The organism is Streptomyces mabaensis, from assembly GCF_053763515.1.
The window spans coordinates 1-182,944 of the sequence record NZ_JBSOPZ010000013.1; the positions used below are offsets into that span (position 1 = coordinate 1).

Below are 182,944 nucleotides of genomic sequence, written 5' to 3' on the forward strand. Positions count from 1 at the left end.
GTCGACCAGGCGCTCGCGCTCGGCGCTACCGTCATCTACCTCGAAGACCTCGCCACCCTGGAAGCACGCGGCCACCGGCGGGGCAACGCCCGCCTGTCGGGGCAGGTGCGCGGCACCGTCGCCGAGGCGATCCGGCACCTGGCCGCGAAGGCCGGTCTCGCGGTGGTCACCGTCCCCGCCCGCGGCACCTCCGCCCTGTGCCCCAGGTGCCTGGGGCGGCTGGGGCACCACCCCGCCCCCGACCGGCTGGGCGAACGGGGCTGGAAATGGGCGCACTGCACCGGCTGCGGACTGTCCATGGACCGCGACCACGCGGCCGCCCGCCGGATCGTCTCCCGCGGCCTGCTCGCCCAGACCCACACCGTCACCGAACGCGGCACCGGCGTCCGGACCATCCGCACCACCATCGACGGCACCGTGACCCTGGCGCTCCGCCCGAAGAAGACCACCCGCCGCCTGCGCCGCGCCCGCCAGGCGAACACAGCCACGCCCCGGTCGCGTGGCACCAACACCACCCCGGGCAAGGGGCATCCCACTCCAAGCATGCCGACCGGTCCTGTCGGCCGAGGCGCCCGGCGCGCCGCCGAACCGGCTCCTGGCCTGAAGACTTCCCGCCGTATGCCCGAAGTGCGTACGGTCCCCGCCACCACCCCCACCCAGGTGGTTCAGCGTCCGGCGGGGCATGACACCCAGACACCAGCACCTCATGGGCCAGTGTCAGGTCATGGAGTACTCGCCCCAATCCGTACAGACGTGCATCTTCCGTACGGATCGAGGCGGCTCTCACGCGGAACCTGTCGGCGGCGCACCCGCGCCGCCGAGCGGACCGGCTTCCACCATCTGCACGCCACCCGAGTCCACCCCCTCACCCCGAGGTTCGGACCCAACGATGGCGACCGCACACGGCCACGCCGCGCCCGAAAAGCCTGGAAACCAGGCACACACAGAGTCCAGAGACCCTAGCAAGCCCCTCCGACATCGCACGCACCATCGACTAGGCTCCGTGCGTCGCGCGCTCGCGCACGAACTTTCACGGGGGTGGACGATGCCGCCGCTGCGCAGCACCGGGCCGGGCCCGGAGGCGGAGCATCCGCAGTACGCCGGGCAGTACCGGCTCGAATCCGTGCTCGGCTCCGGTGGCATGGGGGTCGTCCATCTCGCCACGTCCACCTCCGGGCTGCGGCTCGCGGTCAAGGTGGTCCACGCCGACCATGCCGCCGATCCCGAGTTCAGGGCACGCTTCCGGCAGGAGATCGCCGCCGCGCGGCGGGTGAGCGGTGCCTTCACCGCTCCCGTCGTGGACGCGGACCCGGAGGCCGGACGGCCCTGGATGGCCACGCTGTTCATCGACGGTCCCACTCTCGCCGAGCGCGTCAAGCAGAGTCCGCTGGGAGCGGCGGAGCTGAGCCGGCTCGGCGCCGGCCTGGCCGAGGCGCTGCGCGACATCCATCGGGCCGGTGTCGTGCACCGCGATCTCAAGCCGAGCAATGTGCTGCTGGCGGCGGACGGACCGAAGGTCATCGACTTCGGGATCTCGCGGCCCTCCGACAGTGATCTGCGGACGGAGACGGGCAAGTTGATCGGCACGCCGCCGTTCATGGCGCCCGAGCAGTTCCAGCGTCCGCGTGAGGTCGGGCCGGCGGCCGATGTGTTCGCGCTGGGTGCGGTCCTGGTGCATGCGGCGACCGGGCGTGGGCCGTTCGACTCGGACAGCCCGTACATCGTCGCGTACCAGGTGGTGCACAACGAGCCGGAGCTGTCAGGTGTGCCGGACGAACTGGCTCCGCTGATCGCCCGCTGTCTCGCCAAGGAGCCGGCCGAGCGGCCCACTCCGGACGCGCTGATGGCGGCGCTGCGGTCCGCCGGGTACCGGACGTCGGACGACACCCAGGCCTTCGTTCCCGCTCAGCAGCGGCCGGCCACGGCGCAGGAGCCCGTACCCGGCGGCGCCGGCCGGCGCGCGCGGCGCGGCCGCTGGGCGGCGGGAGCCGTGGCGCTGGCGGCGGTCGTGGTGGCCGGCGTCCTGGGCGCGTCCCAGTTGCCGGGCGGCGACCCGCCCCGCAACGCCCCGGTCGCGGACCCGAAGCCCGCTGCCTTCCACCCCTGGCAGACCGCCTTCCTGACGCGGGGCGAGAACACGACGGGATTCTGCTCGTACCTCGCAGCCGCGCTCTACTGCGCCGGCCCGGGAATCACGGCCGCTCGGCTGGACCCGGTCGACGGGGCCATCGCCTGGTCCACCACATCCGCGAACGCCGAGCCGCGCGCCGAGGATTCGGCACCCGTGCTGTCCGGCGGGCTGCTGCATGTCGTCGCGCCCGGCGGGGGCCGGCTGCAGGCCCTCGCCCCCGACTCGGGCCGCGAACGCTGGAGCGCCGACGTCTCGCCGTACTCAGCCCTCCGGCACACCGCCACCACGGTGCTTCTCCTCACCGCGGAGGGCACGGTGACGGCGCTCGACAGCGCTACGGGCGAGAAGCGCTGGACCAAACACCACGGGGGCATCGGCTCGCAGTTGATGCCGGCACCCGCCGGAGGGCCGGCCTTCGTGGTCACGCCGTCGGACGACGCGTCGTCCTCGATGGTCACCGCCTTCGACCCGGGCACCGGGGCGGACCTGTGGGAGCGCCGTGTCACCGGGGGGCTGACCCCGGTGGGCGCTTCCGGGCGGGCGCTGTTCCTGCTGTCCAGCGGTACGGACGGCCTGACCACCGCCGTCGTCCGGCTCGACACCGCCACCCGCGCCGCCCGCCGGGTGGCCCTCACCACGCCCGTCGACCAGGCGCAGGCCGCCGTCAGTGGGGACACCGTGTACGTCTTCGGGGCCGGGGGGTCGCTTCTCGCCGTGGACACCTCACGGAGCGACGCCGGTGCCGAGCAGGCCCAGTTGTGGCGGCTGGAGACCTCCGTCAGCCGGGCGTCGCGGCCCGTCGCCGCCCCCGGGCGCGTCTATCTGACCGCCGCCGACGGGCGGCTGCTGGGGGTGGATGCCCGTACCGGTGCGCTGGTGGGGCAGACCAGGCCCCGGATGGACGGCGGGCGTTACACCTTCACGCCCACCCTGCCCGCGCCGGTGCCCGTCGGGGGCCGGGTGTTCGCCAGTGCCCCCGACGGGTCGGTGTTCGCCGTGGATGCGGCCCATCCCGCCGACTGGTAGGCGGTAGGCAGGAGGCCGGCCGGCGGCCCGCTCAGTCCAGCTTCGAGACGTCCCGCACCGCGCCCTTGTCGGCGCTGGTCGCCATCGCCGCGTACGCGCGCAGTGCGGCCGAGACCGTGCGCTCGCGCTTCTTGGGCGCGTAGACGCCGTTCAGGGCCTCGTGGCGCGCCGTCAGTTCCTCCTCGGAGACGAGGAGTTCGATCGAGCGGGCCGGGATGTCGATGCGGATACGGTCGCCGTCCTCGACGACCGCGATCATGCCGCCGGACGCCGCCTCGGGTGAGGCGTGGCCGATGGACAGGCCCGACGTACCGCCGGAGAAACGGCCGTCGGTGATCAGCGCGCAGGACTTGCCCAGGCCCCGGCCCTTGAGGAAGGACGTCGGGTAGAGCATCTCCTGCATGCCGGGGCCGCCCTTGGGGCCCTCGTAGCGGATGACGACGACGTCGCCCTCCTTGATCTCCTTGCGCAGGATCCTGTCGACCGCGTCCTCCTGCGACTCGCAGACGACGGCCGGGCCCTCGAAGGTCCAGATCGACTCGTCGACGCCGGCCGTCTTCACGACACAGCCGTCGACCGCCAGGTTGCCCTTGAGGACGGCCAGTCCGCCGTCCTTGGAGTACGCGTGCGCCGCGTCGCGGATGCAGCCGCCGGCCGCGTCCACGTCGAGGGAGTCCCAGCGCTCGGACTGGGAGAAGGCGGTCGCGGACCGCACGCAGCCGGGCGCCGCGTGCCAGAGCTCGACCGCCTCGGCGGACGGCGAACCGCCGCGCACGTCCCAGGTCTTGAGCCAGTCGGCCAGCGTGGGCGAGTGGACCGAGTGCACGTCCTCGTTCAGCATGCCCGCGCGGTAGAGCTCGCCGAGGATCGCGGGGATGCCGCCGGCGCGGTGCACGTCCTCCATGTAGTACGTGCCGCCCGGCGCGATGTTCGGCGCGACCTTGGCCAGGCACGGCACGCGGCGCGAGACCGCGTCGATGTCCGTGAGGTCGTAGTCGAGCCCGGCCTCCTGGGCGGCGGCGAGCAGGTGCAGGATCGTGTTGGTCGAGCCGCCCATGGCGATGTCGAGGGCCATGGCGTTGTCGAACGCGGCGCGGGTGGCGACGTTGCGCGGCAGGACGCTCTCGTCGTCCTGCTCGTAATAGCGCTTGGTGATCTCGACGACCGTACGGCCGGCCTCCTCGTACAGCGCCCTGCGGGCGGTGTGCGTGGCGAGGACGGAGCCGTTGCCCGGCAGGGACAGGCCCATGGCCTCGGTCAGGCAGTTCATCGAGTTGGCGGTGAACATGCCGGAACAGGAGCCGCAGGTCGGGCAGGCGTTCTCCTCGATACGGAGGAGGTCCTCGTCGGAGACGTTCTCGTTGACCGCGTCCGTGATGGCGTTGATGAGGTCGAGCTTGCGGACCGTGCCGTCGACGAGGGTGGCCTGGCCGGCCTCCATCGGGCCGCCGGAGACGAAGACGACCGGAATGTTGAGCCGCATCGCGGCCATCAGCATGCCCGGGGTGATCTTGTCGCAGTTGGAGATGCAGATCAGCGCGTCGGCGCAGTGCGCCTCGACCATGTACTCGACCGAGTCGGCGATCAGGTCACGGGAGGGCAGCGAGTAGAGCATGCCGGCGTGGCCCATCGCGATGCCGTCGTCGACGGCGATCGTGTTGAACTCGCGCGGCACCGCGCCCGCCGCCAGGATCGCGTCGGAGACGATCCGGCCGACCGGCGCGAGGTGGGTGTGGCCGGGGACGAACTCGGTGAAGGAGTTGGCGACCGCGATGATCGGCTTCCCGATGTCCGCGCTCGCTACGCCAGACGCCCGCATAAGGGCGCGGGCGCCCGCCATGTTGCGGCCGTGGGTGACGGTGCGGGACCTGAGCTCGGGCATCGGGTTCACTCCCCATAGGCAGATAGGACTGCCTTCGAGCGTACGCCCCGACTCCAAGATCTGGACAGCGCGTCCGGATCGCGGGACGGGCTGCTCAGCTTTCGGTCAGGCCTCCGTCGGCCCCCGGTCGGGTCTCGGTCGGACCCCGGTCGGACCTTGGTCAGCCGCGGGCCCGGCCCGCGCTCACGCCTCGGTCAGATAGCGCTGGAGCGTCGGCGCCACCATCGCCACGATGTCCTCCGGGTCGGCCGACGCGAGCGGCTCGACCTTGATCACGTACCGCAGGATCGCGATCCCGATCATGTGCGAGGCGGCCAGCTCCGCCCGGAACTTCGGTTCCGGCACCTTGAGGTCCGCCGCCACCCGCTCCAGCAGCCGCCGCAGCACGAAGGCGCGCAGCACCTTCGCCGCCGCCTCGTGGGTCAGCGCGGACCGGATGATCGCCAGCAGCGGGGCCCGGCTCGCCGGGTTCTCCCACACGCCGATGAAGTAGCGCGCCAGCCGCTCCCCGATGCCCTCGGGGCCCTCGCCCAGTACCGCCGGGATCAGCAGGGCCGGCTCGAAGGACACCTCGATCGCCGCCGCGAAGAGCTCGTCCTTCGTACCGAAGTAGTGGTGGACGAGCGCCGGGTCGACGCCGGCCGCCTTGGCGATTCCGCGTACCGACGTCTTGTCGTACCCCCGCGCGGCGAACTCCGTACGGGCCGCCGCCAGGATCCGCTCGCGGGCTCCGGGGCCGCTGTCCGCGTCCGTACGGGCCGGGCGGCCCCTGCGACGCGGCGCGGCCGGGTCCGTGGGGTCCGTCGGGCCAGTCGGGTCGGTCGGGTCGGTCATGAGCGGGGCGCCCGCAGGACGGACGCCAGATGCAGCCGGGTGAAGGCCAGCGCCTCGGCGAGGTCGGCCTCGCGTTCGGCGGCGGACATCGCGCGCCGCGTGTTGACCTCGATGACGACGTGGCCGCCGAAACCGCCGCGCGCCAGCCGCTCCAGCAGCTCGGCGCAGGGCTGGTTGCCGCGGCCCGGCACCAGGTGCTCGTCCTTGCTGGAGCCGTTGCCGTCGGCCAGGTGTACGTGCGCCAGCCGGTCGCCCATCCGGTCGACCATGGCCATGGTGTCGATGCGGGAGGTCGCGGTGTGCGAGAGGTCCACCGTGAAGTCGCGGAAGTCCTCTTTCGTCACGTCCCAGTCGGGGGCGTACGCCAGCATCTCGCGGTCCCGGTAGCGCCAGGGGTACATGTTCTCGACCGCGAACCGGACGTCCGTCTCGTCCGCCATCCGCCAGATGCCCCGCACGAAGTCACGCGCGTACTGCCGCTGCCAGCGGAACGGCGGATGGACGACCACGGTCGACGCGCCCAGCTTCTCGGCCGCCGCCTGCGCGCGCTGCAGCTTCACCCACGGGTCCGTGGACCACACTCGCTGGGTGATCAGCAGACAGGGCGCGTGGACGGCCAGGATCGGCACCTGGTGGTAGTCGGAGAGCCGCCGCAGGGCCTCGATGTCCTGGCTGACGGGGTCCGTCCACACCATGACCTCGACGCCGTCGTACCCCAGGCGCGCGGCGATCTCGAAGGCCGTCGCCGTCGACTCCGGGTACACGGACGCCGTGGACAGCGCGACCTTCGCATCCGGGATGCGCACCACTGGTTCTGCCACGAGGGACAGCGTACGGGCCCGGGCCGGGCGGTCCCTAAGGCCGCTGCCGGGCGCCGCCCGGACACCCCCTAGGAGACCGGCAGGTGATCCAGGCGGCGCAGGATGACTCCCTCGCGCAGCGCCCAGGGGCAGATCTCCAGTACGTCGACCCCGAAGAGGTCCATCGCACCCTCCGCGACCAGCGCTCCTGCCAGCAGCTGCTGTGCCCGGCCCTCGGAGACGCCGGGGAGCACCGCGCGCTCGCCGGCCGTCATCGCCGCCAGCTTCGGCACCCACTCCTCCAGGGATTTGCGACTCAGATCACGCTGGACGTACGGCCCGTCGGCGGAGCGGGCCGCCCCCGCCATCCGCGCCAGCTGCTTGAACGTCTTCGACGTCGCCACCACGTGGTCCGGCGACCCGGCCCGGTTGAAGGCGCCGACCGTACGGGCGATCTCGGCCCGCACATGGCGGCGCAGCGCCTTCACGTCGACCGCGTCCGGCGGGTCGCCCGGCAGCCAGCCCGCCGTCAGCCGGCCGGCGCCCAGCGGCAGGGACACGGCGACGTCCGGCTCCTCGTCTATCCCGCACGCGATCTCCAGGGAGCCGCCGCCGATGTCCAGCACCAGCAGCCTGCCGGACGACCAGCCGAACCAGCGGCGGGCCGCCAGGAAGGTCAGCCGGGCCTCCTCCGCGCCGCTGAGGACCGCCAGATCGACGCCGGTCTCCTCGCGTACGCGCGCGAGCACCTGGTCGGCGTTGGTCGCCTCGCGGACCGCGGACGTGGCGAACGGCAGCACGTCCTCGCAGCCCTTGTCCTCGGCGGCCTGCACGGCGTCGGTGACCACCGCGACCAGTTTGTCGACGCCCGCGGGGCCGATCGCTCCGTCGGTGTCGAGGAGCTGCGCCAGGCGCAGATCCGCCTTGTGCGAGTGCGCGGGCAACGGGCACGCACCGGGGTGCGCATCCACCACCAGCAGATGCACCGTGTTCGAACCCACATCAAGGACACCGAGTCTCATGTACGGAACGCTACTGCGAACGGGGCGCCTGTCCGGCCACGGAGTGCCTTCCACCCGCTTACCCTTGACCCGTGCCAAAGACGAAAAAGGCGAAGCAGGACAAATCCGCCACGACGCGCCCGAAGCCTTCCGCCGTCGCGGACGAGAAGGGCCTGGACTTCGCCCGCGCCTGGGTCGAGTTCCCCGACCCGGCCGACGACGAGCAGGTCTTCCGCTGCGATCTGACCTGGCTGACCTCCCGCTGGAACTGCATCTTCGGCAGCGGCTGCCAGGGCATCCAGGCCGGCCGCGCGGACGACGGCTGCTGCACCCTCGGCGCGCACTTCTCCGACGAGGACGACGAGAAGCGGGTCGCCTCGCATGTGGCACGGCTCACCCCTGACCTGTGGCAGTTCCATGACGTGGGCACGGAGTCCGGCTGGGTGCAGACCGACGAGGACGGCGACCGCCAGACGCGGCGCTGGGAGGGCTCCTGCATCTTCCAGAACCGGCCCGGGTTCGCGGGCGGCGTGGGCTGCTCGCTGCACATCCTCGCGCTGCGGGAGGGGCGGGAACCGCTGGAGACCAAGCCGGACGTCTGCTGGCAGCTCCCGGTCCGGCGTACGTACGACTGGATCGACCGCCCCGACGACACGCGTGTCCTCCAGATCTCGATCGGCGAGTACGACCGGCGCGGGTGGGGCCCCGGGGGCCACGACCTGCACTGGTGGTGCACGTCGGCGACGTCGGCGCACGGGGCGGGTGAGCCGGTGTACGTCTCGTACCGCCCGGAGCTGACGGAGCTGATGGGCAAGGCGGCGTACGACCGGCTGGTCGAGCTCTGCGAGGAGCGGCTGGCGTCGCTGCTCCCGATGGCGCCTCACCCGGCGGACCCTTCGTAGCCGACCCCTCGTAGCGGACCCCCTAGGGCCTGTCCGGCGGATCAGGGCCGGATAGGACGCGGCGTCTGGTGCGGTGCATCGCAAGGCGCCGGAGTGTCCTAATAGCGGAGCTATTCGGGCATTTCGGCAACGCGGCGAGGTGCCGTGCCAGGCGTCGTGGCCCCGGCCATGGTCCGCCGGACAGGCCCTAGTTCACCGACCCCTGGCCGCCCGGTCCGTCCGGCTCCGGCTCGCTCGTGGCCGGCGGGCCGTCCGACGGGGCCGGGTCCGGGGGCGGCTCCGACGACGGCGGGGGTTCCGAGGACGGGGGCGGCTCCGACGACGGGGGAGGTTCGGATGACGGCGGGGGTTCGGACGACGGGGGCGGCTCCGACGACGGCGGGGGTGACGTTTCGCCACGGCCCTCGACCACGATCACCGCGCCCGACGGGTCCACTCCGATCCGCGCGCTCCAGTGGCCCGCCGGCTCCCGCGCGTGGTCGACGGTCACGTACACCGTGACCGACTCGCCGGGCGCGAGCGTCCCGGACGACTGGCTCACGTACAGCCAGTGCGCGTCCGTCCAGGCCGACCAGGTGACCGGCGCGCCGCCCGAGGCGGTCAGGGTGATGATCGTCGTGTCGCCGCTGGGCACGGCCGCCACGGTGAGCCGGCCGGGCCCCGAGACCTTGCCCGGCGCCGACGGCCCGGCGGGGCTGATGACCTCGACCGAGACGTCGGGCGCGTGGCTGCCCGCCGCGAAGCGGGGCACGGGCTCGGTGCGGGCATTGCCCGCGTTCTCGTACGTGTCGTAGGGGCGGCCCGCCGACGAGCCGGGCGCGTCGGCCTCGCTCGCGGAGACCGAAGAACCGTCCCTGCTGATCTCTCCGGTGAGGGGCGCCCCGCGGTACGCCGCCCACAGGGCCAGCACCGGGGCCGCCACGACGGTGGCGACCACGGTGGTGGTCACGGCGCGGGCCCGCAGCCGGTCGCGCCGCGCCGCCCGGTCCTTCGGGTCCATGGGGAAGCCGGTCCGGTCGAACCGGGGCCCGGCGCCGCGCGCCCGCGGCACGTGCATCATCGCGACATGCGTGGCCGCGCGGGGCGCTTCGAGCAGCGGGAGTGCGGCGGGCGTGACGACGGAGCCCGGCCACGGCCCGCCCGCGCCGGCGCGCTCGGCGACGCGCCGGCAGCGCGGGCAGTCGTCCACGTGCCGGACGAGCTCGCGGCGCAGCGCGCTGGACAGCAGGACCTGGTTGTCGCCGGTGAGGCGGGCGACGACCGGGCAGGTGCCGGTCTCGACGACGGCCAGCGCGGCCCGGGTCCGTTCGACCTCGCACGCGGCACCGGCCAGCAGCTCGCGCGCGGCCGACGGCTCCATGCCGAGTACGGCGGCGACCTCGGGCGGGGCCAGCTGGTGGCGGACGGCGAGTTCCAGGGCTTCGCGCTGCTCGGGCGTGGTGCCGGCCGCCTCCGGCCAGGCGAGCGCGGCGAGTTCGCGGCGGCGCTGCTGGGCGACGGCCTCCGACACCGGTGCAACCGGCGCGGGCTCCGGAGTGCGCTGCCCGGCGTGCGCCCCCTGGCGGCTGCGGCGCTGCTCGGTGAGCTTGCGCAGGCACGCCCAGCGGGCGAGCGCGTACAGCCAGGCCCTGCGCTGCCCCTCGCCCGAGGGGCAGCGGCTGAACTGCCGCTCGGAGACGGCGAGTACGTCGCCGAGCACCTCGGTCGCGGTGTCGTGGTCGCACAGCACCGAGAGGCAGTACGTGAACAGGCCGTCCAGGTACGGCTCGTAACGGCTGGGGGGCGTCTGCGCCAAGGTGCGCGGAGTGCGCCCGTGCGCCCGGCGCGCGCCGGTGGTGTGCGTGGGGGGTTCGTGCCTACTGCTCATCACCCGGCGACCGTAGGCGGATGATGGGGGCACCTTCGTACCCCTTGAGCACTTTTAATCCTTACGGGTGAACAGATCCCTCAAAAGGGGACAGGAATTCGGCATTCCGCCCCGGTGGAGAGCGACTGGAGACCGGCTGATGACCGGCTGGAGAGTGGCTGGAGAGCCGCCCGGTCGGGGATGTCAGTCCTCCCCTATACGGTGACGACATGGCTGCCCGCTCTGCTCGATCATCCGCCAAGGACCGGCCGTCCTACCGCTGCACCGAATGCGGCTGGACGACGGCCAAATGGCTCGGCCGCTGCCCCGAATGCCAGGCCTGGGGGACGGTCGAGGAGTACGGCGCGCCCGCGGTCCGCACCACCGCGGCCGGCCGGGTCAGTTCCGCCGCGCTCCCCATCGGCCAGGTGGACGGCAGGCAGGCCACGGCCCGCTCCACCGGGGTCGACGAGCTGGACCGGGTGCTCGGCGGCGGGCTGGTGCCCGGTGCCGTCGTGCTGCTCGCCGGCGAGCCGGGCGTGGGCAAGTCCACGCTGCTGCTGGATGTCGCGGCCAAGGCGTCCGGCGAGGAGCACCGCACGCTCTACGTCACCGGCGAGGAGTCCGCGAGTCAGGTCAGGCTGCGCGCCGACCGCATCAGCGCGCTCAGCGACCACCTCTACCTGGCCGCCGAGACCGACCTGTCCGCGGTCCTCGGCCATCTCGACGCGGTCAAGCCGTCGCTGCTGGTCCTGGACTCCGTACAGACCGTGGCCTCGCCCGAGATCGACGGGGCGCCCGGCGGCATGGCCCAGGTCCGCGAGGTGGCGGGCGCGCTGATCCGCGCCTCCAAGGAGCGCGGCATGTCCACCCTCCTGGTCGGCCATGTCACCAAGGACGGCGCGATCGCGGGCCCGCGCCTCCTGGAGCACCTCGTGGACGTCGTGCTCAGCTTCGAGGGCGACCGGCACGCGCGGCTGCGGCTCGTGCGCGGCGTCAAGAACCGGTACGGCGCGACCGACGAGGTCGGCTGCTTCGAGCTGCACGACGAGGGCATCACCGGGCTCACCGACCCGTCGGGGCTCTTCCTCACCCGCCGCGCGGAGGCCGTCCCCGGCACCTGCCTGACGGTCACGCTGGAGGGCCGCCGTCCGCTCGTCGCCGAGGTGCAGGCGCTCACCGTCGACTCGCAGATCCCCTCACCCCGGCGGACCACCTCCGGCCTGGAGACCTCGCGGGTCTCGATGATGCTGGCCGTGCTGGAGCAGCGCGGCCGGATCACGGCGCTCGGCAAGCGCGACATCTACAGTGCGACGGTCGGCGGGGTGAAGCTCTCCGAGCCCGCCGCGGACCTCGCCATCGCACTCGCGCTGGCCTCCGCGGCCAGCGACACTCCGTTGCCGAAGAACCTGGTCGCGATCGGTGAAGTGGGCCTCGCGGGCGAGGTCAGACGGGTCACCGGAGTGCAGCGCCGACTGGCCGAGGCGCACCGGCTCGGCTTCACCCACGCCCTGGTCCCGACCGATCCCGGCAAGATCCCCGCCGGGATGAAGGTCACCGAGGTGGCCGACATGGGGGACGCGCTGCGAGTGCTCCCGCGCCGGTCTCGGGCAGAGGCCCCCCGGGAGGACAACGCGCGCCGGTAGACTTTGCCCTGGTCTCGCCCGCCCGTACGAATACTGCAGTCCTCCCGCGGCCATGCCCGGACCTCCGGCAGGAAACGACAGGTCGGCCGCGCGGACCAGCACGTACCGTGCCACCAGGGCACCGCAACCCGCGACCGGAGGAGTGCAGTGGCAGCCAAGGACGGGGCAGCATCCGGAAAGTCCGGCGGAGGTTCCGGCAACGAGGCGCTGATGCGTGCCTCGCTCAGCGCGGTGGCGCCGGGCCAGGCGCTGCGCGACGGCCTGGAGCGGATTCTGCGCGGCAACACGGGCGGCCTGATCGTCCTCGGTATGGACAAAACGGTCGAGTCGATGTGCACCGGCGGCTTCGTGCTGGACGTCGAGTTCACCGCGACCCGGCTGCGCGAGCTGTGCAAGCTCGACGGTGCGCTCATCCTGGACAAGGACATGACCAAGATCCTGCGGGCCGGTGTCCAGCTGGTCCCGGACGCGTCCATCCACACCGAGGAGACCGGCACCCGGCACCGCACAGCGGACCGGGTCTCCAAGCAGTGCGGCTTCCCGGTCGTCTCGGTCTCCCAGTCCATGCGGCTGATCGCGCTGTACGTGGACGGGGAGCGCCGCGTCCTGGAGGAGTCGGCGGCCATCCTGTCCCGCGCCAACCAGGCGCTGGCCACCCTGGAGCGGTACAAACTCCGCCTCGACGAGGTCGCCGGCACGCTGTCCGCGCTGGAGATCGAGGACCTGGTGACGGTCCGCGATGTGACGGCCGTCGCCCAGCGCCTGGAGATGGTCCGCCGGATCGCCACCGAGATCGCCGAGTACGTGGTGGAGCTGGGCACCGACGGACGGCTGCTCTCCCTCCAGCTGGACGAGCTGATCGCGGGCGTCGAGCCCGAGCGCGAGCTGGTCATCCGCGACTACGTCCCGGAACCAACCGCCAAGCGTTCACGCACGGTCGCCGAGGCGCTCACCGAACTGGACGCCCTCAGCCACGCCGAGCTGCTCGAACTGCCCATCGTGGCGCGGGCGCTGGGCTACAGCGGCTCTCCCGAGACGCTCGACTCCGCCGTCTCGCCGCGCGGCTACCGGCTGCTGGCCAAGGTGCCGCGGCTGCCCGGCGCGATCATCGAACGGCTCGTGGAGCACTTCGGCGGCCTGCAGAAGCTGCTCGCCGCGAGCGTCGACGACCTCCAGACGGTGGACGGCGTGGGCGAGGCGCGGGCCCGCTCGGTGCGCGAGGGCCTGTCGCGGCTGGCGGAGTCGTCGATCCTGGAGCGGTACGTCTAGGGGATGTCCGGCCCCCAGGGGTGTCCGCCGATCATGCCGGGCTCGCGGGCCCGCGGCGATATCAGCCGCTCCACGGCGAGCCGCGCCCTGCTCCGGCCCGACCGACCCCTAGTCCTTCTCCAGCACGAATGAGGCCGGCGTCACCGACAGGCCGGGGATCTTCGCCTCCACCAGGTACGTGCCGGGCCTGGCCGCGCTCGCCGGCGGGGTCGCGCACCGCGGCGCGCTCTGCCTGCGGTCCCACTCCACGCGGTGGGTGATCCCGCTCTTCGCCGGCACCCGGAACAGCACGCTTCCCGGCCCGCTCGGGCAGTCCGCCGAGGACCACACCTCGTCGTCGCCGCCCGCCTCGGTAATCGTCAGCACGGCGGCCTTCGGCCCGAAGTCCACCTTGCAGGTGGTGCCGGAGACGTTCTTCGCGATCAGCTCGAACTTCGGCCTCTCGCCCGGCTCGTAGGTGTTCTTGACGCTGCGCAGCGTCAACTGCACCGTACTCGGGGCGCAGTCGGGCAGAGCGGAGTCCGCCGGTACGCGCACCGGCGTACCCGCGCCGCCGTTCGCCGTGCCGCCTGCCGCTCCCCCCGCGGGCTCACCGCCGGCCCCGCCCGTACCGCCGCCCGTACCGGCGCCCGAACCGCCCGTATCGCCCGACTCGTCGCGGCCGCCCGGGTCTTCGCTGATCGCGGGACCCGATCCGGTGGGGCCGGGAGTGATCGAGGGTGCGGGACCCTTGCCGTCGGGCGTGCCCCCGTCGTTGTCGCCGTTGCCGCCGCCGGAACCGACGGCCCAGACGATCAGCAGCGCGAGCAACGCGAGCAGCGACATGGCGACGGCCCTCCGCCGCCAGTAGATGGAGGAGGGAAGCGGCCCGATCGGATTGCGCAGAGATCCCACGGCGCAAACTGTACGAGAGATCGGCGCCGTGTCCCGCCCCACATGCCGTTCTGCGCACAGGATTTGCCGATCATCATCATGGAACTGGCCCCGCGGCGCGGCCGGTTGCCCGTCCGCGCCGCTCGCGACCCGGCCCTCAGCCACCCCTCAGCCACTTCCGGCCCGAAACGTGCCAGGATCGGTCCTGCCATGACTGCCATGACTGCTCTTACGACGACTGCCCCCAGCGCCCTCCACGCCCCCGTCATCGCGTGGTTCGACGAGAACGCGCGCGATCTGCCCTGGCGTCGCCCCGAGGCCGGCCCCTGGGGTGTGATGGTCAGCGAGTTCATGCTGCAGCAGACCCCGGTCAGCCGCGTGCTCCCGGTGTACGAGCAGTGGCTGGCCCGCTGGCCGCGCCCCGCCGACCTGGCGGCCGAGCCGCCGGGCGAGGCGGTCCGCGCCTGGGGCCGGCTCGGCTACCCGCGGCGCGCCCTGCGGCTGCACGGCGCGGCCGTCGCGATAACGGAACGCCACGGCGGTGACGTGCCGCGCGAGCACAGCCAGCTGCTCGCGTTGCCCGGGATCGGCGAGTACACCGCCGCGGCCGTCGTGTCCTTCGCGTACGGGCAGCGGCACACCGTGCTCGACACCAACGTCCGGCGGGTGTTCGCGCGCGCCGCGACCGGGGTCCAGTACCCGCCGAACGCCACCACCGCCGCCGAGCGCCGGCTCGCCCGCGCGCTGCTGCCCGAGGACGAGCGGACGGCGGCGCGCTGGGCGGCCGCGTCGATGGAGCTGGGCGCGCTGGTGTGCACGGCGAAGAGCCCGGACTGCGTGCGCTGCCCGATCGCACGGGAGTGCGCCTGGCGGCTGGCCGGCAAGCCCGAGCACCAGGGTCCGCCGCGGCGCGGCCAGACGTACGCCGGTACCGACCGGCAGGTGCGCGGCAAGCTCCTCGCCGTCCTGCGCGAGGCGGTCGGGCCGGTGCCGCGGTCCGTACTCGACACGGTGTGGGAGGAGCCGGTGCAGCGGGCCAGGGCACTGGACGGGCTGGTCTCCGACGGGCTCGTGGAGCCGCTGCCGGGCGGGGTCTACCGGCTGCCGCTGAGCTGACACGGGGCCGGCTAGGGCCCGGACCGCGGCCTGTTACACAACCTACGGACAGCCGTGCGCCCACCGAGGGCTGGTCCGCACAGCCTCGTGACACCGCCTCCGTAGCTTCGGATCCGTAAGCAGCGGAGGCGGAGCAGAGGCGGGTTCGGAAATGGCGCACGGCGAGGTGCTCGAGTTCGAGGAGTACGTACGGACCCGGCAGGACGCGCTGCTGCGCAGTGCCCGGCGCCTGGTCCCGGACCCCGTGGACGCCCAGGATCTGCTGCAGACCGCGCTCGCCCGTACGTACGGCCGCTGGGACGGCATCGCGGACAAGTCGCTGGCCGACGCCTACCTCCGCCGGGTCATGATCAACACCCGTACCGAGTGGTGGCGCGCCCGTCGGCTCGAAGAGGTTCCCACCGAGCAGCTGCCCGACGCGAGCGTCGAGGACGGCACCGAGCAGCGCGCCGACCGCGCCCTGCTGATGGACATCCTCGGCGTGCTGGCGCCCAAGCAGCGCAGCGTGGTCGTCCTGCGACACTGGGAGCAGATGAGCACCGAGGAGACCGCCGCGGCGCTCGGCATGTCGGCGGGTACGGTGAAGAGCACCCTGCACCGGGCGCTGGCCCGGCTCCGTCAGGAGCTGGAGAGCCGCGACCTGGACGCACGGGCGCTGGAGCGCGGTGAACACGTCGCGCGGAATGAACGGAACGAGGGGCGGGAGCGGTGCGCGGCCTAGACAGAGCCTCGCGGGCGGCGACGGGAACGGCTGCGGCCGGCCTCGCCGCCGTCGGCCTGTTGGTGGCGGGCTGCTCCACGGGGGGCGCGGGGGTGCGCGACGAGGGCGCGGCCCGCTCCGACTCGGTGGCGAAGGTCGGACCCACCTCGACGCCGTCCTCCCAGGCGCTGAAGACCGTCGACGCGGTGGCGCTGGTCAAGGACGACCCGAAGGTCAGCGAGGCCGTCAAGCGCGATCTGAAGCCGTGCGTCGCGGACGAGTACCCGGTCGACGTCTCGTACGGGAAGATCACCGCCAACGGCGTCAACGACGTCGTGGTCAACGTCCTGTCCTGCGCGGACGCTGTGGGCGTCGGCACGTACGTGTACCGGGCCGACGGCGAGAAGTACGAGAACGTCTTCGCGGCCGAGGAGCCGCCGGTCTACGCGGAGATCGACCGGGGCGACCTGGTGCTCACCCAGCAGGTGTACGCGCGGGGCGACTCGGTGGCGTTCCCGTCCGGCGAGGACGTCATCACGTACCGCTGGTCGGGCGAGAGGTTCACCGAGCAGGACCGGGTCCACAACGAGTACAGCAACGCGGTCGACGGCGGCACGGAGCCGGCGCCGAACACGCCGTCGGAGGACTGAGAGCAGCGGATGGCCGAGACACATGTGCTTTTCGTCGAGGACGACGACGTCATCCGTGAGGCCACCCAGCTGGCGCTGGAGCGTGACGGCTTCCGGGTGACCGCCATGCCCGACGGGCTGTCCGGCCTGGCGGCGTTCCGCTCGAACCGGCCGGACATCGCGCTGCTCGATGTGATGGTGCCGGGTCTGGACGGGGTCAGCCTGTGCCGCCGGATCCGGGACGAGTCGACCGTCCCGGTGATCATGCTGTCGGCGCGCGCCGACTCGATCGACGTCGTGCTGGGCCTGGAGGCGGGCGCCGACGACTACGTGACCAAACCGTTCGACGGGGCCGTGCTGGTGGCCCGTATCCGGGCCGTACTGCGCCGCTTCGGGCACGCGGGCGGACCCGGCGGGACGGGCGGCACCGAGGCGCGGGGCGACAGCGGTGTGCTGTCGTTCGGCGACCTGGAGGTCGACACGGAGGGCATGGAGGTACGCAAGGACGGCGCGCAGGTGGCGCTGACGCCGACCGAGATGCGGCTGCTGCTGGAGTTCTCCGGCGCGCCCGGCACGGTGCTCTCCCGCGACCGGCTGCTGGAGCGGGTGTGGGACTACGGGTGGGGCGGTGACACCCGGGTCGTGGACGTCCATGTGCAGCGGCTGCGCACCAAGATCGGCCAGGACCGGATCGAGACGGTCCGCGGCTTCGGCTACAAGTTGAGAGCATGAAGCGGTTCGTCCTGCGCACGGGGATCCGCTGGAAGATCAGCTTCGCGATCGCGGCGGTCGGCGCGCTGATCACCGTGGCGCTCAGTCTGGTCGTGCACAACGCCGCACGCGTCTCCATGCTCGACAACGCGCGCGACGTGCAGATGGAGCGGGTGCAGTTCATAGCCCGCAACGCGGAGGCGGCGAAGAAGCCGCCGCTCGGCGCCAAGCTGAACGATCCCGAGCTGCCGCGGGCGCTCAAGGCCAAGGCCACGTCGGGACGGCGCGGCACCTACGTGCAGGAGCATGGCTCCGGCGCGCCCGACGTGTGGGCCGCCGTGCCCCTGGGCAACGGGCAGGTCCTGTCGCTGCACACCCGCTTCACCGACAGCGCGAACGTGATGAAGGACCTGGACCGGGCGCTGGTCATCGGCTCGGTCGCGGTCGTCTTCGCCGGGTCCGCGCTCGGCGTGCTCATCGGCGGCCAGATCTCCCGCAGGCTGCGCAAGGCGGCCACCGCGGCGGGCAAGGTCGCCCAGGGCAATCCGGACGTACGCGTACGGGACGCGGTCGGCGGGGTCGTACGCGACGAGACGGACCACCTCGCGCGCGCCGTCGACGCCATGGCGGACGCGCTCCAGCAGCGTCTGGAGGCGGAGCGGCGGGTCACGGCCGACATCGCGCACGAGCTGCGTACGCCGGTGACCGGCCTGCTGACGGCGGCGGAACTGCTGCCGCCGGGCCGCCCCACCGAGCTGGTCCGGGACCGGGCGCAGGCGATGCGGGTGCTGGTCGAGGACGTACTGGAGGTGGCCCGGCTGGACAGCGCCTCCGAACGGGCCGAGCTCCAGGAGGTGGCGCTCGGCGAGTTCGTCAGCCGCCGGGTGCGGAAGCTGGACCCGGACGTGGTCGTACGCGTGGTGCACGAGTCGTGGGTCAGCACCGACCCGCGGCGGCTGGAACGCATCCTCGGCAATCTGCTGGCCAACGCCGCGAAGTACGGCCGGGCGCCGGTCGAGGTCAGCGTGGAGGGCCGGGTGGTGCGGGTACGCGACCACGGGCCCGGGTTTCCCGAGGAGCTGCTGCGGGAGGGGCCGAGCCGGTTCCGCACCGGAAGCAGCGACCGCGCGGGCGGCGGCCACGGCCTGGGGCTGACGATCGCCGCGGGCCAGGCGCGCGTCCTGGGGGCGCGCCTGACCTTCCGCAACGCCGCCCGTCCGGACAGCGAGCCGGGGGCGGCCGGCGCCGGCGCGATCGCGGTGCTCTGGCTGCCCGAACACGCCCCGACGAACACGGGAAGCTTCCCGATCGTCCGGCTCCCGAGTTAGGGCCTGTGCACCCCGCCGGGGTCAGACCGGTTCCGCGATCTTGCCGGGCGTCGCCGCGGGCCGGGCGGGCACCGGGCCCGCGCCCCGCAGCGGGACCTCCTTGACGAACCACGCCGCCGCGAAGCCGATCACCGCGATCGCCGCGCCGACCAGGAACGCCGAGTGGATGCCCGCCGCCACCGCGTGCTGGTACGCCTCGCGTACCGCGTCCGGCAGCTTCGCAAGGCTCGCCGCGTCGAGCTGGGCGGAGCCCTCGGTGGCTCCGGCCGCGCCCCGCTCGGCCATCGTGTCCTGGACCCGGGTGGTGAAGATCGCGCCCATGATCGAGACGCCGAAGGAGCTGCCGAGCGTACGGAACAGGGTGGCCGAGGAGGAGGCCACGCCCATGTCCTTCATCTCCACGCTGTTCTGCGCGACCAGCATGGTGATCTGCATCAGGAAGCCCATGCCGGCGCCGAGCAACGCCATGTAGATCCCGGACGTGAGCCGGGAGGTGCCGGTGTCCATCTGGGCCAGCAGGAACAGCCCCGCGACCATCAGTGCGCCGCCGACGATGGGGAAGATCTTGTACTTGCCGCTGTTCGTGGTGACCCGGCCGGCGATCAGCGAGACCGCCATCATCGCGAGCAGCAGGGGCAGGAGCAGCAGACCCGAGTTCGTGGCCGAGGCGCCCTGGACTGACTGCTGGAACAGCGGCAGGAAGAGCACCGCGCCGAACATCACGAAGCCGGTCAGGAAGCCGATCACCGACATGAGGGTGAAGTTGCGGCTGCGGAAGATGTGCAGCGGCATGATCGGCTCGGCGGCCTTCCGCTCGACGAAGAGGAAGCCGACGAGCGAGGCGACGCCGAGCGCGATGAGTTCCATGATCACCGCGGAGCCCCAGGCGTACTCCGTACCGCCCCAGGTGGTGACGAGCACGATCGCGGTGATGCCGACGGTCAGCAGCGCGGCCCCGAGGTAGTCGATGCGCCCCTGCGCCTGCTTCTTCGGCAGATGCAGTACGGACGAGACCATGACGAGGGCGACCGCGCCGAGCGGCAGGTTGATGTAGAAGGACCAGCGCCAGCCCCAGTGATCGGTGATGACACCGCCGGCCAGCGGCCCGCCGATCATGGCGAGCGCCATCACGCCGGCCATCATGCCCTGGTACTTGCCGCGCTCCCGGGGCGGGATCAGGTCCCCGATGATCGCCATGACGCCGACCATCAGGCCGCCCGCACCGAGGCCCTGGATCACCCGGAAGCCGATGAGCTGGCCCATGTCCTGGGCCATACCGCTCAGCACCGAGCCGATCAGGAAGATCACGATCGACGTGAGGAAGATGCCCTTCCGCCCGTACATGTCGCCGAGCTTGCCCCAGATCGGGGTGGAGGCGGCGGTGGCGAGGGTGTAGGCGGTGACCACCCACGACAGGTGCTCCAGGCCGCCGAGCTCGCCCACGATGGTCGGCATGGCGGTGCCGATGATCATGTTGTCGAGCATGGCCAGGAGCATCGCGATCATCAGCGCGAGCAGCACCACGCGCACGCTGCGCGGCTTCGGCGCGGGTTTGCCCGACTCGCCTTCCGGCCTGGCCGCGTGCTCCGGTATCCCGGTTCCGATGTCCGTCATGATCCCCACTCCCCCGGAACTTACTTGCCGCCCGGCTAGTTCACTACACTGGGGAAGGTAGACCCCTTACTAGCCGGGCGTCAAGTAAGTTTTACGGGAGAGCGATCCATGGCCAGCACACAGCAGCCGCGCAGGAGCAACACGCGCCAGCGCATCCAGGACGTGGCCCTGGAGCTCTTCGCCGAGCAGGGGTACGAGAAGACCTCACTGCGCGAGATCTCGGAGAAGCTGGACGTCACGAAGGCGGCGCTCTACTACCACTTCAAGACCAAGGAAGACATCCTCATCAGCCTCTTCCAGGACCTGACCAGGCCCATCGACGAGTTGATCGAGTGGGGGAAGGGCCAGCCGCACACCCTGGAGACCAAGCAGGAGATCCTCCGCCGCTACAGCGAGGCACCGACCGGCGCCGCGCCGCTCTTCCGCTTCATGCAGGAGAACCAGGCCACGGTGCGCGAGCTGAGCGTGGGCGAGACCTTCAAGGAGCGCATGATCGTCATGCTCGACCTGATCAAGGAGCCCGAGACCCCGCTCGTCAACCAGGTGCGCTGCGCCAGCGCGCTCTTCACCATGCACGCCGGGATGTTCTTCCTGCAGAACGTCGAAGGCGACCCCGAGGACAAGCGCAGGGCTGTCCTCGAAGTCGCCATCGATCTGGTCACGCAGGCTCACACCGTCACGGAGTGAGGTACGCACTACGGAGTCAGGGTCAGATCTTGACGCCGACGGTGCGCAGGAAGGCCACCGGGTTCATCGCCGAGCCGTAGTTCGGGGTCGTCCGGATCTCGAAGTGCAGGTGCGGGCCGCTCGAGTTACCGGTGTTGCCGGAGAGCGCGATCTGCTGGTTCGTCTTGACCTTCTGGCCGATCTGCACCTTGATCTTCGACAGGTGCGCGTACTGCGAGTACTTGCCGTTGGCGTGCTTGACCACGATGGCGTTGCCGTACGCGGGGCCGTCGCCGCCACCGTTCGGGCCGGCCTTGACGATGGTGCCCGCGCCTGCGGCCTTGACCGGGGTGCCGACCGGAACCGCGTAGTCCTGGCCGGAGTGCTTCTGCGACCACATGTTGCCGCCCAGACCGAAGCTGGCGCTCAGCGTGTAGTTGGCGACCGGGTTGGTCCACGCCGGGTTGGCCGACTTCTTGGCGGCCTTCTTCTTGGCGTCGGCCTTCACCAGGACGTTCGTGGAGGCGACCGCGTCATCGGCGAACGCGACGCCCGCCCCGAGCACCACCGAGGCTCCCATGCCCGCGGCCAGGACGGCGGCGCGAGTACGGAGGGCGGACGGGCGGCGGGTGCTGAGGGAATCGGTGCGCTTCGACATACGGGGAGTACCTCCGGGCATGAATGGACCCGGCACACATGCCGGGCTGGCCACACCTTGGTAACCCGTGCTCCCACCTGCACTCAAACCCCCCTATTACTACCAAAGCTCGTAGAACCGGCCCGGACAAGCAGCGTGGTTGACACCCAAAACATCCCAATTCGGACACCGCGATTCTGCGACTCTGTGGTGGTTTAACCGCAGATCGCGGGCCTTGTGTCCGAATATCCACCTAAGGATCCGCCCCCCTCGCCCCCACCTGGGCGGAGCCCCCACACCACCCGGGCCAGAGGCCCGGCACCCCCACCCGCGGAATCTCCTATTCCACGTAGTACCGCCCAAAACGGCTGTGCGCCTTGTCACCGTCGGCCCCCGCCGGAAGCCCCCCAATCGAGACCGGGGTCACACGCTCCGGCCCTAAGCTGACACCGGAAAACGGGGACCGTTCGGGGGGAAAACGCACATGGATCCGGCAGTCATCGGCGCCCGCCTCGCGTCCAGCGCCGTCGCCCCGCTCGTCCGGAAGCTCTTCGTGACCGAGGGGCCGGGCGCGGGCCTGGTCGACAAGCCGGTCCGGGTCTCGGGACTGGTCTCCTTCCGGGGCGAGAAACGCGCGCTCACCGAGAAGGACGTGGCCAAGCTCGCCGCCGAACTCGTCCGCCGGGCGCTGCGCACCGGCGAGCGCCCCGTCCGGCCCGACGAGGAACAGGCCGTCACCGACGCCCTCACCCGGACCCTGCTGGCACTCGGCGACCTCGACATCGACGACGTCCAGTCCGTCCGCCTCGGGCACGAGGACCTCGCCCGGCGCCTGCTGCGGGCCGCGCGCGGCACCGGGCACCTGTCAGCCGACGCCACGGCCTTCCACGACGGGCTGACCAGGACCGCCTGCCTGCACATCCTGCACTTCTTCACCCAGCGCTCGACTTTCGTCGCCCGCACCCTGGTCGAGCAGAGCCGGTCCCAGGCCCAGCTGATCGCCAGGATGGACGAACTGATCGCCCGCACCCCCCGCCCGGACGCGCGGGACGCCGCCTTCGAGCAGCGCTACCTCGCCCACCTCGCGAAGAAGCACGGCAAGCTCACGATCTACGGCATCGACCTGACGAACTCCCCCGACCGCTGGCAGCTGGACGCCGCGTATCTGAGCCTGGCCGCCTCGGAGCCGGAGAGCCTCCTGCGCACCGTCGCCGAACGTGCCGCGGCCGGCCCCGACGGGACCCGGTGGGCCCACGTCACGCCGCTCGGCCAGGGCGGGGACGACTGCCCCGAGAACCTGGTCCTCGTCGCCGCGAGACCGCTGCCCGCCGACCAGGCGCTGGCCGGCCACGCCCAGGTACTCCTGCGCGGAGTCGCCGGTTCCGGCAAGACCACGCTCGTCCAGTGGCTCGCGGTCTCCGCCGCCCGCCAGGAACTCGACGAGCGGATGGCGTATCTGCGCGACCGCATCCCGTTCGTCCTGCCCCTGCGCACCCTCACCCGGCACGGCGAGCGGCTGCCCGCCCCCGAGCGCTTCCTCGCGGCCATCGGCTCCCCGCTGTCCGGCTCTCAGCCGGCCGGCTGGGCGGATCGCGTACTGACCTCGGGCCGCGGCCTGCTGCTCGTCGACGGCATCGACGAGATCCCCGACACCGAGCGCGAGCGGACCCGCCGCTGGCTGCGCGACCTCCTGGACGCCTTCCCGGGCAACCGCTGGCTCGTCACCTCCCGCCCCTCGGCCGTACGGGAGAACTGGCTGGCCGACGAGGGCTTCGCCGAGCTGACCCTCTCCCCCATGAGCCCCGCCGACGTCGCGGCGTTCATCACCCGCTGGCACACGGCGGCCCGGGGCGACAGCAGGGACCGGGACCGGCTGGACGAGTACGAGACCTCGCTCCGCACCGCCGTACGCACACAGCCGGACCTGGGCAGGCTCGCCACCAATCCCCTGATGTGCGGTCTCATCTGCGCCCTCCACCGCGACCGGCGCGGCTACCTGCCGCACGGCCGCAAGGAGCTGTACGAGGCGGCCCTGACCATGCTTCTCACGCGCCGGGACCGCGAGCGCGACGTGGGCGCCGTGGACGGCATCGACCTCCAGCAGGAGCCCCAGACCCAGCTGCTCCAGCGGCTCGCCTACTGGCTGATCCGCAACGGCCGCACCGAGCTGGACCGCGAGCACGCCGAGCGGATCGTCGGCGAGGCGCTGCCCTCGGTGCCCGTCGCCGCCGCACAGGGCGACGGGGCGGAGATCTTCCGCCATCTCCTGCTGCGCAGCGGTCTGCTGCGCGAGCCCGCCGCCGGTGCGGTCGACTTCGTCCACCGCACCTTCCAGGACTATCTGGGCGCCCGGGCCGCCGTGGAGGCCTGGGACATCGGCCTGCTCATCGCGCACGCGGCGGACGACCAGTGGGAGGACGTGATCCGGCTGGCCGTCGCCCACGCCCGGCCGCGCGAACGGGCGGAGCTGCTCGGCGAGCTGCTGGCCTCGGGCGACCGGGCCGACGGCGCCGCACGAGCCCGCATCTACCTCCTCGCCGCGGCCTGCCTGGAGCACGCCACCGAGCTGGACCCCGTGATCCGGCAGGAGGTCACCCGGCGGGCCGCCACGCTCATCCCGCCGCGCAGCACGGCAGAGGCGCAGAACCTGGCCGGCGTGGGGCCGCTCGTCCTCGACCTGCTGCCCGGCCCCGGCGAGCTGACGGACGACGAGGCCGCCATGGCGGTGATCACCGCGTCGCACATCAGCTCCGACGCCGCCCTCCCGCTGCTCGCCCGCTTCGCCCGTCACCCCTCACTGCGCGTCCGGTCCCAGCTCGTATGGTCCTGGGACCGGTTCGACATCCAGCGGTACGCGGACGAGGTGATCGCCCACCTCGACCCCACCGGTCTCTACTTCAGCGTCCGGTCGGACGAACAACTGGCCGTCCTGCGGGCCATGGGCGGCCGTCCCCTGCTCCAGGCCAAGGGCAGCCTGTCGCCCGGGGAGCTGGCGGCCTATGTGCGGGCCGCGGCACCGACCCACATCCGCCTCAGCCACCACGAGACGCTGGCCGACCTCGGCTTCCTCCGGGAGGCCGGCGAACTCGTCGATCTCTCCGTCGCCGACTGCGCGAGCCTGGTGGACCTCTCGGCCCTGGCAAGCTGCCCTCTGCGGTCCCTGCAGCTGCAGCGGCTGGGAGCGCTGGACGATCTCGGCGTGCTGTCCACGCTGTCCCGGCTGACGGAACTCACCGTGGCCGTGTCGCCCACCACCGGATGGACCCTGGCAGACCTGCCGCGGGACGCGCCGCTCCGGTTGCTCGACCTCGCGCAGGCCGACGCACCCGGCAGGGGGCTGGAGGGCATCGGCCGCTGGACGGATCTGGACACGCTGGTACTCGGGCAGGGGGCCAGCCCCCGGGCAGCCGCCGACTGGGCGGACCTCGCCGGCCTGCGGGAGCTGGCCTCCCTGGTCGTGATCGCCGAGTCCCTGGAGCACTGCCCGGCCGGACTCCGCCTGTCCGGGGTCCGGGACCTGACGCTCACGTACCGATCCTCGGCCGGAGCGGATCTCCGCCGTATTCCGGAGCTCTTCCCGGAACTCGGCACCCTCGCCCTGGTGGGGGACGAGTCGGTACGCCGCGGTCTCGACCTGGCCCCGCTGAGCGCCCTGCCCGCGCTCCAGCGGCTCTACGTACCCATCGGAGCCGGTCCGGTGCAGGGGGCCGACCGGCTCCCGGAGACCGTCGCCGTCCGCGAGGTGTACTGACGCGCGAGGTTTACTGACAGAGGTCCACGGACAAAGGGGCGGCCCCCGGAACCGAGGTTCCGGGGGCCGCCCCTTGTCACACTCAGGCCGCTGTTACGCGTCCTTGCTCAGGTTCGGGCCGGCGCTGCCGCCCGTCGCTTGCTCGATCGGCGGGACGTCCGGCAGAGCGGACTTCTCCTCGCCGCGGAAGGTGAACTTCTTCTCCTCACCCTCGCCCTCGGTGCCCACGACCACGATGTGACCGGGGCGCAGCTCGCCGAAGAGGATCTTCTCCGACAGCACGTCCTCGATCTCCCGCTGGATCGTCCGGCGCAGCGGCCGGGCGCCCATGACCGGGTCGTAGCCCTTCTTGGCGAGGAGCGACTTGGCGTCCGCGCTGAGCTCGAGGCCCATGTCGCGGTCCTTCAGCCGCTCGTCCACCTTGGCGACCATGAGGTCGACGATCTGGATGATGTCTTCCTCGGTGAGCTGGTGGAAGACGACCGTGTCGTCGACGCGGTTGAGGAACTCCGGCCGGAAGTGCTGCTTGAGCTCTTCGTTGACCTTGTTCTTCATCCGGTCGTAGTTCGACTTGGTGTCGCCCTGGGCGGCGAAGCCCAGGTTGAAGCCCTTCGAGATGTCCCGGGTCCCGAGGTTGGTCGTCATGATGATGACCGTGTTCTTGAAGTCCACGACGCGGCCCTGGGAGTCGGTCAGGCGACCGTCCTCCAGGATCTGCAGAAGGGAATTGAAGATATCGGGGTGGGCCTTCTCGACCTCGTCGAAGAGGACGACGGAGAACGGCTTCCGGCGCACCTTCTCGGTGAGCTGGCCACCCTCTTCGTAACCCACGTATCCGGGGGGAGAACCGAAGAGACGGGAAACCGTGTGCTTCTCGCTGAACTCCGACATGTCGAGGGAGATCAGCGCGTCCTCGTCGCCGAAGAGGAATTCGGCGAGCGTCTTGGACAGCTCGGTCTTACCGACACCGGACGGGCCGGCGAAGATGAACGAGCCACCGGGGCGCTTGGGGTCCTTCAGGCCCGCCCGCGTACGGCGGATCGCCTGCGACAGGGCCTTGATGGCGTCCTTCTGGCCGATGACGCGCTTATGGAGCTCGTCCTCCATGCGCAGCAGCCGGGAGGACTCCTCCTCGGTGAGCTTGAAGACCGGGATGCCGGTGGCGGTCGCGAGGACCTCGGCGATCAGCTCCTCGTCCACCTCGGCGACGACGTCCATGTCGCCGGCCTTCCACTCCTTCTCGCGCTTGGTCTTGGCCGCGAGAAGCTGCTTCTCCTTGTCACGGAGGGAGGCCGCCTTCTCGAAGTCCTGCGAGTCGATCGCGGACTCCTTGTCCCGGCGGACACCGGCGATCTTCTCGTCGAACTCACGGAGGTCCGGCGGCGCGGTCATCCGGCGGATGCGCATCCGGGAGCCGGCCTCGTCGATCAGGTCGATCGCCTTGTCCGGCAGGAAGCGGTCCGAGATGTACCGGTCGGCCAGCGTCGCCGCGGCGACCAGCGCGGAGTCCGTGATGGACACGCGGTGGTGCGCCTCGTAACGGTCGCGCAGACCCTTCAGGATCTCGATCGTGTGCGGCAGCGACGGCTCCGCGACCTGGATCGGCTGGAAGCGGCGCTCCAGGGCCGCGTCCTTCTCCAGGTGCTTGCGGTACTCGTCGAGCGTCGTGGCACCGATGGTCTGCAGCTCACCGCGGGCCAGCATCGGCTTGAGGATGCTGGCGGCGTCGATCGCGCCCTCGGCGGCACCCGCACCCACCAGGGTGTGGAGCTCGTCGATGAACAGGATGATGTCGCCGCGGGTGCGGATCTCCTTCAGGACCTTCTTCAGGCGCTCCTCGAAGTCACCGCGGTAGCGGGAGCCGGCGACGAGCGCACCGAGGTCGAGGGTGTAGAGGTGCTTGTCCTTAAGAGTCTCGGGCACCTCGCCCTTGACGATGGCCTGGGCCAGTCCCTCGACGACCGCCGTCTTTCCGACGCCGGGCTCGCCGATGAGGACCGGGTTGTTCTTCGTTCGGCGGGAGAGCACCTGCATGACCCGCTCGATCTCCTTCTCGCGCCCGATGACCGGGTCGAGCTTGGATTCGCGGGCAGCCTGGGTCAGGTTGCGGCCGAACTGGTCCAGGACGAGCGAGGTCGAGGGGGTCCCCTCGGCCGGGCCGCCGGCCGTGGCGGCTTCCTTGCCCTGGTAACCGGAGAGCAGCTGGATGACCTGCTGCCGCACCCGGTTCAGATCGGCGCCCAGCTTCACGAGGACCTGGGCGGCGACGCCCTCGCCCTCGCGGATCAGGCCGAGCAGGATGTGCTCCGTGCCGATGTAGTTGTGGCCGAGCTGAAGGGCCTCGCGGAGCGAGAGCTCCAGGACCTTCTTTGCACGAGGGGTGAAGGGGATGTGCCCGGACGGGGCCTGCTGCCCCTGCCCGATGATCTCCTCCACCTGCTGGCGGACCGCCTCGAGCGAAATCCCGAGGCTCTCCAGGGCCTTAGCGGCGACACCCTCACCCTCGTGGATAAGGCCCAGGAGGATGTGCTCGGTGCCGATGTAGTTGTGGTTGAGCATCCGGGCTTCTTCCTGAGCCAGGACGACAACCCGCCGCGCGCGGTCGGTGAACCTCTCGAACATCGTTAATCGCTCCTCAGAGCGGTCGGGCAGTGAGAGGGGCGTGTCCCCTCCCCGCAGTCCTTCCGCATGCTAGTCCCGCAAGACGGGACAGCTCATTCCAACTGCCGACACCCGTCCTTGGCCTCCTGCCCCGAACAGTCGACAACTGCTCCAACCTGATGGTGCGAGACGATGTTCCCGCAGGCCAGGCAGATACCCGTGCCATCAGTACGCCGATGGCGAACGTGAGACCGCCGGAACTCCGTGTCGCCCCTTCCCACTAGGAATGTCTTACCCGTAAGCACTGACACTCCATGCCGTTTTCCCCGGTTCCCTCAGCTACGGGCGAACATCCTTGCGCCCCCGAAAGCGCCGCCGACCACGCGATTCCACTACGGAAAGCAGTCGCCGCCGGACGCTACGTAACCCACCGGCAGGTGCGGGAGTTCACCGGGCATGGCCCTGACTGTTCCCCTCCAGCGTGCGCCGCTGGACGGCATCGCGCACTGGTACGCACGCGAGCTCGGCTGGCCGGTCGCCGGAGGGGTCCCGGTGGAGTTGCTGACCGGGCTGCGCTTCGACGTGCTGGAGCTGCCGGCCGACGCGGGTTTCGCGGTACTGCGGCGCTTCGCGGCCACCGGTCCGGTGGCGCTCGCGGGTGGGGTCCCCCATGCCGAAGGCGAGGGGAGGATGCAGCTGCTGGTGGCCGCGGGGAGCGCGGACGAGCTGGACGGGCTGCTCGACTGGCTCGACTGGGGCGGGCTCGCCCTCGATCTGACCGCGACGGGTGCGGGCGGCCGGATCACCGCCCCCGCGCCGCCCGGATTCCCGGGGGCGGGCTCGCGGGGGGCCGCCGGATGGCTGCGGCCCCCCGAGCCGGGGTGCGAGGCAACGCTTCCGGCCATGGCCCCGCTGGGGCACGTTGCCGGACTCGGGGACATTGGGGGTGCCCCCGATCTCGTACGGCTGGTGGACGCGGCAGCGACGGAATGCCACCGGGCCCGGCTGCTGCGTACGAATACTCAGCCGTTGGCCTTCTCGTAGGCCTCGCGGATCTCGGCGGGAACGCGGCCGCGGTCGTTGACGCTGTAGTTGTTCGCCTTGGCCCACGCGCGGATCTCGGCGGTGTCCTTGCTGCCGCCGGCGGCGACCGCACGGCCCTTGCCCCGGCCGGTCGCGGCACGGCCCCCGGTACGCCGTCCACTCTTGGTGTACGGGTCGAGGAGACCCCGGAGCTTGTCCGCGTTGGCGGTGGTGAGGTCGATCTCGTAGGTCTTGCCGTCCAGCGCGAACGTCACGGTCTCGTCCGCCTCGCCACCGTCGAGGTCATCGACAAGAAGGACCTGAACCTTCTGTGCCACCGGATTTCCTTTCATCGAAAATGCAGTACGCGGAAAGGAAACCGCTTTTGCCTGGAAAACACAAACCCCTGGCAGAGGTTCAGGAGTCAGCCGGCCCGGGAAACGTGCGCGATTCGGACATAGGCCCCGCGGAGCGGCCGCGTCCGGGAATAGCGGCGGACGATCACAGGTGCAGAAGCATCCGGCTGTTGCCCAAGGTGTTCGGCTTCACTCGTTCGAGACCGAGGAACTCCGCGACGCCCTCGTCATAGGAACGCAGCAGCTCGCTGTAGACATCTCCGTCGACCGGAGTCTCGCCGATCTCGACGAAGCCGTGCTTCGCGAAGAAGTCCACTTCGAAGGTGAGGCAGAATACCCGGCGCACCCCGAGCCAGCGGGCCGTCTGCAAGAGCTTGCCCAGTACCTGATGCCCTACTCCGGCGCCCCGGAACTCCCGGTCGATGGCCAGAGTGCGTACTTCCGCCAGGTCCTCCCACATCACGTGCAGTGCTCCGCAGCCGACCACCTGGGCGTCCTCGTCACGTTCCGCGACCCAGAACTCCTGGATGTCCTCGTAAAGCGTGACCGTCGCTTTGTCGAGCAGGATCCGATCGCGAACGTAGGAGTCCAGGAGTCGTCGAACCGTCGGCACATCGCTCGTCCGCGCCCGGCGGATGGTGACGGCTTTTGCGTTTGCATGGGGAACGTGAGGATGCGCAGGTGCCATGAAGGGACGCTATCGCCCCGTCTCGCCACCGCCACCTCCGGCATCGGCATCGGGCTGAACCACGCGCACCGCGTCACGCAGCGCTTCGCGCTGTTCGGGCGACATCATGCCGAAGAAGGCGACGAGGGCCGCGGCGGCGTTGTCACTCGTCGACCAGGCTTCGTTCATCAGTGCGGCCGAGTAGGCGGCCCTGGTGGAGACCGCCGTATATCGATAGGCACGGCCTTCCGCTTCCCTGCGCACCCAGCCCTTCTGATGGAGATTGTCCATAACCGTCATGACGGTGGTGTAGGCGATGGACCGTTCCTTCTGAAGGTCTTCCAGGACTTCCCGGACGGTGACCGGGCGGTTCCACTGCCACACCCGCGTCATGACGGCGTCTTCGAGTTCTCCCAAGGGGCGAGGCACACGAGAACGATAGTCGCAGATGTCCCGATTGGCTTGATATTTGCACAACAAAATCGGCGTACGGCTCGAAAAGAGCCGTACGCCGCGAGGTCGTACGTCCGGTCCGGCCGCGCCGGGGCCGCGAGGGGTCAGGCGGTGCCGCCGGGCCGCGGCGTCTGCCGCGCCGCCTCGGCCCGGGCGATCGCGGCGTCGACGGCCGCGTCCTCCTTGGCCTTGTTGGCGCCGCCCTGGCTCTTGACGATGGTCACGATCAGGGCGATGAAGAAGGCGGCCATCACCACGGGCGGCACAAGCGCGGATACGTAGTCCATGCCTTCAGAGTAGCTACCCGGCGGCTCGCTCCTCCGGTGGGGGCGCGGGCTTGCGGCGGGGCGGGAACACCTCGCCCGGGGTCGGGATCGGGCGGTCCGGCTTGGGCGGCGAGGCGGGGGTGGGCCGGGCCGGCTTGGGTTCCTCCGGCTTCTCCTTGCCGCCGGGCAGCGCGAGCAGCCGGGTACGCGGCGCGGGGGGTACGGAGGCGGGCGCCTGGGCGGTACGGCCGGCCAGGCGGGCCCGTACGGACCGCTCCGCCAGCACCTGGCAGCGGCTCAGCAGGGCCGCGCCGACCGGGTTGCCGCGCAGCGTGCGCAGCGCGGCGAGGTCGTCGGGGCCCGGGAGATGGCCGGCGGCGAGGGCGTCCTGGAGCAGCTCCAGATAACCGGTCGCCGTGCCGGGCAGCGCGGCCCGGTAGCGGCCGAGATCCGCGAGCAGGAACGCCCGGAGCCGGCCGCCTTCGTGGACCGCTTCGTCCACGGAGTCCGCCAGGCGCAGGCAGTCCTGGACGTCCTCGTCCGTCAGGGGCGTGGAGTCGGAGTGGAGGGCATGGGCGAGGGCGCGCCGGAGCACACGCAGCTCATCTGCGCTGAACGCCATGCCGCCACGGGAACCGTATGGCGTGGGCATGAACCGAAGATACGCACTAATCGGAAGAAAGCCGCTCAACGTCAATCACCCGGCGTGGTGGTACTCCTCCCGTGCCCGGGCCGCGGGAGGAGCCACGGCCGCCACGGCCCCTGCGGCCACCGCACGGGAGGCAGCCGTCAGAACGACGCCACGTTGCGCTCGTACACCAGGCGCAGTCCGATCAGCGTCAGCCACGGCTCGTGCTCGTCGATCACCGACGCCTCGCCCAGCACCATCGGCGCGAGGCCGCCCGTCGCGATGACCGTGACGTCCTCGGGGTCCTCGGCCAGTTCCCGGGCCATCCGGCTGACCACTCCGTCGACCTGCCCGGCGAAGCCGTACAGGATGCCGGACTGCATCGCTTCGACCGTGTTCTTGCCGATCACGCTGCGCGGCCGGGCCAGCTCGATCTTGCGGAGCTGCGCGCCCTTGACGCCGAGCGCCTCGACCGAGATCTCGATGCCCGGCGCGATGACGCCGCCCGCGTACTCGCCGCGGGCCGACACCGCGTCGAACGTCGTCGCCGTACCGAAGTCGACGACGATCGCCGGGCCGCCATACAGCTCGACCGCCGCGACCGCGTTGATGATGCGGTCGGCGCCGACCTCCTTGGGGTTGTCCATGAGGATCGGGACCCCGGTCTTGATGCCGGGCTCGACCAGGACGGCCGGCACGTCCCCGTAGTACCGGCGGGTGACCTCGCGCAGCTCGTGCAGGACCGAGGGGACGGTCGAGCAGATCGCGATGCCCTCGATGCCGTCGCCGAGCTCCTCGCCGAGCAGCGGGTGCATGCCCATCAGGCCCTGGAGGAGTACGGCGAGCTCGTCCGCCGTGCGGCGGGCGTCGGTGGAGATGCGCCAGTGCTCGACGATCTCCTCGCCGTCGAAGAGGCCGAGGACGGTGTGGGTGTTGCCGACGTCGATGGTGAGCAGCATCAGGCTTCGACCTCACGCAGGTCGAGACCGATGTCGAGGATCGGGGAGGAGTGGGTGAGCCCGCCGACCGCGAGGTAGTCGACCCCCGTCTCGGCGTACGCGCGGGCGGTGTCCAGGGTCAGCCGGCCCGAGGACTCCAGGAAGGCCTTCCCGGCGACGGCCCTGACCGCCTCCGCGGTCTGCGCCGGGGTGAAGTTGTCCAGCAGGATCAGGTCCGCGCCCGCCTCCAGCACCTCGCCGACCTGGTCGAGGGTGTCGACCTCGACCTCGATCGGCACGTCCGGGAAGGCCTTGCGTACGGCGTTGAAGGCTTCCGCCACCCCGCCCGCGGCGACCACGTGGTTGTCCTTGACCAGAGCCGCGTCGGACAGCGACATCCGGTGGTTGACGCCGCCGCCGCAGCGGACCGCGTACTTCTCCAGGGCGCGCAGGCCCGGCGTCGTCTTGCGGGTGTCGCGGACCTTCGCCCCGGTGCCTTCGAGGACATCGGCCCAGGCGCGGGTGGCGGTCGCGATGCCCGACAGCCGGCACAGGATGTTCAGCGCGCTGCGCTCGCCGGTGAGCAGGTCGCGGGTGCGGGTGGTGACGGACAGCAGCTTCTGCCCGGCCTCGACCCGGTCGCCGTCCTCGACGTGCCGCTCCACCTCGAACGCGTCGGTGCAGACGAGGGAGAGCACCGCCTCGGCGATCCGCAGACCCGCGACCGTACCGGCCTCGCGGGCGGTGAAGTCGGCGGTGGCGACGGCGTCCTCGGGGACGGTCGCGACGGTCGTCACGTCCACGCCCCCGTCGAGGTCCTCCGCGATCGCCATATGCGCGATGTCCTCGACCAGTACGGGGTCCAGGCCCGCGTCGGCGAGGAGCTGGGCCAGGGCGGGGTCGAGGCCGCACTCCATGGCGTCGTCGTACGCGTCGTCCGCACCGCAGCCGCAGGAGTCACCGCAGCCGGTCGGGACGAGGGGAAGGTCGTTCGGGGTGGACACGGTCGGTCACTGCTCCTGGGGACGGGTTGCCGGAGGGACGGTGGGCACGGTGGGCGGAAAGTCGGCCGAGGAAGTGCGGCGGACCACCAGGGCCCGCTTCTCGCTCCTGGAGAGTCGCACGACGAGATGGCGGTGCCAGTTCACGTCGTCGCGGCCCGGATGGTCCTCGCGCCAGTGGCAGCCGCGCGTCTCCTGGCGTTCCAGGGCGGCGGCGACCAGGACCCGGGCGACGCACAGCAGGTTGGTGGCCTCCCAGGTGTCGACCCCCGGCTCGGCGGTCTTGCCGTGCGTCTCCAGGTCGTTCAGCGCCGAGAGGTACAGGGCTTCGAGGGCGTCGGCCGCGTCCGCGAGGCTCTCGGCGGAGCGCAGCACCCCGGCACCGTGGGACATGATCTGCTGGATCGCGAGACGCGTCTCGGGCGCGAGCAGCGGCACGGTGGAAGGTTCCGGCACGCACGGCTCGCCGACCGCCGCCACCGCCGCCGCGTTCGCCGCGATGTCCTCGGCGATGCGCTCGGCGAAGACCAGGCCCTCCAGCAGCGAGTTGGAGGCGAGCCGGTTCGCGCCGTGGACGCCCGTGCAGGCGACCTCGCCGCACGCGTACAGGCCGGGGACCGTGGTGCGGCCGCGCAGGTCGGTCCGTACGCCGCCGCTGGCGTAGTGCGCGGCGGGCGCGACCGGGACGGGCTCGGTCACCGGGTCGATGCCGTTGCCGCGGCAGGCGGCGAGGATGGTCGGGAAGCGGTGCTCCCACATCTCGGCGCCGAAGTGGCGGGCGTCCAGGTACATGTGCTGGGCGCCCTGTTCCTGCATGCGGCGCATGATGGCCTTCGCCACGATGTCGCGCGGGGCCAGCTCCGCCAGCTCGTGCTGTCCGAGCATGAACCGCACGCCGTCCGCGTCGACGAGATACGCGCCCTCCCCGCGCACCGCCTCGGAGACCAGCGGCTGCTGGCCCTCCGCGTCCGCGCCGAGGAAGAGCACGGTCGGATGGAACTGGACGAACTCCAGGTCGGACACCTCGGCGCCGGCGCGCAGCGCGAGAGCCACCCCGTCACCGGTGGACACCGACGGGTTGGTGGTGGCGGAGAAGACCTGGCCCATACCGCCGGTCGCCAGGATCACCGCCGGGGCGTGCACCGCGCCGACGCCGTCGTGCTGGCCCTCGCCCATGACGTGCAGGGTGACGCCAGCCGTCCGGCCTTCGGCGTCGTGGAGGAGGTCGAGGACGAGCGCGTTCTCGACGGTCTCGATACGTGAGGCGTGGACGGCCTCGACCAGCGCGCGGGAGATCTCCGCGCCGGTCGCGTCGCCGCCCGCGTGCGCGATACGCCGGCGGTGGTGGCCGCCCTCGCGGGTCAGCTCGATCTCGCCGGTCGCGGCGGAGGTGTCGAACACGGCGCCGGTGGCGATCAGCCGCCGTACCGCGTCAGGGCCTTCGGTGACCAGCGTCCGTACGGCCTCCTCGTCGCACAGCCCCGCGCCCGCGACCAGCGTGTCGTCCAGGTGCTGGCCGGGGGTGTCGCCGTCGCCGAGGGCGGCCGCGATGCCGCCCTGCGCCCACCGGGTGGAGCCGTCGTCCAGGCGCGCCTTGGTGACCACCACGGTCTTACGGCCCGCCGCGGCGCACCGCAGCGCGGCCGTGAGCCCCGCGACGCCGGAGCCCACGACCACGACGTCGGCGGTGATCGCCCAGCCGGGGGCAGGGGCGTGCAGGCGTATACCGGTGGTCACTTGGGCTCTCCACTGTGTCGGATCGGGGAAAAGGCCAGCGGAAGATTGTCGATCAGGCGGGTGCTGCCCACCTTCGCGGCCACGGCGAGGATCGCGTCCCCGGTGTGGTCGTCGGGGACCTCGGTGAAGTCGGCCGGGTCCACCAGCGCCAGGTAGTCGAGGGCGAGCGGCGGCTGCGCGCGGGCGGCCTCGTCGAGTACGGCCCGCGCGGCGGCGCGGACCGCCGTGGGCAGTCCGTCCGCGGCGCGGGCTATGGCGTGGGCGTCCGCGGAGGCGCGGGCCTCGCCGATCTTGGCCAGCGCGGCGGCGCGCTCGTCGGTGGCGGGCACGGACTCGGCGCGGGCGCGCAGCGCCTCCTGGGCGGCGAGCCGGTCGCTGCCCGCGAACAGGGCGCGGGAGAGGGCGAGGGCCGTGCGCCGCTCGGCGACGGAGAGATAGCGGTTGCGGCTGGACAGCGCGAGGCCGTCGGGCTCGCGGACGGTCGGCACGCCGACGATCTCCGCGTCGAGGTTGAGGTCCTTGGCCATGCGTCTGATCAGCGCGAGCTGCTGAGCGTCCTTCTGTCCGAAGAAGGCGGTGTCCGGGCTGACGATGTTCAGCAGCTTCAGTACGACGGTCAGCATGCCGTCGAAGTGGCCCGGGCGCGAAGCCCCCTCGTAGCGCTCGCCCATGGTGCCCGCGGTGACCCGCACTTCGGGCTCGCCTTCCGGGTACATCTGCTGGACGGAGGGGGCGAAGACGACGTCGACGCTCTCCCTCCGGCAGACCTCCAGGTCGGCGTCGAGGGTGCGGGGGTACTTGTCGAGGTCCTCGCCCACGCCGAACTGCAGAGGATTGACAAAGATGGTGACTGCCACCCGGCCCTGCCTGCCGACCCGGTCGCGGGCGGCGCGCATCAGGGTGGCGTGCCCTTCGTGGAGGGCGCCCATCGTCATGACGACGGCCGTAGGCACATAGTCCGGGTCGGGGTTGAACGCCTCGTGGAAGTCCTCGACGGTGTGCGTCAGGACGGTGGTACGGCGGCGGCCGAACATCAGGCGTTCCCTCCGTCTGCCAGTACGTCGAGCAGATCCTCGGCCAGTTCGGGCTTGAGCAGGCCGTGCGCCAGCGCTCGGTCGGCGGTCGTACGGGCCATCGCGAGGTAGCCGGCCACGGTCTGCGGCGCGTGCTTGCGCAGCTCGGCGATGTGCGCCGCGACCGTACCCGCGTCGCCGCGCGCCACCGGGCCGGTCAGGGCCGCGTCCCCGGACCGCAGGGCGTTGTCGAGGGCCGCGCCGAGCAGCGGGCCGAGCATACGGTCGGGGGCGGTCACTCCTGCCGCGCTCAGCAGCTCCATGGCCTGGGCGACCAGGGTGACCAGGTGGTTCGCGCCGAGCGCGAGGGCCGCGTGGTAGAGCGGACGGGCCTCCTCCTCGATCCACTCGGGCTCGCCGCCCATCTCGATGACCAGCGCCTCGGCCGCGAGCCGCAGCTCCTCGGGCGCGGTGACACCGAAGGAGCAGCCGGCCAGCCGCTGGACGTCGACGGCTGTGCCGGTGAACGTCATGGCGGGGTGCAGGGCGAGCGGCAGGGCGCCGGCCCGGCGGGCCGGGTCCAGCACGGCCGTCCCGTACCGGCCGGAGGTGTGCACGAGCAACTGGCCGGGGCGTACGGCGCCGGTCTCGGCGAGGCCTTCTACCAGGCCGGGCAGGGCGTCGTCGGGGACGGTCAGCAGCACCAGTTCGGCGCGTTCGAGCACCTGGGCGGGCGGCACGACCGGGACATCGGGGAGCAGCGTCGCGGCCCTGCGGACGGAGGCGTCGGATACCCCGGAGACGGCGACCGGCCGGTGCCCGGCGAGCTGGAGCGACGCGGCGAGGGCAGGGCCGACCCGGCCCGCGCCGACCACGCCGACGGTGAGTCGGGCGGGGCGGGCGGAGTGGTCACTGGGGTTCGCTGGGTGGGATGCGTTCACGCGCGACGGCCTTCCGTTCCAGTCCGCGGGGGGTACCGGACGATTCCTCGTCATGCTACGCCAGCGTCACTGCGCGCCTGTTGGCTGTCCACAGGCTGTGGGCGCCGGCGCGGGGGGTGGGCGATGATCGACGGATGGCGGAACGGATGGCGGGTCCAGCGGAAACGGCGGATACGGCACTGGGGCGACCGGATGCGGCGGGCGCGTCCGGGACCGCGGAGCCGGACGAGACGGACCGGCGGCAGCGCAGGGTCGCCGCCTGGCGGGCATCGAAGCGGCTGCTGTGGCGCGTCTCGGGCGACGCGACGATCGGCGAGCGGCTGACCGCGCTGGCGGCGGACGCCGGCTCGGTGATCGACGTCTCCGAGGGGGTCGACTTCTACGGCCTCGGGGTGGTCGCCGAGCTGGAGCGACGGGTCGCCGACCTGCTGGACCTGGAGGCCGCCGCGTTCTTCCCCACCGGCACGATGGCCCAGCAGGTGGCGCTGCGCTGCTGGGCGGGACGCACCGGCAACCCGGTCGTCGCGCTGCACCCGCTGGCTCATCCGGAGCTGCACGAGGGGGGCGCCCTGCCCGTCGTCAGCGGGCTGCGGACCGTACATCCGACGGCCGAGCCGCGGCTGCCGACCGCGCGGGAGGTGCGCGACTGCGACGAGCCGTTCGGGACGCTGATGCTGGAACTGCCGCTGCGGGAGGCGGGCTTCGTCCTGCCGTCGTGGGACGAGCTGACCGAGGTGGTGGAGGCCGCCCGGGAAAGGGATGCGGTGGTGCACCTCGACGGCGCACGGCTGTGGGAGTGCGCCCCCCACTTCGGCCGCACTCTCCCGGAGATCGCGGCCCTCGCGGACAGCGTGTACGTGTCCTTCTACAAGTCACTCGACGGCATGTCCGGCGCGGTGCTCGCCGGCTCGCAGTCGCTGGTGGACGAGGCGCGGGTGTGGCGCCACCGGTACGGCGGCCTGGTCTTCCAGCAGTACCCGGCCGTGCTGAGCGCCCTGCTCGGCCTGGACCGGGAACTGCCCCGGCTGCCGTCGTACGTCGCACACGCCAAGGTGGTCGCGGCCGCGCTGCGGGACGGCTTCCGGGAGGCAGGGGTGCCGTGGTTCCGGGTGCACCCGGAGGTGCCGCACACGCACCAGTTCCAGATGTGGCTGCCGTACGAGGCGGACGTACTGGACGAGGCGTCGGTGCGCCAGGCGGAGGAGACGGGCGTGACGCTCTTCCGCCGCTGGTTCGCGCACTCGCCGCCGCCGGGGCTGTCGGTCACGGAGCTGACGGTGTCGGCGCCAGGCCTGGACTGGACACCGGACGAAGTGAAAGCGGCGGTGGCGGACTTCGTGACACGGCTTCCCTAGCCAGCTCCAGGCGGCAGCAGTTGTCAGTGGCTGTGGCTACCCTGAAAGTCCCAGGCATGAGGAGGTTGCTGTGACAGCCGTCGACGACCGGCCGGGCGTGCACGCTCAGATGCAGCTGGAGCAGTTCGAAGCCCTCGCCGCCGCCGCCGCGCGCGAGGCCGATGGCCTGCGCCTGGAGTTCATCGACGGGAAGCTGGGGGTCAAGGCTGTGCCGGACGGGCTGCACGAGACGATCACCATGTGGCTGGTGCGCCAGTGCTTGCAGCACAACCCGGCGCTCGATCTGCACACCGGCCAAGGGCTCAAGATCCAGACGTACCGCAAGGGTCGCGCCCGCCCCGACGGCACCCTCGCCCCCGTGGGCCACTTCGTCCGGGCCGGGGAGTGGGCCGCCCCCGACGGTGTGCTCATGACGGTCGAGGTCACCTCCCATGACCGCGACACCAACCAGCGTGACCGCATCGACAAGCCCCGCGCCTACGCCGAGAGCGGCATCCCGGTCTATCTGCTCGTCGACCGCGAGGTCGGCGAAGTCACGGTCTACAGCGAGCCCGTGGGCGGCTCCTACCAGGAGCGCCACACCGCCGCATTCGGCAAGACCGTCACCCTGCCCGACCCGGTGGGCGTCACCCTCGACACCGAGCGGCTCAAGGCCTGGAGCAGCGAGGCCGCAGAGACCGGCGAGTAATCAGGCAAGCGGTCAGGCAAGCGGCCAGTCAGGCGCTCAGACCGCTCCGCCGCCCGCCCGGACCAGGCCCGTCTCGTACGCCAGGACCACCACCTGCACCCGGTCGCGCAGGCCCAGCTTGGTCAGGATGCGGCCCACGTGCGTCTTGACCGTCGCCTCCGACAACACCAGCCGCGCCGCGATCTCGCCGTTCGACAGCCCCTGCGCGACCAGCAGCATGACCTCGCGCTCGCGTTCCGTCAGGCGCTCGATCTCCTTGCGCTCCGGCTCCTTGCCGCTGCTCGGCAGCATCGGCGCGAACCGGTCCAGCAGCCGGCGCGTCGTCGACGGTGCGACCACCGCGTCGCCGCTGTGCACCGCCCGGATCGCGCCGAGCAGTTCGGCCGGCGGCACGTCCTTGAGCATGAAGCCGCTCGCACCCGCCTTCAGGCCGGAGAAGGCGTACTCGTCCAGGTCGAACGTGGTCAGAATGATGACCTTCGGGTGGATCTCCTGCCCGCAGATGCGGCGGGTCGCCTCCACCCCGTCCAGCTTCGGCATCCGTACGTCCATCAGCACGACGTCGACCGACGTCGACCGCAGCACCTCGATCGCCTCGACGCCGTCGCCCGCCTCCGCGACGACCTCCATGTCGGGCTGGGCGGCCAGCACCATACGGAAGCCGGTGCGCAGCAGCACCTGGTCGTCGACGAGCATCACGCGGATCGACATGTGTCGTCCCTTTCGTATGAATACGTACTGGGTGAATACGTACTGGGCATCAATGGGCCGGTTTCAGGGGGAGCAGCGCGCTGATCCGGAAGCCGCCGCCCGGCCGCGGGCCCGCGTCCAGCGTGCCCCCCACCATGCCGACGCGTTCGCGCATGCCGATCAGGCCGTGGCCGCGCCCGTCGGCGCCACCGTCCTCGTACATCTCGTGCGCGGCGCCGCGCCCGTCGTCCTCCACCAGCAGGCCTAGCCCGTCGTCGAAGTACACGAGCCGGACGCTCGCGCCGGCGTCCGGGCCGCCGTGCTTGCGGGTGTTGGTGAGCGCCTCCTGCACGATGCGGTACGCGGTCAGCTCCACCCCGCTCGGCAGCGGCCGCGGCGTTCCCTCGACCTTGAAGTCCACGACCAGGCCGGCCGTCCGCACCTGCTCGACCAGGTCCTCGATCTGTTCGACGTCGGGCTGCGGTACGTACTCGCCGCCCTCCTGGGGTTCGCCGGTGCGCAGCACGCCCAGCAGGCGGCGCATCTCGGCGAGTGCCTGGCGGCCCGTACTGGAGATCGTCTCCAGCGCCTGCCTGGCCTGGTCGGGGGCCGCGTCCATGACGTACGCGGCGCCGTCAGCCTGCACCACCATCACGGAGACGTTGTGCGCGACGACGTCGTGCAGTTCGCGGGCGATCCGGGCCCGCTCGGCGGCGACCGCGACCTTGGCCTGCGCCTCGCGCTCCGCCTCCAGGCGGGCGGCCCGCTCCTCCAGCTGCGCGAAGTACGCGCGACGGGTGCGCATCGAGTCGCCGAGCACCCAGGCGAGGGCGAACGGCACGATCATGATGGCCATGAAGAAGATGCGGCCGAGGAGGCTTATGTTCGGCTCCGGCCAGCGCACCTGCGCGAGCGGCGACGCGCACAGCCCGCCGATCAGGGCGAACCGGGACACCCAGCGCGGGCCGTCGGTCGCCGCGACGGTGTAGATGATGACGAGCATCGCCCAGTCGGCGGGATTGATCTCGACGTTCAGCGCGAGCTGGGCCACGCCCGCGGCCACCGCGAGCGCGAGCATCCGCTCCGGCGCGCGGCGGCGCAGCGCGACCACGGCGCACAGCGCGAGGACGATCACCACGGCCGCGGTACGCGTTCCCGTGCTCATGTCCGCCTGGACGACCCACAGCATGGAGAACCCGAGCAGCGTCACAGCCCAGAAGCTGTCGACACTCGTCGGGTGCCTGCGGATGAAGTCGTAGAGGCGTTGCACGTAACCCAGCGTAGGGACAGCGAACAGGTGCAGGGGTCAACCGGAGGAGCGATCCACTGCTCCGGGGCGTACTCCCCAAGGTGGAGACCGCGGTGGAGAGCGAGGTGGAAACAGAGCCTAGCCTTGGCCGTGTGACAAGCGAATGGCGCGGGTGGCGCGGGTGGCGAGAGGCGAGCGAGTCCGCCCTGTACGGCCCGGACGGGTTCTACCGGCGCCCCGACGGGCCGGGACCGGCGGGCCACTTCCGTACCTCGGTGCACGCCTCCCCCCTGTACGCGACGGCCGTCGCCCGGCTGCTGACCAGGGTCGACGCCGCGCTCGGGCACCCGGCCGAACTGACCCTGGTCGACATGGGCGCGGGCCGCGGCGAACTGCTGACCGGCGTACGGGCCGCGCTCGACCCGGCCGTGCGGGAGCGGCTCCGCGCCCACGCGGTCGAGCGCGCGGCACGCCCGGCGGGTCTCGATCCCGCCGTCGCGTGGTCGGCGGAACCGCCCGCCGGAGTCACCGGACTGCTCTTCGCGAACGAGTGGCTGGACAACGTGCCGGTCGACGTGGCGGAGGTCGGCGAGGACGGCATCGCCCGGTACGTCCGGGTCGCCCCGGACGGTACGGAAGCCCTGGGCGACCCGGTGTCCGGACCGGACCTCGCCTGGCTGACCCGGTGGTGGCCGCTCGCCCCGGTCCCCGGCCTGCGCGCCGAGATCGGCCGCCCCCGGGACGAGGCGTGGGCGGCGGCGGTGGCCACGCTGGACCGCGGGCTGGCGGTCGCGGCCGACTACGCCCACGCGCGGGACGCCCGCCCGCCGTTCGGCACGCTGACCGGCTTCCGCGAGGGCCGCGAGGTGAACGCGGTGCCGGACGGCTCGTGCGACATCACCGCCCACGTCGCCCTGGACGCGTGCGCCGGCCCGGACGCGACCCTGCTGACGCAGCGGGAGGCCCTGCACACCCTGGGCATCACGGCCACCCGCCCACCCCTGTCCCTGGCCTCGACGGATCCCCCGGCGTACGTACGCGCCCTGTCGGCGGCGGGAGAGGCGGCGGAACTGACGGCCCAGGCAGGCCTGGGAGCCTTCACCTGGCTCCTCCACCCGGTCTCCATCCCCCTCCCCACAGCCGCACCATCCCCCTAGGGGGTGTCGGCCCCCGCTACGCCATCCAGCGGTCCGGGCGGGCCTCCGCTCGGCCCGTTCGGGAGCGGTCCGCCTGGTCCGCCAGCAGCGCCGCCGCCTCCACCGACCCCCGCAGCCGCGCCGTCACCGTCTTGTTCGCCCCCGTGTCCACGTGCACGTCCGCCAGTCCCCGCCCGCGTTCCCACGGGCCCTGGGTCAGCCGTACGCTCTGCACCTTCGCGTGCGGGACCACCTCGACCCGCCGGCACAGCCGCCCGTGCCGGGCCGCGAAGACCGACGCGTCCGCCGCCAGCCCGTACCCCTTCCACCACACCGGCACGCACCACCGCGCCGCCCGCCCCGGCGGCGGCGAGAAGGCGAGGGCGCCCAGGTCCACGCCCGGCAGGACCCTGGCGATGACCCGTTCGGCGACGGCCCGTTCCGCGACCGGGAGGAGGACGTCGTTCGAGGACCCCGCCACGTCCAGCTCCACCCGCACCCACCCGCGCCGCCGCCACAGCAGCGGTTCCACGATGCGTACGGTCTGGACCCGGCCCGGCGGCACCGTCTCGTGCGCCCGGTCGAGCAGGCCGTGGTCCAGGCGCAGCCCGTCGGGGGACTCGGCGACGGTCCAGTCGTACTCGCCGATGAAGCGCCCGGCGCTGGCCGCCCACACCCCGCCGAGGAACGGCAGGGCCGTCGCGAGCGTCGCCCACAGACTGCCGGTGAGCCACCCGACGAACGGCGGAACGACGAGCGCCGCGAGCAGCGCCCCCCAGGTGCCGCCGGTCAGCAGCAGCGACAGGGCGAGGATCTTCGGCTGTACGCGGACCAGCTCCCGCACCGGCGCCTCGCCGACGTCCGCCGCGTCCTCGGGTGCGAACCCGGCCGCGCGGGCCAGGAGTTCGGCCCGCAGCGCGCGTGCCTCCTTCTCGCCGAGGTAGGCCAGCTCGTCCTTGTCGTTCGTACCGATCACGTCGAGCTTGAGCTTGGCCACGCCGAGGAAACGCGCCAGCAGCGGCTGCGTGACGTCGACCGCCTGCAGCCGGTCGAGCCGGATGTGCGCGGTGCGCCGGAAGAGCAGACCGGTCCTGATCCGCAGTTCCGTGGAGGTAACCGCGAAGTGGGTGACCCACCAGGTGAGGAAGCCGTACAGGCCGGCCGCCGGGATCGCGACGGCGAGGATCAACAGGCCGGTCCCGACCGTCAGCCCCTCGATCCAGTGCTGCGCCTGCCGCAGGTCGTGGAAGGCGAGACCCGCCACGACGGCTATCGGCGCCCAGGCGCGGCGCAGCGGCGTGACGGGATGCAGCCTGCGTTCGCTGCTCGCAGGCCCAGCGCCACTCGCAGGCCCGGCGCCGCTCACCGGCCCGGCGCCGCCCACCGGCCCGGCGCCGCCCACCGGCCCGGCGCCGCTCGCGGGCCGGGCGTCCGCAGCCGGACCCGCGCCCCCCACCCGCCCCGCGCCCACCGGCTCCGCGTCGCTCACAGCCCCGCCGACCTTGCCTCGCCCAGCTCCGTGAGCCGGTCACGCAACCGGGCCGCCTCCTCGGGCAGCAGCCCGGGAATCCGCGCGTCCGTCGCCGCCGCGGCCGTGTGCAGCTGGACACTCGACAGCCCGAACCGCCGCTCCAGCGGCCCGGACGTCACCTCCACGAGCTGCATCCGCCCGTACGGGACGACCGTCTCCTCCCGCCACAGCACCCCCCGGCTGATCAGCAGGTCGTCGGCGCGCTCGGCGTACCGCCAGGACCGCCAGTTGCGCCCGAGCATCACCCACCCCCACCCCAGCAGCGCGAGCGGCAGCAGCGCGAAAGCCGCCCAGCCCGGCCCGGCGAACACCCCCAGCGCGGTCCCGCCCGCGGCGGCGATCACCCCCAGCCACACCACCAGGAGCAGCCGCCGCATGCGGAGCAACCCCCCGGGCAGTCCGGTCCAGCGTGGTTCCGCCGGTTCAACCGCTTCCGACTCCGACTCCGGTGCTGCCGTCCCCGTATCCATGCCTCAAGCGTAGGGCTGAGAGACTGTGTGCATGACGGAGACGACAGTCGGCATCGGCGGTGCGGCGGAGAGCACCGACATGGTGCTCAACATCGGGCCCCAGCACCCTTCCACCCACGGTGTGCTGCGCCTCCGCCTCGTGCTCGACGGCGAGCGCATCCAGCATGCGGAGCCGGTCATCGGCTACATGCACCGCGGCGCGGAGAAGCTCTTCGAGGCGCGCGACTACCGCCAGATCGTCATGCTCGCCAACCGGCACGACTGGCTGTCCGCCTTCTCCAACGAGCTGGGCGTGGTCATGGCGGTCGAGCGGATGCTCGGCATGGAGGTCCCGGAGCGCGCGGTCTGGACGCGCACGCTGCTCGCCGAGCTGAACCGGGTGCTGAACCACCTCATGTTCCTCGGCTCGTATCCGCTCGAACTGGGCGGAATCACCGCGATCTTCCACGCCTTCCGGGAACGCGAAGACCTCCAGCACGTCATGGAGGAGGTCTCCGGTGGCCGGATGCACTACATGTTCAACCGCGTCGGCGGCCTCAAGGAGGACCTCCCGGCCGGCTGGCTCGGCCGCGCCCGGGCGGCGGTCGCCGAGTGCCGTTCCCGCATGGACGTGTACGACAACCTCGTCCTCGGCAACGAGATCTTCCGCGGCCGCACCCGCGGGGTGGGCGTCCTCTCCGCCGAGACGGTGCACGCGTACGGGGTCAGCGGCCCCATCGCCCGCGCCTCGGGCGTGGACTTCGACCTGCGCCGCGACGAGCCGTACCTCGCGTACGCCGATCTGCAGGACACCCTGAAGGTCGTCACCCGAACGGAGGGCGACTGCCTGGCCCGCTTCGAGTGCCTGCTGGACCAGACCCACAACGCGCTGGACCTCGCGGACGCTTGCCTGGACCGCATGGCCGAGCTGCCCCCCGGCCCGATCAACCAGCGGCTGCCGAAGGTGCTGAAGGCGCCCGAGGGCGCCACGTACGCGTGGACCGAGAACCCGCTCGGCATCAACGGCTACTACCTGGTTTCGAAGGGCGACAAGACCCCGTACCGGCTCAAGCTGCGCTCGGCGTCGTACAACAACATCCAGGCGCTGACGGAGCTGCTGCCGGGGACGCTGGTCGCGGACATGGTGGCGATCCTGGGCTCGCTGTTCTTCGTCGTGGGCGACATCGACAAGTGATCGACCAGTGACGGCTGCGACGCGGGCGTCGGCGGGCGGGCGCGTTCTCGCGGCACTGGCCGCACTCGTCGCCGCCCTCCTGACCCTGCACGCGCTGGTGCCCAACGCCGTCGGCAACCCGGGCAGCCTGCTGGAGACCTTCCTCCCCTGGCTGGGCCTGGCGGTCCCGTGCCTGCTGGTCCTCGCCCTGCTGCGCCGCTCGGCCACCGCTCTGGTGGCCCTGCTCCTGCCGGTGGCCGCGTGGGCCTGGCAGTTCGGCGGGTTCCTGCTGCCCGAGGACCGGCGCCCCCGGGACCTCACGGTCGTCCAGCACAACGTGAGCGACGAGAACTCGGCCCCGGAGGCCACTGCTCGCGCCCTGGCCGGAGCCCGGCCGGATCTGATCGCGCTGGAGGAGCTGACCCCGGCCGCGCTGCCGGCGTACGAGCGGACGCTGGCTGCGGCCTACCCCCACCACACGGTCGAAGGAACGGTCGGCCTCTGGTCGAAGTACCCGCTGACGGACAGCCGCCCGGTGAACATCAGGCCGAAGGGCATCGGCCCGGACACGGCCTGGAACCGCGGCCTGCGCACCACGGTACGGACGGCCGAGCACGGCGAGCTCGCGGTGTACGTCGCACATCTGCCGTCCGTACGGCTCGGGTTGAGCGGCTTCGCCTCGCAGTGGCGGGACGAGAGCGCGGCCCTGCTGGGCAAGGCGCTGGCGGCGGAGCCGCTGGACCGGGTACTGCTGCTGGGCGACCTCAACAGCACTGCGGACGACCGCGGGTTGGCCCCGGTCACGTCCCACCTGTCCACGGCGCACCGGACCTTCGCCTTCAGCTGGCCCACGCCCTTCCCGCTGGCCCGGATCGACCACGTCATGGCGCGCGGAGCAACGGTCACCAGCCTCTGGCCCCTGTCCGCAACGGCCAGCGACCACCTGCCGATCGCGGCGCGCGTCGAGCTGTGAGCAGTTGAGCATGCGACCCGCACGGGGCTACCAAGCCGGTCGCGGATCCTGGCGTTCTGTCGAGAGGCCGGCCGGCACAGTGCTGTCTCCGTCCGTCCGCCACAGATACCCCGGGCTCGGTGGGTAGTCATCGGTCGGCGGCGCCGGAGAGTAGTACCGCCGGGTGCGCGGCAGCGGGACCTCCACCAGTACGCCGTCCTGCATCATCCACAGGGCGAAGCAGTCGTCCTCCTCATCATGGATCAGCACCTGTACGCTCCCCGGGTTCGGCCACGGAAGCGACTCAAGGTGCCGCAGCAGTCCGGAGCGCGGCCTCATACGGTCGAACTCGATGACCCACCCGCCGACGAACAAGTCGAGCGGCTCGAACTGGCCCCGCCAGCTGCGCGACTCGTCAGGCCGAGTCAGCGGTTCCATGACCTCGTCCGCGTAGGGGGCCAACACGATGACCTGCGCAATTCTGCTCATGCGGGAGTATCACGGCAGGGCACACGTCAAAGGCAACCTCATTAGTTAGTCGCCGAGGATCCGCTCCCACAGCAGCCCGTCCCGCCAGCTCCCGTCGAGAAAGATCGAGGAGTGCGCGATGCCGTACGGGCTGAACCCGTTGCGGCGCAGCACCCGCTGCGACGGCAGATTCTCCAGATTGGTGGACGCCTCGGCGCGGTGCAACCCGAGTTCGTCCGTCATCACCCGGAGTACAAGCCCGACGGCGTGCCCGGCGTGCCCTTGATTCTGGGCGACGCTGGCGATCCAGTATCCGACGGAGCCGCGGCGCAGGTGCGGCTGCGGCAGGATGCCTCCGACGGTGACCTGCCCGATCACCTGGTCGTCGGCGAGCACCACGCCCGGCCAGACCGCGCCGGCCCGGTATCCGGCCAGCAGGCTGTCGATCCGCTCCGCCTGGCCCTCCGGGGTGAAGAAGTCGGCCGGCTGGGCCGGTTCCCACGGCCGGAAAGCCTCGAAATCCCGCACCCGATGCGCGGCGATCGGGGCGGCGTCGGTGGGCTCGATCAGGCGGATCCTGGTGCTGCTGCGCATGCGATGATCCTCGTCGCGGTGCGTCGGATGAGACGGCCAGCCTATGCGAGGGTGCCCGCGCCGCCGCACCGCCCGCTTCCGGCCTCATCTCAACCGAAACGGCGAGGTTAGTGGCTGTCGTCCTGGTACATCAGCTGCTCGTCCCAGTCGCTTCCGCGCCCCTCGGGCGTGAGATCAAACAGGTTCCAGAGCGGCTCGATCGTGCCGAGGTGGCGGGGATCCTGGCCCTGATCGGTGGGCGCGTAGAGCAGCTCCGAGCCCCAGAAGTGCCGGATGCTCTCGCCGTCGCGCCGGAACACGTTCAGCATCGGCATCGACGATCCGTCCTCCGCCTCGGCGAGATAGTCGCGCGGATACGCGTTGCCGGCCGCGGACAGCAGCCGCAGCCGCCGCCAGCCGCGCTCCTCGGCGAAGTCGAGAAGCCTCGGCAGCGGCGCCTTTGCCACGACCGCAAAGTTGGTGTGCGGAGCGACGTGCTCCACGGCGCCGTCGAGCTGGTCGAGGAGCGCCGTGCACGACGGGCACGGGCCCTCTTCGAGCGCCAGCTGCGCCGTACGCCCCGTCCTCGGCCCGGGCCGGTCGTCGCCGGGGTGGCGCGGGAACATGAAGCTGTAGATCACCAGCGAGTCCCGGCCCGGCGCGAACAACTCCGAGAGCCGCACATCAACCGGACCGCCGTCCGCTCCCGCCCCCTGGAAGACATAGTCCTCGGGCACCACCCCGCCCGGCGGCAGCCTGCGCCGCGCGGCAGCCACCGCCTCGGTGGCCCGCCGCAGCGCGACCTCCTGGAGGAGCAGCCGCTCACGCGCGGCCCGGTACTCGTCCGACTCGCCCGGAAACGTCATACCTCCAGCGTGCCGTCGGCGGCGGCCCCCGGCCACTCGGTACGCGACACGAACGCGGCGAAGGCCGCCCACTGCGCGGGGCCCAGGGTGAGGCCGGGCCGAGTACGGTCCTTGGAGTCCCGCACGTGCACGGCACCGGGACAGGTGGCGACCTCTACGCAGTCGCCACCTTCGGCTCCGCTGTAGCTCGACTTGAACCACTCAAGGTCGCTCATAGCGCCTGCTCCAACTCTCTGATGTAGCGGGCCGATTCACCGGTGTTGAGGGCCTGGGTGCGGATTGTTCCATAACGCTGGACCATGGCACTGACCTCATCCAAATCGGTGATCAGCCTCCCCTTCCCCTGGCCTTCAACGTATCCCGCGACACGGTGGTCCGGGGTCTCCAACAAGGTCATCGGGCCGTCGACACCTGCATGCGCCTGGCAATCGATCGGCATGATCTGGATCGAGACGTTGGGCAGCCTGCCCAGCTCCAGGAGGTGCCCAAGCTGCTCCTTGAGCACGGCCCGTCCACCGAGCGGACGGCCCAGAATCCAGGCCTCGATGACGAAGCTGAGGGTGGGCAGGGGGTGGCGGGTGAAGACGCCATGCCGGGACAGCCGGGCTTGGACTCGGCGCTCGATTTCCTCGTCACTCAGCACCGGAGAGCGCGACGAGATCACCGCCCGCGCGTACGCCTCGGTCTGCAACAGCCCTTTCAACACATGCGTGTCGTACGACTGGAGAACAATCGCCTCGGCCTCCAGATTCGCGTACTCCGCGAACCACTCCGGAAACCCGTCCCGGACCAGGAACTTGGCCAGCACCTCCAGCGAACCCTCCGCCTCAAGGACCCGCTCCAGAACGTCCACCTGGTCCGGCTTCGGCTTGTGGCCGCCGCTTTCCAGCTTGCGCACCCAGGACTCCGAGTACCCCACCGACTTCGCCAGCCGTAACTGCGTCCAGCCCTTGCCCTCCCGCCGGCACTTCACCAGCGCGCCGAACATCTGCAAGCTCACCGGTGGTTGATTTTCGCGGGACATCACCGCACCCCCTCCGCACTGCACGGACTGTGCGGTCGCATGACGCCGTCGCACCTCTCCACGTTAGCTACCGACTGTCACCGTTGGTAACATGACGACGAATTCCGCGCACCGGCTTCTGCCGTGGACCCGGCCCGACGGTGCTCCCTGCTATCTGTCCACCGACGGCACCGGGCCCGTGACCGAACTCGCCGACCGGATCGAGGAGATGCAGCTCTCCGTCGGCGAGGAACTGCTCACCCACGCCCGCCTGATGTTTCGCGCTCCGAGCGTGCCCGATACCGAGTTCCGGTTTCTCGCGACCCGGCTCGCCGAGGCCCTCCACGACTGCCTGCGCGTGGCCGTTTCGCGGGGTCTGAGACTGCCGGATTGCGACCCGCACGACCCGGGGCCGGACGACCCGGACGACCCCGACCCTTCCTAAGTAATTGAGGGAAAGAAACTCCAAACCCTCCCCTCCAACTCCCCGTGTCATCACATCGGGTGACGGAGTGGAATATGCCGGAGGAGGCGCGGTACGTTCGCGTCACAACCTCACAACGCAACGGCCCCCGGCGGGACTGGCATCCCAAGCCGAGGGCCTCATCACAGGAAGACGAAACCTTCCCGATGACTTCGACTGAGTCTATCGCGCACGCCTCCGGCGTCGTCCACGTCCGCCACCACCACGAGTCGCATTTCACCGTGGTCGGCAACCACCTCGCCCAGCACCCCACCCTCTCCGCCACCGCGATCGGGATCGCCGTACGCATCCAGTCGCTGCCCGACGGCGCGAAGGTCGGCATCAAGGCCCTGGCAGAACGCTTCCCGGAGAGCGAGTACCGCATCGCCCGCGCCCTGCGCGAGCTGGAGGAGGCGGGCTACCTCAAGCGCCAGAAGGAACGCACACCGGACCAGCGGATCATCACGCGTACGACGTACTACGAGCGCCCCGGCTGCCGGGAGTCCCAGGGATCGCCCCCGGGGTCAGCGCCTCGCCGGCAGCCCACGCCCGAGCCCAGGCCGCGCGTCGAACCGGAGCCTCCGCCCCCGCCCGTCGATCCCGCTCTGCATCAGCCGGCCGTGGACGTACTCGCCGGCCTGCGCAGCGTGGACCCCCGGCTCATCCTGTCCGTACGGGACGTAGCCCAGCTCGTACCGGGCGTGGCGGCCTGGCTGGAGCGGGGCGTACACCCCGGCCAGGTGCGCCGTACGCTCACCAGCAAGCTCCCGGTGGGGATCATCCACCGGCCCGTCAAGCTGCTCGCCCACCGGCTCGCGGAATGGCTGCCACCCGAGCTCCCGGCGACCCGAGCGCCGGAACTGGGCACCTCGCGCCGCCTGGAGCCATTCCAGAACTGCAAGGACTGCGATCGCGCCTTCCGCTCCCCCGAGCCGGGCCACTGCCGCGACTGCCGACTTCGCCGCGCGGCTTAGGCCCCTGACGGCGGCTCGCAGGGGGCGGTGACGCAGACCCATACGGGCTTGTCGGGCTTGTCGGGGGCGACCACTACCTTGCCGTCATCGGAGCCGCGCTTGCCGTGGCTGCCCTTGCCCTTCCCGTGGCTGCCCTTCCCGTTGCCCTTTCCGGGACTGCCCTTCCCGGGCTTGCCGTCGGGCTTGACGACGATGCGGGTGTCGCCCTCGCCGACGGGATGGAACAGGTTGGTGGAGCTGCTGTCATCGCTGTCGGCCGCGACGACGTGCGGCGTGGCCGGGGTGGCCGGGGCGGCGGCGAATGCGCCGGTGGGCAGCAGCACGCCGCCCGCAGCCACGGCGGTCGAGGCGGCGAATACGAGAAAGCGGCGCGTCCGGAAGTGGTGGGTCATGACAGTTCTCCTCTGGCGGGAATGGGCGGTGGGTCACCTCCTCCGGGCGAACCCATGTCCAGTAAGCCCGCGGCAGCCGAATCCCGTCACGCCCCTGAATCGCGTGGCTTGACGGCCGTCCACGGCCCTGGTAGCCGGAGCGACCGATGAGTTTCCCGGTCCTGTCGGGTCTATCCGTTATGGCAGCCGGAGCGCGAAGGAGGAGGCCTTATGTCCGTCAGTGAAAGCCCGGGCGGCAGGGCGACTCGGCCATGCGGCGGCAGCGAATACGATGCCGGCCGTCACGCACGCAGCCGTCAGAAGTGGGCGCTGGCCCTCGCGGCTGTGGCGTCCTTGATGATCGCGCTCGATCTGCTCGTGGTCTCGACGGCCCTGGACACGATCCGGGCCGACCTCGGTACGTCGCTGGCAACGCTCCAGTGGACGATCATCGGGTACAGCCTGAGCTTCGCGGCATTGTTGATGACCGGCGCTGCTCTCGGAGACCGTTTTGGCCGTCGGCGCATGTTCGCGTGGGGCCTGGGACTGTTCGTGTCCGCCTCGGCGGGGTGTGCTCTGGCGGAGAGCGTCGGGGAACTGATCGCGGCGCGCGTGGTTCAGGGAATCGGCGCGGCGCTGGTCATCCCGGTGGCGGTGGCGCTGGTGAGTGCCGCGTATCCGCCTGAGCGCCGGGGGAAGGCGATCGGGATTCTGGAGGGGGTGACCGGCCTCGCCACGATCGCGGGGCCCATCGTGGGCGGTGGAGTGGCCGGCGGTATCGGGTGGGAGTGGATCTTCTGGATCAATGTCCCGATCGGTCTGGTGGCCATGGGGCTCGCACTGACCCGGCTGGATGAGGGTTTCGGTGACGACACCCACCTGGACGTGCGGGGGATGCTCCTCATCACCGGATGCGCGGTGGCACTGGTGTGGGGGCTCGTGCGAGGGAACACCGTCGGCTGGTCAAGCATCGAGGTTTTCGGAGCGCTGACGATCGGCGTTCTGCTCGCGGTCGCGTTCGTTGCGGCCGAGATGCGCGCTCGGCAACCCATGCTGCCGATGGGGTTCTTCCGGTCGCGGGGGTTCTCGATGGCGGTGGCGGCAACCTTCTTCTGCTTCGCGGCGCTGTACGGCTCGGTGTTCTTCATGGCGCAGTTCCTGCAAACCGGCCTGGGGTACACGCCGTTCCAAGCCGGACTGCTCCTGATTCCCTGGACGGCCACACTGCTCGTCGTGGCGCCACTCGCCGGCGCGCTCGGCGACCGTGCCGGCGAGCGGCCGGTGCTGGTCGGGGGCCTGCTGCTCAATGCGGTGGGGCTCGCCGCGATCGCTCGCCTCGCCGAACCCGACAGCGACTACTGGCAGATCCTCCTCGCCTTGATCGTCGCAGGCGTTGGCGCATCGGCCGCGATCCCGGTCGTGCAGAGCGCGCTCATCGGCGCCGTCTCACCGAGGGCGGTGGGGAAGGCCTCTGGCGCGAACAACATGACCCAGGAGTTCGGCGGCGCCTTCGGCGTGGCGATCCTGGTCGCCGTCTTCACGGCGTCTGGCGGCTACGCCTCCGCAGAGGCGTTCATCGACGGATTCGTCCCAGCCATGGGCGCGTGTTCAGCGCTCGCCCTCGCCGGAGCGGTCGCGGCCGCAGTCCTGCCGGCGCAACAGCGGCCGCGCTCCTAGCACGTGCCCGTATCCGCAGCGAGAAGGGCATCCGTTGGGGCGGACGCCCCCTGCCGACAGCCGCCGCGTGACCGATCCCCTCAGCGTGTCCTATGAGTGATCCCGACGCATCCAACTCGTTGCGTCAGCCGTCGTAAGTCACTCCGATTTGTCCTCCGTACTGCGGTGCAGCGAGCGCCACACATGCTGGGCCCATGCGAGGTCTTCCGGCTCATCCCACATGCAGACGACCCCGGCGGCAGTGCCGCTTTCATGGACGGTGAATCCGTACAGCTCGTGCTGGTCGCGGCCGTGCGGGCGCGAGGTGAGCCAGAAGGCGTGCCGGACCCCGTCCGGGAGCTGCTCGGTGAGCTGCTGCTCAGGCGGCACGGCGGGTGCGCCATGCAGGAGTGAGGCCAGGAATTCTTCGCGGCTGCGGCCGTCACTGTCGGAGAACAGGTCGGCATGCACGGTACGGCCCGGTGCGGCGAACTGCGAGGTGTCGTCGATGACCCGCCCCGCGAAGCCAGCGGTTCGTTCGATGGACCAGTGCTCGTTCAAGCGCGTGCGAACAGCCACAGGCAAGGGGTGGCCGAAGCACCGGAGGACTTCATGACGGTCCCAGGTTCCTGCCAGAACCTCGGCGAGGAGGGTGTGACCGCTGCGGACCACGTATGGAATCTCGTCCGGGTTGCGGACCTCGACGGTGGCCGTCGCGCCGAGCAGTCCGTCACCCCACGGCTTGATCGAGTTGGCCAACGCCCCGCGGAGAACCAAGCCCTTGTAGGCGGGGTCCTGCCACATGGCAAGGGCGTGATCAAGATCGGCGGCGCTGATCTCCAGCCAGGTGCCGAGTACGAGTTCGATGTCGTCCGTGAGCCGGACCGGCAGCAGGCAGCGCACGAAGCAGCCGATATCGTCCACCCGAAGGAGAGCGCCGACACCGACTTCGTGCCGGGCTTCCTCAGGCGCCGCCAGGGCGGCGTCGGGCAGCCCGAACCGGGCATCTATCCGCTTCTCGTCCGGCGTGGGTGTTCCGCAGCAGGAACACGCGGGGACTGGGTTGGCGATCACGTCATCCAGCCTAGAGCCGCTCCTTCCCACAGCTCGGGCCGGCCAGGCGGCGGACCTTGTGCGCGGTCTGCCGGGACGCTCCGCAGGCTGTTGGGTACTGCTGGAACCGGTCAGCGTAGTTCGCCTTCCAACAGGCCCATCGTGAACTTGTCGTACCACTGGCCATCGCGCCGGAAGACCTGGCGCAGCCTGCCCTCCACGACGAAGCCGACCTTCCGGTAGACGTGGTGGGCGGCGTGATTCTCGGGAACGACGGTCAGCGTTATTTTGTGCAGGCGCATCTCTTCGAAGCCGTAGCGGCAGACCGTCCGCATCGTGTCGGTGGCGTAGCCGCGTCCCCAGTACTCCTTCTCACCGACGTAGATGTCGAGATCGGCGCATCCGGTTTCCGGCTCGGCATCGTGCAGTCGGACCAGGCCGATGAGCTTTGCGTCAGTGAGCACCTCGATCCCGAAGAGCACGTCGCCGTACGTGTTGCGCGGCCGCTCGTCCAGCCACTTCTGGACCTGGGCCAGCGGCTGGGCGTAGCCGTCGTCCATCCAACGCATGACGTCGGGGTCGTGGTTCCACCGCCATAGCGCCTCGGCGTCCGGCGGCGCCATCGCCCGCAGCTTCACCAGGTCTCCGAGCACCATGTCTGCCAGCCCCTCGCCGTTTCATGATCAGGGTTCGTGAACCCGGCAGTGGTAGCACGGGTCGAGGGTCGCGCTCAATCGGATAAGCGGCGGCCGAGCCTCTGCCGTTGGGGACCGGGAAGGCCGTCCGGGCGCCGGCGTCTACGTGGACGGGGGCTCGGCTCTCGTCTCGCTGGGGGCGTACTGAGGACGAGGCCCCGCAACCAGGACTATGAGCAGGATGAAGGCCGTCACGGCGGTCAGGGTCCGCAGGTCGTTGTACAGGTCCCAGCGGTGCAGGTACTCCGCGTGGTCGGCCGGGGGTGACCCGGCGGCCCACTGCTTGATGCGGCCGTTGATCGGTACGTTGCCGAACCGCGTGATCAGGAACGACGCGACGGCCAGCAGGCCGGCCGCGAACGCGAGCAGCCGCGCCGAGCCGCGCGACAGGAACCCCAGGACGAGCGAGCTGACGGTCGCCAGCGCCATCGCGGTCTGCATCACCGGTGAGTTCATCTTCATCAGCTCGGCATGGAAGGAGAGTCGCATGTCGAGCGGTACGGCCCAGAAGGTCGGCGCGAGATTGACCGCACCGTAGCCGAACGCGCCCGCGAGCAGGCCGGTGGACAGCAGGGCCAGCGCCCTGACCAGTCGTACGGGCATCTTCACCGCCCCCGCCCCGCAGGCTCTTCCGCCGGCTGCGGGAGGGTTCGGGTGATCTGGTGGGTCCGGCGAAAGCGTCGGCCGTCCGGGGCGAGTTCACCGAAGAGGTGGACATCGACGGCCACGGTCCCGGCCTTGCGCATCTGGGCGTGCATGGTGAAGCGGGCAGCGATCCGGTCCCCGTCGGCGACCGCCTCGTGCACTTCCACCCGATAGCTGACGAGGTTCCTGCGTACCGGGCGGATGTGCGCGATCAGCCTGTCGCGGTCGAGTCGGATGCCGTCGCTGATCTGCACGATGTCGGGTGTGTAGTAGCGGTCCATCGCCGGGCCCGGGTCCTCGTCGCCCCGTACGACCTCCTCCGTGAAGGAGGTGAAGAAGTCGCCGATGAACTGGGCTGGGGAGGTCTCTGCGAGTGGCTTCATATCAGTCCGTTCGAGGCAGCTCCGGTGATATCTCTTACAGGTTGTAAGATATGCATGGCCCGCTAAGTCTGACAAGGTGTATGAGATGAAGTCGTCCGAGACTCCCCCTCCCCGACGCCGCCGGGCCGACGCCGAGCGCAGCCGGGCGGCCATCCTCGATGCGGCGATCCGGGTCCTGGGCGAGCGTCCGGGCGCCACTGTCGAGAGCATGGCCGTGGCGGCGGGGGTGACCCGCCAGACCGTCTACGCGCACTATCCGTCGCGCGAGGAACTGCTCGCGGCGGTGGTCGCGCGGGCCACCGGAGAAGCCGTCGCCGCGATGGACGACGCCCACCTCGACGAGGGTTCGGCGGCCGACGCGCTGCTCCGGCTGCTCGACGTCAGTTGGCGGACATTCGAGCGGTATCCCGTCCTGCTGCACGCCGATGCGGCACCCGCCGGACCGCAGGAGGAACGCGACCAGCACGGACCGGTCGCCGACCGGCTGGGCCGGCTGATCCGGCGGGGCCAGGAGACGGGAGAGTTCGACCGGCAGCAGTCGCCGGACTGGCTGGTGGCCACGACGATCGCGCTCGGACACGCGGCGGGAGGCGAGGTCGTCGCGGGGCGCATGACCGGCGACCAGGCCGCGGCCGCGCTGCGGGTCGGCGTGCTGCGCGTCTTCGGCGTGGTCGGCGCGTAAGGCGGCTGAGTACCGCGTGTCGCGGGAACCAACCGGTCAGCCGTATCAGTTCATTGACCATGACATGGGACGGATTCACCAGCTATCTGGACCGGTTGGGTGTCACCGACATCGAGGTGCCCTCCGTCGAGGCGCTGTACGCCCTCCAGCGCGCCCACCTGGAGCGCATACCGTACGAGAACATCGGCATCCAGCTCGGCCGCCCGCCCGGGATCGACCCGCGGCTGTCCGCGCGCCGGTTCGGTGCCGGGCGCGGCGGCTACTGCTTTCACCTCAACGGGGGCTTCGCCGCGCTGCTGGGCGCCCTCGGCTACGACGTCTCGCTGCACGTGGGCGGCGTACACGAGACGCCGGACGGCCGGGGCGCGAAGGGGAACCACCTCGCGCTGACCGTACGACTCGACGGCAAGGCGTACTTCGTCGACACCGGCCTGGGGGACGGCCCGCACGAGCCGCTGCCGCTGCGCGCCGGGACGTACCAGCAGGGTCCTTTCACCTACCGGATGGAACCGTCCACCACCGAACCCGGCGGCTGGACCTTCCACCACGACCCGCGCAGCTCCTTCCCGGTCATGGAGTTCCGCGCGGCTCCCGCCACGATGGCCGACTTCGACGCCTCCCACGAGCAGCTGTCCACCGGGCCCGACTCGCCGTTCCTCAGAACGCTGACCGTACTGCGCCGCGATGCCAAGGGGGTGGACATCCTTCGGGGGCTGGTCCTGATGCGGATCGACGCCGCCGGCCGGTCCGAGCGCGAACTCACCGGCGAAGGTGAGTGGTTCGAGGCGATCGCCGATGTCTTCGGCCGCGACCTCGACGATCTCGACGCCGACGACCGCACCGCGCTGTGGAACCGTGTGACGCGCGCTCACGAGGAATGGAGGTCCGCCCCGCAGACCTGAGCCGTGTCGCCCGCGGATCCTGCCGTCTCGCACCGGCTCAGCACACGCGCAGTCCGGGGCTCTGATGTCCGGGGTTCTGAGGTCCGGGGCTCTGAATGCCCCGGCAGTCAGGAGATCGCGCTGCGCAGCCGGGCCACGTCGATCTGTTCGGTCTCGTCGTGCTCGGTGAGGTCGATGACCTGGCCCACCGCTGCGCGGTTCGCCGGCGGGAGGGCCTTGAACTCGCCCGCCGCTGCCTCGGCCTTGTGCGCGGCCATCGCCTCCGCGCCGACCACGTCGGCCAGGTCCTCGTTCTGAACGGCCTCGATGGCCGCCTTCGCGCCCGCCTTCCCGCCCGGCTTCGTACCGAAGAAGTCGAAGCCGCCCTCGATGCGCGAGGCGGAGCGGCGGACCGGTGCGTACGGGGCGATCGCCGTGGCGGCCGGGACCGGGCGGCGCGCGGGGAGGGCGGCGGGGAGGGCGGACGACGGGCGCGTGTGCTCGGTGCCCGCGGCCGCCGCGTGCTTCCCCTGCGGCTCCTCCGCCTCCCGCTCGCGCTCCGCGAGGTCGCGACGGCGGGCCTCCTCGACCGTGCGCCGCGCTTCCTGCGCGGCGGCGTTGCGGGTCAGCTGCCGCAGGGCGCCGGCCGCGCGGGCGTACGCGGCGGGGGTTGGCGCACCGCTTGCGGTGCGGTCGCCGGAGGCGGCGGTCAGTTCCCTCGCCGGGGCCGCGGCTTCGATGGCGAGCAGCCGGCGGCCCTCCAGCGCGCTGGCGCGCTCGGTCTCCGCCGTGGCGTACCGGCGCAGCAGCTCGGCGTGCTCACCGCGCAGACCCGCCAACTCCACGCGCTTGGCGCGCAGTTTCGCGTCGAGCCGGGCGCGCAGTTCGCGGGATTCCTCGAGGTCCGCCTCGAGCTCGGCTATTCGCTCCTCGGTCTTCCATTCGTCGGCCGCCCGCGCCCGGGTGAGCTCCGCGACCCTGCGGCCGGCGGTGCGGTCCCACGTGCGCATGAGCGCGGCGCCGACGACCGCGGCGGCTGCCGCGGCGGCCACCAGGACGCGGAGCGCCACCGGTTCCGCCACCAGCCATGCGCCGGCGGCGCAGGCGAGTGAGACACCGGCGACCGTCGACGGCGTGAGGAGCCTGTGCAGGGGTGGGGAATGGCGGTGGCGTCCACGTGGCATGGCCTGAAATTTACCGTGCGTAGGCGGCGTGTGGGGACCCGCCCGGCAATCTGTTTTCCGGGAGTTGTCCCCCGCCACGCCACGCCGCCGCGCGATTACTCCTCAGCTACTTCTTCAGCAGACCCTTCGACTCCAGATAGGCCTTCGCCGCCTCGGCCGGCTTGGTCCGCTCGGCGTCCACCTTGCGGTTGAGTTCGATCAGATCCTCGGTCGTCAGCGTCTTCGTGAGCTTGCCCAGCGCCTCGGCTATCGCGGGCGCTCCCGCGTCCTTGGCATTCAGCACCGGCAGTACGTTGTCCGCGTTCTGCAGCTTCTTGTCGTCCTCGAGAAGGACCAGCCCGAAGCTTTCCAGCGTCGCGTCGGTGGTGGTGGTCAGAACCAGCTGGTCCTCTCCGTCCTTGACCGCCTGCTTCGCCTGCGGGGTGCCGACGCCCTTGGGGTCGATTCCGGCGACGTCGATGCCGTACGTCTTCTTGAGACCCGGCGCGCAGAACGGGCGGATCTCGCACTCGTCGCCCGCCGCGATCTTCACCTTGATCTTGGACCGGCCCAGATCGGAAAGCGTCTTGAGCTTGTTCTTCTCGGCGAATTCCTTGGTCACCGCGAAGGCGTTCTGGTCGACGGCCTCGCCGGCCGGCAGCGCCTTCAGCCCGAGCGGGGTGCCGAGCTTCTCCAGCGCGGCGACGGTGGCCACCGGGTCGCTGGAGGCGACCGGCTTCTCCTCCGGCGCCTTGGGGCCGTTCACCTTGGCGTTGAGGAATTCGGCGAGGGTGGCGGCGTATTCCGGTACGACGTCGATCTCGCCCTTCTCCAGGGCGGGTTCGTACAGCTCGCGGTTCTTCACGGTAGTGACGGACGTCGAGTACCCCGCGTCCTTCAGGACCTGCGCGTACAGCTCAGCCAGGACCTGGGACTCGGTGAAGCCGGCCGCGCCGACGACCAGCGAGCCCTTCTTGCCACCGCCCGCGCCCGCACCGGCGGACGCGCTGCCGCCGCTCTTCTCCTTCTCCAGGCTGTCACCGCCGCACGCGGCGAGGGAGCCCGTCAGAGCCGCCACGCCCAGTACCGCACCCGCTATGCGCGAGGTCTTGCTCATACGTTGTCTCCGTCCACAGAAAGCCGTCCACAGAAAAGGGAATCAGGGGTGCCGCAGGGGGCTGAGCAGCCGGTTCACCGCCACCAGTACGCCCTCGACAATGAGCGCGAGCAGCGCGACGAGCAGCGCGCCCGCCACCACCTGCGGGGTGTTGTACGTGTTGAAGCCCGCCGTGATGATCCGGCCGAGCCCGCCCTGCCCCACCATGGCGGCGATCGTCGCCGTCGCCACCACCTGGACGGATGCCGACCGCAGACCCGTCATGATCATGGGGTACGCGAGGGGCAGTTCGACCCGCAGGAACACCTGGCGGCCCGACATCCCCATTCCCCGGGCAGCCTCCACCACCGCCCGGTCCACCTCCCGCATGCCGACGTAGGCGTTGGTCAGCAGCGGCGGCACGGCGAACAGCACCAGCGCGATGATCGTGGGCAGGTACCCGGCGCTGCGCAGCGGCGAGACCATGAACAGGGCCAGTACCGCGAAGACGGGTATCGCCCGGCCCACGTTGGAGATGTTGACCGCGAGCGCACCCCCCTTGCCGATGTGTCCGAGGGCGAGCGCGAGCGGCAGCGCGAGGGCGCAGGCCAGCGCGAGGGCCACCCCGCTGACGTACACATGCTCGCCGAGCCGGTTCCAGACGCCACCCTCGCCGGACCAGTGGCTGCCGGTGGTCAGCCACACCCAGGCGTCGGCCAGTACCCCCATCGCTCAGCCCGCCTTCACCGGGTGGGCCGTACCTATTCGGGGTGTACGTATGCGGGGTGCGCGTATGCGGGTCCAGGGGGTCAGCAGCCGCTGGAGCCCGAGGAGCAGCAGGTCCGCGACGACCGCCAGCAGCACGCACAGCACGGAGGCCGCGAGGATCTGCGCCTTGAAGAAGCTCGGCAGCGCGCCCTCGATGAGATTGCCCAGCCCGCCCTTGTCGACGATCGCCCCGACCGTCGTCAGCGCGACCGTCGAGACCGTGGCGATCCGGACGCCGGCCAGCAACGCGGGCAGCGCGAGCGGCAGTTCGACTTCCCAGAGCAGCCGGCCCGCGCCGTACCCCATGCCCTTCGCGGCCTCCCGGGCCTCCGCCGGTACCGCTTCGAGGCCGGCCAGGATGTTGCGCACGAGAATGGTCAGCGAATAGAGCACCAGGCCTGTGATCACCAGAGCGGCCGAGAGCCCGAACACCGGCAGCAGCAGCGAGAACATGGCCAGTGAGGGAATGGTGTAGAGCACGGTTGTCAGTCCCAGGACCGTCCCGGCGAATCTCCTGCTGCGGCGCGCGAGCAGCGCCAGCGGAAATGCCACGACCAGCCCGATCAGCACCGAGACCACCGTGATCCAGACATGCTGCACGGTCGCGTCCGTCAGTTCCTGGCTGCGGGTGCGGACGTACTCCCAGCAGATCCAGTCGTTCGTCACCAGGCAGTTCTGCGCGGCCATTGACGTCCACCCCCTCTCCGGTCTTCGACCCTATCCCCGACCTCTGACAATCGCCGAGGGCCGTCTCGTGCCGGCAACACGGCCTTCACACAACCTTGGCCGTACGCGGCGGCGACGCGGCGGCGAGTCGGCAACAATGGCGAGTCGGCGACAATGGGGAAGCATGATCCGATTCGAGCACGTCACCAAGCGGTACGACGACGGAACAACCGCCGTCGACGACCTTTCCTTCGAGGTCGCCGAGGGCGAACTCGTCACGCTCGTCGGACCGTCGGGCTGCGGCAAGACGACCACCATGAAGATGGTGAACCGGCTGATCGAGGCCTCCGAAGGCCGGATATTCCTCGAAGGCAAGGACATATCCGCCATCGACCCGGTCCAGCTCCGCCGCCGCATCGGCTATGTCATCCAGCAAGTCGGCCTGTTCCCGCACAAAACGGTCCTGGAGAACACCGCGACCGTCCCCCATCTCCTCGGCTGGAACCGCGCCAAGGGCCGCGAGCGCGCCGCCGAGCTCCTCGATCTGGTCGGCCTGGACCCTGCCGTGTACGGCGACCGCTACCCGGAGCAGCTCTCCGGCGGCCAGCGGCAGCGCGTCGGAGTGGCCAGGGCGCTGGCGGCCGACCCGCCCGTCCTGCTGATGGACGAGCCGTTCGGGGCCGTCGACCCGGTCGTCCGCGAGCATCTGCAGAACGAGTTCCTCGCGCTCCAGAAGGCCGTCCGCAAGACCGTCCTCTTCGTCACCCACGACATCGAGGAAGCCGTCCGGCTCGGCGACCGGATCGCCGTCTACGGGCAGGGCAGGATCGAGCAGTTCGGTCCGCCGGCCGCCGTGCTGGGCGCACCCGCCACCCCGTACGTCGCGGACTTCGTCGGCGCGGACCGCGGCCTGAAGCGGCTGTCGGTCACCCCGATAGAGCCCGGCGACCTGGAACAGCCGCCCGTCGTCCACCTCGACGACCCGGTCGCGAAGGCCGCCGCGAAACTCCGGGCGGAGGACGCGCGCTGGGCCGTGGTCCTGGACGGCGACGACAATCTGCACGGCTGGATCTCGGCGGAGCGGACGGCGTCCGCCACCGGTTCGGTACGCGAGCACGCGCGCCGGATGGAGGCCTGGCTGCCCGTCGGGGCCTCGCTCAAGCAGGCCTTCGCCACCATGCTCCAGCACGACGCCGGATGGATCGCGGTCATCGACGAGGACGGTGTCGGCCGCTTCCTGGGCGTCCTCACCCCGGCCCGGCTGCACGAGGCGCTGCGCCGCTCCACCGCCGCCGACGCGCAGGACGTGCCGCGCGCGCAGGTGGCGGTGGAAACGGTCGGCTGAGCCGGCCCGCCCGGTTTCAGGCGGTGATCGGGCCGTTCAGGCGGTGATCCGGCCGTTCACGCGGTGATCCGGCCGCTCAGCCACACCAGCGCCGGCGGGATCTCGCGCCGCCAGGTGTTGAAGTTGTGGCCGCCGCTGTCGAGCATGATCGACGAGACCCGCCCGGGGGCCTTCACCTTCTCGATGAACTTCAGGGTGTCCTTGAGGTTGCCCTCGCCCTCCCGGCTGCTCGTCACCAGGAACGACGTCCCGGCGGGCGGCAGATGGTCCAGGCTCCACAGCAGGTTGGCCCGCTGCCTCAGCTTCTGGTCGCCGTGGAAGAGGTCGCCGGTGGTCGGGTCCTCCGCGGCCTTGTAGTACGCGGACAGCCCCGCGCCCGCGGCGAACGTGCCCGGGTGGTGCAGGGCGATCTTCAACGCGCAGTAGCCGCCGGTCGAGTTGCCGATGAAGCCCCAGTTCTCCGGCTTGGTGCCGACCCGGTAGTACCCCGAGACCGCCTTCGGAAGGTCCTTGGCGAAGAAGGTCTCGGTCTGCGGCCCGCCCGGTATGTCCACGCACTCGGTGTCCCGCGGCGGAGCGACGGTCGGGCGCAGCATCACCAGGATCATCGGCTGCATCTTGCCCGACTTGGCCTGCTGGTGCGCGGTCTGCGGGTACTTCAGCCCTTTGATGAGGTTCTCCGCGGTACCCGGGTAGCCGGTGAGCACCACGGCCGCGGGGAAGTTCCTCTTCCGGTACTCCGCCTGGAAGTACTCCGGCGGCAGATAGACGTACGCCGGACTGGCGATCCCCGACCGCCTGCCCTCGATCACCACCTTCTGAATCTGGCCGCCGACCGCGGGGTTCGAACCGCCCGGGACGTCCACCTTCTGCTTCCCGGTCACCTTGACGTACTTGGCACCCGCGGAGTGGTCCACGACCACACCCGGCAGGGTCTCGCGGCCCAGCAGATCGGCCCAGGACCCGTAGAAGAGAAAGGACTTGTTCGCGGCGAACCCCACCGCGGAGAAGAGCGCGAGCTGCGCCGCGAGCAGCAGACCGACGCGGGCGAGTACGGCACGCCAGGTGCGCCCCGCGAGCCGTGGCCAGAGCCACACGGTCGCGACGAACAGCAGCACAGCCACCACAATGGCCAGCGCCAGAACCTTGTTACTGGTGAGCCCCATGAGCAGTTGAAGACCTTCTGGATGAGTTTTCCTGAGAGCGAGTGAACCCGCTCCCCCTGCCTGCCGTCCTACTGGGCGCAAATCGTCCGGATGCCGAAGCGCTCGGACACAGGATCTGTTGCGGAGCTCTGGGAAGCGATGTCTGTCAGGATAGATGGCGATAAATCGGGACTGGTTCCGAATCGGGTACGCCGCATCCTCGGCGGCCCGCGCCCCGAGTCCGTACCCGGTCTGGTCGGTACGGCGTGCACGCTTGTGGGCCTGCTCGACATCGCGGCCGGCGTCTTCCCCCGCTTCCGGCACAGCCGGATGCACGCGGTGGCCGAGGTGCTGCCCGGAGCGCTCGGCCCGTTCGCCGCGGCCCTGTCCCTCAGCGCGGGCGTACTGCTGCTGCTCCTCGCCCACGGCCTGCGGCGCGGCAAGCGGCGCGCCTGGCGCGCCGCCGTGGTGCTGCTGCCCGCCGGAGCCGTCGCTCAGTTCGCGTACCGCAACTCCGTCCTCGGCGTACTCATCTCGCTCGCGCTGCTGGCTCTGCTGCTGCGCCACCGCGGTGAGTTCGCCGCGCTGCCCGACCCGCGCAGCCGCTGGAGGGCGGTCGCCAACTTCGTCGTCCTCGGCGCCGGTTCCATCGGCCTCGGCCTGGTGATCGTCAACTCCCATCCGCGCCGGATGCTGGGCGACCCGAGCCTCGCCGACCAGCTCGAACACGTGATGTACGGCCTGTTCGGCTTCGAGGGCCCCATCGACTACGCGGGCCGGGTCTCCTGGACCGTCGGCTACTCGCTCGGCGCCCTCGGCCTGCTCACCGCCGTCACCACCATCTACCTCGCCTTCCGCCCCGAGCACCCCGCCGCCCGGCTGACCGCCGACGACGAGCGGCGGCTGCGCGAGCTGCTGGAGCGGCACGGCGGCCGTGACTCGCTCGGCCACTTCGCGCTCCGCCGTGACAAGGGCGTCATCTTCTCCCCCAGCGGCAAGGCCGCGGTCACCTACCGCGTCGTCTCCGGCGTGATGCTGGCCAGCGGCGACCCGATCGGCGACGTCGAGGCGTGGCCCGGCGCGATCGAACGGTTCATGGACGAGGCCAAGGCCCACTCGTGGACCCCCGCCGTGATGGGCTGCAGCGAGACCGGCGGAGAGGTGTGGACCCGCGAGACCGGTCTGGACGCGCTGGAACTCGGCGACGAAGCGGTGGTGGACGTGCGGGATTTCTCCCTTTCCGGACGCGCCATGCGCAACGTACGCCAGATGGTCAAGCGCATCGAGCGGAACGGTTACCAGACGCGGGTCCGGCGCGTCCGTGACCTGTCCGGCGCGGAGCTCGAGCGGATCCGGAACGCCGCCGCCGACTGGCGCGGCACCGACACCGAGCGCGGCTTCTCGATGGCGCTGGGCCGGATCGGCGACCCGGACGACGGGGACTGCGTGATCGCCACCGCCCACAAGACGGACGAGGCCGACGACGGCGAGCCCGGCCCGTACGGGGACCTGAAGGCGGTCCTCCACTTCGTTCCGTGGGGCCCGGACGGCATGTCGCTGGACCTGATGCGCCGCGACCGCTCCGCCGACCCCGGCATGAACGAACTCCTCATCGTCGCCGCCCTCCAGGCCGCCCCCAGGCTGGGCGTCGAGCAGGTGTCGCTCAACTTCGCGATGTTCCGCTCGGCCCTCGCCCGCGGCGAGAAACTGGGCGCGGGACCGGTCCTGCGGGGCTGGCGCGGACTGCTGGTCTTCCTCTCGCGCTGGTTCCAGATCGAGTCGCTGTACAAGTTCAACGCGAAGTTCCGGCCCCGCTGGGAGCCCCGCTTCGTGGTCTTCCGCTCCACCCGCGACCTGCCGCGCATCGGCTTCGCCGCCATGCAGGCCGAGGGCTTCGTCACGCTGGCCCTCCCCCGCCCGTTCGCCCGCCGCCGCACCCGCCGGCCGCGCCCCTGCGCGCACCTGGCCCCGGTGAGCGCCGAACGGGAGATCCGCGCGGCGTAGCGACGCCAAGGCGGGGGCCTAGTCTGGAGGCATGAGTACGTTGCGTGGGCGCGGCCGGGTCGAGGGGCTGCCGCAGTGGGACCGGTGTGCGGTGATGGGGGTCGTCAATGTGACGCCCGACTCCTTCTCCGACGGCGGCCGCTGGTTCGACACCACCTCGGCGGTCAAGCGCGGCCTGGAGCTGGTGACCGAGGGCGCCGACCTGGTGGACGTCGGAGGTGAGTCCACCCGCCCCGGTGCCTCCCGCGTCGACGAGGACGAGGAACTGCGCCGGGTCGTCCCCGTCGTCCGGGGCCTCGCCTCCGAGGGCGTCACCGTCTCCGTGGACACCATGCGCGCCTCCGTCGCCGAGCGGGCCGTCGCCGCCGGCGCGGTCCTCGTCAACGACGTCAGCGGCGGCCTCGCCGACCCCGCGATGGTCCCGGCGGTCGCCGCGGCCGGCGTCCCGTTCGTCGTCATGCACTGGCGCGGCTTCAGCCAGGACATGAACAGCCGGGCGGTGTACGGCGATGTGGTGGCCGAAGTCACCTCGGAACTCCGCGCCCGGATGGACGCCGTGGTCGACGGCGGCATCGCCCCCGAGCGCATCGTCATCGACCCGGGCCTCGGCTTCGCCAAGGACGCCGGGCAGGACCTCGCCCTGGTCGCACACCTCGACGCGCTGCACGAGCTGGGCCGCCCGCTGCTGGTGGCCGCCTCCCGCAAACGGTTCCTCGGGCGCGTACTCGCCGGGGAGGACGGCTCTCCGCCGCCTGCCCGGGAGCGCGACGCCGCCACGGCCGCCGTCTCCGCGCTCGCCGCGCACGCCGGCGCCTGGGCGGTACGGGTCCACGAGGTACGCGCGACGGCGGACGCGGTCCGGGTGGCGCGGGCCGTCGAGGGCGCTGCCCGGTGAACCCTCCCCGTACCGACGTCGAGCAGATCGAACAGGCCAACACCGCCTTCTACGAGGCCATGGAGCGCGGGGACTTCGAAGAGCTCTCCGACCTCTGGCTGAACGACGACACCGCCGAGATCTCCTGCGTCCACCCGGGCTGGCCGGTGCTCTCGGGACGGGGCGAGGTGCTCCGCTCGTACGCGCTGATCATGGCGAACACCGACTACATCCAGTTCTTCCTGACCGACACCAAGGTCACCGTCGCCGGCGACACCGCCCTGGTGACCTGTACGGAGAACATCCTCAGCGGCGGTCCCGCCGAGGAGGCCGGCGAGCTGGGCCCGCTCGTGGGGCAGCTGGTCGTCGCCACCAATGTGTTCCGCCGCACACCGGACGGGTGGAAGGTCTGGTCTCACCACGGCTCCCCGGTACTCGCCGAATCCGACGAGGAAGAGGGCGACGAAGCACCCTGACGAGTGGGTATGGGCCTGTGGAGGGTTGGATTCCGGGCCGCCGGGTATGGGCGGCTACCAGCTCCGCCACGCCCTGTCCATAGCCCCCGCGGGCAAGGACTGTCGGTGCCCGCAGGTAGATTCGAATAAGGGTGGTGCGCCGACCGCACTCGGCCCAGCCCGTGTGAACTACGAAAGCAGGAGTGATTCGCGTGGATCGTGTCGCGCTGCGCGGCCTCAAGGCCCGCGGGCACCATGGCGTCTTCCCCCGGGAGCGCGAGGAAGGCCAGACCTTCATCGTCGACCTGGTGCTCGGCCTGGACACTCGCCCCGCGGCGGCCGACGACGACCTGGCGAAGACCGTGCACTACGGCGTGGTGGCCGAGGAAGTCGTGGACGTCGTCCAGGGCGAACCGGTCGACCTGATCGAGACCCTCGCGGAGCGGATCGCCCAGCAGTGCCTCAAGCACGAGGGCGTCCAGGAGGTCGAGGTGGTCGTGCACAAGCCCGACGCCCCGATCACCGTGCCGTTCGACGATGTGACCATCACCATCACACGGAGCCGAGTATGACTGCGTTTTCTGTCGAGGGGCAGAGCGACCCGACCGTACAGCCGGTGCCTGCCTCCGTGGTGGAGCAGGTGGACGCGGCCGATGTCACCCTGTCCAACCCGAAACGGGCCGTGATCGCCCTCGGCGCCAACCTGGGCAACCGGCTGGAGACGATCCAGGGCGCCATCGATGCCCTGGAGGACACGCCGGGCCTGCGGGTCAAGGCGGTCTCGCCGGTGTACGAGACGGAGCCGTGGGGCGTCGACCCCGGGTCCCAGCCCTCGTACTTCAACGCGGTCATCGTCGTGAAGACCACCCTGCCGCCCAGTTCCCTGCTGGAGCGCGGTCAGGCCATCGAGGAGGCCTTCGACCGGGTGCGCGAGGAGCGCTGGGGTCCGCGCACGATCGACGTCGACATCGTCGCCTACGCGGACGTGGTGTCCGACGACCCGCTGCTCACCCTCCCCCACCCGCGCGCCCACCAGCGCGCCTTCGTCCTGGCCCCGTGGCACGACGTGGAGCCGGAGGCGCACCTGCCGGGTCACGGGCAGGTCGGCGACCTGCTGGCCGGCCTCGGCCGGGACGGTGTCGCGGCGCGCGCCGATCTGGAACTCCGCCTGCCCGAGTAGTCGTTAGCCTGTGGGGCTGCGGCTCCACCAACGACCAAAGGGAAAAGCTTCGTGAAGCAACTACGCCTCGGTGTGCTGGCCGGTCTGTTCGTGGTGGCCGGGGTGCTGTCCTGGGCGGGCGCCCGCCTGTGGAACTCGGTCGGCGACCTGCCCAGCGTCCCGCTCGCGGCCCCCATCGTGCTGGCCGTGATCGCCGCCGTACTGCTCGCGACGGCACTCTCGCTGCGCGCGCGGCTGAAGGCGCAGCGCGAACGGCGCCCCGGCGCGAAGGGCGTGGAGCCGCTGATGGCCGCCCGCGCGGTGGTTTTCGGCCAGGCGAGCGCCCTGGTCGCGGCCCTGGTCTGCGGGATGTACGGCGGGACGGGCCTCTTCCTGCTGCTGGACGGCCTCGACGTCCCGGCCCGCCGCGACCAGGCCGTCTACGCGGGCTTCGCGGTCCTGGCGGGCGCGGCCGTCGTAGCGGCGGCGATGTTCCTGGAGCGGGTCTGCAAACTCCCGGAGGACGAGGGCGACACGATGACCCCGGCCTAGGTCAATCCTGCGGGCCCATCGGCGCGCCGGCGCCGGCGTCAGTTGGACATGATCAGGCTCATCGCCTCGTTGCGAGTGGCGGCGTCCCGCAGCTGGCCCCGCACCGCGGAGGTGATGGTCTTCGCGCCCGGCTTGCGGATCCCGCGCATCGACATGCACATGTGCTCGCACTCGATGACCACAATGACGCCGCGCGGCTCCAGGATCTCCATCAGCGAGTCGGCGACCTGGGTGGTCAGCCGCTCCTGTACCTGGGGCCGGCGGGCGTAGACGTCGACGAGCCGGGCCAGCTTCGACAGTCCGGTGATCTTGCCGCTGGTGGCCGGAATGTAGCCGACGTGCGCCACTCCCCGGAACGGCACCAGATGGTGTTCACAGGTCGAGAACACCTCGATGTCCCGGACCAGCACCAGCTCGTCGTGGCCGAGGTCGAACGTCGTGGTCAGGACGTCCTCGGGCTTCTGCCACAGCCCGCCGAATATCTCCTTGTACGCGCGGGCCACGCGGGCCGGTGTTTCGCGCAGGCCCTCGCGGTCCGGGTCCTCGCCGACCGCGATGAGGAGCTCGCGTACGGCGTTCTCGGCGCGCTTCTCGTCGAACTCGCCGATCGTGCCCTCGCCGTCCAGCGTCACCGGGTCGGTCATCTGTGCCTCGTTCCTGTGCGTTCACGTGCGGCGGTACGAAAAAAGGGGAGCGGCGAAAAATGGCCGCGTCCCCCAGGCTAGAACCTGGGGGACGCGGCATTCATTCCGGCCCCTGGGGGCCCCGGGACCGGGTCCCGGTTCAGCTCTCGGGGCGCTCCTCGGGGACCACCTCGATGACCTTGTCCGCCGGGGCGGCCGTGACCGCGGGCGTGGCGCCGTTCGCACCGTTGGTCAGCGACAGTTCCTTCGGGGAGAGCACCGGCGGCCGGGTGGAGGGCGTACGCCGCGACGAGCCGGTCCACGCCGGGCGGGCCGGGCGCTTCACGATCGTCGAGAAGACCTCGGCGATCTCCTCCTTGTTCAGCGTTTCCTTCTCCAGCAGCGCGAGGACCAGGTTGTCGAGAACGTCGCGGTTCTCGACGAGGATCTCCCAGGCCTCGTTGTGCGCGGTCTCGATGAGCTTCTTGACCTCTTCGTCGACCAGCGCCGCGACCTCTTCCGAGTAGTCGCGCGGGTGGGACATCTCACGGCCCAGGAACGGCTCCGTGTTGTCACCGCCGAACTTGATCGCGCCCAGCCGCTCGGTCATGCCGTACTGCGTGACCATCGCGCGGGCCGTGGCGGTGGCCTTCTCGATGTCGTTCGCGGCACCCGTGGTCGGGTCGTGGAAGACGAGCTCCTCGGCCGCGCGCCCGCCCAGCATGTACGCGAGCTGGTCGAGCATCTCGTTGCGCGTGGTCGAGTACCTGTCCTCCTCCGGCAGCACCATGGTGTAGCCGAGCGCCCGGCCGCGGGACAGGATCGTGATCTTGTGGACCGGGTCGGAGTTGGGCGAAGCCGCCGCGACCAGGGCGTGTCCGCCCTCGTGGTACGCGGTGATCTTCTTCTCCTTGTCGGACATGATCCGGGTCCGCTTCTGCGGGCCCGCCACCACCCGGTCGATCGCCTCGTCCAGGGAGTGGTTGTCGATCAGCTTCTTGTCGCTGCGCGCGGTGAGCAGCGCGGCTTCGTTCAGCACGTTCGACAGGTCCGCGCCGGTGAAGCCGGGCGTCCGCCGGGCGACAGCGCCCAGGTCGACGTCCGGGGCGACCGGCTTGCCCTTCTGGTGGACCTTGAGGATCTCCAGCCGGCCCTGCATGTCCGGGCGGTCGACGGCGATCTGCCGGTCGAAGCGGCCCGGGCGCAGCAGCGCGGGGTCGAGGATGTCGGGCCGGTTGGTGGCGGCGATCAGGATGACGCCGCCCTTCACGTCGAAGCCGTCCATCTCGACGAGCAGCTGGTTGAGCGTCTGCTCACGCTCGTCGTGGCCACCGCCGAGACCCGCACCGCGGTGCCGGCCGACGGCGTCGATCTCGTCGACGAAGACGATCGCCGGAGCGTTCGCCTTGGCCTGCTCGAAGAGGTCACGGACACGGGAGGCACCGACACCGACGAACATCTCGACGAAGTCGGAACCGGAGATCGAGTAGAACGGCACACCGGCCTCGCCCGCGACGGCGCGCGCCAGCAGCGTCTTGCCCGTACCGGGCGGGCCGTACAGCAGCACACCCTTCGGGATCTTGGCTCCGACGGCCTGGAACTTCGCCGGCTCCTGCAGGAACTCCTTGATCTCGTAGAGCTCCTCGACCGCCTCGTCGGACCCCGCCACATCGGCGAATGTCGTCTTCGGGGTGTCCTTGGTGATCAGCTTGGCCTTGGACTTCCCGAACTGCATGACCCGGGAGCCGCCGCCCTGCATCTGATTCATCAGGAACAGGAAGACCACGACGATGAGGACGAAGGGCAGCAGCGAGAGCAGGATCCCGAGGAACGGGTTCTGCTTGTCGGGCTTGACGGAGTAGCCGTCGCTGATCTGCCCGCCCTCGGACTTGGCCTGCAGGTCCTTGGCGAGCTCGGCGCCCTGGTCGCCGATGTAGCTCGCCTGGAACTTGTCGCCGGACTTCTCGCCCTCGAGCTTCTGGCCGTCCTTGAGGTCGACCTTGATCATCTGGGAGTCGCCGGTTGTCAGTTCGGCGGACTCGACCTGGTTCTTGCTGATCGCCTGGATGACCTTGCTGGTGTCCACCGTCTTGTAGCCGCCGGACTGGCCGACGACCTGCATCAACACGACCACGGCGAGGACGGCCAGCACGATCCACATGACCGGCCCACGGAAGTATCGCTTCACGTCCATCCATACGGGGCGGTGATCGCCCCGTCCCTCCTGCCCGTAGGTAAATGCTGCTGTGAGAAAAGACTGTTCTTCGGAAGGTACCCCAGCTTTGTCACCCGCGACTGCACGCTGCGGCTGCCAAAGCGTCCTTCCCCTGCTCCAACGGCGGGAAATGGGTGAGGGTTCCCCGGAGGTTCTCCGAAGCCTCCCCGCAGGACGGTTCCGGCCCTCAGCCGCCGTAGACGTGCGGCGCGAGGGTTCCCACGAAGGGGAGGTTCCGGTACTTCTCCGCGTAGTCCAGGCCGTACCCGACGACGAACTCGTTCGGAATGTCGAAGCCGATCCACTTCACGTCGATCGCGACCTTCGCGGCATCCGGCTTGCGCAGCAGGGTGCAGACCTCGAGCGAGGCGGGCTGACGCGAACCGAGGTTCGACAGCAGCCAGGACAGCGTCAGACCCGAGTCGATGATGTCCTCGACGATCAGGACGTGCTTGTCCTTGATGTCGGTGTCCAGGTCCTTGAGGATCCGGACCACGCCCGAGGACTGGGTGCCCGCGCCGTACGAGGACACCGCCATCCAGTCCATGGTGACCGGGGTGGACAGCGCACGCGCGAGGTCCGCCATCACCATCACGGCGCCCTTCAGGACGCCGACGATGAGCAGGTCCTTGCCCGCGTACTCCGCGTCGATCTTGGCGGCCAGCTCAGCCAGCTTCGCGTCGATCTCTTCCTTGGTGATGAGCACCGACTTGAGGTCGGCACCCATGTCCTTCTCGTCCACGTACGTCACTTTCCTGGGGGGTTCGCCCTGGCGCTTCAGCCCTGCCGAATGACAAGTCTGCCACCCTGCCGCCGCGCCTCCACCCGGCCGGGGAGGCTGATGGCCCCCTGGCCGCGCCAGCTCGTGATCAGCCGGTCCATCTCCGCGATGTGCCGGGCGAAGAGCGAGCCGGCCGGCGAACCGGCCGCGATGGCGGCCTTGCGCAGCACCCGGCGGCGGACGGCGGGCGGCAGGGCGAAGAGCTTGGCGCAGTCGAGCTGCCCGGCTCCGTCGCGTACGGAGGCGTCCGCGTCGGCGGCCCAGGCGTCCAGGGCGTCGGCATCGTCGCGGGAGAGCTGAGCGGTGCGGGCGAGCGCCTCGATGACGCCCTTGCCCAGCGCCTTCTCCAGCGCGGGCAGGCCCTCGTGGCGCAGCCGGGAGCGGGTGTACGCGGGGTCCGCGTTGTGCGGGTCGTCCCAGACGGGCAGCGACTGGACCATGCAGGCCTTGCGGGCGGTCTGCCGGTCGATCCCCAGGAAGGGGCGGCGGTAGCGGCTCTCGCAGCCGGGGCCGCCGGAGACGGAGGCCATGCCGGACAGGGAGCGGATGCCGGAGCCGCGGGCGAGGCCCAGCAAAACGGTTTCGGCCTGGTCGTCACGCGTGTGGCCGAGGAGTACGGCGGCGGCGCCGTGGCGCTGTGCGGCCTCGTCGAGGGCGGCGTACCGGGCGTCGCGGGCGGCGGCTTCGGGGCCGCCGTCGCGGCCGACGGTGACGGCGACCGACTCGGCGGGATGCAGCCGCAGCGCGGTCATGCGCGCGACGACCTCGGCGGCCCGCAGATCGGAGCCGGCCTGGAGGCCGTGGTCCACGGTGATACCGCCGGCGCGGACGGAGAGTTTGGGCGCTTCGAAGGCGAGCGCGGAGGCGAGCGCCATCGAGTCGGCGCCGCCGGAGCAGGCGACCAGCACGAGGGGCGTCGCGCCGGGCTCGTGCGGCTGGAAGTCGGTCAGGACGTCGTGGAGTACGCGGCGGACCGCCAGGCGTATCGCTGCGACCGCAGGATGGGGACCCATGTCCGGTGCCCTTCGGTGAAGTTGTGGGGTGCCACGGGGGGCGGATCAGTCACTCAGAGTGTGTCGATGGTGACAGAACCGAGCCGTTCCCCGAGCATCGCACGCCTATCCATCGCCCACGGTCCCTCGGATGGGTGATTGGGGAGGCGTTCTCCTGCCGTCGGCAGCGTCCCCGTCACGACTCTGCTTTACGGTGCACCCGCGCGACCCAGTCCGCCGGTTTGGCGATCTCGGCCTTGGTGGGAAGCGTGTTCGGCGAGGTCCAGACCCGGTTGAAGCCGTCCATGCCGACCTCCTCCACCACGGCCCGTACGAACCGCTCGCCGTCCCGGTACTGACGGAGCTTGGCGTCCAGGCCCAGCAGCTTGCGCAGGGCCTGGTCGAGGCGGCTGGCTCCGCTGGCCCGGCGCTGCTGGAACTTCTCCCGGATCTCGGCGACGGAGGCCACGACGTCCGGTCCGACCCCGTCCATCACGAAGTCCGCGTGGCCCTCCAGCAGGGACATCACGGCGGTCAGCCGGCCCAGGATCTCCCGCTGGGCCGGGCTCTGCACCAGCTCGACGATCGACCGGCCGTCCTCGTCGTCGTCGCGCGGGCCGGCGAGCGACTGGGCGGCCTCCCTGAGCCGTTCCAGGATCGTCATCGGGTCGACCTCGGTCAGGTCGAGGAATGACTGGATTTCGCCCTCGAGGTGGTCGCGCAGCCACGGCACGCCCGTGAACTGGGTGCGGTGGGTCTCCTCGTGCAGGCAGACCCACAGCCGGAAGTCGTGCGGGTCGACGTCCAGCTCACGCTCGACGTGCACGACGTTCGGGGCGACGAGCAGCAGCCGGCCGCCGCCGCGCTCGGAGCCGGGGAGGTCGCGCGAGGCGGGGGCGAAGGTCTCGTACTGACCGAGCACGCGCGATGCCAGGAACGACAGCAGCATGCCCAGCTCGACGCCGGTCACCTTGCCGCCGACCGCGCCCAGGACCGCGCCACCGGCGGTGCCGCCCCGGCGCTCCTGCATCTTGTCCAGGAGTGGCCGCAGCAGCTGGCGGAAGCCCGCCACGTTCGCCCTGACCCAGCCGGCCCGGTCGACGACGAGGACGGGGGTGTCCTCGGCCTCGGTGCCCTCCGGGATCATGCGGGTGAACGAACGGACGTGTTCTTCCGAGGACTTGGCATGCCTGCGCAGCTCCGCGACGACGGCGCGGGCCTCGTCACGGGTCACCTCCGGACCGGGCCTTACCAGCCGGGTCGCGGTCGCCACCGCAAGATTCCAGTCGACCATCTCCGCACCACCGATGCTCGTCATGCGTCAACCGTACGTGCTCGGGTCCGTGGGCGGTGAGGTGTAGGACCCGGCTTCGTCCCCGTCCGGTCCCCTAGGGGCGACCTAGGGGACCGTGGTGACCGTTGCGGCCAGTCGGTCCAGGGCCGACTGGGCGGCGTCCTTGCCCGGGGTCCCCGAAGCCATGAAGGCGAACGCGAGCAGTCGTCCGTGTGCGTCCACCACCGTGCCCGCGAGGGTGTTCACGCCGTTCAGCGTGCCGGTTTTGGCGCGCACCAGCCCGCCGGCCGGGGAGCCGTCCTCGTACCGGCCGCTCAGCGTGCCGGTGAAGCCGGCCACCGGGAGGCCGGTCAGCACCGGGCGCAGCTCGGGGCGGGCCGGGTCGGCGGCGCGGACGAGGATGGCGGTGAGGAGGGCGGCGGAGACCCTGTCGTCGCGGTTCAGTCCGCTGCCGTCGGCGAAGCGGGTGCCCTTGGTGTCGAGCCCGAGCTCCCGCAACTCTGCGGCCACCGCCTTCTCCGCGCCCGCGAAGCCGGCGGGCTCGCCCGCAGCAAGGGCGGTCTGGCGGGCGAGGGCCTCGGCGATGTCGTTGTCGCTGTACGTCAGCATCCGCTCGACCAGGGCCGACACCGTCGCGGACAGGGTCTTGGCCAGGGGTTTCGCGGTGGCGGCCGGTTTCCCGGGGGCCGGGTCGCCGGTGGTACGGACGCCGCGCTCGCGGAGCATGGCGGCGAAGGCGCGGGCCGCGTCGCCGGCCGGGTCGGCGGTACGTTTCGCCACTCCCGCGTAGGAGTCGTCGAGCCGGCCCTCGTCGGCCATGAGCGGGGTGATGGGGGCGATGTTCTCGTTGCCGGCGCCGATGGGGTGGTACTGCGGGCCCGAGTAGAGCGAGGTGTCGTAGGCGAGCGTGACCCGGGTGATGCCGCGGCCCTTGAGGGCGCGGGCGGTGTCGTCGGCCAGGGCGTGCAGGCTCGCGCCGTCGTCGCCCGCGGGCGTGCGGGCCTTGCCCGCCTCACCGGGCTTGCGGGCCGTCAGGGTGGGGTCGCCGCCACCCACGAGCACGATGTCCTTGGCGCCGGCTCCGGGAGCCGCCATGACGGTCGTGGCGATACGGTGGTCCGGGCCGAGGGCGGAGAGTGCGGCCGCCGCCGTGGCGATCTTGACCGTGGAGGCCGGTGTCATGGCCTGCCCCGCCCCGGCGCCGTACAACTGCCGGCCCGTGGCGGTGTCCACGACCGAGGCGGTCCGCAGGGTGCCGAGCGCGGGGACCTTCATCAGGGGCGCGAGCGCGGCGCCGAGCGCGCTTGGGCCGGCCGGCGGGACCGCGGGTGCGCCGAGGACGGAAAGCACCCCGGGGGCGCTCGGGGCGGGGGCGGGCACGCGGGCGCCGGACGCGCCGCGGCCGTGATGTCCGCCACCCGTACGGTCCTGGGACACGGCCCACTGCCGCTCGGCCTTACGCTGACCGGAGTCCCAAGGGCCTGCCGCGGTCACCGCCCCGGCCGAAAGGGCGAGGCCGACCACGGCGGCGCCCGTCGCGAGTTGCCACGTTCTGATCACTGGCACCTCGGACCAGCCCCTTTCGCGATCACTCATGTGCGTGAGGGACACTTAATCACCCGAAGTATGTGCTGATCATGGAGGAGCCACCCGTGGAGTTCGACGTCACCATCGAGATCCCGAAGGGTTCGCGGAACAAGTACGAGGTGGACCACGAGACCGGTCGGATCCGCCTGGACCGTCGACTCTTCACTTCGACCAGCTACCCGGCCGACTACGGCTTCGTCGAGAACACCCTCGGCGAGGACGGCGACCCGCTGGACGCGCTGGTCATCCTGGACGAGCCGACCTTCCCCGGCTGCCTCATCAAGTGCCGCGCGATCGGCATGTTCCGGATGACGGACGAGGCCGGCGGCGACGACAAGCTGCTGTGCGTGCCGGCGTCCGACCCGCGCGTCGAGCACCTGCGCGACATCCACCACGTGTCGGAGTTCGACCGCCTGGAGATCCAGCACTTCTTCGAGGTCTACAAGGACCTGGAGCCCGGCAAGTCGGTCGAGGGCGCCAACTGGGTCGGCCGCACCGAGGCGGAGGCCGAGATCGAGGCCTCGTACAAGCGCCTGCAGGCCCAGGGCGGCAGCCACTGACCGAGCCCCTGCGGCTCGCACGACGTGACGGCGGGCGGTGCACCCCAGCGGGGGCGCGCCGCCCGCCGGTGCGTCTCACCTCCCCGTACGGCTTCTCGTACTGCTCCCGGGGGTGCGGCGCCCGGTGAGGTAACCGTGGACATACTGGGCATGCGGAACGTGCAGCACCGCTCAGGAACGGTCGGCACGGATGAAGGAGTGTGTTGGTGGCGGAGCCGGAAGGGCCCGAGGACCGCAAGCCACAGTCGGACGAGGCGCACAGCGCCTTCGCGTCGCCTGCCGGGGTCGATCAGCCGGCGGTGGCCGAGGAGGAGCATCCGACCTCGGAGTTCGCCATTCCGGCCGGGGTGGCCGCTGAGCCGTCCGCCGAGGCGGCCGCCAGAGCAGCCGGCAGAACCGAGGGGTCGGCCTTCGCACCGCCCAGCACGTACAGCGCGCAGCACGCGCATCCCGCCTTCACTCCCGCCCACGGCTTCCCCACGGTCAGGCTGACCAAGGAGGCGCCCTGGCAGGACCGGATGCGGGCGATGCTGCGCATTCCGGTGGGCGAGCGGCCCCTGCCCGAGGTGGTGCAGAAGCAGGGCGACACCGGCCCGGCCGTGCCGCGCGTGCTGGACCTGACGCTGCGTATCGGTGAACTGCTGCTGGCGGGCGGCGAGGGCGCGGAGGACGTGGAGGCGGCGATGTTCGCCGTCACGCACGCCTACGGCCTGGACCGCTGCGAGCCCACCGTCACCTTCACCCTGCTGTCGATCTCCCATCAGCCCTCACTGGTCGACGATCCGGTGACGGCCAGCCGGACCGTGCGCAGGCGGGCCACCGACTACACCCGGCTGGCGGCCGTGTTCCGGCTGGTCGCGGACATCAGCTCTGAGGACGTCGAGGTCTCGCTGGAGGAGGCGTACCGGCGGCTGGCGGAGATCCGGCGCAACCGGCACCCGTACCCCGGCTGGGTGCTCACCGCGGCCAGCGGGCTGCTGGCGGGCGCCGCGTCCACGCTGGTCGGCGGTGGCGTGGCGGTGTTCCTCGCCGCGGCGGTCGGCGCGATGCTCGGGGACCGGCTGGCGTGGCTGTGCGCGGGCCGCGGGCTGCCGGAGTTCTACCAGTTCGTGGCCGCGGCGATGCCGCCCGCCGCGATGGGCGTCGCGCTGACCCTCGCGCATGCGGACGTCCGCGCCTCCGCGGTGATCACCGGTGGCCTGTTCGCGCTGCTGCCCGGAAGAGCCCTGGTCGCGGGCGTCCAGGACGGCTTGACCGGCTTCTACATCACCGCGGCCGCCCGGCTGCTCGAAGTGATGTACCTCTTCGTCGGCATCGTCATCGGCGTGCTGCTGGTGCTCTATCTGGGCGTGCAGCTGGGCGCCAAGCTGGATCCGGACGCGGCGCTGACGATCACCGAGCGCCCGGTGGTGCAGATCCTGGCCTCCATGGTGCTCTGTTTCACCTTCGCGATCCTGCTCCAGCAGGAGCGCAGCACGGTGCTGATGGTGACGCTCAACGGCGGCATCGCCTGGATCATCTACGGGGCGTTGCACTACGCGGGCGGAATTCCGCCGGTGCCCGCGACGGCCGTCGCCGCCGGACTCGTCGGCCTGTTCGGGCAGCTGTTCTCGCGGTACCAGTTCGCGTCCGCCCTGCCGTACGTCACCGCCGCGATCGGCCCGCTGCTGCCGGGGTCCGCGACGTACTTCGGGCTGCTCGCCATCGCCCAGAACCGGTTGGACGCCGGACTGGTCTCACTCACCAACGCGGCCGCGCTGGCCATCGCCATCGCGATCGGCGTGAACCTGGGTGGGGAGATCTGCCGGCTGTTCATCCGGCTGCCGGGTGCGGCCAGCAGGGCGGGCCGCCGCGCGGCCAAGCGGACGCGCGGCTTCTGACCCGTTCGTACGAGTGCCGGTGGTGGTTCCTGCTCCGGGTCAGCGCTTGGCGTGGCGGCCGCGCTGCGCCGGGGGCGTGTCGCCCTCCTGCGGGCTCTGGTCAGCCGCCTTCCTGGACTTGCCGCGAGCCCGCAGGAGCTCGATCGCGATCGGGAGCACCGAGATCAGCACGATGAGGATGAGGATCGCCTCGATGTGCTGGTGGACGAAGTCGATCTTGCCGAGGGCGGCGCCGAGCAGCGTGACGCCGGCGCCCCAGAGGATGCCGCCGATGACGTTGAACGTGACGAACGAGCGGTAGTTCATCCGGCTCACACCGGCGATGATCGGCGTGAACGTACGCACAATCGGCACGAAACGGGCCAGCACCAGCGACTTCGGGCCGTACTTCTCGAAGAAGTCGTGGGCCTTCTCGACGTTCTCCTGCTTGAAGAACCTGGAGTCCGGCCGCTTGAACAGCGCCGGGCCGACCTTGCGGCCGAAGAGATAGCCGACCTGATCGCCTATGACCGCCGCGAACACGATCAGCGTGCACACCAGCCAGAGCGGATAGTCCAGCTTGCCGGCCGTCACCAGCAGGCCGGTGGTGAACAGCAGCGAGTCGCCGGGCAGGAAGAAGCCGATGAGCAGCCCCGACTCCGCGAAGACGATGACGAGGACACCGATCAGGCCGAAGGTGCCGATCAGAAAGTCCGGGTCCAGCCAGCTCGGTCCGAGCGCAAGCGTATTCACGGGTTCCGGGCTCCTGGATCGGTCGTCTGTGTGAGGCGGGCTGCCCAAAGCTATCAACGCCATGTGACTCTGCCAGGTTCCAGTCCACCACATGCCGGCCCACCAGGTGCCGGCCCACCGCCCGGGATGCAGGGTGGGCGCACCGGTACGAAGCTGTGCCCCAGGAGGTGGATGCCCATGAGCATCGACGACTACGGCGGCGGACAGGGACTCCAGTCGGACGTCCTGGTGGTGACGACCAATGATGTGCCGGGCCACCAGGTGCAGCAGGTCATCGGAGAGGTGTTCGGTCTGACCGTACGCTCCCGGCACTTGGGCAGTCAGATCGGCGCCGGCCTGAAGTCGATGATCGGCGGCGAGCTCAAGGGGCTCACCAAGACGCTGGTGGAGACCCGGAACCAGGCAATGGAGCGGCTGGTCGAGCAGGCCCGGGCGCGCGGCGCGAACGCCGTGCTGATGTTCCGCTTCGATGTGACGGAAGCGGCCGACGTCGGCACCGAGGTCTGCGCGTACGGCACAGCCGTCGTGATCTCCAAGCTGTGAGCGGGCGCGTACGGACCGGGGCGCCCGGCCCGTACGCCGCCCGGCCCGCCCCCGCGCGCACCCTGCTGCCGCTGATCCTGCCGTCCCTGGTGGTCGGCGTCGTGGCGAGCCTGGTGCTGCTGGGAGTGAGCGCGGTCGCGGAGAGGTTGCGCGACGTGCTCTGGGAGACCCTCCCGGACGCTCTGGGTGTCGGTCGCTATTCCTCGCTCTGGGTGATCGTCATGCTCACCGCGACCGGCTTCGCGGTGGGGCTGGTGGTGTGGAAGGTGCATGGGCACGCCGGTCCCGATCCCGCCACCACCGGACTCGTCGATCCCCCGATCCCGCACGGCGTCGTGCCCGGCCTGCTGCTCGCCGCCGTCCTCGCGCTGGCCGGCGGGGTCAGCCTCGGGCCCGAGAACCCGATCACCGCCGCCAACATCGCCCTCGCCTACTGGCTCGGCAGCCGGGCCATGCCGCGGGTCCCGGGCGCGCTCTGGGTCTCGCTCGCGGCGGCCGGGACGATCGGCGCGCTGTTCGGCACTCCCGTCGCGGCCGCACTGGTCCTCTCCGAGGCGCTCACCGCTCAGCCGGGGCCCGGATCGCTGTGGGACAAGCTCTTCGGCCCGCTGATCGCCGCCGGCGCAGGGGCGCTGACCACGACGCTGATCGCGCGTCCGACGTTCGATCTCGGGCTGCCCGCCTATCCGGGACCGCACTGGGGGGACGTGCTGGCGGCCATGGTGATTGCCTCGGTGGCCGCCGCGCTCGCCCTGGCCGCCGTGTACGCATTCCCGTACGTCCACCGGACGTTCCGCCGGCTGAAGCACCCGGTGCTGACGCTGACGGCGGGCGGGCTGGTGCTCGGGCTGCTCGGCGCGCTCGGCGGCCGCCTCACCCTCTTCAAGGGCCTGGACGAGCTGAAGGAACTCGCCGCCGACCCCGAGGACTACTCCGCCGGGCGGCTGGCGCTGCTCACCGTGGTGAAGGTGGTGGCGCTGCTGATCGCCGCGGCCTGCGGCTTCCGCGGCGGCCGGATCTTCCCGGCCATCTTCGTCGGCGCCGCCCTGGGCCTGTGCGCCCACGCGCTCGTGCCGTCCGTGCATCCAACCCTGGGTGTGGTCTGCGGCGTGCTGGGCGTCCTCCTCGCGATCACCCGGCAGGGCTGGCTGAGCCTGTTCACCGCGGCGGTGCTGGTCTCCGACGCCACCGTGATTCCCCTCCTCTGTATCGCGACACTCCCGGCCTGGCTGCTGGTCACCGGCCGCCCCCAGATGCAGCTTCACGACGACGGCACCCCACTGCGATAGGAGACAGCGGACATGGCGCTTCACAGGGGCGGCACCCGCCGCGACGAGAGCGACGAGCGGCGCCGGCTCGCCCTCAACCCCTTCTACGGCCAGGCGAATCCGGTGGGCGGGATGACCACCGCCCCGCCCAAACACCGGCTCCCGGACAGCCCGCTGCCGCCCGCCACCGCGTACCAGCTGGTGCACGACGAGCTGATGCTCGACGGCAACGCCCGGCTCAATCTCGCCACCTTCGTCACCACCTGGATGGAGCCGCAGGCCGGTGTGCTGATGGGTGAGTGCCGGGACAAGAACATGATCGACAAGGACGAGTACCCGCGCACCGCCGAGCTGGAGCGGCGCTGCGTGGCGATGCTCGCCGACCTCTGGAACGCCCCGGACCCGTCGACGGCCGTGGGATGTTCGACCACGGGGTCCAGTGAGGCCTGCATGCTGGCGGGCATGGCGCTCAAGCGCCGCTGGGCGCAGCGGGCCGCCACCCGGAAGGAGGGCGGCCGCTATCCCGGGACGGCCCGGCCGAATCTCGTCATGGGCGTCAACGTCCAGGTGTGCTGGGACAAGTTCTGCAACTTCTGGGAGGTGGAGATGCGGCAGGTGCCCATGGAGGGCGACCGTTTCCACCTCGATCCCGAAGCCGCGGCGGCGCTGTGCGACGAGAACACGATCGGAGTCGTGACCGTGCTCGGGTCCACCTTCGACGGTTCGTACGAACCGGTCGCCGAGGTCTGCGCCGCGCTGGACGCCCTCCAGGAGCGCACGGGCCTCGACGTACCGGTGCATGTGGACGGTGCCTCCGGCGCGATGGTCGCCCCCTTCGTCGACGAGGATCTGGTCTGGGACTTCCGGCTGCCGCGGGTCTCCTCCATCAACACCTCGGGCCACAAGTACGGACTCGTCTACCCGGGAGTCGGCTGGGCGCTGTGGCGTTCGCCCGCCGAGCTCCCGGAGGAACTGGTCTTCCGGGTCAACTACCTGGGCGGCGACATGCCGACCTTCGCCCTCAACTTCTCCCGCCCCGGCGCCCAGGTGGTGGCGCAGTACTACACCTTCCTACGGCTGGGCCGGGAGGGCTACCGGGCCGTCCAGCAGACGACCCGGGAAGTGGCACGCGGCCTCGCCGACCGGATCGAGGAGATCGGCGACTTCCGGCTGCTCACCCGCGGCGACCAGTTGCCCGTGTTCGCCTTCACCACAGCGCCCGACGTGGCGAGTTTCGACGTCTTCGACGTGTCCCGCAGACTGCGCGAGCGCGGCTGGCTCGTGCCCGCCTACACCTTCCCCGAGAACCGCACCGACCTCTCCGTCCTGCGCGTGGTCTGCCGGAACGGCTTCTCGGCCGACCTCGGCGCGCTCCTGCTGGAGGACCTGGAGCGGCTGCTGCCCGAACTGCGCAGGCAGCCGCACCCGTTGGGCCCGGACGAATCCGTGGCGACCGCCTTCCATCACTGACCGGCGGGGCGGCCGCGACCAGCGACCCGCGCCTTCAGTGGCTGAGCCGCCTGAACCGCCCGACCGCCAGCGGGAAGAAGACCGCCACCAGTGCCACCGGCCACACCACCGCCAGCAGCCCCGCGTGCTCGGCCGGCCAGGAAGTGCCCGCGGCGCCCGGGTTGCCGAAGAGGTCACGTACCGCTGTGGCCGTCGCCGACATCGGGTTCCACTCCACGAACGCGCCCAGCCAGCCCGGCATCGACTCCGGCGTGGCGAAGGCGTTGGAGAGGAAGCCGACCGGCCAGACCAGGATCTGTACCGCCTGCACCATCTCCGGCCTGCCCGCCACCATCGCCAGATGGATGCCGATCCACAGCATGGCGAACCTCAGCAGAAGCAGGAGCCCCACCGCCCCCAGGGCCGCGCCCGCCCCGCCGTGCCAGCGCCAGCCGATCAGCAGCCCGACCCCGATCATGACCAGCAGGCTGAGCGCCGACTGCAGCATGTCCGCGAGACTCCGGCCGACCAGCACGGCCGACGAGGCCATCGGCATCGACCGGAACCGGTCGATCACGCCCTTGTTGAGGTCCTGGGTGACGGCGAGCATCGTCGCCTCCAGGCCGAACGCCATGGTGAGGGTGAGCATCCCCGGTACCAGGAACTCGACGTAGTCGCCCGCGACGCCCTTCCCGCCGCCGACCAGATAGCCGAACATCAGCAGCAGCATCACCGGGAAGACCAGCCCGACGACGACCTGCACCGGCTGCCGTGCCCAGTGCGCCAGTTCCCGCCTGGTCATGGTCCAGGAGTCGGCGACCATCCAGCCCACCGTCGTGCTCATGCGGCGACCTCCTTCGTCTGCCCGTCCTGCGCCTGGCCGTCCTGTGCCTGCCGGCCCTCTGTCTGCCGGTCCTGCGTGAGGTGCAGGAACACCTCGTCGAGCGTGGGCCTGCGCACCGCGATGTCCTCCGGCTCGATTCCGGCCGCCCGCAGCGCCCGTACGGTCTCGGTGAGGGCGGCCATCCGGTCGCGGGCCGGCGCGCTGACCATCCGCCGGTCCTCGTCGGTGTCGACCTGGTCCGCCCGCGCCGCCATGCCGATCACCGAGGCGGCGGCGGCCAGTTGACCGGCGTCGTGCAGCACGACGTCGATCCGGTCCCCGCCGACCTTGCCCTTCAGCTCGTCCGGTGTGCCGTCGGCGATCACCCGGCCGTGGTCGATCACCGCGATCCGGCCGGCGAGCTGGTCGGCCTCCTCCAGATACTGAGTGGTCAGCAGCACGGTCGTACCGCCCCCGACCAGCGCGCGCACCGCGTTCCACACCTCCGTACGGCCACGCGGGTCGAGCCCGGTGGTCGGCTCGTCCAGAAAGAGGATCCGCGGCTCCCCGCCGGGACACTCACCGATGAGCGAGGCCGCCAGGTCCAGCCGTCGCCGCATACCGCCGCTGTACTGCTTGACGGCCTTGCGCCCGGTGTCCGCGAGCCCGAACCGCGCCAGCAGCTCGTCCGCCCGTACGCCTGCCCGGCGGGCGCCGAGATGGTGCAGCCGGCCGAACATCTCCAGGTTCTGCCGGCCGCTCAACTCCTCGTCCACCGCCGCGTGCTGGCCCAGGAGTCCGATCCGCCGCCGCACCTGGACGGCGTCGCGGGAGACGTCGTACCCGGCGACCTCCGCGCGGCCTGCGTCGGGGCGCAGCAGGGTGGACAGGATCCGTACGGCCGTGGTCTTGCCCGCCCCATTCGGCCCGAGCACGCCGTACACCATGCCGCTCTCGACGGTCAGGTCGAGACCGTCCAGCGCGGGCTTGTCCCCGTACCTCTTGCGCAGTCCCTCGACAATGATCGCGTGCGTCACGCCCAGCTCCTCCCACCGGCCAACAAGCAGTAGTCAAACTTGACTACCCACCCAAGCTAAGCGGCGCGGAGCTCATTAGTCAAACTTGATTACGTCTCATCCCCGGGATCCGGGACCCCCGTGGCGTAAGGGTTCACCTCGCCCTCGGCGAGCACCCCCACAAAAGCCTCCCCCTCGCCCGCGAAGGTGTACGCCCCGCCCTCGATCCGCTCGATCAGGCCGCGCGTCCACTCGGCGCCGCCGTCCGCCGAGTGGACCCACATGTTCATGATTTCGCCGATGTGGCCGAGCTGCTCGGGGCCGTCCTCCGGGGTGTAGTACTCCGTGACCGCCGCCCGCCACTCCTCCAGGCGCCGCACCCGCTCCTTGAGCAGGGCAGCCGCCTCCGACCTCTCCAGGTCTACGATGAACCCGACGCCCGCCGACAGCACGTCCATCTTCTGGTCGTACGCCGTGAGGGCGTCGCGCAGCAGCGCGAAGAACTCCTCGGTGCCCTGCTCGGTGATCTCGTACTCGGTACGCGGCGGACCGCCCACCGTGCTCGGCGCGACCTCGTGCGCGCGCAGGAGTCCCTGCTTCGCCATCTGCTTCAGCGCGTGGTAGATCGAGCCGGGCTTGGCGTTCGACCACTCGTGCGCGCCCCAGAACTCCAGGTCGTTGCGGACCTGATAGCCGTGCGCCCGCCCGTGCTGACGGACCGCACCGAGCACCAGAAGCCGGATCGCGGACATCCACCTACCCCTTTAGTCAACTTTGACCAGGGTACCCCTGCTCCTCCGCCACCAGGTCGAACGCACCCTTCCCGTCCAGCGACTCCCGGACGATGTCCGCGTGCCCGGCGTGCCGGCCGATCTCCTCGACGAGGTGCAGCATCAGCCAGCGCATCGACACCGAGGCGTCCTTGGGATACCAGGGGGCCTCGGGCAGCGGGAAGGTGTCATCCAGACTCGGCACCGAGCGGATGAAGTCCTCCGTCTCCTTGGCCACGCCCTCCCAGAAGGCCAGCATCGCCGGGACCGACTCCCCCTCCACCAGCCGGAAGCTGTCGTCCCAGGTCTCCTCGGTGCGCTCCCTCTCGTTGGGGCGCTGCTGCGCCAGCCGGAGCCAGCCCAGCTCGGTCTCCGCGACATGCTTGAGCAGTCCGGACAGACTCAGCTCACTGGCGCTGGGCCGGCTCGCGGCCTGCTCCTCGGACAGTCCGAGGAGCGAGCGGCGGATCGCGCCGCGCTGCGCCTCGACGAAGGAGAGGAGCGCGCCGCGCTCGTCGCCGGGTGCCTCTGCGGGAACGTGGGTGACCATGGTGTCCGTCCTTCCGGGAAGCTCGGGTGGGCGGCGTCCTGCCGTCCTGACACCCACCAAGCTACGGACCCTTGCGGACAGTTTCTGTCCTCAACTCGCCAGCCGGGGTGGCCGATCAGAACGGGAACCGCGTGCGCCCGTGCTGCACCGAGATCCACTTCTGCGTGGTGAACGCCTCCACCGTCGCGTCCCCGTTCAGCCGGCCGATCCCGGAGTACTTCTCCCCGCCGAAGGCCACCAGCGGCTCGTCCTGGATCGTCGAGTCGTTGACGTGGATCATGCCCGTCTCGATGCGTTTGGCGAACCGCACGCCCCGCTCGACATCGCCCGTGTGCACCGCCCCGCTCAGCCCGTACGGGCTGTCGTTGGCGATCCGCACCGCCTCGTCCTCCCCGTCGAACGGCACCAGCACCACCACCGGACCGAAGATCTCCTGCCGCAGCAGCGGCGAGTCCTCCGGCAGCCCGGCCAGTACGGTCGGCTCGACCAGGTTGCCGCGCGTCCGCCCGAGTACGAGTGCCGTTGCCCCCTGCGCCAGCGCCTCGTCCACCAGACCCGTCAGCGCCTCCGCCTGGAAGGAGTTGATGACCGGGCCGATGTGGGTGCCGGGATCGCGCGGGTCGCCGGTCTTCAGCGCCTTGACCCGGGCGACGAACTTCTCGGTGAACTCCTGCTCGATCCTGCGGTCCACCAGGATGCGGTTGGCTGCCATACAGACCTGGCCCTGGTACACGAAGCGGCTGAACACCGCCGCGTCCACGGCGTAGTCGACGTCCGCGTCGTCCAGCACGACCAGCGCGCTGTTGCCGCTCAGCTCCAGGATCGCCCGCTTGAAGTGGCTGCCGGCGACGGCCCCGACGTGCCGGCCGACGCGGTCCGAGCCCGCGAACGAGATCACCTTCGGCACCGGGTGCGCGATGAGCGCGTCGCCGATCTCCGCGATGTCGGTGACCAGCACATTGAGCAGCCCGGCGGGCAGCTCCGCGTCCTCGAAGATCTTCGCGATCAGACCGCCGCCGACCACCGGGGCGTTCTGGTTCGGCTTGATGACGACGGCGTTTCCGAGAGCGAGCGCCGGCGCGACCGATTTCATCGTCACCAGGAACGGGAAGTTGAAGGGGCTGATGACGCCGATGACACCGACCGGCAGCCGGTAGACGCGGTTCTCCTTGCCGTCCACCGGCGAGGGCAGGATCCGGCCCTCGGGGCGCAGCGCGAGCTGTATGGCCTCGCGCAGGAACTCCTGGGCGAGATGGACCTCGTACGCCGCCTTGAGCCGCGTCCCGCCGAGCTCGTCGATGATCGCCTCGACGATCTCGTCCTCGCGCTCCTCGGTGATTCTGAGCGCGCGCTCGAAGACGAGCCGTCTGCTGTACGGATTGGTCTCCGCCCAGGGCTTCTGCGCCCGCTCCGCCGCCCGGTAGGCCTGATCGACCTCTTCGACCGTCGCCACCGTGATGGCGGCGAGCTTCTCCCCGTCGTACGGGTTGAAGTCGATGATGTCCCACGAACCGCTGCCGGTCCGCCATTCGCCGTCTATGTACTGGTGGGCCAGATCGGTGAAGAAGGACATCTCATCCCTTACTTCGGGTGCGCGTACCTGATGAACCATCATCGTACTTGTGAGTCAGGAGAGTTGGAGCAGGCCGCGCAGCAAATCCCGGGTGCCGTCGGGATCGGGGCTGTCCCGCTGGAGCTGCTTCATCACCCGTTCGTACAGAGCGACCTCCTCGCGCTTGTCGAGGTACAGCGCGCTGGTCAGCTGCTCCAGGTAGACGAGGTCCTGGAGGTCGGACTCCGGGAAGCGCAGCATGGTGAAGGCGCCGCCCTCGCCCGCGTGCCCGCCGAAGCTGAAGGGCATCACCTGCAACGTGATGTTGGGCCGCTCGGAGATCTCTATGAGGTGCTCCAACTGCCCCCGCATTACGGCACGGTCTCCGTACGGACGGCGCAGCGCGGCCTCGTCGAGTACGGCGTGGAAGTGCGGGGCACGCTCGGAGACCAGGACCTTCTGCCGCTCCAGCCGGAGCGCGACGCGGCGCTCGATCTCCGCCTTCGGCGCGTCCGGGATACCCCGGCTCACGACGGCGTGTGCGTACGCCTCGGTCTGCAACAGGCCGTGCACGAACTGCACTTCGTAGATCCGGATGAGCGAGGCGGCGCCCTCCAGGCCGATGTACGTCTGGAACCAGCCCGGCAGTACGTCGCCGTAACTGTGCCACCAGCCCGCGACGTTGGCCTCGCGAGCCAGGCCGAGCAGGGACTCGCGTTCGGTTTCGTCGGTGACCCCGTAGAGCGTGAGGAGGTCCTCGACGTCCCTGGCCTTGAAGCTCACCCGTCCCAACTCCATGCGGCTGATCTTCGATTCGGATGCGCGGATCGAGTAGCCGGCCGCCTCACGGGTGATGCCACGGGATTCGCGCAGTCGCCTGAGCTGTGATCCCAGGAGGATGCGCCGCACCACAGAGCCACTGGACTCCCCTGCGGTCACTTCTCCAACCCTCCCCAGTCCGATGGTGTGCGCGGGGACCCCCGAACCCCAAGTCCCGCAGTCTGCCATCAAAACGCTTCAGCGCGTACTCATTCGGTTACGGAAATGGAGAGCGCTGCGGAAGACCGGCCGAAGTCTTGCCGGGAGGCCCCAGAAGCCCCTAGGAATATATGAGCAAGAAACGGCACGGGGTCGGACAGGTCCGGCGCGTGCACGTGCATCTGCCCTTGCATCCGCCGTACGCATTCGGAACCATGGTCCCCGCGCAGTATCGCTATGGCCGCGAATCCCGGGAGCCTCGCATGGGGACGAATGGATCGACCATGCTCGAGCCATTAAGGCAGGGGCTTCCCCCGATCGACCCTTCAGCCGTGTCAGGTTCTGCGTCGTGTGCGCTGCCCGCCCGTTTCGAGGCGGTGCGCGGCGCCCGGAAGTTCACACAGTCGACACTGGACCAGTGGGGTCTCGACGAGCGGTTCGACGATGTCGCGCTGGTCGTCTCCGAACTCGTCACCAACGCACTGCGGCACGCCCTGCCCGCCGACGCCCCGCGCGACCAGGATCCGCCGGTGCGGCTGCACCTGATGCGGTGGACGAGCCGGCTGGTGTGTGCGGTACGCGACCCCAGCGACCGGAGCCCGGCCACGGGCGAGGCGCCGTGCTCGACGGAGGCGAACAGCTCCGCCGAATCGGGCCGGGGGTTGTTCCTGGTGGACTCGTTCAGCGACAGCTGGGGATGGCACCCGCTCGCGGGCCGGCTCAGCGGCAAGGTGGTCTGGGCGCTGTTCCGCCTGCACGAGCAGTAAGACACGAGCAGCAAGACCTGCACGACGACCTGTACGACCACAGCCGGCGGACGGCAGCCCTCAGCCGCCGGCTATCAGGTGATCGAACTCCCCGTCCTTGATGCCGAGCAGCATCGCCTCTATCTCGGCCGGGGTGTAGACCAGCGCGGGCCCTTCCGGATGGCGTGAGTTACGGACCGCCACGTTCCCGCCCGGCAGCTTCGCGAACTCCACGCACGAGCCCTGCGAGTTGCTGTGCCGGCTCTTCTGCCAGACGACCCCGTCGAGCTCTGTGGCTGCCATGCCGTTGTACGCGTGGTCCGCGTGGTCCACAGCTCGCTCCCGATGGTGCAGATGTCAACTGCACCGGATCATAGCTGTGTTCACGTGCGCCTGCATGGGCAGATGCACGTGCACGCGGGGTGTGGCTTCCATTACTCACGCCCCGTTACTTCAGACGCATCCCGAGCCGTTCAGGATCCCTCCGCCGCGAATCCGCCCTCAGCGGGACGAGGACGAGTACGGCAGCAGGGCCATCTCCCGCGCGTTCTTCACCGCCCGCGCCAGCTGCCGCTGCTGCTGGGCGCTGATCCGCGTCACCCGCCGGCTGCGGATCTTCCCGCGGTCCGAGATGAACTTCCGCAGCAGGTCGGTGTCCTTGTAGTCGATGTACGTGATGCCGGCCGCGTCCAGCGGATTGGGGCGGGCCTTCAGCGGCTTGCGGGGGTCGTGGCGACGGGCCATGGGTACTCCTACGAAACGAATGCGGGGTTACGAAACGGGGTCGAGCAGGGAGTCGAAGGCCGGGGGCAGGCGCTTCCACGCCTCGGGCCCGGCCGCGTACTCCGCGTCGGTGAGCAGGCACGAGTCCAGCAGCCGCCCCAGTCCCTCCCGGTCGAGACCTGGCGAGGTGAAGACGAGGTGCTGGCAGCAGTCGCCGTGTTCGGGATGCCAGTCGAGCGCGGCGGCGGCCCGGCGTACGGCGGGCACCAGCTCCCAGGCGGCGTCGGGCAGCGAGGCGAGCCAGGGGCCGGCGTTCTCGACGCACAGCGCACCGCCCGCGGCGTCCCACGCCAGCAGCGTGTCCGGCCGGTCGGCCAGCCAGAACCGGCCGCGGCTGCGGGCGGCGGCGCAGGTCAGGTCCTCCAGCGCGGAGTAGAGCCGTTCCGGGTGGAAGGGCCTGCGGCGGCGCCACACGAACGTACCGACGCCCGAGTCGTCCGCGTCCTGCGGAAGCAGCGCGCAGGCCGGGTGCTGACGGGCCGCGGCCGCCTCCACGTCGAAGCCGGCGAAGGCGGCCTCGGCCAGCTCGCCGGAACCGGCGGCTACCCGGCGGGCGGTCGGATGGAGCTGCGCGAGCAGCGCCGCGTCCTCATCTCCGGCTTCCGCGCTGTCGACGACGGCGAGCACTGGCGCGTACTCCAGCTGGCGCGCCCAGGTGTCGCCGACCGTGCGCTGGTCGGTCGCGGCCGCCGCGAGTCCGGCCTCGGCGAGGTCGTCGCCGCAGCCGAGGTACGGCAGCAGCAGGGCGGGGTCGACGGCGGTCATCACGTTGGTGAGGTCCAGTACGCCGCCGCCGTGGGCGACCACGACCTCGGCCATCGCCTTCGGCTCGACCGAGTCCCAGAGCTCGACCACGGAGAGACGGGTCATGCCGTCACCGGCCAGCCGCTCCAGTTCCGGGACGAGGTCCTCGCGCAGCGCGCAGCACGCGCAGTCGTTGACCAGCGGGGCCTCGCCCGCGTCACGCTCGCCACGCGCGTCGCGGACGGTGCGCCGCACGGTCCCGTGGGCGGCCGTGGAGAGGTCGTGATGCAGCGCGACGCTGCCGGGCACGGTGCTCAGCAGCCGCTCCACGACCTCCGTACGGGCGTCCGAGTGCAGCCCGCCGACGATCACGACGGGCAGTTTCATCCCCGGCTCCGCCCGTAGCGGCGCTCGAAGCGCTCGACGCGGCCGGCGGTGTCGAGCACGCGCGCCGTGCCCGTGTAGAAGGGGTGGCTCGCCGAGGAGATCTCGACGTCGATGACGGGGTACGTGCTGCCGTCCTCCCACTCGACCGTCTTGTCGCTGGTGGCGGTCGAGCGGGTGAGGAAGGCGAAGTCGGCGGCCTTGTCGCGGAAGACGACGGGGCCGTACGCGGGGTGGATTCCGGGCTGCATTTCTGCGGCCTCCTCAGCGCTCTTCGCGGAAGTCGACGTGCCGGCCGGCGACCGGGTCGTACTTGCGCAGGGTCAGTCGGTCGGGGTCGTTACGGCGGTTCTTGCGGGTGACGTAGGTGTAGCCGGTCCCCGCGGTGGACCTGAGCTTGATGATCGGGCGGAGTTCGTTGCGGGCCATGTGAGCTAGTATATGGAAATGGTTTCCATTTTCAAAATGAGAGAGGTGCTTCACCCTTGTCCGCCCACTGCCAGCTGACCGGCGCCAAGCCGGGCTTCGGCAACCAGATCTCCCACTCCCACCGGCGCACGTCCCGCCGCTTCGACCCGAACATCCAGCGCAAGCGCTACTGGCTGCCGAGCGAGGGCCGGTACGTCCGGCTGACGCTGTCCGCCAAGGCGATCAAGACGATCGACACCATCGGCATCGAGGCCGCCGTGTCCCGGATCCGCGCGCGGGGAGTGAAGGTCTGATGGCGAAGAAGAGCAAGATCGCGAAGAACGAGAAGCGGAAGGTGATCGTCGAGCGGTACGCCGCCCGGCGTGCCGAGCTCAAGGAGCTGCTGCGCAGTCCCGCGACGCCGGCGGCCGAACGGCAGGCGGCGCTGACGGAGTTGCGGCGCCAGCCGCGCGACGCGAGCGCCACGCGGGTCCGCAACCGGGACAGCGTGGACGGCCGACCGCGCGGGCACCTGCGGAAGTTCGGGCTGTCCCGGGTCCGGGTGCGTGAGGAAGCGCACGCGGGCTTCCTTCCCGGAGTGCGCAAGTCCTCCTGGTAGCTTGGCGCGTTGCCAACCGACACAGGGGAGACCGGAGTGTTCACGCACGTAGGCACGCACGTCCGCACGCACGTCCGCAGCACCGTTGCCGTGGCGGCCCTCGCCGGCGCGCTCGTACTGACCGGCTGCAGCAGCGACGGGGACAGCGGGGGCGGCTCGGGCAAGGACAAGGGCGGCGCGAGCGCGGGCGCCACCGCTCAGCCGAGTGACTCGTCCGGCGGCGGGGACACGAAGCAGGGCGGTGTCGACGGCAGCTGGCTGTCGACGACCGGTGGCAAGACCGTCGCGATGGTCATCGACGGCAAGCAGGTCGCGCTGGCCGGTGAGCACGTGTGCACCGGGACGGTGGCGGAGAAGGCACTGACGCTCAAGTGCGTGGACGGGAACACGGATCGCACCAGCGGCACGGTCGAGGCGAACGACGGCGATACGCTGACGGTCTCGTGGGGTGCGGGCCTGAAGGAGACGTTCACCCGGACGGAAGGCGCGCCGGGTGCCACCCTGCCGACCGGCCTGCCGTCGGACTTCCCGACCGGTCTGCCGTCGGACTTCCCGACCCCGTGACCTGAGACCGGCAGCGTGTCCTGAGGCCGGCCCCGGGCGGATGGGGGCCGGCGTCAGGAGCCGGGGGTGACCGGCCGGTGGGGGTTTGGCATGTGCGCCTTGTCGGCAGCTGCCGTGCCGTGGTCCCACCCGTCGCGGTCCGTCGCTCCGCGCAGCCTCGTGGTCGTCGTCCGGGGGAACATCCGCTCCGCGCGGTCGACGACCGCCACCTCCCGGGCCGCCAGCACCGGAAGGAGCGTTCCCGGGGCCTCCTCCGTGACGTGCTCGGTGACGGCGGCCAGCCGCTGGCCGAGCCGCGTCGCGTACGCCAGCAGGAACGACTGCCGGAACGTCTTCGTCCGCTTACGGCCGCCCGCCCGCTGGCCCGCCTCAGCCCGGGTCATCGCAGCCGTACCCTGCACCAGCAGCGAGGTGTGGAGCAGTTCGACCGCCTCCAGGTCGCCGTCGAAGCCGACGACCGTCGAGAAGCCGAACGCGCTGTTCCACACCGCGCGGCAGCGGTTCGCGGAGGCCACCGCGTCCAGCAGTACAGCCTTCGCCTCCTCGTACGGAGCGTCCACCCCGATCCGGCACGCGCCCGGCACGTCCTTCGTACCGCCACGCGCGGCGGCGAGCACCGCCTCGTCGATGCTGTGCCGGGCCATCAACTCCTGCGCCTTGCCGCTCAGCGCCTCCGCCTCCTCCGGGTACTCCGTCGCCTCGGCCTTGGCCAGCAGCGCGCGGATCCGGGTGAGCATGCGGGGCTCGTCGTGAGCCGGCGGCGGTACGTGCAGCGGGTCCCCCGGCACCGGACCGACCGGCTCGATCGAGGGGAGCCGGATGAGCAGCCGCAGCAGCTCCAGCAGCGCGGTGGCCAGCGAGAACCGGTCGGCGGACTCGCGCCGGGCGAGTGCCTGTGCGTACGCCCCGTCGTCCCCCCACCACACCTGCGCGTCGAGGTCACGGAGCTGCCCGGACCAGCGCGGCGGAAGCCCGGCGTACCGCCGGCCCTCGGCGGCGATCAGGTCGGCGGCGAGCCGGACATGCCGGTCGTCGAGGTCGCGCCGGACCAGGCGTACGACGTCGGCCGGCTGCCAGCCGCGCTCCCACGCCTGCCGTACGAACCCCTCGCCGCGCCGCAGCACCTCGCGGCCGGTGTCCGGCCAGCGCGCCGGATCGGCGGCGAGCAGGGACGCGCCGGTGTCCAGGCCGGTGTCGTCGTGGGCATACAGCGCGGCCCCGAACGCCCGCTCGACCGTGTCCATCAGACCGCCTCCGCCTCCTCGGGGACATACGCCGCCCTACCAGGAATGGTCGCAGTTTCCCCGCGCGCACCGGGCGGCGGCTGTTACTGGTGAGACGGATGAGGTTCTCGGCGACGGACCGAGGGAGCACTCGACAGGACCACCAGCGCCGAACTGCCAGCACGTCAAAGGGAGTTGGGTGGCCGCGAGGGTCCGCCGCGCGGACGGTCGACCGCCCAGAAACCGAAGAGGCACTCATCCACAGCCTGTGGATATCGAAATCCGTACCGCCGTTCGGGCGATGCGCGGTTAGCCCGACCGGCCGTCATTACGGACGGTGACGCTTCGAGGTGTGCTCTTGGCCGGGTGCTGCGAAGGTGACTGCAGGTGAACGTCACCCCCTCCGTGGGGACGACCCACCATCCCCCCAAGTTCTCTCAGGAGAAACGAACATGGCGAAGAACAAGAACCGCGAACGCAGCAACAAGCAGCAGGCCCGCAGCGCGACCGAGCGCGGAGCCCAGCAGCACAACGAGTCGCTGGAGACGCAGCCCGGCCGGCCGGAGTCGCAGGCCGCGCCGTCCCACATGCAGGGCAAGGGCCGGCCGAAGCACAGCTGATCAGCTGACCGCGGCCAAGAGCTGAGGTGCGTGTCCGCGCGGACACGCACCTCAGCGGCGCGTGGGGGGTGACTGTGCCCGGGGGCGAGGGGCGGACGGGAAACCCGGGGCCGCCCGCTTCGTGAGAATGGCGGGCCACGTCTGCCTGTAAAGGGCGCTCCTTCGTCGCGTCGCTGCGCGATGGCCTGCGGCCACCCTTGACAAGCAGCCGCGTCCCGCTGGTGCAGATGAGTGTCGGGCGGCCCCGGGGAGCGGGGCCCCACCTGAGCCCCGGGAGTGGACCAGCTTTCGTCGGTGACCTCAGCCCGGCGGGCAGGGCAAGACACGCGGCCACTGCGGGGACGGCTGGCCTAGGCATAGCGGCCGACGGCCGCCTGTTGCACCAGGACAACGCCCAATCCGAGGTGGATTGACACCAAGCGGCCGAGGGGGCCCGCAGGCAGGCCATAAACCCCGGCAAATCGGGCACGATTGAGGCTCGGCGGACCCCGCATGCGGACTGATGTCGCCACACCTCGGCTCCAACGGCCTGACGGCCGGATAGCCGGGGCCGAGCACCTCCCGGCCTGCCATGCGCGGCAACGACCCGCCGGCCTGCGGCCGCTTGGCCGGGCCGGGCCCATCCCGGACCTGTCGCGCTGCCTGGCCACCCGGCGGCCGCTTAGCCGGAGCCGAGCCCCCGCCAGGCAATGGCGGACCACCCACCGGCCTGCGGCCGCCGAGCCGGAGCCGGACCCCTCCCGGACCAACCGCGCACCACCCACCACCCGGTGGCCGCTGAGCCGGAGTCGGGCCCATCCCGGACCGATGGCGCACCACCCACCACCTGGCGGCCGCTAAGCCGGGGCCGGGCCCATCCCGGAGAGACCGCGCCCGGCAACCGCCCACCGGCCTGCGGCCGGCAGCGGACCGGGACCAACCGACAAGCAGCCCCGGGGCCCCGCTCCGGGGGCCGCCCCCCACTCATCAGTCAGCGGTGGAGGGACGGGAGTCCAGGGTGGGCGCAGCCCATCGCGCAGCGACGCGACGAAGGAGCGCCCTTGACGCCCGGCCCGCAACCGCCATCATCACCGGCCGGGCGGCCCCCCACCCGAACGAACTCGACCCCGGACACGCACGCCCCCCTCCGGCCCGCTCACCCCCCACTGTCAGTCCCCACTGCCACACTCGAAACCATGAGCGACCGGTGGGCCCTCGCCGAGGGCGAGGGGGAGGTGCACGTCGTGCCCCTGGGTTCCGACGGGCTGCCCGCCGGGCCCGTACAGACCGGGAAGGTACGCAACGACGGCGACCTCGCCCAGATCGTCCGCGCGCGGCCCGGCAGCACCCGCTGGGTCTGGCGGTCGACGCACGAGATCTATCCGCGCCTGCTCGCCGCAGGCGTCCGCGTCGAGCGGTGTTACGACATCGAGGACGCCGAGCTGCTCCTGCTCGGCCACAAGGGCCGGCTCGGCGAGCCGCGCTCCGCGGCCGCCGCCTCGGCGCGGCTGCGCCACGCACCCGTACCACCCGATCCGCCGCAGCGGTCCGCCGCGCCCGGCTCGCAGTCCTCGCTCTTCGAGCCGCAGCCGGTGCACGTCCCCTTCGACGCGCTCCTGGAGGTGTACGCCGATCAGCAGCGGCGGCACGACGCCGCGGAGCACCCGGACCGGATGCGGCTGCTGACCGCGGCCGAGTCGGCGGGGATGCTGGTGGCCGCCGAGATGAACCGGGGCGGCCTGCCGTGGCGCGCCGACGTGCACCGGGCCGTGCTGACCGAACTGCTCGGCGAGCGGTACGCGGGCGGCGGCGAGCCGCGCCGGCTGGCCGAGCTGGCGGACGAGGTGTCGGCGGCTTTCGGCCGGCGGGTACGGCCCGAGCTCCCCGCCGACGTCATCAAGGCCTTCGCGCAGGCCGGCATCAAGGTGAACTCCACCCGGCGGTGGGAGCTGGCCGGCGTCGACCACCCCGCCGTCGCACCGCTCATCGCGTACAAGAAGCTGTACCGGATCTATACGGCGCATGGTTGGGGCTGGTTGCAGAACTGGGTGCGGGAGGGCCGCTTCAGACCCGAGTACGTCCCCGGCGGGACGGTCACCGGCCGCTGGGTGACCAACGGCGGCGGCGCGTTGCAGATCCCGAAGGTGATCCGCCGGGCCGTCGTCGCCGATCCGGGCTGGCGGCTCGTCGTCGCGGACGCGGACCAGATGGAGCCCCGCGTGCTGGCCGCGATTTCGCGCGACCCCGGCCTGATGGAGGTGGCCGGTCAGCCCGGCGACCTCTACAAGGCCGTCTCCGACCGGGCGTTCGCCGGCGACCGTGACATGGCGAAGATCGCGGTGCTGGGCGCGGTGTACGGGCAGACCTCGGGGGACGGCCTGAAGAACCTCGCCGCACTGCGCCGCCGCTTCCCCCGGGCCGTGGCGTACGTCGACGACGCGGCCCGCGCGGGCGAGGAGGGTCGGCTCGTCCGGACCTGGCTGGGCCGCACGTGCCCGCCGGCGGCGGGATCGGGGGACGACGGCGAGGCGGGAATCCCCCAGGAGATCCCCTCGGCGCCGCAGGGCGAGGACTTCGTCCCGGGATACGCCTCGCGCAACTCCCGTGCCCGGGGCCGCTTCACCCGGAACTTCGTCGTCCAGGGCAGCGCCGCCGACTGGGCGCTGCTCATGATGGCCGCACTGCGCCGGGCCATCGCCGACATGAAGGCGGAGCTGGTCTTCTTCCAGCACGACGAGGTGATCGTGCACTGCCCGGCCGAGGAGGCGGCGGCGGTCGCGGAGGCGATCCGCGCGGCCGGTGACCTGGCCGGGCGGATCGCCTTCGGCGAGACGCCGGTACGGTTCCCGTTCACGACGGCGGTCGTGGAGTGCTATGCCGACGCGAAGTAGCCCCCGAGGGGCCTCAACGGACGGCCGGAGGCCCCGCGCGCGGCCCGGACGGCAAGGGGCCGGTTCACCGTCGTTGGCCGGCTCGTTCGCCGCAGGAAAGTACGCGCTGTCAGCCGCCCACAACCCACACCGCCAGCAGGCGTGTGCCCCCGAGGTACCACCGATGTGCCGCATGAGCCTTCACGGTTGGTAGCCGCCCGGCAAGCACATGAAGCCGCCCCTGACCAGCGATGATCCCGTTGATCACTCGGAGCGGTGAACCGTCCCACCATCCAGAAACCGCCTACAGGAATGGGGAGTTCTTCTTGATCAAGAGGCACACCGCCGGAAGGACCCCAACGTGTTCAAGCAGTACGCATCCCGACTTGCCGCCACCATCGCGGCCGCCGGCGCACTCGTCCTGACGAGCGCGCCGCAAGCACAAGCCGGCGCTGTCGGCTCAACTCCTGTTCAGACATTCGAGTACACCGTCGGTGGTGCGACGATGAAGATTCCGACAGGCTGCATGTTCACGCATGCCATCCGCGGCAGCGGAAGGAAGATCACGTACCAGAACGCCGGGGTCGACTGCGCCTTCATCGGAGCACTCAGCAGCGGGTTCTGCAACTGGCGCATCGATTTCACCTACGCCAACGTCAACAACAGGACCTACCGGACGTCCCGCGGCAGGACGCACTCGGAGTGCAAGATCGACCCCATGCGGAACAATTCCCCGCAGACGCTGCCTCGTTATGGCAAGGCGTGCGCACATCTCCACGTCAACGGAGTACGGCGGGCGAGCCAGTGCCACCACATCACGAAGTGAGTCATTCATGATCGATCAGCAGCACACACACGAGCATGGGTGGGCAGCGCGGCGCCGCAGGGCCGGGATCGTCTCGTTCATCGCGGGCGCAGTCGTCACACTCGCCTTCTTCGCCTTCTTTCCCGGCCTCCCGCACGTCATCGACTGGGGCGCCGTCCTCGCCTCTCTCGCAGTTGGCGGGCTGGCCCGCTGGGCCTGCCAGTCCTGGATGGCGAACAGAAGTGCAAAAGGTGAATGAAAACATCGACAGGGTGAGCCAGGTGCGGGGCAGCATCCCGAGCACCCGGCTGCCGGCCGTTATGGCCCGGCGCTCGTCGGAAGGCAGGCGCTGACCAGGAAGCCGCCGTCGTCCGTCGGGCGGGCCTCGAAGGCGCCGCCCAGGAGTTGGACGCGTTCGCGCAGGCCGACCAGGCCATGGCCGCCGTTGGGGAGGTCCAGTGGCGGGACCGTGGGGTCGGGTGGGCCACTGCGGACCTCGACGCGCAGCCCTTCGGCCTCCTGGCGGATGACGATGCGTGCCCACGCGCCGGGTGAATGCTTGCGCACATTGGTCAGCGTCTCCTGCACCGTACGGAACGCGGCACGCTCCACGGACTCCGGGAACCGGTCCGTGAAGCTGTCGGCGATGTCGCAGTCGACGGTGAGCCCGCTGTCCTCGATCAGCCGGCGGATGTCGGAAAGGCGGGGCTGCGGGCTGAGCTGCTCGCAGTTCCCGCCCGCCGCGCGCAGTACGCCCACCATCTGACGCAGTTCGTTCAGAGTCCGGACGGACAGCTCACGGATCGTCGCCGCGGTGTGCCGCGTCGCAGGGTCGTGCGTACTCACCCTGAGACCGCCGGCCTGGAGGCTGATCAGGGACACCTGGTGGGCGACCACGTCATGCATCTCGCGGGCCAGCCGGACCCGTTCCGTGGCCAGTACGCGCTCGGCCAGCAGCCGGTCCTCACGGCCTCGGCTGCGGGTGAGTTCCGCCAGGCGGGCCGCGAGTTCGCGGCGGGTGGTGACGAAGAGGCCGAGCATGACGGGCGCCCCGGCGGTCACGAACGCATCGATGATCTGCAGCGCGACCTCCCGGGACGGGGACAGCACCGGGTTGCCGATGGGGTAGGGCAGAAAGTGGGCGGCGGCGACCAGCAGCGCGCACAGCGCCAGGAGCCGGCGGTCGTCACGTCGGCAGGCCACGGTGTACAGGGCGATGAGCGGCGCGAACATGACGTAGCCGATGTACAGCCCCGGCAGTGTGGCCAGCAGCACCGTCACCGGACAGCGGTGGCGCAGCAGGAGCGCTGCTGCGGCGAACAGCGACAACCCGAGCTCGGTACTGGGCGAGACACCGTTGACCAGCAGCGCTTCAACGCCGGATGCAACGACCGGGACGGTCCTCGTCAACCCGGCTCTCCGCGGCCGAGGGGCGGGCCGTCGACGAGCCCGGCCCGGTCGGCGACCACGGCAGCCTGGACGCGGTTGATTCCACCGAGCTTGGCGAGCACCACGCTGATGTGGTCCTTGACCGTGCTGTTCGCGAGTCCCAGACGCTCGGCCGTCTGCAGGTTCGACAGGCCCTCGCCGAGCAGCGCCAGGACTTCCCGTTCGCGCACCGTGAGCAACTGCACGGCTTTCGCGGCCTCTTGGTCGATGCCGGTCGCGGGGTCCAGGTAGTGGTCAATGACGGTACGGGTGACACCGGGAGCCAGCACGCTGCCCCCCGTGGCCAGTATGCGTACAGACTGGACCAGTTGCTCCGGGTCCGTGTCCTTCAGCAGGAAGCCCGTCGCACCGAGCCGCAGGGCGGCCCCGAGGTACTCGTCCGTGTCGAACGTGGTCAGCATCGCGACGGCGGGAAGCTGCCCTGCGAGGGCAGCCCGCAGACCCCGCAGCACGGTCAGGCCGTCCGCGTCCGGCATCCGGATGTCCAGCAGCACCACATCGGGCCGATGCGCGACGACGGTGGGCACCGCCTGCCCTCCGCCGCAGTCCGCGACGACCTCGATGTCGCTCGCAGAGGACAGGATGAGACGCAGCACGGACCGGACAAGCTGCTCGTCGTCAACCACGACAACGCGGATCACGGTCTCTCCTCTGTCAAGACGATTCTGCGCCTCACTCTAAGGAGGCCCGTTTCGTCGGCCGACCTCGGGCCGACGAAGCGCCGGGAGGGCGGCACCCCCTCTGGGTGCCGCCCTCCGTGGCCCGCGCAGCTCTGTGGTCCGCGCAGCTCTGTGGTCCGCGCAACTCTGCCCCGCTGATCAGCCGTCGGCCGTCCGCTCGGTGTCCACTCCCCCCACGAGCACTCCGGCCAGGGGTCGCGCCGCGAACAGTTCGGCGCCGACGCGGGCCACATCCGCCGCGCTCACTTCGCGCATCAGGCGCGGCAGCCTGGCGGGCCAGGTGGGCTCCTGACCGTAGGCGACCGTCCGGCACAGGACATCCGCCACGCCCGCCTGCGAGTCAAAAACAGACAGCAGCTGCCCCGCACAGAAGGCACGGGCCGCGGACACTTCGGCAGCTCCCGGCGGATCTGTGGCCATGGCTCGGGCCTCTGCGCGCAGTTCCCGCAGCGCCTCCGGAACCAATGCTTCCGGCAGCCACGCCCGTACGTACGCACGCGGCCGGTCCGCGAGGATGTCGCGCCCGGCGAGCGCCACGTAGGCCGACGTACCGCGGCGTGCGATACGGGAGGCGAGACGGGACCCGAAGTACCCGCCGAAGACCGTCGTCGCGACATAGCGCGCCGCCTCGTCCGGACCGCTCATCGACGCGGGCGCGTGGAGGGTGAGGTGGGCGCCGGGGTAGTGGTCCTGGCGCACCACGAGCAGACCCGTGCCGTCGTGGGGGCGGGAACGTTCCGCCGGGGCCTCGTGCTCCGAGGTCCACGGTGCAAGCAGGTGTTCCGCACGCGCGGTCAGCCGGGTGCCGTCCAGGGCGCCGACGGCGACCAGTGTTGCGCCCGCCGGGCTCATGACCGAGCGGTGCAGCGCGGCTGGATCAGCCGGGGCAGCCGCCGGGCAGGCCGGCAGCCGACGGCGCAGGGCGTCGTCGGCCAGGCGGTCCGCAGGGCGGAGGGGTGACGGGGCGTGCGGCGTCGGCGGGACCGCGGTTACCTGCTGCCGCGTGCCCTCACGGGCCGCCGGTTCCGGGGCGGAAGCGAGATCAGCCAGGACGCACAGCCAGGTTTCCACGTCCGACGGCGCGACGTGGCCGGTCGCCTCCAGCCACTGGCCGTCGGTCGACCACTGGATGTCGCCCCGCACGGATGCGGCTCGCCAAGCCGTACGGGCCCGCTTGTTGAGCAGGCGCAGCAGCTCGTCCACCGCATCGGGCCGGGCCCAGCCCAGCACGCCGAGCGGCTTTCTCAGACGCAGCTCGACCACAGGCGTACCGGTGTGGACAGCCACCAGCCGCAGGCCGTTGCTCAGGGTGGTGTCCGCGCTGACCGTGAGGGCCGGGTCCTTGACGAGGCCTGGCGCCGGCACGGGCACGCGCCGCGGGCCGGCCGGGCTGCGGCCCAGCTGTACCGCGGTGCGGTGCGGCCGTTCCGCCGTCGCGCGGGGCACGGCGTGGGCCGCGGGCGAGGGGCGGGTACGTACCGGGCCGGGCTCGATCACCAGAACCGCTTTGTGGGCACGCAGCAGCCCGTGCGCGGCCTCGGCCACCTGGGACGGGCCGATCTCCGCGAGCCGCACGGGGAGTTCGTCGAGGAGTTCGGCGCGGCCGAAGAGCGTTTCCAGCCGGCCCAGCGCGCGGGTGCGGACCTGGAGATCATCGTGGTCACGATGGTGTTCCAGGACCAGTGCGCCGACGGCGTGGGCCACGGCGTCATCGTGGGCCACGGCATCGTCGTCGCCCTTGCCGTCTGTCCACGCCTCCCACCGCGTCTCGATCCGTGCCAGCAGATCCTGCGGCGAACTGCCCGGCGCCAGGCGGCCGGTGAGGACCAGGGTGTCGGGGCTCCTGGCGTCCAGGGGACCGAAGAACCCGCAGCTGCTGTCGATGTCGGTATCGCGGGTGAGCAGCCTGGCCAGCACCCGGTGCGCGAGATAGCCGGGCAGGTCACGGCCGGGATCAGGGAGGCGGTAGCCGACGGCGACGGCGGTCGCGGAGACGCCCGGCTCGGTGCACACGCTCCACCGGTCGGCTGCCGGCACCGGCTCGTCCAGGTCGGGGCGGGGCGGGACCGGGCGGTCGGGTATGTCCGCGAAGTGACGCTCGACGAGGTCAAGCCCGGCATGGAGGTCGAAGCCGCCGCCCACGGTGAGAACCGCGTTGGACGGGGCGTAGTACGTGTCGAAGAACTCGGCACACTGGTCGGGTGTGGTGCGCCGCAACTGTGCGATGTCCCCGTAGCCGTCGTGGGCGTTGGCGTGCGCCCGGTAGAGCAGCCCGGGCAGCAGCGGCCAGGGGAAGCCGCCGTAGGGGCGGGCGACGGTCGCCTGGTGGATCTCCTGGGCGACCCCTTCGAGCTGCTCGGCGAGGCTGTCCGGGGTGAAGCGGGGCGCCCGCATCCGGTCCGCCTCGCTGAACAGTGCCTGTTCCAGAGCCTCGGCCGGTACGGCCTGGTAGTAGTCCGTGTAGTCCTGGTGGGTGGTGCCGTTGGCCTCACCGCCCCGGGAGTGCACATGGTCGTAGAACGCGCCGTGCGGCAGGCTCTCGCTGCCCCGGAACATCAGGTGCTCGAAGAGGTGGGCGAAGCCCTCCCTGGCGGGAGGTTCGGAGCGGAATCCGACCCCGTAGTGCACGCACACCGTGACGCGCGGGGCACGGGGGTCGGGCGCCAGCAGCACCCGGAGCCCGTTGGCCAGGGTCACCCGGTGCAGAGGCGGGCGCTCACCCCGCATGGGCGATCTCCACGGTCTCGCGGAGTTCCGGAAGAATCCTGCGCAGCGCCTCGAAGGCCGGGCCGCCGCGCCCGGCCAGCGCTGCCAGCCGCTGCTTGTACGCCCCGGTCTCCGCCTCCCTGATGACGGTACGCAGACCGCCCGCCGCCGCCAGCGTGACCAGAGCGGCATCCCGGTCGGACACCGCCTCGGCAGGCTCCTCGCCGCGCAGCGCCCGTACGGCCTGCTTCCGCAGGTCATCGGCGACCTCGATGGCCGCGGCGGGCCGCAGGTTCACGGTCGTCACGGGGACCAGGCCGCCGAGGTGGTGGGTGTCGACGCTCAGGTAGCCCGCCTCCGCGAGCTGTTCCCGCACGGCGGTGAGGGTGGGCTTCACGCCCTGGTTGATCCAGCCCTTCCAGGCGAGGGGCCTGGAGCGGGCGATGAGATCGAGCAGGTCGTCGAGCGCCGGCTCTCCCGTCGGTGCCCCCTCGGCCGGGGCGGGCCGGCCGTCGGCGTCGGTGAGCAGCCCGCGCAGGGCGAGTTCGGCCAGCGCCCCGGCCCGCACCACATGGCCGATGGTGTCAGTGCTGGTGAGCTTCTGCTTGTCCGTGTTCCATGCCAGCAGGTAGAGGCCGGCCGGGAGTGAAAGCTGATGCTGCGGCATGAGAGCCCTCCATGGGATGCACAGGAATGAGATCGATGAGAAAGGTGAGAAAGGTGGCGAAACGGTCGAACTCGGTCGGTTGCCAGCCGACGTACGCGATGTAGTCGTGCAGATGAAGGGCGACCCGTACGGCCGCCTGCCGGGGCCAGGTGGGGCCCAGCCGCCGTCCGTAGCCCTCCTGCAGCGCGTCGATGAGGCGCTGCCACTGCCGGGGGTCGCCGCCCAGCTGCCAGGAGAGTTCGACGATCTCGCCGAGCGCCCAGCCCAGATCGGAGTGCCAGGGGCCCAGGCACAGGTCCTCGCCGATGAGGAGTTGGGCGCGGTCCGATGAGGGGTCGACGACGAGGGAGCCCAGTCCGGGGGCGCCGTGGGTCACGACCAGCGGCTCGGCCTCGCCGCAGAGGCCGCCGCCGCTGTCGCCGCCGAGGCCGCCGCCGCCGGGGCCGCCGCCGCCGGGGCCGCCGGGGCCGCCGCCGCTGTCGGCTCCGTCCGCGTACGACGGGGCGGACCAGGCGCGCAGCGTCGTCCAGCGCACGGGCCCGAGCCGGTCCTTCAGCATGGCCCCCGCCTGGGCGGCCCACACCTGCGGCGCGCGGCCGGTCAGCCAGTGCTCCAGTCGGGCCAGTCCGCGTGACGGGGCGACAAGTCGCGGCCCGCTCACGGGAGGCGGGACGGCGTGCAGGGCGGCGAGCGAGCGGCCCAGCGCGCGCACCGCGGGCTCCAGACCGGCGTGCGCACCGTCCCGCAGCAGGCAGCCGGCGACGGATTCGGCACCGCCGAGGTCGTACGTACGCTTCTGCTGTCCGCCGCCCGGCCTGCCGGGCACCAGCCGGGCGCCACCAGAGGTGTCGAGGGCCGCGAGCGTGCTGTCCAGGCCGCCGTTCACCGGGGAGAAGGGCGCGGGGGCCAGCGCACCCGGGGACCTGGTCCAGCGATATCCCCCGCCGTCGCGGAGGATGATCGTGGTCCGGAGCAGGCCGGTGGCGAACTCGGTCGTGGCGAGCTCGGTCGTCATGCCGTGCTCCCTTCCGCCAGGAACGCGGCCGCCGGCGGCAGGGGTGCTGCCGCAGCGGCCCGCTCGGCGAGTTCGACCCGGCGCTGCTCCAGCAGCTCGATGACATCAGGCAGCAGCGCGGGCACCCATGCGTCGGATCGGCCGGTGGTCGCGCTCACCCCCGAGCGGGGTGGCGCGACCACGACGTTGCGTCGTGCGGTCAGCGCGGCCCAGTGCGCCTGGTAGGCGGCGCTGTCCAGGCCGCCGGGCGGCAGCGCGGGCGCCACCGCGACGGGTGCGGCGGTGCACTGCGCGGCGAGGACCGCGGGGGTGTCGGCCAGACCGAGCGCGAGACGGGCGACGAAGTGCAGCGTCGCCGGATGGATGACAACCGCTTCGGCCCACTCCGCCCATGCGACGTGCCGGGCATGTGCGGTGTCCTCGGGCCAGGCGTCGGTGAGGACGTCACCGCCGGTCCGTGCCGCCAACGACGCCCGGCTCACAAAGCGCTCGGCGCTCCGGGTGATCACTGTCGTGATCTCCAGGCGGGGGTAGGAGGCGCGGAGCCACTCCGCCCAGAACGGCAGATCCGAGACCGAGACCGACCCGGTGCCGACCAGCAGCAGCCGGGAGACACCGAAGTCCGGAACACCGCCGACGGCGGGCGTGGGGTGGTTCACAGCGCGCCCCCTCGCGAGGCCGTGGTGAGGAGGCCGACGCCGGCCGGTGTGACGCCGGCGGCGGCCCCGGCGCCCTGCGCGACCGCACCCAGGAGCGTCTCCAGTTCGCCGAGAGCCGCGGGCAGTCCGTAGCGCCGGCACAGGCCCGTGACGTTCAGCACGATCTCGTCCACGCCGACCGCCCGGTACTCGTCCAGTACCGCCCGGATCTCGTCGGCGTCCCCGCTGACGAAGGCACGTCCGGCGATCACCGCCTTGGCCGACCCGGCCGGGTCGTCCGGATCGACGTCGATTCCCGACCGGCGCAGCATGTCCTGGTAGTGCGGCAGTTTCAGATGCCCGGCGTTGCCTGCGAGCAGCAGTTCCACCGGGTCGCGGTCGGGCGCGCTCAGTGCCAGGGGAACCATTGCCACCAGCCGCGGCACCGGCCTCCCGGCCGCCTGCGCGCCCTCGCGGAGCGCGGGCACGATGACGTCCCGCAGATAGCGTGGTGGGGTCATCCACGTGATGGCGACATCGGCGACCTCCCCCGCGACCCGGGCCATCCTGGGCCGCAGCACACCGAGTCCGACCTCCACCGGAGGACCGGGCTCCGGCACCAGCTCGACATGGCAGGTGAAGTACTCGCCGTCGTGCTCGACCTGGCGTCCGGCCAACAGTCCGCCGACGATGGTCAGATACTCGCGTACCGCGGTGAGCGGGCTGGCATAGGGGGCGCCGAGCACACTGCGCTGCAGTACGGCCGCGCCCGGGCCGTACCCGGCCACCACTGGATGGCCGGTCGCGAGCGCCAGCGAACGCGCCTGCAGCGCCGCCTCGTACGGGTGCCGGAACGGCATGAGGGTCACGCCCGTGCCCACCGGCACCCGGAAGCCTGACGCGGCCAGGTGATTGAACGTCTGGTGGGGTTCGACGACCAGCGCCTGCCCCTGCCACAGCCGGTACGCCGCGCTGTGCTGCACGAGGGCGGCCAGCGGCAGGGCCTGCTCGGACCTGGTCGGCATGAACGGCATCAGGACGGAGATGGTGCTCACGCGGTCTCCAGAGTGCTGAGGAGCTGGCCGGCGACTAGTTCGGAGTACGCAGGGCAGCTGCTGAGCAGCCCGGTGTGCGTGCCCTGGGCGATGACCTGCCCCTGATCCATGACGATCACCTGGTCGGCGTGCTGCACGGTCGAGATGCGGTGTGCGACGACCAGTACGGCCCGGTCGCCCGCGAGGTCGTCCACGACGCGGCGCAGCTTCTGCTCGTTGACGCTGTCGAGCTGGGAGGACGGCTCGTCCAGCAGCACCAGCCGGGCGTCGGCGAGGGCCACCCGCGCGAGCGCCAGCCGCTGGCGCTGTCCGCCGGACAGATCGTCGCCGCCGCCCAGCACGGTGTCCAGGCCGGCCGGGAGCCGCCGGATCTCCTCCTCCAGGCCGACCCTGGCCAGCGCCTCCAGAAGCGCCTCGTCCGGCAGGGCGTCCTCGCGGCCGAGGTTCAGATTCTTCCGGATCGAGTCGCTGACCAGGGTGAAGCTCTGGTCCACGTAGGCGAGTTGGCCACGGAGTTCGCCGAGCGGCAGCCGCCGGAGGTCGTGGCCGAAGACTTCCACCCGGCCGGAGTGCGGGGTCATGAAGTGCTCGATGAGGCCCAGCACGGTGGACTTGCCCGCTCCCGAGAGCCCGACGACAGCGGTGAGTCCGGCGGCGGGCACAGTCAGATCCACCTCGCGCAGCACGGGCTGGTCGCCGTAGCCAAAGGTGACCCGGTCGAACCGCACCGCGGGCGCGCCGGGTCGTGCCGGAGGCGGCGTCGTCCCCCGGCCCGCCGCCACGGTCTCGACGGGCAGGGCGAAGACGCTCTTGAACCGTTCCCTGGCCACCATCCCGGCCTGGATGGTGGAGGCGCCCGAGGCCGCCATGATCAGCGGCGCGGTGAGCTGCAGCAGATAGAGCAGGAAGGCAACGAAGTCCGCCAGGGCGAGGTCTCCGGAGACCAGCCGGGCGCCGCCGCCGATGAGGACAGTGAGCAGCGCGATCTGCTGACCGAGGTTGATCACCGGGACCACGAGGGACTCGAGCCTGGCCACCTCGGTGCCGAGCCGGGAGAGACTCTCCGCCCTGCCGGCCAGGACCCGCGCGACCTGGTGCTCCGCCCGGTGCGCCTTGATGACGGTCAGCGCGTCCAGAGTGGTCACGAACTGCTGGGTGAGTGACCCGAGTTCCTCCTGGACAGCACCGTACTTACGGCGCAGGCCCACGACCACGACGGCCACGATCGCCACCGCGGTCACAAAGCCCGCCATGGTGATCAGCAGGAGCATCCAGTCCAGGATCCCCATGATGACGAGCGTGCCGACCAGGGTGAGGAACGCCATCGGCAGCTGCACCGGCCCGATGTCGATCGCGCCCTTGAGCTGCATCGCGTCCGCGGTCAGCCGCGACGCCAGGTTGCCACTGCCTTCGCGGCGCGCGTCGGACATCCGGAGTCCGAGGCCGTGGCGCATGGTGCGGATACGGAGCCGGCAGATCAGGCGCTCACCCAACTGGGAGAGCAGGTACGCGGCCAGTGCCCCGGCCGCTGCGGCGCCCACCCCGACTCCAGCCATCGCGGCGGTCGTCCAGGTGAGGCCCTTGCCCTCCTGGACCTCCCGCACCAGGGTTCCGACGACCATCGGCAGCGCCAGGGTCGCCGCTGCCGAGAGCAGCGAGAGGACGGCGATGGCCGCCACCCGCAGGCCGTTGCCCGCGGTCAGTTCGTGCAGAATCCGCAGCTCTGCGGGCTCGCTGCGCGCCTCCTCACCGACCGTGGTGACGCCGGTGCTCATGAGCCGGCCCCTTCACGGGCGCGTCGCAGCGCTTCCCGGGTCTTGATGATTCCGCCGTGCTGGAGAATCGCCGCCATGTAGATGCGGCCGCCGACTCGCAGCAGTACGCCGATCGTCACGACCATCAGCAGCGCCGCCGCCACGATGTCCCACCAGGGCACCGGCTCTGCGGCCATCCGTACGGGCATCACCGCCCATGAACTGCCCGGGACGATGGAGAAGATCCGGGTGAGGGTGGCGCTGAAATCCATGAACGGCAGCAACGCGGCAGTGAAGCCGATCGTCTGCAGGAAACTCACCGGACCGGCCGCGTGCTGGATGTCCTCCTGCCGGGAGACCATGGCCCCGGCCAGGGCCCAGAGCGTGGCGAAGAGGAAGTAGCCCGGGACGAACCAGGCGATGACCAGCATTCCGGTGCTGATGGCGTCGGCAGGCGCATCGAGCAACCCGGCGACCAGCGCGAAGCCGATTCCGCAGACCATGATCGCGGTGATCTGGGCGAGGGCGACGACACCGATGCCCAGCACCTTCCCGGTGAGCAGCTGCCAGGACGTGACCTTGGCGAGCAGAATCTCGACGATGCGGCTCGACTTCTCCTCCAGCACGCCCTGCGCGATCCCCTGACCGAACATCAGCATCATGAAGAAGAGGAGCATCACACCGATTCCGGCGGTCATCGTCCGCTGGAAGTCGCGTTCCACATCCGGGTCGAGGGCCGCCACCTGAAGCGGCTGCACCGTCAGGGCGCCGGTGATCTGCGCGTCCCCCAGGCCGCCGTCCCTCAGGCGGTCCACCGTGACGGTCGTCCGGTGAGCCTGCTGTACCGCCGCGCCCAGCTCCTCCGGGAGCTTCTCCTGGACGACGATCCGCCCGTCGCCGACGACCGCGGCCTCCGCCTTGCCGTCGCGGACCGCCCTGCGTGCGGTGTCCGCGTCGGCATACCGGACGATCTCGATGCCGGGGCCGCCGGCGGCGCTCTGCGCCGTCAGGGCGTCGGTGAACTCCCGCTGCTGTCCGACGACTCCGAGGGTGGACTTCTCGTCACCGCCGAAGGCGGTCTGCAGTCCGAGTGACCCGCAGAACACCACGATCATGATGACCAGCGAGACCCACATTTCCTTGCGCAGGAACTGGGTGACGATCTCGCGCTGGGCGACCATCCGGACCAGCGTGCCGCTGCTCAGCCGGTCGGCCCGGTACGTCTGTGCCTGCGGCTGCGTCTGCGTCTGCTGCGTCTGCGTGGTCGTCATGCCGCCACCGCTTCCCGGAAGATCTCGGCCAGCGTCGGCTCGCGCCGTGAGAAGTGAACGAGCTCGCCGAGGCTCTGGGCCGCAGCCAGCACCTCCCGTACCGGCGTGTCCTGCTGGACCTCCACGGTGACGGTGACTTCCTCGTCCGTGTCCTGGGACACGACCCGCGCCCCGGGCAGCTTGTGGGCCCAGCCCTGTGGTGCGCCGGTCAGGGCTATCCGGATCTGCCGGCTGCCGGTACCGCGGCGCAGCTCGGCCACTGTCCCCTTGGCGACGACGGTTCCGTCGCGGATGATCCCCACCCGGTCGCAGAGCCGCTCCACGAGTTCGAGCTGATGGCTGGAGAAGACCACCGGGACGCCCTTGCCGCTGAACTCGACCAGGGCGTGGGCCATCGCGTCGGTCGCCACAGGGTCCAGGCCGGAGAAGGGCTCGTCCAGGATCAGCACCTCGGGGTCGTGGATCACCGCCGCGATCAGCTGGACCTTCTGCTGGTTGCCGAGCGAGAGCTTTTCCAGGGTGTCCTTGGGACTCAGTTTCACGCCGAGTCGTTCGATCCACTCATCGGCCCGGCGCTTGGCGACCGAGGCGGTGACCCCGCTGAGGCGGGCGAAGTAGACGAGCTGGTCACGCGGGCGCATGGTCGCGTACAGGCCGCGCTCCTCCGGCATGTAGCCAATGCGGCGGCGGGTCTCGGCGTCCACCGGCCGGCCGTTCCAGCGGACTTCGCCGGCGTCCTGGGACAGCAGGCCCAGCGCGATCCGCATCGCGGTGGTCTTGCCCGCCCCGTTCGCTCCGCAGAAGCCGAACAGTTCGCCCGGACGGACCTCGAAACTCAGCTCGCGCAGTACGTGCTTGGCCGCGAAGCTCTTGGTGAGCCGGTCGAACTCAAGCATGTGTGCCCCCCGCCCCGAACTCGAGCAGCGACCGGATGTGCGTGCCGGGCCCCTCCCAGGTGAGGGCCAGACCCGCGGCGGCGCCCAGTTCCCTCAGCCGGCCGACGGTGCGTGACGGTGTGGGTACGGTGGCCGATACCCAGAGGTCAGTGGCTGCGGCGCTCTGGCCGGAACTGTCCATGTCCAGGTTGATCTCGGCGAGCAGCACCTTGCCCCCGGGGCCGGCCGCCTCGCCGCACCTGCCGAGGATCTCCACCGCACGCTCGTCACTCCAGTCGGCGAGGACCCCGGAAAGCAGGTAGACATCGGCTCCTGTGGGGAGCGGGTCGAAGAAGCTGCCCGCCACCGCCTCGCCCCGGTCGCTCAGGCCGGCCTCAGCGATCCTGCGGGCAGCGATCCTGGAGACGGCCGGCAGGTCGAGGACGGCACCGGTCAGATGCGGGTGCCTGACCAGCAGTTCCATGAGGAGTGTGCCGTTGTTGCCGCCGACGTCGATGACGCGGTGTACGCCACTCCAGTCGTAGGCGTCGACGATGATGTCCGCGTCGAAGGCGATACGGCTCGGGCCTTCCTTGTCCAGCGCCTCGGCGAACGCCGGATCCCCGTTGATGTCGTCCCAGTACTCACGGCCGAAGGCGGCGGCATAGCTCGACTCACCGGTCCGTACGGTGTGCAGCAGGCCCACCAGTCCGAGATCGGCGCGGCCGAACAGCCCTTCCGCACTGAGGAACTGGCCCAGGCTATGCCGGCTGTCCCGGCGCAGGGGCTCGCCCAGTTCGGTCAGTTCGAAGGTGCCCTCGTCGTCGCGGCCAAGGAGTCCGAGTTCGTCGAGGTAGCGGAGCAGTTTGGTGAGCATCACGGGGTTCGCGCCGGTGCGCTCCGCGAGCGTCTGTGCCGTCAGGGGCCCGTGAGCCAGATGGTCGGCGAGCTGGAGTGCCGCGGCGGCACGGATCGCGTTTGGCCGCAGCAGGTCGGCCATGTCCAGGAGAGTCGCGGCATGTGATCTTGTGTTCACGATTCTTGCTTCCTCATGGCCGTGACAGCCAACTCGTCTCGTCGGTACCCTGTGTGCTTCGAGCCGACGGTGGCCCCGCAATTAGCGTTTGCGGGGCCACCGTTGCTACGGGAGGGCGATCTAGCCGGGACCATTGGTCGTGATGTAGCTGATCGCAAAGCTCGCGGCGGCGCCACAGAAGGGAGTCGTCGCCGGAGCGTCGACCATGGCGGTCACATTGAGTTCATCGGTCTCGGCATACGACGTGTAGCCAGTGACCATCTCTTCGATGAGAACCTTCTCGTTCATTGAGTTCACCTCCTCCGTTTTTGACATACGCGTGTGAGGGAAGGGCTGTTCAGCCGGGTGGCTGGATCAGCAACCGACCTTGTACGTGGCACCGCCGGCGGCGCTGACCGCCGCGGAGACGAGCCACTTGCCGGCGGCGGCACCGGTGACGGCGGCACAGACGGGGGTGGTGGCCGGCGCTTCGACGGCCGCCTGAGTGTTGAGCTCATTGGCGCTCGCGTACGCGTCGTAACCGGCGATGAGCTCCATCATCGAGGCGTTGTCGCCCATGGTGTTTCTCCCTGTTTCAGTGACTGGCTGATGCGAAAACAGGGAATGCGTGCACTCACTCCCTGCAACCGCCTCAGAACAACCGGGGCGAGGTGGAATTGCGCGCCGGATCGGCGGGATCGATATTGGCCTCCGCGAATTGGGCCAGCAGCTCGCACTCCACGGAATTCCCGGACTTTCCGCTGTCGAGTACGGCCTTGGCCACCGCGCTCGCCCGGTGCTGGCCGAAACTCAGTCCCTGCATAGGCTGACGCCGATCCTCCGGTTCCCAGGCCAGTGCGACACCGGGCCCGAGCCGATGGGTGAACACCGAGGTCTCCTCCCCCACGCCGGGGCTGCCCACGACGGTCTCGGCCAGCCCGGGAACGGCGGCCCAGGCCTCCTGGCCGAGATAGACCACCAGGGCGTCACGCCGGGGATACAGCAGCCTCGACGAGAGCACCTTGGCCCGGTACGGCAGCTTCCGCTCCTCCAGGTGGCTCAGGACCCGGCCCCATACAGCGACAGCACTCCGGGAGTCGGTGAGGTGCACATAGAGCCGGACTGTCCCACCGGAGCCGCTCCCGGGAGTGGATCCGTCGACCAGGAAGAACCCGGGCGAGAGCGCGGGGCGCGCGGCCGGCATCCGCAGCGTGATCCGGTCACCGGGAACCCAGTCCGCGGTTGCGCCGGCGGTTGCGCCGAGGGCCCCTTCCACGGATTCCCGTGCGATGCGGATGCGCACCCCGTCCCGCTGGACGATCGCTTCCGCCGCGCCCACGGTGGACCGCGCCGGAGCGGCGCACATGAGCACTCCGACCGATGTGTGCTCATGCGGCACGGCCTCGCTCAGTGCCTGCTCGAACTCGGCGTCTCTCAGCTGTCGCGGGAGGTTCTCCGACCCCTCGCGGCGGCCTGCGTGCCATGTCTCGTAGAGCGCGCCGGCGAGCAGGGACTCCAGGGCACGCGGATCGTCGGCCGTGAGTTCCCGGCCGGCCACGGTCGCGGACGCCCTGTCCTCCGAGACGGATATGCCGCCGACCGCCGACCGCAATGCCGCGGACAGTCCGACCACGGCCTCTTTGACCTCGTTCACACCATTCACTTCGTTCTCCCCAGGCCGAGCGTGGCGGTGAACCGCTCAGGGTTGAGCAATATCCCTCGGCCGACACCGGCAGCCGCGCGTTCGATACCGGAAATCCGGCCGCGTTGCGGACTTCCCGCGATCAAGCGGTCCAGCATGTGCCAGCCGGCGAAAGCGGTGGCCCGCACAGCGAGTTCCGCATCGGTCCGGCCGGCGGTCTCGCGATATCCGTCCCAGAAATGCTGGATGCGTGGCCGCAGTCGCTCGATCTTCTCCGTGCCCCGCCGCAGGACCGACTCATGTGTGAGATCGGTATCCATGAGAACCGTGTCCCCACGGGAGGTCGCGATGTCCAGGATGGAACGGTAGAGCCATTCACCGGCGAATCCGCCCACATCACGCGCCGGGTCGGCCAGCCGGAATTCCTCCCAGTCCGCGACATGGAACCCCTCGTCCGTGACCAGCAGTTGATCCACACGCAGATCGCAGTGGGCCGGCACCCGGGGCGCTTCCTCTTCCCGGGCGCGCAGGTCCGTCACCGCCGCGATCAGCGCGGGGTCGCTCTGTATGAGCCGCCAGGTCTGCAGCTCGCCGAAGCTGAGGTTGTCGAACATCCGCTGCGGCAGCGCTTGCAGTAGCGCCGGTGAGGGCAGTTCGGGTGTGGAGCTGTCCAGGTCGCCGGGTTCGCGCACCGGGCTGTCGTGCAGAAGGCCGATGGCCCGGCCGACCGCGTGGGCCAGCGCGTCGTCGAACGTCTCGTCGACCATCAACTCCGCGCCGCTCCGCGCACCTTCGAGATACTCGAAGACGACGATCCGCGCTTCCTCGTCACAGCCCAGGAATTCCGGACCACGCAAGGCGCTGGAGGAGAGTTCCGCGGAGAACTGCTCGAAGGACAACAGGCGCCGCATTCTCGCGCGTACATCTTCGTCCCCGCCGACCAGACGCTTGACGAACACCTTGCGACCGCCGGCTGTGGCGCCCGCCCACACTTCATTGCGGCCCACCGGCGCGACGAGTGAATCCCGGTCGAACGGACCGAGCCCCAACAGTTCCAGAAGTGCGTCGACTGCGGGCACCTTCTCCAGATCGACCGGTGCGAATCCCGGCTGTTCTGTGGGCACGCGCTCACGTGTCAGGTTGTTCATAGCCATTCCCCCCGTCCGGCTGCCTGCAGGTCATACTCTGTCGCCGCCGGTTACTGATGCCAACCCCCCTTTCGGGGGGATGGGATACGCATCAGACGTGTACGAGCTCGCACCTGGCCGCTATTACCGCCGCCTGTATGCGGTTGGCGACCCGCAACTTCCCGAGGATGCGGCTCACATGCTCCTTGACCGTTTCCGGGCTGAGAAAGAGCCGTCGGCTGACTTCCCCGTTCGACAGCCCCTCGGCGACGAGGAACAGCACTTGCCGCTCCCGCTCGGTGAGCGAGGCGATCCGCTCCCGCGGCGACGAGGGGCCGATCACCGACATCGGGCCCCCCGGCACGAGCCGGGCCGTCGCGGCGGAGACTGCCCAGCAGCCCGACGCGACGAGCTGAAGCGCCCGGACGAGGTCGATGGGCTCCATGTCCCTCGTCAGCACGCCATGAGCACCCGAACGCAGCGCCAGAGCCATGTCGGCGGCGGCCCCCGTCGCCAGCAGCGCGACCTTGGGCGAGCTGGGCAGCGCCCGGAGGTGCTCCACCACCGTGCGCAGCTCTGCCGCGGGGATGTCCGCGGTGTCGATCAGAACCAGATCGATCCGGTCGCGTGCGGACTGCTCCAGCGCCTGATAACCGGCACGCTCCCCCACCACCTCGAGGTCGTCGACCTGGTCGACGGCCCGCCGGATGCTCCGTCGCAGCGGAATGGCATCGGAAATGGTGATCAACGACTTCTTGTGCACTGTGCCCCGTTTTCATGGTCAAGCAAAGGTTCATGGTCAAGCAAAGGTCGATGTGGCGCATGGTCGAGTTGCGCCACAGGAACGAGCCTAGGCAGCGGCAGGGGGCCTCGCATCGACTGCCCGGACGATTCGACCCCCGCCGCCCGGCGGGTTTGCGGACATTGCGTTCGCGGACCGGCTCGACACGTCGTTCGGCTCAGGGGCGAGGCAACTGCGCTCTCAGGCCCGGCAGTCCACCCCCCATCTGCGCCGCCGCGCGGCGCACGAGCACCGCTGAATCACCCGGAGGAGGCGTAGCCCTGTCGGCCTCGGCCTTCGGTGCCGTCGTCGGGGATCGCCCAGGAGGGCCGGGCGGAGGAGATCGCCTGCCGCGGCTGCGCGGCGGGGCCGGGACGTGAGCGGGGAGCAGGGGCGGCGCCCGGCCGCGCCGGACTCGGCGCGGGCACCGGAGTGAGCTGCTGGCCTGGGCCGGGGGTCGCCGAGCCGCGTGGTGGCGTGAAGCGGGCCACCTCGCTCGGTGACATGCCGAGCAGACGCCCGGCGTCGCCCTGGCTCACGCGCAGCTGGTCCACGAGCTCCTGAACGGCTGCGGCGATCGCCTGATCCTCGGCGGCGACCGCGGCCGCCCGGCGGCGCCGCGCTTCCGCGACCGGGCCGAGCACGGGTCCGAGTTCGGGCACCGCCATGTCCACGACGACGGCGTCCGGAGGGACACCGAGGGCTTCGGCGACGAGGCCGCGGGCCAGGTCCTCCGCATGCTCCAGAGTGCGGCACTGGGCGTGCAGGTCGAGACGGGGGACGTCGACGGCCCACCACCGGCCGATGCGGCGCAGCAGGACTTGGACTTCGTAGCGGGGGCTCACGGGCTCTGCCTCCTCATCCCTTCCATCGGCTGGGGCTGTTGCTCACGGACTGAGGAACCAGGACGTAGGAGCGCCATGTGCGACACACGTCCCGCTCGTCGAGCCGGCAACGGCCGGGTGTCGGCATGGTCAGCCGAGGCACACCACGAGCACACACACCTCCGTCGGCGACGTCGATATCAATGCGGGACCGGTCTGGGACGCGCCCGAGTCCGGGCTGCCGGCGGTCGGGGGCGCCGACGGTTGCTCCGTCGTCGTATCGGAGCGCTCGGGGGCCGATTCGCCGGCGGACGCGGCGGTGCTCTGCGGCTGCGGGGTCGACGACGCAGCCGGGCGGGGAGGCGCGGCGGCATCCGGCCGAGCGATCGACTGCGGCGTGCGGGGCGGGGCCGCGAGGGACTGCTGTCGCGGGGCGCTGGTCGTCGGCGGCTGCGGCTGGGACTGGGAAGGGGTGTGTGACGACCGGAGAGTGCCCTGAGTGGTGGCTGGTGTGGACGCCGGAGGGTTCTGCTCAGGCATCTGCTCTTCCACGGCGCCCACACTCCGCTGGTCCGGCGCCGTGGCCGCCTGTGCCCGGTCCGTGGAGTGCCGGTCCATCGTGGCGATGGTCAGTCCGCCTCCGACGAGTGCGACGGCGCTCGCGACCGCTGCCCGGCGCTTGTTCTTCTTCCAGCGGGCCAGCTGGCGACGGCGTGCTGCCCGACCCTGCTGCGCCGGCGACGGGCCCTCCACGTCGGCGGCGAGGGTGTGCGGGGCCGCGTCCGTATCAGCATGGAACTCCGCCTCGTTGTCCAGGGGTCTGTCGTGCCACACGCCGGAGGTCGCGGATTCCCGGTGGGCCGGTGTGGCCGGTGGGGCGCCCGAACCGATGCGGCCGTCGGTGGCGGGCGGGGCGATGTCCGGGGCGTAGGCGCCACACCCGGGACACACCAGGGCGCCGTTGAGATGCCGACGGCACGAGGAGCAGTAATCCATCTGCGGTCTTCTGGTCTTCCTGGGCGGACTGCGCCGTTGGCCCGCCTGGGCCACGGCCTGGTCATGTTTCGCATAGGGGATCGAGCGGCCAGTCACGCTAACGAGGCTTTCGAAAGGCTGTGTGCAGCCTGTGTGATGCTCCTGCGTGGATTCAGCGGCAGCGGTTCGTGGCGATCGAAAAAGGCCGGTCCGCTGTCAGGCTCGGTTGAGCCGGGCAGCGATCCCATGGCCGATCAGCAAATACATGGCAGCCGGAAGACCATAATTAAGGGCAACACGTAGACCTTCTGTGTCCATCGTGAAAATGTCCCGTGCCCACCAGGCCAGCCAGTCCGCCGTTCCCCGCACGAACTCGACGAACACATTCGCCTGGTTCGCGTCGAGCAGGAACAACAGGATCCACAGGCCGAGCAGACCTGCCGCGATGTCCGCGATCGTACAGACGGTGAGGGCGGTGCGCCGTGTGGCGGTCTGGTGACGCGCGGAGCTGTCCGGCTGCGAGGGCTGGATGTACGTCTGGTGTCCGGGAACCGGGTCGATGTTGCTCACAGGAAATCCGATCGACGTAGTGCCATGTCGGCGCGCTCGCTCCAGGTGTCGAAATTCAGCCCGGGTCGTCGCCCCGCTTCTTCCTGCTTCTGCGTTCCGCATGCGCTGCCTGTTACACCGCCGCCCGCGATGACTCACATATGGCTTCCTATTCAGGTACTTACGCAGATGTTCGCGCACCTGGGCTCTTATCGGGATGGAATGGAGGCCTGACGTGCGGCACGCCCCCGTGACCGGGCCTGCCCCTGCTCGCACAGGCCGCAATCCCCCTGCCCAACCCCGGACTTCACGGCATGCGTTCACTGGGGGCCTACGCCGGGGCATGAAAAAACCCCAGGTCACGGCGAGTGAGTCCTGGGGTTAATCCGAGCCGCCTTCGGGATTCGAACCCGAGACCTACGCATTACGAGTGCGTTGCTCTGGCCAACTGAGCTAAGGCGGCAAGCTGCGGAGGCATCTCCTCGCGCACGAAGAGATTCGCATCAGCAGCGGCGCCAAGTCTACAGGGTTGTTCGGGGTGCCCCGGACCAGCCTCCGGTTGGGTGCCGGAGGGGCCCTGTCAGCACTTCTTGCCGTCCGCCGGGGGCCTGCCCTCCAGCAGGTAGCGGTTGATCGCCGTGTCGATGCAGTCGCTGCCGCGGCCGTACGCGGTGTGCCCGTCTCCGTCGTACGTCAGGAGGGTGCCCGACGAGAGCTGGCCGGCCAGCGCCTCCGCCCACTTGTACGGGGTGGCCGGATCCCGCGTCGTACCGACGACCACGATCGGCGCGGCCCCCTTCGCCTCCAGGCGCTGCGGCTTGCCAGTCGCCTTGACCGGCCAGTACGTGCAGTTCAGCGAGGCGTACGCGAGCCCCTCGCCGAAGACCGGCGAGGCCTTCTCGAAGGACGGGAGCGCCGCCTGGACCGCTTCCGGCCCGCTGAAGGCCGGCGGCAGGTCGACACAGTTCACGGCGGCGTTCGCGTACATGAGATTCGCGTACGTGCCGTCCGGCTCGCGCTCGTAGTAGGAGTCGGCGAGGGCGAGGAGCCCGGCGCCGTCGCCCGCCTCCGCCCGGGTGATCCCTTCGCGCAGCTGCGGCCAGGCCGACTCGTCGTACATCGCGGCGATGACGCCGGTGGTCGCGAGGGACTCGGTGAGTTCGCGGCTCTGGCCGGTCGGCACCGGGTCGGCGTCGAGCTTGTCGAGGAACGCCTTGAGCTGCTTGCCCGCGTCGGCCGGGCCGCCCGTGCCCAGCGGGCAGTCCGGCTGCGCAGCGCAGTCCTTCGCGAAGGACCGGAACGCCGTCTCGAAGCCGGCCGTCTGGTCCCGGTTCAGCTCGATCGAGGGCAGCGTCGGATCCATCGCGCCGTCCAGGACCAGCCGGCCGACGCGGCCGGGGAAGAGGTCCGCGTACGTCGCGCCCAGGTACGTGCCGTACGAGGCGCCGACGTACGCCAGCTTCTCGTCGCCCAGCACAGCCCGCAGCACATCCATGTCCTTGGCGGCGTCGACCGTCGACACGTGCGGCAGGATCTCACCGGACCGCTTCTCGCAGCCCGCCGCGAACTTCTTGAATGCGGCGACCAGCAGGCCGCTCTCGGCCGGGTCGTCCGGAGTCTGGTCGACCTGCGTGTACGCGTCCATCTCCTTGCCGTCCAGGCACTCGACGGGCTCGCTGCGAGCCACCCCGCGCGGGTCGATCGCCACCATGTCGTACTGGGCACGGACCGGGGCGGGGTAGCCGATGCCCGCGTACGCCTGGAGGTAGCCGATCGCCGATCCGCCGGGCCCGCCCGGGTTGACCTGCAGCGATCCGAGGCGCTTGCCGGGGCCGGTGGCCTTCTTGCGGGCCACCGCGAGCTTGATGTCCTGGGCGGGGTCGGGCTTGTCGTAGTCCAGCGGCGCCTTCATCGTGGCGCACTGGAACCCCGGGACACCGCAGTCCCGCCAGCTCAGCTTCTGGTCGTAGTACGGCTTGAGGTTCGCGGGGACGTCCGTGGCCGCCGCGGGGCCTCCCGGAGCCGACGCCGATGCGGTCGGGCTGGAACTCCCCGACGTACAGCCGGAAATGAACAGTCCGGTTGCAGCGAGCACGGTCCCGGTGGTGCGGAGCAGGCGCCTGGTGTCCATCTGCGGAGCGTAACGCCCGGCGGGGCGACCTGCACCGTTCGTTCCCGTATGAGTGATCGTGTCAACCCGCACGGAGGGCCATCGTCATGGCCTCGACGGCCAGCAGCGGGGCGACATTCCGCTCGAGCGCGTCGCGGCAGGCGATCACCGCCTCTATCCGGCGCAGGGTGCGCTCGGGGGTCGAACTCTGCGCGATCCGGTTCAGCTCGTCCCCCATCTCCGCATTGGCGATCGCCACCCGGGAACCCAGCTGGAGGGCCAGCACGTCCCGGTAGAACCCGGTCAGGTCGATGAGCGCGAGGTCGAGGCTGTCGCGCTGCGTGCGGGTCTTGCGCCGCTTCTGCTTGTCCTCCAGCTCCTTCATCACCCCGGCCGTACCGCGCGGCATGCGGCCGCCGGATCCTGCCCCGGCGCCCAGCGCGGCGCGCAGATCCTCGGTCTCCTTGACGTCGATCTCCTCCGCGACCTGCTTGGCGTCCTCGGCGGCGGCGTCGATCAGCTCCTGGGCGGCCTTGAGGCAGCCGCCGATGTCGTCGACGCGGAGCGGCAGGCGGAGCACCGACGCGCGGCGCGCGCGGGCCCGCTCGTCGGTGGCGAGGCGGCGGGCCCGGCCGATGTGCCCCTGGGTGGCGCGGGCGACGGACGCGGCGACGGCGGGCTCGATCCCGTCCCGCCGGACCAGCACGTCCGCGACGGCCTCGACGGACGGTGTACGGAGGGTCAGATGCCGGCAGCGTGAGCGGATCGTGGGCAGCACGTCCTCCAGCGAGGGCGCGCACAGCAGCCACACCGTGCGCGGGGCGGGCTCCTCCACGGCCTTCAGCAGGACGTTGCCCGCGCCCTCGGTGAGGCGGTCGGCATCCTCGAGCACGATGACCTGCCAGCGGCCGACGGCGGGGGAGAGCTGCGCGCGGCGGACGAGGTCGCGGGTCTCCTTCACGCCGATGGAGAGGAGATCGGTGCGGATGATCTCCACGTCCGCGTGCGTGCCGACGAGGGTGGTGTGGCAGCCGTCGCAGAACCCGCAGCCCGGTGCGCCGCCGAGGGCGCGGTCCGGGCTGGTGCACTGCAGCGCCGCCGCGAAGGCTCGGGCGGCGGTGGACCGCCCCGAGCCGGGCGGCCCGGTGAACAGCCACGCGTGCGTCATCTTCGACGCGGTGAGGGGCGGGGGGGTGGCGGTCGCGGCCGGGGTTGCGGTCGCGTCCGGGGTTGCGGCGGATTCGGCGGTGACCAGGGCGTCCGCGTCGCGCGCGGCGGCGGCAAGCTGCGCCTGCACCCGGTCCTGGCCCACCAGGTCGTCCCATACGGCCATGCGGTCCCGCCCTCTGCGCGTCGTACACGTACGGCCCCATTGTGGGCCACCCCACTGACACCGGACGCCGATGGCCGTCCGGCGGCGGGCGGGTGCTCTCTCCCCTGACCCGCCCCTTCCCGAAACCGGGGCAAGCCCCGGCCCCCGGCGGGGTGGGTGGGGGCGCGGGGCCACGGCCCCCGGACCTGGCAGGTTCCGGCCGGGCGTACCCGCACCGCCGCCGGGTCCCGGCCCCCCGCGACCCGTGCGGGATGCGCTGCCAAACACCGTTCCAGCAGCTGCGGCCCCTGCGCCGGGCATCGCCACGGAGCAGCGCTGCGCGCGGCGGCCGCCTGCGCACAGCCGCAAGGCGGCCGGGTTCGCCCCTAGCGGAAGCTATGGGCGAACCCGGCCAACGTGGCAGAAGTGCGTGCCCTGGGGCACCTCCCTGGGGGCCCCGGACGGGGGACCTAGCCGCGGCGGTTTCTGCGCGGGGTGTCTTCCTCGCCGTCGTGGGGGCCCAGCAGTTCGTCCGCCAGGGTGGGGAGGTCGTCCAGCGGGGTTTCCTCCGCCCAGTCCGAGCGGCGGCGGGGGCGGCCCGACTCGTCCATCTGCGGGAGCTCGCGGGTGCGCTCGGGCGACGCCTCCGGCTCGTCCCGGAAGAAGCCCGGCGGCACCCGGTCGTCGCGTACCGGCGGCAGCACCGCTGTCTCCTCCGCCAAGCCGACGCGGTCGTCGCGTACCGGCGGCAGCACCGCCGTCTCATCCACCTTGCCAGCGCGGTCGTCGCGTACGGGCGGCAGCACCGCCGTCTCGTCCGCCGGGCCGGTGCGGTCGTCCCGTACCGGCGGCAGCACCGCTGTCTCGTCGGCCGCGACCGGCGGCAGTACCGCCGTCTCTTCCGTCGGGCCCACCCGGGGGTCCGTCGGAGCCGGGACCGTCTGGGTCACCTCTTCCGGGCCCACCGCCGGGGTCGGCGCAGTCGGCGCCTCCTCCGACGTACGAGCGGACGCGGACGCCGCAGCCGCCGCCGCGGCCGCCGACTCCGCCAGCCGACGGGCCTCCTCCGCGCGGAGCAACGCCTCCTCCGCCTTGCGCTGCTTCTCCAGACGCCGCGCCTCCGCCTCCGCCCGGAGCCGCGCCTCCTCCTCCGCCTGCCTGCGACGGCGCTCCTGCTCCGCCGCCAGCGCCTTCTCCTCCGCGGCGCGACGCGCCCGCTCCTCCTCCGCGAGCCGGCGGGCCTCCTCCGCGCGCTGCCGCGCCTCCTCCGCCTGCCGCTCGGCCTCCCGCTGCTGCGCCTCCTGGATCTCGCGGCGCTTGCGCTCCTCCTCCTCGGCCCGGAGCTTGGCGAGCTGCGCCTGCCGCTCGCGCTCCAGCCGTTCCTCCTCCGCCTTGCGCGCGGCCTCCTCCTCGGCCCGCCGGCGTGCCTCTTCCTCCGCCGCCTTCCGCGCCTCCTCCCGCGCCTTCACCTCGGCGTCGGAGAGCGGCAGCATCTGGTCGAGCCGGTGCCGTACGACCGTCGTCACCGACTCCGGCTCCTGGCCCGCGTCCACCACCAGGTACCGGCCCGGGTCCGCGGCCGCCAGGGTCAGGAACCCGGCCCGTACCCGCTGGTGGAACTCCGCGGGCTCGGACTCCAGCCGGTCCGGCGCCTCCGTGAAGCGCTCCCGTGCCGTCTCCGGGGAGACGTCCAGCAGTACGGTCAGATGCGGTACGAGTCCATCCGTCGCCCAGCGCGAGATACGGGCGATCTCGGTCGGCGAGAGGTCGCGGCCGGCGCCCTGGTAGGCCACGGACGAGTCGATGTACCGGTCGGAGATCACGACCGCGCCCCGCTCCAGCGCCGGCCGGACGACGGTGTCGACGTGCTCGGCCCGGTCGGCGGCGTACAGCAGCGCCTCCGCACGGTTCGACAGCCCGGCCGACGACACGTCCAGCAGGATCGACCGCAGCCGCTTGCCGACCGGCGTCGCGCCCGGCTCGCGGGTCACCACGACCTCGTGTCCCTTGGCCCGGATCCACTCGGCCAGCGCCTCGGCCTGGGTCGACTTCCCGGCCCCGTCGCCGCCCTCCAGGGCGAGGAAGAAACCGGTGGCCGCGGGCGCCTGTGCGGGCTCCCCGCCCCGGAACGCGTCCCGCAGGTCGCGCCGCAGCGGTACGCCCTGCCGGTCGTCGGCCTTGCCCAGCACGATCGCCGCGACGGGCAGCAGGAGCGCGCCCACCAGCATCAGCGTGAAGGCGGCGCCGCCGTGGGCGAAGACGAAGCTGCCGTTCGCCAGCCGGTGCGGCCCGATGGCCGCGGCCAGCAGCGGGGCCGCGACGGCGGCGAGCGCGATGGAGACCCGGACGACCGCCTGGAGGTGCTCGACCGTCCGGACCCGCCGGAACTCCTCGCTCTCCTGCTCCAGCAGCGTGTGCCCGGCGCCCGCGGCAACACCCGCGCAGAAGCCTGCGAACAGCGCGATGATCAGCACGGTCGCGGTGTCCGGCACGAGGCCCATGACCAGCAGCGCAAGCCCGGTCAGCGCGAGGGTCAGGGCGAGCAGCCGGCGGCGCGAGAGGGCGGGCAGCACCTGCTGCGCCCCGCGGATGCCGAGAACCGTGCCGCCCGTCAGCGCCAGTACGAGCAGCGCGAAGGCGGCCGGGCCGCCGCCGAGGTCGAACGCGTGCAGTACGGACACGGCCACGGCGGACGCCACCGCCCCCGCCACCGCCGCACAGGCCAGGACGAGCAGCGCGATCGCACCCGTGCGTCCCTTGTCGGCGCCGCTCCCGGTCTTCGGGCGGCGCAGCCCCTCCAGCGGCGAACGCGGGCGGGGCGTCTGGGTGTCGGGCAGCTCCAGCAGGTACAGCACCGAGACGGAGGCCGCGAAGAGCCCGGCCGCGACGTACGAACCGAAAGCCGCCTGGTGGAGCGAGAACCATGCGACGCCGGCACCGAGCAGATTGCCCACCAGCGTGGCGGCCAGCAGCACGGCGGCCGCGGCGGGAAGGGCCACGAAGCCCGTACGGAGGGACAGGCGGCGCAGCGCGTCGGTGTGGTCCGGCAGCGGCCGTACCGTCGCGCCCTCCGGCGGCGGGGCGGGCAGCAGCGCGGGCGCCGCGCTCTCCCTGGCGACCGTCCAGAAACGCTCGGCGACGCCGGCGACGAAGACGGTGGCGAGGAGGAACGCGAGAGCCTGGTCGGGGGTCCAGTCGATCCACAGCGGAGCGACGACGAACAGCGCGATCCGCACCCCGTCCGCGGCCATCATGGTCCACCGGCGGTCCAGCGGGCCGCCGGGCGCGGTCAGCGTGGAGAGCGGACCGAGCAGCACGGCGCCGAACAGCAGCGTGGCGAGGATCCGTACCCCGAACACCGCGGCGACCGCGAATGCCGCGCCCCGGTACCCCCCGCCGAACGCGCCCTCGCCGACTGCCGCCTGGAGGGACAGCAGCACCAGCACCAGAAGGGCCAGCGCATCGCCGACACCGCCGACCAGATGCGCGCTCCACAACCGCCGCAGCGGGGGGATGCGCAGCAGCGCGCGCACCGCGCGCTCACGTGAGTCCGCGGCTAGGGCGTCGTCGGAAGGGGTGGTCCCGACGGTTGGCTGCTCGGCTCGCGTCATCCGCCCAGCCTATCCGGAGCGCGCAGATCCATGCCGGTCCACCCGAACAAGTGACCACAACCGCTGAACACCCCCGGCCCGAGGCAGCCCCACGGCGACCTGCCTGGGGGCGCTGCCGCGCGGCCGAGCCACAGGCACTCCCGCCGACGCGGAACGCGAAACACACCGGTCGGCCCGGCGGCGGAGGTCGACGGACCCCCGAGCCGGCGGCCACCGCCACGGCCCGTCACCGACCCAGCACTCGGGGCGCCACCCTCCGGTCAGCCCCGGCCCCCGCAGCGGAGGGCGACGGGGCCGACCGCGCGCCCCGGCGCTCAGCGGTCCCCCGGGCGCTGCCCGGCGCCCGGGGACCGGCCCTCGCTACTCGTCCGCCGTCGCGTTCGCGCTCGACGCGGTCTTCTTCGCCGCCGCCGTCGTCTTCTTGGCGGTCGTCTTCTTCGCGACCGTCTTCTTCGCCACCGTCGCCGTCGTCGTCTTCTTCGCCGCCGTCTTCTTCGCGGCGGTCGCCTTCTTCGCCGGAGCCTTCTTGGCGGGAGCCTTCTTGGCCGTCTTCTTGGCCGGGCCCTTCGCCCGCTTCTCCGCGAGCAGTTCGTAGCCCCGCTCCGGCGTGATCGTCTCGACGTCGTCGTCCCGCCGCAGCGTCGCGTTCGTCTCGCCGTCCGTCACGTACGGCCCGAAGCGGCCGTCCTTCACCACCACCGGGCGCCCGCTCACCGGGTCGGTGCCGAGCTCCTTCAGCGGCGGCTTGGCCGCGGCCCGCCCGCGCTGCTTCGGCTGCGCGTAGATCGCGAGCGCCTCGTCCAGCGTGATCGTGAAGAGCTGGTCCTCGGACTCGATCGAGCGGGAGTCCGTGCCCTTCTTCAGGTACGGGCCGTACCGCCCGTTCTGCGCGGTGATCTCGACGCCCTCGGCGTCCACTCCCACCACCCGCGGCAGCGACATCAGCTTGAGCGCCTCGTCGAGCGTGACCGTGTCGATGGACATCGACTTGAAGAGCGAGGCCGTCCGCGGCTTGACCGCGTTCTTGCCGGTCTTCGGCGTGCCCTCGGGCAGGATCTCCGTGACGTACGGGCCGTAGCGCCCGTCCTTCGCGACGATCTGGTTCCCGCTGACCGGATCCGCCCCCAGCTCGAAGTCGCCGCTCGGCTTGGCGAACAGCTCCTCCGCGTACGCGACCGTCAGCTCGTCCGGCGCCATCTCCTCCGGCACGTCGGCCCGCTGGTGGCCCTCCGCGTCCTTCTCGCCGCGCTCGATGTACGGGCCGTAGCGCCCCACGCGCAGCACGATGCCCTCGCCGACCGGGAACGAGGAGATCTCCCGGGCGTCGATCGCGCCCAGGTCGGTCACCAGCTCCTTCAGGCCGCCCAGGTGGTCGCCGTCGCCGTTGCCGGCCTCGGAGGCCGCACCCGCGCCCGCGTCGCCCTCGCCGAAGTAGAAACGCTTCAGCCACGGCACGGCCTGCGCCTCGCCCCGGGCGATGCGGTCGAGGTCGTCCTCCATCTTGGCGGTGAAGCCGTAGTCGACGAGCCGCCCGAAGTGCTTCTCCAGCAGGTTGACCACGGCGAAGCTCAGGAAGGACGGGACCAGCGCGGTCCCCTTCTTGAACACATAGCCACGGTCGAGGATGGTCCCGATGATCGACGCGTAGGTCGAGGGCCGTCCGATCTCGCGCTCTTCGAGCTCCTTGACCAGCGAGGCCTCGGTGTAGCGGGCCGGCGGCTTGGTCGAGTGGCCGTCCGCCGTGATCTCCTCGGCCGACAGCGGGTCGCCCTCGGCGACCTGCGGCAGCCGCCGCTCGCGGTCGTCGAGCTCGGCGTTCGGGTCGTCGGCGCCTTCGACATACGCCTTCATGAAGCCGTGGAAGGTGATCGTCTTGCCGGAGGCCGAGAACTCGGCGTCCCGGCCGTCCGAGGCCCGCCCGCCGATCTTCACGGTGACCGAGTTTCCGACCGCGTCCTTCATCTGGGAGGCGACGGTCCGCTTCCAGATCAGCTCGTACAACCGGAGCTGGTCGCCGGTCAGACCCGTCTCGCCCGGCGTACGGAAGCTGTCGCCCGACGGCCGGATCGCCTCGTGCGCCTCCTGCGCGTTCTTGACCTTGGCGGCGTACGTCCGCGGCTTGTCCGGCAGGTAGTTGGCGCCGTACAGGTGCGTGACCTGGGCCCGGGCCGCGGCGACCGCGGTGTCGGACAGCGTGGTGGAGTCCGTACGCATGTAGGTGATGAAGCCGTTCTCGTACAGCTTCTGGGCCACCTGCATGGTCGCCTTCGCGCCGAAGCCGAGCTTGCGCGAGGCCTCCTGCTGCAGGGTGGTCGTACGGAACGGGGCGTACGGCGAGCGCCGGTACGGCTTGGACTCGACGGACCGGACGCTGAACGACGTGCCGTCGAGGGCAGCGGCCAGGGCCCGCGCGTTCGTCTCGTCGAGGTGCAGGACGTCGCTCTTGAGCTGTCCGTTCGAGCCGAAGTCGCGGCCCTGCGCGATCCGCCGGCCGTCGACCGTGTTCAGCCGGGCGACCAGGGTCGACGGGTCGGAAGCGTCCCCGGCCCGGCCGGTGGCGAACGTCCCGGTCAGGTCCCAGTACTCGGCGGACCGGAACGCGATGCGGTCGCGCTCCCGCTCGACGACGAGACGCGTCGCGACCGACTGCACCCGGCCCGCGGACAGCCGCGGCATGACCTTCTTCCACAGGACCGGCGACACCTCGTAGCCGTAGAGGCGGTCGAGGATGCGGCGGGTCTCCTGCGCGTCGACCATGCGCTTGTTCAGCTCGCGCGGGTTGGCCACGGCGTCCCGGATCGCGTGCTCGGTGATCTCGTGGAAGACCATCCGGTGGACCGGGACCTTGGGCTTCAGCACCTCCAGGAGGTGCCACGCGATGGCTTCGCCCTCGCGGTCCTCATCGGTGGCGAGGAAGAGTTCGTCGGACTCGGCCAGCTGCTCCTTGAGCTTCCTGACCTGGGCCTTCTTGTCGGCGTTGACGACGTAGATGGGCTGGAAGTCGTGTTCGACGTCCACGCCGAGGCGGCGCACCTCGCCGGTGTACTTGTCGGGCACCTCGGCGGCGCCGTTCGGGAGGTCGCGGATGTGCCCGACGCTCGCCTCGACGACGTATCCGGGGCCGAGATAGCCCTTGATCGTCTTAGCCTTGGCAGGAGACTCGACGATGACGAGTCGGCGGCCGCCCTTTGCGGTCTCGCTGGTCGGGGACAACTTGGCTCTTCTCTCCGGTCGGCACTCGGTCGCAGTACGGTGACGCTGCGGAGTGTGACGGTACAACCCGCCCCCGTGTCAAACGGCAGAAGCCCGCAACGGCCACTCGAACGGTAACCCGACTAGTGCCCTTCTTGCCGCCCCGACCTTCGCCCCGCCGTGCCGACGCCGCCGTAAAGCCTCTTTTCAGAAGCTCCTCAGAACCTCCAGAAACACCACGCGGCAAGGGCGAGGGACGCCGCTCCAGCCAGCGTGGCAAGTGTGACGGAAGCGGCAGGGCGCACTCCGTACGCAACCGGCGCGCGATGCAGCACGCGCGCTCCCGTCCAGACCAGCATCCCGGCGCCGAACAGCGCGAACGTCGTTCCGGCGAAGATCGCGGGTCCGCTCTCCATGTCCGTACCTCTCGCGGTGTCCGATTCCCGGGCGCTTCCGGACGAGGAGGCTGACATGTCGGGGCATCGGCGGCACCAACCCCAAGTGAACACCTGCCTCCGGGGTCGGCGCGATGGCCGGTTTCCGCCGCAGCGCGGCTTTCATTCCGCGGGTCTCACTCCGCCGGTTTCACTCCGCCGGTTTCGCTCCGCCGGACTCCGCCGGTTTCACTCCGGCCCGTCCACCGGTACGAGGAAACCCTGCTCGACCAGCAGCCGGATCGCCTCGGGCGTCCGGTCGCGGAGCAGCACCGGGTCCTCCTGCAGCAGCTGGGCGATGGCGTCCAGGATCCGGCCTGCGCTGAGCGTCCCGTCGCACACCCCCGCGAACCCCGCGCCGACGGTGTCGACCTTGGTCGCGCGCCGCATGCCGCGGTTCTGCCGGAGCACCACATGCTCGGGGTCCTCGGCGCCCGGCATGCCGACCTGTTCCTGCACGACCTCGTCCGCCAGCCTGAAATGGCCCGCCAGCAGCGCCGCGTCGTCGTGCTCCCGCAGAAAGTCCTGCCGCTCGAAGTGCGCCAGCACGGTCGCGCCGAGCGGCTGCTCGACCGGGTGCGGCCACTCCTCGACGACGATCGAGGGCCGGTCGGAACCGGACTTCCGCAGGGTGATCCAGCCGAAGCCGACCGCCTTGGTCTTGCGGGCCTCGAACTCGTCGAGCCACGCCGCGTACCGCGCTTCGTAGTCGGCCGGGTCGCTCCGGTGGTCTCCCGCGTCGCGCAGCCACAGCTCCGCGTACTGCGTGATGTCCTGCACCTCGCGCTGCACGATCCACGCGTCGCAGCCGCGCGGCACCCAGGAGCGGAGCCTGTCGTGCCAGTCCTCGCCCTCCACGTGCTGCCAGTTGGCGAGGAACTGCGCGTACCCGCCGGCGTTCAGCCGGTCACCGGCCTGCTGGACGAGCGTGCGGCACAGGTCGTCGCCGCCCATCCCGCCGTCGCGGTACGTCAGGCGGGCGCCCGGCGAGATGACGAACGGCGGGTTCGACACGATCAGGTCGTACGTCTCGTCCGCCACCGGGTCGAACAGCGAGCCCTCCCGCAGGTCCGCCTCGGGCGCCCCGGAGAGCGCCAGGGTGAGCCGGGCGAAGTGCAGGGCCCGCGGGTTGAGATCGGTGGCGGTGACCCGGGTGGCGTGCTGCGCGGCGTGCAGGGCCTGGATGCCGGAACCGGTGCCGAGGTCGAGCGCCTTGGCCACGGGCGTACGGACGGTGAGGCCGGCCAGCGTGGTGGACGCCCCGCCCACCCCGAGGACGACGGCCTCCTGACTGCTGCCGATGCCTCCGGCGCCGCCCACGGCACAGCCGAGGTCGGACACGATGAACCAGTCCTGGCCCTCCGGCCCGCCGTAGGGCCGCACATCGACGGCGGCCCGCACCTGGTCGCCGTCCAGCGTCAGCCAGCCGTCGGCCAGGGCGTCTTCGGCGGGCAGGGCAGCGGCGGCATGGGCGTACGGAACGGGGCGCCGGAGCAGGAAGAGCCGTACGAGCGTCTGCAGCGGGCCGTCGTCGCGGGTGGCCCGGACGGCGGGGACCGTCTCGCTGCGGGCGAGCGCGGCGTACGCGGGGGCGCCGAGCAGGTCGAGCAGCCCGTCCGCGGTGAAGCCGGCGCGGAGCAGGGCCGCACGCAGTTGGGGGGAACGGTCGGGCGCGGGAAGGCTGGGCGTACTCACCCGCCCATTGTGGCCTCCGGCACCGACATTGCGTACGACCACGACGCGGTGGGGCGGACCGGCCCCACCGCCCGTCGCGCCAGAACGCGGCGGGAGCGGGCGCGGCGGGAGCGGACGCGACCTAGGACGGCGACGGCGCGGTCGAGCGCTGGCAGCTCGCCTGCTTCTTCATCGCCTGGCCGACCTCACCGGACTGCAGCTTCGTCAGCGCCTGGTTACCGCTCTTGCTGAGCTTGTCCAGCTCGGCCGCGATGCCCTTGAGGCCGTCGGCGAACTTGGCCTGGTCCTTGGTGTCGAGGCCGTCGACCTGCTTCTTCAGGTTGGCGTAGGCCGCGGAGATCGCGTCGAGCTCCTTGACCGCTTCCTCCTGCGTCTTCTTGCCCTCGTCGACCGGCGGGGCGCCGGCACCCTTCACCGCGGCGCCCATCGCCTTGTACGCCTCCGACATGGACTGGAAGGCGGCCGAGTCGGTCTTCTGGACGACGTCCGCCTTGCTCTGGTCCGTCGTCTCCTTCTGGATCGCGGCGTTGGCTTCCTCGATCTTCTTGACCTGAGGCTGCACCTGGTCGCAGACCTGCTTCGCCCAGGCGTTCACCTTTTCGCCGCTGTCGTCGGTGCAGCCCGAGAGCGCGAGCACGAGTACCGCACCGCCGGACAGTGCGGCTGCAAGCTTCTTGTTCACCGGATCGGTCCCTTCCAAGGTTCTCGGCCCCGGAACATACACGCCAAGTGGGGGACATCCGTGTGCCGTACGACCGATATAGACCATATTGTAACCATTTGCACCAAGAGAGATGAGGCTCACGTCCGGACAAGAAAAGGGCGGGCGGCGCGTCAACCCGCGCCGCCCGCCCGTTCCTTGACCAGGTGTTACGAAACCACCGCCGCATCGGTGGACTTGGTGACCCGCTCCGCGTTGCCTTCGTCACCCACGGCGATACCTCGCCGCTTGGAGATGTAGACCGCGCCGACGATCACGAGGATGGCGAGGGTCGCCACCAGCGCCCGGACTCCGGGGCTGGCGTCGTCGCCATAGCTGAACTGCACCACCGCCGGAGCGATGAGCAGGGCCACCAGGTTCATGACCTTGAGCAGCGGGTTGATCGCGGGGCCCGCCGTGTCCTTGAACGGGTCGCCGACCGTGTCGCCGATGACGGTCGCGGCATGGGCCTCGCTGCCCTTGCCGCCGTGATGGCCGTCCTCGACGAGCTTCTTGGCGTTGTCCCACGCGCCACCGGAGTTGGCGAGGAACACCGCCATCAGCGTGCCGGTGCCGATCGCACCCGCCAGGAACGAGCCCAGGGCGCCCACGCCGAGCGAGAAGCCGACGGCGATGGGCGTGAGCACGGCGAGCAGGCCGGGCGTGGCCAGCTCGCGCAGCGCGTCCTTGGTGCAGATGTCGACGACGCGCCCGTACTCCGGCTTCTCGGTGTAGTCCATGATCCCGGGGTGCTCGCGGAACTGCCGCCGCACCTCGTAGACCACCGCTCCGGCCGACCGCGAGACCGCGTTGATCGCCAGCCCCGAGAAGAGGAAGACGACCGCGGCGCCCAGCACCAGGCCGACCAGGTTGTTGGGCTGCGAGATGTCCAGACTCAGGCCCATGTCGCCGGCCTTGGCGTTCACCTCCGCGACCGCTGTGGCGATGGCGTCGCGGTACGAGCCGAAGAGCGCGGCCGCGGCGAGCACCGCGGTGGCGATGGCGATGCCCTTCGTGATCGCCTTGGTGGTGTTGCCGACGGCGTCCAGGTCGGTGAGGACCTGCGCGCCGGCACCGGTGACGTCGCCGGACATCTCGGCGATGCCCTGCGCATTGTCGGAGACCGGTCCGAAGGTGTCCATGGCGACGATGACACCGACGGTGGTGAGCAGGCCGGTGCCGGCCAGGGCCACCGCGAAGAGCGCCAGCATGATGGACGTACCGCCGAGCAGGAACGCGCCGTAGACGCCGAGGCCGATCAACAGCGCGGTGTAGACGGCGGATTCCAGGCCGATGGAGATGCCGGCGAGCACGACGGTGGCGGGACCGGTCAGCGCGGACTTGCCGATGTCCCGTACGGGGCGCCGGTTGGTCTCGGTGAAGTATCCGGTCAGCTGCTGGATCAGCGCGGCGAGGACGATGCCGATGGCCACCGCGACGAGCGCGAGGATCCGCGGGTCGCCGTCTTGCGCCCGGACCGCGGCGTCGGTGACGCCGTCCAGCGCGGCGTACGAGGAGGGCAGGTAGACGAAGACCGCCACCGCCACCATCGCGAGGGAGATCACCGCCGAGATGAAGAAGCCCCGGTTGATGGCGGTCATGCCGCTGCGGTCGGTGCGCCGGGGCGCCACCGCGAAGATGCCGATCATCGCCGTGACGACGCCGATGGCCGGAACGATCAGCGGGAACGCGAGCCCGGCGTCACCGAACGCGACCTTGCCGAGGATCAGCGCGGCCACCAGGGTCACCGCGTACGACTCGAAGAGGTCCGCCGCCATCCCCGCGCAGTCGCCGACGTTGTCGCCCACATTGTCGGCGATGGTCGCGGCATTGCGCGGATCGTCCTCCGGAATGCCCTGCTCGACCTTGCCGACCAGGTCGGCGCCGACGTCGGCGGCCTTGGTGAAGATGCCGCCTCCCACACGCATGAACATGGCGATCAGCGCGGCGCCGAGGCCGAAGCCCTCCAGCACCTTGGGAGCGTCAGCGGCGTAGACGAGGACGACGCAGGAGGCACCGAGCAGGCCGAGGCCCACCGTGAACATGCCGACCACGCCACCCGTACGGAAAGCGATCTTCATGGCCTTGTGCGCGACGGCCGTCAGATCCTTCGCCGGTTCGCCTTCCGCGGGAGTTGCTTCACGCGCGGCGGCCGCCACGCGCACATTCGCCCGCACGGCCAGGCGCATGCCGATGTATCCGGTCGCCGCCGAGAAGAGCGCACCGACCAGGAAGAATGCCGAACGTCCGGCCCGCTGCGACCAGTTGTCGGCGGGGAGCAGGAAGAGCAGGAAGAACACGACCACGGCGAATACGCCGAGCGTGCGCAACTGCCGCGCCAGATAGGCATTGGCGCCTTCCTGAACGGCTCCCGCGATCTCCTTCATCTTCTGGGTGCCTTCGCCGGCCGCCAGGACCTGGCGGACCAGCAACTGGGCCACGACGAGCGCCGCGAGGGCGACGATCGCGATGACGATCACGATGAGGCGGTTGTCGTCGGTGAGAACCGCTGCCGCGAGGGTTGAGGGGTGGTCTTGCTGGTGAGGGGTGAAGAGCCCCGTCATTCGTCCTCCTTGACGCGAAGAGCTCAAGATGTGGACGGATTGTAGGGAGCCGCGCTAGATCAAAACAGTGCGCGGTAAACGGAATTGGCCGTCACTCGCTACTCAGCAAAAGATCTCGGCCCAGCGGTACCCCCGAAAGGGGTAATGGGGCAAAGCCATTGACGCCGAGCGAATGATCCGGATAAATGATCTCGGCAAATGATCCGGAAAACAAGAAAGGCCCTGCTCAGCAGGGCCGTGAGAAAGAAGATCCGATCAAGTGAGTGATCAGGAGGGATCAGGAGGGATCAGGGGAGAGTGGGGCTGGGGGGAAGGCTGGGGCTGGGGGGACTCGGAGGCTTCGGCCAGCTCATCCGGATCAGCCCTCCGAGTTCGTCGGCACCGACCTCCATGTCGTCGACGAGCCCGCTGATCACGGCGAGACCCATCTCGTCCTCGCCCTCGGCATCCCCGTCGTCGGCCGCGCCGTGCGCGCCGGTTCCCGCCCCCGCCGGACCGGGCACTTCGTCGCCGACCTCGATGGAGAACACCTTCTCCTCCTCGGTCAGCACGACCCGGACGGGCGCGGTCACCCCATGGCTGCGGTGCAGCCCGACAGCACGGGAGCAGGCCTCGCCGACGGCGAGCCTGACCTCGTCCAGCACGGCCTCCTCCACCCCGGCGCGGCGCGCCACGGCGGCCGCCACCAGGCGGGCCGTCCGGACGTGCTCGGGCTGAGCGCTGAAGCGGAGCTCAACGGTGGCCATGCGATCCCCCTCAGACGTACGGGCGTGCGATTCAGGGGCCCGGGCTCAAGGCCCGGCCCCCTGCTCTTCCTCCGGCAAGCCGTCAGTCGGTGGCAGCGACGGCTTCGTCCACCGAGGTGTGGATCGGGAACACCTTGGTGAGACCGGTGATGCGGAAGATCTTGAGAATGCGCTCCTGGTTGCAGACCAGGCGCAGCGAGCCCTCATGGGCCCGGACACGCTTGAGTCCACCGACGAGCACGCCGAGCCCGGTGGAGTCGAGGAAGTCCACGCCCTCCATATCGACAACCAGGTGGTAGCTGCCGTCGTTCACCAACTCGACCAACTGCTCGCGCAGCTTGGGCGCGGTATACACATCAATCTCGCCACCGACCTCGACGACCGTACGGTCGCCACCGGGGCCGGACACATTGCGAGTCGACAGGGACAGGTCCACGGATCCTCCAGCACCTTGCTATCGAACGGCGCCCCCCAGGGGCCTCCCCCATCCGAGGGCGGGGGACGGATTGGCAGCCGCGATGGCATTCAATCACTTACCAGCGGGCATGCACGACGCCTTGGGACCATTGTCCTTCACGCCAGTGACAGACTCGGTGCCGATGGCCAACAATCACCGCCCCGGTCGGAGCCCGGCGACCACGGGCACACGCCCCTCCCCCGGCACCGTCCTGGACCGGCTCGCCAGGGGGGCGAACCGGGCTGCGCGCATCACTCATACGGAGCACTTGCCCCCAAGACCGGGCCGCCATGCAGTCTGGCCCGATCGCATCCGGCCGGAAGTGATCGCAGCCATTCAGGCCGCCGGAATCGAACACCCGTGGGTCCACCAGGCCGCCGCCGCGGAGCACGCCCTCGACGGCGAGTCGGTCGTCGTCGCCACCGGCACCGCCTCGGGCAAGTCCCTCGCCTACCTGGCGCCGGTACTGACCGCCCTGCTCGACGGCGCCGAGGCCCCGAACGGGCGCGGGGCGACCGCGCTCTACCTCGCCCCCACCAAGGCCCTGGCCGCCGACCAGCGCCGGGCCGTCAAGGCCCTGGCGGCGCCCCTGGGCACCGCGGTCCGCCCGGCGGTCTACGACGGCGACACGCCGGTCGAGGAACGCGAATGGGTCCGGCAGTACGCCAACTACGTCCTCACCAATCCGGACATGCTGCACCGCGGGATCCTGCCCTCCCACCCCCGCTGGTCCTCCTTCCTGCGCGCGCTGCGCTATGTCGTCATCGACGAGTGCCACACCTACCGCGGCGTCTTCGGCTCGCACGTCGCCCAGGTGCTGCGCCGGCTGCGCCGCCTCTGTGCCCGCTACGGCGCGAACCCCGTCTTCCTCCTCGCCTCGGCCACCGCCGCCGAGCCCGCGGTGGCTGCCGGACGCCTCACCGGCCTGCCCGTCACCGAGGTCGCCGACGACGCCTCCCCCCGCGGCGAGCTGGTCTTCGCCCTCTGGGAGCCGCCCCTCACCGAGCTGCAGGGCGAGCGGGGCGCCCCCGTCCGCCGTACCGCCACCGCGGAAACCGCCGACCTCCTCACCGATCTGACCGTGCAGGGCGTACGCACGGTCGCCTTCGTACGCTCCCGCCGCGGCGCCGAACTGATCGCGGTCATCGCCCAGGAACGGCTGGCCGAGGTGGACCGCTCCCTGTCCCGGCGGGTCGCCGCCTACCGCGGCGGCTACCTGCCCGAGGAGCGCCGGGCCCTCGAGCGCGCCCTGCACTCCGGCGAGCTCCTGGGCCTGGCCGCCACCACTGCCCTTGAGCTGGGCGTGGACGTCTCCGGCCTGGACGCCGTGATCATCTCCGGTTACCCCGGCACCCGGGCCTCCCTGTGGCAGCAGGCGGGCCGCGCCGGGCGCTCGGGCCAGGGCGCCCTGGCGGTCCTGGTGGCCCGGGACGATCCGCTGGACACCTACCTCGTCCACCACCCCGAGGCGCTGTTCCGGCAGCCGGTGGAGTCCACCGTGCTCGACCCGGAGAACCCGTACGTCCTCGCCCCCCATCTGTGCGCGGCCGCCGCCGAGCTTCCGCTGACCGAGGCCGACCTCGACCTCTTCGGCCCGGCCGCCGCCGGGCTGCTGCCCCAGCTGGAGGCCGCGAAGCTGCTCCGGCGCCGGGCGACGGCCTGGCACTGGACCCGCCGCGAACGGGCCGCGGACCTCACCGACATCCGAGGCGAGGGCGGACGACCGGTGCAGGTCGTCGAGGCCGCCACGGGCCGGCTGCTGGGCACGGTGGACGAATCCGCCTCCCACGCCGCCGTCCACGACGGCGCCGTCCACCTCCACCAGGGCCGCACCTATCTGGTGAAGCACTTGGACCTGGAGGACTCGGTGGCGCTGGTGGAGGAGGCCGCCCCGCCGTACTCCACCACCGCCCGCGACACCACCTCCATCTCCGTCCTGGAGACCGACACCGAGATCCCCTGGGGGGACGGGCGGCTCTGCTACGGCTCCGTCGAGGTCACCAACCAGGTCGTCTCCTACCTCCGTCGCAAGCTGATCACCGGCGAGGTGCTCGGTGAGGCCAAGCTCGAGCTGCCACCCCGCACCCTGCGCACCCGCGCCGTGTGGTGGACGGTCACCGAGGACCAGCTCGACGCCGCCAGGATCAATCCGGAGATCCTGGGTGGCGCGCTGCACGCCGCCGAGCACGCGTCGATCGGGATGCTCCCGCTCTTCGCCACCTGCGACCGCTGGGACATCGGCGGTGTCTCGGTCCCGCTCCACCCGGACACACTGCTGCCGACGGTCTTCGTCTACGACGGCCACCCGGGCGGGGCCGGATTCGCCGAGCGCGCCTTCCACACGGCCCGCGAGTGGCTCACCGCCACACGCGAGGCCATCGCGTCCTGCGAGTGCGAGGCCGGGTGTCCCTCCTGCATCCAGTCCCCCAAGTGCGGCAACGGCAACGACCCCCTCCACAAGCGGGGCGCCGTCCGCCTCCTCACCACCCTCCTCACCGGCGCACCCAAGACCTGACCGGTCTCCGAATCAGCCCCTCACCCCCGCGCTGCAGGTTGGGACTTCCCGGGCGGGCCGGCCCGCCCCGGCCCCGCAGCCCCCGGCGGTACCGCGCCGCTCGGCGCGGCCTCCGGGCCGGGCGGCCCCGCCGCTCCCGGGGGGCCGGCCCGGGATCTGGCCGCCGAGGTGAAGGGTCCGAAGCCCGCCACCGCCGTGACGTCGGAGATCTCCCCCTGCACGTGACACCGCAGCAGGCGGCTGCCCTGCGCCCGTGCCACCCGGGCGGCCTTGCCACAGGCCCCCTCCTGCCCTTCGATCCAGTGGTCCGCAGCGGCGAGGGCGGCCAGATCCGCCGCCGCACCCGACCGGTGACGGGCCACCACCGCCTGGCCCATCGCCATGACGGCCGCGAACACCACGCAGAGAGCGCAGCTCACCACCGCGGCCCACACCGTGGCCGAACCCCGGTCCGCATCCGCCCCACCCGGCCCCCTGCGCCGGTCCCGAGCCGGCCTCACGGGCCGACCCCCACCGTGTCCTCGGCCAGCGCCACGGCCTGCGCGCTGAGCCGTATCGACAAGGCCGATGGCCCCGGTGTCGGCGCGTCCACCCGGACCCGCCACAGCTCCCCCTCCCGTTCCACGGCGACCCGCGCACCGTCCGGCGCCGCCGAACGAGCGGCAGCCACCACGGCGCTCCCCGCCTCCGAGCGCGCCGCCGCCCGCGCCCCGGCCCGGGCGGCGTCCACGCACTGGATCTGCGCGGACGCCGCCATCAACGCCCACACCAGGGCCATGGCGAACAACACCAGCGCCGGCAGCACCACGGCCGCCTCGGCACTCACATAGCCCCGGTCAGAACTGCGCATCGAGCGCCTTCCCGATCACCGACTGCAGCGCCGACGAGACCGCACCGCTGGTAATCACCGAAACCAGTTCAGTACGGCGGTATGACACCTCCATACATCAGCAGGACCCGTAACCTCGACAACGTGAGAGCGATGACGTACGGCCGACAGTCCAAGCAGCGAGAGGACGAGAGCCGCACCAGCCCCGAGGGGCAGCGGAAGGCCACGCACGATCTCGTTGACGCCCGAGGCTGGACGTTTGTCCGGCACTTCGAGGACGTGGGCCGGTCAGGCTTCGACCCCAAGATCATTCGCCCCGGCTTCGAGGGCCTGATGGCTGCCGTCCGCGCGCATGAGTGTGACGTCGTGGTGATCCCCGCTCTCTCTCGACTGACGCGCCAGGGTGCCTATGAGGCGATGAAGATCAACGAGGAGTTGCAAGCGCACGGCGTCTCGCTGGTCAGCGTGGATGAGCCGTTTCTCGACACGTCGTCCCCCATCGGCGTAGCGATCTTCGCGCTCATCGCTGGACTCGCACAGCAGGAGTCAGAGTCCAAGCGTCAGCACATGCTCCGCGCGCAGGCTGCCGTACGTCAGGTGGGCGGACACGTAACCGGCAGTGCCCCGTTTGGCTTCGTCGCTGAGCGCGCCACCGTGCCCATTCCCGGCGAGGCAGGCACGCTGACGATCACGCGCCTGGTGCCGGACCCGGTTACGTCCAAAGTGGTGCGAGGCATGATCGCTGACGCCATGGCCGGTAAGAGCAGCGTAGCCATCGCACGCAGGCTCAATGAGGAGAAGGTGCCCACCTCGCTGGAGTCCATGGGCGAGGCTGGTCAGAACCGGCTCAAGGGCCGTCGTGGGCGCTCTGACATCGTGAGTGCGGGGATCGATGGGGGGCGGGCCCAGTGGCACTCAGGGAGCGTTCTACGAGTCCTGCGTGATCCCCGCCTCGCTGGCTTCGCGTCCAAGGTGGTCGGCGGTGGTGGCAAGCGCGAGCCCCAGCGGGATGCTGCGGGAGAGATCTTGCGGAGCCACGAGGGGATCATCACGCCTGGCGAGTGGTACGCGTTGCAGGAGATCGTCAGCGGCAAGCGGCCAGAGGTAAAGCAGAACAACCGGCCCTCACTGCTGAGTGGTTGGGGAGTCTCGTTCTGCGGCGAGTGTGGCGCGGCAATGCAAGCTGCCGTGTCTCGTGGGCTCCGCTACTACAAGTGCCGTCGGCCGGCTGGCTCGATCGAAGGACATCGGAGCCTCGCAGCGAGCATGACCGCTGTGGATGACGTCGTTGCCCGCCGCGTGTTCGCCCGGCTATCCGCCATGACCCCGGATGACTACGCCGAGCTGGACGCACACGATCAGCGTCTGCTGTCCGAAGCAGCCCGCCGGTTCGCCCACCAGGAAGACCGGTCCGGCACGGAAGCACAGCGGGCCGAGCTGTCGGCAGCGTTGGAGTACACCCGTGCCTCGCTGGCCACGCTGTACCAGGACCGGACCGAGGGGGTCTACAGCGGCAAGACCGGTACGCGCATCTTCCGGGAATCGGCCGAACGGCTGGAGAAGGAAGAGGCCCGCATAGAGGCGGAGTTGGCGCTGCTGGAGGACCGGTCAACGGACAGCGTGAGCCTGCCTATCGCCGAGTGGACGGCAGCAGAGGGCGACCCGATCGGCGAAGGCTCCCCGTGGGCGGAGTGGACCCTGACCGAGCGGCGGGAATTCCTCGCGCTGTTCATTGACCGGGTAGAGGTCAGCAAGCCGCTGGCGTATGGACGGGCGAGCAAGATGGAAGACCGCGTGGACATCCGCTGGGCGAAAGCCCCGGAGCGCGCCGAGTAACTGATCTGAGCATGCCAGGCCCCGGCGTCCCAGTGCGGATGCCGGGGCCTTTCCGCTGCCCACTGAGAGGCCCCCTGAGCGCCCCTCTAAGCCCCGCCTGGCGGGTCCCTGGTGGATCTGCCCGGCAGGCTTTCCGCTGCCCGCAGACGGCCGCTGAGAGCTCTCACCCCCTGGCCGGCTGGCCGGGTAATCATCCGATTGCGGAGCGTAGTCATTAGATAACGAAATGATAACGGGCTCTCGCGGCGACTGCCATCAGCGCAAGGGCGATGTAGGGCAATCTCTCTCCAAACCAAAGAACACCCCTTCTGACCTGCATAAATGTAGAAGTGTAGAAATGCACATCAACTCGTATCGCCCTTGGAACTCCACTGCTAAACCCGGCTCGCCTACAAACCTGCACTCCTACACTCGCCCGCCATCTGGCACCCGCTCAGCACTCAGCGGCATCAGGCGTTCGACTCCCTTGTGCAACTACGAAGGCACGCAGGGAATGCTTGCGCGCCTATGTAAGTGAGTGCGGGTAACCGACTCGCTAGATATCTTGCGAGACACCTTCTGAGTGTCCTTCCGGCTGGCTCCCCGCTATCGCGCCGGACACACAGTCTTGGGCCCCGGGCTCACGATGCAACGTCTAACCCTGGCTGGGGAGCCTTGGGGTTGGCGCCTCATCGTGAATCCGGGGCCTTTCTGCATTTACAGGAGGCTCCCCCGCCATGACCACTCGACTACCCAGTTACCGCACAGCGCATGACCGACTACGCAGGCTCAGTGGTCCCGCTCAGCACCATGCATGTGATTGGTGCGGCCGTACAGCAGACCACTGGGCCTATCAGCACACGGACGAGAATGAGATTCACGACGGCCGCCTGTGGTCGACGGACGCGAACCATTACGCGCCGATGTGCCGCAAGCATCACCGGCAGCTAGACAGCAACTTTCGCGCGGTGAAGTTCGATCAGCGCCTACTAGCAGGGCGGGTCAAGTCTCTGCGCGCTGAGGCTTGGTCCGCTGTTTCTGATGAACAGCGTGCGTACGAGCAGCGAATGAGGGCACATGCCGTCCGCGAATTCGAGGCTTACCAGTCGATGTCATCTACCTAGGCCGGAGAGATCACTGATGCGACGACTACTAGCACTGCCGGGGCGCGACGGGTAATCCGCGCTGAATAGAGCTGGTGCGCCTTCCCGCACGGTTCCTGACTGACCTTCCCAGGGACCGTGCCGGTGGGCGTATCAGCCTTCCTGGGCAGCCACCACATCACGCACCAGGATCCAAGACACCCGAAGGCAGCCGGGTTAACGCTGCCGTATTCCCAGAATGCCCCCGGGCGTACTGGTGCTCGCTCCCACTGTGGTGGCTGGGGTGATGAGCACTGGCACGTTCCGGGGGCGTTTTGCGTTTTGGTCGCAAACCACATACTGAAATGAGTAGGTACCCAATGAGCACTCCCGCCGCCATGCCCGGCGCTCGCCAGTCCCTTACCGGCTCAATCGCTGCCCTGATTGCTGGCCTTACCGAAGCACTCGACCAGGACACCATCGACCTTGACGGGGTCCAGGTTCTCACCGGCCTTGTTGCTCAGTACAACGCGCTGCTGACGATTCAGAACACGCGGACGGCGAATCGTCCGTGACTGCCCACGCCCACCACGCTGATCCGGCGCGCATTGCTGAGCTAGTTTCGGTTTTCGTCCATCCGGCGCCTGGCTCGACGGTGCGGTACTACGACCTGTTCCACTCCGTGCTGTCGCTGTACAGGGAAGAGGGCGGCGAGGACTTTCTCTCGGCATCAGCCCTCAAACAGGCGTTGGCTGCCTGCGGGTTGTACGCAGCGCATCCCGGCCGACGGAGTAGGGGTGTCCAGCCGCCTCGAATCGTGCGTGGCGCTGACTGGAATGACCCCGAACTAGCCGCTGAGGCTGAAACCCGCCGTATCGCTGCCGAATCGCAGCGCACCAACTAAAAGCTTCCTGGGAACCGTTCCCAGGGTTAAAGCGGGGAGCCAAACCCCGCAGATTGGAGCCAATCATGGCTAATCTCACTAGCCGCCCCGAGGACCTTATGGCCGAGGCGAACAACCTGAGCCCGGTCATTACTGCGGCGCAGCGCGCTGTCTCGGAGAATTCCCAGGGCATCGACGCCGACGCTGCCACTTCCGTGGCTACCAAGCTGATTGAGGCCGCCCGCAAGGCTCAGCAGACGCTCGCTGACGTCCGCAAGTTCCCGGCGGGTCGTCGCGCTGAGGCTGACGAGATTCTCGCTAATGCTGAGCGCGCCTACAGCGACTGGAAGGACTCGTTTGATGTCGTCGAAATGGCCTTCCTCGCTGATCTGCAAGTGAAGCTGTTCAAGGCGCCGACTGGCACTGATGCGCTGATTGCTCGCCAGGATGCAGAACAGGTCCTCCGGCGGCGGGACATGTCGCTGAACGACGTTTTCCGGACGCTCGTTGACGCGGGGGGTCAGGTGGCGCAGCTCGCTGTTTCTCCGTGGCTTGAGCTAGTCGCCACGGGCCGAAATGCCGACGCTAAGGCGCTGCGGCTGCTCGCTGAGAGCAAGTTTCTTCAGAGTGCTGCTGCGAGTGGCAACGACACCGCACGCAAGCTCATGGATGCCCCCGCCGCGTACGCCAAGGTTCGCGCGATGATGGGCAAGATTGCCTCTGAGTGCCTCGGCGTGAACCGTTCTGCTTTCGCTGAGCGGGCGCTTTCGTGGGGTAGTGCGGAGCCGCAGAAGGATGCGGAGATTCGGACGCTGAAGATGCAGCTTAAGCGCTTCGAGGCGACTGCTAGCTGACGCAACTAGGGGCGGCTGGCGCGCCGCTGGTCGCCTCTTACGCCCGGCTGACGCTGCGCTAGGCACTATTCGTGGGGGCCCTGGTCATTCCGGCCGGGGCCCCTCCTGCTGAAAGGAATTCGCGCGTGAGACTTCGCGTCGGTGCGTCCCGCCGGCTGGTTTACCAGGACGTCACGTACTACGAAGACGAAGAATTCGACGTGCCCGACGAGAACGCCGCTCAGTGGCTCCGTAGCGGCTACGTCCTTCCCGCTGATGGTGAATGGCCTGAGGGTGTTTACAAGTCGGTGAGGCCGCAGGCACAGGCCCCGGAGCCTGACAGCGGGGCAGCGCCGAGCAATGCACACCCCGAGTGTGACCCTCGTGACAAGCCCAAGAATGCCCGCAGCAGCATGCAGGTGTGTCCCGTCGTTGGCTGTCATTGCCAGACCTGGAAAGGCAAGTGCCGGGCCCATGCGCGCTCACGCAGTGATGGCAAGCGTTACGGGGATAGCCACAACGATTCCCCCTCGCTGCGTGCTCGCTGGGACCGTACGAAGCGGGAATACCTGCGCGCCAATCCGTACTGCGAATGCCAGGAATGCGCGGCTGTGCCTGAGCCTCTGCGCCTCGCTGCAACTGAGGTCGACCATATTGACGGGCTAGGGCTGCAAGGGCCGCGCGCCTTTGACTGGTCGAACTTGCAGAGTCTGACGAAGGCTCACCATTCGCGGAAGACAGCGGGTGAATCGTTCGGGCATTAGCTCACTCGCCGTGACACCCCCTGGGGGGTACCCTTTGCCCCCCTACCCCCTTTCAGCGCGGGGGAGAGCTCTGTCCGGTGCGCCCGGTTGAAAGAGTGGTTCTACACGTGCGGGGCTGATTCAGCGCGCACAGAGAGTGATTCCAATTGGACGAGTACGAAATCTATTGGTGTTCCCGCTGCCAGCAGGAGAAGCCGGGCAACGAGTTCGCCTACGAGACCCGGCGGGGTGTCCAGCCTTGGTGTCGTGCGTGCAAGACGGAATATACCCGAGAGCGTCGCCAGCGCCTGAGGGACGACAGCGCATAGCTCGATGGCTCCCCGCTGCCGGCGCTGCCTGGTGATCGTGGTCGACATCGCGCCGGTGGCCGCCCACGCTAGCGACTAGAGAGGGATGATTCGCATTGATTCATCGAATACGAGTTCGAATGCATGAGTCGGAATGGCAACTCCTGCGCGAGGTTTGCGAGGAGCAGCGCCGCAGTGTGACTCAGGTGATGCGTGCCGCGATTCGCCTATACGCCGCTGAGAGGCCGCAGGATCGCACCTAACGGCTTCCGCAGCACAAAGCAGCCCCGTAGAGCCCTGGGAAGTTCCTGGGTCGTCTACGGGGCTTCCGTGCGTTCCGGCCCTGCCCGCTGTGGTGGACGGGTTTAGGACTTATCCAAGGCAGTCGTCAACGCGTCTCGGTATTCCTTCGTCCACTCCGCCGGCTGCTGATCGGCGGGCAGCCCTTCCAGCCCTTCCCGCAGTAGGTCCGCCGCATTGCGATGGTCGCCCAATCCGAGATGCGCCAATCCGAGGTTGAGCCGCTGGAATGTGGGCGTGAGCCAATAAGCCGTTCCGGGGGGTTGCTCGCTGGCAGCGTCGGCAAGGTTCGCGGCTTCATCGAGCAAGCGGCGCGCGTCGTCTCGCTGGCCCAACTCGGCGTATCCCTGGGCGGCTTGGGCAGCGTCGCCCATGCGTTGCGCCGGGTGTGCACCGGGGGTGTGGTAGGCCGCTGAGAACCAACGGGCGACAGCGCGCGGCCGTCCTTGCTGACGTGCCAGGTATCCCTTGAAGTTCAGCGCTTGTGCGGCGAGCGTTCCGGATTCGGCTTCGTCGGCTAGTTCGGCAGCTTCATTGAGCAGCGTCACGGCCCGTGCGTCATTGCGCGCTGAGGCGTGAAGCCATCCCCCGAACTGGACGTATTCCGCGACCACTTCCGCGAGTGCGTCACGGTGCGGCCCGCGCGCTTCCCGCAGTAGGCCTGTGACGGTGCCTAGCTGCGCCTCTGTGGCCGGAATCATTGGGGCCGGTCCCAATGCGTCATCTAGTCGCCGCTGAGCTGCCAGAACGCCCGCTAGAGCTTCGACCGCCCGGCCGTCCAACTTGGTCGGTTTGGTGATCGCGTGCTGAATGCGGGAACGGCCATCTTCGGTAAGCGATGCCGCTAGCTCAACCAAGGTTCCCTCTGTGCCGAGCAAGCGATCTAGGGATTCGGCAAGCTGTGGTGAGGGCAATTGCTTCCCAGCGATCACGCGAGACAGAAACGCATGGTCGTAATTCATCGCTCGCGCTGCCGCTCGAATGCTGAGCTTGCGCTCTCGGAGTGCCGCCGCGACCCTCCGCCCGAAGTCCCCGCCGCTGGTCATGTGTTCAGCGTACGCAGTCACCACGCAGTCACCACCTAGTCACCACTTTTCAGCGAACGGACGGGGGAAGCTATCGCGCATGACCGAGCCGACCAGGTACAGCACAGCCGCAGTTGAACTGCCCTTGCGGGTAGGGGAGTTGGAGCCAACGCCCGTTGACGGTTGCGCCGGTTGCGCGGAACTGGCGAACGTTCGGGACCGTGCGCGGGCGGGCGGCGACATGACGACCGTGACAGACGCCAACGTCTTGATGCGGAAGCACCCGGAGGGGCACCAGTGAGCCGCACGATTCTGCGCTTCGTTGAGCACAGCATCAGGCACGTGCCGGAAGGCGGAGTCACCTACGAAGCGTTCTGCACAGCGCCAGGGTGCGAGGAGGAATCCGGCCCCCAGGAGCAGCAGGAGGGGGCGCAGCACTGGGCGCTACGGCATACCGGCCGGACCGGTCACGACCTGTTCCGCCGTGTCTTCACCGACCACGCCCGCGTGACCCGCGCGGAGTAGGCCCCGGCCCGCTGAGCGACGGCGAGCAGGACAGTTCAGCGAGTCGGTACCGGCCCCGTTCATGCGCTGCCCCCGTGGTGCATGGGCGGGGCCTATACCGCCGTAGCTTGACATGCTCGACCTTGTAGAGCACCGCCGCGAAGCCACACGCCGCGATCGTCCCCATGGCGTACTCGGACGTCGTCATCCCCGCGTCCTCACGCGACCGGACCAGCGCCTCGCGCACCCGCTTCCACACCCACATACCAACCCCCAGGAATCATTCGTTCGGTCGTCACTCATGTGCCGACATGTGTCGAGCTCGGTGCCCGAGCTCGCCGTGCTCGTGGTCCCGCTCAGTTGCTGTTCAGCAGACCGCTCGCCAGACCGATCACCACCGGTGCCACCCCGACCACCAGGAACGCGGGCAGAAAGCAGAGCCCCACAGGTGCGGTGATGAGCACCGCCGCACGCTGCGCCCTCGCCGTCGCCGCCCTCGACCTGTCGTCCCGCAGGCCGGCAGCCAGCCGGGCGACCGGCTCCGCGGCCGGCGCGCCCGTGCACGCGGCCCGCTCCAGGCAGCCGGCCAGCGCCCGCGCACCCGGTATCTCCGCCAACCGCCCCCACGCAGCGTCCGGTTCACCGCCGAGCCGCAACTCCGCCCCGGCGTGGGCCAGACGCTCACCCACCGGACCGCCGAGCGACTCCCCGACCACCTCGGCGGCCTCCCGGGGCCCGGCCCCGGCGGCGAGACACGCCGCCAGCAGGTCGGCAGCGAGCGGAAGTTGCCGGGCCGCTTCCGCGTCGCCGTCCGAGCCGTGCGCCGGCTTCCGGCACCGCAGCCATCGCCTCACGCCCCAGCCCGCGACCAGACCCACCAGGCACCCGGCCACGCCACCGACCAGGACGTAACAGGCAGCCACCGCTCCCATGGGCGCCACCCAGCCTCTCAGCCGCCCCACCCACGCACACGGGGCGCGGCCGGGAAGCCGCCCCCACTCACTCGCGAGCAGCACGGCCAGCCGGCGCCGCTGCGCCCGCTCCCGTATCCGCCCGGCCAGCGCGAAACCGAGACACGCCAGGGCGGCAGCAACGGAGACGACCGTCCCCAGCCTGTGGGCCACTTCGCCGCTCATGAGCGCTCCCCCGCCCGCACGATCCGGCCGGCCCAGAACACTCCCAGGCCCTCCAGCAGTCCGCCGACCACCAGGCATCCCAGCCCTGCCGGGGTGTGCAGCAGTACCCGCAGCGGACCGGCCCCCAGTGCGGTGCCCATCAGCAGCCCGGCCACCGGCAGGAGGGCGAGCAACAGCGCCGTGGATCTCGCCCCGGTCAACTGGGCCCGTAACTCATCCCGTTGGTCCTGCTCGGACCGCAGCGCGACCTCCAGCCGATCCAGCCCGGCCGCGAGCCCGGCACCACCGTCCACCGACACCCGCCAGCACGCGGCCATCCCGACCAGCCCTTCCGCACCCGGCTCCCGCGCCGCCTGCAGCAGCGCTTCCGGCACATCCCCGCCGAACCGCGCAGCGGCCACCACGGCACCCTCTGCGCCCCCAAGTCCCTGGGCACCGGGGCCGAATCCCCGCACCACCGCCCGTAACGCCTGCCCCGGCTGCAGCCCGGCGCGCAGTTCTCCGGCCACCGCCCCGCACAGCGCGATCACCTCCCGGGACCGCCACGCACGCTCACGGGCCCGCTCCCGCGCCCGCAGCCGGCGGGCCGCGAGCGGTACGGCCACCGCGCCCCCGATCAGCGGCAGCACCGACTCCCCCGCCACCGCGATCAGCACCCCCACGAGCAGGCAGGCCCACTCCCGGCGCACACGGGCCCGTACCGCACCCCACGCCCGCCCCCACGCAGGGCCGGATGCCGCCTGCCCCCCTTCCGCTCCCGCGAGCATCATCGTCGCCCGCCGCAGCCCCTGGCGCCGCCCGCCCATCAGCCAAGCGGCCGCCCCCGCGCACACCGCCGCCGCGCAGAGCGGGGCGGCTCCCGTCACAGCGCACCCCCGAGCATCGACCGCAGCCGCTCCCAGCCACGCTCATGAACGAACGCCTCCGCACCCCACCGCAGGGCCGGTACGGTCACCACCAGCCCGGCCGCATCCCGCTCCAGGACATGTACCTCGGCCACCCGCCGCCGCCCCCGCCGGTCCCGTGCGAGATGGACCACCACCGACAGCGCGGCGGCCAACTGGCTGTGCAGCGCCGCCCGGTCGAGCCCCGCCGCCGTCCCCAGCGCCTCCAGCCGCGCCGGCACATGCGCCGCCGCGTTGGCGTGCACGGTCCCGCATCCACCTTCGTGCCCCGTGTTCAGAGCGGCCAGGAGATCCGCCGCCTCGGAGCCGCGCACCTCACCCACGACCAGCCGGTCGGGCCGCATCCGCAACGCCTGCCGCACCAGGTCCTTCAAGGTCACCAAACCCACCCCCTCCTGGTTGGCCGGGCGGGACTCGAGCCGCACCACATGCGGATGATCGGGACGCAGCTCCGACGAGTCCTCTGCCAGCACAATCCGCTCCGCGGCCCCCACCAAGCCCAGCAGCGAACTCAGCAGCGTCGTCTTCCCGAAACCGAGACTAAGACACCTCTGGGATGCCACAGTTGGGGCATGAAGACAACCCGCACGCCCAGGGGCCTGCGCGCCCGCGCTGTCATCTACGTGCGCATCAGCCAGGACCGCGCCGGTGCCCACCTTGGCGTGGACAGTCAGCGCGAGGACTGCGAGGCACTCGCAGCGAGCAGGAGCTGGGACGTCGTCGAGACCTACGTCGACAACGATCTCTCCGCGTACAGCGGCAAGCCTCGCAAGGGCTACCGGCAGATGCTCGCCGACCTTGAGGACGGCCTCGCCACCGTCGTGATCGTGTGGCATAACGACCGGCTGCACCGATCGCCGCTGGAGCTGGAGGGCTACATCGATCTCAGCCAGCGCCGCGGCATCGACACTCACACCTGCGTGGCCGGAGAGATCGACCTGTCGACACCCGGCGGCCGGATGAACGCGCGGATGCACGGCATCATCGCCCGGCACGAATCGGAGCACAAAGCCGAACGCGTCGCCCGTGCCCGCCAGCGGAACGCGAAGGCCGGCAAGTGGGGCGGCGGCATCAGGCCGTTCGGCTGGGGCGTGCCGACGGGCGAGATGCGCAAGAAGATCGTGAAGGGCACGGGCGAGGAGATCGAGGTGCCCGTCCTCGACATGAACCAGCTGGTGACGGCCGAGGCCGAGGTCCTGTACAGCTGCGCGCAGCTCATATTGTCCGGCGGGTCGATCAAAGCGGGCGTGAAACTGCTGTCGAACAAGGGCTTCACCACCACGCGAGGGAACCCGATCAGCCACGTTGAGCTGCGCGACATGCTGCTCCGCGAGCGGAACGCCGGCATCGCCATCTACCAGGGCGAGGAGATCGGCAAGGGTGCGTGGGAGCCGATCATGTCCGAGGCGGAGTTCCGCGCGGTCGCCGCGATCCTGAAGGACCCGTCACGCCGAACCTCTGCGGGCACCACGCCTCGCTGGTTCGGATCCATGATCTTCAACTGCGGCCGGGGTGCATGTACTTCCAAGGTCGTCGTCACCATCTCCGGCGGCAGAAACCACCCGAGCTACCGATGCCGCACCTCGCACGGCGGCGGCCGGCGCGCGGACATCCTCGACCAGTACATCGAGGACATCATCATCGAGCGACTGTCCCGCCCGGACGCGGCCGACCTGCTACTGCCCGGCCCGTCGGACGTAGACGTCGCAGCGCTGCAACTGGAGAGCGAGCAGATCCGACGCCGCATGACGGACATGGCCGCCATGTTCGGCGCCGGGCAGATGGACATGGCCCAGTTCACCGAGGGCAGCGACATGGCCCGCGCCCAGCTGGAGGGTGTCACGCAGCAGCTGGCGCGGGCGGCGACGCGGGACCCGCTCGTCGGCCTGGTCGGCGTGCCGGACGTGCAGAAGGCGTGGAAGGGCATGGAGCTGGAGCAGCGGCGGGCGGTACTGCGGGCCCTGCTCACTGTCACGCTCCGGCCGGCCCGTCCCGGCCGCATGCCCGACGGCGGGTACTTCGACTACGACGCCATCGAATACAAGTGGAAGCGGGGCGGTCACTGATCCTCTTTAGGCTTCTTGATACGAACCACTCGCCGACGCGGTTTGGCACCAGAATCGGCCGTATGCAAGGGCGCCCTGGGATTCGGATCCGGCCGACCGCCGCGTTCCACTGTGTACCGCTCAAGCAAGGGGGCGGGGTCGAGTCCGAAGGCGCGCGCAAGCACACGAATGTGACCACGCGCATACACGTCGCGATTGCTCTCGCCAACCGCCGCTGTGAAATCGTCGCGCTCAATGGCCTCAACCACCCGAGGCCGAATCCGTGTCAGCAGATGCACGTCTTCAACCGTCATGTCTGCCTCCCTTCGCGCACGGCTGAGCCGCTGGCCAATCGACTCGCCCCCTCGCCCCGTAACGGGATGCGTCTGCAGGATCAGCTCTTCGCCCTTTGCTGCACGTAGGGAATCGATACGTCCGAGCAGATACTGGTACTGCCTTTCCAGCTCAGCCTGCTGGGTCGCGGTTTGCTCGAAGATCACCTGTGCGTACTGCGCTGCCTGCCGCGCTTCCTCCTCCCGCTGCCTGGCCTGGGCATACTGCGTCCGTGCAGCGTTGACCTGCATCCCCATCTCGAAGATACGCCGCTCGACGGCCTTTGCTTCAACCTGCAATTCCTCATCGGTGGGAGGCGCTTGCATCTGCTCCGGCACCCCGCTAAGGAATCCCGACCCAAGCAGCCATTCCGCCGTGGTGTCTAGGGCGCGCGCGATCACCTCGGCCTCAGACATTTTCAACAGACGTGTGCCGTTCTCGAGGCGAGCGAGGTCCTTCAGTTCGACATCTGCCCCGAGTTCAGAAACGCGCTTTGCGAGCTCTTCGGTCGACACGTTCAGCAGACGGCGGTAGCGCTTCATCTGACGGATGAAAGTGTCCTGGGCAAGGTGCCCGGATTGCGTCAGTTCAACGTCTCGGCCACTCATGAGGCCCGGCATCGCGTCCTGTTCGGCAGTCACTTGCTGGGCGTGCCGAGATGCCGCTGACTCAAGCTCGACCTCCACCTCTTGGGCAGGGCCACTACGCGCCCATGTCTCTCCCTTGAGGATCGCAATGTGGGCGCCGGGAAGCCATCCAAGCGCCTCCTCGATTCTGCCCAAGGACTGCGGCATCCGGCCGCGCGGTACGCGACCTTCTTCAGCAACCTGAATGCTCTTCTCAGAAACGCCGGCCTTCTCCGCCAGCGCCCTGCGGCTGTACCCAGCCTCCTCCCTGTGCTCGCGGATCCTCTTGCCGAGCTCGGCCCAAGCTTCGGGATCCATGGGAACGATGATCGCCATGCCCACTCCTGTCAACGATTGGCAACGGTCACAGCTTACGACTGTGGCAGTGAAGCCAGCCCGTGTCCACACTTTGTGGCTACGACACCGCACGCTTTGGCTACATGTTGCCTACGTAGCCAAAGTTTCTGGCGTCAACACTTGGCATCGAATCCACACAGGAGGTAGCGTTCTCAGCCATGAAGACGAACGGACTTCTGATCCGCCACAAGCGGATCGCGCTTGGCCACGGCATGAACCGCTTCGCGGCCATCGCCGGCATCAGCGGGCCTGCGCTCAGTCGTATCGAGAACGGACAGCGCCAGCCGCGCCCCGAAACTCTCAAAAAGATCACTGACGCGCTGGGCTGCCAGATCGGCGACGTCGCACCTGATGAGGCGGCATGACCGCCATGGCGGCCACGGCCGCAAACGACGACAGCGCCTGGGGTGCGACCCGGGCGCCGTCTGTCGAGCAATTCAACGGATCTCAGCAGATCGGAAAGCTCGAAGTGAATTCTCCCACGAGGGCAACGGCGCCGTCGACCCCGGCCGTCCAGCGCGACAGCATCACCATCGACCGCCTGCTCGACGACCCGGTGACGGACCTCATCGCCGCGGCGAACGTCAAGCTCATCGACTCGGACATCGACGACGAATTCTTCGGCGCCGTCATCATCCGGCCGGGCAAGCGCACCGTCCTCTTCATGCCGCAGGGCCGCAGCGAGCTCGAGACCGACGTCCTCACCCGGTACCTCCTCGCGCAGGCCCTGCACCTGGACGTGACGCCGCTGCCCAAGCCGTTCAACGTCGAGGTCCACCCGCTCCTGCCGGGGGTGCCGGCATGACCACCGCCGAAGCCCTCGCCCACCTCGCCACGGTCCGCGAGAACGCGGATGGACCGCTCGCCGAAGTCCTCGACTACCTCGCCGCCGAGATCCGTCGCACCGACGACCCGGCCGCCGTCGCGGACCGCTTCATCTACCTCACGGCCCGCCCGTGACCACCCAGACGCAAGCCGCAGCGGCCGGGGACACCCCCGGCCGCCCGGCCCGGGACCCGGACCCGACGCGCAACGCCGCCTACTGGGCGCGCATTGACGCCGCCGTCGCGACCGCCCCGCCGCTCACCGACGACCAGCGCGCCCGACTCCGGGCGATCTTTCATCAGCCCGCGGCCAGGGAGGCGGCATGACCGAGCAGGAGCGACACCCGGGCCAGTGGCCCGTCGACAGCCCTGTCGACCTCGACGCCTCCCCGGCGATCGCACAGCGGCAGCGGTACAACGCCCACCGCGCCCGGTTCGAGATCACCCTCGGCTCGGTCCGCGCAGACCTCGAAGAACAGCCGTCCGAAGCCAGCGTCCGCGCCGCCGCCCGACGCTGGCAGAACGCCATCACCGCCATCGCCGACGAGACCGTCGCTCAACTCCGCAAGGCCGGATAACGGCGGGCGGGCGCTAGGGGGTAGCGCCCCCCACCACACGAACACCCAATCCAGCTCGCAGAAAAGAGCCCACGTTCGTGAACGACACCATCGCCTTCAACCGCCTCGCGGACCTCCTCCGCGATCGGGGCGAGCCGACCCGGTACCAGGGCGGCGCCCTGCGGACGCGCGGCATCTGTCACGACGGCGACGCCCCCGGCACGGTCGCCATCAGGCGCGGCGCCAACGGAGCCGTGGTCATTTACTGCCACAAGTGCCAGGGCAACCGCGACTTCCTCGACGCCCTCGGCTGGACCGAGGCGGACCTGTACGACGAGCCCCTCCCCGAACGTCAGCACGACCGTACAGCCGATGACACCTGGATCCCGTGCGGAGAGCGCGGGCACAAGCGCGTCGCTCAGTACCTGTACCGCGACGAGAACGGCATCACCGTCCACGGCGTCACGCGCTGCGATCAGAAGTGCTTCGCGCAGTGGCGGCCCGACGACGGCGCGAAGTCCGGCCGCCGGTGGAGCTTGAACGACAAGCAGGGCAAGCGGCTCGTCCGCCTGGTGCCGTACCGGCTGCCCGAGATCCTCCAGGCCAAGACCGAAGACCGCGCCGTCTTCATCGCCGAGGGCGAGAAGGACGTTCATGCGCTCGTCGACAACGGGCTTTACGCCACGTGCAACGCGGGCGGCTCGGGGAAGTGGACGTCCGAGCACGCCCAGCATCTCGAAGGCATGGACATCACGGTCGTCGCCGACCGGGACGACAAGGGTCGCGAGCATGCCACGGCCGTTGTCGAGAGCCTGCGCGGCGTCGCCCGCTCCATCTATGTGGTGCAGGCCAGGACCGGCAAGGACGCCGCCGACCACTTCGCCGCCGGACACAAGGACTTCGAGCTCGACCAGGTCTGGGCCCCCGTCCCGTACCCCGGCGACCCGGGGGAGGGCGCGTGAGCAGCGCACCGAACTGGAAGCCCGACATCGAACCACCCTCCTGGGACAAGGGCGTACACCCGGAGGACCGGAGGGACTGGGAGCAACCCGTCCCGCTCGATCCCCCAGCCGCTCCCTCCCTCGACGCGTCCAAGCTGCGTGGCATCGGCACGATGGCGCAAGCCGTATCCGACAGCCTCCAGGTCCCCGTCGACCTGCCGGCCTGGCTCGGCATGGCCGTCGCCTCAACCGCCATCGGCGGCCGCCGCACCGTCAGTCCCAAGCCCGACTGGGTGGAGCCGGTCACCCTCTACACCATGCCCGTGGCGGCGCCCGGCGAGATGAAGTCACCCGCCCTCGGCCTCATGGCCAAGCCGATCTTCGAGGAGCAGAAGCGGCGCCGCCTCGAGGACAGCTCCGCCGTGGCCAGAGATCAGCAGGACCGACGCATCGCCGAGGCATGCGTATCCGACGCCGAGTCCAAGGTCATCAAAGCGAGCGACCCCGACAAGCGGAAGTCCATGCGGGCACTCCTCGACGCCGCTCGCGACGACCTCGAATCCCTTGGCGAGCCCAAGGTGTTCACCCAGCTCATCGCCGACGACACCACTCCCGAGGCAGCCACCGACGTGATCGCCGAGCAGGGTGAGCGCCTGGCCGTGCTCTCCACCGAGAGCTCGTTCCTCGGCAACGTCGGCGGCCGGTACAGCAAGAACGCCAACCCCGAGATCGTCCTCAAGGCCTGGAGCCACGAGCCCCACGCGGTCAACCGCAAGAGCGGCCGGCCACTGCTGCTGGAGCGTCCCAACCTGTCCCTCGGCCTGGCCGTACAGCCCGGCTTCCTGACTGGCATGGGCGAGACCGGCGACGTGTTCGAGGCCCGCGGCCTGATGGCTCGGTTCATCTTCTCGATGCCTGTGAGCCGGGTCGGCGACCGCGTGTACGACACCGACCCGATCCCCCCGGCAACCAGCCAGGCGTGGGGCGCGCGGGTCAAGCAGATGATGGCCACGATCTGGGACGACGAGCCGCTGGAGATGCAACTCGACCGCAAGGCCAAGGAGTCGTTCCGCTCCTTCTGGGAAGCCCTGGAGCCCCGACACAAGTCGCACGGCGACCTGGCCGCCATCGAGGGCTGGGCAAAGAAGCTGCCCGGCCAAGTCCTGCGCATCGCCGCGGTCCTGACCCTGTTCGAGAACCCCGAGGCGCTGATCGTGCCGGGTGACGTGATGGACGACGCCGTGTCGCTCGTCCCGTACCTGATCGCACACGCGCGTCTGGTCTCCGACCTGATGTCGGCCGAGCGCCAGTCGAAGCTGGGGCCGGCCCGCGCGGTGCTCGACTGGCTGCGCCGGAAGGAAGTTGAGGGCCGCTTCTCCGCCGGAGATGTCGAGAGGGGCGTTCGCGGTCAGGCCTGGTGCACGGAGATGGCGGACGTAGATGACGCGCTGGACGTGCTCGTGCGAGCTGGCTGGGTCCGTCAGATCGACCCGCCGGAACGCAAGGAGGGGCAGCGAGGGCGGCCGCAGAAGCGCCGGTTCGTGCCTCACCCGGACGTAACGAGCAGGACGGAGAGCCGGGTTATCTCCATTAATTCCATGCCTCGGGGTGCCGCATGAGTGGCCCCGGCATTACTTCCAGGACTCCCCGTAAGCCTATTTCTAACTAATTATTACTCTCTGTTACCAACGTGAAAGCCTCAGAGTCACAGCACCAACCCTCACCCTCACCTTGCACGTCCCAATCGCATGGAATTAATGGAGGAAACCCCGTGATCCCTGCCAGCCACCCCTACGAAGCCCGCTACCGCCACGACGGCCACGTGCGTCCCTACGTCACCACCAAGCCTGTAATCGCCTGGGGTGACGACGGAGTCGCGCTCGTAGCCGACGAGAAGACCGGTCGACTGCGCGAAGCCTCCAGCTACAGCAACTTCTCCGGCGTAGCCCCGGCGGACGCCGAGGTGGTCGGCGCGGTGCCCGGCGGCACATGGCGAGCAGAGTTCAGCACCGACGAAGAAGGCACGGTCTCCTGGCCCGTCCTGGCCTGGCTCGTCCGCAGCGACGGTGAATGCTCTCCGGTGTACGCCGACCGCGATGGACTCACTGACAGCCCTCTCGCCGTCGGCAACTTCGTGCGCCTGTACCAGCCCGAAGAGGACCCGGACGACGCCGCATGAACGTCGACGACCTGGTGGCCGAGCGGATCGCCGCCGCCCGCGCCCGCATCGAGGCGAACAAGCGGCGCCGCGCCGCACTCGCCGCAGCCCGCCAGCGCGGCCTCGCCCTCCGCCACGCAGCCAAGCTCCGCCAGCTCAACTACCGCGACGCCGAACCCGAGGAGACCCCCTGATGTCAGGCGAGACCGTCATCACGATCGTCGGCAACCTGGTCGACGACCCCGAGCTCAGGTTCACCCCGGCCGGCGCCGCGGTCGCCAAGTTCCGCGTCGCGTCCACCCCGCGCGTCTTCGACAAGCAGGCCAACGAGTGGAAGGACGGCGACGGGCTGTTCCTCACCTGCTCCGTGTGGCGGCAGGCCGCTGAGAACGCGGCGGAGACCCTGTCCCGCGGGATGCGCGTCATCGTGCAGGGCCGGCTGAAGCAGCGCAGCTACGAGGACCGCGACGGCGTCAAGCGCACCGTGTACGAGATCGACGTCGAAGAGGTCGGTGTCAGCCTCAAGAGCGCCAGCGCCAAGGTCACGAAGAACCCGGCCGGCGGCCGCCAGCCCAACACCCCGCCCGCCGGCGACCCGTGGGGCGGAGCGCGGCCCGCCAACACCGCGCCGGCCGCGGACCCCGCCGCAGCTGCCGCGCCCGCGGGCTACAGCGACGAACCCCCGTTCTAGGCCTGGAGGACACCGCCATGACCGACCACGAGATCCAGCTCCTCGCCCTCGGCGCCACCCTCGGCGCCTACGTGATGCTGCTCCTGCAGCTCACCTTCGACGCCTACGACTCCCGCCGCGGCGAACGCGCCGCGCGGGCCGCCCTCGCCCGCCAGCTCAAGAACCACGCCGTCCGCGACTGGCGCGACGCCCTCACCATGCGGGAGCGAGCGTGACCGCATCGTGCGGGCTGTGCGAGCGCGACTTGCAGGACGGCTACCTCTGCCCGGGCTGCACCCGCGCGACGGACGAACGCCTCGGCCGGATGCAGGGCCTGTACGCCGCTCTCGCCGCGTTCCTCCAGCCCGGCGGCCGGCGGCCAGAGCTCGGCCGCAGCAACCGCGTACACGCGCCCCTGCCCATCGTCGAACCCGTGCTGAACCTCCGCGGGCCCGGCGGGATTGTCGGCATCCTCGAAGACTGGCGGTCGGCGATGCAGTCCGACCGCGGCTGGGGCGAGCCCGCAATCCCCGGCAACACCGAGGAGCGGATCAAGAAGGCGGCCCGCGGGCTGAGCCAGAACCTGGAATGGATCGCCAGCAGCTGGCCCATGGCTGGCGCGTTCGCTGAGGAGATCCGCGGCCTTGAGCGGTCCGTGCTGTCCGTCGTCAGCCCGCCCGAGTCGTCGTTCCGCCTCGGTAACTGCCCCGCCGTCTTCGCCGACGGCGTCATCTGTGGCGCCGTCCTGCGCGTCCCGCACGGCACCGCCAAGGTCGAGTGCAAGTGGTGCAACACCGTCTACCCGCCCGAGTCCTGGCTCGCCCTCGCCGCCAACCAGTGGGGCGACCAAGGCGCCGAGGACATCGAAGAGAGGCAGGCGTCCTGATGGCCGTCACCTATGTCACCTGCCGCGTGCTGTCCGGCCGCGGCGTCCAGTGCACGGCCGAAGCCGTCGACCCGCACGCCGAACTGAAGATCTGCGTCCGCCACCTCGGCGAGGCGATGCGCCTGACGAGCGAGGCGCTTGCCAACGGCGCGGCGCGGAAGTCGAGTTGATGCACACGCCCTCGCTATCACGGGGGGCCCGTGATAGTCTGCACGGGATGGACACGAAGCCCTGGCGGGATCGTGTACGACTGGAGGACGAGCTGCTCGAACAGCTCCAAGACCAGATGTCGCAAGCCGCCAAACGCCGAGCCGCCGCCCTCGCCGAGGGCGTCGCTGAACTCGGCAGCGTCTACAAGGTCGCCAAGGACATCGGCAAGAGCTGGACCACCGTGGACCAGGCGATCAAGAAGAACGGGCCCGCTCGAACGGACCCGACAACCGCATAACGCAGAACGGGAGCCAGACGGCAGCTCCCTCCGGTGCTCGAACACCGGAGGAGCCCGGGCGCCGCCTGACTCCCTGACCTCATCCGCCTTGGTATCAGCAAGGAGGACTCGGCTATGCCGCAGTCTATTGCGCACGCAATCGAAGATCTTGCCGCACCCCAGCCCACCCGGCGACTCATCGCCGTCGGCACCATCCGCCGCCACGGCGGCCGCACCACCACGGTGCGCGCCACCCCGGCCGGCGTCACCGGAAGCATCACCTCTGCCGGCGGTGCCCGGTGAGCGAGACCCGCACCCAGCCCAGCGTCGACGCGATCGCCGTACTCACCGCGATCGCCGACCGGCTCACCACCGCCCGGCCGCACGCCGCCATGGACGAGGGGCGCCGACTCGCCCTCGTCTTCCGGTACGCCAACGAGCGGCACGGCCTGTGCACCGACGCCGCCGACGAGCTCGAGCGCGAAGTCCTCAAGCACGCGCCCCGCCTCGACCGCGACGTGACCCGCGGCGAGTACGCCCTCATCCTCCGCAAGATCGCCGGAGGTGCGGCGTGAACGAGACCCGCGTCCTCCTCGAAGCGGTCCTCGAAGCGATCGCGATCCCGCACCCGGCGACCACCGGCGACGGGGAGGTGCATGACCGGATCCTCGCCGACCGCGTCATGCACGCCCGCATCGCCCTGGAGAACGTCCTCAACCGCGGCGACGACCCCGGATGGTCCGCCGACTACCTCCGGACACGGCTCACCGAGCACCCGGCCACCGGATACCGGGCCGCCGGCGCCCCGCGCACCGAGGCCGGCCGATGACCGCGGCTCGCACCGTCACGGTGCAGACCATCGACCATGGCGACGTCGTCCTCACCTGCCCCGCCTGGTGCGCCGGTCACGACGAGACACCCCAGTACCGCATCGACATCTCCCACTTCGGGCCCGAGATGGAGTTCACGGCGGAGACCAGCCGCGGCACCGTCACGACGATGATCGCGGCGTTCGAGCAGCGGCCGTACATCGGCGACAAGTTCCCCGGTACCGCCCCGCTCGTCTGGATGGGCATCGACGGCGACGGCTACCCCTCCAACCCCGAGCAGCTCGACCAGCTCGCGGCCACCCTCGTCGAGCACGCGGCACAGCTCCGGCACCTCGCACGCGAGCTCACCGTCCTCCGGGCGGTGCAAGCGTGAAGCTCAACCCCGTCCAGGGCCTGGCGGCCGGCGCCGCGGCAGTTACCGTGGCGCTGACCGGCACGGCCTTCTGGCTGTCCTACGAGCACCTCCACGACGTCGCCGCGGCCAACGGCCTGTCAGGCCTACGCGCTTGGGCGTGGCCCGGCACCGTCGACCTGTTCATCGTCGCCGGCGAACTACTCATCCTCCGTGCAGCCCTCCGCGGCCGGTTCGACTGGTTCGCCTACCTGCTCGCCGGAGCCGGATCGCTCGCCTCCATCGCACTCAACGTCGCCGGCGTCGGCTGGGGCGCCGAGCCCCTGGAGTACGTCGTCGCCGCCGTGCCGCCAGTGGCCGCGCTGCTGGCCTTCGGTGCGCTCATGCGGCAGGTGCACGAGGCGCTCGCCAAGGCCGGCCGCACGCTGGCCATCCCGGACCCGCCGGTCATGCCGCCGGTCACAGCGGGCCCCGAGACCCAGCCCGAGGCGGTCGACGAAGTGACCACGGAGGTGACCATCGAACGGGCCGACACCGAGCCCGAGCAGGTGGTCATCCCACCCATCGCCACCCTGGAGTTCCGGCCCCTCACGTGGCCACCGCTCGAGGCCGGCCCGCAGTACGGGACGACCGCCGCCATGACCAGCGTCGTGCCCGCCGACGAACCCCGCCAGATGGTCAGCATGCCGGTCACCATCACCCCCGCTGAACTGCGGCGACAGGCCCGCAAGCTCAACCGGGAAGCGGTCAGCGCCACCGGCCGCCCGGTGACCATCGACAAGCTCCGCAGTGAACTCGGCCTGTCCCGCCGCGAAGCCACCGACATCCGCCGCGAGATCGTCGGAGGCAGCCGGTCGTGATCACCTACCACGCGATCGGCTACCACGCGTTCCTCGGCACCCTCGGCGCCCTCGTACTCCTGCGCCTCATCCCCAGCGGCACCCGCGCCCACAAGCTCCTCGGCCGCGCCCTGCTCGCCACCCTCGTCGCGGTCACCGCGCTCATCGCCTTCTCGTACTGAGGACCCCATGAACACGAACCTGCTCGCCGCCATCGACACCGCGGCAGCCCACACCATGGCGGCGCCCAACGCCCCGGCCGGGACCGGCGGATCCGTCCCCATCTCCGTCCTGCTGATCATCGTCCTCGGCGGCATCGCCTGGTGGATGTTCAAGCACGGCGACAAGAACAAAAAGCTCCACCTCCTCCCCGGCTTCGTCTGCCTCGGCCTCGGCCTCTCCCTCTCCGGAACCCAGATCGGCGCCCAAGTCGGCACGTTCTTCGGCAGCCTCGCCCAGATGCTCGCCACCTTCGCCGGCAACGCCTGACCGGGCCCGTGGCCACCGACCCCGACGCCGACACCATCGAGCTGCCTCCCGTACCCGTCTTCGGGGGCGGGAGGCCCCGCCGGGCCGCACGCCGCATCCACCCCCGCCGCATCACCGCCGGCCACCTCAAGCTCTACAGCCGGCTCCGCAGCTGGGCGCTCGCCGAAGGCCTCCAAGCCCGAGGCAAGACCATCACCGCCCGCGGCACAGGCCTCACCCTCAGCGCACTCACCACCTGGCGCATGGCCCACCAGGAGCCCCGCCTCGTCGCCGCCGCGGCCGCGGCCTACCTGTACGCCGCCTGGCGCGCCGGCCGCCCCGTACCGCCCACCACCGAAGAGCTCCAACGCCGCTTCCTCACCGGCATCCAGCACCTCATCGGCGACCGGACCGGCATCCACCTCCGCGAGCTCTACGACGCATTCCAAGCCCGCCCCGCCGCCGCACACCTCGACGACACGCGCCTGCGCGCGCTCCTCATCCACTGCGGCGTACCCATCCACAAGTCCCTCCGGATCGGCGACCAGACCGGCCGCAGCGGCATCAAGGCCACCGAGGTAGCCGCTCTGCTCTCCCCCGTCCCGCCGGACGCCCCTCTTGAACATGTAGACGCAGGTCAGAGCCCCGCAGAAGGGGTCGTAGACCACCCGTAGACCGGGCTGTAGACCACCAGGAGACCCAATGCGACGCCACATCCATGCCCTCATCCGGGCCCTGCGCACCGACCACCGCACCTACTACTGCGCCCCCTGCGGCGGGTACTACCCGTTCCAGCACTTCTGCCAGTGATGGCCAGAGCATCGACGACGAACTGTGACAGGCGCCCCCTGCCCGCCCCCATGCCTCGCGCGGGAGAATCAGCCATGCCGTCCGTGATCCGCGTCGTCAGCGTCGCCGCCGCAGCAACACTCCTCGTCGGCGGTGGCTTTCTCGCCGGTCGCATGACCGGCCCCGCAGGCGAACCTGCCAACTCCGCCTGCAAGGAGGCCCAGCAGGTCGTCGCGCAAGCCCTTGACGACGTACAGCAGGCCCCCGAGTACGACGAAGCAGGTAAGCAGCAGAACGTCCGCCTCGCCGCCAACGCCATCCTGCAGAACCCTCAGTGCTTCAGCGCCGCAGACCGCGCCACAGCGCAATCTGCCGTCGACGGACTCGATCAGCAGGAGCTGGACAGATGGAAGGAAGACTTCCAGCAGTGCGTGGACGACGCGACGGATGACTACTCGTGGAGCAACTGCTGATGGGCCGGGGCACCATGGGGACATGACCGAGCCCGTCCTCGTTGACCCCTACGCCGCTCAGGCAGCCACCGGGATAAAGCCCGGCACCATCCGCGTCTGGCTCCACCGCGGCAAGCTCACCCACCACGGCCACGACCACGCCGGCCGCACCCTCGTAGACCTGCACGAACTCCAAGCCCAACTCGCATCCAAGGCCGCTTGACCAGCTAGATCGCAGGGTGTAACACTCGAACCACGTTCGGCGTGCCCACACGCCGCCGGCCACGACTCATGAAGGCTTCGACCCATCCCCTCCGGTCGGAGCCTTCGCCGTTCCCGCCCCAGATGGCCCCGGGTCCGCCATGATGTCCCCTCTCATCACGCAACGTCCTGGGGGGACCATGCGCACCCGCACAGCCGCCGTAGCCGCGGCCCTATTCCTCGTACCGCTCACCGCCTGCGGCGGCAACACCGGCGACGCCAAGGCCGACGCCAGCGCCAGCCCATCGCCTACCGAAGCCAGCAGCGACCCCGCAGCCGAGCCCACCATCACCCGCCAGCCGGTCCTCAAGATGGGCGAGACCTGGGCCTTCGAAAGCACCGGAGAAGACGCCTACCAAGGCGACGTGACCGTCCTCGACTACAAGCAGGGCATCAAGTCCGTCGGATCGGCCGAGGACGAGGCTGGCACCAAGGGGTACGAGTGGGCCTACGTCGAGCTCAAGACCTGCAGCGCAACAGGCACATTGACCGCTGACTTCACCCCGTGGGCAATCGCCTACGAAGACGGCGCACGCGTCGAGGCATCGAGCACCACCTACGACGACTTCCCCAAACCGGAATATCCGGCAGAGACCACGTTGACCACCGGCAAGTGCGTGCGAGGAAAGCTCGTCTTCGCCGTGCCCGGCGACACGTGGCCCCACACCATCGTCTACTCGCCATACGGGCTCGACACTCCCCAGGAGTGGGCCATCCCGACCGAAGGGTAACGAGGTGGCGCCCGTGGCTGGCAACCCGCGCAACGGGCGCCCCTACCGTCGGCTCTGCACCTGGCAGCGCACACTCGGCCTGCCCTGCTGGATCTGCGGCCACAACATCGACTACGACATCCGCGGTGAGGCCGCGTCCCGTAGCCCGTGGGCCTTCACCCTCGACCACCTCGTACCGCTCAGCCGCGGCGGCGACCTCCTCGCCCCGGCCAACGCCCGGTCAGCGCACCGACGGTGCAACTCGGCCCGCGGCAACCGCGCCTCGGTGAAGCAGGCCCGGGCCTCACGAAGGTGGTGACGCACGGTGCTGATCGTCGTCACCGGGCCCCCGGCCGCGGGGAAGAGCAGCTGGATACGGGCCCACGCGAAGCCCGAGGACATCGTCATTGACCTTGACCTGATGGCGCTCGCGATGGCTGGCCCGGGCGCCGATCATCACAACCACCACCCCACCCTGCTCCGCGTCGTGCACCGTGCCAGGCAGGCCGCCATCCACGAGGCGGAGCGGCACCTCGACCAGGTCGACGTGTACCTAATCCACACCATGCCTAGCCCCAAGCTGCACGCCCGGTACAAGCGGCTCGGCGCCCGCATCGTCGTCGTCGACCCGGGCGAGGCCATCGTCCGCCAGCGGGTCAGGGACATGCGGCAGACGGAGATGGAGGGCGTGGTCACACGCTGGTATCGAGACCACCGCCGGGGCGGCTCACGCCCTGTCACCACACAGTCATCGCGGGCCTGGTGATCGCGCGCCGCGAATTCGATCAACACGAATCGCGAGCACGACCGGGGCCGGCGAGTCCTCCTCGGGGAGAGAGTGGATCAAAACTTGAGCGCAGGACCGGGCGACCCAAACGCCCTTCGCTCCCTGTTTTTTGCGCGGCCTAATTTCAAGATCGCAACGCCAGCGATTTAGTGACGCTCTGTAGCTGCCCGCTAATCACCGTGATCTTGCTTTGAGTGAATTAGTGGCGGTCACAGTCCGTGACGGGGGTGCTGATCATGGACGACGTCGAAGAGGCCACCCGCGCTGAGCTTGACAATCTCCGAGTTGAGCAAGTCAGCCCCGGCTTGGCCGCAGTCGCTGTCCGTCTCGCCAAGGCGCTCGATGCCATCCCTGCCGACGATGCCCCGACGTCACAGGCTGTCGTCGCCGACAAGCTGACGGCCGTCATGACCAAGCTCCGCGCCCTGGCCCCCATCGGGGAGGAAGGGGATGCGGTCGATGAGCTCACTGCTCAGCGAGCCAAGCGCCGTGCCGAAGCACAGGAACGCCTCGGCTGACGAGCCCGTCTACGGCTCCCAGACGCCCCGGATCCTCACGGTGCCCGGCACCGGGCTGTCCAGTGCCGGGCAGGAAGCCGTCGACCTGGCGGCACGGGCGGGGCTGCACCTGGATCCGTGGCAGCAGTTCGTCTTGGACCAGGGGATGCGGGAGGACGCGGCCGGTAACTGGGCCGCGTTCGAGGTGGCGGTCAACGTCCCGAGGCAGAACGGCAAGGGCGCGATCATCGAGGCCCGCGAGCTGTGGGGCCTGTTCCTCGGCGGCGAGCGGCTGATCCTGCACAGCGCCCATGAGTTCAAGACGGCGAAGCAGGCGTTCAAGCGGATCGAGCGCCTGATCCGTGGCTGCCCTGACCTGCACAAACGCGTCAAAGCCTACCGGTACACGGTCGGTGAGGAAGCGATCGAGCTCCACTCGGGGCAGACGCTGCGGTTCATCGCGCGCTCCGGCAGCTCCGGCCGGGGCTTCACCGGTGACTGCAACATGCTGGACGAGGACATGATCCTCGGCGATGACGCGATGAGCGCGCTGATGCCGACGATGGCCGCGGTCGCCAATCCGCAGATCTGGTATCTCGGCAGCGCCGGGATCGGCTCACCCTCCGTACATCTGGCCCGGCTGCGCCGTCGCGCTCTGGCTGCCCAGGAGTCGGGCGACCCGGATCCTTCCCTCGCTTACTTTGAGTGGTCGATCAGCGCTCACGCGAATGAGTGCGGCCCGGGCTGCACGGACCATGACGACATCGACGCCACGGAGTCCGTCCTCAAGGCGAACCCTGCGGTCGGCTACCGGCTGACGCTGGAGAAGACGGAGCGGGAGAGGCTGTCGATGGGCCCAGACGGATACGCCCGGGAGCGGCTCGGCGTGGGCAACTATCCGAGCGATGCGGCCGACACGTGGTCGGTCATCGGCGAGGACGCGTGGCGGGCTCTGGCGGACGGCACGTCGTCTATGGCGAACCCGGTGGCGTTCGCCATAGACACCACCCCGGAGCGCAGCCACACGGCGATCTGTGCGGCTGGGGCGAACGGCTCGGCGGTGCACGTTGAGGTCGTCGACCATCGGCCCGGCACCGGGTGGGTGGTCGAGCGCGTGGTCGAGCTGGTGGAGAAGTGGAAGCCGTGCGCGGTCGTGGTCGACGCGGGCGGCCCCGCTGGCTCTCTGGTTGCGCCGCTGCGTAAGGCGCTCAAGGACAAGGGCCAGGAGGAACTCCTCCTCGAACCGAAGGTCCGCGAGGTCGGCCAGGCCTGCGGCCAGTTCTACGACGCGGTCACCTCCCAGTCGCTGGTGCACCTCGACCAGGCGCCGCTGGCTACGGCTCTCGCTGGCGCGGACAAGCGCCCGCTGGGCGACGCCTGGGCCTGGGCACGGCGCGGCGTGAGCGTCGACATCAGCCCGGTGGTGGCCTCCACCCTCGCGGTGTGGGGGCATGCGGAGCGGGCTGACGTTGAGCCGGAAGGGGCGCCGAACCTGTGGTGAGGACCGCAGCCTGGACCGTGTTCGAAGTGCTGTGCCTGCTGTGCGCCTTCGTAGGCGTGTGGCTGATCTATCCGCCCGCTGCTCTGATCCTGGGCGGCTTGGTGGGCGCCGCCGTTGCCGAGCAGGCCACGGCGAAGCGGCCCAAGCCTGAGCCGAAGGGAGGTGCGCGGTGAGCCTGTTGGGACTCTTCGAGCGCCGCAGTGTGGAGAATCCTGCTGTCCCGCTGACCTCTCAGTCGCTGATTGAGATGATGGGCGGCACGCAGGTAGACGCTGGGGTTGAGGTCAGCGAGACCAGCGCGCTGCACATGCCGGCCGTGTGGCGGGCCGTGTCGGTCGTGGCCAACGTCTCGGCAGCGCTGCCGCTGCATACGTACACCACCGGCACCAAGGACAAGGTGTCCGTTGCGCTGCTGGACGACCCGCACCCGGAGCTAACCCGCTTCGAGCTGTGGCGACTGGTGTACGTGCACCGGCTGCTCTGGGGTAACGCCTACCTGCAGAAGATCCGCAACGGTGCTGGCGTGGTTGTGCAGCTGTGGCCGATCCGCCCGGACCGGGTGAAGGTCGACCGCGAGGCGCCGAGCGCGGAGAACCCCGGGGGGAAAGTCTTCTGGGTCAGGGACGACCAGGGTGCGCGGCAGCGGCTGACGTCGCGGGAGATTCTGCACCTGCCCGCGCTCGGCTACGACGGGGTGACCGGCTGCTCCCCGGTCCGCGCAGCAGCGCAGGGCATCGGCCTGGGCCTGGCGGCGGAGAAGTCCGCGGCCAAGCTGTACGGCTCCGGCAACATGATCTCCGGTGTGCTGCAGACCGAGCAGCGCCTGGACGCGAAGCAGGCCGCGATGCTCAAGGCCAACTGGAAGGCCAAGCTGTCCGGGCATCAGTCCGCGCACGACATCGCGGTCCTCGACTCCGGCGCCAGCTTCCACCCGGTGACGATGCCGTACAAGGACAGCCAGTTCCTCGAGAGCCGCCAGTTCCAGGTGACCGAGGTGGCCCGTATGTTCGGCGTTCCGCCGTTCCTGCTCATGTCCACCGAGAAGTCGACGTCGTGGGGCACCGGGCTGGAGCAGCAGGCGCAGGGGTTTGTGACCTGGGACCTGGCCCCGACGTGGCTCACGCCGACTGAGCAGCGCATCTCCAAGGAGTTGCTGCCAGCCAACCAGTATGCGAAGTACGCGCTTGGCGGGCTGCTCCGTGGCGACAGTGCTGCGCGAGCCACGTTCTATCGGGCGATGCGGGACACCGGGGCCTACTCGGCCAACAACATCCTTGAGCTTGAGGACCTGCCGCCGCTCGAAGGGCCCGAGGGCGACATGCACCTGCAGCCGCTGTACATGGCGCCGCTGGGCACGGACCCGACTGTGAAGGCCGCGGAGCCCCCCGCGTCCGCCGACGCGGCAGCACGCGCTGCCGACCATCTGGCCAAAGCGCATCGGCTGCTGACGCAGGAAGGCGAGAGCGATGACGAGGAATGAGGAGCGGCGGGATCTCGCCCTGGCCACGGCCGGGGTCGAGCTCCGGGCCGCCGACGACGGAGCCAGCACCCGCGGGTTCGTGGGACACGCCGCCGTCTTCAACAGCCGGACCGCAATCGGCAACCCGCTGACCTGGGGGTTCTACGAGGAGATCGCGGCCGGTGCTTTCACGAAGACCATCGCCGAGGGCGACGCCCGTTTCCTCGTCGATCACGACACCCGCCTGGTGGTGTCGCGAGTATCGGCCGGCTCCCTCCGATTGGCCCAGGACCAGGTCGGCCTGGCCGTCGATGCGGACATGGACGAGCGCCTGTCCTACGTGGGCGACCTGGTGGTGAACCTCGACAACCGCAACGTGACCGGCATGAGCTTCGGGTTCCGGGTCGTCAAGGACGACTGGGAGACCGTCGATGTCGAGACCGTCGGCGGCGACAAGGCCGAGGCCGAGCTGCGCATCATCCGCGAGGTGCAGCTGTACGAGGTCAGCGCCGTGACGTTCCCCGCCTACGAGGACACCGACGCCGGGCTGCGATCCGTCGGGGTGGCACTGGCCGCCCGCGGCGATGACGCAGCGTTCGACCGCCGGGCCGCCTACCGGCCCGAACTCAACGACTTCCGACGCGAGCCGGCTGAGACCACTCGCGGCACCGACGCAACCCAGCCGGGAGAGACCACTGGGGGCCGTCAGGCGATGCGCATGGAGGCGCTCGCCGCCCGCTACCGCCTGGCGCGGTAGCCGCTCTCACATCCCTATCCCCAGCCCCTGCCGCATCGGCACGGGGCCACTTGTGCTGGAGGCACACATGCCCAACCGACTTCAGGGCCTGCTCGACCAGCGGGCAACCGCCTGGTCTGCTGCCCAGGTCTTCCAGTCCCGCGGCGATGACACGCCGCTGTCCGCCGAGGACAAGAGCGCGTGGGACGCGGCGCTCGCCGACGTCGAGCGCCTGTCTGCCGAGATCGAGACCGAGGAGCGGCACGCCCGCCTCTCCGCCGTCGACTACTCCCAGGTCGTCACCGCCTCGGCGGACACCGAGGAGGCCGAGGAGGCGCGCGCTCGCCACGGCGGCGAGGAAGGCGTGAAGGCCTACACCGACGCCTGGCGCAGCTGGATGCGCGTGGGCACCGCGGACCTCGACTCGCAGGAGCGGCAGGCCCTGCGCACCGGCTGGGTGGACGGCAAGGAGCTCCGCGCCCAGGGCGTGGCGACCGGCGCGGCCGGCGGCTACCTGGTGCCAGCACCGTTCCGGGCCACGATGGTCGAGACGATGAAGTTCTACGGCGCCATGCGGAACGTCGCGGAGATCATCACCACGGAGACCGGGGCGACGCTGCCGTGGCCGACCAACGACGACACCGCGAACGTAGGAGCGATCCTCTCGGAGAACACCGCCGTTACCGAGCAGGACGTGACGATCGGCACGAACGACGTCGGCGCCTTCATGTACACCTCGAAGCTGGTGCGGGTATCCCTGCAGCTGCTGCAGGACAGCGCATTCGATGTGGAGTCCTGGCTGGCGCGGAAGCTCGGTGAGCGCATCGGCCGCATCCAGAACACCCACTTCACCACCGGCACTGGCACCGCGCAGCCGGAGGGAGTGCAGACCAATGCGACCATCGGCGTCACCGGCGCCACCGGTCAGACCACGTCTGTCACCTACGACGACCTGATCGACCTCATCCACAGCGTGGACCCCGCGTACCGCCAGAGCGGCCGCTCGCAGTTCATGCTCAACGACGCGTCTCTGGCGAAGGTTCGCAAACTCAAGGACACGCAGAACCGGCCGCTGTGGGAGCCGTCCGTTCAGGTCGGCGTCCCGGACGGGATTCTCGGCTACGGGTACACCGTCAACCAGGACATGCCGGTGATGGCCGCGAACGCGAAGAGCATCCTGTTCGGCGACTTCTTCGCCGGCTACCTCATCCGCGACGTCCGCGACATCCAGACCCTGCGCCTGGCCGAGCGGTACGCCGACTTCCTGCAGGTCGGGTTCCTCGCGTTCTCCCGCGCGGACGCCACCCCGCAGGACGCCAGCGCGTACCGCGCGTACCGCAACTCCGCCACCTGATCCTCAGGCCCCCCAGGGGCACGCAAGCGAAGGAGAGCGCAGCATGGCGATCTCGCCGAAGAAGGACAGCACCCCGGACAGTGGCGTGCTGCAGGACAAGCCCACCGCGAAGGCGGCCGAGCAGGGCGACCACGACCGGATCGTGATGGCCTCACGGCGGCCGGACGGATCCATGGACCAGATCAACCCCGAGTTCATCGGCGACAAGGACGTCGCGCTCGCCGCGGCCAAGGAGCAGCTCGCGGTGCAGGCCGCGAGCGCGGTCGACACCGCGGCCCGCGGCGTCACTTCCGGGCCGGCCGAGGACGGTGTCGGGTCGTCCGAGCCGGACGCCGAGGTGAAGGCCCTCAAGGACGCGCAGGACGCCGCCGTCGAGGCGGCACAGTCCCGAGCCGAGCGTGAGGTCAACGACCTCCACCAGGGGCTCGGTGCCTGATGCCCCTGATCCGCATGCTGACCAGCGTGTCGGGTGACGGCTTCGTCTGGGAGCCCGGGCAGGTCATCGACCTGCCCGGGCCGCAGGCCGCAGCGTGGGCCGACGGGCGCCGCGCCGAGCTGATTCGCGACGAACCCCTGGAGACACCCGAGGCCACCCGACCCCCGGCCGAGACCGCCACCGCGCGGCGACCCGCCGCGCAGAAGACCGCCGACCGGCCCCGCCGCGGCAACCCCGGCAAGGGCTGACGATCATGCCCGGCCTCGGCCTCCTGCAGGACAACTTCGACGACGGTGTCCTCGACCCGGTCAAGTGGTCGCAGTCCTACGGCGATCCGCTGGAGGCCGGCGGCCGGGCGCGGGTGCCGTGCACTACCGGCTACGCCGCGTACCGGTCGGCGAGCATCTACACGCTGACCGGCGGGCAGGTCGCCATGCGCGCCTACGCACCCGCGGCCGGCGGCGGGGCGACGACGGCGGCCTGCTCGATCCTGGTCCTCAGCTCGGTGGGCGGCACCGACGCTGGGTTCCTGATCGACACCGCACAGAACGCGATGGGCCTGTACCTGCGGATCGGATACGCCGACGGGGGCGCGCTGTTCCCCGCCTACGACCCGGTCGCGCACGCGTGGCTGCGGCTGCGGGAGGGCGGCGGGACGCTGCTGTGGGAGACCAGCCCGGACGGCCTGGCGTGGACAACCCGGCGTACCGCGGCGACACCGGCCTGGGCGGCGGGGTCGGATCTGTCGCTACTCATGGAGGCCCACCGCGACGCAGGTGTGAGCGACTTCGCCGAGTTCGACCAGCTGAACATCACCCGGCCGGGCCAGCTGGACGCGCCCTGGCGTTCCGCCGGCGCGCTCTTCCCGTTCGCCCGCACGGGCCCGACGTTGAACGGAGGCTGAGCGATGTTCGACCTCGGTGCGGTGGTGCCCTTGGGTACCACCGTGAAGGACTCCACGGGCGCGCTCGCCAACGCCGGCTCCATGGCCTTGACGATCACCTTGCCGGACAGCACCACCACGGTGGTCTCCCCCCTCGCCCCGGTGACCACGGGCAACTACGCCTACGACTACACGACGGTGCAGGCCGGTCGGCACACCACGCGGTGGGTCGCCACCGGCGTCAACGCCGGCGCGTACAGCGATGCGTTCGACGTGCGGGAGGCGACGTCGCCAGCGCTAATGTCGCTGGCCGACGCCAAGAAGCACCTGAACCAGACTGGCACTCAGCACGATGACGAGATCCGCGATTGGATCAACACCTGCACCGAGGCCGTGGAATTCTTCGTCGGCCCGGTCATCGTGCGCACCGTCACCGAGGTGCACGACGTGCGCCTGGCCGAGGCGCTCGCGCTGCGGCAGGTCCCGGCGCTGTCGCTGACGACGGTGGCTGCGATCCGCACCGGCGGCACGTCCTACGCGGCCGCCGGCCTCGACCTCGACGGGCCGAGCGGCATTGTGCGCCGGCTGGACGGCGGGCGGCTGTGCGGGCCGCTGCGGGTCACGTACACGGCCGGGCGGCGCATCGTGCCGCCTTCCGTCTCCTCCGCCGCCCGGATCATCCTGCAGCACCTGTGGCGCACCCAGCAGGGACCGGGCCGGCCGCAGCGCGGCACCGGTGACTTCGAGGTCAGCGAGCCGGTCCCCGGCCTGGGATACGCCATCCCGAACCGGGCCATGCAGCTGCTCAGCCCGCAACAACTACCGCCCGGGATTGCGTAGATGGCTACCTCAGCAGTACCTGCCGCAATCAACGCGATCCTCGCCCTGCTCCGGGCCGAGGCGGGCCTGAGTGGCGTGCAGGTCATCGACGGCCCGCCCACCCTCGACATGGCCGACTCGGAGATCGTGGTCATCGGCTGGCAGGACGGCGGCGAGCAGGCGGTCGAGGAGATCCAGCAGTTCGCCTACGCTGGCGCCCGGTCCAGGGATTCCGACTTCTCGATCGCCTGCTGGCTCGACACCTGGTCCGGCGACAACGACATCGGCGTTCGCCGCGCCCGCGCCTACGAGCTGCTCGCCGTCGTCGAGAACGCGCTACGCGCGAGCGTCGCCAAGCCGGCCGCACCGGCGCTGGGCGGCGTCGTCCAGTGGGCGCACATCACCAGGATCGTGCTCCGGCAGGACTTCAACAACGACGGCGTGCAGGCCTCGCTCGCGTTCACCATCACCTGCCGCGCCCGCATCTGACCAACACCAGAGGAGCCCGCACGGTGCGGGCTGTTCGCCATGCCCAGAAGGAGTAGTCCCGTGGCGAAAGTCCGCTACATCGGCCGCAACCCGGTGAATGTTCCGGAGCTCGGCGAGGAGCGCACCGTCCAGCCGGACGAGGTGGTCGAGGTACCTGACGCCCGGTACGCCGGCTACGTCTGCCAGACCACTGCGTGGGAGTCGTTCGAGGAGCCCACGCCCGAACCCAAGAAGGCCATCGCGGCCAAGTCGCAGAGGGAGGGCTGACCCGTGGCGATCGGATCCGGTCTCGGCGCACAGCTCGGCATCGCAGCCGAGTCCAGCTACGGCACCTTCGTGGCGCCGACGAAGTTCTACGAGTTCAGCAAGGAAAGCCTCGTCCTCAAGAAGACCACCGCGGTCAGTGCGGGCATCGCGGCCGGCAGGCAGCTGGCGCTGTCCTCGCGGCGGGTGCTGACCCAGAAGGAGGCCACCGGCTCGGTCGAGCTGGAGGTCGTCAACAAGGGCATGGGGATCATCCTTCAGGCGCTGATGGGTACGACCGTGACCCCGGTGCAGCAGGGCGCCACTGCGGCCTACCTGCAGACGCACACCCTGGCGGACGTCGCGGGCAAGAGCCTGACGATCCAGAAGGGCGTCCCGCTGACCACGGGCATCGTGACGGACAAGACGTTCGTCGGCTGCAAGATCATCTCGGCTGAGTTCTCCTGCGAGGTCGGCGGCATGCTGACCATGTCACTGGAGATCGACGGCAAGGACTGCGACGAGACCCAGACCCTGGCGGTCGCCAGCTACCCGGCGGTGGCCCCGTTCCACTTCGCGCAGATGGCGGTCAAGGCCGGCACCTTCGGCACGGAGACTGCGCTGGACGGGATCCGCAAGGTGTCCGTGAAGATCGAACGCGGGCTGGCTGTAGACCGGTTCTACGCCGGGCAGGCCGGGCTGAAGAAGGAGCCCATCTCCAACGACCTGACGAAGATCACTGGTTCGCTGGAGATGGACTACGTGAGCACCACCCTGGACGACCTGCACACCAGCGACGCTGCGACGTCGTTCGTGTGGGAGTTCCTCGGTCCGATCATCGCGGCCCCCCACAACGAGACCTTCCGCATCGTCGCGCCCGCAATCAAGTTCGACGAAGCGCCCCCGACGATCGACGGCTTCGATGTCGTCAAGCCCACACTGCAGTTCACCGGGTACTTCGACGGCACGAACCTGCCCAAGATCGAGTACATGTCCTCGGACGTCACGCTGTAGGAGGTGACGGCCATGGCCGTCGGCGAGATCCGCATCCTCAACACGACGACGCTTCTTCAGTTCAGCCGTCGGCTGCGGGCGGCCGGCGGGCCGCGCCTGCAGCAGAACTTCGCCCGCCGCATTCGTCGCGCGGCTGAGCCGCTCAAGGACGACCTCGAGCGGACCATGCGGACGCTGAACATTCGCAGCGACGGCGGACGCAGCCGGGGCGGACCGAGCCCGACGACCAGGCCGCTGCGCGCGACCATCGCCAGCGCGATCCGCATCAGCGTCCGCACCGGCGCCCAGCCCGGAGCCCGGGTGTGGATCGACCGCTCCGCGCTGCCGCGTGACCTGCGCGGCATGCCGAAGGCGATGAACGACACCCGCTGGCGGCACCCCGTGTACGGCAACCGCCGCAGGTGGTCCACGCAGTACGCCTCCCCTGCCTGGTGGGACGCGACGGTCCGCAAGCACGAACCCCGCATGCGCGCCGAAGTGGCGCGCATTACCGACGATGTACGCCGCTCGCTGGGCGGCTGAAGGAGCGCGCAGTGATCATCGTGTATTCGCCGGAGGACGGCGAGCCGGAGCGGTTCGACGCCCGCAGGATCCGTACCAGCGAGATCCAGATCATCGAGCGGACAGCCTCACGCCGCTGGCCCGAGATGCTCGACGCCATGGGCAACGGCGACGTCACCGCGATGCGCACCGTCGCATGGGTGGTCAAGAAGCGGTCGAACCCGTCCCTGCCATACGCCGACTTCGACCCGTTCCAGGACGAACTGAGGGCCCGCCTGGACGACCGCGAGATCCGGCAGTACGCCGAGCACTTCGCCGAGACGTTCCGGGCTGACGAGGGGACCCGCACGACCGCGTTCGAGGAACTCCTCGAAGCTGCGGACGACCGGCAGTTCGCCGAGACGCTCATCAAGGAACTGACCGCGGACCCGACCGGACAAGCCACGGACCCAAAAGGCGGGGAGCTCCTCGAGGCGAGTCCTTCGCCGAGCGACGGCTGACCTACCTCGGTCTCTTCGCGCACGTGCTGCACATCCCACCGGAGCAGGTCGACCGGCTCGCCATCGAGGACTTCGACACCCTCGCGACCTGGGTCGACGAACACCAGAAGCAGCAACGCGCTGCCAGTAGCGGGGGGTGAGTCATGCGGTTCGTCCTCGATGGAGACGACCGGCTGAGCCGGGTCCTGAACCGGGCAGGCGACAGTGCGCACCGCCTGCACCGCCGTCTGGACGCGTCGTTCACCAACAGCTCCATCGCGGCGCGGAGGTTCGCGACTCGGGCTGACAGTGCGCTGACTCGTGTGCAGCGCAGTCTCGGCGGCACCAGCCGGGCCACCAACCAGCTGAGCAACCAGATCAACCGCATGCCGGCGCAGCTGCCATTCACGCGGGACGCGCAGGGCCGACTGCGCAACCTGCGCGGCCAGTTCCTCACCACCGCCCAGGCCGCTGCCGCCATGCGGGGCGACTTCACCAGCCTGCCCGGACCGCTGCGCGCCGTCGGCGGCGCGGCGGGTGACGCGGCCGAGCAGGTCGGCGGGAAAAGCGGCGGCCTCGGCGGCGCGATGATGGGCGTGGCTGCGATCGCCGGCCTGTCGCTGCTGCCCGCGCTCGGCGCGCTGGCCCCGATGATGGTCGGCGCGGGTGTCGCCGCAGGCACGTTGAAGCTGGGGTTCGCCGGCGTCGGCGAGGCGGCAGCGCTGGCCAGCACGGATAAGAAGAAGTACAAGGAAGCGCTGAAGAAACTCAGCCCCGAGGCGCGCGGTTTCACCCAGGCACTGGTCGGGCTGAAGACGCAGTTCTCCGGGCTGGGCAAGGACATTCAGAAGGCGATGCTGCCCGGGTTCACCCAGGCCGTGAAGGACGCAGCGCCGTTCGTGAAGCTGCTCGGCCGCGGCATGACCGAGATGGGCAAGGGCTTCGGCGAGGCGGCGAGCGGCGCCGGAAAGCTGCTGAAAGACAGCGGCTTCCAGAAGGACTTCGCCGCGAACATGAAGCTCGGCGCGATCTTCGTCAAGGACCTGACGAGCGGCCTCGGATCCCTCGCCCGCGGGTTCCTTGACTTTGGCGCGGCGTCCGAGCCGACCCTGCGTTCTCTCTCGTCCGGCATCGCGGGCCTGCTCGGCAAGGGCGGCGGTGGCCTGGTCGGCATGTTCGAGGGCCTGAAGACCGGCGTGCAGGGGAGCGCCCAGTTCCTCGACGGCCTCTTCTACGCGATCAACGACAAGATCCTGCCCGCCCTCGGCCGGCTGTCGGGCGAGGCGGCCCGCACGTTCGGCCCGTTCTTCGGCGAGCTCCTGCGCCTCTCGGGTAAGACGTCGGCCGCCCTGATGGACGGCCTGGGCGCCGTGTTCAAGATGCTGATGCCGGTCTTCAAGGAGGCCAGGTTCGGTGTCAAGGCCTTGTCCGACACTCTGTCGATCATGGCGCCTACGGCCCGGGAGCTGGCATCGGCGATCGGCGGCGCCCTGCTCCCCTCGTTCAGCCAGATGGACCAGGCGGTCGGCCCGCTGCAGCGCCTGTCGCGGTCGGTCCAGGAGAACAAGCAGGGCATCCAGGAGTTCAGCCGGATCGGCGCCGTCGCAATCCTCGACTTCGTGTCCTTCGGAATCGAGCACCTGCCCCACCTGGTGCAGGGCTTCCGGTACCTGGCAACCGGCGCACTCACCGCCCTCGACGCGATCATCTCCGGTGCCGCGCACACCTTCGGCTGGATCCCCGGCATCGGCGACAAGCTGAAGGGCGCGAACCGGGAGTTCGACAAGTTCAAGAACACCTTCATCACCGGCCTGCACACGGCCGAGGGGGAGACCCGGAAGTTCGCCGCATCGGTGGCGCCGAAGCTGGCGCAGAACAAGCTGAAGATGAACATCGCGAACTGGCAGTCGCAGATTGCGACGGCCAAGGCGCAGATGAAGAGTGTCCCGCCGGAGAAGCAGGCCAAGCTCAAGGCCAACATCGCCGACCTGCAAGCGAAGATCCGCAAGGCCAGGGGTGAGCTGAACGCCCTGAACGGGAAGACGGCGCACACCTACGTCATCACCCACCTGCAAGCCCGGAAGGAGGGGTCGCACGGAACCCAGCTCGGATACGCGCAGGGCGGCCTGGTCGGCTACCCCGGCGGCGGCCCGGTCCGCGGACCGGGCACGGGCACCTCGGACAGCATCCTCGCGCGGGTGTCGAACGGCGAGTTCGTGATGAGGGCCAAGTCGGTCGCCCAGTACGGACTCGCCTTCATGCAGTCCCTCAACGAGGGGAAGCTCGGCGCCGGGGCATCCGCCGCACGCTCGGCGGTGGCGAGGCCGACGGCAGCTGCGCCGACCACCGTGGTCATCCACGCGCCGATCACCATCACCGGTGTCACCGATCCCCTCGCCGCAGCCCGCGAGGCGCAGCGGCAGCTGCTGAAGCTGAAGCGGGCCTACGGCGCGAACGTCCAGTTGGGGGTGGGTTAGGTGACACGGCTGGTGGTCGAGTGCGGATTCGGGTCTACGGTCTCGACAGCGCTGGCCAGCATCACGTGGACGGACATCACCGAGTTCGTTGACGTGCGCAACAGCAGTGTGGTCATCAACCGCGGCGCCTCCGATGAGGTGTCCGACATTCAGCCGGGGACCTGCACGCTCACCCTCGACAACAGCGACGGCCGCTTCAGCCCCGGCTTGGCGTCGTCGCCGTACCACCCGAACGTCAAGAAGGACACGCCGCTCAGGGTGCGGGTCATCACCACCGCGAAGAACCTGATGCCCAACCCCAGCTTCGAGTCGGGCGTCACGGACTGGGTGTCTTCCGGTACGCCGACCCGGGTGGTCTCGACGACGCATGTGCAGCACGGCGCGCAGGCGATGCTCATCACCTGGGGCGCGGTGGCCTCCCAGACCGTCACTTCGCCCACGATCTGCGGCCTGCAGATCGGCCAGCAGTACACGTTCTCCGCCTATGTGTGGGTGCCGGCCGGGGACGCCCCCGTGCAGCTGTCCCTGGCGGGCGGCGCCATCGGCTCCCAGAGCACCATCAACGACGCCTTCCAGCGGATCACCGTCACGTTCACGGCGACGTCCACCTCGCACCAGGTGCGGGTCCGCGCGGTCGGCACGCCGGCCGCCGGCGACGTGGTGTGGGTGGACTCCTGCCAGATCGAGGACGGCGCGGCCGCGACCACGTTCGACCCGGTGGCGCCGAGGGATCATCACCGGTTCTGGGGCATGGTCAACGACTGGCCCACCAAGTGGCAGGGCCTGTACGCCACGGCCACGATCACCTGCACTGATCTGTTCAAGCGGCTCAACCGCCAGCCGAACCTGCGGTCCTGCCTGGCCGAGGAGATCCTCCTTGACGCGCCGATCGCCTACTACCCCCTGACCGAGCCGTCCGACTCCATCTCGGGCGGAGACCTGTCTGGGGTCACAGCCGGGCCGCTCGGCATCACGCAGGCCCTGACCGGCGGCACCCTGCAGTTCGCCTCGGCCGACGGGCCAGCGGCGGCCGGCGACCAGGTGCCCACCTTCACGCCCGCATCGTCATCGGCCGGGAAGTACCTGACGGCTAACCTGGGGCCCACCTTCGAGTCCCGGTCGTCCACCGAGTGGCACCACTTCGAGTGCTGGTTCAGCACGTCGACCGTGAGCCGGGTCATCTTCGCGCTCACCTCAACCGACGAAGAGAAGCAACTGATCTTCGCACTCGACGCCTCTGGCGTGCTGCAGATCGAGTACGCGCTGTGGGGCCCGCCGGTCACGATCGTGGGGACAACGAGCGGCAATCTCGCCAACGGCGTCATGCACCACCTGGTGTACGACGAGCAGGCGCAGGACGTCTGGATCGACGGCGTCCTCGTGGCGGTCGGCACCGTTGAACTGATGTACCGGCTCCGGAACCTGTCGGTAGGCGGCTACAGCAACGGCCGACTATGGGCAGGCAGCATCAGCCACCTGGCCATATACACCACCCCGTCCGCATCGCTCGGTGCGGCACTGGCCGCGCACTACACCTCGGGCACCACCGCCCACTCGGGGGAGGACGGCGACGCGCGGATCCAGCGCCTCGCCTCCTACGCGGGCGTCTCCTCGGTGACGGTCACCGGCGTCGTGCACGACCCGGTCGCCGGCCAGGGGCAGGGCGGCTCCACTGCGCTGGCGCGGATGAAGGAGGTTGAGCAGACCGAAGCCGCGAAGCTCATTGCCCAGCGCAACGGCTACGGGCTCGCCTACCAAGGGCGCGATGTCCGGTACAACCCGGACCCGTTGAGCGAGGTGTTCACGGTCAGCTACGCCGACCTCGTCACCGGCGACGTCGAAATCTCCGACGATGACCAGAAGCAGGTCAACACGATCGTCGCGTCCCGCCCCGGCGGCGCCACCCAGCGCATCCTCAACCAGGCATCGCGCGACACCTACGGCACCATCGAGCGCGAGCTGTCCATCCTCAAGACGTCCGACCTCGCCGTCCTCGACGCGGCGAACTGGACGATCAGCCGCTACGCCGACCCGCCCCCGGAGCTGCGCCAGGTCGCGGTCGAGGCGTACACGCTGGCCGCCTACCCGAACATCCTCGACGGCGACGTCAGCAGCTACTTCTCCGTCACAGGCCTGCCCGCCCAGGCGCCGTCGTCGACGCTGCGGGTCACGATCGAGGGCTACACCGAGACGATCCGCCACGCGTCCCACGTGATCCAGTTCCACACCAGCCGCTCGGCGACCGACTCCGTATGGGTCCTCGACGATGCGACCTACTCGGTGCTGGATTCCACTACCCGGCTCGCCTACTGAGGGAGGCCCGCATGCCCATCGCCGTGCAGCGCGCGGAAACCTTCTACACCCCGCCCCCGTCCCAGCCGGCTGACGCCTGGGACCTGGTGCCGCCGGCGGAGCGGGTGTTCCGCTGGATTGAGCACCGGGTGCAGCGCCGCGTCGCCCCGCCGGACGGCTTCGTGATCGGGGTGCGGGCCTACGCGCGGATCAACCACAACCGGTGGGTGGCGGACTGCCCGTGCGGCAGCGCGCAGGTGGTGACGCCCACGGATCCGCGGATGGCGTGTACCGAGTGCGGACTCGGCTGGATCGCCCTGGACTTTCCCACCGACGCAGCGGCGGCCGAGACGTCGGTCGAACAGGAGCTGCCGTCTGGGCGGAACTGGTGGCACCCGGACGACGCGACGTCTCCGGACCGGCCGCCGCAACCACCCGTCGATGAACTGCCTCGCGTCCCGCCCGAGGAAGCCGGCGCGCGTATCGATGCTGCTCGCAGAGTCGAGCTGCCCATGCCGCCCTCCCGGCCGGCGCCCAGGAGGAATCCATGACGTTCACTCCTCGGACCTGGGTGGTTGGCGAGACCGTGACGGCGGCCCTGATGAATCAGGAGGTGCGCGACCAGTTCAACAGCATGTTCGCGGCGTGGACCAGCTACACGCCGTCATGGACCGCGGTGACCACCAACCCGGTCGTGGGCAACGGCACGATCACCGGCCGCTACATGAAGTTCGGCCGGACCTGCCACGTTCAGATAGACCTGGTGACCGGGTCGTCCACGACCTACGGCAGCGGCGCGTACTCCATGAGCCTGCCGTTCACGGCGGCATCGGTCGGCCAGCGAGCCGGGCTGGCCCACGCGTTCCTGTCGCAGCGATACCTCGGCCAGACGCTCGTCTCCACGGGCGCGACGACTGCGCTGATCTTCTTCCCCGCGTCCGGCTCGGTCAGCAACCTGTCCCAAGCCGCGAACAACGTCCCGTTCACCTGGGCCAACGGCACACAACTACGCCTGACCCTCGACTACGAAACGACCTGACCCGACGCGTCTCCTTACCGCAGCCCCGAGCCGACGGCCGGGGCTTTCCCCATGCCCTGAGAAGGGGGAGTTCATGAAAATGGTTTCGCGCTCCGAGTGGGGTGCACGCCCGTATCGCAGGCCGAACGGTGCGACCCGGTACGCCGGTCCCCGCCGCGGCGTCAAGGTCCACTACCTCGGCACCTTCTACGCCGACCGTCCGCACGAGCAGTGCGCCGCCTACGTCCGCAGGTTGCAGGACGCTCACATGGACGGCAAGGGCTGGTCGGACATCGGCTACAGCTTCGTCGTCTGCACCCACGGCTACGTCCACGAGGGCCGCGGCCTGGAGCGCCGCAACTCGGCGAACGGCAACACGGCGCTGAACGAGCAGGACTACGCGATCGCGGCCCTGGTCGGCTCCAAGGGCCTAACCGAACCCACCGACGACCAGCTGCACGGTCTGCGCGACGCGGTCGACTACTGCCGCACCGAAGGCCCTGCCGGGACCTGGCTCGGCGGCCACAAGGACGGCTACTCCACCGACTGCCCCGGCGGACCCCTGTACGCGTGGGCACACGCTGGCGCACCGCGGCCCGCACCCACCGTCGAAGAACCCACACCCCCGCCCCCCGTAGAGGAGACCGCTCTCATGCCCCCTGTCCTGTCCGAGTCGAAGGCCGGCGGCCCGCTGCTCACCCCCGGCGAGTGGACGCTGCTCCACATGGCCAACGACTCCGCCATCTTGCAGGGGTCCGAGACCGGAGAAACTGCCTACAACGTCCACGTCCAGGTCCACCTCACTGGCACCACACCGGGCATGCGCGTTCAGGGCCGCTTCTTCCACCACAGGATTTCCGACAACTACAAGAGCGACGGCCTCGCTATCGACGCTGTGACACGCGACGGCGAATCTTTCCCCCAGTTCTCCAAGGCCGGAAGCCTCAAGCCGGGCTGGCAGCTCAAGTTCGAGATCGTCGCCGACGCGCCCGGTGTCGAGGTCGAGCACCGCCTCGTTCAGGGCCCGTACTGGCCCACCGCCTGAACCCCGACTCGCAGAAACGGAACTGCCATGAGAATTCTCAATCGTGAGCCGGCCCTGTGGCTCAACTCGCTCGCCGGTGTGCTCGGCCTGCTGGTCACCTTCCAGGTAGGCGGGCTCAGTGCCGAAGAGGCGGGCTGGATCGTCGCCGGATCGTCCGCGGTCCTGGGAGCGGTGGCCGCGGCGTTGACGAGGCCGATCGCTCCGCAGGCGTTCACGACGGCGGTCGCGACGATCGCGAGTGCGGTGGCCGCATTCGGCTACGAGGCTGCACCCACGCATGTGGCCGCGATCAACGGCTTCGTCCTCGGGGTCCTCATGTTCGTCACCCGCGGGCAGGTGTCACCGGTCACGCCTGCCGTACCTGCCAGGCCCACGGGCGTCTGATCGGAGTAGCACGTGGCTGAGGAGCCGTCGAATGGGGAGCTCGGGCGGCTCATCCAATCCTTGCGCGAAGACTGGCGCGAGGACCTGGAGCAGCTCAACAGGCGCCTCGACAAAGTCGTTCCGGTCGACGTCTACACCATCGAGAAGAACCAGCTCGGTGAACGCGTCACCGCGCTCGAAACGCAGCGGGAGAAAGATGCGGAACGCATCATCGCCACCCGCCGGTGGATGATCGGCGTCGTCATCACTGTCGTCGTGGCGCTGCTCCCCTACCTGGCGGCGATCGTGACGGGGGCGACAGCGTGAAGCGCCATAAGTCCCCAGAGAGGAAACGATCCTGGCAGGGCAACCTCCTCGCCGTGCTCGGCGCCCTCCTCGCCGGCGCCGCGCTGCTGACCGTACAAGACCTGGCACGCGACCTGCGCACCGCGAACCAAGCGCGAGATGCACTGGCGGAGCAGGTGCAGCGCTTGGGCGGAACGCCCGTCGCCGGGGAGCCAGGCTCCCGCGGTGAGGTCGGGCCGGCTGGACCACCCGGACGCGACGGGGCAGACGGCCAGCCGGCACCCACGATCACACCGTCACCGGGGGCTTCCGGCCCACCCGGGAAACCGGGCGCGGACTCCACCGTGCCCGGACCCTCGGGGCCCCCCGGGCAGCCCGGGGCGGACTCGACTGCCCCCGGCCCGAGCGGGCCCCCAGGCCGTGACGGGACCGACGGGAAAGACGGCCGCGATGGGGCCGATGGGAAGGACGGTCAGACCTGCCCTGACGGCTACAGCATGCAGCCCCCGGCGGACGACCCCGACGCTTTGGTGTGCCGCCGCAACGGAGCGCCACCGCCAGAAGAACCGGAGCCCCTGGCTGCTGGCCTTGACCCCTACCGCCGTCAATACCCGTGACGCATTGCGCCCCCTGTCTGGTCCTCACGGACCGGGCAGGGGGCGTTCGTCGTGTCCGGAACGCGCCCTTGTCCAACCGGCCGCCCGGTGCTGCAATTTCGAGAAATGTCAGCGAGAGGGGAAGCATCATGGAGCTACGCTTCATCGGCACCACCTCGGGCGGCGGCAACTGCCCGACGCTGTACGAGACCGACCGCGGCACCATCGTCGTCCAGGGCTACAAGGTCACCGACGAGGAGGCGCGGTCCCAGCTGCGGGACGTACTCGACGGCGAGGACATCGTCGAGATCCCACGCGAACTGCTGGTCCGCTTCGCACCCAAGGAGTGACGTGCCCGACCTGATCACCGGCGAGGCGTTCGGCCGCCTCTTCGAGGACTTCGAGCACACGGCCTGGCGGCTGGAGACCCGCACGGTCTACACCGTCGACGAGGAACAGGAGCCATTCGCCGCGTTCCGGCGAGGTGACGACCCGGGCACCGAATGGTTCCAGTCGTGGCTGGAGACCATGCGTCGCGGCATCGAGCAGGGCAAGCGGATCGAGCGCGTGCGGGTCGTACCCGACGCCCTCACCGATTACCTCGAGTTCGAACTGTGGCTGTGCCAGTTCAACGTCCAGGTCGGCGAGGACATTCGGTATCTGGCGCAGGATCAGGCAGACAAGCTGGGCCTCCCCAGGTACGACTACTGGCTATTCGACTCGCGCCGTCTGGGGCGTATGCACTTCACCGACGACGGGGTACCCCTCGGCACCGAGATAGTCGAGGACCCCGCCGAGGTGGTCAGGCACAGCTATCTGCGGGACAAGGCATGGCACCACGCCACGCCGTATGCCGCCTACGTCGCAGGGCGGACCGACGCTCGGTGACAAAGATCCACGAAGCGCGTGAAGCGCTCGGCCAGCGCCTCCGCGAACTCCGACGTGACGCCACGCTCAACGGCAAGGAGCTCGCGGAGGCACTGGGCTGGCCTGCCAGCAAGGTAAGCAAGATTGAACTCGGGCGACAGACACCGTCCGAGGAAGACCTGACGGTCTGGGCAGCAGCTTGCAAGGCATCCCCATCCGTGCCGTCTCTCATCGCTTCCCTGCGTAACCTCGAAACGCAGTACGCGGAATGGCGCCGGCAACTGCGCGACGGAACGAAGCTTCGACAGCAGGCCCTGGCCGAGGTCGACGCAAGCACCCGCATTATCCGGGCGTTCGAGAACACGTGGGTTCCCGGCCTGCTGCAGACTCCCGAGTACGCGCGCTGCCGCCTCGCCGAGGTCGTCGACCTGTACGGCGTCGTCAACGACATCGACGCGGGCGTACAGGCCCGCATGGAACGCCAAGCGGCTCTGTACCAGCCGGGCCGTCACTTCCACTTCCTCATCACCGAGGCTGTGTTGCGGTACGGCACCGCCCCCCGCGACGTCATGGCCGGGCAGATCGACCGGCTCGTCAGCGCGTCCTCGCTCGCGTCCGTTCGTCTGGGCATCGTTCCGTTCGGTGTCCGTCTGCCCGTCAGCCCACTTCACGGTTTCTGGATGTTCGACGACCGGATCATCATGGTCGAGACGTTCGCCGCGGAGATGCGCCTGACGCAGCCGGAGGAACTGCGTCTGTACCGCAACGTGTTCGACCGGCTGGCGACGATGGCGCGCTACGGCGGGGGCGCTCGACGGCTCCTCACAGACGCATTGGATGCCGTCGTCTCCTCGTAGGGAGCAATCCCCGGACGGATCCGAGAAATAGCGAGCAATTCGCTCGGGCTTTCTGAGCAACGTTCCTACGGTCTGCAGCAGGACAGTCACTGCAGCCAAGGGGGCGCCTCGGATGATCTGCATCTACTGCCAGCGTGACGGGGCTGATGTCCTGATCGCGATCGTGCACTCCAACAGCGGCCCGGGCTGGAGTCAGTACGCCCACGCCTCGTGCGCCCGCGCCCGCGGTACCGTTCGCGTCTCTGACCGGCCCCTCGGCGCGCCAGCTTCCTGCAGCGCCGACCACGGCGCGGGCTCAGCCCAGTGACCAGGACGGTCTCGGACTTGCCCGCCGTGGCCACGCTGTCGCAGCCGCAGGTACGCGGACGCGCCTGCGTCTGGTGCGGCATCACGCTCGACAACGGACACGCCGTGGACCTCGGGCCGCGGAAGCTGCACATCCTCGACCACACGACTCGGTGGTTCCCACGCGCCTGCCCTCGCTGCAGCAACGCCACTTCGTGACTCCCGTCCCGGCCGCCATTCCCTGGCAGGACACGGCCGGAACGGGCGGGCCCCAAGGGGCCCAGCACGTGCACGACGGCGCCGGGATGGGCCCGGCACCGCAGACGCACCCTTGGAGCATCGCATGACCGCTCTCGCAACAGAACAGGCCCTCGGCCGCACCCTCATCGACGCCGAACTCTTCGACCGCCTGGTCGTCTTCCTCGAGCACGAGGAAGGCCTGCCCCGGCCGGTCGCCGAACGCGTCATGGATCAGGCCCTCGCCTTCCTCGCCATGACCGCTCACCGCAACGACGTCCCGCTCTCTCCGTCGAAGAGGGTCGACCCGGGATGGCACGCGTTCGTCCTGCACACCCGCGAGTACGCCGCGTGGTGCCAGCAGTACGCCGGCCGGTTCATCCACCACAACCCCTTCAAGGGCCGACGGCTCCGCGATGGCGTGGCCATCACGCGCACCGTCCAGGCCATTGAAGATGCCGGGTTTGTCGTCGACCACGAGCTGTGGGGCACGGCGGCGTCGTGCAACCCGCCGACCTGCTGCGGCGATGGCCCCTGCTGCTGACCCCCTCAGCGGGGGGAGGGCTGCCCAGGGGAAGAATGGAAAAAGGCACCAAAAAAAAAAACTTTGTTCCTCCTAGAAATCAACAAACGCCGACAAGGCACCAT

The 182,944-nt window shown here is 70.5% G+C and carries 196 protein-coding genes, 1 tRNA gene and 2 pseudogenes; 104 read left to right on the top strand and 95 right to left on the bottom strand.

Annotation, left to right across the window (positions count from 1 at the left end):
* Together ACWV17_RS13650 and ACWV17_RS13655 are read left to right on the top strand one after the other, a co-directional pair.
* On the top strand, positions 1 to 963 hold a 963-nt coding region (locus tag ACWV17_RS13650; protein WP_455359892.1), incomplete at its 5' end, for a zinc ribbon domain-containing protein.
* Between the two features lie 82 nt (positions 964 to 1,045).
* A complete protein-coding gene (locus ACWV17_RS13655; RefSeq protein ID WP_455359893.1) occupies positions 1,046 to 3,157 on the top strand; it encodes a protein kinase domain-containing protein in 2,112 nt (703 codons plus the stop codon).
* 31 nt (positions 3,158 to 3,188) lie between these two features.
* On the opposite strand, the gene ilvD is transcribed toward ACWV17_RS13655, so the two are convergent.
* The 4 genes from ilvD to ACWV17_RS13675 form a co-directional block, all read right to left on the bottom strand.
* Positions 3,189 to 5,039: a dihydroxy-acid dehydratase gene (gene ilvD, locus ACWV17_RS13660; protein ID WP_455359894.1), complete on the bottom strand. Its 1,851-nt coding sequence runs from the start codon at positions 5,037 to 5,039 to the stop codon at positions 3,189 to 3,191.
* Positions 5,040 to 5,222: 183 nt separating this feature from the next.
* Complete coding sequence (locus tag ACWV17_RS13665) at positions 5,223 to 5,873, bottom strand: TetR/AcrR family transcriptional regulator (RefSeq protein WP_455359895.1); 651 nt, start codon at positions 5,871 to 5,873, stop codon at positions 5,223 to 5,225.
* A complete protein-coding gene (locus ACWV17_RS13670; RefSeq protein ID WP_455353634.1) occupies positions 5,870 to 6,694 on the bottom strand; it encodes a sugar phosphate isomerase/epimerase family protein in 825 nt (274 codons plus the stop codon). The genes ACWV17_RS13665 and ACWV17_RS13670 overlap by 4 nt, the downstream gene beginning before the upstream one ends.
* A 68-nt stretch (positions 6,695 to 6,762) precedes the next feature.
* Entirely contained in the window at positions 6,763 to 7,695 is a 933-nt protein-coding gene (locus ACWV17_RS13675) for a Ppx/GppA phosphatase family protein (RefSeq protein WP_455353635.1), read from the bottom strand.
* 71 nt (positions 7,696 to 7,766) lie between these two features.
* Here ACWV17_RS13675 and ACWV17_RS13680 point away from each other — a divergent pair, with 71 nt between their 5' ends.
* Entirely contained in the window at positions 7,767 to 8,576 is an 810-nt protein-coding gene (locus tag ACWV17_RS13680; RefSeq protein ID WP_455359896.1) for a hypothetical protein, read from the top strand.
* Between the two features lie 187 nt (positions 8,577 to 8,763).
* On the opposite strand, the gene ACWV17_RS13685 is transcribed toward ACWV17_RS13680, so the two are convergent.
* On the bottom strand, positions 8,764 to 10,446 hold the full coding sequence (locus tag ACWV17_RS13685) for a BACON domain-containing protein (RefSeq protein WP_455359897.1): 1,683 nt from the start codon (positions 10,444 to 10,446) through the stop codon (positions 8,764 to 8,766).
* A gap of 206 nt (positions 10,447 to 10,652) precedes the next feature.
* On the opposite strand from ACWV17_RS13685, the gene radA reads away from it, so the two are divergent.
* Both radA and disA read left to right on the top strand, forming a co-directional pair.
* Positions 10,653 to 12,068, top strand: a complete 1,416-nt coding sequence (radA, locus tag ACWV17_RS13690; protein WP_455353638.1) for a DNA repair protein RadA — start codon at positions 10,653 to 10,655, stop codon at positions 12,066 to 12,068.
* Between the two features lie 147 nt (positions 12,069 to 12,215).
* Positions 12,216 to 13,337: a DNA integrity scanning diadenylate cyclase DisA gene (gene disA / locus ACWV17_RS13695; protein WP_455353639.1), complete on the top strand. Its 1,122-nt coding sequence runs from the start codon at positions 12,216 to 12,218 to the stop codon at positions 13,335 to 13,337.
* Positions 13,338 to 13,445: 108 nt separating this feature from the next.
* Here disA and ACWV17_RS13700 read toward each other — a convergent pair whose 3' ends face one another.
* Entirely contained in the window at positions 13,446 to 14,231 is a 786-nt protein-coding gene (locus ACWV17_RS13700) for a hypothetical protein (protein WP_455359898.1), read from the bottom strand.
* A 189-nt stretch (positions 14,232 to 14,420) separates the two neighbouring features.
* On the opposite strand from ACWV17_RS13700, the gene ACWV17_RS13705 reads away from it, so the two are divergent.
* The 5 genes from ACWV17_RS13705 to cseC all read left to right on the top strand — a co-directional run bounded on the left by ACWV17_RS13705 (position 14,421) and on the right by cseC (position 18,694).
* The gene (locus tag ACWV17_RS13705) at positions 14,421 to 15,326 is read left to right on the top strand and encodes an A/G-specific adenine glycosylase (protein WP_455353641.1); all 906 of its coding nucleotides are present in this window, start codon (positions 14,421 to 14,423) and stop codon (positions 15,324 to 15,326) included.
* A gap of 151 nt (positions 15,327 to 15,477) precedes the next feature.
* Positions 15,478 to 16,047, top strand: a complete 570-nt coding sequence (locus tag ACWV17_RS13710) for a SigE family RNA polymerase sigma factor (protein WP_455353642.1) — start codon at positions 15,478 to 15,480, stop codon at positions 16,045 to 16,047.
* On the top strand, positions 16,035 to 16,676 hold the full coding sequence (locus ACWV17_RS13715) for a hypothetical protein (protein ID WP_455359899.1): 642 nt from the start codon (positions 16,035 to 16,037) through the stop codon (positions 16,674 to 16,676). Before ACWV17_RS13710 ends, ACWV17_RS13715 begins: the two co-directional genes overlap by 13 nt.
* Positions 16,677 to 16,685: 9 nt before the next feature.
* Positions 16,686 to 17,387 (top strand): two-component system response regulator CseB, encoded by a 702-nt coding sequence (gene cseB / locus ACWV17_RS13720; RefSeq protein ID WP_455359900.1) that lies wholly within the window; start codon positions 16,686 to 16,688, stop codon positions 17,385 to 17,387.
* Positions 17,384 to 18,694 carry a two-component system sensor histidine kinase CseC gene (cseC, locus tag ACWV17_RS13725; RefSeq protein ID WP_455359901.1) on the top strand — a complete coding sequence of 437 codons (1,311 nt, stop codon included), beginning with the start codon at positions 17,384 to 17,386 and terminating at the stop codon, positions 18,692 to 18,694. The genes cseB and cseC overlap by 4 nt, the downstream gene beginning before the upstream one ends.
* 21 nt (positions 18,695 to 18,715) lie before the next feature.
* Here the strand turns inward: cseC and ACWV17_RS13730 are convergent, their stop codons facing one another.
* Complete coding sequence (locus tag ACWV17_RS13730; RefSeq protein WP_455359902.1) at positions 18,716 to 20,308, bottom strand: MDR family MFS transporter; 1,593 nt, start codon at positions 20,306 to 20,308, stop codon at positions 18,716 to 18,718.
* 108 nt (positions 20,309 to 20,416) lie between these two features.
* On the opposite strand from ACWV17_RS13730, the gene ACWV17_RS13735 reads away from it, so the two are divergent.
* Complete coding sequence (locus tag ACWV17_RS13735; RefSeq protein WP_455359903.1) at positions 20,417 to 20,995, top strand: TetR/AcrR family transcriptional regulator; 579 nt, start codon at positions 20,417 to 20,419, stop codon at positions 20,993 to 20,995.
* Positions 20,996 to 21,017: 22 nt separating this feature from the next.
* Here the strand turns inward: ACWV17_RS13735 and ACWV17_RS13740 are convergent, their stop codons facing one another.
* Positions 21,018 to 21,632, bottom strand: a complete 615-nt coding sequence (locus tag ACWV17_RS13740; protein WP_455353648.1) for a M23 family metallopeptidase — start codon at positions 21,630 to 21,632, stop codon at positions 21,018 to 21,020.
* 463 nt (positions 21,633 to 22,095) lie between these two features.
* Here ACWV17_RS13740 and ACWV17_RS13745 point away from each other — a divergent pair, with 463 nt between their 5' ends.
* On the top strand, positions 22,096 to 25,362 hold the full coding sequence (locus tag ACWV17_RS13745) for an NACHT domain-containing protein (RefSeq protein ID WP_455359904.1): 3,267 nt from the start codon (positions 22,096 to 22,098) through the stop codon (positions 25,360 to 25,362).
* A 93-nt stretch (positions 25,363 to 25,455) separates the two neighbouring features.
* Here the strand turns inward: ACWV17_RS13745 and ACWV17_RS13750 are convergent, their stop codons facing one another.
* Positions 25,456 to 27,984 (bottom strand): ATP-dependent Clp protease ATP-binding subunit, encoded by a 2,529-nt coding sequence (locus ACWV17_RS13750; protein ID WP_455353650.1) that lies wholly within the window; start codon positions 27,982 to 27,984, stop codon positions 25,456 to 25,458.
* 435 nt (positions 27,985 to 28,419) lie between these two features.
* Between ACWV17_RS13750 and ACWV17_RS13755 the strand changes: the two genes are divergently transcribed.
* A complete protein-coding gene (locus tag ACWV17_RS13755; RefSeq protein WP_455359905.1) occupies positions 28,420 to 29,007 on the top strand; it encodes an SCO3374 family protein in 588 nt (195 codons plus the stop codon).
* Here ACWV17_RS13755 and ACWV17_RS13760 read toward each other — a convergent pair.
* From ACWV17_RS13760 to ACWV17_RS13805, 10 genes are all read right to left on the bottom strand, one after another.
* Entirely contained in the window at positions 28,986 to 29,324 is a 339-nt protein-coding gene (locus tag ACWV17_RS13760) for a histone-like nucleoid-structuring protein Lsr2 (RefSeq protein WP_455353652.1), read from the bottom strand. The two genes, ACWV17_RS13755 and ACWV17_RS13760, sit on opposite strands and share 22 nt — an antisense overlap.
* 163 nt (positions 29,325 to 29,487) lie before the next feature.
* Entirely contained in the window at positions 29,488 to 30,030 is a 543-nt protein-coding gene (locus tag ACWV17_RS13765; RefSeq protein WP_455359906.1) for an amino-acid N-acetyltransferase, read from the bottom strand.
* Between the two features lie 9 nt (positions 30,031 to 30,039).
* Positions 30,040 to 30,438 carry a BlaI/MecI/CopY family transcriptional regulator gene (locus ACWV17_RS13770; RefSeq protein WP_455353654.1) on the bottom strand — a complete coding sequence of 133 codons (399 nt, stop codon included), beginning with the start codon at positions 30,436 to 30,438 and terminating at the stop codon, positions 30,040 to 30,042.
* A gap of 128 nt (positions 30,439 to 30,566) precedes the next feature.
* Positions 30,567 to 30,749: a hypothetical protein gene (locus ACWV17_RS13775; protein WP_455353655.1), complete on the bottom strand. Its 183-nt coding sequence runs from the start codon at positions 30,747 to 30,749 to the stop codon at positions 30,567 to 30,569.
* Positions 30,750 to 30,762: 13 nt separating this feature from the next.
* Positions 30,763 to 31,350, bottom strand: coding sequence for a hypothetical protein (locus ACWV17_RS13780; protein WP_455353839.1), 588 nt, complete (start codon positions 31,348 to 31,350; stop codon positions 30,763 to 30,765).
* A gap of 167 nt (positions 31,351 to 31,517) precedes the next feature.
* Positions 31,518 to 32,315: a type III pantothenate kinase gene (locus ACWV17_RS13785; RefSeq protein WP_455353656.1), complete on the bottom strand. Its 798-nt coding sequence runs from the start codon at positions 32,313 to 32,315 to the stop codon at positions 31,518 to 31,520.
* On the bottom strand, positions 32,315 to 33,298 hold the full coding sequence (gene nadC / locus ACWV17_RS13790) for a carboxylating nicotinate-nucleotide diphosphorylase (RefSeq protein WP_455353657.1): 984 nt from the start codon (positions 33,296 to 33,298) through the stop codon (positions 32,315 to 32,317). Before nadC ends, ACWV17_RS13785 begins: the two co-directional genes overlap by 1 nt.
* 6 nt (positions 33,299 to 33,304) lie before the next feature.
* Positions 33,305 to 35,032, bottom strand: a complete 1,728-nt coding sequence (locus tag ACWV17_RS13795) for an L-aspartate oxidase (RefSeq protein WP_455359907.1) — start codon at positions 35,030 to 35,032, stop codon at positions 33,305 to 33,307.
* Positions 35,029 to 36,066, bottom strand: a complete 1,038-nt coding sequence (gene panC, locus ACWV17_RS13800) for a pantoate--beta-alanine ligase (RefSeq protein WP_455359908.1) — start codon at positions 36,064 to 36,066, stop codon at positions 35,029 to 35,031. Before panC ends, ACWV17_RS13795 begins: the two co-directional genes overlap by 4 nt.
* Complete coding sequence (locus ACWV17_RS13805) at positions 36,066 to 37,040, bottom strand: Rossmann-like and DUF2520 domain-containing protein (protein ID WP_455359909.1); 975 nt, start codon at positions 37,038 to 37,040, stop codon at positions 36,066 to 36,068. Before ACWV17_RS13805 ends, panC begins: the two co-directional genes overlap by 1 nt.
* A gap of 92 nt (positions 37,041 to 37,132) precedes the next feature.
* On the opposite strand from ACWV17_RS13805, the gene ACWV17_RS13810 reads away from it, so the two are divergent.
* Both ACWV17_RS13810 and ACWV17_RS13815 read left to right on the top strand, forming a co-directional pair.
* The gene (locus ACWV17_RS13810; protein WP_455360036.1) at positions 37,133 to 38,341 is read left to right on the top strand and encodes a threonine aldolase family protein; all 1,209 of its coding nucleotides are present in this window, start codon (positions 37,133 to 37,135) and stop codon (positions 38,339 to 38,341) included.
* Positions 38,342 to 38,411: 70 nt separating this feature from the next.
* Positions 38,412 to 39,029 carry a Uma2 family endonuclease gene (locus ACWV17_RS13815; protein ID WP_455359910.1) on the top strand — a complete coding sequence of 206 codons (618 nt, stop codon included), beginning with the start codon at positions 38,412 to 38,414 and terminating at the stop codon, positions 39,027 to 39,029.
* A 36-nt stretch (positions 39,030 to 39,065) separates the two neighbouring features.
* Here ACWV17_RS13815 and ACWV17_RS13820 read toward each other — a convergent pair whose 3' ends face one another.
* Together ACWV17_RS13820 and ACWV17_RS13825 are read right to left on the bottom strand one after the other, a co-directional pair.
* Positions 39,066 to 39,740 (bottom strand): response regulator, encoded by a 675-nt coding sequence (locus ACWV17_RS13820; RefSeq protein ID WP_455353663.1) that lies wholly within the window; start codon positions 39,738 to 39,740, stop codon positions 39,066 to 39,068.
* Between the two features lie 49 nt (positions 39,741 to 39,789).
* Positions 39,790 to 40,989 carry a sensor histidine kinase gene (locus ACWV17_RS13825; protein WP_455359911.1) on the bottom strand — a complete coding sequence of 400 codons (1,200 nt, stop codon included), beginning with the start codon at positions 40,987 to 40,989 and terminating at the stop codon, positions 39,790 to 39,792.
* Between the two features lie 131 nt (positions 40,990 to 41,120).
* On the opposite strand from ACWV17_RS13825, the gene ACWV17_RS13830 reads away from it, so the two are divergent.
* A complete protein-coding gene (locus ACWV17_RS13830; RefSeq protein WP_455359912.1) occupies positions 41,121 to 42,125 on the top strand; it encodes an SAM-dependent methyltransferase in 1,005 nt (334 codons plus the stop codon).
* Positions 42,126 to 42,141: 16 nt separating this feature from the next.
* Here the strand turns inward: ACWV17_RS13830 and ACWV17_RS13835 are convergent, their stop codons facing one another.
* Together ACWV17_RS13835 and ACWV17_RS13840 are read right to left on the bottom strand one after the other, a co-directional pair.
* The gene (locus tag ACWV17_RS13835; protein WP_455359913.1) at positions 42,142 to 43,593 is read right to left on the bottom strand and encodes a PH domain-containing protein; all 1,452 of its coding nucleotides are present in this window, start codon (positions 43,591 to 43,593) and stop codon (positions 42,142 to 42,144) included.
* A complete protein-coding gene (locus ACWV17_RS13840) occupies positions 43,590 to 44,105 on the bottom strand; it encodes a PH domain-containing protein (protein WP_455359914.1) in 516 nt (171 codons plus the stop codon). Before ACWV17_RS13840 ends, ACWV17_RS13835 begins: the two co-directional genes overlap by 4 nt.
* Before the next feature lie 31 nt (positions 44,106 to 44,136).
* On the opposite strand from ACWV17_RS13840, the gene ACWV17_RS13845 reads away from it, so the two are divergent.
* Complete coding sequence (locus ACWV17_RS13845; protein WP_455353667.1) at positions 44,137 to 45,279, top strand: NADH-quinone oxidoreductase subunit D; 1,143 nt, start codon at positions 44,137 to 44,139, stop codon at positions 45,277 to 45,279.
* A 7-nt stretch (positions 45,280 to 45,286) separates the two neighbouring features.
* Positions 45,287 to 46,231, top strand: a complete 945-nt coding sequence (locus ACWV17_RS13850; RefSeq protein WP_455359915.1) for an endonuclease/exonuclease/phosphatase family protein — start codon at positions 45,287 to 45,289, stop codon at positions 46,229 to 46,231.
* A 27-nt stretch (positions 46,232 to 46,258) separates the two neighbouring features.
* On the opposite strand, the gene ACWV17_RS13855 is transcribed toward ACWV17_RS13850, so the two are convergent.
* From ACWV17_RS13855 to ACWV17_RS13875, 5 genes are all read right to left on the bottom strand, one after another.
* The gene (locus ACWV17_RS13855) at positions 46,259 to 46,699 is read right to left on the bottom strand and encodes a hypothetical protein (RefSeq protein ID WP_455353669.1); all 441 of its coding nucleotides are present in this window, start codon (positions 46,697 to 46,699) and stop codon (positions 46,259 to 46,261) included.
* Positions 46,700 to 46,744: 45 nt separating this feature from the next.
* A complete protein-coding gene (locus ACWV17_RS13860) occupies positions 46,745 to 47,272 on the bottom strand; it encodes a GNAT family N-acetyltransferase (protein ID WP_455353670.1) in 528 nt (175 codons plus the stop codon).
* Between the two features lie 107 nt (positions 47,273 to 47,379).
* Positions 47,380 to 48,117 (bottom strand): DUF899 family protein, encoded by a 738-nt coding sequence (locus ACWV17_RS13865; protein ID WP_455359916.1) that lies wholly within the window; start codon positions 48,115 to 48,117, stop codon positions 47,380 to 47,382.
* Complete coding sequence (locus ACWV17_RS13870) at positions 48,114 to 48,332, bottom strand: DUF397 domain-containing protein (RefSeq protein ID WP_455359917.1); 219 nt, start codon at positions 48,330 to 48,332, stop codon at positions 48,114 to 48,116. The genes ACWV17_RS13865 and ACWV17_RS13870 overlap by 4 nt, the downstream gene beginning before the upstream one ends.
* Complete coding sequence (locus ACWV17_RS13875; protein WP_455359918.1) at positions 48,329 to 49,117, bottom strand: helix-turn-helix domain-containing protein; 789 nt, start codon at positions 49,115 to 49,117, stop codon at positions 48,329 to 48,331. Before ACWV17_RS13875 ends, ACWV17_RS13870 begins: the two co-directional genes overlap by 4 nt.
* A gap of 115 nt (positions 49,118 to 49,232) precedes the next feature.
* Here ACWV17_RS13875 and ACWV17_RS13880 point away from each other — a divergent pair, with 115 nt between their 5' ends.
* Positions 49,233 to 49,565 (top strand): hypothetical protein, encoded by a 333-nt coding sequence (locus ACWV17_RS13880; RefSeq protein ID WP_455359919.1) that lies wholly within the window; start codon positions 49,233 to 49,235, stop codon positions 49,563 to 49,565.
* Positions 49,566 to 49,750: 185 nt separating this feature from the next.
* The gene (locus ACWV17_RS13885) at positions 49,751 to 50,557 is read left to right on the top strand and encodes a helix-turn-helix domain-containing protein (RefSeq protein WP_455359920.1); all 807 of its coding nucleotides are present in this window, start codon (positions 49,751 to 49,753) and stop codon (positions 50,555 to 50,557) included.
* On the opposite strand, the gene ACWV17_RS13890 is transcribed toward ACWV17_RS13885, so the two are convergent.
* On the bottom strand, positions 50,554 to 50,949 hold the full coding sequence (locus ACWV17_RS13890) for a hypothetical protein (protein ID WP_455359921.1): 396 nt from the start codon (positions 50,947 to 50,949) through the stop codon (positions 50,554 to 50,556). The genes ACWV17_RS13885 and ACWV17_RS13890 overlap by 4 nt on opposite strands.
* Positions 50,950 to 51,159: 210 nt before the next feature.
* Here ACWV17_RS13890 and ACWV17_RS13895 point away from each other — a divergent pair, with 210 nt between their 5' ends.
* The gene (locus ACWV17_RS13895) at positions 51,160 to 52,605 is read left to right on the top strand and encodes an MFS transporter (RefSeq protein ID WP_455359922.1); all 1,446 of its coding nucleotides are present in this window, start codon (positions 51,160 to 51,162) and stop codon (positions 52,603 to 52,605) included.
* Between the two features lie 138 nt (positions 52,606 to 52,743).
* Here ACWV17_RS13895 and ACWV17_RS13900 read toward each other — a convergent pair whose 3' ends face one another.
* The 4 genes from ACWV17_RS13900 to ACWV17_RS13915 form a co-directional block, all read right to left on the bottom strand.
* Positions 52,744 to 53,658 (bottom strand): DUF2199 domain-containing protein, encoded by a 915-nt coding sequence (locus ACWV17_RS13900; protein WP_455359923.1) that lies wholly within the window; start codon positions 53,656 to 53,658, stop codon positions 52,744 to 52,746.
* Positions 53,659 to 53,768: 110 nt separating this feature from the next.
* Positions 53,769 to 54,293 (bottom strand): GNAT family N-acetyltransferase, encoded by a 525-nt coding sequence (locus ACWV17_RS13905; protein ID WP_455353679.1) that lies wholly within the window; start codon positions 54,291 to 54,293, stop codon positions 53,769 to 53,771.
* 141 nt (positions 54,294 to 54,434) lie between these two features.
* Entirely contained in the window at positions 54,435 to 54,935 is a 501-nt protein-coding gene (locus tag ACWV17_RS13910) for an anthrone oxygenase family protein (RefSeq protein ID WP_455359924.1), read from the bottom strand.
* 2 nt (positions 54,936 to 54,937) lie between these two features.
* Positions 54,938 to 55,360, bottom strand: a complete 423-nt coding sequence (locus ACWV17_RS13915; protein WP_455353681.1) for a nuclear transport factor 2 family protein — start codon at positions 55,358 to 55,360, stop codon at positions 54,938 to 54,940.
* A gap of 85 nt (positions 55,361 to 55,445) precedes the next feature.
* Here ACWV17_RS13915 and ACWV17_RS13920 point away from each other — a divergent pair, with 85 nt between their 5' ends.
* Complete coding sequence (locus ACWV17_RS13920) at positions 55,446 to 56,042, top strand: TetR/AcrR family transcriptional regulator (protein ID WP_455359925.1); 597 nt, start codon at positions 55,446 to 55,448, stop codon at positions 56,040 to 56,042.
* A gap of 59 nt (positions 56,043 to 56,101) precedes the next feature.
* The gene (locus tag ACWV17_RS13925; protein WP_455359926.1) at positions 56,102 to 56,944 is read left to right on the top strand and encodes an arylamine N-acetyltransferase family protein; all 843 of its coding nucleotides are present in this window, start codon (positions 56,102 to 56,104) and stop codon (positions 56,942 to 56,944) included.
* A 107-nt stretch (positions 56,945 to 57,051) separates the two neighbouring features.
* On the opposite strand, the gene ACWV17_RS13930 is transcribed toward ACWV17_RS13925, so the two are convergent.
* The 4 genes from ACWV17_RS13930 to ACWV17_RS13945 all read right to left on the bottom strand — a co-directional run bounded on the left by ACWV17_RS13930 (position 57,052) and on the right by ACWV17_RS13945 (position 60,637).
* Positions 57,052 to 58,107, bottom strand: coding sequence for a hypothetical protein (locus ACWV17_RS13930; RefSeq protein WP_455359927.1), 1,056 nt, complete (start codon positions 58,105 to 58,107; stop codon positions 57,052 to 57,054).
* Between the two features lie 106 nt (positions 58,108 to 58,213).
* Positions 58,214 to 59,203 carry an ABC transporter substrate-binding protein gene (locus tag ACWV17_RS13935; protein ID WP_455359928.1) on the bottom strand — a complete coding sequence of 330 codons (990 nt, stop codon included), beginning with the start codon at positions 59,201 to 59,203 and terminating at the stop codon, positions 58,214 to 58,216.
* A 42-nt stretch (positions 59,204 to 59,245) separates the two neighbouring features.
* The gene (locus ACWV17_RS13940; RefSeq protein WP_455359929.1) at positions 59,246 to 59,911 is read right to left on the bottom strand and encodes an ABC transporter permease; all 666 of its coding nucleotides are present in this window, start codon (positions 59,909 to 59,911) and stop codon (positions 59,246 to 59,248) included.
* A gap of 3 nt (positions 59,912 to 59,914) precedes the next feature.
* Positions 59,915 to 60,637, bottom strand: a complete 723-nt coding sequence (locus ACWV17_RS13945; protein ID WP_455353687.1) for an ABC transporter permease — start codon at positions 60,635 to 60,637, stop codon at positions 59,915 to 59,917.
* Between the two features lie 163 nt (positions 60,638 to 60,800).
* On the opposite strand from ACWV17_RS13945, the gene ACWV17_RS13950 reads away from it, so the two are divergent.
* The gene (locus tag ACWV17_RS13950; RefSeq protein ID WP_455359930.1) at positions 60,801 to 61,961 is read left to right on the top strand and encodes an ABC transporter ATP-binding protein; all 1,161 of its coding nucleotides are present in this window, start codon (positions 60,801 to 60,803) and stop codon (positions 61,959 to 61,961) included.
* 56 nt (positions 61,962 to 62,017) lie between these two features.
* Here ACWV17_RS13950 and ACWV17_RS13955 read toward each other — a convergent pair whose 3' ends face one another.
* Positions 62,018 to 63,127, bottom strand: a complete 1,110-nt coding sequence (locus tag ACWV17_RS13955) for an alpha/beta hydrolase (protein ID WP_455359931.1) — start codon at positions 63,125 to 63,127, stop codon at positions 62,018 to 62,020.
* Between the two features lie 138 nt (positions 63,128 to 63,265).
* Here ACWV17_RS13955 and ACWV17_RS13960 point away from each other — a divergent pair, with 138 nt between their 5' ends.
* The 6 genes from ACWV17_RS13960 (at position 63,266) to ACWV17_RS13985 (ending at position 68,150) form a co-directional block, all read left to right on the top strand.
* Positions 63,266 to 65,110: a phosphatidylglycerol lysyltransferase domain-containing protein gene (locus ACWV17_RS13960; RefSeq protein ID WP_455359932.1), complete on the top strand. Its 1,845-nt coding sequence runs from the start codon at positions 63,266 to 63,268 to the stop codon at positions 65,108 to 65,110.
* 31 nt (positions 65,111 to 65,141) lie between these two features.
* Complete coding sequence (gene folP / locus ACWV17_RS13965; protein ID WP_455359933.1) at positions 65,142 to 66,005, top strand: dihydropteroate synthase; 864 nt, start codon at positions 65,142 to 65,144, stop codon at positions 66,003 to 66,005.
* Complete coding sequence (locus tag ACWV17_RS13970; RefSeq protein ID WP_455353692.1) at positions 66,002 to 66,460, top strand: nuclear transport factor 2 family protein; 459 nt, start codon at positions 66,002 to 66,004, stop codon at positions 66,458 to 66,460. The genes folP and ACWV17_RS13970 overlap by 4 nt, the downstream gene beginning before the upstream one ends.
* Before the next feature lie 191 nt (positions 66,461 to 66,651).
* Positions 66,652 to 67,011: a dihydroneopterin aldolase gene (folB, locus tag ACWV17_RS13975; RefSeq protein WP_455353693.1), complete on the top strand. Its 360-nt coding sequence runs from the start codon at positions 66,652 to 66,654 to the stop codon at positions 67,009 to 67,011.
* Positions 67,008 to 67,619, top strand: coding sequence for a 2-amino-4-hydroxy-6-hydroxymethyldihydropteridine diphosphokinase (folK, locus tag ACWV17_RS13980; RefSeq protein ID WP_455353694.1), 612 nt, complete (start codon positions 67,008 to 67,010; stop codon positions 67,617 to 67,619). Before folB ends, folK begins: the two co-directional genes overlap by 4 nt.
* Before the next feature lie 51 nt (positions 67,620 to 67,670).
* The gene (locus tag ACWV17_RS13985) at positions 67,671 to 68,150 is read left to right on the top strand and encodes a DUF3180 domain-containing protein (RefSeq protein WP_455359934.1); all 480 of its coding nucleotides are present in this window, start codon (positions 67,671 to 67,673) and stop codon (positions 68,148 to 68,150) included.
* 38 nt (positions 68,151 to 68,188) lie between these two features.
* Here the strand turns inward: ACWV17_RS13985 and folE are convergent, their stop codons facing one another.
* The 6 genes from folE to dacB form a co-directional block, all read right to left on the bottom strand.
* On the bottom strand, positions 68,189 to 68,794 hold the full coding sequence (folE, locus tag ACWV17_RS13990) for a GTP cyclohydrolase I FolE (protein WP_455353696.1): 606 nt from the start codon (positions 68,792 to 68,794) through the stop codon (positions 68,189 to 68,191).
* Positions 68,795 to 68,933: 139 nt separating this feature from the next.
* Positions 68,934 to 70,967: an ATP-dependent zinc metalloprotease FtsH gene (ftsH, locus tag ACWV17_RS13995; RefSeq protein ID WP_455359935.1), complete on the bottom strand. Its 2,034-nt coding sequence runs from the start codon at positions 70,965 to 70,967 to the stop codon at positions 68,934 to 68,936.
* Positions 70,968 to 71,175: 208 nt separating this feature from the next.
* Positions 71,176 to 71,715, bottom strand: a complete 540-nt coding sequence (gene hpt, locus ACWV17_RS14000; protein WP_455353841.1) for a hypoxanthine phosphoribosyltransferase — start codon at positions 71,713 to 71,715, stop codon at positions 71,176 to 71,178.
* Positions 71,716 to 71,765: 50 nt separating this feature from the next.
* Positions 71,766 to 72,782: a tRNA lysidine(34) synthetase TilS gene (tilS, locus tag ACWV17_RS14005; RefSeq protein ID WP_455353698.1), complete on the bottom strand. Its 1,017-nt coding sequence runs from the start codon at positions 72,780 to 72,782 to the stop codon at positions 71,766 to 71,768.
* Positions 72,783 to 72,957: 175 nt separating this feature from the next.
* Positions 72,958 to 74,079 (bottom strand): zinc-dependent metalloprotease, encoded by a 1,122-nt coding sequence (locus ACWV17_RS14010; protein ID WP_455353699.1) that lies wholly within the window; start codon positions 74,077 to 74,079, stop codon positions 72,958 to 72,960.
* Between the two features lie 81 nt (positions 74,080 to 74,160).
* The gene (gene dacB, locus ACWV17_RS14015; protein ID WP_455359936.1) at positions 74,161 to 75,621 is read right to left on the bottom strand and encodes a D-alanyl-D-alanine carboxypeptidase/D-alanyl-D-alanine endopeptidase; all 1,461 of its coding nucleotides are present in this window, start codon (positions 75,619 to 75,621) and stop codon (positions 74,161 to 74,163) included.
* An 86-nt stretch (positions 75,622 to 75,707) separates the two neighbouring features.
* Between dacB and ACWV17_RS14020 the strand changes: the two genes are divergently transcribed.
* Both ACWV17_RS14020 and ACWV17_RS14025 read left to right on the top strand, forming a co-directional pair.
* Positions 75,708 to 76,202: an inorganic diphosphatase gene (locus ACWV17_RS14020; RefSeq protein WP_366075609.1), complete on the top strand. Its 495-nt coding sequence runs from the start codon at positions 75,708 to 75,710 to the stop codon at positions 76,200 to 76,202.
* 203 nt (positions 76,203 to 76,405) lie between these two features.
* Positions 76,406 to 78,082 carry a threonine/serine ThrE exporter family protein gene (locus ACWV17_RS14025; RefSeq protein ID WP_455359937.1) on the top strand — a complete coding sequence of 559 codons (1,677 nt, stop codon included), beginning with the start codon at positions 76,406 to 76,408 and terminating at the stop codon, positions 78,080 to 78,082.
* A 39-nt stretch (positions 78,083 to 78,121) separates the two neighbouring features.
* On the opposite strand, the gene ACWV17_RS14030 is transcribed toward ACWV17_RS14025, so the two are convergent.
* On the bottom strand, positions 78,122 to 78,814 hold the full coding sequence (locus ACWV17_RS14030) for a DedA family protein (RefSeq protein WP_455359938.1): 693 nt from the start codon (positions 78,812 to 78,814) through the stop codon (positions 78,122 to 78,124).
* A 177-nt stretch (positions 78,815 to 78,991) separates the two neighbouring features.
* On the opposite strand from ACWV17_RS14030, the gene ACWV17_RS14035 reads away from it, so the two are divergent.
* The 3 genes from ACWV17_RS14035 to ACWV17_RS14045 are packed head-to-tail and all read left to right on the top strand — an operon-like array spanning position 78,992 to position 82,095.
* Positions 78,992 to 79,357, top strand: coding sequence for a YbjQ family protein (locus tag ACWV17_RS14035; protein ID WP_455353703.1), 366 nt, complete (start codon positions 78,992 to 78,994; stop codon positions 79,355 to 79,357).
* Positions 79,354 to 80,646 carry an ion channel protein gene (locus ACWV17_RS14040; protein WP_455359939.1) on the top strand — a complete coding sequence of 431 codons (1,293 nt, stop codon included), beginning with the start codon at positions 79,354 to 79,356 and terminating at the stop codon, positions 80,644 to 80,646. Before ACWV17_RS14035 ends, ACWV17_RS14040 begins: the two co-directional genes overlap by 4 nt.
* A 12-nt stretch (positions 80,647 to 80,658) precedes the next feature.
* Positions 80,659 to 82,095 carry a glutamate decarboxylase gene (locus tag ACWV17_RS14045; protein WP_455359940.1) on the top strand — a complete coding sequence of 479 codons (1,437 nt, stop codon included), beginning with the start codon at positions 80,659 to 80,661 and terminating at the stop codon, positions 82,093 to 82,095.
* A 34-nt stretch (positions 82,096 to 82,129) separates the two neighbouring features.
* Here ACWV17_RS14045 and ACWV17_RS14050 read toward each other — a convergent pair whose 3' ends face one another.
* From ACWV17_RS14050 to ACWV17_RS14075, 6 genes are all read right to left on the bottom strand, one after another.
* Positions 82,130 to 82,918 carry an ABC transporter permease gene (locus ACWV17_RS14050; RefSeq protein WP_455353706.1) on the bottom strand — a complete coding sequence of 263 codons (789 nt, stop codon included), beginning with the start codon at positions 82,916 to 82,918 and terminating at the stop codon, positions 82,130 to 82,132.
* Positions 82,915 to 83,934 (bottom strand): ATP-binding cassette domain-containing protein, encoded by a 1,020-nt coding sequence (locus ACWV17_RS14055; protein ID WP_455359941.1) that lies wholly within the window; start codon positions 83,932 to 83,934, stop codon positions 82,915 to 82,917. The genes ACWV17_RS14050 and ACWV17_RS14055 overlap by 4 nt, the downstream gene beginning before the upstream one ends.
* 89 nt (positions 83,935 to 84,023) lie before the next feature.
* Positions 84,024 to 84,665, bottom strand: a complete 642-nt coding sequence (locus ACWV17_RS14060) for a PadR family transcriptional regulator (protein WP_455359942.1) — start codon at positions 84,663 to 84,665, stop codon at positions 84,024 to 84,026.
* A 16-nt stretch (positions 84,666 to 84,681) separates the two neighbouring features.
* Positions 84,682 to 85,233 carry a DinB family protein gene (locus ACWV17_RS14065; protein WP_455359943.1) on the bottom strand — a complete coding sequence of 184 codons (552 nt, stop codon included), beginning with the start codon at positions 85,231 to 85,233 and terminating at the stop codon, positions 84,682 to 84,684.
* Positions 85,234 to 85,348: 115 nt separating this feature from the next.
* On the bottom strand, positions 85,349 to 86,806 hold the full coding sequence (locus ACWV17_RS14070) for an aldehyde dehydrogenase family protein (RefSeq protein ID WP_455353709.1): 1,458 nt from the start codon (positions 86,804 to 86,806) through the stop codon (positions 85,349 to 85,351).
* 54 nt (positions 86,807 to 86,860) lie between these two features.
* The gene (locus tag ACWV17_RS14075; RefSeq protein ID WP_455359944.1) at positions 86,861 to 87,724 is read right to left on the bottom strand and encodes a helix-turn-helix domain-containing protein; all 864 of its coding nucleotides are present in this window, start codon (positions 87,722 to 87,724) and stop codon (positions 86,861 to 86,863) included.
* Between the two features lie 302 nt (positions 87,725 to 88,026).
* Between ACWV17_RS14075 and ACWV17_RS14080 the strand changes: the two genes are divergently transcribed.
* A complete protein-coding gene (locus ACWV17_RS14080; RefSeq protein ID WP_455353842.1) occupies positions 88,027 to 88,530 on the top strand; it encodes an ATP-binding protein in 504 nt (167 codons plus the stop codon).
* Between the two features lie 60 nt (positions 88,531 to 88,590).
* On the opposite strand, the gene ACWV17_RS14085 is transcribed toward ACWV17_RS14080, so the two are convergent.
* From ACWV17_RS14085 to rpmG, 5 genes are all read right to left on the bottom strand, one after another.
* The gene (locus ACWV17_RS14085) at positions 88,591 to 88,812 is read right to left on the bottom strand and encodes a DUF397 domain-containing protein (protein WP_455353843.1); all 222 of its coding nucleotides are present in this window, start codon (positions 88,810 to 88,812) and stop codon (positions 88,591 to 88,593) included.
* A 198-nt stretch (positions 88,813 to 89,010) separates the two neighbouring features.
* Positions 89,011 to 89,253 carry a 30S ribosomal protein S18 gene (gene rpsR, locus ACWV17_RS14090; protein ID WP_455359945.1) on the bottom strand — a complete coding sequence of 81 codons (243 nt, stop codon included), beginning with the start codon at positions 89,251 to 89,253 and terminating at the stop codon, positions 89,011 to 89,013.
* Positions 89,254 to 89,280: 27 nt separating this feature from the next.
* Positions 89,281 to 90,423: a CobW family GTP-binding protein gene (locus ACWV17_RS14095; protein ID WP_455359946.1), complete on the bottom strand. Its 1,143-nt coding sequence runs from the start codon at positions 90,421 to 90,423 to the stop codon at positions 89,281 to 89,283.
* Positions 90,420 to 90,671, bottom strand: coding sequence for a type B 50S ribosomal protein L31 (locus ACWV17_RS14100; protein WP_455359947.1), 252 nt, complete (start codon positions 90,669 to 90,671; stop codon positions 90,420 to 90,422). The genes ACWV17_RS14095 and ACWV17_RS14100 overlap by 4 nt, the downstream gene beginning before the upstream one ends.
* A 13-nt stretch (positions 90,672 to 90,684) precedes the next feature.
* On the bottom strand, positions 90,685 to 90,849 hold the full coding sequence (rpmG, locus tag ACWV17_RS14105) for a 50S ribosomal protein L33 (protein ID WP_017949758.1): 165 nt from the start codon (positions 90,847 to 90,849) through the stop codon (positions 90,685 to 90,687).
* A 56-nt stretch (positions 90,850 to 90,905) separates the two neighbouring features.
* Here rpmG and rpmB point away from each other — a divergent pair, with 56 nt between their 5' ends.
* Genes rpmB through ACWV17_RS14120 form a run of 3 tightly spaced genes read left to right on the top strand, consistent with a single transcriptional unit; the run spans position 90,906 to position 92,011 of the window.
* Positions 90,906 to 91,142 (top strand): 50S ribosomal protein L28, encoded by a 237-nt coding sequence (gene rpmB, locus ACWV17_RS14110; RefSeq protein ID WP_455353714.1) that lies wholly within the window; start codon positions 90,906 to 90,908, stop codon positions 91,140 to 91,142.
* Positions 91,142 to 91,447, top strand: a complete 306-nt coding sequence (gene rpsN / locus ACWV17_RS14115) for a 30S ribosomal protein S14 (protein ID WP_455353715.1) — start codon at positions 91,142 to 91,144, stop codon at positions 91,445 to 91,447. Before rpmB ends, rpsN begins: the two co-directional genes overlap by 1 nt.
* 36 nt (positions 91,448 to 91,483) lie before the next feature.
* The gene (locus ACWV17_RS14120) at positions 91,484 to 92,011 is read left to right on the top strand and encodes a hypothetical protein (RefSeq protein ID WP_455359948.1); all 528 of its coding nucleotides are present in this window, start codon (positions 91,484 to 91,486) and stop codon (positions 92,009 to 92,011) included.
* 53 nt (positions 92,012 to 92,064) lie between these two features.
* On the opposite strand, the gene ACWV17_RS14125 is transcribed toward ACWV17_RS14120, so the two are convergent.
* Positions 92,065 to 93,255: a DUF2786 domain-containing protein gene (locus ACWV17_RS14125; protein WP_455359949.1), complete on the bottom strand. Its 1,191-nt coding sequence runs from the start codon at positions 93,253 to 93,255 to the stop codon at positions 92,065 to 92,067.
* A gap of 431 nt (positions 93,256 to 93,686) precedes the next feature.
* Between ACWV17_RS14125 and ACWV17_RS14130 the strand changes: the two genes are divergently transcribed.
* The 4 genes from ACWV17_RS14130 (at position 93,687) to ACWV17_RS14145 (ending at position 97,767) form a co-directional block, all read left to right on the top strand.
* Positions 93,687 to 93,854, top strand: coding sequence for a hypothetical protein (locus ACWV17_RS14130; protein ID WP_455353718.1), 168 nt, complete (start codon positions 93,687 to 93,689; stop codon positions 93,852 to 93,854).
* A 1,175-nt stretch (positions 93,855 to 95,029) separates the two neighbouring features.
* On the top strand, positions 95,030 to 96,724 hold the full coding sequence (locus ACWV17_RS14135) for a bifunctional 3'-5' exonuclease/DNA polymerase (protein WP_455359950.1): 1,695 nt from the start codon (positions 95,030 to 95,032) through the stop codon (positions 96,722 to 96,724).
* 340 nt (positions 96,725 to 97,064) lie between these two features.
* The gene (locus ACWV17_RS14140) at positions 97,065 to 97,529 is read left to right on the top strand and encodes a hypothetical protein (protein ID WP_455359951.1); all 465 of its coding nucleotides are present in this window, start codon (positions 97,065 to 97,067) and stop codon (positions 97,527 to 97,529) included.
* 7 nt (positions 97,530 to 97,536) lie between these two features.
* Positions 97,537 to 97,767, top strand: coding sequence for a hypothetical protein (locus tag ACWV17_RS14145; protein WP_455359952.1), 231 nt, complete (start codon positions 97,537 to 97,539; stop codon positions 97,765 to 97,767).
* A gap of 59 nt (positions 97,768 to 97,826) precedes the next feature.
* Here the strand turns inward: ACWV17_RS14145 and ACWV17_RS14150 are convergent, their stop codons facing one another.
* From ACWV17_RS14150 to bldG, 30 genes are all read right to left on the bottom strand, one after another.
* The gene (locus tag ACWV17_RS14150; RefSeq protein ID WP_455359953.1) at positions 97,827 to 98,918 is read right to left on the bottom strand and encodes a sensor histidine kinase; all 1,092 of its coding nucleotides are present in this window, start codon (positions 98,916 to 98,918) and stop codon (positions 97,827 to 97,829) included.
* Positions 98,915 to 99,598 carry a response regulator gene (locus tag ACWV17_RS14155; RefSeq protein WP_455353722.1) on the bottom strand — a complete coding sequence of 228 codons (684 nt, stop codon included), beginning with the start codon at positions 99,596 to 99,598 and terminating at the stop codon, positions 98,915 to 98,917. The genes ACWV17_RS14150 and ACWV17_RS14155 overlap by 4 nt, the downstream gene beginning before the upstream one ends.
* A gap of 177 nt (positions 99,599 to 99,775) precedes the next feature.
* A complete protein-coding gene (locus tag ACWV17_RS14160; protein WP_455359954.1) occupies positions 99,776 to 102,364 on the bottom strand; it encodes a M16 family metallopeptidase in 2,589 nt (862 codons plus the stop codon).
* Entirely contained in the window at positions 102,354 to 103,010 is a 657-nt protein-coding gene (locus tag ACWV17_RS14165) for a GOLPH3/VPS74 family protein (protein ID WP_455359955.1), read from the bottom strand. Before ACWV17_RS14165 ends, ACWV17_RS14160 begins: the two co-directional genes overlap by 11 nt.
* Positions 102,928 to 104,025 (bottom strand): hypothetical protein, encoded by a 1,098-nt coding sequence (locus ACWV17_RS14170; RefSeq protein ID WP_455359956.1) that lies wholly within the window; start codon positions 104,023 to 104,025, stop codon positions 102,928 to 102,930. The genes ACWV17_RS14165 and ACWV17_RS14170 overlap by 83 nt, the downstream gene beginning before the upstream one ends.
* On the bottom strand, positions 104,022 to 104,684 hold the full coding sequence (locus ACWV17_RS14175) for a flavoprotein (protein ID WP_455353726.1): 663 nt from the start codon (positions 104,682 to 104,684) through the stop codon (positions 104,022 to 104,024). The genes ACWV17_RS14170 and ACWV17_RS14175 overlap by 4 nt, the downstream gene beginning before the upstream one ends.
* Positions 104,681 to 105,718 (bottom strand): LLM class flavin-dependent oxidoreductase, encoded by a 1,038-nt coding sequence (locus tag ACWV17_RS14180; protein WP_455359957.1) that lies wholly within the window; start codon positions 105,716 to 105,718, stop codon positions 104,681 to 104,683. Before ACWV17_RS14180 ends, ACWV17_RS14175 begins: the two co-directional genes overlap by 4 nt.
* Positions 105,715 to 107,493: an ABC transporter ATP-binding protein gene (locus tag ACWV17_RS14185; protein WP_455359958.1), complete on the bottom strand. Its 1,779-nt coding sequence runs from the start codon at positions 107,491 to 107,493 to the stop codon at positions 105,715 to 105,717. The genes ACWV17_RS14180 and ACWV17_RS14185 overlap by 4 nt, the downstream gene beginning before the upstream one ends.
* The gene (locus ACWV17_RS14190) at positions 107,490 to 108,743 is read right to left on the bottom strand and encodes an ABC transporter permease (RefSeq protein WP_455359959.1); all 1,254 of its coding nucleotides are present in this window, start codon (positions 108,741 to 108,743) and stop codon (positions 107,490 to 107,492) included. The genes ACWV17_RS14185 and ACWV17_RS14190 overlap by 4 nt, the downstream gene beginning before the upstream one ends.
* Positions 108,740 to 109,639, bottom strand: coding sequence for an ABC transporter ATP-binding protein (locus tag ACWV17_RS14195; protein ID WP_455359960.1), 900 nt, complete (start codon positions 109,637 to 109,639; stop codon positions 108,740 to 108,742). The genes ACWV17_RS14190 and ACWV17_RS14195 overlap by 4 nt, the downstream gene beginning before the upstream one ends.
* Positions 109,632 to 110,654, bottom strand: a complete 1,023-nt coding sequence (locus tag ACWV17_RS14200; RefSeq protein ID WP_455359961.1) for a methyltransferase — start codon at positions 110,652 to 110,654, stop codon at positions 109,632 to 109,634. Before ACWV17_RS14200 ends, ACWV17_RS14195 begins: the two co-directional genes overlap by 8 nt.
* A 120-nt stretch (positions 110,655 to 110,774) precedes the next feature.
* Positions 110,775 to 110,942: an LxmA leader domain family RiPP gene (locus ACWV17_RS14205; protein WP_455353732.1), complete on the bottom strand. Its 168-nt coding sequence runs from the start codon at positions 110,940 to 110,942 to the stop codon at positions 110,775 to 110,777.
* A gap of 66 nt (positions 110,943 to 111,008) precedes the next feature.
* The gene (locus ACWV17_RS14210) at positions 111,009 to 111,212 is read right to left on the bottom strand and encodes an LxmA leader domain family RiPP (protein WP_455353733.1); all 204 of its coding nucleotides are present in this window, start codon (positions 111,210 to 111,212) and stop codon (positions 111,009 to 111,011) included.
* A gap of 73 nt (positions 111,213 to 111,285) precedes the next feature.
* Positions 111,286 to 112,296 (bottom strand): T3SS effector HopA1 family protein, encoded by a 1,011-nt coding sequence (locus ACWV17_RS14215; RefSeq protein ID WP_455353734.1) that lies wholly within the window; start codon positions 112,294 to 112,296, stop codon positions 111,286 to 111,288.
* Positions 112,293 to 113,423 carry a class V lanthionine synthetase subunit LxmK gene (lxmK, locus tag ACWV17_RS14220; RefSeq protein WP_455359962.1) on the bottom strand — a complete coding sequence of 377 codons (1,131 nt, stop codon included), beginning with the start codon at positions 113,421 to 113,423 and terminating at the stop codon, positions 112,293 to 112,295. Before lxmK ends, ACWV17_RS14215 begins: the two co-directional genes overlap by 4 nt.
* 91 nt (positions 113,424 to 113,514) lie before the next feature.
* Complete coding sequence (locus ACWV17_RS14225; protein ID WP_455359963.1) at positions 113,515 to 114,150, bottom strand: LuxR C-terminal-related transcriptional regulator; 636 nt, start codon at positions 114,148 to 114,150, stop codon at positions 113,515 to 113,517.
* A gap of 293 nt (positions 114,151 to 114,443) precedes the next feature.
* On the bottom strand, positions 114,444 to 115,028 hold the full coding sequence (locus ACWV17_RS14230) for a hypothetical protein (RefSeq protein ID WP_455359964.1): 585 nt from the start codon (positions 115,026 to 115,028) through the stop codon (positions 114,444 to 114,446).
* 129 nt (positions 115,029 to 115,157) lie between these two features.
* Positions 115,158 to 116,003 (bottom strand): SCO2400 family protein, encoded by an 846-nt coding sequence (locus ACWV17_RS14235; RefSeq protein WP_455359965.1) that lies wholly within the window; start codon positions 116,001 to 116,003, stop codon positions 115,158 to 115,160.
* 195 nt (positions 116,004 to 116,198) lie between these two features.
* Positions 116,199 to 116,552 carry a hypothetical protein gene (locus ACWV17_RS14240; RefSeq protein ID WP_455359966.1) on the bottom strand — a complete coding sequence of 118 codons (354 nt, stop codon included), beginning with the start codon at positions 116,550 to 116,552 and terminating at the stop codon, positions 116,199 to 116,201.
* Positions 116,553 to 116,920: 368 nt separating this feature from the next.
* Positions 116,921 to 116,994 (bottom strand) — tRNA-Thr (locus tag ACWV17_RS14245).
* Between the two features lie 117 nt (positions 116,995 to 117,111).
* Positions 117,112 to 118,662 carry an alpha/beta hydrolase gene (locus ACWV17_RS14250; RefSeq protein ID WP_455359967.1) on the bottom strand — a complete coding sequence of 517 codons (1,551 nt, stop codon included), beginning with the start codon at positions 118,660 to 118,662 and terminating at the stop codon, positions 117,112 to 117,114.
* A 61-nt stretch (positions 118,663 to 118,723) separates the two neighbouring features.
* Positions 118,724 to 119,974, bottom strand: coding sequence for a DNA polymerase III subunit delta' (locus tag ACWV17_RS14255; protein WP_455353741.1), 1,251 nt, complete (start codon positions 119,972 to 119,974; stop codon positions 118,724 to 118,726).
* A gap of 449 nt (positions 119,975 to 120,423) precedes the next feature.
* Entirely contained in the window at positions 120,424 to 123,564 is a 3,141-nt protein-coding gene (gene tmk, locus ACWV17_RS14260; protein ID WP_455359968.1) for a dTMP kinase, read from the bottom strand.
* Between the two features lie 360 nt (positions 123,565 to 123,924).
* Positions 123,925 to 126,777 carry a type I DNA topoisomerase gene (topA, locus tag ACWV17_RS14265; RefSeq protein WP_455359969.1) on the bottom strand — a complete coding sequence of 951 codons (2,853 nt, stop codon included), beginning with the start codon at positions 126,775 to 126,777 and terminating at the stop codon, positions 123,925 to 123,927.
* Positions 126,778 to 126,974: 197 nt separating this feature from the next.
* Positions 126,975 to 127,172 (bottom strand): hypothetical protein, encoded by a 198-nt coding sequence (locus tag ACWV17_RS14270; protein WP_455353746.1) that lies wholly within the window; start codon positions 127,170 to 127,172, stop codon positions 126,975 to 126,977.
* 207 nt (positions 127,173 to 127,379) lie between these two features.
* On the bottom strand, positions 127,380 to 128,885 hold the full coding sequence (locus ACWV17_RS14275) for a DUF7059 domain-containing protein (protein WP_455359970.1): 1,506 nt from the start codon (positions 128,883 to 128,885) through the stop codon (positions 127,380 to 127,382).
* 121 nt (positions 128,886 to 129,006) lie between these two features.
* On the bottom strand, positions 129,007 to 129,567 hold the full coding sequence (locus tag ACWV17_RS14280) for a small secreted protein (RefSeq protein ID WP_455353748.1): 561 nt from the start codon (positions 129,565 to 129,567) through the stop codon (positions 129,007 to 129,009).
* A 188-nt stretch (positions 129,568 to 129,755) separates the two neighbouring features.
* Positions 129,756 to 132,149 (bottom strand): sodium-translocating pyrophosphatase, encoded by a 2,394-nt coding sequence (locus ACWV17_RS14285; RefSeq protein WP_455359971.1) that lies wholly within the window; start codon positions 132,147 to 132,149, stop codon positions 129,756 to 129,758.
* A gap of 287 nt (positions 132,150 to 132,436) precedes the next feature.
* Positions 132,437 to 132,895 (bottom strand): ATP-binding protein, encoded by a 459-nt coding sequence (locus tag ACWV17_RS14290; RefSeq protein ID WP_455353750.1) that lies wholly within the window; start codon positions 132,893 to 132,895, stop codon positions 132,437 to 132,439.
* 82 nt (positions 132,896 to 132,977) lie between these two features.
* A complete protein-coding gene (gene bldG, locus ACWV17_RS14295) occupies positions 132,978 to 133,331 on the bottom strand; it encodes an anti-sigma factor antagonist BldG (protein ID WP_093799810.1) in 354 nt (117 codons plus the stop codon).
* 82 nt (positions 133,332 to 133,413) lie between these two features.
* Between bldG and ACWV17_RS14300 the strand changes: the two genes are divergently transcribed.
* Entirely contained in the window at positions 133,414 to 135,867 is a 2,454-nt protein-coding gene (locus ACWV17_RS14300) for a DEAD/DEAH box helicase (protein WP_455359972.1), read from the top strand.
* A gap of 20 nt (positions 135,868 to 135,887) precedes the next feature.
* On the opposite strand, the gene ACWV17_RS14305 is transcribed toward ACWV17_RS14300, so the two are convergent.
* Together ACWV17_RS14305 and ACWV17_RS14310 are read right to left on the bottom strand one after the other, a co-directional pair.
* A complete protein-coding gene (locus ACWV17_RS14305; protein ID WP_455359973.1) occupies positions 135,888 to 136,367 on the bottom strand; it encodes an Rv3654c family TadE-like protein in 480 nt (159 codons plus the stop codon).
* Positions 136,364 to 136,717 carry a TadE family type IV pilus minor pilin gene (locus ACWV17_RS14310; RefSeq protein ID WP_455359974.1) on the bottom strand — a complete coding sequence of 118 codons (354 nt, stop codon included), beginning with the start codon at positions 136,715 to 136,717 and terminating at the stop codon, positions 136,364 to 136,366. The genes ACWV17_RS14305 and ACWV17_RS14310 overlap by 4 nt, the downstream gene beginning before the upstream one ends.
* A gap of 132 nt (positions 136,718 to 136,849) precedes the next feature.
* Between ACWV17_RS14310 and ACWV17_RS14315 the strand changes: the two genes are divergently transcribed.
* The 4 genes from ACWV17_RS14315 to ACWV17_RS14330 all read left to right on the top strand — a co-directional run bounded on the left by ACWV17_RS14315 (position 136,850) and on the right by ACWV17_RS14330 (position 142,073).
* A complete protein-coding gene (locus tag ACWV17_RS14315) occupies positions 136,850 to 138,532 on the top strand; it encodes a recombinase family protein (RefSeq protein ID WP_455360037.1) in 1,683 nt (560 codons plus the stop codon).
* 1,441 nt (positions 138,533 to 139,973) lie between these two features.
* Entirely contained in the window at positions 139,974 to 140,168 is a 195-nt protein-coding gene (locus ACWV17_RS14320; protein WP_455359975.1) for a hypothetical protein, read from the top strand.
* Positions 140,169 to 140,562: 394 nt separating this feature from the next.
* Positions 140,563 to 141,330 (top strand): hypothetical protein, encoded by a 768-nt coding sequence (locus ACWV17_RS14325; protein WP_455359976.1) that lies wholly within the window; start codon positions 140,563 to 140,565, stop codon positions 141,328 to 141,330.
* A 125-nt stretch (positions 141,331 to 141,455) separates the two neighbouring features.
* A complete protein-coding gene (locus ACWV17_RS14330) occupies positions 141,456 to 142,073 on the top strand; it encodes an HNH endonuclease (protein WP_455359977.1) in 618 nt (205 codons plus the stop codon).
* 652 nt (positions 142,074 to 142,725) lie between these two features.
* Here the strand turns inward: ACWV17_RS14330 and ACWV17_RS14335 are convergent.
* Positions 142,726 to 143,706, bottom strand: a complete 981-nt coding sequence (locus ACWV17_RS14335) for a helix-turn-helix domain-containing protein (protein WP_455359978.1) — start codon at positions 143,704 to 143,706, stop codon at positions 142,726 to 142,728.
* Positions 143,707 to 143,785: 79 nt separating this feature from the next.
* Here ACWV17_RS14335 and ACWV17_RS14340 point away from each other — a divergent pair, with 79 nt between their 5' ends.
* Together ACWV17_RS14340 and ACWV17_RS14345 are read left to right on the top strand one after the other, a co-directional pair.
* Complete coding sequence (locus tag ACWV17_RS14340) at positions 143,786 to 143,986, top strand: hypothetical protein (protein WP_455359979.1); 201 nt, start codon at positions 143,786 to 143,788, stop codon at positions 143,984 to 143,986.
* Positions 143,983 to 144,210 carry a DUF7848 domain-containing protein gene (locus ACWV17_RS14345; RefSeq protein ID WP_455359980.1) on the top strand — a complete coding sequence of 76 codons (228 nt, stop codon included), beginning with the start codon at positions 143,983 to 143,985 and terminating at the stop codon, positions 144,208 to 144,210. The genes ACWV17_RS14340 and ACWV17_RS14345 overlap by 4 nt, the downstream gene beginning before the upstream one ends.
* Before the next feature lie 118 nt (positions 144,211 to 144,328).
* Here the strand turns inward: ACWV17_RS14345 and ACWV17_RS14350 are convergent.
* From ACWV17_RS14350 to ACWV17_RS14365, 4 genes and pseudogenes are all read right to left on the bottom strand, one after another.
* Positions 144,329 to 144,454: pseudogene (locus ACWV17_RS14350) on the bottom strand (DUF4244 domain-containing protein); the annotation flags it as partial.
* 91 nt (positions 144,455 to 144,545) lie between these two features.
* Positions 144,546 to 145,325: a type II secretion system F family protein gene (locus ACWV17_RS14355; protein WP_455359981.1), complete on the bottom strand. Its 780-nt coding sequence runs from the start codon at positions 145,323 to 145,325 to the stop codon at positions 144,546 to 144,548.
* The gene (locus ACWV17_RS14360) at positions 145,322 to 146,131 is read right to left on the bottom strand and encodes a type II secretion system F family protein (protein WP_455360038.1); all 810 of its coding nucleotides are present in this window, start codon (positions 146,129 to 146,131) and stop codon (positions 145,322 to 145,324) included. The genes ACWV17_RS14355 and ACWV17_RS14360 overlap by 4 nt, the downstream gene beginning before the upstream one ends.
* 56 nt (positions 146,132 to 146,187) lie before the next feature.
* Positions 146,188 to 146,841, bottom strand: a pseudogene (locus ACWV17_RS14365) (ATPase, T2SS/T4P/T4SS family); the annotation flags it as partial.
* Here ACWV17_RS14365 and ACWV17_RS14370 point away from each other — a divergent pair.
* Positions 146,803 to 148,296: a recombinase family protein gene (locus tag ACWV17_RS14370; protein WP_455359982.1), complete on the top strand. Its 1,494-nt coding sequence runs from the start codon at positions 146,803 to 146,805 to the stop codon at positions 148,294 to 148,296. The pseudogene ACWV17_RS14365 and the gene ACWV17_RS14370 overlap by 39 nt on opposite strands.
* Here the strand turns inward: ACWV17_RS14370 and ACWV17_RS14375 are convergent.
* Positions 148,290 to 149,570 (bottom strand): helix-turn-helix domain-containing protein, encoded by a 1,281-nt coding sequence (locus ACWV17_RS14375; protein ID WP_455359983.1) that lies wholly within the window; start codon positions 149,568 to 149,570, stop codon positions 148,290 to 148,292. The two genes, ACWV17_RS14370 and ACWV17_RS14375, sit on opposite strands and share 7 nt — an antisense overlap.
* 179 nt (positions 149,571 to 149,749) lie before the next feature.
* On the opposite strand from ACWV17_RS14375, the gene ACWV17_RS14380 reads away from it, so the two are divergent.
* From ACWV17_RS14380 to ACWV17_RS14640, 53 genes are all read left to right on the top strand, one after another.
* Positions 149,750 to 149,956, top strand: a complete 207-nt coding sequence (locus tag ACWV17_RS14380) for a helix-turn-helix domain-containing protein (protein ID WP_455359984.1) — start codon at positions 149,750 to 149,752, stop codon at positions 149,954 to 149,956.
* Entirely contained in the window at positions 149,953 to 150,396 is a 444-nt protein-coding gene (locus ACWV17_RS14385; RefSeq protein WP_455359985.1) for a hypothetical protein, read from the top strand. Before ACWV17_RS14380 ends, ACWV17_RS14385 begins: the two co-directional genes overlap by 4 nt.
* Positions 150,393 to 150,551 carry a hypothetical protein gene (locus ACWV17_RS14390; RefSeq protein WP_455359986.1) on the top strand — a complete coding sequence of 53 codons (159 nt, stop codon included), beginning with the start codon at positions 150,393 to 150,395 and terminating at the stop codon, positions 150,549 to 150,551. The genes ACWV17_RS14385 and ACWV17_RS14390 overlap by 4 nt, the downstream gene beginning before the upstream one ends.
* Entirely contained in the window at positions 150,548 to 150,742 is a 195-nt protein-coding gene (locus ACWV17_RS14395) for a hypothetical protein (protein WP_455359987.1), read from the top strand. The genes ACWV17_RS14390 and ACWV17_RS14395 overlap by 4 nt, the downstream gene beginning before the upstream one ends.
* Positions 150,739 to 150,993: a hypothetical protein gene (locus ACWV17_RS14400; RefSeq protein ID WP_455359988.1), complete on the top strand. Its 255-nt coding sequence runs from the start codon at positions 150,739 to 150,741 to the stop codon at positions 150,991 to 150,993. Before ACWV17_RS14395 ends, ACWV17_RS14400 begins: the two co-directional genes overlap by 4 nt.
* A 77-nt stretch (positions 150,994 to 151,070) precedes the next feature.
* Positions 151,071 to 151,934 (top strand): toprim domain-containing protein, encoded by an 864-nt coding sequence (locus ACWV17_RS14405; protein ID WP_455359989.1) that lies wholly within the window; start codon positions 151,071 to 151,073, stop codon positions 151,932 to 151,934.
* Positions 151,931 to 153,532, top strand: a complete 1,602-nt coding sequence (locus ACWV17_RS14410; protein ID WP_455359990.1) for a YfjI family protein — start codon at positions 151,931 to 151,933, stop codon at positions 153,530 to 153,532. Before ACWV17_RS14405 ends, ACWV17_RS14410 begins: the two co-directional genes overlap by 4 nt.
* Positions 153,533 to 153,684: 152 nt before the next feature.
* Positions 153,685 to 154,092 carry a hypothetical protein gene (locus tag ACWV17_RS14415; RefSeq protein ID WP_455359991.1) on the top strand — a complete coding sequence of 136 codons (408 nt, stop codon included), beginning with the start codon at positions 153,685 to 153,687 and terminating at the stop codon, positions 154,090 to 154,092.
* A complete protein-coding gene (locus tag ACWV17_RS14420; protein WP_455359992.1) occupies positions 154,089 to 154,265 on the top strand; it encodes a hypothetical protein in 177 nt (58 codons plus the stop codon). The genes ACWV17_RS14415 and ACWV17_RS14420 overlap by 4 nt, the downstream gene beginning before the upstream one ends.
* Complete coding sequence (locus ACWV17_RS14425) at positions 154,265 to 154,762, top strand: single-stranded DNA-binding protein (protein WP_455359993.1); 498 nt, start codon at positions 154,265 to 154,267, stop codon at positions 154,760 to 154,762. Before ACWV17_RS14420 ends, ACWV17_RS14425 begins: the two co-directional genes overlap by 1 nt.
* Positions 154,763 to 154,779: 17 nt before the next feature.
* Positions 154,780 to 154,977 (top strand): hypothetical protein, encoded by a 198-nt coding sequence (locus ACWV17_RS14430; RefSeq protein WP_455359994.1) that lies wholly within the window; start codon positions 154,780 to 154,782, stop codon positions 154,975 to 154,977.
* Complete coding sequence (locus ACWV17_RS14435) at positions 154,974 to 155,627, top strand: hypothetical protein (RefSeq protein WP_455359995.1); 654 nt, start codon at positions 154,974 to 154,976, stop codon at positions 155,625 to 155,627. Before ACWV17_RS14430 ends, ACWV17_RS14435 begins: the two co-directional genes overlap by 4 nt.
* Positions 155,627 to 155,797 (top strand): hypothetical protein, encoded by a 171-nt coding sequence (locus ACWV17_RS14440; RefSeq protein ID WP_455359996.1) that lies wholly within the window; start codon positions 155,627 to 155,629, stop codon positions 155,795 to 155,797. The genes ACWV17_RS14435 and ACWV17_RS14440 overlap by 1 nt, the downstream gene beginning before the upstream one ends.
* A 47-nt stretch (positions 155,798 to 155,844) precedes the next feature.
* Positions 155,845 to 156,075, top strand: coding sequence for a hypothetical protein (locus ACWV17_RS14445; protein ID WP_455359997.1), 231 nt, complete (start codon positions 155,845 to 155,847; stop codon positions 156,073 to 156,075).
* Positions 156,076 to 156,189: 114 nt separating this feature from the next.
* A complete protein-coding gene (locus ACWV17_RS14450; RefSeq protein ID WP_455359998.1) occupies positions 156,190 to 156,357 on the top strand; it encodes a hypothetical protein in 168 nt (55 codons plus the stop codon).
* The gene (locus tag ACWV17_RS14455; RefSeq protein ID WP_455359999.1) at positions 156,354 to 156,629 is read left to right on the top strand and encodes a hypothetical protein; all 276 of its coding nucleotides are present in this window, start codon (positions 156,354 to 156,356) and stop codon (positions 156,627 to 156,629) included. Before ACWV17_RS14450 ends, ACWV17_RS14455 begins: the two co-directional genes overlap by 4 nt.
* Positions 156,626 to 156,883, top strand: coding sequence for a hypothetical protein (locus ACWV17_RS14460; protein WP_455360000.1), 258 nt, complete (start codon positions 156,626 to 156,628; stop codon positions 156,881 to 156,883). Before ACWV17_RS14455 ends, ACWV17_RS14460 begins: the two co-directional genes overlap by 4 nt.
* Positions 156,880 to 157,257: a DUF6907 domain-containing protein gene (locus ACWV17_RS14465; RefSeq protein ID WP_455360001.1), complete on the top strand. Its 378-nt coding sequence runs from the start codon at positions 156,880 to 156,882 to the stop codon at positions 157,255 to 157,257. Before ACWV17_RS14460 ends, ACWV17_RS14465 begins: the two co-directional genes overlap by 4 nt.
* A complete protein-coding gene (locus ACWV17_RS14470) occupies positions 157,254 to 158,096 on the top strand; it encodes a DUF2637 domain-containing protein (RefSeq protein WP_455360002.1) in 843 nt (280 codons plus the stop codon). The genes ACWV17_RS14465 and ACWV17_RS14470 overlap by 4 nt, the downstream gene beginning before the upstream one ends.
* On the top strand, positions 158,093 to 158,257 hold the full coding sequence (locus ACWV17_RS14475) for a hypothetical protein (RefSeq protein WP_455360003.1): 165 nt from the start codon (positions 158,093 to 158,095) through the stop codon (positions 158,255 to 158,257). The genes ACWV17_RS14470 and ACWV17_RS14475 overlap by 4 nt, the downstream gene beginning before the upstream one ends.
* Positions 158,258 to 158,264: 7 nt before the next feature.
* A complete protein-coding gene (locus ACWV17_RS14480) occupies positions 158,265 to 158,564 on the top strand; it encodes a hypothetical protein (protein ID WP_455360004.1) in 300 nt (99 codons plus the stop codon).
* Positions 158,565 to 158,572: 8 nt separating this feature from the next.
* On the top strand, positions 158,573 to 159,217 hold the full coding sequence (locus ACWV17_RS14485; RefSeq protein ID WP_455360005.1) for a hypothetical protein: 645 nt from the start codon (positions 158,573 to 158,575) through the stop codon (positions 159,215 to 159,217).
* A gap of 210 nt (positions 159,218 to 159,427) precedes the next feature.
* Entirely contained in the window at positions 159,428 to 159,805 is a 378-nt protein-coding gene (locus ACWV17_RS14490; protein ID WP_455360006.1) for a hypothetical protein, read from the top strand.
* A gap of 22 nt (positions 159,806 to 159,827) precedes the next feature.
* Positions 159,828 to 160,007 (top strand): hypothetical protein, encoded by a 180-nt coding sequence (locus ACWV17_RS14495; protein WP_455360007.1) that lies wholly within the window; start codon positions 159,828 to 159,830, stop codon positions 160,005 to 160,007.
* Between the two features lie 178 nt (positions 160,008 to 160,185).
* Positions 160,186 to 160,776, top strand: coding sequence for a DUF4352 domain-containing protein (locus ACWV17_RS14500; protein WP_455360008.1), 591 nt, complete (start codon positions 160,186 to 160,188; stop codon positions 160,774 to 160,776).
* Positions 160,777 to 160,789: 13 nt separating this feature from the next.
* Positions 160,790 to 161,074, top strand: a complete 285-nt coding sequence (locus ACWV17_RS14505; protein ID WP_455360009.1) for an HNH endonuclease — start codon at positions 160,790 to 160,792, stop codon at positions 161,072 to 161,074.
* 6 nt (positions 161,075 to 161,080) lie between these two features.
* Positions 161,081 to 161,521: an AAA family ATPase gene (locus tag ACWV17_RS14510; protein WP_455360010.1), complete on the top strand. Its 441-nt coding sequence runs from the start codon at positions 161,081 to 161,083 to the stop codon at positions 161,519 to 161,521.
* Positions 161,522 to 161,778: 257 nt separating this feature from the next.
* Positions 161,779 to 162,060 carry a hypothetical protein gene (locus ACWV17_RS14515; protein ID WP_455360011.1) on the top strand — a complete coding sequence of 94 codons (282 nt, stop codon included), beginning with the start codon at positions 161,779 to 161,781 and terminating at the stop codon, positions 162,058 to 162,060.
* Positions 162,032 to 163,540 (top strand): terminase, encoded by a 1,509-nt coding sequence (locus ACWV17_RS14520; RefSeq protein ID WP_455360012.1) that lies wholly within the window; start codon positions 162,032 to 162,034, stop codon positions 163,538 to 163,540. Before ACWV17_RS14515 ends, ACWV17_RS14520 begins: the two co-directional genes overlap by 29 nt.
* Positions 163,534 to 163,713 (top strand): hypothetical protein, encoded by a 180-nt coding sequence (locus ACWV17_RS14525; protein WP_455360013.1) that lies wholly within the window; start codon positions 163,534 to 163,536, stop codon positions 163,711 to 163,713. The genes ACWV17_RS14520 and ACWV17_RS14525 overlap by 7 nt, the downstream gene beginning before the upstream one ends.
* Positions 163,710 to 165,020: a phage portal protein gene (locus ACWV17_RS14530; RefSeq protein WP_455360014.1), complete on the top strand. Its 1,311-nt coding sequence runs from the start codon at positions 163,710 to 163,712 to the stop codon at positions 165,018 to 165,020. The genes ACWV17_RS14525 and ACWV17_RS14530 overlap by 4 nt, the downstream gene beginning before the upstream one ends.
* Positions 165,007 to 165,756 (top strand): HK97 family phage prohead protease, encoded by a 750-nt coding sequence (locus tag ACWV17_RS14535; protein ID WP_455360015.1) that lies wholly within the window; start codon positions 165,007 to 165,009, stop codon positions 165,754 to 165,756. Before ACWV17_RS14530 ends, ACWV17_RS14535 begins: the two co-directional genes overlap by 14 nt.
* 67 nt (positions 165,757 to 165,823) lie before the next feature.
* Positions 165,824 to 167,089, top strand: a complete 1,266-nt coding sequence (locus ACWV17_RS14540; protein WP_455360016.1) for a phage major capsid protein — start codon at positions 165,824 to 165,826, stop codon at positions 167,087 to 167,089.
* A 43-nt stretch (positions 167,090 to 167,132) separates the two neighbouring features.
* Entirely contained in the window at positions 167,133 to 167,525 is a 393-nt protein-coding gene (locus ACWV17_RS14545) for a hypothetical protein (RefSeq protein WP_455360017.1), read from the top strand.
* Complete coding sequence (locus tag ACWV17_RS14550; RefSeq protein ID WP_455360018.1) at positions 167,525 to 167,773, top strand: hypothetical protein; 249 nt, start codon at positions 167,525 to 167,527, stop codon at positions 167,771 to 167,773. The genes ACWV17_RS14545 and ACWV17_RS14550 overlap by 1 nt, the downstream gene beginning before the upstream one ends.
* A 5-nt stretch (positions 167,774 to 167,778) precedes the next feature.
* Positions 167,779 to 168,429, top strand: a complete 651-nt coding sequence (locus ACWV17_RS14555) for a hypothetical protein (RefSeq protein ID WP_455360019.1) — start codon at positions 167,779 to 167,781, stop codon at positions 168,427 to 168,429.
* A 3-nt stretch (positions 168,430 to 168,432) separates the two neighbouring features.
* Complete coding sequence (locus ACWV17_RS14560; protein ID WP_455360020.1) at positions 168,433 to 169,248, top strand: hypothetical protein; 816 nt, start codon at positions 168,433 to 168,435, stop codon at positions 169,246 to 169,248.
* Complete coding sequence (locus tag ACWV17_RS14565) at positions 169,249 to 169,716, top strand: hypothetical protein (RefSeq protein WP_455360021.1); 468 nt, start codon at positions 169,249 to 169,251, stop codon at positions 169,714 to 169,716.
* A gap of 60 nt (positions 169,717 to 169,776) precedes the next feature.
* The gene (locus tag ACWV17_RS14570; RefSeq protein WP_455360022.1) at positions 169,777 to 169,983 is read left to right on the top strand and encodes a hypothetical protein; all 207 of its coding nucleotides are present in this window, start codon (positions 169,777 to 169,779) and stop codon (positions 169,981 to 169,983) included.
* Between the two features lie 3 nt (positions 169,984 to 169,986).
* Positions 169,987 to 170,973: a phage tail tube protein gene (locus tag ACWV17_RS14575; RefSeq protein ID WP_455360023.1), complete on the top strand. Its 987-nt coding sequence runs from the start codon at positions 169,987 to 169,989 to the stop codon at positions 170,971 to 170,973.
* Between the two features lie 12 nt (positions 170,974 to 170,985).
* Complete coding sequence (locus ACWV17_RS14580; protein ID WP_455360039.1) at positions 170,986 to 171,495, top strand: hypothetical protein; 510 nt, start codon at positions 170,986 to 170,988, stop codon at positions 171,493 to 171,495.
* An 11-nt stretch (positions 171,496 to 171,506) separates the two neighbouring features.
* Positions 171,507 to 171,974, top strand: a complete 468-nt coding sequence (locus tag ACWV17_RS14585) for a hypothetical protein (RefSeq protein WP_455360024.1) — start codon at positions 171,507 to 171,509, stop codon at positions 171,972 to 171,974.
* Positions 171,975 to 172,117: 143 nt separating this feature from the next.
* Positions 172,118 to 174,430, top strand: coding sequence for a hypothetical protein (locus ACWV17_RS14590; RefSeq protein WP_455360025.1), 2,313 nt, complete (start codon positions 172,118 to 172,120; stop codon positions 174,428 to 174,430).
* Positions 174,431 to 176,743, top strand: a complete 2,313-nt coding sequence (locus ACWV17_RS14595; RefSeq protein WP_455360026.1) for a phage head spike fiber domain-containing protein — start codon at positions 174,431 to 174,433, stop codon at positions 176,741 to 176,743.
* Between the two features lie 11 nt (positions 176,744 to 176,754).
* Positions 176,755 to 177,273, top strand: a complete 519-nt coding sequence (locus tag ACWV17_RS14600; RefSeq protein WP_455360027.1) for a hypothetical protein — start codon at positions 176,755 to 176,757, stop codon at positions 177,271 to 177,273.
* On the top strand, positions 177,270 to 177,761 hold the full coding sequence (locus ACWV17_RS14605) for a hypothetical protein (protein ID WP_455360028.1): 492 nt from the start codon (positions 177,270 to 177,272) through the stop codon (positions 177,759 to 177,761). The genes ACWV17_RS14600 and ACWV17_RS14605 overlap by 4 nt, the downstream gene beginning before the upstream one ends.
* Positions 177,762 to 177,834: 73 nt before the next feature.
* Complete coding sequence (locus ACWV17_RS14610; protein WP_455360029.1) at positions 177,835 to 178,785, top strand: hypothetical protein; 951 nt, start codon at positions 177,835 to 177,837, stop codon at positions 178,783 to 178,785.
* Between the two features lie 27 nt (positions 178,786 to 178,812).
* The gene (locus tag ACWV17_RS14615; protein WP_455360030.1) at positions 178,813 to 179,169 is read left to right on the top strand and encodes a hypothetical protein; all 357 of its coding nucleotides are present in this window, start codon (positions 178,813 to 178,815) and stop codon (positions 179,167 to 179,169) included.
* A 12-nt stretch (positions 179,170 to 179,181) separates the two neighbouring features.
* Positions 179,182 to 179,475 (top strand): hypothetical protein, encoded by a 294-nt coding sequence (locus ACWV17_RS14620; RefSeq protein WP_455360031.1) that lies wholly within the window; start codon positions 179,182 to 179,184, stop codon positions 179,473 to 179,475.
* A gap of 724 nt (positions 179,476 to 180,199) precedes the next feature.
* Positions 180,200 to 180,400, top strand: a complete 201-nt coding sequence (locus ACWV17_RS14625; RefSeq protein ID WP_455360032.1) for a hypothetical protein — start codon at positions 180,200 to 180,202, stop codon at positions 180,398 to 180,400.
* Between the two features lies 1 nt (position 180,401).
* Positions 180,402 to 180,938 carry a DUF6879 family protein gene (locus ACWV17_RS14630; protein WP_455360033.1) on the top strand — a complete coding sequence of 179 codons (537 nt, stop codon included), beginning with the start codon at positions 180,402 to 180,404 and terminating at the stop codon, positions 180,936 to 180,938.
* On the top strand, positions 180,935 to 181,774 hold the full coding sequence (locus ACWV17_RS14635; protein WP_455360034.1) for a helix-turn-helix domain-containing protein: 840 nt from the start codon (positions 180,935 to 180,937) through the stop codon (positions 181,772 to 181,774). The genes ACWV17_RS14630 and ACWV17_RS14635 overlap by 4 nt, the downstream gene beginning before the upstream one ends.
* A gap of 628 nt (positions 181,775 to 182,402) precedes the next feature.
* Positions 182,403 to 182,840 carry a glycine-rich domain-containing protein gene (locus tag ACWV17_RS14640; RefSeq protein ID WP_455360035.1) on the top strand — a complete coding sequence of 146 codons (438 nt, stop codon included), beginning with the start codon at positions 182,403 to 182,405 and terminating at the stop codon, positions 182,838 to 182,840.
* Positions 182,841 to 182,944 lie beyond the last annotated feature (104 nt).

Coding starts and splice junctions, on each gene's coding strand:
- ACWV17_RS14555 (WP_455360019.1), top strand. CDS start 167,779: ATGCCCGGCCTCGGCCTCCTGCAGGACAACTTCGACGACGGTGTCCTC.
- ACWV17_RS14210 (WP_455353733.1), bottom strand. CDS start 111,212: ATGGGCGACAACGCCTCGATGATGGAGCTCATCGCCGGTTACGACGCG.
- ACWV17_RS13735 (WP_455359903.1), top strand. CDS start 20,417: ATGGCCAGCACACAGCAGCCGCGCAGGAGCAACACGCGCCAGCGCATC.
- ACWV17_RS13930 (WP_455359927.1), bottom strand. CDS start 58,107: ATGCCACGTGGACGCCACCGCCATTCCCCACCCCTGCACAGGCTCCTC.
- ACWV17_RS14580 (WP_455360039.1), top strand. CDS start 170,986: ATGGCCGTCGGCGAGATCCGCATCCTCAACACGACGACGCTTCTTCAG.
- ACWV17_RS14340 (WP_455359979.1), top strand. CDS start 143,786: ATGACCGAGCCGACCAGGTACAGCACAGCCGCAGTTGAACTGCCCTTG.
- ACWV17_RS14335 (WP_455359978.1), bottom strand. CDS start 143,706: ATGACCAGCGGCGGGGACTTCGGGCGGAGGGTCGCGGCGGCACTCCGA.
- ACWV17_RS13710 (WP_455353642.1), top strand. CDS start 15,478: ATGGCGCACGGCGAGGTGCTCGAGTTCGAGGAGTACGTACGGACCCGG.
- ACWV17_RS13925 (WP_455359926.1), top strand. CDS start 56,102: ATGACATGGGACGGATTCACCAGCTATCTGGACCGGTTGGGTGTCACC.
- ACWV17_RS14500 (WP_455360008.1), top strand. CDS start 160,186: ATGCGCACCCGCACAGCCGCCGTAGCCGCGGCCCTATTCCTCGTACCG.
- ACWV17_RS14445 (WP_455359997.1), top strand. CDS start 155,845: ATGGACACGAAGCCCTGGCGGGATCGTGTACGACTGGAGGACGAGCTG.
- ACWV17_RS13950 (WP_455359930.1), top strand. CDS start 60,801: ATGATCCGATTCGAGCACGTCACCAAGCGGTACGACGACGGAACAACC.
- rpsR (WP_455359945.1), bottom strand. CDS start 89,253: ATGGCCCGTCGCCACGACCCCCGCAAGCCGCTGAAGGCCCGCCCCAAT.
- ACWV17_RS14085 (WP_455353843.1), bottom strand. CDS start 88,812: ATGGCAGCCACAGAGCTCGACGGGGTCGTCTGGCAGAAGAGCCGGCAC.
- ACWV17_RS14610 (WP_455360029.1), top strand. CDS start 177,835: ATGAAAATGGTTTCGCGCTCCGAGTGGGGTGCACGCCCGTATCGCAGG.
- ACWV17_RS13775 (WP_455353655.1), bottom strand. CDS start 30,749: ATGGACTACGTATCCGCGCTTGTGCCGCCCGTGGTGATGGCCGCCTTC.
- ACWV17_RS14515 (WP_455360011.1), top strand. CDS start 161,779: ATGGACGACGTCGAAGAGGCCACCCGCGCTGAGCTTGACAATCTCCGA.
- ACWV17_RS14400 (WP_455359988.1), top strand. CDS start 150,739: ATGACCGAGCAGGAGCGACACCCGGGCCAGTGGCCCGTCGACAGCCCT.
- ACWV17_RS14495 (WP_455360007.1), top strand. CDS start 159,828: ATGACCGAGCCCGTCCTCGTTGACCCCTACGCCGCTCAGGCAGCCACC.
- ACWV17_RS13820 (WP_455353663.1), bottom strand. CDS start 39,740: ATGTCGATCCGCGTGATGCTCGTCGACGACCAGGTGCTGCTGCGCACC.
- ACWV17_RS14010 (WP_455353699.1), bottom strand. CDS start 74,079: ATGACGAGCATCGGTGGTGCGGAGATGGTCGACTGGAATCTTGCGGTG.
- ACWV17_RS14185 (WP_455359958.1), bottom strand. CDS start 107,493: ATGAGCACCGGCGTCACCACGGTCGGTGAGGAGGCGCGCAGCGAGCCC.
- ftsH (WP_455359935.1), bottom strand. CDS start 70,967: ATGGACGTGAAGCGATACTTCCGTGGGCCGGTCATGTGGATCGTGCTG.
- ACWV17_RS14565 (WP_455360021.1), top strand. CDS start 169,249: ATGGCTACCTCAGCAGTACCTGCCGCAATCAACGCGATCCTCGCCCTG.
- ACWV17_RS14615 (WP_455360030.1), top strand. CDS start 178,813: ATGAGAATTCTCAATCGTGAGCCGGCCCTGTGGCTCAACTCGCTCGCC.
- ACWV17_RS14420 (WP_455359992.1), top strand. CDS start 154,089: ATGAACGTCGACGACCTGGTGGCCGAGCGGATCGCCGCCGCCCGCGCC.
- tmk (WP_455359968.1), bottom strand. CDS start 123,564: ATGACGCGAGCCGAGCAGCCAACCGTCGGGACCACCCCTTCCGACGAC.
- ACWV17_RS13755 (WP_455359905.1), top strand. CDS start 28,420: ATGGCCCTGACTGTTCCCCTCCAGCGTGCGCCGCTGGACGGCATCGCG.
- ACWV17_RS13785 (WP_455353656.1), bottom strand. CDS start 32,315: ATGCTGCTCACCATCGACGTCGGCAACACCCACACCGTCCTCGGCCTC.
- ACWV17_RS14465 (WP_455360001.1), top strand. CDS start 156,880: ATGACCGCGGCTCGCACCGTCACGGTGCAGACCATCGACCATGGCGAC.
- ACWV17_RS14050 (WP_455353706.1), bottom strand. CDS start 82,918: ATGAGCACGACGGTGGGCTGGATGGTCGCCGACTCCTGGACCATGACC.
- ACWV17_RS14430 (WP_455359994.1), top strand. CDS start 154,780: ATGACCGACCACGAGATCCAGCTCCTCGCCCTCGGCGCCACCCTCGGC.
- ACWV17_RS14070 (WP_455353709.1), bottom strand. CDS start 86,806: ATGTCCTTCTTCACCGATCTGGCCCACCAGTACATAGACGGCGAATGG.
- hpt (WP_455353841.1), bottom strand. CDS start 71,715: ATGGGTGCCGACCTCAAGTCGGTGCTCATCACCAAGGAAGAGATCGAC.
- cseB (WP_455359900.1), top strand. CDS start 16,686: ATGGCCGAGACACATGTGCTTTTCGTCGAGGACGACGACGTCATCCGT.
- ACWV17_RS14255 (WP_455353741.1), bottom strand. CDS start 119,974: ATGGCCGTATGGGACGACCTGGTGGGCCAGGACCGGGTGCAGGCGCAG.
- ACWV17_RS14440 (WP_455359996.1), top strand. CDS start 155,627: ATGGCCGTCACCTATGTCACCTGCCGCGTGCTGTCCGGCCGCGGCGTC.
- ACWV17_RS14480 (WP_455360004.1), top strand. CDS start 158,265: ATGAACACGAACCTGCTCGCCGCCATCGACACCGCGGCAGCCCACACC.
- ACWV17_RS13810 (WP_455360036.1), top strand. CDS start 37,133: ATGGCGGGTCCAGCGGAAACGGCGGATACGGCACTGGGGCGACCGGAT.
- folK (WP_455353694.1), top strand. CDS start 67,008: ATGACTGCGTTTTCTGTCGAGGGGCAGAGCGACCCGACCGTACAGCCG.
- ACWV17_RS13840 (WP_455359914.1), bottom strand. CDS start 44,105: ATGGATACGGGGACGGCAGCACCGGAGTCGGAGTCGGAAGCGGTTGAA.
- ACWV17_RS13765 (WP_455359906.1), bottom strand. CDS start 30,030: ATGGCACCTGCGCATCCTCACGTTCCCCATGCAAACGCAAAAGCCGTC.
- ACWV17_RS14080 (WP_455353842.1), top strand. CDS start 88,027: ATGGGGACGAATGGATCGACCATGCTCGAGCCATTAAGGCAGGGGCTT.
- ACWV17_RS14315 (WP_455360037.1), top strand. CDS start 136,850: ATGACGTACGGCCGACAGTCCAAGCAGCGAGAGGACGAGAGCCGCACC.
- ACWV17_RS13945 (WP_455353687.1), bottom strand. CDS start 60,637: ATGGCCGCGCAGAACTGCCTGGTGACGAACGACTGGATCTGCTGGGAG.
- ACWV17_RS14370 (WP_455359982.1), top strand. CDS start 146,803: ATGAAGACAACCCGCACGCCCAGGGGCCTGCGCGCCCGCGCTGTCATC.
- ACWV17_RS13705 (WP_455353641.1), top strand. CDS start 14,421: ATGACTGCCATGACTGCTCTTACGACGACTGCCCCCAGCGCCCTCCAC.
- ACWV17_RS13935 (WP_455359928.1), bottom strand. CDS start 59,203: ATGAGCAAGACCTCGCGCATAGCGGGTGCGGTACTGGGCGTGGCGGCT.
- rpmG (WP_017949758.1), bottom strand. CDS start 90,849: ATGGCCCGCAACGAACTCCGCCCGATCATCAAGCTCAGGTCCACCGCG.
- ACWV17_RS13885 (WP_455359920.1), top strand. CDS start 49,751: ATGACTTCGACTGAGTCTATCGCGCACGCCTCCGGCGTCGTCCACGTC.
- radA (WP_455353638.1), top strand. CDS start 10,653: ATGGCTGCCCGCTCTGCTCGATCATCCGCCAAGGACCGGCCGTCCTAC.
- ACWV17_RS14390 (WP_455359986.1), top strand. CDS start 150,393: ATGACCACCGCCGAAGCCCTCGCCCACCTCGCCACGGTCCGCGAGAAC.
- ACWV17_RS13960 (WP_455359932.1), top strand. CDS start 63,266: ATGTCTGTCAGGATAGATGGCGATAAATCGGGACTGGTTCCGAATCGG.
- ACWV17_RS14270 (WP_455353746.1), bottom strand. CDS start 127,172: ATGGAGAGCGGACCCGCGATCTTCGCCGGAACGACGTTCGCGCTGTTC.
- ACWV17_RS14640 (WP_455360035.1), top strand. CDS start 182,403: ATGACCGCTCTCGCAACAGAACAGGCCCTCGGCCGCACCCTCATCGAC.
- ACWV17_RS13955 (WP_455359931.1), bottom strand. CDS start 63,127: ATGGGGCTCACCAGTAACAAGGTTCTGGCGCTGGCCATTGTGGTGGCT.
- ACWV17_RS14600 (WP_455360027.1), top strand. CDS start 176,755: ATGCCCATCGCCGTGCAGCGCGCGGAAACCTTCTACACCCCGCCCCCG.
- folE (WP_455353696.1), bottom strand. CDS start 68,794: ATGACCGACCCGGTGACGCTGGACGGCGAGGGCACGATCGGCGAGTTC.
- ACWV17_RS14130 (WP_455353718.1), top strand. CDS start 93,687: ATGGCGAAGAACAAGAACCGCGAACGCAGCAACAAGCAGCAGGCCCGC.
- ACWV17_RS13845 (WP_455353667.1), top strand. CDS start 44,137: ATGACGGAGACGACAGTCGGCATCGGCGGTGCGGCGGAGAGCACCGAC.
- ACWV17_RS13895 (WP_455359922.1), top strand. CDS start 51,160: ATGTCCGTCAGTGAAAGCCCGGGCGGCAGGGCGACTCGGCCATGCGGC.
- ACWV17_RS14375 (WP_455359983.1), bottom strand. CDS start 149,570: ATGGCGATCATCGTTCCCATGGATCCCGAAGCTTGGGCCGAGCTCGGC.
- ACWV17_RS14035 (WP_455353703.1), top strand. CDS start 78,992: ATGAGCATCGACGACTACGGCGGCGGACAGGGACTCCAGTCGGACGTC.
- ACWV17_RS13780 (WP_455353839.1), bottom strand. CDS start 31,350: ATGGCGTTCAGCGCAGATGAGCTGCGTGTGCTCCGGCGCGCCCTCGCC.
- ACWV17_RS13740 (WP_455353648.1), bottom strand. CDS start 21,632: ATGTCGAAGCGCACCGATTCCCTCAGCACCCGCCGCCCGTCCGCCCTC.
- ACWV17_RS14145 (WP_455359952.1), top strand. CDS start 97,537: ATGATCGATCAGCAGCACACACACGAGCATGGGTGGGCAGCGCGGCGC.
- ACWV17_RS14095 (WP_455359946.1), bottom strand. CDS start 90,423: ATGAAACTGCCCGTCGTGATCGTCGGCGGGCTGCACTCGGACGCCCGT.
- panC (WP_455359908.1), bottom strand. CDS start 36,066: ATGTTCGGCCGCCGCCGTACCACCGTCCTGACGCACACCGTCGAGGAC.
- ACWV17_RS14490 (WP_455360006.1), top strand. CDS start 159,428: ATGCCGTCCGTGATCCGCGTCGTCAGCGTCGCCGCCGCAGCAACACTC.
- folP (WP_455359933.1), top strand. CDS start 65,142: ATGAGTACGTTGCGTGGGCGCGGCCGGGTCGAGGGGCTGCCGCAGTGG.
- ACWV17_RS13870 (WP_455359917.1), bottom strand. CDS start 48,332: ATGAGCGACCTTGAGTGGTTCAAGTCGAGCTACAGCGGAGCCGAAGGT.
- ACWV17_RS13940 (WP_455359929.1), bottom strand. CDS start 59,911: ATGGGGGTACTGGCCGACGCCTGGGTGTGGCTGACCACCGGCAGCCAC.
- ACWV17_RS14560 (WP_455360020.1), top strand. CDS start 168,433: ATGTTCGACCTCGGTGCGGTGGTGCCCTTGGGTACCACCGTGAAGGAC.
- ACWV17_RS14590 (WP_455360025.1), top strand. CDS start 172,118: ATGCGGTTCGTCCTCGATGGAGACGACCGGCTGAGCCGGGTCCTGAAC.
- ACWV17_RS14045 (WP_455359940.1), top strand. CDS start 80,659: ATGGCGCTTCACAGGGGCGGCACCCGCCGCGACGAGAGCGACGAGCGG.
- ilvD (WP_455359894.1), bottom strand. CDS start 5,039: ATGCCCGAGCTCAGGTCCCGCACCGTCACCCACGGCCGCAACATGGCG.
- ACWV17_RS13890 (WP_455359921.1), bottom strand. CDS start 50,949: ATGACCCACCACTTCCGGACGCGCCGCTTTCTCGTATTCGCCGCCTCG.
- ACWV17_RS13855 (WP_455353669.1), bottom strand. CDS start 46,699: ATGAGCAGAATTGCGCAGGTCATCGTGTTGGCCCCCTACGCGGACGAG.
- ACWV17_RS14235 (WP_455359965.1), bottom strand. CDS start 116,003: ATGGATTACTGCTCCTCGTGCCGTCGGCATCTCAACGGCGCCCTGGTG.
- ACWV17_RS14360 (WP_455360038.1), bottom strand. CDS start 146,131: ATGGGCGGGCGGCGCCAGGGGCTGCGGCGGGCGACGATGATGCTCGCG.
- ACWV17_RS14170 (WP_455359956.1), bottom strand. CDS start 104,025: ATGACGACCGAGCTCGCCACGACCGAGTTCGCCACCGGCCTGCTCCGG.
- ACWV17_RS14545 (WP_455360017.1), top strand. CDS start 167,133: ATGGCGATCTCGCCGAAGAAGGACAGCACCCCGGACAGTGGCGTGCTG.
- ACWV17_RS14160 (WP_455359954.1), bottom strand. CDS start 102,364: ATGCGGGGTGAGCGCCCGCCTCTGCACCGGGTGACCCTGGCCAACGGG.
- ACWV17_RS14135 (WP_455359950.1), top strand. CDS start 95,030: ATGAGCGACCGGTGGGCCCTCGCCGAGGGCGAGGGGGAGGTGCACGTC.
- ACWV17_RS13730 (WP_455359902.1), bottom strand. CDS start 20,308: ATGACGGACATCGGAACCGGGATACCGGAGCACGCGGCCAGGCCGGAA.
- ACWV17_RS14300 (WP_455359972.1), top strand. CDS start 133,414: ATGGCATTCAATCACTTACCAGCGGGCATGCACGACGCCTTGGGACCA.
- ACWV17_RS13745 (WP_455359904.1), top strand. CDS start 22,096: ATGGATCCGGCAGTCATCGGCGCCCGCCTCGCGTCCAGCGCCGTCGCC.
- ACWV17_RS14205 (WP_455353732.1), bottom strand. CDS start 110,942: ATGAACGAGAAGGTTCTCATCGAAGAGATGGTCACTGGCTACACGTCG.
- ACWV17_RS14425 (WP_455359993.1), top strand. CDS start 154,265: ATGTCAGGCGAGACCGTCATCACGATCGTCGGCAACCTGGTCGACGAC.
- ACWV17_RS14380 (WP_455359984.1), top strand. CDS start 149,750: ATGAAGACGAACGGACTTCTGATCCGCCACAAGCGGATCGCGCTTGGC.
- ACWV17_RS14190 (WP_455359959.1), bottom strand. CDS start 108,743: ATGACGACCACGCAGACGCAGCAGACGCAGACGCAGCCGCAGGCACAG.
- ACWV17_RS13805 (WP_455359909.1), bottom strand. CDS start 37,040: ATGACGAGGAATCGTCCGGTACCCCCCGCGGACTGGAACGGAAGGCCG.
- ACWV17_RS13920 (WP_455359925.1), top strand. CDS start 55,446: ATGAAGTCGTCCGAGACTCCCCCTCCCCGACGCCGCCGGGCCGACGCC.
- ACWV17_RS14385 (WP_455359985.1), top strand. CDS start 149,953: ATGACCGCCATGGCGGCCACGGCCGCAAACGACGACAGCGCCTGGGGT.
- rpsN (WP_455353715.1), top strand. CDS start 91,142: ATGGCGAAGAAGAGCAAGATCGCGAAGAACGAGAAGCGGAAGGTGATC.
- ACWV17_RS14605 (WP_455360028.1), top strand. CDS start 177,270: ATGACGTTCACTCCTCGGACCTGGGTGGTTGGCGAGACCGTGACGGCG.
- ACWV17_RS13905 (WP_455353679.1), bottom strand. CDS start 54,293: ATGGTGCTCGGAGACCTGGTGAAGCTGCGGGCGATGGCGCCGCCGGAC.
- tilS (WP_455353698.1), bottom strand. CDS start 72,782: ATGGGTCCCCATCCTGCGGTCGCAGCGATACGCCTGGCGGTCCGCCGC.
- cseC (WP_455359901.1), top strand. CDS start 17,384: ATGAAGCGGTTCGTCCTGCGCACGGGGATCCGCTGGAAGATCAGCTTC.
- ACWV17_RS13860 (WP_455353670.1), bottom strand. CDS start 47,272: ATGCGCAGCAGCACCAGGATCCGCCTGATCGAGCCCACCGACGCCGCC.
- ACWV17_RS14540 (WP_455360016.1), top strand. CDS start 165,824: ATGCCCAACCGACTTCAGGGCCTGCTCGACCAGCGGGCAACCGCCTGG.
- ACWV17_RS13880 (WP_455359919.1), top strand. CDS start 49,233: ATGACGACGAATTCCGCGCACCGGCTTCTGCCGTGGACCCGGCCCGAC.
- ACWV17_RS13915 (WP_455353681.1), bottom strand. CDS start 55,360: ATGAAGCCACTCGCAGAGACCTCCCCAGCCCAGTTCATCGGCGACTTC.
- ACWV17_RS14625 (WP_455360032.1), top strand. CDS start 180,200: ATGGAGCTACGCTTCATCGGCACCACCTCGGGCGGCGGCAACTGCCCG.
- ACWV17_RS14165 (WP_455359955.1), bottom strand. CDS start 103,010: ATGCCGCAGCATCAGCTTTCACTCCCGGCCGGCCTCTACCTGCTGGCA.
- ACWV17_RS13665 (WP_455359895.1), bottom strand. CDS start 5,873: ATGACCGACCCGACCGACCCGACTGGCCCGACGGACCCCACGGACCCG.
- ACWV17_RS14310 (WP_455359974.1), bottom strand. CDS start 136,717: ATGCGCAGTTCTGACCGGGGCTATGTGAGTGCCGAGGCGGCCGTGGTG.
- ACWV17_RS14065 (WP_455359943.1), bottom strand. CDS start 85,233: ATGGTCACCCACGTTCCCGCAGAGGCACCCGGCGACGAGCGCGGCGCG.
- lxmK (WP_455359962.1), bottom strand. CDS start 113,423: ATGAACAACCTGACACGTGAGCGCGTGCCCACAGAACAGCCGGGATTC.
- ACWV17_RS14100 (WP_455359947.1), bottom strand. CDS start 90,671: ATGCAGCCCGGAATCCACCCCGCGTACGGCCCCGTCGTCTTCCGCGAC.
- ACWV17_RS14325 (WP_455359976.1), top strand. CDS start 140,563: ATGGCTAATCTCACTAGCCGCCCCGAGGACCTTATGGCCGAGGCGAAC.
- ACWV17_RS14195 (WP_455359960.1), bottom strand. CDS start 109,639: ATGCTTGAGTTCGACCGGCTCACCAAGAGCTTCGCGGCCAAGCACGTA.
- ACWV17_RS14550 (WP_455360018.1), top strand. CDS start 167,525: ATGCCCCTGATCCGCATGCTGACCAGCGTGTCGGGTGACGGCTTCGTC.
- ACWV17_RS14250 (WP_455359967.1), bottom strand. CDS start 118,662: ATGGACACCAGGCGCCTGCTCCGCACCACCGGGACCGTGCTCGCTGCA.
- ACWV17_RS14535 (WP_455360015.1), top strand. CDS start 165,007: ATGACGAGGAATGAGGAGCGGCGGGATCTCGCCCTGGCCACGGCCGGG.
- ACWV17_RS14450 (WP_455359998.1), top strand. CDS start 156,190: ATGCCGCAGTCTATTGCGCACGCAATCGAAGATCTTGCCGCACCCCAG.
- ACWV17_RS13865 (WP_455359916.1), bottom strand. CDS start 48,117: ATGACGTTTCCGGGCGAGTCGGACGAGTACCGGGCCGCGCGTGAGCGG.
- ACWV17_RS13910 (WP_455359924.1), bottom strand. CDS start 54,935: ATGCCCGTACGACTGGTCAGGGCGCTGGCCCTGCTGTCCACCGGCCTG.
- ACWV17_RS14060 (WP_455359942.1), bottom strand. CDS start 84,665: ATGTCCGCGATCCGGCTTCTGGTGCTCGGTGCGGTCCGTCAGCACGGG.
- ACWV17_RS13750 (WP_455353650.1), bottom strand. CDS start 27,984: ATGTTCGAGAGGTTCACCGACCGCGCGCGGCGGGTTGTCGTCCTGGCT.
- ACWV17_RS14125 (WP_455359949.1), bottom strand. CDS start 93,255: ATGGACACGGTCGAGCGGGCGTTCGGGGCCGCGCTGTATGCCCACGAC.
- ACWV17_RS14355 (WP_455359981.1), bottom strand. CDS start 145,325: ATGAGCGGCGAAGTGGCCCACAGGCTGGGGACGGTCGTCTCCGTTGCT.
- ACWV17_RS14320 (WP_455359975.1), top strand. CDS start 139,974: ATGAGCACTCCCGCCGCCATGCCCGGCGCTCGCCAGTCCCTTACCGGC.
- ACWV17_RS14285 (WP_455359971.1), bottom strand. CDS start 132,149: ATGACGGGGCTCTTCACCCCTCACCAGCAAGACCACCCCTCAACCCTC.
- ACWV17_RS13675 (WP_455353635.1), bottom strand. CDS start 7,695: ATGAGACTCGGTGTCCTTGATGTGGGTTCGAACACGGTGCATCTGCTG.
- ACWV17_RS13655 (WP_455359893.1), top strand. CDS start 1,046: ATGCCGCCGCTGCGCAGCACCGGGCCGGGCCCGGAGGCGGAGCATCCG.
- ACWV17_RS14290 (WP_455353750.1), bottom strand. CDS start 132,895: ATGGCCACCGTTGAGCTCCGCTTCAGCGCTCAGCCCGAGCACGTCCGG.